The sequence below is a fragment of the Elizabethkingia miricola genome (genome assembly GCF_001675285.1).
Taxonomy (GTDB): Bacteria; Bacteroidota; Bacteroidia; order Flavobacteriales; family Weeksellaceae; genus Elizabethkingia; species Elizabethkingia miricola.
Genome location: NZ_LSGQ01000030.1, coordinates 172,230 through 402,915 on the forward strand (window position 1 = coordinate 172,230; position 230,686 = coordinate 402,915).

The window sequence follows — 230,686 nt, forward strand, 5'->3', positions numbered from 1 at the left end:
AGCTATGGGATTGGGGCCGCATGGGACTTGATGGCAAACCGCGTCCAATATCTTTGGAACACGGTAAAAATGTAATACAGTGGGATCGTACAACATCGTGGACAAAAGAGAATATACTAAACCTTACAGAATCTGTTTCTGACGGAGACGGATGGCGGGAAGAGCGTACAGGATTGGATGCTTTATCTTTCATAGAAACCAGAAGGCATTGGTTTACTAAAAAGATAGTTCACCATACCGAAGGTGTAGTCAACGTTATTAATCTTATAGAAGGCAGAGAGGTTATTATAGAAAGCCCTGACAACAGCTTCGAACCATACATTATCCATTATGCAGAAACATTCATAGTACCGGCAAATATTGGCACTTACACCATAACACCATATGGAGAAAGTGCCGGTCAGGAATGCGCAACAATAAAAGCAAGCATACGTACAAATATGATTGCAGAAAAAGTTTTAAAATAAACGATATGCAATCAGCAGTTAATTCAGGTGTTATTTACAAAGCAACTCTTGTAGCTTCTGTCGGCGGATTATTATTTGGCTACGATACCGCTGTAATATCAGGTGCCATAGGTTTTATGCGCAGCTTTTACCAGCTTTCAGATATTATGACAGGCTGGGTAGCCTCCTGTGCATTATTAGGCTGCATCGCAGGAGCTATGTATTCTGGCAAACTTAGTGATCGTGCAGGGCGAAAAAAAGTTCTGATGTTGTCAGCAGTTCTCTTTACTATTTCTTCTATTGGTACAGCAATAGCTCCAAATCTTTGGTTCTTTGTTCTGTTCCGTATTATAGGAGGAATGGGTATAGGCATTGCATCAATGCTTTCCCCTATGTATATTTCCGAAATGGCTCCGGCTTCAGTAAGAGGTCGATTAATTTCTGTTTTTCAGCTTGGGATTGTTACCGGAATTCTTGTTATTTATTTTGTAAACGCATACATTGCAGGTATACATAATGAAGCCTGGAATATTTCTACAGGATGGCGGTGGATGTTTGGCTCCGGCGTTATTCCTTCTGTAATTTTTATACTGTTATTACTAACTGTACCCGAAAGTCCGCGTTGGCTTGCCAGCCAAAAGAAACATTCTGAAGCTATGACAATTCTCAGCCAGATCAATGGTAACACAGCTGCACAACAGGAACTCGACTCTATTAACGAATCACTGAAGGATGAAGCACCTTTTTCTTTAGCCTCACTAAAAGGATCTAAACTAAAAAAGGCACTGATTACCGGTATATTATTAGCTGTATTTTCACAATTTACAGGAATCAATGCTATAATGTATTATGCGCCGGAGATTTTTAAATCAACGGGTACAGGTAGGGATTCCGCATTTATACAAACCATAATGGTAGGCGTTATTAACGTTGCTTTCACTCTCATTGCAATAAAATACGTAGACTCTTGGGGGCGAAAAAAGCTATTACTCTCAGGTATTTCTGGTATGACCGTATGTCTTTTTATTGTAGGTCTCGCATTTTATACACAGCAGCAGGGCTATCTGGTGCTTATTGCAATACTGGGTTATATCGCCTTTTTTGCAATGTCACTTGGACCGTTAACATTTGTCGTGATTGCAGAAATTTTCCCCACAAAATCTCGGGCAACAGCAATGTCTATCGCCACTTTTTTTCTGTGGCTGGCTGTATTTCTTGTATCCCAAACCTTTCCCATTCTAATAGGATCTATAGGCAGTGCTTATACTTTCTGGCTATACACCCTTATCTCCATACTTGCCTTTCTATTCATTCGAAAAAGCATTCCCGAAACTAAAGGCAAAACACTGGAAGAAATAGAAACAAGCTGGACAAAGGAATAAGATTATAAAATAAAAACCAGAGAACATTAGTCCTCTGGTTTTTCCTAATATCAGATATCTTATTATTCATAACGGATCAGACGTTCACACTTGACTATACTTTTTATAGCCCCAAATACAACTATAGCCTGTTTACCTTTTATATCCAAAACAGTTCCTATAGCCGCCTGACCTTCCAACTTTACTTTATCTCCAATTCCAACAACAGAAACTTCTGCAATAGTTTCGTTCGCTTTATTTTCATTTAAAGTTTTTCGTACACAATTACTATACGATCGCTCTTCAGCCACCTCTGTTTCATCTCTTTTTTTCTCCCAATAAAGTCTATCTCTTACTATTGACTGCAGGAGATTATCCATATTAACAAACTCCGTTCCTATTCTTTCTGCCGAATCTATAATAATATCTTCGGGAAGTCCTGTTTTTCGTGCTACTTCAATCGCAAATGAGCTTCCCGGGCTTCCTATGGCCAATTTGTACAAAGGATTCATTTCTTCAACATCATACAACATCGCTCCATTAACAATACCTTTAGTTTCATAGGCAAACCTTTTCAGATTCTGAAAGTGCGTTGTAATAAGTCCAAAACTGTGCTTACGGTTGAATCTTTCCAACAATGTCTCAGCAATAGCCCCACCTATTTGAGGTTCCGTTCCACTTCCAAACTCATCTATCAGCAAAAGTGTTTTATCATCATTATGTTCCACGAAGAATTTCATATTCTTCAGATGCGAAGTATAAGTACTGAGACTGTTTTCTATACTTTGCCCATCTCCTATATCCATAAAAATATGGTCAAAAATCCCTGCATACGAATCAGCTCTAACCGGAATTAACAATCCACACTGAAGCATATACTGAAGCAATGCTGCTGTTTTTAGACACAAGGACTTCCCTCCCGCATTAACACCTGATACTACAAGTATTCTGTTTTCCTGGTTCAGGACAATATCTAATGGGACAGCTTTTTTATTCTGCTGTCTCAGCGTGATATTGAGTAATGGGTGCACAGCCTGTATCCAATTCACCTGCTGCTTATTTTCAAAAACAGGCTTTACAGCATTAATACGTGCAGAAAATAAGGCTTTTGCTCTGATAAAATCTATAGTCCCCAGAAAATCATATGATATCAACAGATCCGCAACTTCTGGCCTTAGCATATTGGTAAACTCTGTTAGTATCCTTATAACCTCCCTGCGTTCATCGGCTTCCAGCTCTTTAAGCCTGTTTGTAGCCTCTACTACTGGTTCAGGCTCTATATACACAGTTCTACCACTTCCAGAATCTCCCCTTACCTCACCTTTTATTCTTCTTTTATAGGATGCATTTACAGGAATCACAAAATAACCATTACGCATATCTGAGGATATTTCTTTTGAAACAATACCTTGTGACTGTGCGCTGCGAATAGCTGCCTGCATCTTTCTCGTAATATCTTTAGCTGCCTCTGCTTTATTCTTACGGATGTCTGCCAGCAGATGTGAAGCATTATCTTTTATACGTCCGGATTTGTCCATTATAGAATATGTTTTTTCTACAAATTGTGGAAACGTTTTTATTTTTCCGCTCATAGCATGAAGCATCGGATATTTAAGACTGCCATCTGACGCTCTGAAATTATTTAAAAACGCTGTAATACGATCAATAGTCACAAGAGAATTTCCAAGTCCGGAAACATCCTCCTCCGACAACCATACTGCCGGGTCTTCGTCTATATTAATCAAGGCTTGCCGCAGATCTAAATAGTTATCTTCCGGAAAATCTTCTTTATTCTGTATAATCTGCAAAAATTCATGCGTCTGTTCCAGCCATTCTGAAACTGCAGTGTAATCGGATGAAAAAGCCATTGATTCTACTTTCTCCACTCCAAGTACACTGTGGCATTTTTCTATAATAAATTCTCGGATTGTATTAATTCCTATTTTTTCTTCAAAATTATCCGGGTAAATCATAATCTCATAAAGTTTAATAATACCGGTTTTCTCATCAGAATCTGATAAGTCGATATATGATTGATAAAAAGTATGTGTTAAATAAAACTGAGATTTCCCATATTACGACAGGGTATAATGATAGTACAGACATTATTGTCTGCAAACATCCCTTAGTAACTTCAGATACTAATTCGTAATATGGTATTTACGCGGAAAGAAAATACATGATACAGTATATTCCGATATTATTGAAGCAACAAAATTATTCTTTTAGCTTCACAATTCCAAATCAGATAGTTACAAAAAATTCCGGGAATAATAATTCCCGGAATCCGATTTAAAAGTAAAGTAAGATAATAATTAAAGATTAGGATTGCTTTCCGTTTCTTTTTGTGGTATTGGGAATATATAATAGCGACTATTAGGCACAAATTCACTTTTATCGGGGAAAGTAAATACAGAATGCCCTCTTGCATCTACCTCTTTTACTGTACCATCAGGTGTAGTCACTTTAACTTTTATAGGCTTTCCATCGGCAGTTGTATAAGGATTTCTTACAACTTTTCCTTGAGTACGGATAATATCGGATAATGAAAACCCTTCACCAAATAATTCTTTTCTTCTTTCAATCAGTACTTCTTTTAGAACCGCTTCTGCATTCAGACTTCCGTTATAAAGATTTGCTTTTCTGGCAGCCTTTAGAAGATTCAGATTCACTACTGCTTCAGATGCATTTCCTGATCTTGCATAGCCTTCTGCTGCGATCAGGTACATTTCGGCAGATCTCATGTACACAATATCAGCAATTAAATTCGGTTTAAATTTGAACTTTTTATATCTCAGCAGGCCTTCACGTCCTTTTAGTCCATCCCATTCGAACAACTGATATCTTATATCATTTGTATCAAATAAGTCTTTAAAGAACGGGTCTGCCATAAAGCTATAATAGTAACTACCGGAAGAAGATACATCCAGATAGTGGAATGCATAACTTTCACCTGATTGCTCTTGCGTTTGTCCATGTCCCCAGATCCACTCGGAGTTGCCAATATCGTTGAAACCTTCTGAATATTTTTCGGTTGGCATAAAAGTATACCCTGTTCTTGCTGTATTTGCAGCATCAGCAGCTTTCAGCCATTCTCCTGTATTCAGGTAAGTTCTTGCTAAAAGTCCATTAACAACAGACAGGTCAATCTTATCTTTGTTATTTCGCTTATAGCTTTTCAATAAATTTTTAGCATCCAAAAGGTCACTTTTTATCAGGGCATAAAGCTCTTCAAGACTCGCTCTTTTATTACCTACCGAATTAATAGTGGCCGGCTGAGTATAAATTGGTACTGTTAAAGCTGTTTTGTCTTTTTGATAGCTATACTGATAAAAACTTGCCAGATTAAGATAACAAAAAGCTCTGAAAGCTTTTGCCTGTCCTTTTACCTGATCTTTCTTTTCCTGTGAGCCTTCTATATTATCTATTCTGCTCAGCACATTATTCATGTTGTTTATTGCAGAATAAAACAGATTCCAAACAAATAAAGTACGCGATCCGGTATTATTTACAAGATCTGTAAATGCATATGCAGAGTTGAATCCATATTTATTAGTCAGTACCGCAACATCACTCCCCATTGCATCACTTGCGCGAAGTACCGTAGAGTAGCCAATATTGGCATATGTTGTTCCGTCATCATTAAATTTTGCCCAGGCTCCGTTAACTACCGTTTCGGCATTCTCTGCAGTTTTAAAAACCTCTTCTTCATTAGCCTGGTTAGTAGGTGCTGTTTCCAGCTCTCTTTCACAACTTATAAAAACAGAAGCTGCAAAAGCCAGAAACAATGTATATTTTATTTTTGTCATGTTCTTTATTTTTAATTAAAATGTTGCCTGTAATCCGAAAGTCACTGTTCTCATTGCCGGATATCTGTAATAGGTTGTTCCGTCAACTGTCTGTTCAGGATCCATTCCTTTGTGTCCGTAGAATGTTAATAAATTCTCACCCTGCAGATAAATTCTGAATCTCTGAAGTCCCAGATTAGCGAAAGTATCTTTTGGCAATGTATAACCTACACTTACATTTTTAAGTCTTGCATACGTACCGGAATAAAGGAATCTGGTTGATGTAGACGTCCAGTTATTGGTTGTGGTACTAAGCGCAGGAACATCTGTATTTCTATTCTCGGGCGTCCATCTGTTCAGTATCTCTTCACCCCAAGCTCTTCCTGCAGAATTTCCGTTGGTCAATAACATTGTATAGTCGCTATCCAGGATTTTCCCACCGATACTATATGATAATAATGCAGAGAAATCGAAGTTTTTATAGGTTATAGATGTACTAATACCTCCTATCCATTTAGGCAGCGAAGAGCCTTGCAGCATTTTGGTTGCTTTGGAATACTCAGAAGTTGTTCCCTCTACCGTATTTCCGTTAGCATCTGTCGTTTGTGTTTTCCATAATGGAGCTCCGTTGTTAGGGTCTACTCCTGCCCATGTCGGAATAAAGAAGTCATATACAGATCCTCCTACCTGAAGTAGTTTTGTCCCACTAACAATAGAACCTTTTGGTAATTTTGTAATCTTATTCTTTGTAGTAGTAGCATTAATATCTAAATCCCAACGGAAGTTTTCTGTTTTTACAGGTGTCGTCTGCAGACTGATCTCGAATCCGGTATTCTGCAACTCACCAATATTATCGGAATAACCATTGAATCCTACAGATGGTGCCAATGGCATTGTAAATAATAAATCTTTACTCTGTCTTTTAAAGTACTCTACATTACCTCTGATTCGGTTATTCAGGATAGCAAATTCTAATCCTACATTCAGATTCAGGTTAGTTTCCCATTTTAAATCCGGCGTTGGTAATCTGCTTGCCACAGTCCCTCCTTCACCAAGGTTATTATAAAATGCATATAAACTCTGATATGCATATAATGTACTTAACCCATCATTACCTTGCCCTCCATAACTGGCACGCAATGTCAACTGATCAAAAAAGTTCAGGTTCTTTACAAAGTCTTCACTCGAAAGTTTCCAGGATCCACCAACCGACCAGAATGTTCCCCAACGATTTTTAGGAGAAAACCTTGAAGATCCGTCTGCTCTTACTGATCCCGCCAAGAAATATTTATTCTGATAATCGTATTCCACTTTACCTAGGAAACTTAATAATGATCTTTTATCACTATTTCCACTAAATCCACCTAACAGCGCTGCAGCATCCGGTTCATAATATCCCGGCAGAGAGAACTGGCTTCTGTTACCTGAAATAATCTGATACTCATACTGGTAAAATTCTTGTCCTGCCAATACATTAAAATGATGCTGCCCAAATTTCTTATCGTAGGTTAAAATATTACTGGTTGTATAAGAAAGTGTTCTGTCACTACTTTTGGAAACAGACCCACCAGTTTCTTTTCCTTGTCCTAAAAGCAGATTGGTGTAATAATGTGTATTAAGACTTACCAAATCTACAGACAAGCTTGATTTGAATCTAAGTTCCGGAAGGAAAATAAATTCTAAGAATCCTTTACCAGAGAAATTATCAATTTTTCTTTCATTTTTATCCAGAGGGAGTGTTGCTGCTGCGTTCTGATTCTGCAAAGCACTGGTAGGTCTATATTTACCAAAATCGTATATTCTGTTTCCATTTTTATCCAAAACATAGCTTCCATTTTCATTCCTTTCATAATAAGGATAGAATGAAGGGACTACTCTTGCAGCATTTATAACATTATCTGTTCTGGAATCCGATGCAGGTGGCGCCTGCTGAAGTGTATTAACATAGCTTAAGTTGGCTCCGGCGTTCAGCCAGCTTTTCACTTGTGAGTTTACTTTTAATCTCGCACTGTATCTTTTGAACCCGGATTCTATAGCCATCCCTTTCTCATCTAAATAACCCAGAGAGAAGAAATAGTTTCCTTTTTCGTTACCTCCACTTAAGTCTAAATCTACCTGACTTCTGGATGCAGTTCTTTGTAAGACATCGCGCCAGTCATCATTCCATAAAGCAGTAGCCCCCGGTAACAACTTACCATCCAGACCAACCGGTTTAGGATAATCAGGACCGTATGGATTAATCCCCAAACTGGAAATAAGATTGTCTGTTGCCATCTGTGCAGCCTGGCTCTGAGAAATTTTAGGAGATACATAACCGTTTCTTAAAGCTTCCCAGTATAACTGAAAATACTGATCTGTATTTACCTGTTTATAATCTTTTACAGCTCTCCCGGAAAATCCCTGGCTGATATTGAAGTTAATTTTAGACTCTCCTTTTTTTCCGGATTTAGTCGTAATTACAATAATTCCATTTGCACCTCTGGAACCATATAGTGCACTTGCTGTTGCATCTTTTAGCACACTGATGGATTCTACATCATTAGGATTTATAGCATTTATATTTCCATCGTAAGGAATACCGTCTACTACATAAAGCGGAGAACTGGATGCGCTTATAGAGCCAATTCCTCTAATTCTTATCGCCGCTGTTTCACCGGGTTGTCCTGATGCACTTACAGCCTGCAATCCAGGAACCTGTCCTTCTAAAGCTTTGGTAATATTGGTAATTGGTCTGGTTTCAATTTTGCTTCCGGAAACTGTTGCAACAGATCCTGTATAGCTGGACCTTTTTGCTTTTCCATAAGCAACAACTACTACTTCATCAATTTCTTTTTCCCGAAGAGAGTCTTTCTTCCCTTTTGTATTCTGACCATAAATCCCCGAAACTCCCAGGAAGAATACCGCTACCCCTATCGGTATTCTAATATTAGCTTCTATTGCTGACTTTCTAAGCATATTTATATTTTTTAATTATCTATCAAAAAAATTCCCTTTGCATAATAGACAGCAAAGGGCATTTATAAATATAAAATACCTATTGCTTATCTTTCCTTTAAGGCTGAATGTAACACCTTGCATCGAGCAGGTTGTCAAGATATCATCGGGTCAGTTCCCTCCACCTTTCTTTATAAGCTGGGTTATAATTATGCGACAAAGCTATAAACATAATATCTATCAAACAAGTAGATTTTTAGATTTGTTAAGAATTTTTAACAAGATTGAAATTGAAAAATTCATAAAATACTGTTAAATAAAGCAATGAGGAAAATTCAATAAAATTGAAAACTGATAAATATCATATAAAATAAATATTTAACAAACGATTGTTAGTTATAAATAAATACAGCGTATTATTTATAGTTAATTTCTTCTTTTTGGCATCATTAACATATAATAGATCTTGGATTTTGGTTGTTTTTGTAAAAACATCTAAATTTATCCTATGAAAATATTAATCGTCAACGGCCCGAACCTAAACCTTTTGGGAACAAGGGAGCCTGAAATATATGGAACTACCTCTATGGAGGATTACCTACAAGTACTTAGACAAGAATTTGTTCAGGATGATATCTTGTATTACCAATCAAATATTGAAGGAGAGCTTATCAACAAAATACAAGAAGATGATTTCGATGCTCTTGTTGTTAACTTCGGAGCTTTCACCCATTACTCTTATGCTTTAGCTGACTGCCTTAAAAATATTCGAAAACCTAAAATAGAAGTTCATATCAGCAATATATACAAGCGTGAGGAATTCCGTCAGAAATCGGTAACGGCAACATATACTGATGCAATTCTTTCAGGATTTGGAATGAAGGGATACAGACTGGCTTTATTGCACTTGCTCCACTAAGGACACCTACTTTTACAAATACAAACAAAAAAAATCCTCAGTTAAAATTAACTGAGGATTCTTAACTTAAGAAAAGTTTATCTTAAATCACTTCTGCTTCTTTTCTTGGAGCTCCTGCTAAGATGCTTTCATCTTTAATATCATCGAATCTTTCGAAGTTTTTATGGAAAGCTGATGCCAAAGATCTTGCTTTCTCAATATAGGCATCGTAAGAATCCCAGCTGTTTTCCGGCAGTAACATAGACTCATCGGAAACCCCCTCACATGATACAGGAATCTGTACCTTAAAGATAGGACTTTCTTTGTAATCTACATTATTTAATTTACCATCTAATGCAGCAGAGATAAGAGCTCTTGTATCTTTAAGGCTCATACGCTTCATTTTACCGTTGAAACCAGTATTAACCAACCATACTTTCGCATCTGCACTTTTTATTTTTTCAGATAGCATTTTCCCATACTCAGTTGGGTGAAGAGGCATAAATGCGGCACCAAAACATACAGAGAATGTAGTTTGCGGCTCTGTTACACCAACCTCAGTACCTGCAACTTTGGAAGTATATCCTGAAATAAAGTGGTATGCTGCCTGTTCCGGAGTAAGCCTAGAGATCGGAGGCAATACACCAAAGGCATCAAATGTCAGAAAGAAAATATTTTTAGGATTCTTTCCGATAGAAGGAACCTGAATATTGTTAATAAAATCAATCGGATAACTTACACGTGTATTAGGCGTAATGCTGTCGTTTGTATAATCTGCCTCACCATTCTCATCAAAAAATACATTTTCAAGAATAGCACCTGGCTTGATTGCGCCATAGATATCTGGTTCTTTCTCTGCAGAAAGGTCAATAGCTTTAGCATAACATCCACCTTCAATGTTGAATACAGTATTATCCGGAGTCCATCCATGTTCATCATCACCGATTAGCTTTCTGTTTGGATCTGCTGAAAGAGTTGTTTTACCAGTACCTGACAAACCGAAGAAAATAGCTGTTTCTCCATCTGCTCCGGCATTAGCTGAACAGTGCATTGGCAATACATTCTGTTGAACAGGAAGTGTAAAGTTAAGTGCAGAGAAAATACCTTTTTTCATTTCTCCGGTATAAGCAGAGCCACCAATAAGAGCAATTTTTCTCTTGAAATTAAGAATAGAGAAATTATGTTGTCTTGTTCCGTCTCTTTCCGGATCTGCTTTAAAACTTGGTATACAAAGAATCAACCAGTCTGTTTCACCAAAAGATTCAAGTTCATCTACTGTAGGGCGGATAAACATATTGTATACAAACTGATTAGACCAAGGAAATTCGGTAACTGCAGTAATTTTTACCTGGTAGCGCTTATCTGCAACAGCAAACGCTTCTCTTGCATATAAAGGAATCTCGGAAGCATATTCTGCAACTCTGTCATATAATGCATCAAATTTTTCACTGTCAAAAGGAAGGTTTACTTTTCCATCCCACCATACTCTGTCTGCAGTAACTTCATCTTTTACGATGAATCTGTCTTTAGGAGAACGTCCTGTAAATTCTCCTGTGTTAATTGCTAAAGCGCCAGATTTTGCAACAAAACCCTGTTTGAGATTAACAGTTTCCTGTACCAGTTCTTCTGGAGACAATTGCCATTTAACATTGTCATTTTTAATTCCGAATTTTTCTAATGATCTCATTACTTTACTTTTCAATTGGCTAAAGTTAATAAAATTTAACAAGTAGCCTCAATGATATTCATCATCTTACAAAAAAGTTTATATAAAACTGATTATCAGAAAATTAATTCATCATAGGAGAAGAAATTTGGAAATCCATTATGCAGAAAATAGCTTTCATAATCCCGGAATTTTGAGGTCAAAATGAAATCTCCACCCCATGCACCCAAACTTTTGAAGAACGAAGGAGCATTTTCAAAATATTTTTCTTTAACTGTGGGTATTTTAAGGAAATTACTCATGGTTTTTTCGTGTTCATCCATTATAAGTGAAAATTTTTCTAAATTATCACTTTCCAAAATCTCTTCTGTAAGTCTTGAAAAATAATGAATTAAATCCTGAGATTTTTCCATCTGCCTGTACATCGTAATTCCTTCACGGGAGTCTTGTTTTTTGTTCAGGTGAACGAATAAAAGCAGGTCTTTGAAACTTGGTGAATAATTTACAGTTTCAACAGTTTTATTCTCTCCATTTCTGGTATAAATAATTGGAGTTCCGGCTTTCGCTACTGCAATATCATAACCACTTCCACCCAAAGCAATATCATTTAGGACAAATGCATCTACATCTCCCCATTTTGCAACATTATTCATAAGGGTAGAACTGCTCCCCAGTCCAAAGTTTTCAGGAAACTGTACATTGGATTTTAATCTATAAGAATCATTACCCGATAATTTTATAGAATCTAAGTCTTTTAGTGTTTTAAAAATTTTAAGAATAAAATCAGAAGCCGATTCTAAATTGGTTTCCAAAATGCTAAGATTATTGTAATCTATGCAAGTTTTTAACCACAGCTTTCCTTCCCGGTATGTTTCCCAATGGATTTGAGATTTATGATCAGTGATTATTTCAGCTGAAAGATCCTGTCCTAGTTTGGTTGGAATAGCCAGAGCTTTCGCTCCATCCAAAACAAAATACTCGGATGTCAATAATAATTTGCCGTGAGAGAAAAAATGTTGTTTATCCAAAATGGGTCATTAAAGAAGAGACACAAATTTCTTTGTGTCTCTTTATTTTTATTCTGATTAAAATGCAGAAGATGTTTCGACTGCCGAGTCTATTTTTTTGATCAGTCCCTGTAAGGTTTTACCTGGCCCAACCTCAACAAAGTTAGTAGCGCCGTCTTTTATCATGTTTCTTACAGACTGCGTCCATTTTACTGGCCCTGTAAGTTGCTTGATAAGATTCTGTTTAATCTCTTCAGGATCAGAAACCGCTGTGGTTGTAATATTCTGATATACCGGAATAATAGGCTTATTGAATTTTGTTGTATTAATAGCTTGTGCTAATTCTTCCTGAGCTGGCTGCATTAAAGGAGAATGGAAAGCTCCGTTTACCGGCAATAATAATGCTCTCTTGGCACCAGCTTCTTTTAGCTTGGCCATAGCTTCTTCAACAGCCTGAGTTTCACCAGAAATCACCAATTGTCCCGGGCAGTTATAATTAGCAGGAACAACAATTCCTTCTACAGAAGCACAAATCTCTTCAACTTTATCATCATCAAGACCTAAAATAGCTGCCATAGATGATGGATTAGCGTCGCAAGCAGCCTGCATTGCCATAGCTCTTTTTGATACCAGGCGCAGTCCGTCTTCAAAAGAAAGAACACCATTTGCTACTAAAGCTGAAAATTCCCCTAAAGAATGCCCTGCAACCATCTGAGCCCCAAGTGCATCTACAGCCTTAACCGCTGCAATAGAGTGAATAAAGATAGCAGGTTGTGTTACTTTAGTTTTTTTCAGGTCCTCATCTGTACCTTTGAACATCGTGGAAAGAATATCAAATCCCAGAATATCGTTAGCCGATTCCATTAAATCTTTAATTTCCTTACGGCTATCGTAAAGGTCCATTCCCATTCCAACAAACTGCGAACCCTGTCCAGGAAATACTAATGCTTTCATTCGTTTAAATTATTTTGTTTGTAAAACCTACTTAAAATTTAGTAGTATAGCACTTCTAATTAAGGATTTAGTCGTATTACACGATATCCTTTATTAACATAAGCACCTTCTTTTGTTTTTTCGTATTCAAATTTGGTTGCCAAATGCGTCTGACTTTTGCCCATTTGTCTGAAAATTTCTCCTTTGGAATTTTCTCTGGAAAGTGCATCGTTCATTACGTCAAATCCCACAACCGCATATTTAGACGGGGACTTACAGAACTTAGCATTATACTGTGCCAATACTTCTTTCTCGAAGTTTCCATCAGTATTAATCTTTCTGTCCATAATGTAAACCATGTTTACTTTCCCCAGATCTGCTTCTTTTTTATCAAAGTCATTAGAGTAGAACATACTGAATGCTTTTACTCCTGAAACTTCTTTACCTAAAGAAACCATTCTGTTGGTAAAAGAAGATTTTGTAGCCTCATTATCCGATGCCAGAACAGCAATTACAGGAGCAGACTGGCCCGTCATCATGTTCTTATCAACCTGAATATCATTAGGATTTGCTACAATAGCGATATTTGGTTTTTTAAGAGACTTTTCTAGTCTTGTGCGAATATCTTCAGCATAAGCATCTCCTACAATGTATATTTTCTCTCCGTTATAAGAGTCTGAAACTTCTTTAGCAATTCTCTCTGCATAGATAGAAGCATCTGTTTCTATAATGATAAGGTTACCATATTTATACAAATCCTTAGAGTTTGCAAAAGGAGATATTACCGGAATTTTCTTTGAAGAAACATAAGACATAAGCTCTACAACATCAGACTTGAAGAATGGTCCTACAATAAGATCGGTATTGTCCTTATTAATGGAAGTCAGTGCTTTCTGGAATGAAGATTCGCTCCCCTCGTCAATAACATTAATATTTAACTTTTGTCCTTTCGCTACATTTCTCTGGATTGCCAGTTTAGCACCTGTTAAAAAGTCTAATGCAGCAGTTCTGTATTTCGCATCATTGGTATCGAATCCAAACGGCAACAACAGAACAACGTTCAGTGCATCACCTGAAGACTTGATAAATGAGCTATCGTTAGATTTTTTAATTTTAAGTACCATTCCGGCTTTTAATCCGTTTGAAAGCTGAGGATTCAGTTCTATTAACTGATCCAGACTTACACCGAATTTATTCAGAATACCAAAAATAGTATCACCCGGCTGAACGGTATAAGTAATATCGTCGGCCGCAGCTTCAGTTTTTACAGTTTCACGTTTAGGCTGTTCTACAGAAGTGTCATCTATTTTTGAAACCTTTGGTTTTTCTTCAGGTTTTATAGCTTCAGCTACAACGCTTCCACTTCCTACAATAATTGGCACTCCGGGCTGAAGTCCTTTTTCTTCCAACCCAGGATTCATACGGAATAAATCTTTCTGAGAAATATTGAATTTCTTGGTAATCTTATAATAAGTATCTTTTAGCTGTACCAGATAATTTTCTGCTTTAGCAGATGTTTCCACAGGCTTTTCTTCGTGCTTTCTCTCCTGAACTACAGGCTCAGCAGTAACTTCAGCAACACCATATTTCTTAATATTTGCAGCAGGCAGATTAATCTTCTGTCCGATTTGCAGTCCTTCTCCTAATTCAGGATTCAGTTTTTTAATATCTGCTAATGAAACATGATAATCTCTTGAAATAGCATACAATGATTGTCCTTGTTTTACAGCTATCTGTCCTGTAGTTGTTTTGGTTGTTACTGTTTCAGTAACATTTTTTCCTGTTTTGGATATCACTACGATATCTCCAATATCCAAAGTTTTGTTTTTTACATCCGGATTCAGTGCATAGAACTGATCCAGCGTAAGACCATATTTTTTGGAAATGCTATACGGATTATCTTTAGCTATTACTGTATGTGTCTTTTGTGCGGATGCAGAAAGCCAAAAAACAGATAATGCTGATATAAATAATTTCTTCATTAGCGTATATTATTATGCAAAAATAAACTTTTTTGTTTTTATAAAACCACCACTGTTAATTCAGGGTGGGCAACTTCGATATTCTCGTAACAAGTATTAAGCCAGTCGCGTCCATTTTCAGCATAGAAGTTACTAAAATTAATTTTACGTTCCTGCCATACTCCGGCAGGGTTTACTACTTCATATAACTGGTTGTATCGCTGATAGAGATCTGCCTGTACAATCTTTTCTGCACGAAGCAATCTTTTATGCATTCTTTCAAAAGATTTAAGCTGACGGACTTCTTCTGCTGCTACAAGGTTACCAAATGTTTTATCGGTTGTTTCAGCTTGCTTTTTCAGCTCGCTGAACATAGATTTAATATTTTCTTCTTTTTCTTCCAGCAATGGCTGCAGAGATGTTTTCCCGAGCAGTTTACTATGAACAACTTCCTGATAATTTCCAAAGAAGTCTTCTACACATAAGTCCAGTTTTTGAATCTTACGAAGTGTTTTTTCTGTGATAAAGGCCAGTGAATTTCTGGGTACTAAAATCGGAAACTCTACATCTATTGCTTCAAAGAATTTCTTAAGTTCCAGCCAGTACATAATCTCTGCATTTCCACCTATATAAATAATATTAGGCAAAACAGTTTCCTGATATACTGGTCTCAGAACTGCATTTGGGCTAAACCGCTGAGGATTAGTATTCAGTTCTGCTAATATTTCTTCTTCACTAAAACTAATCTCTGTATCTACAACATGATAAGATTCACTAGTCTTTTCAATCCTGTCTCTGGACTCATCTCTAAGATAAAAGAGGTTTATTTCCCTTGGATTAACCTGAACCTTACCATATTTATTGATCAGAACATCAACAGTTTCTTTAGAGTTCTCATAAAGACTATTTTCCAGCAGTTCTTTTCTGAAAACCGGAGCCGCCAATGCTTTTAGTTTCTTATCATCTCCATTAAGGATAAGCAATCCTGAATCTCCAAAAATTCGGTTAACCAAAATTCTTGTAGCAAGGGTTAGCGATCTCCCTTCCTGATATGCCTCCTTTGCCCAGCGGACTAATTCGGTTCCGTATGTGAAATCTTTAAATTCTTTTTCAAAAACATCCAGGAAAGAAAGATCAGAGGACTTGATCCGCCCTACTGCTCCACCTGATTTTTCCTGAATCTGATAGAAATTTCCTTCTGTTTTAAAATGGTTAATTTCATCAAAATCATGGTCTTCTGTTGCCATCCAGAATACCGGAACGAAGTTTTTCCCTTCATTATTCTCATTCAGGTATTTGGCGGTTTTTATCGTCTGAAGAATTTTATAGATAAAGAATACCGGCCCGGTAAATAAGTTTAGCTGGTGTCCCGTGGTTACAGTAAAAGTATTCTCCTTACGCAATAGCTCGATATTCTGCATCTGCTTGGCACTAATAGCTATATTTCGCATCTGCTTTGTCAGAACCTCTGTAAGAACTTCTCTGTGCCCTGAAGGATAGTTTCTTGATTTTTTATTTGCCTGTGCTAAGGCATTATCTTTACTGAATTGTAATCCGTGGTACGCTGAAAGATTACCATCCAGGTAATCCTTCAACATTTCAGGAATGCTTGGTATATCCCTGAAATCAATATTAAAACGACAATCTGCCATTCTTCAAATTTATGAAAAAATATACCAAACTATACCCAAATTAAGCCTGAAATCGGCAACCGGATAATATGGTGCAGCAAAACCTTTGTTCCCTGATATTGTTGTATTAATCTGCTGTCCTTCTATAAAGAACATCATGGTTTTTACTTTCAGATTAATATACAGGTCCATCATTGGTTTTCCACCGATAGAATAACCTGATGTTGCGCTTGGCAGCACAAACTCGTTAAGTACCGGGAAAAACTCTCTGGAAGCAAATTTACTGAAGTAATATGCTTTAACCCCTGCCTGAACTTCAGCCGCATCTTTGAATACTTTGGACTGGAAATATACATTTGCACGTCCAACAAAGCCTGGCATTGGCATAAGGTCTTTGTTATTAATTGCAGACTGGAATAATACTCTTCCGTTCAGATGGAATTTTCCATATTTAAAAGTTGCATCCCCTCCGGCCTGAGTAATATTAATGGATGAAGTTGACTGCTGCATTTGCTTATTAGCATCAATATAGGCATAGTTTCCAATACTGAAATAGTTAAGAAACGCTGATGCATCAAACCATTTTAGTCTTACAATACCTCCGGCTTCTAAAACACTCTGGTTTTTGAAACCTAAATTAACATAATTGAAGTTTCTATATTGAGATCCGTTCAATAGCAAGTTAAATGATGGTGCTCCGGACTGGAAGTTTAGTTTTCCCTCTACAGCAAAACCTTCGGCAGGAATAAAGGAAACTTTGTTATTGATACGAATAAAATTCCCGAACGTACTTCCTGTAGTATATTCTGCGGACGAATTAAGGTCGAATCTGTTCCATAGTTTAACCTGTAAATTTCCTTCTACTCCTATTCTATTCTCTTTCCAAACAGTATTATTATCTACAACATTATTCGGCAGGAAGATCTGATTAGTCCCCAGAATTACATTCTGATATTTCAGTCCGGCATCCAATTTAAATTTCTCTCTATCAAAAACCAAGCTTACAACATTCGTCAGCTTTTTAGAATATTTCTTTGTCGATGGTAAAAAACCACTGATAATATCTGCTGCATTAGTTGTGTAATAACTTTCCGCTCCGTTCTGAGCATAATAGTATTTATTCCCCTCATGCATCAACATATGTCTGATCTTTAGAGGAAAGGCATCATTGATTCTGAATAAACCAAAATCATGACTTAGGTAATACCTTCTGTAAGAAAAGAAACTTTCTGTATTATTAAGGTTAACCTCCATGTTCAGCCTGTTATTAAAACGGGAATCCCCACCTAAAAACTGATCTAAAGTTTTGATACCACCGTTTTCTTCATTATTCACATTCTGATTAAGGTAATGTGCATAGAGTTCGTAGCGTCCTGTTTTATTCTTGTAGTGTGCTCCGGCATTAAAGTTATTGCTTGCTGAAAGGTTTCTCTGATAGATCCCCTTAGCACGCAATCCCATATAATTAACAAAGAAGTTAAAGTCTTTCCCTATATTTTGGGTATAAGTAGAGCTTAGTACATTTCCGCTTCCAGGAGCTGTATGGTATATAAATGTAGTTGTAGGTGTTTTTACATCATAGTATTTAATATCATCTACACCTAATATACTAAAGGATTTTCCTGTTGGTAATACAGCAAGATTCTGCTGAAGATTAGTTTCGTATACTAATGGATTAAAAGTCTGTCCGGAGTTAGCAAACTGAACTTTTCCAAAGTTGTCTTTGTTATTATACTGTGAAAAGATATATGTTTTTTCATGTGAAAAAACCGTATCAAATATCTTTGCTTCCCCTCTCTGCGTTTTGAATTTATAGTCGCTAATTACAGGTTTAAAGATTTTCATAGAATCTTTTTTACCATTATCTACAATAACAGAATCTTCTGCAATCCTATTATTATCAGTCTTATTAACAACCTGTGCCGATATCGTTCCCGACACCAAAACTACCCATAAAAAAAAGTACCTCATCTTGTTGGAATGAGGTACAAAAGTAGAGATTTTTTTGATAAAGAATTACTGATTCTTAAAGTCAACCAATTTCACTATATGATCTTCTTTACTGAGGTCTATCTATATCCTAATAATAACCTTTTTGCTCAAAGACAATCTCCTTTTTCAGCATATCAGGTAAACACCTGTTCTCCTCTCACTAGTACTACTTTTGGATTTATATTATCTGTTATTATTTATATCTTTAGGAATATTGGGATTTGCATCAATTTCTGATTGTGGAATTTTCAGAAAGAAGCGCTTATCATCTGGTAACATCGGATTATTTGTCAGGTTAACTCTATGCCAGATATCTCTTGAAAGCCCTCTTCTCAATCTTTTAGCATCATACCATTCCACTCCTATTTCTCCGTACAGCTCCTTTTTCCGTTCTGTCAAAATTTCTTCATATAGTGCTACTCCTGCGTTTGATGACTTCACAGCCTGAGCATCTCTATTCTTTTGTAGTTTGTATAACAAGCTATGAGCTCCACTCTCATCTCCTTGTTTATACATTGCCTCGGCCTCGATCAAAATCATCTCAGGAGTTCTCATTAAAACCAAATGGGAGGTAAAAGCAAATTTAAATTTTCTGGTATACCATTCTCTGTAATCCGTAATCCCAGCACCAGTTTTAAAAAATTGATTCCGAACATCGCTTGGAGAGAAAAGCGCTACAAAGGACTTATTGATAAAGGTATTATTGTAAGCACTCTCCGTTCGGGTATAAAAGGCATGTGGTGCCAGCCAATAATAACTGGATTGATCTGCTTGCTGCGGATCTGCCAGCAACCATTCATTACCTCTATTCATATCATCAAAACCTGATGCATAAAATTGAGGACTTAGGACTACATCTACATTTCCTCCGTATGCTTTATTAGCATATTCCTGGGCTTTAGGCCAATTGCCCATCACCTGATATACTCTGGCAGCTGTACCATATGAAACCGCTTTACTGAAATAAGACCTGTTATCTCTATTTAATGAACCAATAGCAATAGCCCTTTCCAAATCATCCGTAATTAATTTATACATATCCTTCATCGTACTCATTGGCTGACCTGCTGTAGCATTCGATTTTGTATATATCGGTGGAGCTTGCAGATTAGGGTCATAAGTATAAGTATGCTGAAACTCTAAACTAAGTTCAAAATAAAAATAGGCTCTCATGGTATAAGCTTGTCCTAATAATATTTTCTTATTATCTTCTGATATAGCCGTACTTGTCTCCACACCTTCAATAAATGAGTTCACCTGATTAATAAGATAATATGGGAAATTCCAGCTGAATTGTGACCTGTTAGAGTTTGGCTCTCTAAAATTATTTTCATAATCATTTCTGAACCAACTACCACTAAGTGCACTGATATTCCCCTTCACCTCTCTGGCAAAATACATAGAACCCAGATTTCCGTTTTCGGTATTTAAAAACTGACCTCTGGTTCGTCTTAATATCCCTGCAATGTGAGCTTTGGCTCCTTCATATGATCCATATACCACATCCGGAGACACAACATCTGTTGGTTTAGGTTCATTCAGGTATTCTTCGCTACAAGATAACATGGTAACGAAAAGTCCAATAATCGCTATTATATGTCTAATATTTTTCATTGTTTTTTATTTTAAAATCCTATACTAAATCCTAAAGAAATGGTTCTTAAATTATATGATCTACTGTTTGTTGTCCCTGCCAAGCTTTGCTCCGGATCAATTCCTTTGTGACTCTGCCACGTCCATACATTATCTCCCTGTAGAAAAATTCTCATACTAGACACCCCCATTTTCCCAAGTAAATCTTCACTTACATTATACCCAAGCGTTAACGATTTTAGTCTTATAAAGTCGTTCTTAAACAAAAACCTTGAGGAGAGTGCATTATTTTGATTATTAGCCATGATATTAATGGGCACATCTGTAATATCTCCAGGCTTTTGCCATGCATTCTTTACATCCACAGACTGTTGATTTCCGGGCGATGAGAATCCCGACATTAATGATGCATAGGAAGAATCATATATATAAGATCCAAATGAAAAGTTAAACAACACATTCAAATCGAAACTTCCGTATTTGAAAGAATTGGTAAAGCCACCTCTGAATTTAGGCAAAGAGCTTCCCATATACCTTTTACTAGCTTCTGCATTAGCCAAATTATAATTGGCAGTTTTCTCTCTTGTCATATTTCCTTGTGCATCTTTCTTATCATACCACCAAGTACCCATTCCGGTATCAGCATCAACTCCCGCCCATTCGACCAAAAAGAAATCATACAACGACGAACCAACTTCCCACCTCTTGGTTCCATTGATAAATGATTCCTGAGTAAGTTTTGTTATTTTATTTTTTTCAAATGTGAGATTAAGACTTGTTCTCCACTGGAATTTATCAGAACTGATATTTAATGAGGAAATATCGAATTCCCATCCAGAATTCCTCAGCGCTCCTACATTAGTTGTAATAGAAGTATTTCCGGTAGAGCCTGGTAAAGGCTTAGCATATATTAAGTCTATAGATCTTTTGTTAAAGTAATCTACATTTACCGTTATTCGGTTTTTTAAAAGGCCCATTTCTGCACCTGCATTTAAGGAAGCAGTCTTCTCCCATGTAAGAAAATAGTCTCTTGCCCCACCCAATAAAACACCTGTTTGCCCAAGTTGATTCCAACCCGTTGCAAAGGACATCATGTAAGGAAAATATCCATCCGTTCCATTATTCCCTAATTCTCCATAAGAAGATTTAAGCTTTAAGTAATTGACAATCTTATTTTTGAAAAAATTTTCCTGACTAACAACCCAGGCTCCTCCTACAGAATAAAAAGTTCCCCACCTGACCTCAGAGGCAAATCTTGTTGAACCATCATTTCTGACGGATCCTTCAATAAAATATTTATTGGCATAATTATATCCTAGTCGTCCCAAATAACCTACCAGTCTTTCCTGATTAATATACCCTCCAACTCCCTCTGAAACCGTTTTCCCATTTAAAACATATACTTCTGGTAAAAACCCTGTTCCCTGTGCACTAAGAGCATCATATCTATAATCCATCAACTCAAATATGGCTTGGGCATTAACATTATGCTTCCCAAAACTTTTATTGAAGTCTAAACTATTTGTCCAGTTTATGGTTTTCACCAAATCCCTGCTTTGAGAAACTCTTCCCTTTACACTTGCAGCAGCTCCATAAGCATAATGTGTATAAGAGTAACTATCATAATTATATAACTGAAATGATCCCTGAGATCTTAGCTTTAGATAATCTGTAAGGGTAACTTCTGCATATCCGTTAATAAAGGTATCATATCTGTTATACCGGATTTTATTATTATATAATGCTCCAAGAGCATTTTCATTTGCCAGCAAAGGACGCTGTGCATTTACTGGTCTCCCCGAAACAGCATTATCTCCATAATCGTATTGTGATCTGCCAAAAGCATCTAAAATAATATTCCCTTTTTCATCTCTCATATAAACAGGATAAATACCCGACAAAGTATAAACCCATTGTATTGGACTTTGAAATGCACTTCCTGATTGCATTGGATAATTTTGAGAAGATGCACTAAATGACGTATTCAATCCTACCTTCAGCCATGTATTAACTTTTGAGTCAACATTAGCCCTGAAACCTAAACGCTCAAATCTTGACGTTTTAATATTCCCATACATATCCAGATAATCTGCACCTATAAAATAGGTTGTATTCTCACTACCCCCTGAAATATTCAGTCTGTGTTCCTGCTTGAGAGCTGAATTATTGATAAGCTCTTTTTCCCAATCAGTATCCCATAACAATTTAGCATCAGCTATGACATTACCTTTATTATCAATAGGATTGACAACATTATAGAGATTATACCCTAATGTATTTATTATATTATTTGTAGCATATTGTGCAGCCGCATCTGGCGTTTGTCCATTACTCACAATTCTTGCATTTCTTATTGCTTGCCAGGTATATTTCATGAAGTCTTCTGCCTTAAGTACTTCATGAAATTTCACTGCCGATGAAGAGACCCCGATTAAAGAAGTAACATTAACTTTAGGCTTCGCATTGAGCCTTCCTTTTTTAGTCGTTATAATAATAACACCATTAGCACCTCTTGATCCATACAAAGCAGTAGCAGATGCATCCTTCAGCACGCTCATTGACTCTACCTGATCTTGTGGAATAGAGTTGATATTTCCACCATAAGGTGACCCGTCTACAATAATTAAAGGTTGAGTACTAGCATTAATGGATGAAACCCCTCTTATATAAATAGAAGGATTATCACCAGGCATACCGCCTGCGGCTATTACATTCACACCTGTTACAGTTCCCTGAAGTGCTCCCAAAATACTTGTTGCTTGCTGGGTTTCAATTATTCTTTTATCAACAGTTGCTACAGAACCTACTATTGCCTCTTTCTTTTGTTTGCCAAAGGCTACAACTACAACTTCTTCTATATCTTTAATGGAAGTTGTATCCGGTTTTCTCTTTTGTGCCAGCAGTCCTTGTCCTATAAAAAACAGAACACCTACACTAAGCATGTGTAATTTTACTTTCATATTAATTAAGATTTATTTCATTATTAAAGCAACATGAGTCTGGAGTAGTAATAATTAGCACTCTATTCGAAGTAAATAGCAATGATTGAATATCTGCTGAAACTAATTTGTTTAATTATAAATGTGCCATGAGCATACAACCGAGAGAGTATCAAACTATTGAATACTATCCGGACTCTGTTGCAGTATATTGTCGGGAGTATTATCACCATTGTAGATTCACAATGGCAATTCCCTGTCAGGAAATAAGAAACAGCTGATGTTTTTTGTTATTTGTGAGCGATCGTACATGTACTATAGCACATCAATACTGTTTCCGGGAATGTCACACTATCATTGTTCGTAATTATTGTACTCTTGATAGCAGTTTTTCGTACAGTAGTTATAGCTAAAAAGCGTAATCGGAATACCTGTACATTTTTTTAGATCCGGATTTCCGGATTCCATTCATTTTGTAAAACTAATGACCAGTTCTAAAATCATTTATAGCTCTTTCTGAAGGACCTGCTAATTCGTAATATTTCTTACGTATAGCATCTGCGGTAAGACTGTATTTTTCTTTACGAATACATTGTCTAACAAATTGAGGTGTCACCCCAAACTCATCCGCCAGAACTTTTACAGCTTCAGTATTGTAGGTCTGCCTTTTTTTTGTAGGTTTGTTCATTGCTCTTTTTGTTTCAATTAAGAAACAAGTATATAGAGTATTTTCTAGAAAACCAAATTTTTATAGTAAATAATCTAAACTTTAACATTTTGATCATTGACAGAATTCTACAGATTATCGATTTTAAGGGAATTAATAAGAACAAATTCTATAAAGAAGCAGGTCTATCTAATGGCTTTTTAGATAAGGTAAGGAAAGATATTGGGTCTTCGAAGATAGAGCAGATACTAAAGGCATATCCTGAAATAAATCCTGACTGGTTTCTGACAGGAGAGGGGAAAATGTTGAAAAAAGACATTCCCAGCACAAGTGTAAAAGAGTCTTTAAAAGCCTACAGTCAGGAAGATGAGAAAAACATCATCAATGAACTGGAGAAAAGGTACAAAGAAGACAAGGAACTCTATGAAAAATTAATTTTGTCGTACAAAGAGAGAATATCTGAACTTAAGGAAGAGATCGTTTTCCTGAGAGAACAATTAAAAAAATAGTGAATTTTCTAAAAATATAGTGAATTTGCTATACAATTTTTCTCGTTTTGGTATCAGTTGAAAAAGTAAATAAAATCACTTTTACTTTTCAACATATCTTTTTGGATATTAAATACTTATTTAATTATAGAATAAAAAAACCGAAAGAAATTTCTTTCGGTTTTTTTATTAGTAACTATAAAATTATAATCAATTTACTGGTCCCACCAAACTTTGGCCTTAAGGGACTCGAATGGGACAGGTATCCCCGGTCCATTTTGTAATGAACTTGTATTGACATTAATCTCTATCTGCGGATAGGAAAGCCTTCTTGGAATCGTATTACCCGTCATATTGAATGATGGCATGGTCGTAAAGACCGGAAATCCTGTTCTTCTCCAATCTACCCAGGATTCGTAAGCTCCCTGAAACATTGTAATCCATTTCTGTTCCATAATCCTTCCCAGTGAGTTGTTATAAGCCACTTTTGAACTTCCAATATATGCTGATGCTTTATTTGCAATTCCCAAAGCTGTAAAATCCTGTGTAATCGCAGCCACATAAGATTCTTTGGATTTAACATTATTACCGGATCTAAAATAGATCTCTGATTTTATAAAATTTACTTCAGCCGCGCTCATTAATACTACAGGAGAATCTGTAGACGCATAAGCAGATCCTACTCTGGAAAACAAATTTTCACCGGAATCATCAGTATCCTGCCCTGGAACATTCCCTCTATATTGCCCCTGAAATCCTGCTCCATTATTTACTACTTTCTTAAAATACACATCTATTCTCGGATCATTTAATAATTTCATTTTATCAACAATCGTAGAGGCTACAGCATTATCTTTTCTACCGGATAGAACATCAAACTGATAAATGGGATTTGCATTAGATGCAGCTGTTCCGAACTTTACCGTTGCATTGGTATCATAGACATCTATTAAAGCAGGGTTAGTCGCCAAAAATGCAGCTGATTCCCCAGGGCTTCTCTTACTCAAATGATTAAGTAATCTTAGCTTTAATGAATTTGCAAACCTAATCCAGCTATCTGTATTTCCGTTATAGATAACATCATCAGTCCCAGGCTTCATACCTGTCAAAGAATTAATATTAACAATTCCGTCTTCTATCATCTTTATTAATGCCGGATATATAGTTTCCTGTTTATCATATGCTGGTGTAATATTCCCAGTCCCCTGCAATGCCGTGGAAAAAGGGATATCTCCAAAAACATCCGTTGTGACACTAAATACATAAGCCTGTAATACCTGAGAAATACCCACATAAATCCGATCTCCATCTGTAGTTCCTTTATTCTGAATTTCTTTCAGATCCATTAAAGCATCATAAACATTTCTCCAAAGCCCGTCTGCAGAAGAAGACGTTATATTATATCTCGAATAGTCCAGTGGCTGCCCTCTATGTCCACCATAATACTGAACAATGCTTGCAGGCATCCTTGTTGCCTCCCCTCCCATAATATATCCCATATTAACCTGAGAAGAAGTAAGCAAAGTATAAATTGGTACATTCGTAGGATTATTAGGATCTTTATTTATATCCAATTCCTGGCGGCAGGATTGTATTACTGTAAGAGATAATACTCCTAAAGTAAAAATAAAATATCTGAAAGTATTATTTATTATTCTCATTTTTCTGATTATTAAAATTGAACTTTTAAACTGAAACCAAAGCTGCGGGTAGAAGGAAAAGCCATACGTGAAACTCCCTGTGCATTGCCTGTCCCAAAAGAACTGGATTCCGGGTCTATATGAGGGATTTTTGTCCACAAATAAAGATTTCGTCCATACAGCCCCAGATCCACATTTCTTACATAGTCAATTCCAGGTAATTTAAAGCTATATCCTATAGACAATTCTCTTAGTTTTACCCAGTTGTTTTTATAAACATATTCTTCATTAGGATAAGCACTTCCATACCATGCAGAACCTCTTTTGACAACAACATTATTAGAAATACCTGTAGTACTGTTTACACCTGGGAATTTGTAATTAAGATCTCTATTAAGTGTTTTTTTAGAAACCCCATAAACATCTAACAGTTCTTCGGTTCCATTATACAAGTATCCACCCTGTCTTATATCTAACAATGCATTAAGATATACTCCTTTGTATTTAAATGATGTGTTAACACCTCCTGTCCAGTCAGGTTCCACATAACCTAAATTTGCTCCATCCTGCCTAAGAGGAATCCCATTATTACCAACCAGAATTTCTCCTTTCTCATTCCTAGCATACTTGGTCCCTATAATAGAACCATATCGCTCTCCTTTAACCGCATAAATTGCAGGATTTCCGGAAAAACCACCCAAGTATATCTTATCTACACCGGGATAAATTTCGTCAACCAGTGAACGTATTCTACTAAAGTTAAACCCCACCTCCCAGGTAAAATCTGTTGTTTTTATCGGAATAACTTTAAACATAACCTCAATTCCGTTAGAAGAAGTTTTACCGCTATTTATTATTGTCCTACGAGCTCCTGTTGCCGGGGATATTTCCAACGGAATAATACCATCTGTATTTATATTTCTGAAATAAGTAAAGTCCAGGCTTACTCTGTCTTTAAAAAATCTCAGATCCGCGCCTATCTCGTATTCGTTTGTAAACTCTGGTTTTAAGTTTAGATTATTAAGTGTATTGGCAACCGTATATCCCGGCAGACCTATAAACGGAAAGGTTATACCATTTGTAAAACCATCACTAAATACTCCATTATTATAAGTATTATAGACAGAATATGGAGAAGCATCTCTTGCTGTCCGGGAAGCACCTATTCTTACTTTACCATAATTCATAACTTTTTTATTAACACCGAAAGCATCAGTAAAGATGAATGACAAACTTCCGCCAGGATAAAAATAACTTCTGTTATTCTCAGGGAGTGTTGAACTCCATTCCTGTCGACCGACAAGATTTAAATACAGATAATTTCTATAACCCAATGTTAAATCTGCAAACGCACCAAAAAGTGTTCTTTTGGAATTATAGTTGTACCCCGGATCAAAAGTTCTTATATTATTGGTATTAGCGATCCCCGGCAGCACTAATGCTGATCCAGCGATTATATTATTTCTGAGCTTCCTTATATTATAATCCTGTCCCAGATTCAGCGTTACGTTCAAATCATTCGTGATATCTTTATTGATATTTGCCATAAATGTTGACGTTAGCTCCTCCCTTGCAATATCGTTAAAGCTCAATGCTCCATTCGGATTTCCTCCTGAATAAATATCCCTGAACAAAACCCTGTTGTCCGTAGAATAATCATTCCCTACACGGTAGCTTAACTTTAGCCAATCCGTAAGATCATACCCCAGATTAACTCCCATAATAAAACGATCACTATTCGTTTTAGCAAAATTTTTATAAACCGACCATAGCGGATTATCAAAAGAACCCCCTCTGAAATTTATTTGCCTACCATTATCTGGCCGCTCATAGCCATATCCTGAAAGATCCCAACTGACAGGTGCATGAAGTATTGAAAAAATGGGATTATTTCCGTCTTGTCCCGCAAAAGGAACATTTCCCCACGAACGGCTATAAGCAGTATTTATACCTGCACTGAAACGATCAGTTAATTTAAAATTCCCATTAAATCTAAAGTTCACTTTTTCATATTCCTGATTCGGAACAATAGAGGTTTGGCTATTATGACCTGCTGAAAAAAATAGGTTTGTATTATTTATAGTATGAGCTAAGGAAATATTATTTTCTTTTGTAATTCCGGATCCAAAAAATGCTTTACGCGGATCATATACTTTTAATTGTACAGCCTGTGCCCCCATTCCAAGAATAGCTCCTGCAGCAACACTTTGTACTGTCTGACCTTCAATTTTAGGTCCGAATGATAATGAAGTACCTTCCGCATACACCCCATTATTTCCTTGGGCATATACTGTCTGATAATCCGGTAATTTTAAAACATTATCTGTTCCGATCCTTGTTGTAAAAGTAATCACTGGTTTACCTCCTCTCACTTTTCCTGATTTTGTTGTAATCACTACAACACCATTAGAGCCTCTATTACCATAAAGCACAGCTCCAGCTGCGCCTTTTAGTATTGTAACATTCTCTATATCATCCGGATTAATATCTGCAGCCCGATTAGGTGAAGCAATTCCTGAAACCGTATTAGCATTTCCATCATTTGCATTGCTAATTGGAATACCATCTATAACATACAAAGGTTCATTCGAATTTGTTAAAGATTTATTACCTCCCCGTATAACCAAGCGACTCGCTTGCCCCGGAGCCCCTCCGGAGGATATTACCTGCAATCCGGACACCTTTCCACTAAGTGAATTCACAAAATTCTGACTGGCAACCTGTGTAAGATCTTCACTTTTCACCTTGGAAGTTGCATAGCCTAATGATTTCTCTTCTCTCTTAATACCAAGAGCCGTTACAACAACTCCTTCAATATCTCGTATTGAAGAAGTGTCTTTCTTTGCTTTCTGAGCTGTAACATTTTGTCCTATAAAGAACAAAACGCCTGCACCAAGCATACGTAATTTCACATTCATATTTAAACAAATTTTAGTTTCAGATTTTTTCTTACTACTTAAAAAGAGTTTGGCACATGAAACAGTTGATTACCTATCCTTAAATATTTATGACAAAAAGGTGAAAAGAAACTTTAGTTGAAAAATAATTTGCTTTATGAATGTCATATAAATACAGAAAACCTGCTAAGAACCAAATGCACAGTACCAAACTCTATAGTGTTTACTGTATCAGAAGTAATAATGTGCTAAAGGTAATTTCGCCTCTTCAACCTTCATAAAAATCCATATTCCGTTACCTTACAGGTACACATACGATTTCTTACTCATTCAATAAAACATTATCAAATGAGCATTTCAGAGAATACTAAAAAATATAAACCGAAGGGAATTTATAAGGAATAACAACGTATTTGTTGTTTAAAAAATGTTATCGTAGGGGAATGTATGGACATTTTATGGTTCTATAAATCAACATACATTTCAGACAAATAAAAAAAGCGACAGAAAAATCTGTCGCTTTTTTTATTTATTGTTGTGGGTTCTGTGTCACTAATCCTTGAGAAGCATTAATTTCTGCTCTAGGAATTTGCCATTGCCATCTGTAATCAGTTTCAGTTACTTTCATCAATCCATTAATTACTACGTCTGATTGATTAGTTCCTGTTCTGTCCATCCCTTGACCCAATCTCTTAAGATCAAACCATCTGAAGCCTTCTCCCCAAAGCTCAAGTCTTCTGGAAGTTAAAATCTCAGTAATATAACTTGCTCCAGAAGTAGTTGCTCCAGCATACGAAGGGTTTCTATTTTTCTGTAGTTCATTAAATACAGCTTTAGATCCAGCTTCATCCCCTAGTCTAGCTAAAGCTTCTGCTTGAATCAGGTACATTTCAGCAGCTCTCATATAAGGTACGTCAGCAGTTGACTCTCCCTGGTCTTTCACCATATATTTTTGACTGGTATATGGGAACACTGAATAATTACTATATGCATTTGTTCTTACAACCTTACCTTGAGCATTAGTTGTTGAAAGCCATGGTAAATGATTTCCTGTTGGATCAACAACTTGTGTTCTAACATCTGTAGCAGGAAATTGTTTAACCAACGACGAGTTCATTACTTTAGGAGCTTGTCTGATCTGAGTTGAACTATAGTTTCTTGACATATATGCAGAGAAGTTAGCAAAACCATCGGACTGATCCGGAACCATTATTGTAGCCCACATCCATTCGATATTAGCTGCGGAATTAAATCCAGATTTATAAGCTGCATTATCCATAAGTGGGTAACCCGCTCTTGCTTCTTTCGCATAGTTTGCAGCCTCAGAGTACTTCCCTTGAGTTAGCGCTACTCTAGCTAAAAGTCCTTTTACAATATTTACATCAAAATGAGACTTGCTATATCTGCCAACTCCATTAAGTTTTGTTAGGGCTAGTTGAAGATCTTTATTAATCTGAGTATATACATCTTCTACAGAAGCTCTCGCCATTGGCTTTTCGTCTGCCTCTAATCTAATAGGCACTCCGTCTTGCGTATTTACTTTTCCAGATTCATATCTCTTACCATAGAATTGCACAAGATTAAAATAGCTAAACGCTCTATAAGTCAATGCCTCTCCTACAGCTGTATCAATTGTTTGTTGATCACCAGTTACTTTACCAGCATTATTAATAACCAAGTTGGCATTTCTGATCATAGAGAAGTAAAACTGATAAGGGTAGTATGTATAACTTGAAGTATCATTACTTTGATCAAGCCATCTAACTGAGCTAATATACCAGTTATTACCTGTAGAAGGCCAGATGACATCATCACCTGCTGCTTCTGTCATAATAATAATTCCCTGTTGTCCGCTCTGTCCTTGAGAATCATTCTGACGGTAATACATATTACGATGCATACCATTAACAAGGGCTTTTAAGTTATCTGCCGTTGATAAAGCCATTTCCTGATTAACATTATCAGTCGGCGAAGTCTCTAAATAATCTGAATTACATGATGCAAGTGCAACAGATGTCCCAAAAATCAGAGCAAAAGTTTTTATATTAAATTTTATTTTTTTCATTGTTTAGACAAAATTAGAATGAAACATTAAGACCTAAAGAAACAATTCTTGCAGGTGTATACCTTGGTGCAACTGTCCCGTTAAAGTTTCCACCACCTGGCTCCAATCCTTTTCTTGCAGATTTGTACCAAAGGTTTTCTCCAGACACATAAAGACGTAAATTATCTACACCAATATCTTTAAGAGATTCTTTATTAAATGTATAACCGAAAGTAGCATTCCTCAACTGGATATAACTCGCACTTACCAACCATCTTGTACTAGCTTGTCCTGCAGAATTATAAGTAGCTGTATTCATAGCCGGAACATCTGTAATTTGTCCAGGTGTAGTCCATCTGTTTAAAATATCTGTACTAAGTGCCCCCCCTTGCGGATAAGCAGTCATTAAGCCAGCATAATTTGAATCATAAATCTTACCGCCTATCTGGTACGTGAATAATACGTTTAAATCCCAATTTTTATACTTAAAGCTTGATCCAAAACCACCATACCAATCCGGAATTGCGGAACCAGACCAATCATATTTAGCCTTATTATGGTTAGTTGTAACAGCTTGTCCATCAACCATTCTCACATCGGAAGCTAAATTATTAGGATTTACAAATTGTGAATCAGCAAGAAATAGTGGAGCACCATCTTTAGGATCTACACCATACCATTGTCTCATCCAGTAATCATAGATACTTCTGCCTTCAACAATTCTCTTACTTCCGTTAATAATTTCAGTTTGTCCCGGAGTTAATCTCTTCAGCGTATTTTTATAAGTTGATGCATTTATATTTACATTCCACTTGAAGTTCTGATTTTTAATGATATCTGCTGATAATTGGAATTCCCAACCGATATTCTGCATATCTCCAACATTTTTGGCATATCCATCACCTGGAACCCCCGCTGATACTGGCACAGGAACTTTAAAGAGCATATCTTTGGTATATCTCTTATACCAACCTGCACTACCAGTAATTCTATTTTTCAGTAAACCAAACTCTAAAGAAACATCTGTCTGGTTGTTAGATTCCCATGTCAATTTAGGATCTGATAACTGATTGAATAAAATACCACCTTCAGTTACGTTTGGATAACCAATACTATATAATGTCTGGTATGGATAGAATCCACCTAAAGCATCATTACCTACCTGACCATAAGAAGCCATTAATTTTAAGTAATTAACAACTGAACTTCCTTTCAGGAATGATTCATTTGAGATAACCCAGTTTCCTCCTACAGACCAGAAAGCATGCCATCTTACATCTTTTGCAAATCTGGAAGAAGCATCCCATCTAATGGATCCTTGTAAGTGATATCTGTCTTTGTATCCATAACTTAAATTACCAAACCAGCTCTCTTTTGTGTAAAGATTATAATAACCATTAATGCTCTTTGGCGTAACGAAATTGACCATTTCACTATTATTGTCAACAGTTTGTCCAGTCTTATATGCATACAAATAGTCATATGAGTATCTGTAATTTTCATGTGCAAAGAATGCGTCTAACGCATGATTACCAAACTTTCTTGTATAAGATAATTTCTGGTTCCAGTTTAATGTCTGATAGAAATTTGTATACCTTTCAGCACTTCCTAATCCAGCAGCATCTCCAATTAATTTATTGGTATATGTCTTACGGAATGTATTCTGATAACCATATGCAACGTTCGTAGTAAATTTCAAATATGGATCAATCGCAATTTCCGCATAAACAATAGAGTTTACATTATAATCTCTTGTAAAGTTTCTATTCCATAATGTTTCAGCAATAACATTTCTACCTGCCGCCGCATCTGTACCTCTCCTGTCTCCCGGATCAAACATCTCCAAACCAGTTTCAGGATCAATTACACGTCTTCCAGTAACAGCATCATGCATATACGGGCTATAAATAGGTCCCATATTACGAGTCCATCTGTAAGGGTTTACATAGGATGTTGGGCTACTTACACCATCTACCCCATTGTTTCTTGTAATTGCCGCTCCAGATAAGTTAGCACCAATCTTCAACCATGATTTTACCTGAGAATCAATAGACACACGAAGAGTAAATCTTTCAAAATCTGTAGTTTTCAAATATCCATCTTCTTTGGTATAACCTAAGGACGTACGGTATATTGTCTTATCATTACCACCACTAATACCAAGGTTATATTCATTTCTGATACCAGTACCAATTAATGGTTTTGCCCAGTCGAAATCATTATACTTAAGTTGCGCATTAGGATTTAACACGCCATTTACAACCAGTTGATTATCTGGTACATTAAATACATTTGATTTAAGAAGGCTTATAAGATTATTAGTTGCATATGCATTTGCAACATCTACACCCTGAGCAATACGGCCATTTCTCAATGCTTCCCATGCTAAAGGATAATACTGTGCAGCATCTACTCTATCATATTCAGGAACAGCACGAGCAGAGATACCAGTCGTCGCAGAAAAATCAATTCTGTCTCTTCCTCTTTTACCTTTCTTGGTAGTCAATAGTACCACACCATTTGCAGCACTAGATCCATATAAAGATGTAGCAGCAGCATCTTTCAGTACATTTATTGACTCTATATCAGAAGGGTTAAGTGCTGAAAGTGGACCATTATAAATAGCACCATCTAAAACATAAAGAGGAGTATTGCTATAGCTATACGAGCTAATACCTCTAATACGAACCGATAATCCCTCTCCAGGCTGTCCACTACTTGCAGAAACCTGAATACCAGGACCTGCTCCGTCTAGTGCCTGAGAAACATCACTAATTGGTCTTTCAGCTAATTTTTCTGATTTTATTTGTAAGTTAGATCCTACAACAGCATTTTTCTTCTGCTTTCCATAAGCAACAACGACAACTTCTTCAATTTCTTTTGTAGCAGTCGTATCTTTTTTGGCCTTTTGAGCCATAGCCCCCTGTCCTATAAAAAATAGCACACCGGCGCTCAACACGCGGAATTTTACATTCATATTAACAAATTTTAACTTTTGAGGATTGCAAATATGTTAATATTAATTAATATGACCAAATTAAATTCCGAATAAAGTTAAAAAATAGATTATTTAACCGCTATTGCTTATCCATAAAACAATTAATTAGATTAAATATCTACTATCTCATAATATAAGCTATTAGATTAAAGTTAAAAATTAGAAGCTCCATCAATTGATGGAGCTTCTATGCTATTTTATATAAACGGAAATTACTGATTCACAAAATTAACCAGCTTAATCATATCTTCTTCTTTATTAACATTAATCTTCTGATTCTTAATAAATTCAGCCACATCATTTTTCACTGGAGAAAATAAAGCAATTGCTTCTTTGGTTGTTTTAGGAAATTTATCTAATACTTTTTTATTTCCTATTAAATAAAGATCTTTAGCCCTGGTAAAATAGTCGTTTGCATCTTTTCCATAGGCACTTGGACTTTTTTCTCCTTTTAAAAGTTCTATACTTTCTTTCTTATAAAGATTGAATTTACTTCCCAAAGATAATGCAACTAGATAATTAAAATAAGATTTGTCATTATATAAATACTTAATAGCCTTATAAGTCTTGTTAATTTCTGGCATTTTTATAACAATCCCTTCTTCTTTGTTTGCAAAATAATTTTTACCATCCTGCATAAACTCCATTTCATCTTCGTAAGCATTATATCTTAGATTTTGAACATTTTTACTATATCCGTCTATAGCTACTTTTCTAAACTCCTTACCATTAATATATGGATTACCATCCATAGTATATTCAATATTTGTAGGCCTGTTTGCTCTTGTAAAAAAGAAACCGTTTGAGTAAGAAACATTATCATTTCCCATTTGAGAAAATGCAAACAATGAAATAAACATTGTTATGATTGATAGTATATTTTTCATTTGATCAGGTATTTGTACAAAAATAAATAAAAAACCACTTTAAAAGTGGTTTTTTATTTGAATTATTTAGAATTATCATATCCAGGATTAGGCAAAATTGGTGAATTTGCCAAATCTGTTTCTTTTCTTGGAATAGGGAACGCATTAAGATTTGGATCCGTTTTCGCAGTACCAGCTCTAGGTACAGGATCTCCCCAACGTCTCAAATCCCATTGCCTAAGCCCCTCGCCTATAAGCTCTTTCATTCTTTCAGTTTTCAGCATTGTAATATTCACAGATGTAATAGCATCCATTTGTTGTTGAACAGTTTGCGTTATATTACCACTTCCATCTTTAATATCCGCCAATCTCTCTCTTAAGATATTCTTATAATAAGTAAGAGCCTTCGCTGCACTTCCTCCATTTAACTCAGCTTCAACACCATTAAGAAGTATTTCTTCATAACGTAACATTTTAACATTATCAGCTCCCCCTGTTTGAGTATATTTACCTATTCCATTATTTGTCGTTAAATAAGAAAGATATTTAAATCCTGTAGAAGCAAGAGGTGTTATTAAACTTCTTCTTACATCATTTGCTGCATATGAATTATAAGCTGCATCAGACACAACAACAGTTGCATAACCTGCTGAATTATATCTTTGTCTTAATGAACCTGTTCCTAATGAAGCTGTAGTTCCTACAGCCAATTCAAAAATAGAATTAGTAGAAGCTCCATTCAATGCATATCTATATGAAACCTGTAATAAATCTCTGCTAGCTACTGAATATCCTCCTGTTGCAACAATATCATTAGTATAAGTTCTTACTTTCGCATAATCACCTTTATAAAGATAGAACCTTGACATTAATCCTTTTAAGGAATTTATTGTCAATTCTGTCTTAACACTACTTACCGCACCATTAGCCGTCATTAACTGTAATCCTTTTTGGAAATCAGCATCAATTTGAGTTTCTGTGTCAGCAATTGTAGCACGAGGCTGCAATGCTGTTGGATCATACTTAAGAGGTAAAACAATACCTAATCCCGTACCTCCTGGTATATATTTTTGACCATACAATCTAAATGCATCAAAGAATGCCATGGCTCTTAGTGCATAAGCTTGTCCTTGAGCATATAGTGCCTTTTGCCTATCTGCAGCAGGTAAAGTATTGACATCAACACCAATAACTCGGTTGACTTTAGCTACCGTCTCGTAAATCCTGTTATAGGTATCATTTGCATACCCATCATTAGAAGTCTGCGAATAATTAACAATATTAGTATAATAACCACCAGCTAGATTCCCAAACATCTCATCTGAACGAGCTTCACCAAAAACAATGAAATCCGCTCCATAATAGCTAGTATTCCTCATACTAGCATAAGCTCCAAGAATGAAAGAGTTCATTTCGTTAATACTTGCAAGAGGAGCATCTGGTAAACTCTGATAGAATTGTGTATCGACAAAATCATTTGAACAAGAGCCTGCACTTAATAGCATGATAAAAGCTGCGGCTCCGATTTTTATATTATTTTTCATTTTTTCTAAATTTTAAAAGCTAATGTTAACACCCATCAAATAAGATTTAAGTACCGGAAGTGATAGATTTGAATATCCTGCTACATTTGTTTCCGGATCAACTTTCAGATTTTTATCAAACTTGTATGTCCAAGCATTATTAGCCATCACATATATCTGCACTGAAGACAGTCCTGTTCCTTGTAAAAAGTTACCATCAAATGTGTAAGCCAATCTCGCATTACTTAATCTTATGAAATCTCCTTTATAAAGAAATCTTGTTGATGCATTATTAGAGAGCTTATTCCCTCCATAAATTGGTTTTGGATTCGATACATTTGTATTTGTAGGCGTCCAATAATCTCCCATAACATCACCATAACCAGGGTAATTAAGATTATATTGCCCGTCACTGTAGGTATAAATAGCCCAATCATCATATATTTTGCCCCCAAATCCATACGTAAACTGTGCATCTAAAGTAAATCCTTTATAGGACAGGGAAGTATTTGCACCACCATAGACATTACTTAGGAAAGAGCCTTGTACTGCCTGCTGGGCTTGGTTATAATTATTAGTTGTAGCCCCATCTTTCCCGTTTATGTACCACAATGGATCACCATTAGCAGGATCTACACCAGCCCATTTTCTTAAATAATATGTTCTTGCCCCTTCTCCAACACGCAATGTAGTTGTATTTCCGTTAACAGTTCCTCCATAAAGATCTGTGATTTCATTCTTAAGCGTAGATAAATTGAAACCTAAAGTCCAGTTCAACTGATCTCTATTACCTCTAAGAATATCAGCATTTAAGGTAAATTCAAAACCTTTATTTACTAAACTTCCAATATTAGAAACCATTACACCATAACTTGATCCATCTGTACTACCCTGAGATGATGATAATGGCATATTATAAATAAGATCTTTTGTTTTCTTATTATAATATTCCGCAGTAAAACGAATTCTATCTTTAAGGAAGCCTAAATCTAATCCAACATTAAAAGGATTAACTGTTTCCCATGACAAATCCGGACGATTAATATATCTGTAATAAGCAGCAGCCATATCATTATAGTTCAAGGTATAGAATATTTGCCCATAAGGATTAGCTGTTACTTGATTCCCCAGTTTACCATAAGAAGCCCTAAGTTTCATCATAGAAATAGCACTAATATTTTTCAAATAGTTTATCCTTGCTAAATCAACACCGACACCCACTGACCAGAAGTTACCGGCTTTCTTACCCGGCATAAACTGCGAAAGAACATCTCGTCTGTATGAAGCATCTATGATGAACAACTTATCATAATCATAATGACCCATTACTGCATAACCATATCGGGAAGTAATATATTTATCCCCGTATTGCTTGCCAAAAGGCACAACAAAATTAGTCAAAGATTCTAAAGCTGCACTACCAACAGTTATCGCTGTAGACTGCATGTACCTTCTATCTGTTTTATAAGCTTCTTGAATTGCAGTAGCAGTAAAATTATGCATTCCAGTTCTAAACTTATAATCTAAAATATTTTGAACGTTAAAGTTAAAATATCTGTTTGCGCCTTCTCTCTTAAAACCTCCATAATTAAGCCCATCCCCATGGATTGGATTATAATATTGATTTTCCTCAAGATTAATAAACTCTGGTGAGAAAACAAATCTATATGTTAAGTCTTTTAAAATTTTATATTCAAGCCCAATATTTGCAAAAACCCTAGCAGTTTGTACCTGTTGATAGTTATGCTCTAAAATATATCCTGAGTTAAACAGACCATTACTCAATTGGCTATTGGAGTTATACCACCAACTACCATCTGGATTTCTTGCTGGATCTGTTGGTCTATTAAACCATTGTGCTAAAATCGGATTAGCAAATCCCCCACCATCTGGCAACGCTCTCATATTACCATATGAAAATTGAAAATCTGTACTAATTTTCAATTTATCAGTAGCCTGATATGTTAGTTTTGTTGTTTGGGATAATCTCTTATAGAAAGAGTTCTTAATAATACTATTTTGCTCGAACATATTAGCAGAAGCATAATAAGTAAACTTATCATTTCCTCCTGTAATACTAAAATCGGCATTGCTTTGGTACCCATCACGTCTTGCAACTGACATCCAATCTGTATTATATGGAGATTTAAAAACATTTGCAAATGTTGTATTTACTTTTCCTGCAGCAATATCATCAATGGAATAACTGGTTCCTAAGTAGTTATTTACAGCATCTCTTAAGTAAACTTTATATTCATCACTAGTAAATCCTCTTCTGGAATCAACAGCTTGCTGGTTAACACCACTGTTAAAAGATAAATTGAATCTAGCTTTGCCTTTCTTACCATTCTTAGTTGTTATAACAATAACTCCCGCTCCGGCATCAGCACCATAAACAGCAGTGGACACGGCATCTTTTAAAACGGTTACACTTTCAATATCATCAGGATTCATTTGAGCCAAGATATTACCCGTAGTTGCCTGAGTTGTCAAATCACCATTGGCTACCCTTACTCCATCTACAATGTAAATAGGAGAAGTCACTCCGTTAATAGAAGAGATCCCTCTTACTCTTACACTGGCAAATCCTCCAGGTTGTCCTGATGCGTTTCCTGTTTGAACTCCACTAACTCTACCCTGAAGCATTTTATCCACTGAAGCAACGGGTACATCTTCAATTGCCTTAGAAGTCATAGTACTGGCAGCTCCGGTCATTTCTTGAACAGTCTTCTTCTGTCCAAAACCAACAACAACAACTTCTTCAATCTCTTTTGTTGAAGTTGTGTCTTTTTTCACCTTTTGTGCCATAGCGCTGTGCCCAATAAAGAACAGAACACCTGCACTAAGCACGCGTAATTTTACATTCATATTAACAAATTTTAATATTTCAACTATTACAAATATGTTAATAATTTTTAACACTTCCAAAAAAAATAATAATCTATAAGCATTTATAATAATCTAAAACTACAAAAACCATTATTATCAGGAGGATTGTTTAAATTATATTTTTTTTATAATTTAAATAATAAATAAAATACAATCAAAACAATTAAAAAATAATCTCAAGAAAGTGAATTAAATTATTCATTCTTCATATTCAAACATATCATAAACCTAATAGTTATACACTGTTTGGTAATATCCAAATGCACTATTGGAGAACATTTCATCAGATCTAACTTCCACAAACAACTGAAAGTCTTTCCCGTAATAATACTCCTGTCTCATATCAATATAAGCACCACTAACAAGGATATTAAGTAATTTATATTTTTTTAAAAAACAAAAAAAATCAACACAATCCAGTGCCTTATCACTATATTTTTATTACTTTTAATCAAAACAACTTTTCAATTTTTATATTCAAATGAAAAAAATAATAATCACAGCAATATTTATAAACTGCTATGGAACAATCTTATACGCACAATCAAGTCAGTTAGGTTTTTTGAGTGCACTACAGGGCTCTTCAGATGCAACCGGAACAATCAACAGAAATAAAATGATTGATGCAAAAGGAGAGAAAGAAAGTTCAATATCCGGAAGTCCATTTTTAGATGATAAATTTACTACATCTTCAACTCCAAATTTTCCCGACAAATTCACTGCCAGATATAATATATATAGTGATATAATAGAAGTTAATATTCAGAATAAAATTTATACCATCCCTAAAAACGATCAATTTAAAGAATTAACAATCGGTAATACAAAACTAAAATTGATTAAAGACAAATATTATATTGAACTATACAAACAAAACAATTTTAGTCTTTTAAAAGTGGAAAATATAAAATTTACAAAAGCAAAATCTGCGAATAATACATTTGATTTTGATTCACCAGCAAAGTATACATTACAAAAACCTATATATTTTATTTATAAAGAGAACGAAGAAATAACAGAAATTAATAAAAAAGCCTTCAAAGACAATTTGGATATAAATAAATTTATTGAAAATGCACATATAAATTTAAATTCTGAAACTGATCTAAAAAAACTTATACAACATATAGCACAATAAAAAAAAGGAGCTCTTGGAGCTCCTTTTTTTTATTACCGCTTATATATTATTTAGCGTAACCATCATTTTGAATGATACCTCTATTCCCTTGAATTTCACTATTTGGAATTGGGAATGTATATTTATAACTATTATTAGGTAAATTAGTTACATCTACAATATCATCAGTCTTATTTCGATCCATAGTTACACCAGCATCATTAGCCAATCTCTTAAGATCAATATATCGATGCCCCTCCAAAGCCAGTTCGACTCTTCTTTCTAATAAAATATCTTTAAGAGCATCCTGCTTACTAGCATAGTTAGGCATAGCAGCTGAACCTTGGTAATTTCTAGCATCTCTAACCTGCTTAATATATTTTGCAGATTCTGCTAATTGTCCTTGCTGTGCAGTTGTCTCAGCCAATATAAAATACATTTCAGACAATCTGAACACTTTGAAATCATTTCTTAATGGCCCATTTGCTTTACCTGGGTATTTATCAATAATCAACTGATCTTCTCTTGTATTTGATATTGTTTCATAGCTGGCATTTGGCTTAGAAGAAGGATCTACATATGCATATTTACGAATATCTCCAGGAGTATTCGCAAATATATTATATAAATTCCTACCCCAGAACCACATTGGATTTCCATTGATATTAGAAGCATTTGTATTCCACAAGCTGTTAATTGTTGAGTTAGAGCCTCTTGCCGGTCTTGCTAACGCAAACACAACTTCTCCCCTGTTAACATCTCCCCATAACTGTCTATAAGGATTAAATGAACTATCAGCATAGAATGCCGTATTCCATGCAGAAGATCCAATTGGAGTCTTATCATCCGGAACAATTGGAGTAGCTTTTGTCAACGCTAACCCAGAATTACTCACCACTGCTTGCGCATATTTTTGTGCAAGATCATATTTCCCTCTATATAAATAAAATCTAGCTCTAATAGCATCAACAACAGTTTTATCAACATAATACTGATTAGCACCTTTTGCCAGAACATTATCTGATGCGAAGTTTAAGTCTTCCTCAATAAAAGCATAAACTTCAGCATTCTTACTCCTCGGAAGCTTTTGACTTATTGAAGGAACATCTTTAAAGATAATAGCTCCAAGCGCATTATCATCTTTCATATTTGGGGAGAAATAAGTCTCTAACTGTAAATAAGCGAATGCTCTAAGCGCCCTAGCCTGACCTACAATCTGATTATATTTTGCCTGATCTCTGGTAGCATCTACATTTTTGGCTCCTTCCAAAATCCTGTTAACCCTGTTAATAACAGTATTATATATTAACCAGGTATTGGTAGCAAATTTATCTGAGCTGTCAAAGAAAAAACGGTGTTGTTGAAACTCTTGTCCACCACTACCTTTTCCAGGTTTAACTTCATCAGACAGAATAGCTGATATATAAACTTCATTAGTAGGGTCAACAATATTATAAATACCATTTAAGTACAAATCTAAATCTGAAATACTTTTAAAAGTACTTTCATCATCTAATTGTCCAGGCTGTACAATATCAACCGCATCTTGGCAAGAGGTAACGCTGACACCTGCAAATACTAAGCTCGCAACTCCTAATGCGATTTTGTATATATTATTTTTCATTTCAATTCTCAATTTTAAAATTCAACATTTACACCAAATGAAACAGTTCTAGGATTTGGATAAACACTTAAGCTATATCTATTAATTCCTTCAGGATCTAAACCTCTCCACTTAGACCATGTTACAAGGTTTTCCCCCTGTAAGAATACTTTTAATGATTTCACAGGCATATTCCCTAAAACAGATCTAGGTACTGTATAACCTATTGTTAATGATTTTAGTTTTACAAATGCAGTACTTTTTAAATATCTATCAGAAGAACCGTCTACCCCAGTATTATTTGCATTTAATGATGGCATAGAAGCATTCTTATTATCAGGCGTCCAAGAATCTAACATATCTGATGAAAGATTTGTAACTCCAATTGCACTCGCATCATACAACCAAGCCAAAGTATTATCAAATTGCCAAGCAGCAGCCTGCCATGAGAATAAAGCATCTAAATAGAAGCCTTTATAATTAGCATTTAAGCCAAAACCTCCTTGATATTTAGGAAAATAACTTTTACCTGTCTTAACTCTATCCTGATCTGTTGGAGCTTCTGTAATACTGCCATCCTTTGCATAAAATTGCATTTCTCCGGTTTCTTTATTAACTCCTGCATATCGATATAGATTCCATTGATACGCCATATCTCCGACTGCATTAATAAGATCACCATTAGCCAATAAAGCATCACCTTCCGCTAGCTGCACAATCTTATTTTTATTATATGCCGCATTAGCAAAAACTGACAATCTGTAATCTTTATTATTCAAAATATTGTATCTCAACATCAATTCGACACCGGTATTTCTTAACTTACCATTATTAGCATCTAATTCATATTGCCCTGTAACTGAAGACAGCTTCAATTTATTGAACATATTATCAGTATTCTTGATATAATAATCAACTGTACCTTCTAATTTTCTGTTTAGCAATCTAAAATCTACCCCTACATCTAAATGAGAGATTTTTTCCCACTGAAGATTAGGATTACCTAATTGATTGAAGAAGTAGCTAGGAATATTAAGATATCCCGAACCAAAACCATTCAAATCTAAACCAAGGTTAATTGCCGTAAACATTGGATTTAGATTATTAATTGGCGGTATTAGATTCTGATTTCCTTGCGTACCATAAGAAGCTCTAAGTTTCAACATATCAAATGTAGACCCCTCCATAAAAGATTCCTTATCAACATTCCATCGACCTGCTACCGACCAAAAAGTACCCCATTTATTTCCTTCAGTAAATCTATATGTACCATCTCTCCTTACAACTCCACTGAACCCATATTTTCCATCATAGTCATAATCCAGAGTAAGGAAATATGCTAAAGATCCTGCATTGATTTTCTGAGCTCCAATCTGAGGAACATATTGATTGGGATTATCAGGATTGAAAGGAACATAACCAGTTCCCGCACCTGGCAGCCAGTTAGTAGGGTTCAATCCGGTCTGAACCTGTCTTTTCCACAGATAATGAGCCTTAATATACTCTAAATAAGCACCTACATCTAAACTATGATCACCAAAACTTTTCTTATAAGAAACATTTAGTACATTATTAAATGTAAAATCTTTTATACTTGTGAGAGCTTCAGATCCTGCAAAATCAGTTCTATTTCTTGCCTTATCATTAAGTGCCAGATACGACCAAGGAGCTCTTGCAAATACTACATCAGATTGCTTATAATCAAATCCTGTCTTGTTTCCAATTGAAAACTCATCAGTAATTTTATAATTTAAAGCAACGTTTGCCAGTATACTATTTTCATCTGTATATGATGGAAAATTATTTGGTCTTAAATAATCCTCAAGCAACCATGCAAATCGATTTCCGTTTGTGTTTGTTCCAATTTTATCGAACATATTCTGACTACTCGTAAATAGTCCACTTGCAAGTGTTGGATCCCCCAATAAATATCCATGTAATGGATTCTGAGCTATATTTGAATTAAGCCCTGTATTAGTTTCCTGTTGAAGCTCATGTCTTCTGGAGTATCCTAAAGCTATCTGAGTACTATATGTAAACTTACCGTTATCCGATCTACCATTAATATTATTTCTGAAAGTAAATCTTTTAAAGTCAGTTGTCGGAACCATACCTTCCTGTTCCAAATAACCCAATGAAGAATATACAGAAACATTTTTACCTCCAAATTTAAACCCAAGATTATGCTGCTGGGTTAAACCTGCCCTGAAAAAAACTTTTTTCCAATTGGTATCAACAGTATTTGCTGCTATTTCCTCATCTGTAATTCCTGTACCTGCTATCTGTCCAATTTTAAGGTACTGATTAGCATTTGACAAATGATACTTTTCCGATGGCATAGTAGAAATACCAGTAGTAGCATCATAACTAATTGTAAGGGCAGAGTTATATTTCCCCACCTTCGTAGTAATTACTACAACACCATTAGCACCCCTATTACCATAAATAGAAGTCGCTGCAGCATCTCTCAAAACAGAAATAGTTTCAATATCATTCGTATTTAAGTTTCTAAACTGCGTTGCACTAGTTGCCAAACCATCGATTACATATAATGGGTCTGTAGAAGCATTTAAAGAAGACAGCCCTCTAACCATTACATCAATCTTACCCGAACCTGGAGTTCCTGATGAAGAATTAATACTGATTCCCGGAGCCTGTCCTTGCAATGAATTCAAGAAAGAAGCATTAGGCCTATTTTCTAAAGTCTCCGCAGAAACCGTTGTAGAAGCAGCCGTAGACTTTGCTTTAGTTGCCGTTTTACTGTACCCTAATACAACCACCTCCTGAATATTTTTGGTAGTAGCCGTATCCTTTTTAGTTTTTTGTGCCATTACACTTTGCCCAATAAAGAACAAAACCCCTGCACTCAGCACTTTAAATTTTACATTCATATTAACAATATTTAATATTTCAACAGACAAATATGTTAAAAAATATTAATACGCATAAAATTCATTTTTTTTATATCATTATTTTATATTATTAATAATATATTTAGTAAATATTTTATTAAATCAATAAACACAAACGGTAAATAAATAAAAATAAATCAACAAAACATGAAATAAATAAATAAATACACTAAACAAATCTAAAATACCCATAAACACTACATTTTAACAAATAACAAATGACTGAATATTTTTCATAATAAAATAAACAGTCAACATAATTAAAAACGAAGCATTAAAAGTCAACAAGCCTCATTAAAACGTTTAAAAAGACATATTAAACACGAAAAAGCCTATTAATAGGCGCATAAAACCTATTATCGACATATCCTTAAAAAGTTTAAATTTTTCTTAATATAGACTAAAATTAAATTTTCATAAAAAAAAAGCCCCTGTTAACAATAACAGGGGCTTTTTATATATAAATTGAATTATTTCAATTTCTTCTTAACAGCTACTTCTTCGTAAACCTCGAGTATATCGCCAATTTCGATGTCATTATAGCCTTTAATGTTAAGACCACATTCGTAACCTTTAGTTACTTCTTTAACATCATCTTTGAAACGTTTTAAACTCTCTAGCTCTCCTGTATGCTGTACAATTCCATCACGGATTAATCTGATCTTAGAGTTTCTGGTTATCTTACCTGTTAATACCATACAACCTGCAATGGTTCCAACTTTGGAAATCTTGAAAGTTTCACGGATCTCAACGTTACCAATAACCTGCTCTTTAATCTCAGGAGAAAGCATTCCCTCCATCGCTTCTTTAACCTCGTCAATGGCATCATAGATTACAGAATAAGTTCTGATCTCAATCTCTTCCTTATCAGCAAGTTCTTTTGCATTACCACCAGCTCTAACGTTAAAGCCAATAATAATTGCATCAGATGCGGAAGCTAATAATACATCAGATTCGGTAATCTGTCCTACACCTTTATGAAGGATATTAATATGGATCTCTTCAGTAGATAATCTTGCTAACATATCAGAAAGAGCCTCTACAGATCCATCCACATCCCCTTTAAGGATAATATTCAATTCTTTAAAGTCTCCCAATGCAATACGACGACCAATTTCGTCAAGCGTAAGATGCTTCTTAGTTCTGATTGTCTGCTCACGCTGAAGTTGCTCACGTTTAGTTGCAATTGACTTCGCTTCACGTTCATCTTCAAAAACTCTGAATTTATCACCCGCTGTAGGCGCACCATCAAGACCAAGTATAGTTACAGGGATAGAAGGTCCGGCTTCTTGCATAGGCTTACCTCTTTCATCAAGCATTGCCTTCACCTTACCATGGTTTTTACCTGCTAATACATAGTCACCAATTTTAAGTGTACCATTTTGTACTAACATAGTAGCCACATAACCTCTTCCTTTATCCAAAGCTGCTTCAATAACTACTCCGGAAGCTTTTCTATCTGCATTCGCTTTTAATTCTAATAGCTCTGCCTGGATTAATACTTTTTCTAAAAGTGTATCTACGTTGTTACCAAACTTAGCAGAAATTTCCTGAGCCTGAACATTACCACCCCACTCTTCTACAAGGATATTCATCCCTGAAAGTTGCTGGCGGATATTATCAGGATTTGCTCCTGGTTTATCTACTTTGTTAATTGCAATAATCATTGGTACACCTGCTGCCTGAGCATGAGCAATTGCTTCTTTTGTTTGTGGCATTACGTCATCATCCGCTGCAATTACAATAATTGCAATATCAGTTACCTGAGCACCACGCGCTCTCATCGCTGTAAAGGCCTCGTGACCAGGCGTATCTAAGAATGTAATTTTCTCACCATTATCAAGCTTCACATTGTAAGCTCCGATGTGCTGTGTAATACCTCCGGATTCCCCTGCAATTACGTTCGTCTTACGAATGTAGTCCAATAGGGATGTTTTACCGTGGTCTACGTGTCCCATTACTGTAACAATAGGAGCTCTTTTTGATAAATCTTCTTCTGCATCCGGTTCTTCTTCTAATGAAGCATCATCGATATCTGCATCCGAAAATTCAACTTTATAACCAAATTCGTCAGCAACTAATGTAAGTGTATCAGCTTCCAGACGCTGGTTCATTGTAACCATTACACCTAAAGAGAAACAAGCAGAAATTACCTCAGTAGCACTTACATTCATAAGGCTCGCTAATTCGCTTACCGTAATAAATTCAGTTACCTTAAGAGTTCTGTCTTGTGCTTCCATTTCTTGCTGAAGCTCGTCCTGCTCTCTTCTGAAAGATCTTTTTTCTCTTCTGTGTTTAGCTCCTTTAGATTTACCACCTTTATTGGTAAGCTTCTCTAAAGTTTCTTTAATTTGGTTTTTAACTTGTTCGTCAGTTAATTCAACAGGCATAACCTTATTCCTGTTGTTATTACCACCACGGTTATTATTGTTACCCCCACGGTTGTTATTGTTACCACCGCGGTTGTTGTTATTACCACCTTGTTGGTTACCACCTCTGTTAAAAGGCTTTCTGTCGGAATTATTATTGTTATTATTATTTCCGCCCTGGTTGTTATTTTGTCCCTGGTTATTGTTGTTATTCTGCCCTTGGTTTCCTCCTTCCTTGGTTATTCTCTTTCTTTTCTTTTTGAAAGAGTTATCTCCACTTTCTTTCTTAGGCTTTTGTTGGAACTGTGATAAATCCACTTTCTCCTTAAGGATCTTTGGACCATCCAATTTCTGATAAACAGTTTCAATTTTCTGTGGCTCTTGCGGAGTTTCCGGCTGAGCAGGTTTTACTTCTTCCACTTTTTTCTCAACAGGTTTTACTTCCGCTTTCGGTGCTTCAGCTTGTACCTTCGGCTCTTCTTTTTTAGGAGCTTCTGGTTTTTTATCTTTTTTATCAGAATGTTTAGGTCTGTCTGATCTGATCTGAGACAAATCGATTTTACCTAAAACTTTGAATTCCTGCTCCTGAGGCTCCTCTGTTTTTTCAACAACAGGCTGGGCAGGTTCTTTTACAGGTTCTGGTTTAGGAGCTTCTTCTACTTCTTTTGGCTTCTCTTCTCCCAAATCAATTTTCCCTAAAATTTTGGCACCAGTTTGTGGTGCAGCTTTGGCTCTTATCACCTCAGGTTTAACCTCTTCAATTTCCAGTTTTTCATCCGGAACTTTAGAGATCACAACCTCATGGGAAGCTTTCTTCTGTTCGCCATCTTTACGGAACTCAGCCTCCAATGCAGAAAATGCCTCGCTTTCTAATAGAGCGTTAGGATTACTTTCCACTTCGATCCCTTTAGACTGTAGATATTCTACAGCTCTGGAGATAGAGATGTTAAGTTCCTTTACCGCTTTATTCAATCTAATTTTTGGCATAAAAAATATTCGTTCTTTTGAATTTTTAAATTCGTAATTATTATAAAAATTGGGTTAAGATCCAGATTAGTCGTCTAATTCGTCTCTCAATATTTGTTTTACTTCCTCAATGGTTTCTAACTCAAGATCAGTCATCCCTACCAATGCAGCCGTTTCCTTATCCAGTACACTTCTAGCAGTATCAAGACCAACTTTTTTAAACTCATTAATGATCCATTCTTCGATCTCGTCAGCAAATTCTACTAACTCAACATCGTCACCTTCTTCCTTATCTCTGTATACATCGATATTATATCCTGTTAACCAAGATGCAAGACGTATATTCTGTCCTTGTTTCCCAATGATTTTAGAGATCTCTTCTGCCGGAGCATATACTAAAGCATGTGACTGCTCTTCGTTCATATCAGCTTTCTGAATATTAACATTTCCAAGAGCTCTTTTTACTAAGATCTCAGGGTTCTTAGACCACTGAATCACATCAATATTTTCGTTACGAAGCTCTCTTACTACTCCATGAATTCTTGATCCTTTCACCCCTACACAAGCTCCTACAGGGTCAATTCTGTCATCATAAGCATCAACAGCAATCTTCGCCTTTTCGCCTGGAATTCTCACTACTTTCTTAAGGATAATAGTTCCGTCCTGGATTTCAGGAATTTCAAGTTCTAATAATTTCTCTAAGAATTTAGGAGCAGTTCTGGAAACAATAATCTGAGGTTTAGAACCTTTAAAGTCTACACTTTCGATTACTGCACGTACGCTATCTCCTTTTCTGAAGAAGTCTGAAGGAATCTGATTTTCTTTTGGTAAAATAAATTCATTCCCTTCATCATCTAACAAAATTACATGTTTATGACGAATATGGTGTACTTCTCCTACTGCTATTTCACCAATTCTATCACGGAACTGATCGTACAGCATTGCATTATTGTGTTCCTGAAGCTTAGTTGCCAGGATTTGTTTTAATGTAAGAATATTTCTTCTTCCTAACTGTGCAACTGGAATTTCCTGAGTAAATTCTTCTCCTACTTCGAAAGTCGGGTCTATTTTCTTAGCTTCAGAAATTTCAATTTCCAAATCATCATCTTCAGACATTTCATCTTCAACAATTCTCTTGTTTAAGAAAATCTGGAAATCTCCTTTATCAGGATTTACAATAACATCAAAGTGATCATCCGAGTCATATCTTTTTCTCAAAAGAGTCTTAAGAGAATCCTCAATGATTGCCATAAGGTCAATCTTACTGATTCCTTTTTCATCTTTAAAATCCCCAAAGGATTCGATTAATGCTATATTATTGATTATATTGCTCATTTTTTTTATTTTTCTTTTTCAATCAAAATTTAATTACCACAAGGGCTTTTTTAATTTCAGTCAATGGAATTATCCGGTCTTCAACTACATCTTCTTTCCCTTTTCCTACAAGCTTAGGACGTCTGTATTTAAGCTCTAAGGTAATTGAATCTTCTCCAGCAATCTTTAGTTCTCCTTGGATTTTTGTATCATCATTCAACAATACATCCAGCTCTCTTCCTATGTTTTTAGCAAATTGCCTTGGCAATTTTAACGGTTCTGAAAGTCCTGGTGACATTACCTGAAGACTAAAATCATGCTCTTCTCTGTCTAACTGAAACTCCACTGCACGGCTAACATCCAGGCAATCCTGAAGACTTACACTCTGGTCTCCATCAATAATAACTGTAATATTGCTATCCGCAGAAATTTTAAGTTCAATTAAAAACAAATCTTCCCTTGTCTCAAGGTACTGATCTACTAATTCTTGTACGCGCTCCCTAAATTCCATATTTCATTGTTATGTCTACGAAAAAAGGCTTTCTTCCGAAGGCCTTTGCATTGAATTCCGTAAAACTTCTGCAAATATAGTTTTTTATTTTGAAAATCACAAACATACACGCAGAAAACCAACATTTTAATGAAAAATATCTGCACGAAAAACATTCAAAACCAAACAATTATTCTTCAAAAGGCTTTTTTTGTAACTTCACCCATCTAATTAACCACAAACAGAAAACCTTATGAAGCATTTTACAGCCTGCTTTCTCATACTATTTATTCCAGTTTTTATTCAAGCTCAAAAGCTGAAATCACCCGACAAGAATCTTACCCTCAGTTTTTTACTAAACGAAAAAGGTGAAGCTTATTACGGATTGAAGTATAAAAACAAAGATGTAATAAAAAATAGCCAGCTTGGTTTTTTAATCAGCAGCCCAACTCCTTTTGCAGAGGGCTTTAAAATAACCAACACACAGTTTTCCTCCTCCGATACATCATGGACTCCTGTATTGGGAGAGCAAAAAACAATCCGGGACAATCACAATGAAATGCTGATTTCTTTACAGCAAGCCAAAACCGGATATCAGCTCAACATCAGATTCAGGCTTTTTAATGATGGCATGGGATTCAGATATGAATTTCCAATTCAAAAAAACTTAAGACACTTCCGTATAGATGAAGAGCTTACAGAATTCAATCTGGCACATAACTGTAAAGCGTTCTGGATTCCCGCAGATTACGACACTAACGAATTCCGAATCACCACTTCCCGGATTTCAGAAATATCTTCGTTAATAACGACGGCAAGAGATGAGCCTTTAGCAGCAAAAGCACCATCAAAAAACCTTGCTGTACAAACGCCGCTCATGCTAAAATCTGATAATGGCTTATACATCAATATTCATGAAGCAGCGTTGGTCGACTATCCCGCCATGCACCTAAATGTAGATGATAAGAACTACAAATTAAGCAGTCATCTCACCCCAAATAAAAATGGAGAAAAAGCTTATATGCAAACTCAAATGGAAACTCCATGGAGAACTATTGTAGTCAGTGACGATGCACGCGATATACTTGCTTCCAAACTTATCTTAAATTTAAACGATTCAAGTAAAATTGAAGACACATCATGGATAAAGCCCACAAAATACATTGGTGTCTGGTGGGAATACTTTACAGGAGGAGGCTCTACCTGGGCTTACAGTGACAATCAGGATATTATAATTGGAGAAACGAATTATGCCCAACTAAAACCTAATCAACACCATGGAGCCAATACCCAGCACGTGAAAGAATACATAGACTTTGCCGCTGAAAATGGTTTTGATGCCGTACTCGTAGAAGGCTGGAATGAAGGCTGGGAAGACAACTGGGCTTATGGAAAAGAAAAAATATACAGCTTTACAAAAGCCTATCCGGATTTTAATGTAGAAGAATTACAGACTTATGCAAAAGCAAAGGGCATAAAGATAATCATGCATCACGAGACAACCTCTTCAGCAGTTGACTATGAAAGACAATTGGATGACGCATTTTCTTTCATGAATAAGCATGGGTATACAGCTGTAAAAACAGGATATGTTGGCCCAATTATTCCAAGAAGTGAATATCATGACGGGCAATGGATGGTAAATCACTATAACATTGTAGCCCAAAAGGCGGCACAGTACAAAATCATGGTAAACTCTCATGAAGCGGTAAGACCTACCGGACGATCCCGAACCTATCCTAACTGGATAGCTCAGGAGTCTGCAAGGGGAACTGAGTTTGAGTCTTTCAACGGAAACAACCCCGATCACACAACAATCCTGCCTTTCACAAGATTAATGGGTGGACCTATGGATTATACACCAGGAATTTTCCAGGGAGATCTTTCCATATATGGTAAAAACAAAGCCAGACTTAGTACAACCTTAGTAAAGCAATTAGCGCTCTATGTAACTTTATACAGTCCGTTACAAATGGCAGCCGACCTTCCGGAAAATTACAAAAAACGCATGGATGCTTTCCAGTTCATCAAAGATGTAGCAGCAGACTGGGATAACACTTACATTCTGGAAGCTGAGCCTGGAGATTACATTACGATTGCGCGTAAGGCAAAAAACAAAAACGAATGGTTCATTGGTGGTATCACTGATGAAAACGAAAGAACAGCAACAATTAATCTCAGCTTTTTACCAAAAGAAAAAAAATTTGAAGCTGTTATTTACGAAGACGGAAAGAATGCTGACTGGAAAACCAGTACAATAGATTATAAAATAAATAAACAGAAAGTATCCTCCTCTACTATTCTAAAAAAAAGACTGGCTCCAAGCGGAGGTATTGCAATAAGTATTAAAGAAATCAAATAAGCGCAAAAAAGCGAAATACAAATTAGTTTATTTAGTATTTTTGCATATTATCTTTTAAAGACAAAACATTGAATATTACGATAGTTGGAACAGGCTATGTAGGCCTTGTTACCGGAACATGTCTGGCAGAATTGGGAAATTCGGTTTTCTGTGTAGACATTGACGAGAAGAAAGTAGAGGGGATGAAGAACGGAATTGTTCCGATTTATGAACCCAATCTGGAAGAAATGTTTCTGAGAAATATTCAGGCAGAACGTATACACTTTACAACTGAACTTAAGGAAGCTTTAGATCAGTCAGAAATTGTTTTCCTTGCACTTCCAACTCCTCCTGGAGAAGACGGATCAGCAGATCTTTCATACGTTCTTAATGTTTCTGAAAACATTGGCAAACTAATTACCGATTACAAAGTTATCGTAAATAAAAGTACTGTTCCGGTAGGAACTGCAGACAAAGTAAGAGAAACTATTGCAACTTTTGCATCCGTAGAATTTGATGTGGTTTCTAATCCTGAGTTTTTAAGAGAAGGCTATGCTGTTGAAGACTGTATGAATCCTTCCAGAGTTGTTATAGGCACCAGTTCCGAAAGGGCAAAAAACATGATGGCAAACCTGTACGAACCATTCAGCAATATCGGTATTCCTATCATCTATATGGATGAAAAATCTTCCGAACTTACCAAATATGCAGCTAATTCATTTTTAGCCGTAAAAATTACCTTCATGAATGAAATTGCCAATTTCTGTGAAATGGTAGGGGCCGATGTCGACAAAATAAGATTAGGAATGGGATCGGATAACAGAATTGGACATCGTTTCTTATTCCCGGGAATCGGATATGGAGGAAGTTGTTTCCCTAAAGACGTAAAAGCACTGATAAAAAGTGGTAGCGAACAGGGCTTCGATTTCGAAATCTTAAAATCTACCGAAGAAACTAACCAAAAACAAAAAACAATTCTGGTTCCTGCTATCGAGGAGTATTTCAACGGAAGCATACAAGGTAAAAAAATTGCAGTATGGGGATTAGCTTTTAAAGCAAATACCGATGACATCCGTGAAGCTTCTTCTTTAGACAATATCAGTTTATTACTTGAAAAGGGAGCTGAAGTTGTAGCCTTTGACAGCATTGCCGAAGGTAATGTACAAAAGATTCTTGGTGACAAAATTAGCTACGCAAAAGATATGTATTCCGCTCTGGAAGATGCAGATGCCTTACTAATCTGTACTGAATGGCCGGAATTTAAGAACCCGAACTTCGAATTAATAGCAAAAAAATTAAAAAACAAAGCTATATTCGATGGACGTAATATGTTCTCTACTGAGCTACCATCCAAACATGGTTTCTTCTACAAAAGTATTGGACGTAAAACTGTACAATCAGAAAATTAGATAATTATAAAGCAACAATGTATTGTTGCTTTTTTTATGCGAAATACTGACTGATAAAGCGATATCATGTTAAAAAAATATTAAACCTGATAAATTATAGAATTTTTCTATCAGATTTTGCATATTTTTAGCCCCGATAAATTTTAATTTTTTATTTATGTCAAATTCTTATGAACAAATTTTCGAGAACAATCGGAAATGGGTAGAGAGCAAAATCTCTCAGGACCAGGATTTCTTTACAAATCTTGCTGCAACACAAACTCCGGAGTACCTTTACATTGGCTGCTCAGACAGTAGAGCTACTGCTGAAGAACTAATGGGAGCTAAACCAGGAGAAGTATTCGTTACACGTAACATTGCCAACGTTGTAAATACTTTGGACATGAGCTCTACTTCTGTTATTCAGTATGCTGTAGAACATTTAAAAGTAAAGCACATTATCGTATGTGGACACTACAACTGCGGAGGTGTTAAGGCTGCTATGACTCCTCAGGATTTAGGACTTTTAAATCCTTGGTTAAGAAACATTCGTGATGTTTACAGAATTCACCAGGCAGAACTAGATTCTATCGAGGACGAACACAAAAGATACGATCGTCTTGTTGAACTAAACGTTCAGGAGCAGTGTATCAATGTTATCAAAATGGCTTGCGTACAGGAAAGATATATCACTGAAAACTTCCCTATTGTACACGGATGGGTATTCGATTTGAGAACAGGAAAATTAATTGATTTAGAGATTGATTTTGAAAACATCCTGAAAGACATCCAAAAAATCTACGATCTTACCAACTCTGATTGGATGATGCGTAATAAATAATTAACATCAGTGAATTAATTTTTGCATTATTTTTGCATTATAAAGTCTTCATTTTCAGAAAGTGAAATATATAAGTATTATCATATTAGGAGTTTTCCTCAATTTCATGGCATTACCAAGTATTGCCAAGCTAATGGATTGGGATTTACCTACTATGTCACAAAACCTTTCTGAAGAAGAAGTAAAAGTTAAACGAATGAGTGAAGAGCAGTTACACAGCGAGCCTTTGCAAATTCAAAAAATACATTGGGATCACGACCTCGATAAAGCATTTGTCTTTTACGATGACAGTAAGCGCGTAGATCCCCTTCTTATGATATTCTCCCCTCCTCCGGAGATATAATTCCCTTCACAGCTTTTTACACAAAGCCATTTTATCTAAAATTTAATTTTCTTTTTATTGATTTATTGAGAATCGATCTTCATATCATTATTTTTCAAGCGAAAAAAAACTAACCCATGAATTCTCAAATTTTTCAATAAAAGTATACTTGTATTCAGTTCAGGTATAATGTATCAGTTATTTCAATATCCAAAGTATTGAAACAATCTCTGGTTCAACATATTCTATATGCTGGCAAATATTTTATGATTTTACATAAGATGTTAATCCATCATTAAAATCAATATTATGAAACAAAATAAAACCAATATATTCAGCGACGCTAAACCCAATTTTGCATCAGGTCTGGTTGTTTTTCTTGTCGCTCTTCCTCTTTGTTTAGGTATTGCTTTAGCCTCCGGAGCGCCCCCGTTATCAGGTATTATTGCCGGAATTATCGGTGGGATTGTAGTCGGATTCCTAAGCACATCTAACATTAGTGTAACCGGTCCTGCAGCAGGCCTCACAGCTATTATCCTGGCTTCAGTGACCGAATTAGGAGCATTTGACTTATTTCTTTGCGCCGGAATTATTGCCGGAGCTACTCAACTAATTCTAGGTTTCCTAAAAGCCGGAAGTATTTCCAACTATATTCCTACAGCCGTTATCGAAGGAATGCTTGCCGGAATCGGAATTATTATTATTCTCACACAGTTGCCTCACGCCTTAGGTTTTGACAAGGACTATGAAGGAAAACAAACTTTATTCGACAACGGGTTCAATTTGATTCCATATATCAATGAAATTGCTTCAGCAATTCATCCCGGAGCGATATTAATATTTGCTATTTCAATAGCTATTTTGATTATATGGGACAAAATACCAGTTCTCAAAAAAATAAAAATGCTTCCTGCAGCACTTGTTGCAGTAGTAACAGGAATTGTGATTAATCAACTGTTTACTTCTTCCGGAAGCTCTTTAGCTGTAACCACAGATCATCTGGTAAAGCTTCCTGTACCCAAATCAGCTGAAGATTTTAAAGCTTTGATCACTTTCCCAAACTTCACGGGATTTGCAATGCCAGCAGTATGGGTAACAGGCATTACTATTGCGATTGTAGCCTCTATTGAGACTCTTCTCTGTATTGAAGCTTCGGACAGAATGGATTATAAAAAAAGAATTACAGATACCAATCAAGAGCTCCGTGCACAAGGGATAGGTAACCTTATCAGTTCATTTATTGGTGGATTACCTATGACATCGGTAGTTGTAAGAAGTTCAGCAAATGCCAATGCAGGTGCTACCACCAAATTATCAGCCATAATCCACGGTGTACTGTTATTAGTTTGTGTACTAAGTATCCCGGCTGTTCTGAATATGATTCCGTTAGCAACCCTTGCTGCAGTTCTTATCCTTGTAGGATATAAACTGGCAAAACCTGCAACAATAAAGCACTTTTGGGATAAAGGAAAATATCAGTTTATTCCATTTATAGCAACTATGCTTGCTGTTGTTTTCACAGACCTGTTAAAAGGCGTAGCTCTTGGTTTAGTAATCAGTATTATTTTCATCCTTCTTGGAAACATGAAACGTGCTTACTACCTAAGCCGCGAAGAACTGGAGGATGCAGATGCTATTACAATTGAACTTGCTGAGGAAGTATCTTTCCTGAATAAAGCAGCAATCAAAAAGACCCTGAAGAATATCCAGCCAGGATCGCAGGTAACAATTAACGGAAAACGCACATCTTACATTGCAACTGATGTTCTTGATCTTATTCAGGAATTCGCAAATATTACGGCGAAAGAAAATAATATATCCGTAAATCTGGTTGGCTTCCGAACAAATTATGATAAGTCAAAAGAATCTCATGTTATAGTAAACCATAAAAGAGTTATTTAAGCCCTCCATATTTACATATATTCTATAAATTTATTTTTTTCTAAAAAGAAATTTAAATTTTGTGTAATATTACCAACAAAAGTTTTGGAGGTGATAAGAATATTTATCTTTTTTCTATTTTGTGCACCTTTTTTCGGAGGTGCACAAAATGTTTCTGTTGCTAATAAGCCTGACACGCTGGTACGGCCTCATGAAGTTGAACAAAAAGATGTTCAGGATATAATTAGAAAAATATTTCACAAAAATAAAAAAGAAGATACAACAACCGTAAAAAAATTTAACTGGGCTATCCTTCCTGCTGCCGGCTATACTCTGCAGACAGGATTCGCCGGTGTAGTGAGTGCTAATATCGGATTTTATGAAAGCAGGCTACCTGACCAGAAAATTTCAACAATTAATACCAGCTATACCTATTCGCAACACAAACAGAGTATCCTTCCCCTTTACATCAACATTTGGACAAAAAACAATAAGATTAATCTTATTAGTGATTTCAAATATCTGAATTATCCCTCTGAAGTTTACGGTTTAGGAGGTAAAAAAGTTTCTGTAGACGCAAATTCCAATACAGGTTATACCGTTAATTTCCAATCGATAAAATTGCATCAGTCAATAATGTTCACCATCGGGAAAAATCTATATGCTGGTGGTGGGATCTTTTACGACCAATTCTGGAATATTAAAGTATCTGATACTTTGGGAAAACACGTTACACATCTTTTAAACAGGGATCTAAAGACAGCCGAACGTGCATCTGGCATAGCTTTAAAGTTTCTTTATGACAACAGATTAAACCAAATTAACCCCAAAAATGGTGAATACATAAGTATCACTTATCGTCCCAATTTCACGTTCATAGGAAGTGATTCTAATTGGGCCTCTATACAGGTAGATGCACGAAAATATATACGATTTCCTGCCAATTCGCAAAACACATTGGCTTTTTGGGGATTTGCATGGTTAACAGCCAGCAAACAACCTCCACCTTATCTGATGTTGCCCAGTACAGCCTGGGACGACCAGTACAATACCGGACGGGGATATATCCAAAGCCGCTTCAGAGGAAAAAATATGTTCTACTATGAAAACGAATATCGATTCGCCATTACTCGTAATGGGCTTATTGGAGGAGTAATCTTTGGCAATATGGAAGCCTTCTCAGCCGAGCTTTCTTCTGAGTTTAAAAAGCCACAAATAGGTTATGGTGCAGGTATACGTATCAAACTAAACAAACACAGTGACACTAATCTTTGTATCGATTATGGATTTGGCCAGGGAAATTCACGTGGCTTTTTTGTTAATTTGGGAGAAGTATTCTAAAAATTTATTTCCCGTTGAAACCAGACATTGTATTCTGTATTCCTGCAAATACAAAAGATAGTGCTGCCTGAGAAAATTTATCAATCCTTTCCTGCAGTTTTTCTTTTTCTTCTTCACTCCATCCTCCCAAAACATAATCTACCTGTTGCCCATCTTTAAAATCTGCAGAAATTCCGAAACGAAGACGTGTATACTGACCTGTATTCAGTACAGCCTCAATATTGCGCAACCCGTTATGCCCGCCATGGCTCCCTTTCATTTTCATCCTTAACGTTCCAAAAGGCAACGCTAAATCATCGGTAATAACCAATAAATTTTCTAATGGAATATTTTCTTTCTGCATCCAGTAGCGTACGGCATTTCCACTAAGATTCATATAAGTATCCGGTTTTAGGACAAAGACTTTTCTTCCTTTATATTTTCCTTCAGCCATCCACCCAAAATTGGTGGTATTAAATGGTGCATCTATAGCTTCCGCAATCTTTTCAGCAACTTTAAAACCTATATTATGTCTTGTTTCTTTATATTCATCGCCTTTATTACCAAGGCCTACAATTAAGTATTTCATTGTTTTTATTTAAATGATCAATCTCCTCAAGGAGTCACAGATATAACCTCCTTATTGGAGTCATTTCTATGATAAAAAAGGATAATGATAAATTCTTCATGCTCCGTACCCAAGCGAGTAAATTTACTAAGCAAAATCCCTTTTTCTTCAATTAATTTATATATTTCATCATCTTTAGATGTTCCAAATCTTCTCAGAACTCTTATTTTTTCAATTTTATCTGGATCATCAGCTGTTCTTATCTTCAAAACTGCAAAATCACTTTTAGCATTCAATCCTCTATAACTTTCCACTAAAGCATTTTCTTTATCATCAAATAAAATCATTGCTCCTTCTTCACTAAAGTTTTTTTTCGATAAATAACTTATGACTTTTTTCTCTTTTTTTATTTCTAACTTACTATTATCACCAATTTCCACTTTTCGGGTACAGGCATTTACTTTATATTTTCCCTGATGAAAATTTAAATAGATAAGAAATTTTTCTCCCTTTTTGAAACGTATTCCACAAGAAGAAGCTACGTCTGCATAGAATCCTTCTGGCACATTTCCTTTATACTTTTTAAGAGATTTTATTTTCACAAAAGCATCTCCATTAATAGGGTCTGCTACATTTACAATCTCAATTTCACCAACAAACTTAGCCCATTTATAATACGTATATATTCCCTGCATACCACAGCGACAAGCGTAACTCCATCCAGAAAGCAGCACTAAAAAAAGTAATACGTATTTTTTCATATTACAAAATAAAATCACTTATGATACTTGTTTGATTCTTCTTTCTTTTAGGATAATAATAGAGGAAAAAAATCTTTTTTTCTATCGTTACAGAAACTTCATCGGAAGATCGATTCTTTACTTTATAAGATTCCATTAAGTTTTCTAACAGCTTACTATCCAAATAATTATTTCCAAATCCTCTTATAATCTTTCCGTTAGTAATACTACCTTCCGCATTATTTTCTATTTCAAAAACAGCAAATTTATTTTTAGCATCTATATTATTAAATTGATCAAAGCGGCTATAATCTCCTTTTTGTCTATTTTTTTTAACTACTTCATAGTTATTCAATAATTCTGAAGAAATTTTATTCTTTTCTACAAAATCTAATGTTTCTTTTACTCTATTATATTGATCCCAATAAACCCCTTTTCTAATATAATGTGGATTACAAATTCCTATTGTATACTTTCCTGTTTTAAGGTTCGCAAAAACAATATAATTCTCACCTGGTATAACCTGAAAACTACAACTTGTCATACTCCCACTTCTAACAGATTTTTCTCCTATTTTTTTCCAAAGGCTCCCATCTACAAATAACTGTTTAACATTTCTGCCTTTATATAGCTTGTTAATCTTAATATTGGCAATATAGTATTGTTTATCATATCCTTTAGGAGCAATATCAGTATCGGTTATTGTAATATTTGCAATAAAGTCATAATCATTAAACTGATCTACAGGATTAGGAATTATCATACAAACACATGCATAACTCCATCCGGACAGAAATACTAAAAAGAATAAGATTAACTTTTTCATCATAAGAAATTTAAGCCAATATACTATTTAGCAATGTATTAACCTCATCCACATTTGTTATTTTATCTTTACGCATCATTAACTGATTACCTTCTGGTGAATGTTTTTCTTTAAGTTGGGCATGTTGAGGATTGGATCCAAGATATTGAATAATCTTTTTAAATCTGTCGCTTTGATAAAACTTATCTTGTGGATTACCCGGAAAATACCCAAGGAAAATACCGTTTTTCATCACTATCTTATCAAAACCTATATCCGCTGCCAACCATTTCAGTTCAATACTCTTCAGTAAGTTAATCGCTTCTTTTGGCAATGCTCCAAAACGGTCATTCAACTCATATTCGAAACGACTAAGCTCTACAGCGTTCCTTACATCCGCCAGTTTTTGATATAACAACAATCGCTCTTCCGTACTATTTACATAATCATCCGGAAGCATCAGTTCTAAATCTGTATCAATATTCACATCTTTAACAGAGTTGAAAAGTTTTTTGCGCTCTTCTTCATTTTGGAAAAGGCCTTCCATATCTTCATCCTTCAGTTCTTCCAGAGCTTCCTGCATAATTTTCTGATAGGTATCGAAGCCCATTTCATTGATAAAGCCACTCTGATCTCCCCCTAACAAATCTCCGGCGCCACGGATTTCCAAGTCCTTCATCGCAATATGGAAGCCACTACCCAAATCTGAAAACTGTTCAATAGCTTCCAGACGCTTACGGGAGTCTGAAGAAACCAAATCCATTGGTGGTGTAATAAGATAACAAAATGCTTTTCTGTTACTACGCCCCACACGTCCACGCATCTGGTGCAAATCTGCCATACCGAAACGCTGAGCATCATTAATGAAAATTGTATTGGCATTAGGTACATCAAGTCCACTCTCCACAATCGTTGTAGAAACCAGTACATCGTATTTACCTTCCATAAAATCCATCATATTTGCCTCCAATTGCTTACCATCCATCTGCCCGTGCCCTGTAATAACTCGAGCATCCGGAACCAATCTCTGGATAAGACCTGCAATTTCTTTAAGGTTTTCTATTCTGTTGTTAATGAAATAAACCTGACCATCTCTTTGTAATTCGTAACTAATAGCATCTCTCAGAATTTCTTCGTTGAAGCCTACCAATTTGGTATCTACAGGCTGACGGTTAGGCGGTGGTGTTTTAATAACTGACAGATCTCTTGCAGCCATTAAAGAAAATTGTAATGTTCTCGGAATAGGTGTTGCCGTAAGCGTTAGTGTATCAATATTGGTTTTCATAGTCTTCAGCTTATCTTTTATCGCTACGCCGAATTTATGCTCTTCATCAATAATCAGTAATCCCAGGTCTTTAAACTTTACGCTGGCACCTACCAATTGATGTGTACCAATTACAATATCTATCTTACCAGAAACCAACCCTTCCAGTGTTTCTTTCTTTTGTTTTGCCGTTCTGAAGCGGTTAAGATAAGAAACCTCTACAGGGAAATCTTTAAGTCTTTCTTTAAAACTTCTGTAATGCTGAAATGCCAGAATCGTTGTAGGAACCAAAAGTGCTACCTGTTTTCCGTCTACAGCTGCTTTGAAGGCTGCACGGATAGCAACTTCTGTTTTTCCAAATCCTACATCTCCACAAATCAAACGATCCATAACCGTATCTGCCTGCATATCGGCTTTCACATCCATTGTCGCTTTCTCCTGATCCGGAGTATCTTCATAAATAAAGGATGCTTCCAACTCATTCTGCATATACCCGTCTGGTGAATAAGCAAAGCCTTTTGCACTCTTCCTTTGAGCATAAAGCTTAATCAGATCAAATGCAATTTGTTTAACCCTCGCTTTGGTTTTCTGCTTCAGGGACTTCCATGCAGAAGATCCTAACTTACTCAATACAATATCTTTTCCGTCTGGCCCGTTATACTTTGATATTTTATGAAGTGCATGTATGCTTACATACAATAAATCACCATTTTTATAAGACAATTTAAAACACTCCTGAACTTTACCGTTATTATTAACCTTTACCAGTCCCATAAATTTTCCTATACCATGATCAATATGGGTAATATAATCTCCAACTTTCAGAGACATCAGATCTTTTAAGGTAAGTTGCTCACTTTTGGCAAAAGCGTTTTTCGCTTTATATCGCTGGTATCTGTCGAATATCTGGTGATCGGTATAAACCGATATTTTATTTTCATTGTCTACAAAACCTTCGTGCAGCTCGGAAGCAAAACTTTTAAACGGGATATTCTTTTCAAGCTCTTCAAAAATGCTTTCCAGACGATCCTTTTGTTTTTCGGAAGAGAATGAAATCCATGCATCATAGCCTTTTTCCAATTTATCTTCCAGATCCTGAATCAGCCATTCAAAGTTTTTATTAAAAACTGGCTGCTGGGTGAGTTTCAGCTGAATTTCAGCTCGTGAAGATTTTAATACTTCTGAAGTAAAGTCTGCCCATACAAAATGGTTTATTTCATTCAGAAACTCTTCTTCTGATACAAAAATAGCTTTAGGTTCACTGTATTTAATATCCTGATGCAGGGTTTTATATACTTCCTGTGCTTTTTCATAAAACTCGCGAATGTGCTTTACTCCCAAAAATGCATTTCGGGTAAACATGACGGTTTCTTTAGGTAAAATTCCCAATAAAGACGTTTTGGAAGTATCACCTGATATATCCTGAATAGCAGATACCAGCTGAAATTCTTCCACTTTTTCCTGTGTTAGCTGACTTTCTATGTCGAAAGTACGAATACTGTCTACTTCGTTTCCAAAGAAACTTATACGAAAAGGGAACTCATACGCATAAGAAAACACATCTATAATACCACCACGAACAGAAAATTCACCAGGCTCTGATACAAAATCTGTCCTGTTGAACTTATAATGGTTTAGTAATTCATCTATAAAATCAAAATCAAGTTGTTCTCCGACTTTTATGGTATGTGAAAACTTTCCAAACTCTTCCTTCTTAATTACCTTTTCCGAAAGTGCTGCCGCGTAAGCTACAATTACTTTGGGTGTTTTAGACGAATTCAACTGATTGATAACCTCTGTCCTCAATACTCTATTCGCATTCTGAGTTTTTTCTATCTGATAAGGCTCCAGAAAAGTCGCCGGAAAATACAATACATGCTCTTTCCCACAAAGTTCTTCCAGTTCTGCCGTAGTGTATAAAGCATCTTCTTTATCATCCAGAATTACCAGCACAGGCTGATGAAACGACACAAAGTATTCTGCAGCAAGTAAGCTCAAAGAAGAGCCTGCAGCACCTTTTATACTAATCTTTTGCTTTTCACGCAGTGTATCGAACATTTCTTTACCCCATTGTTTCTTTAACAAATCGGGCAGCAGCGTATTTTTTATAGAAGTTAATTGCACTTGGTATCAAATTTCATTTAAACGACGAAAAACGGATTCAGTACTTCCTGAAACCGTTATCAAACTGCAAATTTACAAATAATATAGTTATTCTATAACAGATAATTGAAAATGAGGCTATAAGCCAATATATCCTGTTACAGAACCAGAAAACCTGCTATTATAGCCTTATCCCATTTAAGCCCGTTTTAAACTGTGATAAAGTTTTGTTAAATTAATTGTCACCGTAATTTTTAGCACGCAAGTTGATAGTTTTTTAGTGTAACTTCACAGAAGTAAAAATTTAAATTACACATACAAAAAACCATTAAAAAATGAAAAATCTATTATCAGCATTATCTCTGGCTTTAGGACTAGGATTTGCAACTGCTCAGACCACTACACCACGTCAGACTACACCTGTTACACCGGTAAAAAAAGAAGTTAAATCTTCAGTAAAAGAGGTTAAATCAACTGCAAAAGACACCAAGACTACAGCGGTAAAAGAGACAAAAGCGACTTCTAAAGACGCTAAAGGAGCAGTGAAGGAAGTAAAATCTACAACAACTACACAAGGTGTAAAGCTAAAAAAAGACGGAACTCCTGACAAAAGATACAAATCTTCACAACATCTTAAAAAAGACGGAACTCCTGATATGAGATATAAAGAAAACAAAAAGTAATAATAATCAATCCAAATTCTCTATAAAGCAGCTTAGCATTAGTGCTAAGCTGCTTTTTTTGTTCATCTATCAAACTTCAATTCTGTCCTGCCTGACATATCTTCACACCATTGTCAAACAGAATTCAAAATAGACACTTGTCTTTCCAATAGAAAATATCTTCCGATCATTCTCAATTTTACAACGTTGGTTTCAAGTGGAATTACGTAATTTTGCTCACGATTATGTTGGACATCTTAAAGAAAGCTGTTGCCAAAATCTGGGCAAAGCAATATGTAAAATCATCGGAAAAGTTCACCCGAAATGCAGTTTCTGACCAGGAAGGCTTATTAAAAGACCTGATCTCAAAAGCTGAAAACACAAAATTCGGAAAAGAGCATGACTTTGGAAGCATCCGCAATATTCAGGATTTTCAGGAAAAAGTTCCTTTAGCTGATTATGAGGATCTGAAAAATTATATTGAAGAAATAAAAGAAGGGAAAAAGGATATCTTGTGGCCAGGACAGCCAGAATACTTTGCAAAAACATCCGGAACAACATCCGGCAGCAAATATATCCCGATTTCCAAGGAAGGAATGCCTTATCAGGTTGACGCTGCCAGAAGTGCACTATTTTTCTATATTGTAAAGAGAGACAATGCTGATTTTGTAAATGGAAAAATGATTTTCTTACAGGGATCTCCTGAACTTACAGATTTGCATGGAATAAAAACAGGCCGCCTTTCCGGAATTGTAGCCCATCACATTCCAAATTACCTGCAAAAAAACAGACTGCCAAGCTGGGAAACCAATACAATAGAAGACTGGGAAACTAAAGTTGATAAAATTATTGCCGAAACGGAAAAAGAAAATATGACACTTATTTCCGGTATACCACCTTGGCTAATTATGTATTTTGAAAAACTTACAGAAAAATCCGGCAAAAAAATAAAAGAAATATTCCCAAATCTTCAGCTTATTGTTACCGGCGGGGTCAATTACGAACCCTATCGGGAAAAGATGAACAGCCTCTTAGGCGGTACTGTAGATATTGTCCAAACATTTCCGGCATCAGAGGGATTCTTTGCATATCAGAATAATTATAAAGAAGACGGGCTTCTTCTATTAACCAATCATGGTATATTTTACGAGTTCATTCCTCAGGAAGATCTTGGAAAAGAAAAACCAAGAAGGTTAACCCTTGGAGAAATAGAACTTCATAAAGATTATGCCCTTGTCATTACAACTAATTCCGGGCTTTGGGCTTATATGATTGGTGATATGATAAGATTTATTTCTAAAGATCCATATAAAATTCTGGTAAGCGGAAGAACCAAACATTTCACTTCAGCATTTGGTGAGCATGTTATTGCCTATGAAGTAGAAGAAGCTATGAAAGAGACTATTTTAAAACATCCGGCACAAATTTCCGAATTTCATTTGGCTCCACAGGTAAATCCGGAAAATGGACTCCCATATCATGAATGGTTTATAGAATTTGAAAAAGAGCCTGAGAATATGGAAGCGTTCCGACAAAGCCTGGATTTAGCATTAAGAAATAAAAATACTTATTACAACGATTTGATTACAGGTAATATTCTCCAGACACTTGTTATATCCCGATTGAGAAAAGACAGCTTCCTGGAATATGCAAAATCACAAGGTAAACTGGGGGGGCAGAATAAGATTCCGCGTTTAGCAAATAACCGTGATATTGCAGACTTCTTTCATCAGCCAGATTTAAATCTCATTATACAATAATTAATAAAACTAACTTCCTCTATATTTTCACTATATTATGATATCACTGGCTCCCCTCCAAACACTAAGAAATACTGAATACAGAAGTCTTCTTATTGGACGGTTCTTTCTGATCATTGCTTTCCGAATGCTTGCAACCTTACTTGGCTGGTGGGTATATCACTTAACCAAAGATCCTTTCTCTATTGGACTTATTGGTTTATCCGAAGTAATCCCCGCTGTTGGCTGTGCCTTATACGCCGGACACATTATAGATATGAGTGAAAAGAAAAAGTTATTACTAATCTGTAACTATGCTTATTTTTTCCTTTTATGTTGTTTATTAATACCGGCATTCTGGGGTCATAGACTTAGCTTTAGCAACCATCAGATCACTTATTATATCTATGGCATTATTTTCCTTTCCGGAATCTGCAGGGCATTTTTATCGCCTTTAGTTCCTGCTCTAATTCCTAATATTGTTAAAAGAGAAGAACTACCAAATGCCATTACACTTAATCAGGCAACATTTCTTACAGCATCAGTATCAGGTCATGCACTGGGAGGCTTTTTAATTGCATGGCTGGGAATCAGCGGTACTCTTGTCGTTATATTATGCTTTTTATTTATCGGATCATTATTTTTCTGGACACTGAACAAACACAGATCTGAATACGAAGGACAAGAGGTAAATGTCTGGGAAAGTATGCGTGAAGGTGTTGTTTACATCTATAAAACGAAAGAAATTCTCGGTGCTCTTACACTCGATCTTTTTGCAGTTTTATTTGGAGGTGCTGTAGCAATGATCCCTGTTTATGCTACAGATATTCTAAAAGTTGGCTCCGAAGGATTTGGACTACTAAATGCGGCATCAGATATTGGTTCCATGTGTATTATTATTACACTATCATTTATACAGCTTAAAAAGAATCAGGGGAAAATCCTTATTGCTGCCGTAAGTGGATTTGGGCTTTGCATTATAGGTTTCGGATTGTCTCATTTATATTGGCTGTCTTTTGGATTCCTTGTTCTAAGCGGTATGTTGGATGGCATTAGTGTTGTAATCCGTGGTACTATTGTTCAGTTAAAAACTCCAGACAAAATCCGCGGCCGAGTATTGAGTGTCAATACCATATTTATTACTTCCAGTAATGAGCTTGGCCAGTTTGAAAGTGGTCTTGCGGCAAAAATGATGGGCGTAATACGTTCTGTTGTTTTTGGTGGCAGCATGACGCTTTTGGTAGCATTAATGGTAGGAACATTTGCGCCAAAACTCCGTAAAATGGAATATTAACACCAATCATATAAGCTGCAATAGCTCTGTAGAACAATCAAAACTATTGCAACTCATATAAGACATAATAAATATGATGTACAGAACATTAACGCATAATATTTATATTTCTTAACACGATTTTTTCCTAATTTAGAGGAGAAATCGTTACTTAAAATTTATTTGTGAATAAAGCAATTATGCTTTTAGTTTTTTAAAATTTATCTTTGCCACATGGCTCAAAAGGAAACATTATCATCATTAACGCAAGGGAATTTTGCCAAGGAATTATCTATTTCACAAGGTAAAATGCCTCCTAATGCAGTGGAATTTGAAAAGCTGGTTATCGGAACTTTTCTCATAGACAAGAAGGCTTTAGACTTTTCTATAGACCTTCTCACCGAGAAGGTTTTTTATGATCCCCGCCATCAGGAAATCTATTCTGCTATTCTGAAGTTATATCAGGACAACCATCCTGTAGATATGATGACCGTTATTCAGGAACTGAAACGTGAAGACAGATTAAATCTGGCGGGTGGAGACTCTTACATCATAGAGCTTACCCTTGGAGTATCTTCTTCTGCACATATAGAATATCATGTAAGAATTGTTCTGGAAAAATTCATTCTGAGATCCCTTATCAATGTATCCGGAAATGTTATAGACCAGTCTTACAAAGAATCTACCGATGTATTCGAACTTTTAGATGAAGCTGAAAAAAGCTTCTTCGAGATTACTAATGGTACGATTAAAAAAGGTTTTGACACGGCGAACTCCTTAGTAAAGGAAGCTTTGGACAAAGTAAAATCTTTAAGAGGAAAACAGGGACTTTCAGGTGTTCCTTCTGGATTTAAGGCTGTAGACAAAGAGACAGGAGGCTGGCAACCGTCCGACCTTATTATTATCGCAGCACGTCCGGCGATGGGGAAAACCGCATTCATTCTGTCAATGGCCAGAAATATTGCTGTAGACCAAAATATACCTCTTGCCTTGTTCTCTCTGGAGATGGCATCAGTACAGTTAATTATGAGGATGATATCCTCTGAAACCGGAATTTCTTCGGAAAAACTAAGAAAAGGAACGTTAACCGATGAAGAGTGGGAAAGACTTTTTAGTAACGTTTCCAATCTGGAGAAGGCTCCTCTTTATATCGATGAAACACCTGCTCTTTCGATATTCGACTTTAGAGCGAAATGCCGTCGATTGGTTATGCAGCATGGTGTACGGATTATCATGGTCGACTATCTTCAGCTGATGACAGCTCAAAGTGGAAAAGGTGGCGGAAACCGTGAACAGGAAATCTCAACCATTTCCCGTTCCCTTAAAGCGATTGCAAAAGAATTAAATGTACCGGTTATCGCTCTTTCTCAGTTATCGCGTTCCGTAGAAAACAGACCCGGCAAAAGACCTCAGCTATCTGACCTTAGGGAATCCGGGGCTATTGAGCAGGATGCGGATATCGTATCCTTTATTTACCGTCCGGAATATTATAAAATTGAATATTGGGAAGATGAAACGCCTTCCGCAAATCAAGCCGAATTAATTATTGCAAAACACAGAAATGGTACAACAGAAGATGTCCGTTTAGCATTCCATGGTTCTATGGCAAGATTCGGAGATTTAGGTGAAGACACTTTCGGCGGCGGTATGGGAAGCCCTTCGCAGGTCAATAATGACAATTTCTATGATAAGATAAAGACTACCATGGATCCAGGTTCTGCATTTGGTATGTCTCCTACTCCACCAAGCAGTAACAAAGTTTCAGGTTCGGCAATGAATGATGATGATGAAGATGAAATGATGCCTTTCTAATGAAAATAGACATCTATACAGACGGAGCATGCAGTGGTAATCCCGGAAAGGGCGGATACGGAATCGTAATGAAGGTTGTTGAAAAGAAATATGAAAAACAATTTTCTGAAGGTTTTCGTCTAACAACCAACAATCGTATGGAGCTTTTAGCTGTTATCGTTGCATTGGAAAAGCTCAACACTCCACAAAATAATGTCCACATCTACACCGATTCCAAATATGTTTCGGATGCTATCAATCAGAACTGGATATTCGGATGGATTAAAAAAGATTTCAAAAAAGTAAAGAATGATGATCTTTGGCGCAGATTCATCCCATTAATGAGGATGCACAAGCTCCAATTCCACTGGATAAAAGGACATGCCGGACACCCGGAAAATGAACGCTGTGATCAGTTAGCTGTAAAAGCAACTCAATCTCAGCAATTATCTGTTGATGTTGTCTTCGAACAGCTACAAAATTCGTAAGTTTATACTTTATTAACGAGAAGGAATATAGACTTCAAATTTTATAAGCTATGATTAAAGCGGATGTTTTAGTTATTGGTTCCGGAATATCAGGCCTGTCTTATGCTATTAAGATTGCAGAGACGCTGCCGGATGCACAAATTACTATTGTCACCAAGTCGGATGAAGATGAAAGCAATACCAAATATGCACAAGGCGGACTAGCCGTTGTCACTGATTTTTCAAAAGATAATTTCGAAAAACACATAGAAGACACCATGCGTGCCGGAGACGGGGAAAACAAACGCAATGTTGTCGAAATGGTAGTAAAGGAAGGTCCACACCGCTTCAGAGAACTTGTAGAATGGGGAACCCGTTTTGATAAAGAAAAAGACGGTGACTTCAAACTGGGAAGAGAGGGGGGACATACCGAAAACAGAATTGTTCACCATAAGGACATTACTGGTTTCGAAATTGAGCGAGCACTTCTGGAAACCGTTAATAAGCTTCCAAATATTGAAGTTCTGGATCACCATTATGTGATCGACTTACTTACTCAGCACCATGTTCCCGGCAAGGAACTGAATCATGATAACATCCATTGTTACGGTGCTTATATTCTGGATCAGAAAAATAAAAAAATAAAGAAAATTACGGCCAAGATCACCCTTGTTGCTACAGGAGGTGCCGGGCATGTTTATAAAAATACTACAAATCCAATTATTGCAACCGGAGACGGAATTGCCTTTGTTCACCGCGCACGTGGCAAAGTATCCAATATGCAGTATTACCAATTCCACCCTACTGCTATGTTTTCAAAAAGAAGCGGCATGCTGTTTTTGATCTCGGAAGCTGTACGTGGTGATGGTGCAAAGCTGAGGACTAAAGACGGTCAGCCCTTTATGCAAAAATATGATGAACGTGAAGAATTAGCTTCGCGTGACATTGTAGCCAGAGCTATAGATAATGAAATGAAAATTTCCGGAGACGACTACGTTGGCTTAGATTGCCGCCACATGGATCAGGAAAAATTCAAAGAACATTTCCCTAATATTTATAAGAAATGTCTTGAAGAAGGTATAGATCCTTTCGAGCAGCTTATTCCCGTTGTACCTGCCTGTCATTATTTAATGGGGGGGATAGATGTGGATATAGACGGACAGTCTTCCATTAAGAATCTTTTTGCTGTAGGCGAATGTACCAATTCAGGATTACACGGAGCCAATCGATTAGCTTCCAACTCTTTGCTGGAAGGTTTAGTATTCGGACATGAAGCTGCCGTAAAAACAGTAGAATTGCTGAAACAGAATGAATTTAATTTCAATGATCTAAAAGCTATTCCTGAATGGAATCAGGAAGGAATGAAGCTAATGGATGAAATGGTAATGGTCTCTTATTTCAGAAAACAGTTACAGGAAATGATGAGTGATCTTGTAGGAATTGTAAGAAGCAATTCCCGCTTAAAAATAGCACAGCAGAAACAGAGAGAAATTTATGAAGCTGTAACAGCTCTTTATAATAATTCTATTCTTTCACCACAGCTATCTGAACTTAGAAATCTTGTGAATGTTTCCTATTTAATTATCAAACATTCCATGGAAATGAAGGAAAATAAAGGTGCCTTTTTTAATAAAGATTTAGTAAAATAAAATGAATTCTATTATTAATTCTGATGAACTAGCTAGCATCCTGCACTATCCGGAGCTCATCATCATCCATGCTGGAAACAATGCTAAGAATATATATGATAACGGACATATAACTAATGCCTATTATCTGGAACTAAGCACTGATATGTCTGATATTCCCCAGGATTATAAAAACGGAGGCCGCCATCCGCTTCCCCAAATAGAAAATTTCATAAAAGTACTGCAGGAAACTGGTATCGAAAAAGACTCTCATATTGTTATATATGATGATAAAAACGCATCGAACGCTGCTGCCCGGTTATGGTGGATGCTTCGTTCTGCGGAACTTGAGAAGGTACAGGTACTGAACGGAGGCTTGCAGGCAGCTATCAGCAATGCTATTCCTATCACAACAGAGGCTTCACCGGAAAGGACGCCTGGAAATTATACTTTTACAGAATGGCAACTACCCATTGCTGATATTCAGGAAGCTGAAGCATTTACCCAACAGGATAAAACCCTGATTATTGATGTTAGAGAAACACCTCGTTACAATGGAGAAACAGAACCTATAGATATCATTGCAGGACATATTCCAACAGCAAAGAACTACCCTTTTGCCAACAATCTTAATTCGGACGGAACGTATAAAGATCCGGAGGAGTTAAAACAATATTTTACAAAAATATTAGAAGGTTATGAACCTGGAAATATTATGGTACATTGCGGCTCTGGTGTTACAGCCTGCCACACATTATTGGCAATAGACTATGCCGGACTCAATATTCCAAAACTTTATGTAGGTTCCTGGAGTGAATGGTCCAGAAACGATAAACCGATTGAAACAACAAGAACAATATAAAATGAACCGTCCAAGTTATATTACAGACAAAGCACTAAATACTTTTATTAAAAATGCTCTGGCAGAAGATCTTCAGAAAGGAGATCATTCTACCCTGGCAACTATTCCTGCTACATTACAACAGTCTGCAAAATTATTGGTAAAAGAAGATTGTATTCTTGCAGGTGTTGAACTGGCAAAATACATCTTTAAATATTATGATAAAGATCTTACTGTCGATGTCAAAATTAAAGATGGTGAACAAGCCAAAGTTGGTGATGTCGCATTTATTGTAACCGGTTCAGCTCAATCTATATTGTCTACAGAAAGATTTGTACTAAACTGTATGCAGCGCATGAGTGGTATTGCAACTCTTACTCATGATTGGGATTCCCGATTGGTAGGAACCAAAACCAAACTTTTGGATACCCGTAAGACTACACCTAATTTCCGTTTGTGCGAAAAATGGGCAGTAGCTATTGGTGGCGGAACCAATCACAGATTTGGGTTATATGATATGATTATGCTGAAAGATAATCACATTGATTACAATGGCAGTATTTCCAATGCTGTAAAAATGGCCAGAGAATATGTAGAAAAAAATAAACTCAATCTGAAAATTGAAGTTGAAACCAGAAACCTAAAAGAGGTTCAGGAAGCTATCAATACTCCGGGAATAGACCGTATTATGCTGGACAATATGGACAACGAAACCATGACAGAAGCAGTAATTCTCATTAACAAAATTTGTGAAACTGAGGCTTCCGGCAATGTTACAAGGGAAAGACTTAAAGATATTGCAAAAACTGGTGTAGACTATATCTCAGTAGGTGCATTAACCCATTCCGCGAAAAATATTGATCTGAGTCTCAAGGCATTGAAAATTTAACATTTTGTTAAACTACGTTAAAAAAAATTTGTGCATTTTTGCAATCTGAAACTATCTACTTATATAAAAGTAAAGTAAATCAATAATATGAAGATCAATTTTAGAAAGCCAATGCTTGCGGCTGTAATTACATTAACTACAGCCAGCGTGTATTATGCACAGCAAACAAAGGACACTACAGATGCTAAATCCAAAGAGATTGAGGCAGTAATTCTGAAAGGTGTAACCGATATTGCTAAAGACAGAAAAACTCCGGTTGCTGTTTCTACAATTAAGGCTGCGCAAATTGTAGAAAGATTAGGAAATCAGGAACTTCCTGAAATCCTAAACACAACTCCATCTGTTTATGCCACTAAAGGTGGCGGTGGTTTTGGTGACTCGGGACTTGTAATGCGAGGTTTTGAATCAAGAAATATCGCTGTAATGGTTAATGGTATGCCTGTAAATGACATGGAGGGTGGTACTGTTTATTTTTCTAACTGGACAGGTTTAGCAGATGTTACTAGTGCTGTTCAATCACAAAGAGGTCTTGGTTCTTCTAAATTAGCTATTGCTTCTGTTGGTGGTACCATCAACTATTTAACACGTTCTGCTGATATGAAGCAAGGAGGTGTTATCCGTTTAGGCGTTGGTAACAATGACTTCCAGAAATCTTCATTTGCTTATAATACAGGTAAGACTCAAAATGGTTGGTCTTCTTCTATTCTAATGAGCAGACAAGCTGGTAATATGTATGTACAGAACCAGGCATATGAAGCTTATACTTACTTTTTTGCTTTAGGTTACCAACCAAGCAAAAAGCATAACTTACAGTTCATGATCACTTCATCTCCACAATGGCACGATCAGAGAACTTTTGCTCCTACAATTTCTGACTATATTAAATATAATCCAGATCATGACGGAAGCCCAGATAGAACGTACAATTCAGACTTTGGTTTCTACACAAGACCTGATGGCAAAAGAGTTGCAATATCTAACAGATCTAACTACTACAGTAAGCCGGTAATTATGCTGAACTGGGACTGGACAATTAGTGACAAGTCTACTTTAAGTACTGTAGCTTATATGTCAAATGGCCGTGGTGGTGGTACAGGAGATCTTGGTAAAGTTGCTTACAACGGTGCCAGCTACGGAATCAATGGTACAGATAAAAACGGGGTTCCTGTTTTTAAAGATGCTGAGGGGCATTATGACTTCAACAAAATATTCGGAGCAAATGGTGCTGTAAATGTTAACAGTGCTGCAGCAGGAAATACATTAATTAGAAGATCTAGTATCAATTCTCACAACTGGTATGGAATCTTAATGAACTTCCAACACAAGATTAATGATAACTGGAACTTCTCTGTAGGTACTGATGACAGATATTACTACGGTTACCATTATCAGGTTGTTTCTGATTTATATGGTGCTGCTGGTTATAAAGATAATACCAACAAAAACATAGCTCCTAATATCGTTAGCAATTCATACGATTATAAAAAATTACCTTGGAATCCTTTTGGAGGTTCACTAGCTCCAATGCAGGACAGAATCGGATATAGTAATGATGGTGAAGTTCTATGGTACAGTGGATTTGGACAGGTAGAATATACCTCTGAAAAATTGACAGCTTACTTACAAGGATCTATTTCAAACCAAGGTTTCCAAAGAATTGATAACTTTATTATAGATGGTGTTACCAAGCAGGCAGGGCAAGTTGTTAATACAAAAACTGGCTTTAAAAATGTATTCGGTTATAACATCAAAGGGGGATTAAACTATAACATTGATAACCATCATAATGTTTTTGCTAATGTTGGTTATTATAGCAAGCAACCTTTCTTTACGGCAGTATATCCTAGTAACCAACAAGTTGTTAACCCTTCATTAAGCAACGAGAAAATTTTCTCTGCAGAATTAGGTTACGGCTTCAGATCTGCTAAGTTCAATGCAAATGTTAACGTTTATAGAACTCAGTGGAAAGACAGATGGTTAAGAAGAGGTTCTATTCCTTTAGTAAACGCTCCAACAACAACTGGATATGCTGAAATGAACGGTATTACTGAAATTCACCAGGGAGTTGAATTTGATGCAGTTTACAAACCATTCAGATTCTTAGAATTCAACGGTATGTTCTCTTGGGGGGATTACTTCTACAAAGGAAATGCATATGCTACAACGTTTGATGACAACAACAACCCTGTAACTATTGCGGGAAGTAGTAATTCAAATGAACTTTACATTGATAAAGTTAAAGTTGGTGGAACTGGAAATAACAGTATTCCTCAGTTGACAGCTGCTTTAGGAGCAACAGTAAGACCTGTAGAAGACTTAAGTATCTATGGAACATGGAGATATGTAGGTAAAATTTACTCTGCTTTAGATATCTCTTCATTTACTACTCCTGGTAAACAAGCTCTGCAATTACCTAACTTCAACTTATTTGATATAGGTGCTTCTTACAAAATCAGATTAAACGATAAGGCTAAATACTTCACTATTGGAGCTAACGTATATAACTTATTTGATACTACCTATATTTCTGACGGAGCAACGAGTATTCAGGCTAAGCAGTTAGGAGACTTTAAGGATATTAATGTTAACGGGACTGTGGTTAGTGCACAGCAACAGTACAACACGTATCAGAGTACTCTATATAAAGGTATTGATCCTTCTAACAGAGTTTACTTTGGTTTCGGAAGAACTTGGGCAGCAACCCTATCTTTCAACTTCTAATCAAAACAACATTAGAATATATAAAAATAAAACCCGCCAAATGGCGGGTTTTATTTTTTGCTGTTTTCTTAAAAAAATTAACATCATGTTAAAGAATGTTAAAGAATAAATACTCATATTTGCAGCGTTAAAAATCAACACTGTTATTTATGAACATTAATTTCAAAAAGCCGCTTATAACGGCTCTTGTATTATCCACAGCCAGTGTGTATTATGCACAAAAAACTAAGGATTCTCTAGAAAAACCCAAGTCTATTGACGAGGTTGTTTTAGTAGGAAGAAACCTTACACAGGTTGCTAAAGAAAGAAAAACACCTGTTGCAGTTTCCACAATTAAGGCAACGGAAATTCAGGAAAAATTAGGAAACAGAGAGTTTCCTGAAATTATGAAGTCAACTCCATCTGTTTACGTAACAAAAGTAGGTGGTGGATTCGGCGACAGCAGAATTAACATGAGAGGTTTTGATGCTACCAACATTGCGGTAATCATCAATGGACAACCTGTAAATGATATGCAGAGTGGCGCTGTATACTGGTCTAACTGGACTGGTTTAGCAGATATTGCCAGCTCTATCCAGATTCAGAGAGGTCTTGGAGCATCTAAATTTGTTGTTCCTTCTGTAGGAGGAACCATTAACATTGTAACCAAAGCCACAGATGCTGAACAAAAAGCAATGATAAAAGCTGAGGCAGGTAACGATAACTATTCAAGATTATCGGCCATGTACTCTTCAGGTCTAAAAAACAAATGGGGAACAACTGTATTACTTTCTCGTTGGCAAGGTGACGGTTACATTAACGGAACAAAAGGAGAAGGTTATTCTTGGTTCTTCTCTGTTGGTTATAAACCAAATGAAAAGCATGCTTTCAACATTATTGCAACAGGAGCCCCACAGGTACACGATACCAGAAGATCTTCTGCAACGGGAGCAAATGTAGCAACACTACGTCAATTAGATACATACGGAAGAAGATACAATCCACAAACAGGGATACTAAACGGATCACAGTTCAATCTAGCACCTAACTTCTATCACAAACCAATTGCTTCACTTAACTGGGACTGGACTATCAATGATGCTTTAAAGCTTTCAACTGTAGTTTACGCTTCATGGGGCCGCGGTGGTGGTGGTACCGGATTAAATGGTACAATCAAAAATGCTAACAACCAGACCATGAATTTCATGAACTATGGTCCGGGTGGAGATGGTACAATCAACTGGGATATGATCTACCGCTACAACAGAGGTGGTTCGGTAACCGATTACAACGGAAATACATTCCAGAAAGGAACATTTACTGCGCAACCAGGACAACCAACCGATTATAACGGACGATATGTAGCAACGTTGAATGGTACAAGTGGTATTGTAAGAAAGCAAAGTATCAATGCACACGATTGGTATGGCGCTATTGCTGACCTTAACTACAAGAAAAACAACTGGACTTTCAACGGAGGGATTGATCTAAAAACTTATAAAGGAGCTCTTTACGACATCGTTACTGACATGTTAGGTTCTGATGCATTTTTTGTAAAAAGTACAGTTAATTCACCAAATGGATATTTTATCAATAAAATAGTAAAACCGGAAGCAATCACAAACCTTAATAATGCCCAAAAGGTATCCATATACAACGAAGGATTGGTAAGATGGGCTGGAGCATACGGAATGGTTGAGTATTCTGATGAAAAACTAAGTGCATCACTTCAAGGTTCCGTTTCCAAGCAGTACTACAAGCGAAGAGATTACATGTTGTACACTCCGGAAAACCAGGAAACAAAATGGTATAACAAAACAGGTTATATTGTAAAAGGAGGAGCAAACTATAACATTGATCAACATCATAATGTATTCTTCAATACAGGCGTTATTTCCAGACAACCATTGTTCAGTGCTTTATTCCCGACTAACCAGAATGTCTACAAAGATGTAAAGAATGAGAGAATTTTCTCAATAGAACTAGGTTATGGATTCAAATCCCGTTATGTAGATGTTAATATTAATGCTTACAGAACACAGTGGGATGACAGATTTATTACAAGAACATTCAATGCCACTGCTGGAGATGTTGCAAATTTCTCTCAGCTACAGTTAGGAAATACTTATTTCTACAATGCTTTAAATGTAGGACAACTTCACCAGGGAGTTGAATTAGAGGCTAAAGCAAGACCATTCTCTAACCTTAGACTTAGAGGTATGCTTTCTGTTGGTAACTGGAAGTACAAAGGAAATGCAAACTTCAACATCATCGATGTCCTAAGCAACCAGGAAGTTCCGGGAGCAACAGGAACAATAAACATCAAAGATCTAAAAGTTGGTGATGCTGCACAAACTACAGCAAGTATCGGAGCTGACTATAACATCACCAAAGCATTTAGTATCGATGCAAACTGGGAATATTATGACAAATTATATGCTCAGTTTAATCCGATTAACTTCCTTACAGCAGCTGCAAGAGACAAAGGCGTTGTAAAATTACCAAGCTATAATTTATTCGATGTAGGCGCTGCTTACAAATTCACAATTGATCAGAAAAGATCTTTAACTTTAAGAGTTAATGTATACAACTTATTCAATAAGTACTACATTTCCGAACTAAGCTCAAACATCTACACGAGTGACAAAATTGCAAGTGGTCCGGATGCAGGTAAAACATATCAGGAAGCAGGAAGAGTATATCAAGGTGTTGCAGATGGCAATACAGGATTCTTAGGTTTCGGAAGAACCTGGTCAGCCGCGGCTACTTTCAGATTCTAACATTGGTTAAAAATCATCTGAATGATAATCAATTAAACCCGCCAATCTCGGCGGGTTTTGTTATATTTGTTCACATTTAAATTTAGATTATGCACAATATTTTTTTACAAGCGCACAGAGGCTTCGCTTATCTGGAGTTACTATTAGTCGCTCTTTTTATCATTGCATTGCTTACAGTGATACTTGGATATTCCGGTAAAGTTTCCAAATTACTGAGAAAATCAACTCTATTCGTAATGATCTTCTTCCACATCCAGTTTCTTATCGGTATTATTATGCTTGTAGGAACATCCGGTTTTATGGATACAATCAAAGCAATGGGTATGGGCGGACTTATGAAAAATTCAGCTCTAAGATTCACCTATATAGAGCATCCTTTCTCTATGCTTATTGCTGCTGTACTAATGACAATTCTGAATAAGAAACTTAAAACAAACGACACAATCTCTATGGGAATGGTCGTATTAGCTGTCCTTGCAATTGCACTTTTCGCATTTGCTTTGCCATGGGCAAAATTAATGGGAGCTTAACTATAACTTATCAGCAGCAAAGAATGCCGATAGCTAAAAACTATCGCCTATTTACTGTTATATATTAAGTATTAAGCTTTTATTTCTTAATTTTGACAATTATTTAACCAATATATCATACTTTAAAATGAAAATCGCTGTTGTCGGCGCAACCGGGATGGTTGGCCAGGTTATGCTGAAAGTTTTGGAAGAGAGAAATCTTCCGATAACTGAATTGATTCCTGTAGCATCTGAAAGATCTGTAGGAAAGAAAATTACTTTCAAAGGTCAGGAATATGCTATTGTAAGCATGCAGGAAGCTATTGACCGAAAACCTGAGATCGCTCTGTTTTCTGCAGGGGGAGAAACATCCAAACAGTTTGCACCTAAGTTTGCTGAAGCAGGCACAACAGTAATTGATAATTCTTCCGCATGGAGAATGGAAGTTGATAAAAAATTAGTTGTTCCGGAAATCAATGCTAATGTATTGACTAAAGAAGATAAGATTATCGCTAATCCTAACTGTTCTACAATTCAGTTAGTAATGGTATTGGCTCCTCTGAATAAAAAGTACGATATCAGAAGAGTTATTGTATCTACTTACCAATCTGTAACAGGAACTGGTAAAGATGCTGTAGATCAGTTAAATGCTGAAATTAAAGGCGAAACCCCACAAATGGTTTATCCATATCAGATTTTCAAAAATGCTTTACCTCATTGTGATGTATTTGCAGATGATGATTACACAAAGGAGGAAATCAAATTAATGAAAGAGCCTAAGAAAATTATGGGCGACGATACTTTCAGCCTTACAGCTACTGCAGTAAGAGTACCAGTACAAGGCGGGCACTCTGAAAGCGTAAATATCGAGTTCGAAAATGAATTCGATCTTCAGGAAGTTCGTCAGATCCTTTCAGAAACTCCGGGAGTTATTGTATTAGACGATGTACAAAACAAAGTTTACCCAATGCCATTGGAAGCTGAAGGAAAGGATGAAGTTTTCGTAGGAAGAATCAGAAGAGATCTTTCTCAGCCTAAAACGCTAAACCTTTGGATTGTTGCAGACAATCTCAGAAAAGGCGCAGCTACCAACGCTGTACAGATTGCAGAGTATCTGGTGGCAAACGAGCTAGTATAAAATAAAAACCAAGGCATCTTCTAAAGATGCCTTATTTTTGCAATATATTTTTCACAACAATATATCAAATTGATGAAAGAGGAGACAGTCAATAAAGATATTAGTAAGCTTGCTTTTCAGCGGGCTATTGCTTTTGCCGGAATCATACTATTCATAGGCAAACTAGTTGCCTGGCAACTAACAAATTCGGACGCCGTATTTTCCGATGCAATGGAAAGTATAGTTAATATTGTGAGTGCATTTTTAGGCCTCTACTCTCTATACTTAGCAGCAAAGCCAAAGGATAAAGAACATCCTTACGGACATGGAAAGGTAGAATTTATAACCTCCGGTGTAGAGGGATTACTCATCATTATTGCCGGTATATTAATTATCGTCCAATCCAGTAACAGTTTGATTAAAGGAAATCATGTAAAGGATCTCGATTGGGGAATTATCATAGTACTTATAACCGGGCTTATCAACTATGGACTTGGCTGGTATTCCCTGATAAAAGGAAAAAGAGAAAATTCTCTGGTACTTATTGCTTCCGGGAAACATTTACAATCCGATACAATTACAACACTAGGAGTTGTGATAAGTTTAGTTATTGTACACTTTACGCACTGGTATTGGATCGATAGCGTTGTAGCACTAATATTCGGATCTTATATTATTTTCATTGGCTATCAGATTGTTCGTAAAGCACTAAGCGGAATTATGGATGAAACCGATGATAAACTTTTAAAAGAAATCACTGCAATATTACTAGCCAACCGTCAGCCACAATGGATAGATATTCACAATATGAAAATTCAGCAATACGGAGCTAACCTTCATATCGATGCTCATATTACTCTGCCGTGGTACTACAGTTTAAGAGAGGCTCACAGCGAAATGGAAAAGGTACTCATCTTACTTGCCAAAAATCTGGATCGACAAATAGAATTCAATTTCCATATGGACGATTGTAAGCCTATCTCCTGCTCTGTATGCCAGATGAGCAATTGCCCCGTTCGGGAATTTCCATTTGAGAAGAAAATAGAATGGACTATTAAAAACATCAGTCAGGTACAAAAGCATACCGTCTAAACCAATAACAAAAGTTTTTAAAATATTATTTAATACATCTATATCGCTCTGCTTCCGCTTCTATAAATATCATTTAGTATATTTGTAAGGAGATCAGACTATGCGAGAAGAACTATTTCAGAAATTTTTAAAAGATTACTTTGGACATTCGGACTTTACAATAACCCCTCTACAACAGAGTGGCTCTGCCCGCCAGAATCTAATTATTGAAACATCTGACAATAAGTATATCCTTACTTTCAACGAAAAAATTGATGAGAATGAGAGTTTCTTCTATCTGACAAATGCTTTTTACAATTTGCAGCTTCACGTACCTGAAATTTATACAATCAACGCTGAAAGAAATCTTTATCTTCAACAATATGTTGGCTCCAATACTTTATCCGAAGTTATTACAAAAGAAGGACAAAGCGAAAGAGTAAAAAATTTAGTTGGTAAGACAATTAAAGCATTAAGTAATTTTCAACAGAAAACATCGGGAAATATAGACTTCTCAAACGCTTACGAATATGAGGCATATGATAGTTTTCCTGTAACCCATGATCTTTATTACTTCAAAAACTTTCTGATAGATACACTAGAAATAGACTATCATAAAGGAAAAATATTAAAGGAGTTCCAACACATTTCTGACAAAGTTCAGTCACTTCAGCCACACACGGTTATGATGCGGGATTTCCAGGCCAGGAATATTATGGTAGATGATCAGGACGAAATTTATTTTATCGATTACCAGGCAGCAATGTTGGGGCCTGCTACTTATGACCTTGTTTCGTTTCTTTTTCAGGCCAAAGCAAACTTTTCTAAAGAATGGAAAAATGAGTTTCTTTCCGAGTATTTGGTTTTGAACAAAGATTCCTTTTCAGAAGATTCTTTCAAAGAAGCCGTAAACTACTGCAAACTCATGCGCTTTCTTCAGGTATTAGGGGCATATGGCTTCCGTGGACTTATTCAACGGAAAAAACACTTTATTGAGAGTCTTAATCAGGGCATAAAAAATATTAATGAACTGAAGGAGCAATGGGCAGAAATCAATAATTATCCCGAGCTCTCAAAAGTAATAACAGAATTACAGTCAGTCAATACACAACAAAAAGTAAATCAACTTATCAATGGATAATAAATTAACTATAAAAGTACATAGTTTTTCATATAAAAAGGGAGGTATCCCGAAAGACAATTCCGGCAACGGAGGTGGTTTCGTATTCGATTGCCGCGGAATACTAAATCCGGGTAGAATTGAAGAATACAAACAACAAACCGGAAACGATATCTCTGTACAGGAATATTTAGAAGAAAAAACCAAGATTCAGGATTTTCTGAATTCAGTTTTCAGCATTGTTTCTATTAATATCGATGATTACCTGGCACGTGGATTTGAGAATCTGCAGATAAACTTCGGTTGTACTGGCGGACAGCACAGATCTGTATATTCGGCTATAAAAACAGCTGCATTTATACGTGAGAAATACCCACAGGCAAACGTTATCCTGCATCATGATGAGCAACCTCAATTGAACTAACCTATGAAAGCTTTACTTTTTGCGGCAGGAAAAGGCACACGTCTAAAGCCTTTTACGGATGCCCACCCGAAAGCTTTGGCCAAGGTAAACGGAATTACATTATTAGAACGTAACATCAATTACCTGCAGTCTTTTGGCATCAATAATTTTGTAATTAACATTCATCATTTCGGAGAACAAATTGTTGATCTCCTGAAAGAAAAAAATAACTTCGGAGCACAGATAGAAATATCCGATGAAAGCGAACAATTATTAGAAACCGGAGGTGGCTTAATGTTTGCAAAACCTTTTCTGGAAAAGGAAGAATGTTTTCTTATTATGAACGTGGATATCCTAACTGATCTGAATATTACAGATCTCATTAACTTCCACAAGGAACACGAAGATTTTGTTACTCTTGCTGTTTCGGACAGAGAAAGTAGCAGAAAATTACTTTTCGACGATTCTATGGTATTAAAAGGATGGATGAACACCAATACCGGAGAACAAAAGCTTGCAGAATTCAACAAAGGCTTCCGCCCCTTAGCATTCAGCGGAATACATTGTATTAATTCTCTTATTTTTGATAAAATAAAACGTACCGGAAAATTCTCCATTATGGAAGAATACCTGGACTTTATGATGACAGAGAGAATCAATGGTTACCTTCACGATGCATATCTTGTAGATGTTGGAAAACCGGAGAGTATTCTGCTGGCGGAAGAATATTTTAAATAAAAATGTAGACACATGAAAAAGAAAGATACACCTAAAAATGATATTATTTTAGACGAAAGAGTAAAAGAAAGTTTTCGCCAGAAAAGCTGGGACGAGAAACTGACTAAGGACAGCTGGATGGTTTTTAAAATCATGGCTGAATTTGTTTCCGGATTTGAAAAGATGACGGAAATAGGTCCATGCGTTTCTATCTTCGGCTCTGCAAGACTGAAAGAAGACCACAAATATTATCAAATGGCTACTGAAATAGCCGAAAAAATAACCGAATTAGGATTCGGTGTTATCACTGGTGGCGGTCCCGGAATTATGGAGGCAGGAAATCGTGGTGCATATGGGCATGGGAAATCTATCGGACTGAATATAGACCTTCCTTTTGAACAGCATTTTAATCCATATATTGACAATGGTTATAATATGGATTACGATTATTTCTTTGTAAGAAAAGTAATGTTTGTAAAATACTCTCAGGGATTTATCGTTATGCCTGGAGGTTTTGGAACATTAGATGAGCTAATGGAAGCCCTTACTCTTATTCAAACTAACAAAATTGGACGATTCCCTATTGTATTGGTAGGAAGCGAGTTCTGGGGAGGCTTAATAGACTGGTTTAAAAGCTCATTACTTAAAAATGGCCTTATTTCAGAAGAAGATCTTAATCTTTACAGAATTGTAGACAATGCGGATGACGCTGTTGCCCATATCAAGGCATTCTACGAAAAATATGCAATTAGTGTTAATTTTTAGTTAATTTGTGGCATATATTTTGACTCTTATTATTTGGAAATGAAATTAATTCTTTTAAAATGAAAAAGTTATTAGGAACATTAGGCATATTATCATTGCTAATTTTCGCATTTAGTTTTATGGAATTCCATTCTTCTATGACCAAGGTAGATTATAATGAAGCGAACGGAGTTCTGAAGTTCACTACCAAAATGAACGCTTCAGATTTAGAGCAGGCTCTTAAAATGGATTCTAAAAGCGGAAGTTTTGATAATGCTGCTAAAAATTATGTAAACGCTAACTTTAGTACTAGTGTAAACGGGGCTCCTGTTAGACTTACATATACCGGAAGCCAGGTAAATGGTGAGGCAGTGTGGGTATATTTCGAGGCTTCAGGCATAGGAAATATAAGTACCATAAAGGTTAAAAATACAATACTTCTGAATGAATTTTCTAGCCAGATGAATCTGGTAACTGTTTCTTATAAAGGAAAACAGAAAACAATGACCTTCCAGAGAGGTAAAGAAGTAAATGAAGCTGCTTTTTAAAATTACAAAAACAACAAATAATGAACACTCAGGCCATGGGCTTGAGTGTTTTTTATATCCGTATACCAGCCTAATTCACTTCTTCAATTAGCTCTGTTCCGGAAAGAATTCAGAATAACAATGAATCAGGAGTAAAAACTGGAGACCAAGCAAAAAATTCAACTAATACGAAAATGAAAAACTTCTTTTCCTTCTCTCAATTGTGATCTGACGGTTTTGATTTTTGATCTGGATGATTTTTCTCTTCCCTGATTAAGATAACGTTTCTCTGGAACGTTGTGCATTTTCATAATTATAAACTATAGAGGTCAAGCTCCTAATGGAGCTCCGGAGGAATACTATCTCACGATAGTAATATTTCCCCTAGATTATTCCCTATCCCTGATAATATAAGAACCTCCTAATCAGAACTCAGACTATTTTTAAAATAAAAAACCGGAAGAGGCTTTCTTCCGGTTTTATTCTTTATATAATCAGATTATATTATTCTATTTTAAGGTTGTCTATTAATAGATTGTAAGTCCCTGATTTTCCTATCTTAAATGCGAATATATTCGATCCGGCTTTCGTATTAACACTTGACATTGTGCTTAGGTCTAATGCTACTAAAACCCATTTACCTTTTGTATCTACACTACCACCATATCCATTAGCTGCTGCAGCATTAAGCTGTACGCTTCCTGTTACATCTCCGGAATTGAAAGGTGTGTATTTACTTGCTGCATCATATACATTGAAAGATAATCCATTACCCGCAGCTGTACCATTCATGTAGAAAGTAATTCTTTTTGGTGCAGCAGGATATCCTGTTCCCGCAGTAACTGTAAATACATAATCATTAGTTCCTGTTGCTGGTGTATTGATTAATAAAGCATTTCCTCCGTTCATACCTTTACCTACTGCTTGAGAAACATATGGTTTTACACCGTTACCATCTAAAGCTGCTATGAAATCGTTCCAGTTTTCAAAATCTGCTCCTTTAAACAGCCATGCTGCATTAGCTGCCGGAGGAGTTACTGTATCGGGAGGAGTCACCTCAACAGTAAATCTATCTTTTGTAAGATTAAGATCTTTAAGGTCTCTAAGATATGCCTGATATGTTGTATTATATCTGCTAAGAATCATTGTAATATCTCCACTTTTTACATAATTAGGAGAAATTTTCTCTGTTGAGAAATTAGCATAATTACTAAATCTAAGATCTAATTTGTTTCCTTTAGGATCTACAATATATCTGTCCCCTGTCTTATCAGCATCGCTAAAGGTTTTAGACAATTCTGCATCATCAAATTGCACACCTTTAATCGTAATCAATTTATTTACATTCTGAGGTTGCAAAGCATCGTTAAGATTATCAAATACTACTGGTACCATCTGGCTAATTACAGCCTTTCCTTCTGTTCCACAAACTCGTGCAATATAGTCTGATAATCTATTTGGATTAATTCTCCCAATAGGATAATCAGGATCATAAGTACCAATTTTAACATTATTACTAGTCGCCTGCACCACTAATCCCTTAAGGTTAAGTCTTATTTTAGACCCTAATGGGTAATTAACATACTGATTCGATCCATCAATGTCTATTTCAACTGCTTGTGTAGGATTTCCAGGCTTGTCCTGAACATATAATGCCTTATAAATATTCCCCGACTGATCCGAAGATGATACATAAGCTTCTACAATATAATCTTCCTTAATAATATCTGCTTGTGTAGGCTTCACTTTTGCAATTGCTGGTAAATCAGACAATGCATGATTAGTTGCCGGGAATCGATCTGTACAGGCAATTGTAGGAACTGAATAATCGTCACTTTTAACACACGAATTAAGGGCTGTTATGCCTAAGGTCGCGATAATAAATGATTTAAAATATGATATATGGTTCATTTTTTTTTATTTAAATTGATTAGAAATTAGAAACGGAACTGAACATTGAAGAAATAAGATCTTCCCTGTGAATAGAAATACTTTGGAGCAAAGTTTGAAGTATTTCTATCAAAATCAGCAACATAATCTTTGTAGTTAATGTACCTTGTCTGCTCAAAACCTCCTGTAATATATTTCTTGTTATTCAGGATGTTATTAACCGTTGCAGAAATTACAAAATAATATTTCCCTATAACCCAGGATTTCCCGGCACTCGCATTAAAGAAAAATGCATCTGGTAACTGTACCTGCTTCAGAACTCGTCTCAACTCCACTTCATTAACATCGTCATATGGTACACCCGGTGTATTCGGATTATAGATAAACGCATTTGTTCTGGTTGCAGGAGAAGGATCTATATATCCATCGCGCAAATAATTCCAGTTACCGCTAATCCACCAGTATTTCGGACTGCTATATCTTAAGCCTACCGAGAATGCCTGTTGTGGAGTACCTCCTACTTTATAATCTTTAAGATAAGATTCTCCAAGATCTTTATATTCAGATCTTACAAGCTCTCCCTGTTTATTATAATCATAGAAAACTCCCATGGCATCGGACGCAAAATAAAGCTTTGGATTATTTGTATAGGTATATTGTCCAATACTTGCCAAACCACTAGCTGTAAGAGTTGGGGTAATCTTTACCTGAATACCCAATTCTACACCCATATTTCTCGTATTCACATTAGATAATACCTGTGTAACCATTGCCTGGTTGTCACCTTGTATCTCTTGTCCTGCATCATCCAATGTATTAAAGCTTATTCCATTTGCAAAATAACGCTGTACATTGGTGTCATTCATTGTATTAATCAAATAACCTGTTAATCTTAATTTAAAGCTTGGCGCTGAAATTATATAACTTAAATCATTTGCGTTAATGATAGTACTCTGAATATTTGGAGAAACAGCATTGCTATTTCTTGCGTTGATAAAAATATCATTAAGGAAAGGTGCCTGAGAATAGTATGCTCCGTTATACATCAAGAACATTCTTCCGTTCAACTTATAAGTCAATTGTCCTTTCAAACCAAAATTCCAGAAATTTTGATCTGCGCCTTTACCATAAGAATCCTTATATAAGTAATGTTGGAAAAGACCTTCTCTGTTATTTGTTGAATAACCTACTAAAGCAGAAACAAATCCATCAATTCTCGGTGTTGAAAATTTCAGTCCGGCATTGAAATTAATATCCTGACGTCTGTAGATATAATCATACCCGAACTTATCTCCTACTTTTTTGTTAACATTTGGATCCAACGTATTAAAGCTGCCTCCTCTTGCTGTTTTGGCAAAAGGGTCCATATTAAGTGCATAGTCAGCACCTAACAAATCCTTAATCTCTCTATATTGTTCAGAATAATAATTCTGATAAGTCAGATTAAGTACCAACTTCATTCTGTCCGTAAGATTATTGGTATAATGTGTTGATACATTCCAAATTTTGTTGTTCTTCACATCATTCTCAAGAAAGTAGAATGCTCTTCTTCCATTCTCTCCTACCGGTCCGTTTAGATTAGCATTATACAATGAATTCCAATTGATCTGAGTATGATCCTGATCGTTATTTGTCCACCAGTCTTTGGTTAATGCAAGATTTTCCTGCTGTGAAAGACTAGGTTTATCTAAATTCTCCCAATAGCTTGGAAGATTTCTATAGTAAATTGGAGACGGGTTATTAGCTTTATACCAATCCAATCTGGAACTTTTTTCTTTTCCGAACTGGTAAGAAACAGTTGTCCATAGATCAGATTTTTTATTAATCTTCCAGTAATCTGTCAACTGGATCATTGGCATAAATCCTGTTTTTACTCTCTCACTACGCTTTCTTCCATCTTGCCATCCCCAGTAAGCATTATAATGAATACCCCTGTAATCATATACTTCCTGAGTATTCGGGCTGGATGTACTTCTTCTGTAGTCTGAGCCAATTGCATTAAGTGTTACAGTATGTTTATCATTGATTTTCTTTTCAACTCCCAGGTAACCACTGATAGCATCATAGAAAGTCCCATCCTGTATTCCTTCTTGCGCCCATCTTCTGGCAATCATACCTGTAAATGCCCATCCTTTCTTATTCATTCCGGAAGAGAATCTGTATGATAATCGGTTATTATAGTTACGGTTGGTCAGGGAATAAGTTAACTGGCTTCCTTTACGGTAGTCACTTGCCTTTGTATTTTTATAAAATACAGATCCAACACCACCAAAACCATATTCAGATGGACTGTGGTTCAGTGCGATTTCCGGATAACGTGTAATTTCATTAAGTCCACCCCACGTACTGAAATCTACCATTCCCGTATCCGGACGTGCGGTAGAAACACCATTAATCATATTTTCTCCCAGCCTTGAATCAATCCCTCTTGGGCGGAACCAGTAAAATCCAAGATCAAATGCTGCGATACTACTAAACACATCTCTCGACGATTGTAGCAAACCAACTGTTGACTGGTTATTGAGCTCATCAGACTGGTCACTGTCATCAAGAATAGTAAATCCCTGATCTATATCATTAAAATTAGTGGATAATTTGATGACACCTAAATCCTGTCTTTTTTTACCTTCTTCAACGTCAAATTCTACAATCTGAGATTCAAAAGGAGGTTTTGAAACTGTAATCTGATAGTGTCCCGGCTTTAGACCTACAAATTGGAAATATCCAATTTTGTCAGCTGTTACACTATACGATGATCCTTTCATGCTTACATCCGCACTCTCTACAGGTTTCCCCGCAGTATCTTTAATATACGCAAAAGCAGTAGTTTGTGCGTAGTAAAAAGATGCCGGCAGCAATGTAAACAATGACAGCAATGATAGCTTTTTAATCATATCTTAAATATTGTTTAGTAATTATCGAGGTCATTTTCCGCAAATTTAGTGTAATTTTATTTAGCGGAGGGTATAAGGCCACCCCATTGATGTCATGTAAAATTAAAGATTTATTTCATTTATCTTTGTAATTTCAAACCAATCTGACATGAGGAAATTTTTATTCATTACTCTATTATTTACGAATATATTACTTTTTTCCCAAAGTAATATAAGAAGAGTTGCTGCTGTAGGATTTTATAATGTGGAAAATTTATGGGACATCTATAAATCCGCAGACTATATTGACGGAACAAAAGATGTAAGCAACCCGGCATTTCACAGAAGCATTCCTGTAGATTCTATACAGTATCTGGAACATGAACCCTATAAAGGACAATGGAGTGATGCTCTTCTGAAAGGAAAGAAAGCCGTAAGACAGCAATACTCGAATGGTGAATTTACACCACAAAGTGCCAAAAATTATACCGAGAAAGTCTATCAGCAAAAACTGGGGAATATTGCCCATGTTATTTCAGAGCTAGGTAGTAAGTATACTAAAACAGCTCCTGTAATTGTAGGTCTTGTTGAAGTAGAAAACAGACAGGTCATCGAGGATCTTGTAAAGCAACCTCAACTTGCTAAATACAATTATGGCGTCGTTCATTTTAATTCTTATGACGCCAGAGGTATTGATAATGGGTTGATTTATCAAAAAGGCCGTTTTAAACTTGAAAAAGCATGGAAAAAAGAACTAAAAATATTCGATAACGGAAAGCGTGAATACACCAGAGACTTATTAGTCGTTCTTGGAGAATTAGACGGAGAGAAATTTGCCTTCTTTGTAAATCACTGGCCATCCAGAAGAGGTGGTGAAGCTATTTCGCTTCCTAAAAGAAATGCGGCAGCAGCACTGCTTAATCAGCAAATGGACAGTATAAGAAACAGCAATCCGGAATACAGATTAATGGCAATGGGTGACTTTAATGACGATCCGGTTAGTCCAAGTTTCAAAAATTATGTGAAAGCTACAGGCGATATCGATAAAGTAGGTGATGAAACACCATATTTTAATCCAATGTTTAAAATGTTTAAAAATGGTGTAGCTTCTTTAGCATACCAGGATGCTCCAAATTTATTCGACCAGATTATTTATTCAAAAAATCTAATTGGAGACAAAGGAAGATCTGCACAAAAAGATTATACCGTGTATACAACCGAAGTATATGCTCCGGGATACCTCATCAATAAAGAGGGAAGCTACAAAGGTTATCCTTTCAGATCATGGGATGGAGACCGATTTACAGGAGGATACAGTGACCATTTCCCGGTTTTCAGTATTCTGCAAAAATCTGCACAATAAAAATTTTATAACCGCTAGTAAAGCGGTTATTTTTTTGCACTAAATTTGATATATATTTAAAAATATTGATTATGAAAAACTTTATTTTTATCATTATCCTTAGTGTACTGACTTTCTCCTGTACATCTAGAAATATGACACCACCAACTGAAGGCTCTCATCAGCCTGCAAAAGTAGAAAAGGGTGACGATGGAGAATGGGAACTTACTGTTTTCGATACAGACTATGAAAACTTCCTGCTTACCAGAGCAAGACCTAAATCCATGTATACAGAATCTTATCTTAAAAGCAGAAATACGATTTTGGTAAACGAATGGAACAGCTTATATATGTCCGGAAGATACAGAAACATTGTAGAATCTCAGATTGATTATGATCCAAACGAAAAGTACGGAATGGATTTCGAGTACCGGCTTTATCAGGTATTCGTTTATGTCAATTGGAAATACGGACTGAAACTATACAGCCTTAGTAACGTAGAAGGGCTGAGGTAAAATATTTACCTGCTCATATTATAATAACAATTGCCGGATATAATCCGGCAATTGCATTGAAGTTAAAGTAACTATATGAAAAAACTTTCATATTAAAATTGAAATTAGTATCCTGGGTTTTGTTTAATTACGGTATTGATTAACTCTTTATATGGTATTGGAAGAATTTCGTTTTTATTTGGCTTAAACCCTCTGTTTCCAAGGACTACAGGTGCATCTCCCCATCTTACCAAGTCAAACCAACGGTGTCCTTCACCAGCAAGTTCTCTTCTTCTTTCATCTTTTATCGCCTGCATAGAAACGGGTACAGATGGTAGTCCTACTCTTTGCCTTACTGCATCCAAGAGTGCCTGAGCTCTGGCTCCGGAAGCATTTAGTGCTTCTGCCTCCATCAGATAGGTATCCGCCAAACGAATTATATAAACATCTTGTGAGAAATTCAATTCAGTATTTCCGGTCCCTGTGGTTCTGTCAGCTTGCGTTGGTAAAAATTTATTCAGGAAGTAACCCGTGTCTTTATATGCCGGCGCATAATCTACATAGCCATCTGCCTTCAATTTTTTAGCATTATAAATGGTAGCATCCATCCTTGGATCTCCAAGCATAAAATTATAAAGATCTTCCGTTACTATATTAAAAGCCCACCCTCCGGAATAAACATCTTTAACATTTGCAGCTATTCCGGCAGTTGTTCGTTGAAACGAGCGAGGTCCTACCATTTGGTTTACGGAATTACCTCTATCTCTTCCTGAGCCCCAGCCTCCCCAATCTACATTTGCATTACTTGTACACACAAGTTCAAAAACAGATTCTGAATTAAATTTATTTTTGAAATCCCACAAATCATTATAATTAGCCAGAAGTTTATATCCGTACTGACTTGTCCCTCCCGGAGCACCATTTACATCAGCAAATTGTGCTGCTGCGAGATCTTTTTTCCCATCGTATAAGTAAATTTTTCCCAATAATGCTTTTGCCGCTCCCTGAGTTAGCCTTCCTCTATCTCCACCCGCAACAATTGAAGGAAGAACCGGAATTGCTGCCAGTAGATCAGTCTCTATCTGCTGATAGATCTTTTTGGGATCATCCTGAGGGATATTGTAATAATTATCTGTTGCCTGAACCGGTTTAAGAATTAATGGAATATTTTTAAACATTCTTAACAATTCAAAGTAATACATTGCCCTAAGTGTAAGAGCTTCTGCATTAAATCGCGCTTTTTCATTCGTATCCATAGACACCGCAGGAAGTTTTTCAACAAGGGTATTCGCTCTTGAAATTCCCTGAAAATATATATTCCAGTAGCTTTGAGGCATAATTATAGGATCTATACTATAATTAGAAAATCCCTGAATTCCTGCACCATCTGAATTACTTCCTCCACCAGCGTAAAAATCATCAGAAGCAGCATTAAAAAAGGTAAGCATGTTTTCAAAACCAGCAGCATATTTACCAATCGGATCATATGTTGCTACCAAAGCTTGAAATGCCTGATCTCTATTCTGATAAAAGCTTTCTGAGTCAAAAGCCCCTTTATTCTGAACATCTGTAATATTATCTGTGTTACAAGAGTTTAAAACACCTAATGTAATTACCGACAGGAATAAAACGGCTGTACTCTTATATATTTTATTTGTTTTCATTTTGTTCATCTTAGAATTGAATATTAGCACCAAAAATAAATGTCCGTGCCTGCGGATAATAGGCTCTGTCTATACCATACGAATCTCCAGCAGCTATTTCCGGATCGTAGCCCGTATATTTGGTAATTGTAAATAAATTTTCAGCTGTAATGTAGAATCTGAATTTATTGCCTCCTAATTTTTTTGTCAACTCCATTGGTAAAGTATACCCAAGCTGAATTAGTTTTAATCTAAAATAGTCTCCTTTTTGTAAATAAAAATCAGACATATATGAGAAATTTTTATTGGTATCATTAGTCGTCAACCTTGCATAAGTGTTTGATGTTCCTTCACCATGCCAACGCTCTAATGCAGATGTTTGATAGTTTGCATCCTGCATGTCCAGTCGTCTTAGTCCCTGGAAAATTTTATTTCCACCCTGACCTTGTCCAAATATCATCAAATCGAAATTCTTATAATTTAAATTAACAGTCAAGCCATATGTAAACTTAGGAAGTGAATTTCCCAAATAAGTATAATCATCGGTATTAATCTTTCCATCTCCATTAGCATCTACCCATCGGAAATCTCCTGGCTTAGCATCCGGCTGGATCTTATTACCATTTTTGTCTACATAAGAGTTAATTTCCGCCTGGTTCTGGAAAACACCATTTCTCATTAACCCAAAGAATGATCCATATGGTGACCCTACCTGTAAGCGGGATACATCACCCATGGATTGAAATCCTGCTAAAGACACAAATTTTTTACCATTTTCCAGACGTAGTATTTCATTTTTAATATATGAGAAGTTCCCATTAACTGAAATTCCGAAGTCTTCTGTAATATTCTTCTTATAGCCGAGCTCAATCTCAATTCCTTTATTACTCATATCCCCAACATTCGCTGCCGGAGAATCTGTTACTCCAATATAACCCGGAAGGTCAACATATCTTAAGATATCAGTAGTTTTCTTGTTAAACCAGTCAACTCCTAAGGTGAAATCATTAAACAATCTTAAATCAGCACCAATATTAGTTTGAGCAGTCTGTTCCCAATGTAAATCTCTATTTTCTAAAGTCTTCAGCCTATATCCAATACCAACAAACTCGGTTTTCCCATCATAAAACGGATAGTTACTTCCTCCAATAATTGTAGCTCTGTATAGGAAGTTGTCAATTGCATCATTTCCGGTCTTACCATATCCACCTCGAATTTTCAGCATATTAACAACTTTGTTTTCCGGCCAGAAGTTTTCTTTAGAAATTACCCAACCTGCAGATGCTGCCGGGAATGTTCCCCAGACTTTGTTAGGACCAAATTTCGACGACCCATCTCTCCTTATTGTACCAGTAAATAAATATTTCCCATCATAATCATAAATTAATCTTCCAAAGTATGATGCTTTCTTGGTTTGTATTCCATCCGTTGCCCATGTTCTTTTGTCAGTATCAGGAATGCTAAAATTAAATGATGCATCTTTATAGCTGGTTATAGGCAACCCCGTATAAGTTGTTCCTTGTCCTTCAGCAATATTGTAAACATAAAAACCTTGCCCCAGTAAAGCATCAAAAGTATGTTTCCCAAGTTTCTTGTGGTAGTTCAATGTGTTTTCTGTACTCCATTCAAATTTTCTCTGAGTTTCTCTATAGAGACTATTTTTATTGGTATTACTATAAGTAGGACTTAGATAAAACAGCGGTGTAAAACTCTGATTTCCCCAATAAGATAATTTACCATTCAATGTAGTCTTAAAAGTAAAGTCTTTTAATAACTTGAGTTCAGCATAAACGTTCCCTACGAAATCATCACTCCAGTTATAGTTTCCAAGCTGTGTTTGTTGAAAAGCCAATGGATTGGACATTTCCTGATTAACAAGACTGGATATTCCATAAGGGTTTCCCCCCGGAGCACGCAAAATATATGGATTATTATATGCACTGGATTTAATTTTCGCAGGATCTGTTTCTATAACAGGAGTTGTTGGATCTAAATTGATTGCAGAACTTAAAGGTCCACCAAACTCACCGTTCGAATTAATTCCCTGAGATTTAACATGAGTATAATTCAATGTTTGTCCAACTGTAAGGAAAGGAAAAACTTTATGAGATGAATTCAATCTGGCTGTAATCCTCTTATAATTTGAAATATCCCGCATTACAATTCCCTCCTGATTATAATACCCAAATGAGCTAAAGAATGTCGATTTATCATTTCCCCCACTTACACTAATATCATGAGATGTTCTTGCAGCAGAATTGAATATTAATTTTTGCCAGTCCGTACCAGCTCCCAACGCATCAGGATTTGGAAAATATGCACTGCCTCCTCCATTAATACGTTTTTCATTAGCCAACATAGCATATTGAGAAGCATTCAGTAAGTCCAATTTTTTTGCAGCATTACCAACTCCATAGAATCCATTATAAGATAAAGATATCTTCCCTTGTTTTCCTTTTTTAGTTGTAACCAGAATAACACCTCTTGCAGCAGAAACACCGTATATTGAAGCAGAAGCTCCATCTTTCAGAATTTCCATGCTCTCGATGTCCGATTGATTTAGGAAACCAATGTTGTCCACAGCAATACCATCTACAATCCATAAAGGATCATTTCCGGCACCAAAACTGGTAATACCTCTTACTCTAATGGTTGCTGCAGATCCGGGCTGTCCGGAGTTAGACACTACAGAAACTCCTGAAGCCCGACCTTGCAAGACCTGTTCTGGCCTTCCGGCTGGAACATTTTCAAGGTCCTTTGCTTTAATACTGGCAATAGCACCGGTAACATTACTCTTTTTCTGTGTACCGTATCCAATGACTACTACCTCTTCAATCTTTTTCTCACTAGCGGCCGTATCCTTTTTCGACTGCTGTGCATTAATATTTGCTGTAAAATATAAAACAGCAATTAAGCTTAGATTACGAATTGGTGATTGTTTCATATTATTATTATCTCTCTTAGAGACAATAATAATAAATTTTAGGATATGTTAACAAAAAATTTAACTTTTCTTAATATTCATCGGTTATAAAAGCTTATTTTTGAATACTAAATATTCGTTTTTGAGCAAAAAAAATTCACTGAAAATAGGGCTCGCACTGAGTTTTTTTACATTTTCAATGCTTTTGAACTGTTTAAGCATTGTTATTCTTAATTATTTTGGACAAAAAAAATTCGTCCTTCTTGGTTCATTAGAAGTATTTAAAGATTTACCTATTGCCTTTCTGGCAGCATTAATATCACGCTACATCCCACGGATAGGCCATCTCAACTCAATTATAACAGGTTTATCCATAGCCTTTATTTTATGTATAATAACGCCTTTTGCCGATGATTTTTGGTTTTTCAAAATCTGGTTCTTATTGATCGGACTATGTTTTATACTGGTAAAAATTTCCGTACTCTACATTACCATTAATCTGAGCAAAGCAGAGGAAAACGGCAGCCGTTTTATGCAGTTTATCGAAGCCTCATTTATGGCAGGAATTGTTATTGTAAATCTTATTTTTGGGCTTATTATGGGAAGTTCTTCACCATATTTATGGAAATATGGTTTCTGGGCAATTGCTTTTTTCAGCCTTTTAACAATAGGCTTTCTTTACTCCGGAAAAACTGTATGGCAAAAGGCTTATACCAACACATCCGATCAGAAGAGCACTATAGTATTAAGCAGCTGGCAAGTGATGAAAAAATCATTCTTATTTCTGGCAATTGTCTTTTTTATCATCATAACCGAGCAGAGTTTTACAACATGGCTTCCAACATATTCTAAAGCCATATTCAATGCCGATCCATTCGCTGCCACACAAACCACTGTAATATTTGCCTTTTCAGCACTTGCCGGAAGGATTATTTATGGCATGCTGATTCTTAAGCGCTCCTGGAACAAACTATTTGCAGGGTTATTAGTCTCTATTTTTATTATTGTATCCTGCATTAGTGGTATACTTATATTCGAAAAGCCACATCAGGTATTTTTATATCTGATTCCTTGCATGGGCTTCTTTATTGGTCCACTATATCCTATTATCAATGCCCATCAGCTTTACAGCTTACCAAATGAGCAGGAAAGAGGCACACTGCTGGGACTTATTATTGTCTTTTCATCTCTGGCATCATGTACAAGTTCTTTGGTTATTGGTCTTACTCTGGATCATATCCAACCAGAATATGCATTTACTTTACTATTTTTGCCAACGATAGCATTATCTCTATTATTTTTAAATTACAAACGACAACCAATCTCATAATATCCATATGAAAAAAAATACAACTCCTGAAGCTAATAATAATCTGCAGACCCTTGTTGAAACAAATGATTTCATCAAGCAGCTTTCTATCGACTGCGTTATTTTTGGCTTCCATAATAAAAGTCTGAAAGTTCTAATGCTCAAATATTTCAATATGGATATCTGGGCACTTCCTGGGGGATTTATCTTTAAAGATGAAAATGTAGATGATGCAGCATACCGATTATTGTATGAAAGAACTCATCTGGACGAAATATTCCTGGAACAGTTTTATACTTTTGGTAACAAGAACCGTACAGAATCGGATATCCACAATCGACTTACAAAAAATAAGGAAATAGATCTTCCGAAAGATCACTGGCTTTTCGAGCGACACATTAGTATAGGTTATTATGCTCTTATAGATTATACTTTATCTTCTACATTCCCGGATGCATTTAGTGAAAAATGCGAATGGTTTGACGTTCATAATCTTCCTAAGGAAATAGCATTTGACCACCGCGAGATTATTGAAAAAGGCATGGAATTCTTAAGTAAAAACTTGGATTACAAAATCTACGGAAGTAATCTGTTACCAGAAAAATTTACCATGAAGGAGCTGCAAAATTTATATGAATGTATTTTGGGAGAACCACTCAGAAGGAATAATTTTCAGCGAAAAATGCTCAGTCTGGATTTTCTGGAACGTCTGGAAAAGAAATTCGACGGATCAGCAAACAAAGCTCCGTTTTACTACAAATTTAAAAAATAAAAAAAGGGAACAGAATCTGTTCCCTTTTTTTATGCTAAAGAAAAGTATTATTTGTTATAATTCTCTTCTACTTTATCCCAGTTGATTACATCAAAGAAAGCTGTTACATAGTCAGGTCTCTTGTTCTGATATTTTAGGTAATAAGCATGTTCCCATACATCAATACCTAATACAGGTGTACCTGAAACACCAGCTCCCGGAGTGATTGGGCTGTCCTGATTAGCAGTAGATCCAACAGATACAGATCCGTCTGCATTTTTAATTAACCAAGCCCATCCTGAACCAAATCTTGTTTTAGCAGCTTCAGCGAAATCAGTTTTGAATTTTTCAAGACCACCATAATTTTCGATAGCTTCTTTTACTTTTCCTACCGGCTCTTTTGATCCGCCTGGAGTTAAAATCTCCCAGAATAAAGTATGGTTGAAGTGACCACCACCGTTGTTTCTCACAGCTGGTTTGTCGCTACCTTCTTTAATTACTTCCTCGATAGTTTTACCTTCAAGATCAGTTCCTGCAATCGCCTTATTAAGGTTATCTACATAAGCCTGGTGATGCTTTGTGTAGTGTATTTCCATTGTTTGAGCATCGATAGTTGGTTCTAATGCATCGTAAGCATATCCTAGTTTTGGTAATTCAAATGACATTTTTAATAATTTTAAAGTTAATAATCAAAATTAAGGAATAAAACCCGGCAAAGCTAATTTGATTTTTAAATTTTATAAATCTTTAACATAGAAAAAGCCGTTTACTAGAAACGGCTTTGATATGATTTATAATCCAAATTCTTTTTTGATATCGTCGACTCTGTCGAGCTTTTCCCAAGTGAAGAATTCAAGATCTTTTAGTGTAAGTTCATTAGCAGATCCTCTGTTAAAAGTTTTGTCTGCTACATAATATTCTTTCCCCATATGACCATAAGAAGCAGTTTCCTGATAAATAGGATTTCTAAGCTTCAGGTTCTGTTCAATAGCATACGGACGAAGGTCGAATACTTTTGAAACTTTGTTAGCAATCTCACCGTCAGTTAAACCAACTTTAGAAGTCCCGTAAGTATTGATGAATAATCCACAAGGTTCTGCAACACCAATTGCATAAGAAACCTGTACTAAAACTTCGTTTGCAACTCCTGCAGCAACAAGATTTTTAGCAATATGGCGGGTTGCATAAGCTGCACTTCTGTCTACTTTTGAAGGATCTTTTCCAGAGAAAGCACCACCACCGTGTGCTCCTTTACCACCGTAAGTATCTACGATAATCTTTCTTCCTGTAAGACCTGTATCACCATGAGGACCACCAATCACAAATTTACCTGTCGGGTTAATGTGATATTTGATTTGGTCGTTGAATAATACCTGAATATGTTCCGGCTGAGTTGCAACAACTCTAGGGATTAATATATTCTTGATATCCTCACGGATTTTAGCTAACATTTCTTCTTCAGATGCAAAATCATCATGCTGTGTAGAAACAACGATAGAATCTATACGGATTGGCTTATGATCATCTGAATATTCAATAGTCACCTGGCTTTTAGCATCCGGACGGAGATAAGTAATCTCTTTACTTTCTCTTCTTATCGCCGATAATTCTCTTAGAATAGAGTGTGCCAAATCCAGTGCTAAAGGCATATAATTAGCCGTTTCATTGGTTGCATAACCAAACATCATTCCCTGGTCTCCTGCTCCCTGTGCATTCGCTTTAGCTTCAAAGCTCTCATCAGTAACTTTTCTGTCAACTCCCTGATTAATATCCGGAGACTGCTCATGAATTGCTGAAATTACACCACAAGAATCACCATTAAACATGTATTCTCCTTTGGTATAACCAATTCCGTTAATTACTTCTCTGGCAATATGCTGTACATCTAAATAAGCTGAAGATTTTACTTCTCCTGCTAATACAACCTGACCAGTCGTTACCAAAGTTTCACATGCTACTTTGGAATCTTTATCATAAGCTAAGAAATTATCAATTAGGGCATCGGATATCTGATCTGCAATTTTATCCGGGTGTCCTTCAGAAACAGATTCTGATGTAAATAAATATGGCATAATACAATATATTATTATGTTAAAATACTGGAATATGCACTGATTGAAAAGACAAGAAATACCGTTTTAGCATTTTTTTAATGAGGTTGCAATCAGCACAAATTTTTCCTCTCAATAACTTGGTTGCAAATTTACATCTTTTATTTAAAAAACAATTAAACAAAAGATGCTTTTTATCATACTAAGTTAGTAGAGGTTTAACCTATTCTGGCTTAACCCCCACAAAATCAGCTGGTGCAGCATCATACTTCAGTTTATTTTTCAGAGATTCCCGAATAGAATCCGTCATTTCATCCAGAAGTTTCTGCTTGTATGTCGGCTTATAATAAATAAGACTTATTTCTCTTTTCGGATAAGGCTTTCTGAAATGGAATACCTTTTCTCTTTGCCCTTCCGTAAGGTGGTCTACAGCCATTTCCGGAATAACAGTCAATCCCCCTACTCTGTCTACCATCTGGACCAAAGTATTAACACTGGATGCTTTGAAATCCAGATTAGATGGCTTCAGTTCATTTTCTTTTAATTTACAGATATTTTCTACCTGCGTACGAAGGCAGTTTCCTTCTGATAATAACCAAACGTCTTCCAGATCAATATCTTCAGGGATAATAAAACTGTCTCCGTCTTTGTTAAGATCTTTATTAGAAGAATAAATTAATAATTCTTCGTTGTACAGAAAGTCGCTAAAGAACTCATCTGCAGCGGCATAAGGTGTAGAAATAATCCCTGCATCAATCTCACCGGATTTTAGTGCTTTAATTACATTCTCTGTAGTCATTTCCTTCACATTCATTTCAATCTTAGGATTTCTTCTGAGGAAATCAAAGATTTCATTTGGCAGCAGGAATGCAGATACTGTCGGAATAATTCCAAGATTAATTTTTCCTGATACGATGTTATTCAGGAGATTGGCCCTGTTACGGAGTTCCATAACATCATCTATAATCTTTTTGGCCTGCTCTATAATCTGTTGACCAGCATCTGTTGTACGAATAGGATGGCTTGTACGGTCAAAAATCTTGATATCCAACTCTTCTTCAAATTTCTGAATCATCGCACTCAATGTTGGTTGTGTTATAAAACATGCCTGCGCTGCTTTACCGAAGTGTTTATACTTGTCAACAGCGATCAAGTATTCAAGTTGTTGGATATTCATAGAATATATAAATTAAAAGTATAACAAATATAGCTATTTTCTTTTTGATAAAATGCCTAATTTTACTAATCCAAAAATACTTAAATAAAAATACAGTTATGGAAAATAAAAAGAAGCTTACCAACGCAGCCGGGATACCATACTACTATCATGAAGATTCACAAACTGTTGGTTCCAGAGGCCCTGTTTTATTGCAAGACTTTATTTTACAGGAGAATTTAGCTCATTTTGTAAGAGAAAGAATCCCTGAAAGGATTGTACATGCTAAGGGTTCTGGTGCTTACGGAAAATTTACTGTAACTGGTGATATTAGTAAATATACCCGTGCAAAGCTTTTCTCTAAAGTAGGAAATGAATGTAAGATGTTTGCCCGTTTCTCTACTGTTGGAGGAGAAAAAGGAAGTGCAGATACAGAAAGAGACCCAAGAGGATTTGCTCTGAAATTTTATACTGAAGACGGTAACTGGGATCTGGTAGGAAATAATACTCCGGTATTTTTCATTAAAGATGCAAAGAAGTTCCCGGACTTTATACATACCCAGAAGAGAGTACCTAGGACTAACCTGAAAGACCATACTGTAATGTGGGATTACTGGTCTCTGAACCCTGAATCTCTGCATCAAGTACTAATTCTGATGTCTGACAGGGGTACACCTCATGGTTACAGACATATGCATGGCTATGGCTCTCATACCTTTGCTATGATTAATGATAAGAACGAAAGACATTGGGTAAAATTCCATTTCAAAAGCCAGCAGGGAATCAAAAACTTCAACAATGAAGAGGCTACTGAAATGAAAGGTAAAAACCCGGATTTCGCACAGGAAGATCTTGTTGATGCAATAGACAATGGAAATTTTCCTAAATGGACAATGCAAATACAGGTAATGACAGAGGAACAGGCTAAAAACTTCCGTTGGAATCCTTTCGATGTTACTAAAGTGTGGCCACATAGCGAATATCCATTAATCGACGTTGGTGTTATGGAACTAAATGAAGTTCCTGTAAACTATTTTGCCCATGTTGAGCAAAGTACATTTGCACCCAGCAATCTTATAGACGGTATCAGCTTCTCTCCAGACAAAATGCTTCAGGGGCGCTTGTTCTCTTATGCCGATGCCCATCGTTACAGAGTTGGTGTCAATTCCCATCACTTACCCGTAAACGCATGTCCTTTCCAGGTAAACAACTACCAGAGAGACGGTTATATGGCTATGGGAGACAACGGCGGAGATGCACCTAATTATTTCCCGAATAGCTTTGACAATATAACTCCGGATCCGGCATATAAACCTTTCGAAGAAGAATTGGACAGTGCTCATGTAGCATTTTTCGACAGAAATAAGGATGACAATGATCACTACACTCAGCCCGGACTTTTATATTCCAAAGCGATGAATGATGAGGATAGAAAAAATCTTATTCACAATATCGTAGAACACATGAAAGGAATAAAGGGAGAGAAAAAGGATCTTATTATCAACAGACAATTATGCCATTTTTTCAGAGCTAATATTGATCTGGGGATAAAAATAGCAGGCAGCCTTGGAGTAACGATAGATGCCAGCCAGATGCAGCATTCAACCCAATAAAATATCATTTTTTTATAGATAAAGCCAAACTCGTATTTTGTAGTTTGGTTTTTTTTATTACTTTTAACTAATATTCTTTATTTTTTTTCAAAAATTAGAGATATAATTCTTACAAAAGAAGCTAATATGAACATTAACACACGCCAGGAAAACAATATTTTTACGATAGAAATTAATCGCCCCGAGAGTCTGAATGCACTAAATGGACAGACCTTACTGGAGATTAATGAGGCTGTTTCCCATGCTGAGGAAAATCCGGAAATCCGGGTTACTATTATTACCGGAAGTGGTGAAAAATCTTTTGTTGCCGGAGCCGACATTAAAGAATTCTCAGATTATAATGCTGCTCAGGCAGAAGAAATGTCCAGAAAGGGACATATAAATGTTTTTGATAAAATTGAAAATTTAAAGAAACCGGTTATTGCTGCAATTAATGGTTTTGCATTGGGTGGAGGACTAGAGCTGGCAATGGCTTGTCATATCCGTTATGCATCTGAAACTGCCAGATTGGGTTTACCGGAGGTTACTTTAGGTCTTATTCCAGGATATGGAGGAACACAAAGACTTCCAAAATTAGTAGGTAAAGGTCTTGCCAACGAAATTATATTCTCCGCAAAAATGATTTCTGCTCAAAGAGCTAAAGAAATAGGATTGGTAAATGAAGTTTTTCCATTAGCTGAATTGATGGATAAAACAAAAGAGCTGGCTTCTACAATTGCCAAAAACTCACCTCTTGCTATTACAGAAGCCATTGCTGCCGTAAATGCTTCATATTCTGAAAATGGATTTGAAAAGGAGATAAAATCTTTCGGAAAATTATTCGAACTGGAAGATAAAAAGGAAGGAGTTGCAGCGTTTATAGAGAAGAGAAAACCAAATTTCTAATGGGGAGTGAGATTACTAAATTTGATATCGCATATCTCCGTATGGCTAAAGAATGGGCCAAACTTTCTTATTGCAAAAGAAAGCAGGTAGGGGCACTGATTGTGAACAACCGTACTATTATCTCGGATGGCTATAACGGGACACCTTCAGGGTTTGAAAATTGTTGCGAGGATACAGAAGGAAAGACACATTGGTATGTTCTTCATGCAGAGGCTAACGCAATTCTGAAACTGGCTAACTCTACACAATCATGTAAAGGAGCCACTTTATACCTTACGCTGTCTCCTTGTAAGGAATGCAGTAAGCTTATACACCAGTCCGGCATAAGACGTTTGGTATACATTGATGCCTATTCCGATGATGCGGGGCTCAAATTCCTGAAAGAAGCAGGAGTTGAAATATTACAAATACACGACACACAACTTGAGAATATAATATAAAAATAATATCAAAAACACACACATGGATGAAAAAAAGAATTGGGATATACAAATTAAAAACTTTGCAGAATACTTAAAATTCGAGAAAAACTTTTCCAACAATACTTTAGACGCCTATATCAGAGATCTAAAAAAACTGGCAGAGTATGCTCAGGAATTTTTAGGAGACCTTTCACCTGAAAAGATCACTTATGATCATTTATTAGACTTTATGCAATATCAGTCTAAACAAGGCATTAGTGAAAGAACTCAGGCCCGTTGGGTATCTTCTACAAAAGCTTTTTATAAATATCTCTTCGAAGAAGAATTGATACAGGAAAATCCTACATCTTTACTGGAGGGTCCAAAGTTGGGTTTATACCTACCGGACACCCTTAGTTTTGATGATGTGGAGAAACTAGTTTCAGTTATTGACCAGAGTACTGATATCGGACAGCGGAACTTTTGCATAATTGAAGTTCTCTATGGCTGCGGTCTCCGTGTTTCAGAATTAATTGACCTAAAGTTATCTGACATTAATTTTAATGAATCTTATATCAGGGTTGAAGGTAAGGGCAAGAAAGTAAGATTTGTCCCGTTAGCTCCGTATACGCAAAAAATTCTTCAGAATTACATTCAGCATACCAGAAGCCATATGCGAATAGCTCCGAAAAGCACAGATGTTGCTTTTCTGAATAGCAGAGGAACCGCTTTATCCAGAGTAATGGTATTTATCATGATCAAAGAAATGGCTGCAAAAGCAGGGATCTACAGAAGTATCTCTCCGCATACATTCAGGCATTCTTTTGCAACACATTTATTACAAAATGGTGCTGATCTTAGATTCATACAGGAATTATTGGGCCATTCCAGCATTACAACTACCCAGGTATATACACATTTGGATACAGAGAATCTACGGACTGCTATTATTGATTTTCACCCACGAAACAATAAACATCATATAGAATAAACAGAATATATGCTAAATCTAAAATTCTGCCCAAGCTGTGGAAAAGAGAGTCTGACTTTTAACGGAAGGAAAATGCATTGCGCATCCTGCGCCTTCGTTTTTTACAATAATACTGCAGCTGCTGTTGCTGTTGTAATAAAGTGTGGCAGCGAGGTTATGCTAACCCGAAGAAATCAGGATCCTTCCCATGGTAAGCTAGATCTTGCCGGTGGATTTATAGATTTTGAAGAAACAGCAGAGAATGCCTGTCGCAGAGAGTTATTTGAAGAAATGCAGATAGAAGTTGATGAAAGCAGACTGAAATACATCTGTAGTATTCCTAATACTTATCCTTACAAGGATATTCTATATCATACTATGGATCTTTTCTTTGAATATGAGGTGACAGAAAAATTTGATGTTATACTCGAAGAGCATGAGATTTCTGATACAATCTGGATTAAGAAAAATGAAATTGATCTGAACGAGATTGCTTTTGAATCGCAAAAACTATTTTTTGAAAAATACAGATTACAATAAAAATAACGAAAGGCCCTAAAACAGGGCTTTTTTTATTTTCAGATATTCTTATAAAACTTGTATAACAAATCGATATTACCGGAACAAAGTATAGGCATTGCTTCTGCAAGAACCTCTTCATTCCATTGCCACCATTTTATTTCGAGCAATATTGCTATATGGTTTTCACTAAATCTTTTTTTAATCAGTTTTGCAGGATTACCTCCAATAATAGCATAGGGTTCTACATCTTTTGTTACTAATGCCCGACTGCCTATTACTGCTCCATCCCCTACTTTTATTCCCGGCATAATCATCGCCTCACCTCCAATCCACACATCGTTACCAATTATTGTATCACCCGCATTTTTAAAGGCATCAATACTATTTCTAAAGGCTTCCACTTCGTTCATATAAAAAAATGGAAAGCTCGATATCCAGTCATATCGGTGTCCCTGATTACCTGCCATAATAAAGCTGGCACCCGTTCCTATAGAACAGTAAGATCCTATAATTAATTTATCTACATCATCTCTGTCTGGCATCAAATAGCGGGCACAGTCGTCAAATGAATGTCCGTGGTAGTAGCCTGAATAATAAGAATATTTACCGGCAATAATATTAGGGTTCTGGATATGATCTTTAATAATTTTCCCTTTGAAAGGGCTTTCGAAGAAATTTTTCACGTTTATAACTTTTAAACTTAACAATAGAAGAAACAGAAGTTATATAATAATAACTCCTAAAAAGTGGTGTACGTTAATGTAAAAAAGCTAGTGCGTTAATTTCATAAATCAAATTTATAAAAATATATAGGAGCTAAAAGCTGGGCTAAGTTTTAATTTAAAAATAATAGGCTTCAACAGGCACTGCCTGACACCTCTAAAAGGAATACATTTTGGGCAAGCAATTTCACTTTGAGCCAAGCCTGTAAAGAACCTGACGAATTATTGAAGAGTATTAGCTAGAAAATTAAAAAAACTCTAAAACTAAAACCAATAAGGCATCTAATACCTGCTATCAGTCAGTAGCTTCTTAAAATACTCAGTGAGCGTATTTCTTTCAGTATTATTTAGATTTGCTTCCGGATGCTTTAAAATATATGCAGGCATTGGCATAGAACGCTGCTCTATCGTAGCAACTGACTTCTGCAGTATAGTCGTCTTCTGATCTTTATTGTACTGACTCCATTCAGAATAATTCAACCGTGCTTTCCCCTCGTTTACATGATCCTTTACCGTCCACGAAATAGGCGCAACATAAGAGTACCACGGATACTTTGTTTCATCAGAATGACAGTCATAACAGGCACGCTGTAAAAGCTGCGTAACGTCTGCCGGAGATTGTTGTATACTAACAAAGTTATCTTTCTTATCTACAGGTTTATTGGTTCTGTTTACAGGGATAAGCTGGATAGCGACTAATACAACAAGTCCCCAGAATAAGATTTTCTTTATCATAGGCTATCGCTGATATCCCGGGTTTTGTAACTGCTGTTGTTGTTTCTGATACAGATCGTTCTGTTCTTTCTTCGTCTTATCGTCTTTATCTTTAGCCTTCTCTTTGGCCTTTTCCTTTTCCTGTTCTTCTATACTCTTAATTCCTGCTCCCGAAGGCATCAATGAATCCTCCTGGTCTTCTTTATCATTTACAGCTGTATCTTTTAGATCCCAGTTTTCTACTTTATCCCAAAGAGGTTTTACTGTCATTTTTTTACGGTACAGATAGGCCTCTTCCGGTTGAATATGCTTTTCAAAATCGGCTCCGTCCCATACTCCGTTTTTATTATTATCTACTAATATCCTTATAGAGTATGTTTCCGCTTTTAGATTTTCAAATTTTATTTCTGTTTTACCTTCAACCTTCTGTTCTTTTACAACATCGAAGTTATCATTCAACAACTGAACCCAAAATGGTGCAGTAGGAGCATTAGCTAAACGGAATACTAAAGACCCATATTCATCACTTTTACCAACATCAAAATTGAATATAATTGGTTTTGCATTTTTAAAATAGAATGAAGACACACTTTCTTTTCCTACTCTAAGGCTATATTTTTTTCCGGCCAAAAGCTGGGCATCAACCTGAATTTCAAACGGATTTGTTTTAGAAATTTGTGCCTGGAATGGTACAACAGTCGTACTATCGGCTTTCAGTTCCCATTGTGCGAAATCTACTTTATCCAGGGCCATATTAGCTTTAAGCCTCAGATTACTTCCCGGAGGAAGCGTTGTTCCGGAATTATTGTTTAGTGTTAATTCGTCTTTAGTATTTACTTTATAATATGTTGAAACAGTATCAACTTTTTTCTTCACATTATTATAGAAAGAAAACTTCACATTTGTTGAAGACTCTTTGAAGTCATTTCCTTTGGGATTTATCCATATATATGCAGAATCCGATTTAGGTTTACGCTGTATTTTAAAATCAGAAAGAGCTGATCCTACTTGTTTTATCTGAAGACTATCATCTGGTTTCCCTTCAAAAACCATATTAAGACCTCCCGGAATAGGTTTGGTCTCAACAAATCTGAATTTTTTCTTTGGTGGAGACAGTAAAAGACGCAATCCCTTTTTAGGTTCTGTCAAATGAATAGGTTCTGGTAAAAAAGCAACTCTTTCTTTCCCTGAATCATAAATACTGTTCTGATTGTCATCCTGAAAAGCAACAAGATTATAATCTCCCGCAGCCAGGTAATTTAATTCAAAATATCCATCCGGATCTACTCTCGAAATATAATAAGGCTTTTCCTTATAATCTTTTGCATCTGCCTTATACAAGCCTACAACAAGAGGTTTTTCCTTATCGTTTGTATTGGTATCCTTACTATTCTTTTTCCTTGGTCTGAGAACATCATCTACATTACCACTTATATAAAGGCTATCGATGGTATTACCTGTTGAAAAAACAAAGTTGTAATATGGAAGTACATTCCCCTCATTATTATCCGCAATACTATTTCCGAAATTGAAGTTATAGGTTGTATTTGCCTTTAGTGTATCCTCCCATTGGATCAGGATATACTTGTTCGCCATAGCAGACGGAATAATCTTCTTTATTTTTTTTATAGGCGGAGAAATAACCAACTGCTTGGTTGCATCTTTCAGGGTAATATACTCGTCAAAATCAATCCTCAATTCTTTAAGACTCGTCGGAACGTTCTTAGCTAAAGAATCAGGTTTTGAAGCAACAACCCTTGGCGGCGTTTTATCCTTTTCTCCTCCAACAGGTGCTCCCACCCTTGCGCAGGAAAAGAAAAGAATTATAAATAACAAAAAGAAGGCATTTCTCATACGGCAAATTTAACGAATTTTCTATTCGCCCGCGTCAGAAGGTTTCTCATCTACGGGAAGTCTGTCCAGTTCCTTACTCAAACGCGCTCTCTCAAACGGGAAATCTTCAAATAACCCGGACAAAGCTAAGGTAGAGTAAACTCTGGAAGAATATTTATTTCCGATGGCTATAATCGTTACTTTAGATTTCAGCAAATGCCCAAAAACAGCATTAGAACCATGCCACCATCCATTATGATAAGTAAGTTTCTCTCCATTATCGAAGATTTTCATTCTGAAACCAATGCCATAATTATTTACACCAGCTTTTTCATTAGAATAGGGCTGGAACACAAGATTCATAAGTTCCGGTTTCAGGAAAGCTTTGGAGAATAAAGCTTTGGAAAAATTATACAAATCCCGAGGTGTTGTATAAACATTTTTATCTCCATAAATCAGGTCCAGATAATCCAGTGGAAATAATCTTTTTCCATTGTTATAGAAAGACTGTCCTGCTGTAGGAATATCTTTTTCCTGAAAGATATAAGTATTATTCATCTTCAATGGTTTGAAAACCATCTCCTGCATAGCCTCCGGGAAAGGAGTCGCTGTTATTTTTTCTACAACCAGAGCAAGCAATGCAAAGTTGGTATTGCAATACATAAATCCGGTATCAGGCTTTCTGGCTAATTCAGGTTTATTTTTAATAATAAAATCCAGAATAAATTTATTACTGATATAATTGGCTTTCGGAACTTTTGCATCTTCCAGAAAATGTTCATATTTAGGCAATCCACTACGCTGCTTCAGTAACATTTCTACGGTAATTTCCGGATAAGGAAAACCTGGAAATAATGTAGTAAGTGGTTCGTTTAGTTTTAATTTACCTGCCTCTATCAGCTTCATCACAGCCATAGCTGTAATAGGCTTACTAACAGATGCCACATGCAATGCTACATCTTTTGTAATGGGAATGGTATTATGCTCACGGGCAAATCCTCTGTACTTTTCATACAGAATATCATCTCCTTTAGCAACTAAAACACCGCCACTAAGATCTCCCTTTTCCCATACATGTTTATAATAAGCATCTATAGCCTGAACTGTTGCATTCCTATCTGCAAGTTTAGAATCTTCAGGAGAGAAAACTTCTTTTAAATTGACACTTCCATAGTTGGGAAGCTTACTTTCATATTTTTCATCATTAGACTGTGCTTTTCCACCTTCTTTTTTACAAGCCGTAAAGGTTAAGGTGCAAAGTAAAAAAAGAGCACTATACTTCTTCATAAATAACATTTGAATTAAGGAACGGCAATTTATAAATTTAATTGCAAAATCTTGTCAACAATAAATTGCGCCAGCTTTATTTTGCTTTGGGCAGTCCAACCAGCAATGTGAGGAGTCACAATTACTTTTTCAGAATTTAATAAATAGTCTAAATCGGAATTTTCTGAGGTTTGAATATTTTCGAAAGATGCTTTTTCAAATTCCAGAACATCCAGACAGGCAGCTTTTACTTTTCCTTCTTTTAAGGCTTCTACCAATGCCGAGGTTTTTACATGTTTTCCTCTTGCAGTATTTACCAGATAAAAGCTTTTGTCCATATTACGGATGAAGGCTTCATCTATGAGATAATGAGTTTCAGGAGTCTGCGGGGTATGAAGACTTATAATATCGGCTTCTTTCTGCAAAGTTTCCAAACTTACCTGCGTCGCGTATTCATCACCAAGATCAGGAAGAATATCATAAAAGATAACTTTTACACCAAATCCTAATAATCTTTTAGCAACCGCTTTTCCCATATTACCATAGCCAATAATACCAAAGGTTTTGCCCATTAGTTCATCACCACGATTTTCTTCACGCAGCCATATCCCGTTTTTAACCTCCAATGAAGCGATAAACAAGCGATTCATCAGAATAAGTAACATTCCGATAACATGCTCGGCTACGGAGTCTCTGTTACCTTCCGGTGAATTGATTAATGCAATACCTATCTCTTCTGCTTTGGGGGTATCTATATTTTCCATTCCGGCTCCTACACGGGCCACAAATTTCAGTTTTTTTGCTGCTTCCAAAAATCTGGCATCTACAGGAATCCGGCTACGGATAATGATACCATCGTAAAGGTGAATTTTAGATAAAACCTCATCATAAGAAGAAGTGTAATCTTCTTCAAACTGAAATCCTCTTTCCGAAAGTTGTTCCACAATCAGAGGGTGGTTTTTATCCAATAAAAGTATTAAGGGTGCTGACATTACAATTGGGAGTTTATTAGTGAATGGAGATAAAACAACCAGCAGATTTAAATATTAAATCTGCCGGATCATTTTTGTTATTTAGAAGATTTAAATCTCTCCTGCAAAAAGCTTTTTCAGCTCTACAGATTCTGTAGGCTTCATTCTTCCGGATAAGATTAAGCTTAGCTCTTTACGACGTAAAGCAGCTTTATAACGCTCAATTTCTTCATCTGTTTCTGGTTCCAGTTCAGGTACAGGAACAGGTTTATTGAATTCATCTACTGCTACGAATGTATAGATTCCGGCATTCGTATGAATTTTCTTTCTGTGAATAGGATCGTCCAGCCATGCATCTACATATACCTCCATAGAAGTAGAAAATGCACGGGAAACTTTAGATTCCAAAACTACAACGCTTCCTTCCGGAATAGGTGCATTAAAGGAAACGTGATTTACAGAAGCTGTTACTACCCTGCGCTCGCTATGTCTGGATGCCGATATAGAAGCACATCTGTCCATTCTTGCAAGCAATTCTCCTCCGAAAAGATTGCGCAAAGAGTTTGTCTCATTAGGCAATACAATATTGGTCATTACAGTTAATGACTCTAGTGCTTTTTTCTTTTTCTCCATTTTTTATCTTTTGAACTCCAGTGGGGAGCTGCCTTTTTTATTGAATCTTGTTTTATACTATCTGCCTTTATACTGTCCATCTTCAGCCTCACTGCTTCCTGCTGTTGTTTTTGCAACAATTCTTCTTTAGTAGGCACATGTACTCTCTTCGGTTGTGCATTATCAAAAGATTTCTTTCCGAAAATTTCATTTTTCTGTGTAATACCGAAATAAGCTATAGCTCCTACACCACCAAGTGCTAAAAGCATCCAGATCCATGACCTGTTTGCTTTATAATCACTAGCTTTCTTTGTTTCATTTTGTAAACTTTGAACTGGCTGAATGCGGGAAACTTTAGGTAACGAAATTTCTTCAAGACCGTAAAAAGAGTTACTCAGAATTTTTTCTTCCGGAAAAAAAATAACTTTTCCGGCATTATTCATCCATTTGCCCAGACCTTTAACCTGAACTTCTCCTGTTGACATCAGTTCTCTTATCCATTCCTGAGCGTGACTGGTATAGCTATTTTCTACGGCTTTTTTATCTGCAATAAACTCTATTTCCTGTTTCGGCGGGAGAATTTTATCATTGGCCTCATCTACTTCTGCATGCTTGGTAATGAGGTTCAATGTCCCTAAGCCAGAAAGTTCTACTCTCTTTCGGCTTTGTAAATCATGTATGATTTGCTGTGCAATATTCATCATGGGCAAATTTATTATTTTATTACAGGACTGCAAAATGGATATACAATACTAAAAAAAGAATTTTAGTATTTGAAAATGAGATCGTCTGAAAATTAATTATCTCAATTTTTGGGCTGGTAACCCGGAAGTCCCAATTGCCACGCGAGAAATCCAAAAACCTCACCTACCATTCCATAAGCATGCATAAGATCTGTTCCTCCTCCATGGCCACCTTCATAATCCACTTTTAGAAGTATAGAATTATCGGAAGTATCATTAGCTATCAACTTGGCTGCAAACTTGGCCGGCATCCAAGCAATAACACGCCCATCATTGATTCCGGCTGTAATTAATGTGGCTGGATATTTTTCACCTTTTTTAACATGATGAAAAGCATCCATTTCTAATAAGGCTTTAAATTCATTCAACTTTTTTACTGTTCCTAATTCTGCAATATTTCCGGGTCCATTTGGTGTGAACTCCATTCTTAAGGCATTTGTTACCCCTACATCTATAATAACTGCTTTAAACAAATCAGGCCTTTCCGTCATAGCTCTTCCCATCGTAATACCGCCAGCGCTAGCTCCCCATAGCCCTACTTTGTCCTTTGAAGTATATTTTTCTTTAATTAAATATTCTGTACAGTCAATTAAATCCCTCCAGGAATTTGGTTTTGTTTCCTTATAACCTGCCTTATGCCATCTATCTCCTTTTTCTCCACCTCCTCTTACATGGGCAATTGCAACAATACCTCCTTTTTTAGCCCACATTAAATAACTCCTGGCAAAAGATGGTTTATTGGACACCCCATAAGCTCCATACGCATCGATCAAAACAGCATTATTCCCGTCACGCTTAAGATTTTTATCATAAATTAATGTTAACGGAATATCCTCCCCGTCTCTTGCCTTTATGTTAATCTCTTCAATAACAGTTCCATTAAGCTCATGATAATCCGTTAAAGGAACAAGATTTTCTTCAATAAAAGTGTTATTCTTCAGATTAAATCTGTACCGGGTCTTCTCATTGGCCCAGCCTGAACAATAAATCCAGATATCAGAATAATCTTTGCCTTTTGTCTCAATGTTTACATTTCCTGCTATAAATGGTAATTTAATCGGAATATCTTTGCCTCTTTTATATAAATACAACTTAGATTCAACACCATTTTTGGTTGTTGTATAGTACATACCATCTTTTGTAATTTCAAAACTCTGAATGACTTCATCTTTTTTCTCAGGAATTAGAACTTCCGGGTTTTTAAAATCCGGATTTTCAAGATTGGTTTTACAAAGTCTGAAGTTAGGAGCATTATATCCGGATATAAAATATACATCCTTTCCCACAGGCTTTTTATCATAAACCTTATCTGTCTTATAATACAGAGGTTTCCAGCTCTTTATCCCTTTTTCAAAATCTTTCCTGTTGATAATGAACGTATCAGTATAATCATCCACATCTCCTAAATTTCCGATAAAATAAGGATCATTCTGATTAAATTGTACTATACCCGGAAATTTACTTTCATCAATACTCAACTCCGGATTATTAACCTTAGAAAAAACATTTGTTCGATTTTTGGGATCTTCCCCTAATCTATAAAAAGTTACTTCTGTATTTTTGGTATATTCTGTTGAGTTCGGATCTATAACAGGAAAATATGTATAGAAAAAACTTTTATTATCCTCCAGCCATTTTATTTGTCCGACAGAAGTAGGCTCTAAATGAGTAACTATTTGTGGATAGATATATTTTGATGCCACATCTATGATTATAACCTCAGAAGATTCCTTTCCATCCTCAGACATGGAAACAGCAATCTTTTTCCCATCCCAGCTTGGACTAATAAAGTTGATATTAAAATTATTTTTTCCCCGGGATGTTGTATCAAGAGTAGAAACAAAAGTTTCAGGATCATATAAAAGCTGCTCTTTTCCTTTTAGTCCTTTTCTATAGTATAACTTTTGTTTCTTTTCAGCAGCAGACTTCTTTAAATAAAAATACAAATCATTCCCTGTTATTTTTAGATCAGAAATCCAATACCCGCTTCTTTTATCAAATTTCAACCTTTCGTTGATAAAATATTCTTTATATGGGAGCTTGCCAACGATAGAATTAGCATAATCTGTCTGAGATTTCATCCAGTTGATTGTAGCTGGGTCTTTCAAATTTTCCAGATTTCTGTATTCGTCTACTACTTTGATCCCATGATAATCATCTGTAACGGGAACAGATGGAGCGAGGTTTGTTTTCTGAGCAATAACCAGCGAGCCAACAGAATTTATAAAAAGGAGAAGATATAATTTTCTCATTTGTCTTTAATAAAGTAAGAGTATTATTTGAATAAAGAATAACAAAGCATTTTATAATATCTAGACAGATAAATGTAACATCTATTTATTTTTGCCTGTTACCTGTTGATAATCCGGATGTCCTAATTGCCATAATGCAAAAGCAAATGTATCCGCAAGATTATCGTATACTCTTGTTAAAGAAATATCACCTCCATGTCCTCCATCATAATCTATCTTTAACAAGATTGGATTATCGGATATACTATTAGCCATGAGCTTTGCAGCAAATTTTGCAGGCATCCATGGTGATACTCTTGGATCATTAATTCCTCCGGTAATTAATACTGAAGGATATCTAATTCCTTTTTTGACGTGCTGATAAGCATCCATTTCTAATAACGCTTTAAACTCTGATTCTACTTTTGATGAGCCAAATTCTTTTACATTATTTAGTCCATTCGGCATGATCTCCATTCTTAAGGCATTTGTTACCCCTGCATCTATAATAACTGCTTTAAACAAATCAGGTCTTTCCGTCATAGCTCTTCCCATCGTAATACCACCAGCACTGGCTCCCCAGATAGCAACGTTATCAGAAGACGTATAATTTTCATTTATTAAATATTCTGTACAGGAAATTAAGTCTTTCCATGAATTAGGTTTTGTAGACTTATAACCTCCCTCATGCCATTTCTCTCCTTTCTCTCCGCCTCCTCTTACGTGAGCAATGGCTACAATACCACCTTGTAAAGCCCAAAGAATATATGTTTTAGCAAAGTAAGGACTACTAAGCGCTGCATAAGCGCCGTAAGCATCAATAATTACAGGATTTCGTTTATTTTTCTCAATACCCTTTTTGTATATAAGTGATAAGGGAATATCTAATCCATCGTGAGATTTCACTGTTATTTCTTTTACAATAATGTCTTTGAATTCAGGAAATTCGGCAAGTGGAGCAAGATTTTCACTTGTGAATTTCCCAGCTATAGAACTATACTTAAAGCGTTCAGTATCGTTTTTCCAACCATTACATATTATCCAAAAATCATTTGATTGATTACTTTGTGTAGTGACAGATATATCCCCTGCCGGAATAGGAAGCTTTAAAGATTCAGCTTTATTATTCTTATATGTATACAATTTAGCCTCTACCCCATTTTTAGTTGTAGTAAATATAAAACCATCTTTTATACTATTTAAGCTTTTAATTGTTTCGTCTTGAATAGGAGATACAATTACTTCTGGGGTTTTAAAATTAGGATGCATAAGTGACGTACTGTAAATAGCATTTGTTTCATCTTTTTCCGATATATATATAATCTTGTCCCCTTTAATTATAAAACTAGATATCTTATCTTCCTTTCGGAATAAGATTTTCCATTGATCTTTCTTGAGAATACCGGAAGACTTCATATAGTAAGTATCCGTAAAACGTACTGCCCCGGAAATTCGGCCAATTAAATATCTGCTATCCCTAGTAGGAATATTTACAATAGGAAAATCTTCCGAATTAATTTTTAAATCAGGATTGTTTTCTTTAGATAATACTACTCTTAGTTTTTTAGGATCTTCTCCAATGGTATACAGAACCGAAATCATATCCTTTAAAAAAAGTTTGGAATTTTGGTCAGTAACAGGATAATGTAAATAAATAAAGCTATTATTATCTGGTAGCCATGATATCCCACCTCCATCAGAAGGCCAGCAATTTGTAATAACATGAGGTAATAATCTATTCGATATTACATCGTAGATTATCATATTTGAAATCTCTTTTCCGCCTTCTGTTAAGGCTATAACTACTTTTGTCCCATCATAATTAGGTTTTATGTAATTGATCTGGTACTGTTTATTATTTTCCGGAAGAAAGTTTTCAGGATTATATAACTCTTTTTCCTGTCCAGAAAATCCTTTTCTATAATAGAGCCTCGCTGCACTTTGATCAGGTGTTTTTTTTAAGTAGAAATAAACATCATTTGCCGTCACATAAATATTGTTCACAAAAAATGATGTTCGTTTATCAAACTCTTTTCTTTTAGTAATATAATATTGTCTATTAGGAATATTTTTAACAATAGAATTAGCATAATCTGTTTGGGATTTCATCCAGTCAATTGTAGCCGGGTCTTTCAAATTTTCCAGATTTCTGTATTCGTCTACTACTTTGACCCCGTGATAATCATCTGTAACAGGAACAGATGGAGCCAAATTTGTTTTTTGAGCAATAACCAGCGAGCTAACAGAATTTATAAAAAGAAGAAGGTATATTTTTCTCATAGATAGTATCATGGATTTGTATGGCTAAATATACTGATAAAACGAATATATTTATAGCTAAGTTTCTTTAAACAACCGGGCCACACAAAATGTGTGACCCGATCTAAATAAAGTAAATTAATATAGAAGATGATTTAGTGAAATTTTAAAGAGATTCCTGCTAAGAAATTGGCTCCTGCCTGTGCATAATAGAATGGACCTGAGTAACCGTTATTAATATATTTTTGGTTAAATATATTGTTCACCAACAGACTGAAACCTATATCAGTTCTACCCCATGCAACCTGATAGCTTGCTATAAAATCTGACAGATAATAAGACTTTATTTTACTCTCCGGTGCATTCGTATTATCTAAATACTGAGAACCTACTAATTTATTCACCAGTGAAAACTGTAAATCTTTAACCGGAAGATAGTTCAGAGTAAGGTTTCCTATAAAGTTAGGAGAGAAAGAGGTATTCGTCGTTCCTAAATTCTCTGTCTCTGTTTCTGAAAGCTGAACGATATAATTTTTGTTTTTATTCTGACTAAAAGTAGCATTCAGTAAAGCATTGAACTTCTCTGAGAACTGATAACCAGCTCCCAATTCTATTCCGGCACGATAGCTTCTTCCTACATTTTTTCGCAGTGAAGCTCCTACACCATTAATAGCCCCAATAAGAACCAATTGATCCTTATACAGCATGTAATAAGCATTCGCTGTTATTGACAACCCGTTGAAAGTTTTATTATATCCCAATTCGAAATCATGGAGCGTCTCAGGCTTTACATCCGGAGCATTTACAATATCATCTCTTACCGGCTCACGGTGAGCATTTGCATAGGACAGATATAGTGTACCTCCGTCCAGATGATAATTAAATCCAACTTTAGGATTAAAGAATGTAAACTTTTTATCAAATGTCGGCGCTTCCTCAGCACTCGCTTTTATCACATTGGAATGGTAAGTAATATTTCGCAATTGCAGATCACCAAACATTTCTAAGTCACCAAATTTATACAAAGCCTTAGCATAACCCGAGATCTCATTTTTAGTCGCATTATTTCTGTAATATTCAATTGGAAGATCAATCTGTTGCAAATTGGATCCGCTTATAATCTGCCCATAATGCCTGCCATAATACTGATTAGCAACGACACCAAAATTAAGATCCCAATTGTTTACTTTACCGTTTAGTTCCGATACAATACCATAAAAATCATTATCCAGCCACTTTCTGCGGATCATATCACCACTTGTAACCGTTTCGGCTCCTATTACATATGGAGGAATTCCGTATTTACTGAATTTCTGATTGGATTTATAATTTTCATAATACCCTAACCCACGTGTATAGTGTAAAGTAGTATTCAGCTTCCAGTTATCATTGAAACGCTGCTCCCATAACAAATGATAATGCTGTTGTTTGTAGTTATCTGTTTCATTTTTATAGAAACCTATGACCTTACCATCTTTATCGTAAATTTCCCCTGATGGATTGTAGCGTAGATTGATCTCGTACTGGGCTTTGGAAATTCCGTTCCAGGCCTGATAAGTCTGCTGATCTCCGCCAAAAGTCTGAAAACGGATTTTTGTATTTCCGTCCTTATAAACACCCACAAAATTATAGGAATTGAGATCCGAAAAAGCCCTGTCTATATAACCATCGGATTTTATAATAGAATAACGTCCCATAAAGGAGAGTTTACCATTTAGTAAACTTCCTGTCCCGGCTTCAAAGGAATGTTTATGAGTATTAAACGAACCTACAGAATTTTGAGTAGAGAAATAAGGTTGCTCTTCCGGATCGCGTCCAATAATATTAACACTTGCTCCGAAAGCAGCTACTCCGTTAGTAGATGTTCCGACTCCACGTTGTATAATAACATTGGAAGCTGAAGATGTAACATCCGGAATGTTCACAAAAAAGGTTCCCTGAGATTCGCTATCGTTATATGGAACACCATTCAGCATTACATTGATACGAGTACCATCTACACCTCTTATTCTTAAACCTGTATATCCCACACCGTTGCCGGCATCGGTTGTTGTTTCTACTGATGTCTGATTTTTAAGAAGATAAGGTAAATCCTGTCCCAGATTTTTTCTTCCCAAGTCTTTTTCTACATTAACGATATCTTTCGTTATGGGAAGTCTCTTGATAACCCGAACCTCATCTATTTCCCGAACAGTATCTTGTTTGCTTTGTGCAAAAGCTATTGATGCAGCACTGAGTGCCGATAAAAAAAATAATCCTTTCATTCTCACATATTAGTTGTGGAATAAAAGGATGCGCCTAAAATGACCAGGTCATTTTTACTTAGTTTCCCTTGGCAGCATTACCCGCCCAGGTTCATAGGGTATAATCTCAGCCTCTTAGAGGCACCCCTTTTTCCGGGAGCAAAGCTAAAGGAAATTTCTGATATTAAAAAATTTTAACACAGCAGAATATTAATCATTTAACTTATTCATTTACAAAAGAATTAACATTTATCAATTCCTAATTCTTACTCCGCATTTTAATCTGATATTTATTGGATGCTTTGTCCATAAAGAAATATTTCTTTCCGTCCTGGCTTACCTCAAACAAATGGGCCTCTTTCCATGACAGGTTTTTCTTAATATCTTCATATTCAAACCCAATAACAACTCTGTTGTTTTTATCTACAACCCCGAATTTATCATTTTTTATTGCAATAATCATCGGATTCTCCTGATCATCGGAATCCATGACAAACAAATACTGGTATTGCGGTATTATATAAACCTGGGATAGATCTGCAGCACCCTGAAGATCTTTTTTTACAAGACCATAATTTTCACCGTTCTTGTAGATTGTAAATGCAGGCATCTGAAAATCCTTTTTGCACCGCCCCAAATCTTCATTCTTATACCGATATAAAGCCTTACCTGTTTTATCAATCCGATAAGCAACTTTATCTATCTCTACTGTAGCATAGTCCTTTTTACCATAAAGTCTAATCTTCTCATTTGGTGACTGTGTAAGATTGCAATCCTCGGTAAAAAATAAAGCCAGATTAAATTTTGGAGGAATCATAAGCCTTCCCGCAGTATTGATATAACCATACTTGCTGTTTTTGAAAACAGGGATCAGTTCCGGAATATCATTCCTATCGGAAGTTGTCCGTACTAGCTTATTCTGCTGTCCATAAGCAATTACACAGCAAGAAAAAAACAAAATTGCTGCAGCAAATATTCTATTCATTTGCGTTGTGTTTACTCACAAATTTGAGAAAACTTCCTCCGTCGGACAAATTTTTAAGATTTTTTATAGATTCCTCAGAAGCCAGAAAGCAATAACAATAAAAAGGATTATATAAATCGTCCTTTGTCCAAACAGTATTTTTCTGAGCCGTGGATATTTGGTTTTCACTTTATCCCGATTAAAAATAAAACCTACAATAACATACGGAATTGCTATAATAAATAGCGGATTATAAGCAAAAGCCCCGTTTACATCTCCATGCAATAAAGCATGTAAAGCTCTCTGCGAGCCACATCCAGGGCAGTCATACCCAGTCAGTAATTTAAAAGGACATTGTAAAAAGAATCCTGAAGTTTCAGGATTATACCGGTAAAAGATATAAACGCCCACTCCGCACAGCAAAAGCAGTACAGCTATAGAAAGGAGCTTATATTTTTTTATTATTTCCATTCACCTGTTGTAGCAGAAAGAACAATTACGAAAACATAGAAAGCCACTACAATTGCAACAATAATAACCCATGAAATCACAGACCATATTACCATTTGCTTCGCCAGTTTTGATGCTTTCTGAGCACCTAAAACATCACCTCTGTAGAATTTAGATTCCACCGAAGCGGCATTAATTATTCCTATAATCCCAAGAATCTGGCAGCAAAATACAGTAACCAATACAGACTCTACCAACCATGTTTTCGGAGGAAAACTTTGTTGTGGATTAGGAGTTATTATAGAGGCGTCATCAATGTGTTCCATAGTAGTTTTAATTCAGCGTAAATATAGTGCAAAACAGACAATTTATACTATATTTATAACCAATCTAAATAATATTCACCTTAAAAGCCCGTATAAAATTCGTATTTTTGTATACTTTTTCACACCAAATGTGTGATTTACTAACGAATAAAACTTTGTAGCATATGACCTTTGATTTGGATATGATCAAAAAAGTTTATTCTGATTTCGACAACAGAGTAAACGCAGCAAGAGAGTTTATGGGAAGACCTCTTACTTATTCAGAGAAAATTTTATGTTCCCACTTATTTTCCACTCAACAGCCAGAAGCTTTCAAACGCGGAGAATCTTATGTAGACTTCGCTCCGGACAGAGTTGCTATGCAGGACGCTACAGCACAGATGGCTTTATTACAATTTATGCAGGCTGGAAAGAAGAAGGTTGCAGTTCCTTCTACGGTACACGCAGACCACCTTATCCAGGCTAGAGTTGGAGCAGACAAAGATCTTCAAGAAGCAGAAAATAAAAACAACGAAGTTTATCAATTCCTTCAGTCAGTTTCCAACAAATACGGTATTGGATTCTGGAAGCCGGGAGCTGGTATTATTCACCAGGTAGTTTTAGAAAATTATGCATTCCCTGGAGGAATGATGATTGGTACCGATTCTCACACTGTAAATGCAGGTGGTTTAGGTATGGTTGCTATTGGTGTTGGTGGTGCAGATGCTGTGGACGTAATGGCAGGAATGGCATGGGAGCTTAAATTCCCTAAAATGATCGGTGTAAAATTAACCGGTAAACTTAGCGGATGGTGTTCTCCCAAAGATGTAATTCTGAAAGTTGCTGGTATCCTTACCGTAAAAGGAGGTACTGGTGCTATCGTAGAATACTTCGGAGAAGGTGCTGAATCACTTTCTTGTACTGGTAAAGGTACGATCTGTAACATGGGTGCAGAGATCGGAGCAACAACTTCTATCTTTGAATTCGATAAAAATATGGCTAAATACCTAAGAGCTACAGGAAGAGAAGCTGTTGCTGCAGGTGCTGAAGCTATCGCTGACAACCTTAAAGCTGATAAAGAAGTTTATGCAGATCCTGCTAAATACTTCGATCAGGTTATTGAAATCAACCTGGATGAATTAGAGCCGGCATTAAACGGTCCTTTCACTCCGGATTTATATACTCCTATTTCTCAGATGAAAGAACTTGCTGAGAAAAACGGATGGCCAACTAAAGTTGAGGTTGGTTTGATCGGTTCTTGTACAAACTCTTCTTACGAAGATATCTCAAGAGCTGCTTCTATCGCTAAGCAGGCAATTGACAAAAACTTGGTAACTGCTGCTGAATATACTATTACTCCGGGATCCGAATTAGTAAGATATACAGTAGAAAGAGATGGTTTCCTTGATACTTTTGCTCAAATTGGTGGTAAAGTATTCGCTAATGCTTGTGGACCATGTATCGGTCAATGGGCTCGTGAAGGTTCAGAAAAACAAGAGAAAAACACAATCGTTCACTCTTTCAACAGAAACTTCTCTAAGAGAGCAGATGGTAACCCAAACACTTATGCATTCGTAGGTTCTCCTGAATTGGTAACTGCGCTTGCTATCGCTGGTAAACTAGATTTTGATCCAAGAACAGACAAATTAGTTAACAAGGATGGTGTTGAAGTTCTTCTAGACGAGCCTCAAGGTTATGAATTACCAATTAAAGGTTTCGACGTTGAAGATGCTGGTTATATTGCTCCTGCTGAAGACGGTTCAAATGTTGAGGTTATTGTAGCTCCAACATCAGACAGACTTCAGTTATTAGAAGCTTTCACACCTTGGGATGGTAAAAACATTACAGGTGCTAAATTATTGATCAAAGCATTTGGTAAGTGTACAACTGACCACATCTCTATGGCAGGTCCATGGTTGAAGTACAGAGGTCACTTAGATAACATTTCTAACAACATGTTGATCGGAGCTGTTAATGCTTACAACATGGAAACTAACAACGTAAAGAACGAATTAAACGGTGAGCATATGGAAGTTCCTGCATCTGCAAGATCTTACAAAGCTGCTGGCGTTCCAACGATTGTTGTTGGTGATGAAAACTACGGTGAAGGTTCTTCAAGAGAACATGCTGCTATGGAGCCTCGTCACTTAGGTGTAAGAGCTGTATTAGTTAAATCTTTCGCTCGTATCCACGAGACTAACCTTAAAAAACAAGGTATGTTAGGATTAACTTTTGCTGACAAAGCAGATTACGACAAAATCCAGGAAGATGACACCATCAACTTCTTAGATCTTGATCAGTTTGCTCCAGGTAAGCCATTGACATTAGAGTTTGTTCACGCTGATGGTTCTAAAGACATTATTGTTGCTAACCATACTTACAACGCAGGACAAATTGAATGGTTCAAAGCAGGATCTGCACTTAACTTAATCAAACAACAAGGGAAATAATTAATTTAATTTCTCATTGAAATAAAAAAGCCTCGCATTTGCGGGGCTTTTTCTTTGAAATAATATAGAATTATGGATTGAAGGAATTAACTCACTTTAATCTCTTGTGCAGGGATATTGTTTTCAGGATCCTTTGGTAAGATTACGGTAAGAATACCGTCTTCATAACCGGCAGAAATATTTTCGGACGCAACCTTCTCATTAAGCTTAAAAGAACGTTCAAAAGATGAAGCATATACTTCCTGATAGATATAATTTGCTTTCTCCTTGTCTTCAGTCGCTTTATACGAAATAGTAAGGACCCTGTCTTTAATTGCTATATTAAAAGCTTCTTTTTTCAGTCCGGCAGCAAATAACTGAAGTGCGTAATATTCTTCATTTTCAGAGATATTTACAGGCTTGAAGCTGCTGATTTTTTCAGCAAATACTTCCTTCATCGGATGCTTGCTATTGAAGAATCCTTCACGGAATTTATCAAATTTGCGATCGAATTTTCCATTACAGAAATCTTTTTTATTTCTAAAATCTTCGTTGTTATGATGTCTTGTATACATTGTTATTCTTTTTAGTTTAATAAATTAGTTAATTGGGATAATAGCGATATTTTCTGTTCTTGAATTTTTATAGTTTGGTCTTACAGCAAATTCACTATTATTAGAGGGGTTAAAGCCTATTGGCAAATTCTCCTGATAAGGCTCAAAGTATCTTTCTCTCCTTCTTCTGAATTTTGAAGCTACCAGAGTTCCTATTCCTGCGATTAGGGTAACGGCCAGAAGTAATTTAAAAACCATACCTATAATCAATGTTGCTAAACCTGCGATCACGGTAATTCCGATCAGTTTAGGCAATATATAACGCATTTTGTTTTTCATTTTTTTTTATTTTAAAGTTTAATAATAAAGGCCTTTGTATTGAAGACGAAAGAAAGAATAGCTTTACTTTAATTTTTTTGAAAATAATTTTAATTTCCTCCGGAAACATCTTTAAACAGGGGAGAATTTAATTAAATAAAATATCAAGTAGACATTATAAATCAGTATAAAAAACTCACAGGTTTTGAAAACCCGTGAGGTATACTAAATAAAAAACCCGAAACTTAAAAGTTCCGGGTTCCTATGTTATTTAAATCGACATCTGTCTCCAAACCGCTTTTGCCATTCTTCGCGGAAGCGCTCTTTGTCTTCATCTGAAAACTCTTCCATACGTCTCTTCATTTTTTCTTTAAAATTTCTTCCGCCACCTCCGCCTCTGAAGCGGAAGCCACCAAATAATATTTTACTCAGAACCATAATTCCGAAAGCCTGCCAGTAGGAAATAGCTTTTACTCCCAGTATTTCTGGCAATAATATATTCCACAACCATTGTACCAACCATACCAAGAGAAATATCATTCCTATGATCAGCGGAAAGGCTAACCAAAATTTCTTCTTATTTCTATGTCTAAATCCACGATTCATATCCTTAGTCCTTAAGTTCGTTGTATAAATGTTTTAATCTTTTGCGAAGGTGTTTTACAGCATATCCTTTTCTGCTGATAATAGTCTTTAGATTCTCACCTTCTTCGTCTGCAATTTCCTGCAAAGTCTTTTCCTCAACTTCATTCTGAAAAAACACCCGTCTTTGGTTATCCGGTAGTTCATCCAGCGCCTTCATTAATTCATCCCAGAAAATGTCTTTAAACATTTTTAGTTCGGGATTGTTGGAGTCATCTGCTAAAAGGATTTCTTTAATACTGAAACTTCCGTCTTCATCTTCATAAGTGTAGTCTTCCAGTGAATCACTTTTCTTTTTCCTGTAATTATCAGTAATCTTATTTCGGGTTACCGAATACAGCCAGGCACCAACATTTTCAAGATCATCTATATTCGTTAAACGGCTGGTCTGATACCAGACCTCCTGTAAAATATCTTCTGCATCCTCAGTTTTGCTCACTTTTCCTTTAATAAAGCGAAACAATTGTGAGCCGTAATCTTTTACGACTTCTGACAGTGAAGCAGATTTCTTTTCAGCCATTTCATTCAAATATAGCGAGTCCATATTTATGAAGACGAACCAAAAGCAAAATTACTTTAACTTTTTCAAAAAATTTAATTTATAGCTCTCGCCGATAGGAATTTCGCCTCCGGAAATAAGGTTTGCAGACTTAATGTTGACCGTCTTTATCTTATCCAGATTTATGATATAAGATTTATGAACCCTGACAAAAGAAGTATCAGGTAATTGTTGCTCAAAAGATTTTAGTGTGTCCAGCACTATATATTCCTGGTGCTCTGTTTTTATATTTACATAATCTTTGAGGCTTTCAATATACAGTACCTCATCAAAATTAATTCGGTGCTGCTGACCGGAAGATTTTACAAAAAAATACTGACCTGCTGAAGCTTCGTTATTAGAAAGGCGTTCCTGAGCCTTCAGCGCGCTTTTATAAAGCCTGTCAAAAGAAACTGGTTTCAATAAATAGTCGACTACATTATACTCATAGCCTTCCAAAGCATATTCTGCATAGGCAGTTGTAAGGATATACTTTAATTTGTTACCAGCAATTTCCATGAAATTAATTCCGGTAAGCTCAGGCATCTGAATATCTAAAAATGCCAGATCAGCCTCATTTTTCTGAATAAAATCTAATGCTTCTAAAGGGTTCTCTGAACTAAAAACAAGCTCTAAAAACGGAACCTTCTGAACATAGCTGCTCAACAGAGAAACTGCCAGAGGTTCATCGTCTACAACAATACATTTAATTTTCTCCATATTTAATATGCCGTCAATTTGTTTGTATTCAAATCAATTTTCAAATCTACAATAAAAGTATCTTCAGTCTCCGTAATTTCTAACCAATGCTTATCCGGGTAGATTAATTGCAATCTCTTTCTGACATTCCCAATGCCAATTCCCGATGAAAAATCTTTCATCCTCTGCTTCTTGGAATTTCTGAGATAGAAATGCAATCTACCATTATCATCGGACACTTTCAACTCCATTCCTTTGCCATTAATATCACCATGTTTAAAGGCATTTTCAACGAATGGCACCAATAGCATTGGCGAGATTGATAATTTCGGATTTTTGAGATCTTTATTAAATAATATCAGTTCTGGATTCTTAATCCTAAGCTTTTCCAAAGCAATTAAGCTTTCCATATAGCCTACTTCCTTATCCAGTAGAATAAAATCTTTCTCAAGATCCTTTGTACTATACCTCAGCAGTTGACTCAGCTCTTCCAACGCGGGTAATGCCTTATCCGAATTCTGGTAAACCAGCGAGTATATATTATTAAGTGAATTAAATATAAAATGTGGATTTATCTGGGTTTTCAATGCCTGGAGTTCTGCATTCTTCTTTTCCTCTATTAACTGTACTCTTTCTTTTTCCAACTTCGAATAATATGTAAAGAGCCATAAACTAGTACTGACAAAAATGGATAAAGCGGAATAATAAATATTATCGTAAAAATAGTAAACAAAGCTAGTTCCCTCCGCATAATTTCTAAATCCAGCAAAGATTGGCAACAAAACTTCTTCAAAAGAATATCTAAAAAACACAAAAACAACAACACCTAAAAAATATCCGAAAATGCTAAGATATAAGCGTTTGGGGTTGAAAAATTTGGGTGCAATAAAGAAATAGTTAATGTAAAAACTAAGAAAATTGGCTGTAAAAAGGGTTACATTGATAAGACTAATGCGAAAATCTTCATTATTAAAATATGTCAAAGCATATTTTATTAACAACAGCTGCCAATAAAAGACGTGCACAAAAATAATTTGGTTCTTTTTCATGCTCAAATTTAATGCTAGTAAAACATTTTCCAATAGCCACTTTCGACAAACCTGCTTTTTTCATCGACGAAAAAAACAATCATCCTGTAAATACCCTGCTTCGTCTAAACGCTATTTCAGAAGGTATTCACACACTATACCTTTGGCATATCAAAACGATCAGATAAAACAATTAATTATAAAATATAACCATGAAAAAGACCTCTATATTCATCGCAACTTTATTATATAGTTTATCATTCGCTCAGAAAACTCAAGACACCACTAAAGTACAAAATGTAAAAACCGTAACTATTCAGGCAAAGAAAAAACTGATTGAAAGAAAAGCAGACCGTTTAGTATTCAATGTTGAAGCATCGATGGCTTCACAAGGGATGGATGCAGTGGAAACTTTGGGTAATGTACCGATGATGAAGGTAGACGAAAATAAAGGACTTATATCAATTGTAGGAAAAAGCAGTGTATCTGTAATGATTAACGGACGTATGTTAAATCTTTCCGGAGATGCTTTAATGAGTTATTTAAAAACCATCCGTTCAGAAAATATCCTTAAAGTAGAAGTCATTACAACTCCTCCGGCTAAATATGAAGCGCAGGGAAACAGCGGTATTATCAATATTGTTCTGAAGAAGAATCCTAACATGGGTTTTAGTGGTAATATAGGTTCAACATTTGTTCAGAGAACTTATTCCGGTGCTTTAGGCAATGCAACACTCAATTATCAGACTTCAAAGTTTAGCATGAGCCTGAAGGGCAATTATACCAATTCTGCAAAACGTTCTGAAGAAAACTATGATATTATCGGAGCTACATCAAGCTACAGCCGTACGGTACGTAAAGATATGTGGAAAGAGTTTTCTCCAAGCCTTAATCTTTCCTATAAACTTAGTAAGAATTCGGAAATAGGATTGAATTATCTCTATACCCGTCAGACACCGGATATGAATATCTTCAATAACACTTTCTATTTTAAAGGAGAGCAACCAACAGATACATTAAGCACTCCGACAAAACATCGTGAAACAAACCGAATGCAGACGCTATCCGTATATTATGACCTAAAATTGGACACATTAGGTAAAAAACTAAGTTTTACTGGTAACTATTATGAAAACAACTCTAATACAATTGTAGATTTCTCCACTTTCAAAACTTCTGATAAGACAACTAAAGATGTACAAACCATCTCTAAACTAAAACCTCAAATCTTCTCCGGACAGGCAGATCTAGAACTTCCTTTTTCTTTCGGAACCATAGAAACCGGAGTAAAGTTCAATCAATTCAAGAATTCAGCCAATTTAAGCTATATTGATATCACCAATCATAATACTCCAGATGATAAATCTACAACAAGTTTATTCGAGTACGATGAAAAGAACTATGCCGCTTATTTTAGCTTTACTAAAAATTTCGGAACAAATTGGGAAACAAAATTCGGAATCCGTTATGAGGATTCGCACATAGATGGCTATGCTCCGGAAACTAATAAGCGAACTAAATATGGATACGGACAATGGTTTCCATCTGCTTATGTTGCATATAAAGAAGGTAAAAACTCCTTTAGTATTGCTTATTCCCGCAGGATTAACCGTCCTGACATGAGCAATCTGAACCCTTTCCGCTGGTACAGTAACATCAATTCTTATTCCTTTGGAAACCCATTATTGCAGCCTGCGTACATCAATAACACAGAACTTGCGTATACCTATAATAATAAATTATCTGTGAGTATTTATTATTTAAGATTAACAAATGCTTTCGGACAGGTAGCCACTCTTAATGGTATTAAAGAAAGCAGCACATACCTAAATCATTACAACAATAATTTTTATGGACTGAATGCCAGCTATACCGACAAGATTCTACCTTGGTGGGAAACCAGTATCTCCGCAACGGCAACATTACAAAATTCTTCTGTATTCAATATACAGGCTGAAACCAAGAGTGGAACGTTCTTAAATTATTCTGCAAACAATACTTTCACCCTAAATGCAAAGAAAACAATTGTATTCTTCCTAAACTATAACCAAACCTTACCTTTTAAAAATGTCACTTCATCATTCAAGAACTTTTCTGATCTGTCTTCCGGAATAAGAGTTTCCCTAATGGACAAGCAATTGCAGATCAATGCTAATGTATCCAACATTTTTGCTCAAAGATACCGTGCTGATAAATCTTTCTCTGATAATAAACAGTCATTCAACAATTACTGGGACGGAAGAGCACTACGCCTAAGTGTAAATTACACCTTCGGAAACTCAAAAGTAAAAGGAGCTCAGAAGAATATCAAGTTCGAGGAAAAAAACAGAGCAAATTAAACCCTCCCTTCAAAAAAGGAAATAGTTAATGTAACAGAAACATATCTAGAACTGTCTTATATAAAGAATAAATCGATACCCATGAAAAAGATATACATATTAGCCGCTACTTTAATTTCTTATGCAGCGTTTTCACAAAATGTACAGGATACCACCAAAGTAAAAACAGTAGAAACAGTTGTTCTGGAAGGAAAGAAAAAACTGATTGAAAGAAAACCGGACCGCTTAATCTTTAATATTGGTAATTCTGTTGCCGCTGCCGGTGGGACAGCTTTGGACGCCCTGAAAGCCACTCCGAATGTAAAAATAAATAACGATGTTATCTCTATTGTCGGAAAAAGTACAGTCCTCGTATTAATAGATGATAAAGAAGTCTATATGAATGGCGAACAGCTTAGCCGCTATCTGGAAGGTATCAGTGCGGAGAATTTGTCAAAGATTGAAGTGATTACAACTCCACCAGCTAAATATAGTGCTGAAGGAAACAGCGGTATAATCAATATTGTCACAAAAAAAATGAAAGTGAACAGCTGGAATGCTAACGTTGGTTCTTCCTATCAGAGATCGAGACGAAACACTTGGCGCTCCAATGCTGCCTTCAACCTTCAGAAGGATAAAATAACACTACAATCATCCATAGATTTAGGCGATAGAAGATTTTTAAGAAACTGGAACAACGATCTTTATTATCCTGATGCTCATTGGGAAAATCGCGGAATTACAGATTTTAAAAACAATTATTATGCAGTAAAAGCCGCCCTGGATTATAAGATAACCGAAAGGTTAACTCTTGGTACCAAATTCAATGCAAGCCTTTTCGATACTAAAAATAGCGGAACACCAAGTTTTTCAAATATTTATGATTCGGCTGGAGCGCTGCAAAAGTATATTTCTACTTCATCTTTTCAACGAGTAAAATCCCAGCAACAAGTCTATAACCTGTATTCCGAATACAAACTAGATACTTTAGGGAAAAAGATTACGATGGATCTGGATTATGTAAATTATAATGGTCCGGGAAACCGACCATTTTCTTACGCCACATACAAGCCAAATAACGAAATAGTACAGGGAAGTCAATTTATAGGACTTAACAATACAGAAAGTCAGATTCAGAATTTCTCAGCAAAAATTGATACAGAACTTCCGTTAAAATTTGTCAACCTTAGCTTTGGAGGTCGTTTTTCTACTGTAAAAACCACCAATGATATTGCTGCCTATAAGGAGGTAAACAGCGAAATGGTACCGGATACCAATATCTCCAATTATTTCAGATACAGAGAAAATAATGAAGCTTTGTATGTTTCCGGAAGCAAAAAAATTGGTAAGTGGGATCTACAGGCAGGATTACGAATGGAAGCAACCCAAACCACCGGATATTCCCGTGAATTGGATAATACCCATAAAAACAACTACATAAAGCTATTCCCTACGTTATATGCGATGTATTCTATTGCTGATAAAACAAGCATCAGTTTCAATTACTCCAGAAGGATTAACCGTCCTTCTTATGAAAGTCTGAATCCATTCAGAACCATTAACAACAGCAATAGTTATAATGAAGGAAATGCATTTTTACAGCCGGCTTTCACAGACAATGTTGAACTTACTTTTACCTACAAAAATTTGGACAGCAGAGTTTATTTCTCAAGTCTGAAAAATGGAATCAGCCAGGCTTCCTTAATAGATCCTGCTACTATGAACAATAATTTTGTCTGGATGAATTATGTAGATGCTAATTCATTCGGTTTGGCAGAAACTTTTACCTGGAAGCCTGTGAAATGGTGGTCCAGTATGAACACCTTCAACCTTAGCCACAGCAATACTCAGCTTAGCATTGGACCTGAACGTTACAAAGGCTGGACCGCAGATTTCTCAACAAGCAATGATTTTACATTAAACAAACCAAAAACAGCTTTCTTTAATCTTACTTATACTCAGGATTTTGGAGGTATATATAATAATTTTACAAGCAAAGCCTATTCAACTGTTGACATATCTTTTAAATATCTTGCCTTCGATAAAAAACTGGTCATAAGCCTTGTTGGCAGCAATATATTTAACGGAATCAGCTATGATTATCAGATGATGAATGGCGTAAAACAAAGTTTCAGAAACATTTGGGACAATCAAAGCTTCAGGGTTTCTCTAAATTATAAATTCGGTAATGATAAGATAAAAACCAGCAATCGCCAGTCCGGAAATACTGAAGAACTGAACAGAATGTAAAATAATCTATAAAGCCACCTTAAAGGTCATTTTATTCACTATAGTTTGAATTTTAAGAAACTTTAACAACTCCCAACTGTAACAATACTGCAATTCTTAAGTCATATTGATAAAAAGTAAGATAACAGTATGAAAAACAAAATTATTATTTTAGGAATGCTGGCTCTAAGTATTTCTGCGTTTGCCCAGGAAACTGGTTCAAAAGAGAAATCCAGAGAGAAGGAAATCCAGGGGGTGAGCATGACCAAAACCAAAAAAGCTGTAGAACAAAAAGCAGACAGAACAATTTTTGATTTCTCTGAACAACCCAGCCTTAATTCCGGTTCATCTTTGGATGGTATAAAAAAACTTCCGGGTATGGTTGTTACCGATATTGCAGGAATGATGTACCAAGGAAAGCCTCTGGCGGTGTTTATGGATGGGCGTCCTCTTAATATCTCAAGTAATGACTTAACTGCTTTTCTTGAGGGAATGCCTGCCAATTCTATTGAAAGGATTGAAGTTATAACACAACCGGGTGCAGAATTCCCGGCGACTTCTGGTGGTGCCATTCTGAATATTATTACCAGTAAAAGTGCTAAAAGTTATCTGACAGCTACTTATTCCGGAGGCTACCGTTTTACCAATTATGAAAAATTCAGAAGTCGATTCAATAATAGTATTTCCCTTAACTCCAGAAATAAAATATTTGGATGGCAGCTAAGTGCCGGACAAACCTACACCGAAGGTTTTAGCAGTAATAAAATGGATGATTTATCTAACAATTTCAGCGACAGATATGCCAGAGGTTATTTTACGAAAGCTGCAATGACTTTTGATCTTGGAAAAGACAGATTACTATTAAACTACGATTTTTATCAAAATAACAACGATGCTCTTTTAACAAGCAGCGGGATTGCTCTTTATAAAAATGAAAACTTTGATCCTTCACTACCTGCTAGTGAAACTAACCCTCAACTTGTTCCGAAATCTTATGCCAATACAGGGAAAAGCAAGAATAAAAGTTATAGAAATGAAGTGGCAGCTACATACCAGAAGCGTTTTAATGACAAAAACCAAAAACTGGATTTTAAACTGACATACTCCAATTTCAGATCTAATTTTGATCAGTTTAATAACTTCACTCAACCTTCAATTTCCTATCAGGAAGGATTTAATGGTTCCAAACAAAACTTCTATAACTTCCGTGTAGACTATTCGCAACCAATTAAACTACTGGAGGAAGGTAAAATCAGTTTTGGAGGTCTATATGAGAAAGTAGACTTTACTACTGATAATTTAGGTATTAAAAATCTTGATTACCAAAGACAAACAGCTTCCACCTATGCTGAGGTTAATGCAAAATTGAAGAAATTCAGCTTTGTTGTGGGTGCACGTGCGGAAGATTATGATATTTCAGGAACTTCTTTAAATTATAAAACTGCAAAATGGGATAATCTAACACCTTTTAAAAAATTTAAAATATTCCCTAATGCAAGTGTACAATATGACATTGCGAGATCTGTATACTTTAATCTGAATTATAATAAAAAGATTTCTCTTCCAAGTACATCACAGCTAAACCCAAATAACAATACACTACAATCTCCGAATGTTGAAATTACAGGTAATCCAGATGTACAACCTACAATATATGACAACTTCGAGGCAAAAATAAGTGCATTCGATTATGCATTCATCAGCTATAACGTAAGCCATGTAAAAGATCAGGTAATGATGTACGTGGAAAGAAAAGGTTATAATCTTTCTCAGACCAATGTAAACATCAGCAGTCTTACTCAACACAGTTTTAATGTAGGAATGCCAGTACCTTTTATGATCTTCAGCAAGCCTATGAGTGAAATTATGAAGTTCAATTTCAACCCGGATAAAATTAATTTCCTTTATTTATATGCTGGATATCAGTTCCAGGATATCAAGGATATTCAGGATAAAAAAGGGATGTGGTTCTTTAATGTTTCTGGTCAATTTATTCTTCCTAAAGGAATTAAGTTTTCACCAACATTAATGTATTCTACGAAAGGAAACTATTATTTTTTCCAATCTACTACACCTATCATGAATCGTCTTGACTTAACATTAAGTAAGAAATTCAATCACGACAGACTTCAGGTAACACTATATGCCAATGATATTTTCAACAGTAGCAGAATGTATTTCAAAACAGTCAATAGTCCAAATCCAATTTACCTTTATAACCGGAATGATACCAGAAGTTTTGGAATTTCCGTTAATTATAAAATACCGACAAGAAACAAACTGGCAAAAGTAGATCAGAATATATTGAATCAGGACGCTCCAAAAGAGGATAATGGGGGCATAATGAAACAATAATATTTTTTCTGATGGTAATTTGATTAATAAAAGATAAAATCACTATCTTTTCATTTTAATTCAAATACAAAATGAAATATAATCTCGACGATAAGAACCGACAAATTTTAGATATCCTTCAGCAGGATGCAAAACTATCCGTCAAGGAAATAGCTTCCCGTATACAGCTTTCGTTCACACCAACTTACGAAAGAATTAAAAATATGGAGGAAGCAGGAATCATCAGCAAATATGTTGCATTGGTAGACCGCCAGAGAGTGGGGCTAAAAGTTGCAGCTTATTGCAATGTAACCCTGAAAGAGCAGTCTAAATTTGCTTTATTAAAGTTTGAGGATGCTATTAAGGATATTCCCGAGATTATAGAAACGATCAGTGTTTCCGGAAATTATGATTATATGTTGAAGATTGTTTCAACAGATATTGAAAGTTATAACAAGTTCATTATCGATACCATTTCCAACTTACCAAACATAGGACAATACCATAGTAGTATTGTGATGACAGAGGTGAAGAAGGAAACGGCATTCAAAATTCCGCATCCGGAAGAACTTTATTAATTAATTTTATTGAAAACTTTATAAAAGTTTTCTCTGATTTCTTCAGTCGACAGATTACCTATACTGCCTTTGTGCGTATGATTTACAGATGTACTGGCCTGGAATTGATTGTTTTCGATCTCCAGGCCAATTTTTTTATAGGCCTCTCGGAAAGGTAATCCGTTCAATACTTCACGGTTTACAGCTTCTACACTGAATAGATATTTATACTTTTCATCTTTCAGAATTCCGTCTTTTACTGCAATATGCTGCAGCATAAAGTCTAAAATCTGAAGACAGTCTTTTAGAGTCTCTATTCCCGGAAAGATAATTTCTTTTGTAAGCTGCCAGTCTCTGTGGTAACCTGACGGCAGATTATTGATCATTAAGGTTAATTCATTCGGTAAGGACTGGATTCTGTTAGATTTTGCTCTTACCAGTTCGAATACATCAGGGTTCTTTTTATGTGGCATAATAGAGCTTCCCGTTGTTAGAGAGTCTGGGAAACTAATGAATCCAAAGTTCTGGTTCATGTATAAACATGCATCATAAGAGAACTTACTAAGCGTACCTGCAAGGTTAGCCATTGCCATAGCCAGAATTTTCTCGGTTTTCCCGCGTGTCATCTGAGCATAAACGACATTGTAATTTAAGGTTTCGAAAGCTAATTTCTCCGTTGTAAATTCACGGTCAATTGGAAAAGAAGATCCATATCCTGCCGCTGATCCTAAAGGATTCTTATTACATACATTATAAGCCGCTACCAATAGCTCCAGATCATCAGTCAAGGCTTCTGCATAAGCCCCAAACCAAAGCCCAAATGAAGAAGGCATTGCAATCTGTAAATGTGTATACCCCGGAATCAGTTTATCTTTATGAGCTTCACTTAAAGATTGCAGTGTTCCAAATAATTGTTCAGACAGCTTTGCAATCTCCTTAATCTCTTCTTTCAGATATAATTTAATATCAACAAGAACCTGATCGTTACGGGATCTGGCACTATGAATCTTTTTACCTGCATCTCCGATTTTCTGAGTAAGGTTAAATTCTACCTGAGAATGTACATCCTCTACTCCATGTTCAATTGTAAAATTACCCTTCTTTACCTCTTCCAGCATGATAAGAAGTTCTTTCTCTACCAGTTTCCATTCGGATTCTTCTAAAAGTCCAACACGGGATAACATCTCGGCATGAGCAAGATTTCCTTTTATATCATATTCTGCCAAAAGCAAATCGAAATCACGATCGTTTCCAACCGTAAATTTTTCAATGATCTTAGCGTGTTCAGCTTCTTTGCCATCAATATTTTTATCCCAAAGTTTCATTTTGCTTATTTTGTTTTTATAACTATGTCATGAATGCCCACAACAAAGGAATTAAATTTCATTTATTCAAGGCTTCAACGTGCTCAGCCTGACGGTATACAGACAATGTCATCCTGAGCCTGTCGAAGGATATTGTTTTTATCTAATCATCTTGTTAAGGGTTTGAAACCCTTACAAAATCTTTTTAGTAAATAATTTTTTCTAGAATTTTAATATATAGTTCTATTCCTTCTTTTATCTCGTGAAGGAAAATATACTCGTCTGCACTATGTGACCTGGTAGATAATCCCGGCCCCAGCTTTAACGATGCAAACGGTATTACAGCCTGATCTGATGATGTAGGAGATCCATAACAGGTTCTTCCTAACTCCAATCCGGCTCTTACGATTGGATGCTCTTCAGATATCGACGATGAATTTAGTCGAAGAGATCTTGGCTTAACCTCAGATTTCAGATGAGCTTTAATCGTTTCATACACTTCCTGATTGGTGTACTGATCTGTAACACGTACATCTATTGTAAATCTGCATTCATCCGGAACCATGTTGTGTAGGGATCCTGCATTAATCACCGTAGTAGTCATCTTAACCTTTCCTAACCATGGAGATTCCTTCGGAAACTCGTAGTTTCTTACCCACTCAATATCTTCAATTGCGTTATAAATAGCATTATCATTATTCGGGTGAGCAGCATGTGAAGGAGTTCCTTTTGCTATACAATCCAGTACCAAAAGTCCTTTTTCAGCTACTGCCAATTGCATTTCTGTAGGCTCTCCTACAATCGCAAATTCCAGATTACCTAAATGTTTCAGAATTGACTCTACTCCATTAACTCCTGAAATTTCCTCTTCTGCTGTTGCCGATAAAATAATATTATACTTTAAATCTTTCTGAGCATAGAAATAAAGAAAAGTAGCAATAAGAGATACTAATGGCCCACCAGCGTCGTTACTTCCCAATCCATAAAGCTTTCCATCTTTTTCGATAGCCTTAAACGGATCATTCGTATAGCTAAGATTAGGCTTTACCGTATCGTGATGGGAGTTGAATAATATTGTTGGTTTGGCATCATCAAAATATAGATTCTTCGCCCAAATATTATTTTGCTCCCGGTTATATTTTACTCCTTTAGCTTCAAGAAAATCTCCGATCATCCGCGCCGTCTGATCTTCTTCTTTGCTAAAAGATTGTGTTTCTATAAGTCTTTTCAGGAGCGCTAATACCTCCTGATATAAATTTTCCACTTCATTATGCAGTAATCCTTGTTCCATAAGCTCTTTTGGTTAAAATTAAAGAAGAAAGATCTTCTGCCTGTAAGATATGTACTGCTCTAGCTCCTTTCTGTATTGCCGAAAATGCATTATCCAGTTTCGGTATCATTCCCTGAAAAATCTTGCCTTCTTCTTTTAGTTTTTCATAATTAGAAGGATTGATTTCGGGGATTACGGAGTCTTCATTTTCTACATCCTCCAGCACGCCTTTCTTTTCGAAGCAATAATACAAAAAGCTTTCGTAATTTCCGCTCATAGCCGTAGCAATTGCAGATGCCATAGTATCTGCATTGGTATTCAGCAACTGACCGTTTCCATTATGTGTAATGGCACAAAAAACCGGAACGAATCCCGCCTGCAATATCTTATCAATATTTTCGGAATTAACCGCAGCCACATCTCCTACAAAACCAAAATCTATAGGATTAGCAGGTCTTTTATTAGCCTGTACGCTATTAGCATCCGCTCCGGACAGCCCTATAGCTGTATCTCCGTTTGCAGATAAGGCTGCCACAATATTTTTGCTGATCAGCCCTCCATAAACCATTGTAATAAGCTTTAGCGTCTCTGCATCCGTAACTCTGCGTCCGTCTATCATCTGTTGCGGAATATCCATTTTTTCGGCTAACTCCGTTGCTATTTTCCCACCGCCATGTATCAGAATCTTGGGTTCTTTTATACCAGAAAATTCTCTCAGAAAAGCAGAAAGTTTTTCCGGATTATCAATGACATTTCCCCCGATTTTGATAATATGCAGTGGTTGCTTCATACAATTTTGTTATGGTTTATTATTTATAACCTCATAGATTTTGGAAACCTATGAGGTTTCTTTATTATAAAATATTCTTCAGTACCCATTGCGCAGTAATCAGACGATTTCCTGCCTGCTGATAGACTAATGCATTTTCGCTGTCCAGTACCTCATCACTGATTTCTACATTTCTTCTCACCGGAAGACAGTGCATTACTTTAGCGTTATTAGTTTGCTTCAGCTTTTCCAAAGTGAGCAGCCAGTCTCCTTTTACTTCAGGAGTAGCTCCGTAATCACTGAATGAAGACCAGTTTTTCACATAAATAAAGTCAGCATCTTTTAATGCTTCGTCCTGATCGTTCGTAATCGTTAATCCGGCTGTATATTCTGTATCCAGATCATAACCTTCCGGGAAAGTAACTGTTACATCTGCATCTATTTCTTTTACCCATTCACAGAACGAATTTGCCACTGAATGCGCAATAGACTTTACATGAGGAGCCCAGGTTAGTACAACCTTAGGTTTTCTGTCTTCTTTCCAGTTCTCTTTTATGGTCAGCATATCCGTAAAGCTCTGCAACGGATGTCGGGTTGCCGATTCTAAAGAAACAATCGGAACTGTAGCATGTTCAATAAACTGATTCAATACCTTATCCTGTGTATCTTCCTCTTTATCTTTAAAAGCAGGGAAACAACGAATAGCAATAACATCACAATATTCGCTTAACACTTTTGCAGCATCTTTAATATGCTCAACTGTAGTTCCGTCCATCACTGCACCATCATGTAGCTCCCATGTCCATGCATCTTGTCCTGCATTAATAATAATGTAGTTTAAACCAAGATTCTGACATGCTTTCTGCATGCTGATACGTGTACGAAGACTAGGATTAAGAAAAACCAGCCCTACAGTTTTGTTTTTCCCAAAATCCGGTGTTCCCAACGGATTATTCTTAATATCTATACATTCCTGCAGCGCCTGTTCCAGATTGGGGACATCGTCTACGCAAGTAAATTTCTGTAATTTAGCCATTGAGTTCAGTTTTTAGAGCATTAACAAATTGATCAATCTCCGCTTTGGAAACTGCTAACGACGGTAAAATTCTGAGTGTATTCTTATTGGATGCATTTCCTGTAAGAATCTTATGTTTCCATAATAAGTTGTTACGCACTTCAGCACATGGCATTTCCAATTCTATTCCGGTCATCAATCCAACACTACGAACCTCTTTTACTTTTGGCAAATCTTTTACCTGCTCAACAAGATAATCGCCTATTTCCTGAGCATTCTGAATAAGATTCTCCTTCTCCAGAATCTGCAGTACAGCCAAAGAAGCCGCACATGCCAAATAGTTCCCGCCAAAAGTAGTCCCTAACATTCCCTTTTTGGCCTCTATTTTTGGAGAAATAAGTACTCCCGCTACCGGAAAACCATTTCCCATTCCTTTTGCTGTTGTAATAAGATCTGGCTTTACGCCGGAAAACTGATGTGCAAAGAATTTACCTGTTCTTCCGTATCCTGATTGTATTTCATCCAGAATGAAAACAGCATTATGTTCCTGACACAATTTCTCTATTTTCTGAAGGAAAGAATCTGTAGGGATCTGAATCCCACCGACTCCCTGAATTCCTTCAATAATTACAGATGATATTTCATTTTCAGCAAAGGCTTTTTCCAGTGCTTCTTCGTTATTAAACTCTACAAACAATATATTATCCGTTTCGTTAACCGGCGCAACAATACTTGCATCATCTGTAGCAGCTACTGCTGCAGAGGTACGGCCATGGAAAGCTTTGCTGAAAGCTATTACTTTCTTCTTGCCATTATGAAAAGAAGCTAGTTTCAGTGCATTTTCATTAGCTTCAGCGCCCGAATTACACAGAAACAACTGATAATCATTGTAACCGCTTAATTTCCCTAATAATTCTGCTACCTGGCTCTGAATCGGGATATTTACTGAATTTGAGTAAAAACCAATGTTCTGTAATTGTTCAGAAATTGTTTTTACATAGTGCGGGTGGGAATGCCCCACTGAAATTACGGCATGTCCGCCGTATAAATCTAAATATTTTTCACCTTTATCATCCCACAGATAAGAAGCTTCTGCTTTTACCGGTGTAAGATCGAAAAGGCTGTATACGTCAAATAAATTCATTTTTGTTGTTTTTATCAGAACATTATGTTCTTAAGGTTAGTTTTCTTTAGGTTTCAACAAGCTCATCAGAAATTTAAATTTCACTTACAGAGCCTGCTGAAGTCCCTAATAAAAATCAATATGCTAAAGGTTTTAGTTTTAATCCGGCCTGCTCTTCAAAACCAAACATTAAGTTCATATTCTGAATCGCCTGTCCTGAAGCTCCTTTTAAAAGATTGTCAATTGCTGAATGTACGACAAGCATATTGTCTTGTTTTTCCAGCTGAATTGCGCACTTATTGGTATTTACCACCTGCTTCATGTTAATGGCTTCCCTGGAAACCCATACAAAAGGCTGGTCTCTATAGAACTCTTCATAAGCCTGATAAAGTTCTTCCAGAGAATGATCGCATTCTAATGTTGCACTTACAAAAATGCCTCTTGGCCAATCTCCTCTCCATGGTACGAAATGTACACCAACAGAATTTTTGTTTTCACTTTCCAGCGTCTGCTTTATTTCATCCAAATGTTGATGGGAAAGTGTTTTATATGCCGATATATTATTATTTCGCCACGAGAAATGCGTTGTATCCTGTAGTTTTACACCTGCGCCTGTGCTTCCGGTTACACCGGTTACAAAAACCTGATTCAATAATTTCTTATTCGCTAAAGGCAATAATGCATACTGAATTGCAGAAGCAAAACACCCTGGATTAGCAACTTCATTAGCTCCTTTTATCTTTTCTTTTTGAACCTCCGGCAAACCATAGACAAAATTTTTATCCTGAAACTCTCCTTCTAAACGGAAATCATTCCCCAGATCAATAATCTTTGTTTCCGGAGAGATTTCATTCTTCTCCAACCAAGGCTGGCTCTCTTTATGCGGCAGGCACAGGAAAAGTATATCTGCAGCCTGTAACTCCGACGAGAATTCCATTTCTGTTTCACCCAAAAGGTCCTGATGAACACTATAAATCTTTTTACCTGCGGCATTTCTGCTCAATGTAAAAGCTAACTCTGCATAGGGATGGTTTAGTAACAAACGGATTAATTCTCCACCTGTATATCCTGTTCCGCCAACAATTCCGGCTTTAATTTTATTTTCCATATCCCGGATTTGTCTGGTGGTATATTGTTAATGAATTTGCCAGAATTTTGGAGAAGCCTTTTACATCATCACCCGTCCATGCATTATTCATCTCTCCATACTGGCCAAACTTTCCGGACATTAAATCGAATTGTGATTCGATGCCATTCAGAACAAATCGGTAAGGCATAAAGGTTACAAACACTTTACCACTTACACTGGTCTGGGAGTTTTTGAAAAAAGCTTCAATATTACGCATCACAGGATCCAGGAACATTGCTTCATGCAGCCAGTTTCCATACATTACCGCTAACTGGTCTTTTACAACCAACTGATTTTTAGAAAGCGTATGCTTTTCTAATAAATGATGTGCCTTTAGTGCTATTAATGCTGAAGCAGCTTCAAAGCCTACACGTCCTTTTATTCCGATAATTGTATCTCCTACATGGATATCTCTCCCGATTCCGAAAGGAGCTGCCAGCTCTTCCAGCTTTTTAATGGCTTTAGTAGGGTGGTTATAAACTTCACCATCTATTCCTACTAGTTCGCCATTATCAAAAAGTAAAGTATGTTGCTCCTGCTCAGTTTTTTTAACCTGAGAAGGAAATGCGTCTTCCGGTAAATATTCATGTGAAGTAAGGGTTTCTTTTCCTCCAACTGAGGTTCCCCACAAACCTTTATTAATTGAATATTTAGCTTTCTCAAAATTCATATCCACTCCGTGTTCTTTAAGGAAGTCTATTTCCTCTTCACGGCTTAGTTTAAGATCACGGATAGGTGTTATAATCTCCATCTCTGGTGCCAGAATATTGAAAACCACATCAAATCGAACCTGGTCATTACCAGCTCCGGTACTACCATGACAAATAGCCTCGGCACCTACTTCCAATGCGTATTCTGCGATTACTTTAGCCTGAATTGTCCTCTCTGCACTTACGGACAACGGATACGTGTTATTTTTCAACACATTTCCGAATAACAGGTATTTAACACAAGACTCGTAGTATTCCACTACGCTGTCTACACATCTGTAAGAAGCAATTCCTAACGATAATGCTTTTTGCTCGATCGTCTGAATTTCTTCAGCTGTAAATCCTCCTGTATTTACAGTTACAGCATGAACTTCATATCCTAATGTTTTCGACAGATACAAAGCACAATAAGTCGTGTCCAAACCGCCACTATAGGCTAAGACTACTTTCTTCTTCATTGTTTTGAGATTTTTTAGGTTTATATAACATTGCCGTGCAGAGGCAATTTTTTCTTTCTTTACTCATCAGGATATCATAATTCACACAGCTTTTACAGCCGCTCCAGAAATCTTCATCCTGAGTCAGCTCCGAATAAGTTACCGGCCAGTATCCTAGTTCGCTGTTAATTTTCATTACAGCCAGCCCTGTAGTTAATCCGAAAATTTTAGCTTCCGGATATTTTTTACGGGAAAGACTGAATATAGCATGCTTAATATCCCGTGCCAGTCCAAACTTTCGGTATCTTGGATTAACAATTAATCCTGAGTTTGCAACAAACTCTCCTGTCCAGGTTTCTATGTAACAGAACCCAGCCCATAAGCCATCGTCAGAAAAAGCAATTACGGCCTTCCCCTCCTGCATCTTTTTCTGAATGTATTCCGGTGTACGCTTAGCAATCCCCGTTCCGCGAAGTTTCGCGGAATTCTCCATTTCATCACAAATCATTTGCGCGTATTTGCCGTCTTCAGCAATAGCTTGTCTTACAACAAACGTCATTTTTAGATCAAATTTTAAAAACAGGGGACAAATTTAGGTAATTAATTTGCAAAAATGCAAATTAATTTAATTTTAAATCTTTTAAAATTATATACAGAAGATAATATTTTGGAATATAGGATTTAAAAAGATAAAATATCTAAAAACAAAAACTCTAATCTTGAAGATTAGAGTTTTTATTTATTTTCGTGTAAAAAATTATTTTTCGCAGGCTTGCCAGATTTTATCCTGAGGGTTGGTTGGTGCAATAATTTCAATCGCTTCTTTTGTTACCGGATGAGTAAAGCTAAGCTTTCTGGCATGTAAATGAATTCCACCATCGGGATTAGACCTTGGAGCTCCGTATTTCAGATCGCCTTTTATCGGAATCCCAATTTTAGCCAACTGAGCTCTGATCTGATGATGCCTTCCTGTTTCCAGGTCTATTTCTAAAAGATAATAATTATCCAAAGTCCTGATTACTTTATAATGCAATCTGGCTTCTTTTGCTCCTTCAGTTACTTTTTCAAAAACTGTGGCTTTATTATTTTTTTCATTTTTACGAAGGTAATGTACCAACTTCTGCTCCAAAGGAATCATTTCTTTAGGTACGATCGCCCAATAAGTCTTTTCAATTTCACGGTTCTTCACCATCTGCGTAAGCCTCGACAAGGCTTTGCTGGTTTTGGCATAAATAACAAGACCAGAAGTTGGTCTGTCTATACGATGCACTAAACCCAGAAAAACGTTTCCGGGTTTATGATCTCTTATTTTAATAAAATCTTTAATTTCGTCCAGAAGGGATTTATCACCTGTCTTATCACCCTGCACTAATTGCCCTACCTGTTTGTTAATCACCAAAAGATGATTATCCTCATAAACGATCTGAGATTCTGTCATGTATTTAATAACTTTCCTGCTGATTAGGGAAATCCTGAGATTTCACATCTTTCACATACTGTCCTACAGCACCAGCCACTTCATCAAAAAGATCAAGATATCTTCTTAAGAATTTAGGACTAAAACCTTTATTCATTCCTACCATGTCATGGAAAACCAATACCTGTCCGTCACAGTCGGGCCCGGCACCAATACCAATTGTCGGAATATTTATACTTGCGGTTACCTGCTTTGCCAGGGAAGCCGGAATTTTTTCCAATACAACAGAGAAACATCCTAATTCTTCCAGAAGTTTAGCATCGCTAATCAATTTCTGTGCTTCTGCTTCCTCCTTTGCCCTTACCTTATAAGTTCCGAACTGGTAAATAGATTGTGGCGTAAGTCCCAAATGTCCTATTACAGGGATACCGGCATTAACAATTCTTTTTATAGATTCAGCTACTTCAGCACCACCTTCCAGTTTTATAGCATGCGCTCCGGATTCTTTCATAATTCTTACAGCAGAATCCAGTGCCTTTTGCGGATCGGATTGGTAAGTACCAAAAGGAAGATCCACAATAACCAATGCACGGGTTACACCACGTACTACACTCTGCGCATGATAGATCATCTGATCCAGTGTAATCGGCAAAGTTGTTTCGTGTCCGGCCATTACATTAGATGCAGAGTCGCCTACCAATACAGCATCTACTCCACCTGCATCTACCATTTTTGCAATAGAGAAATCATATGCTGTAAGCATCGTAATTTTCTCATTGTCAAACTTCATTTTACGGAATGACTCAGTTGTCACCCTTTTAATTTCGCTGTGTACTGACATATTTGTTTGTGCTAAGGTTGAATGGGACTAAATAGATACGTGTCCCAGTTTTTTTAATTTATCGTGATTCAGAATTCTGATATTTCTTCCGTCTACACTGATAAGTTCATCCTGTTTGAACTCGGAAATTAATCGGATAGCACTTTCTGTTGCTGTCCCTACAAGGTTGGCTATTTCCTCTCTTGTTAATGATATTTTAATAAAACCTTCAGGATCGGTTCCAAGCTTTTGCTCTAATAACAATAATACTTCCGCAAGTCTTTCGCGAACTGTTTTCTGTGCCAGGAAGGTAATTGTTTTAGATGCCTCACCCAGTTCGTATGCTATCTTCTGCAGCATAGCATAAGAAAGTTTCGGGTCTGCTTCTAAAAGATGATTGAAGGTCTCTGCAGGAAGGAAGGTAATCTCAGCATCTTCCATTGCTTCAGCTGTTGCTCCGAACGGCTCATCGCAAAGAAGGGAACGATATCCCACCAAATCTCCTTCTACACAAAACCTTAGAATTTGTTCTTTTTTGAAAAAACCTGACTTGGAAAGCTTAACTGTCCCTCTATCAATAAAATAGACACCTTGTGGAAAATCTCCTTCGTCAAAAATAGTATCTCCTTTTTTAAGACTTAGAACTTCTTTACCTTTAAGGTATCTTTCAAAATCTTCTTTAGAGAGATTTTCTTTGAAAGATTTCTCATTGAAAGTTTTTAAAAAAGCTGTCTCAATCTGTTGAAATTTAGAATCTGGCATCTTTTTGAAAGCTAATATGATAATAATCAGACAAATTTAGCGTAATTAAACTGCTCCTCAAAAGTTTTTGTCATAATTTTGCATGCTAAAGCTATAATAAAATGAAGGAAAGCTGTTTCCATTGTGGACAGGACATTGACAAAGAGATCATAAGCTTTGACGAAAAAACATTCTGCTGTAACGGATGTAAGTCTGTATATGAGATCCTCAATATGAATAACCTTACCGGTTTTTATGATTTAAATAAGAAAGCCGGGATAAGACCTAGTGATGATACAGCTCCTTTTGACTATCTGGACACAAAAGAAGTTTTCGACCGTCTTGTAGATTTTTCTGAAGGCGCCACTTCTTTAGTAACCTTCAAAATTCCGGTAATTCATTGTTCTTCATGTATATGGTTACTGGAAAGCCTACAGACATTAAATAGCTCTATACATTATTCCACAGTGAATTTCACTAAGAAAACAGTACAGATATCTTTCAATCATGAAGAGCTAAAACTAAGTGAACTGGCCCAGTTCCTTTCTAATCTTGGTTACAAACCAGTAATCAACCTCGAAACAGCCGAAAGAAAGACTGAAAAAGTTGATAAAAGCTTAGTGATTAAGGTTGCTATTGCCGGATTTGCATTTGGTAACGGCATGTTCTTTTCCCTTCCTGAATACTGGTCAAAATGGTTTGGGCGGGACGACGTCTGGTTGGAACACTACACTCCTCTTTTCCGCTGGTTAATGTTTATGATGGCAACGGCAGTTGTTATATTCTCCGCTTCCGATTATTACAAATCAGCTTGGTACGGACTGAAAAATAAAAGAATTACGATAGACATTCCTATTGTTATTGGTATTCTTGTTCTATACTTCAGAAGTTGTTATGAGATTTTCTCGAATTACGGACCGGGATATTTCGATACTCTTTGTGGACTTTTATTCTTTATGCTTTCCGGAAAAATTTTCCAGCAAAGAACATATAATGCATTGTCCTACGACAGAGATTATAAATCTTTCTATCCAATAGCAGTTACAAAAGTTGATTTTGGTGGAGAGCAGAAAAACATCCTGCTTTCCGAAATCAAGATAGGTGACAGAATTTTGGTAAGAAATGAAGAAATTATACCTGTTGATGCAATCCTTATCAATGGTGAGGGCAATATAGACAACAGTTTCATCACTGGCGAAGCGGCTACTATTAGTAAAAATCCGGGAGATAAAATATTTGCAGGAGGGAAACAAAAAGGTTCCGTTCTGGAATTGGAGGTTATTAAAAATGTTGACCAGAGTTACCTTACCCAACTGTGGAACAAGGAAGCTTTCAAAAAGCACGAAACCGGATTAGATACACTTACCAATGCAATTAGTAAGTACTTTACTATTATCATATTAGCTGTAACTCTTTTTGCCGGAATCTACTGGTCTACTGTAGATATGCAAAAGATGTTTCAGGTTACCTGCGCTATCCTTATCGTAGCATGTCCTTGCGCATTGGCTCTCTCCGCTCCGTTTACCATGGGACACATCATGCGTATTATGGGACGCCACAAAATGTATGTAAAGGACGCATTAACAGTAGAAAAGATGGCAAAAATCAATACTTTGGTTTTTGACAAAACAGGCACAATCACTTATAATAAGAGAGCAAATATTGCCTTTGAAGGTATTGAACTAAGTGCTTTTGATAAAGAAAATATCAAGACTCTTCTTAAAAATTCCAATCACCCACTGTCTAAATCCCTGTATGAATTTCTGGATATTCAAGACCCTTATTATCCAACAGAAGATTTCGTTGAAATATCTGGAAAAGGTTATGAAGCAAAAGTTCGCAGCCACTTGTATAAAATAGGTTCTGCAAAATTCACAGGAACAACTTCAGACACTATAGAAACCGCTGTTTACATCTCTAAAGACGGCGCTATTTTAGGTAAATATATTTTCAAGAACGAATACAGAACAGGTCTTAAAGAACTATTCAATGACCTGCTGGGATACGAAAAGCATATCCTGAGTGGTGACAACGAATCCGAAAGAGCTAATCTGGAACAGATTTGCAGCATAAACGATCTTCACTTTAATCAGTCTCCCGAACAAAAGCTGGAATATATCCAGTCGTTGCAAAACCAGCATAAAAAGGTTGCAATGGTTGGTGACGGTCTGAATGATGCCGGTGCACTAAAACAAAGTAATGTAGGTATTGCCATCGCAGACGACAGCAACTCGTTTACCCCATCATCTGACATTATTATGAATGGTGATATGCTGGGCTACCTGCCGGATTTCTTCCGTCTTTCGAAGGACGCAATCCGCATTGTAAAAGCAACCTTTATCATAAGTTTACTTTATAACGTTGTAGGCCTTACGCTTGCTGTAATAGGGAAAATGTCTCCTCTAGTAGCTGCCATCCTTATGCCTGCAAGCTCCATTAGCGTAGTCATATTTACGTCCGCAACAACATGGCTGACATCTCTAAAATATTTCAGGTCACGCCGAGGATAGTCGAAACCCCAATATACGCTTTTGTTATTTAGAAACGTTTTAAATTAACGCTTTTTAACGTTCAATGACTAATCTCATAGATAATATGTAAATTTGCAGAAGCAATTGTTTCATATATTTGCACAACTTATGGACATTCTATATTTAATGATTATATGCAGCGTTTCGTTGGCTGTTATCTTCTTAATTATTTTTATTATAGGAGCCAAAAACGGGCAGTTTGAAGACGACGAATCCCCTGCTGTGAGAATGCTTTTTGATTCTGAGATTCAGAAGGAAAAAGATCAGGAAAAAAAACAGCCGAAGGACGAGATAGAAGAAGACGAAAAAATAGATAAAAAATAGCGATTTTATAAAATGGAGACACAAAAGTTTAGTTATGACAATAATATCGTCCGTGCATTCTTGTACGCAACGATTGTATTTGGTATAGCAGGATTTATATTAGGGCTTACAGCAGCTCTGATGCTTTTCTACCCTGAATTACCGGAATTCCTTTTCGGTACAGATGATACAACAATTCAGAGTTTGAAAAGCGGAAATATTCAGGGACTAATTAATACACAAGGAGCACTTGGTTTTGGTAGAATCAGAATGATGCACACCAATACTGTTATCTGGGCTTTTGTATGTAATTCATTTTTCTGTGCCGCATACTACAGTATGCAAAGGCTACTGAAAACCAGAATGTACAGTGATACACTTTCATGGGTACACTTCTGGACTTGGCAGATTATGATTGTTGTAAGCTGGGTTACTTTTGCAATGGGCTTCAACACTTCAAAAGAATATGCAGAGCATGAATGGCCAGTAGATATACTTATCCTTATTTCATGGGTAGTTTTCGGTCTTAACATGTTTGGTACAATTGCTAAGAGAAGAGTAAGACATTTATATGTAGCCATTTGGTTCTATCTTGCAACATGGATTGGGGTAGCATTACTTCACATTGTAAACAACTTAGAAGTTCCATTAGATTTCTGGAAGTCATATTCAGTATATTCAGGGGTAAAAGATGCTATCGTACAATGGTGGTATGGACACAATGCAGTAGCATTTGTACTGACGACACCAGTATTAGGTATGATGTATTACTTTATGCCGAAAGCTGCTGACAGACCAGTATTCTCTTATAAATTATCTATTATTCACTTCTGGTCTCTAATCTTCGTATACCTTTGGGCTGGTCCTCACCACCTTCAGTATACAGCTTTACCAGGTTGGGCTCAGGCTTTAGCAACAGGTTTCTCTATTATGCTTATCGCACCATCTTGGGGAGGTATGCTAAATGGATTATTAACATTAAGAGGAGCTTGGGATAAAGTAAGAGAAAATCCGGTACTTAAATTCTTCGTAGTAGCTGTTACATGTTATGGTATGGCAACATTCGAAGGACCATTATTAGCAACAAAAACATTAAATAAAATTGGGCACTTTACCGACTGGGTAATTGGTCACGTACACTTAGGTGCACTAGGATGGAATGGCTTTATGGCATTTGGGGTAATTTACTTCATGGTTCCAATCTTATGGAGAACTAAACTTTGGTCAATAAAACTAGCTAACTGGCATTTCTGGTTAGGTACATTAGGAGTTATCTTCTATGCAGTACCAATGTATATCTCTGGTTTCACACAAGGTTTGATGTGGAAGCAATTTAACCCGGATGGTACTTTGATGTACAAAAACTGGTTGGATACTGTAACAGCGATTATTCCTTACTACAAATTAAGATTCCTTGGAGGTTCCCTGTATTTAACAGGTGCAATCCTAATGGTAGTGAATATCTTCAAAACTGTTAGACAAGGTTCTTTCCAAAAAGAAGTTCCTGCAGAAGCTCCTGCATTAGCTAAAATTGGTAATGACAGAAAAGCTGGTGAACCTGTTCACTTATGGATTGAAAGAATGCCGGTTCTACTTTCTATCGGAGCATTCATTACACTATCTATTGGTGGTGCTGTAGAGATTATCCCTACACTAACAATAAAGAAAAACGTTCCTACAATTTCTGCGGTTAAACCTTATTCTCCGTTAGAATTAGAAGGACGTGACTTATATATCCGTGAAGGATGTAACGCTTGTCACTCTCAGATGATCAGACCTTTCCGTGATGAGATTGTGAGATTTGATGGTAAAAACGGTCAGTATTCCAAAGCTGGTGAATTCGTATACGATCACCCATTCCTTTGGGGATCTAAGAGAACTGGTCCGGATTTACAAAGAGAAGGTAATAAAAACCCAGATTCTTGGCATTTCAAACATATGTATAACCCGAGATCAACATCTCCAGGTTCTATTATGCCACGTTTCCCTTGGTTAATTACAAACGAGTTGGATCGTACACATATGGTAGACAAAATGAAACTAATGAAAAATTCATTTGATATACCTTATACTAAAGGACAGATAGATTCAGCTAATGCATGGGCAGATAGCCAGGCTAAAGTAATCGTTAAGAAAATTTTATCTGAAGCTGCGGATGTTAAAGATCAAGTAGATAAAGAAAAAGTTGCTAAAGGAGACAAATTTGTTCCAATAGAGAAGAGAGAAATTGTAGCACTTATCGCATACCTTCAGAGATTAGGTACTGACATTAAGACTACAGATGTACAGACAGCAAGCAACAACTAAAAAATAATATTAAAATGATCCCTCAGAACTTTAAAGACATACTAAGCAACGGCGAAAATGTAGGGTTATACCAGACTCTGGCGCTTATCTTATTTGTATTGTTCTTTATAGGATTGGTATATGTGGTTTTTAAAAAACCTAAAAAATACTACAGGGACAGAGAAAATGCACCATTGGAAGATGGTGACGAAATCAATAATAATCTACATTAAGAAAAAAACGATATGAAACCAAGAACGCCCGTATTTGTAAACTTTGTAATTGTGGTGGCTTTGCTAATCATTGTTTACAATATGTTTGTGCAAAACACTTCTTTCTTTGGCTCTCCATACTTCTGGGCTACTATTATTATTGCCGGAATCATGGTATTTATAGCAAACGGAATTGGTGATCTTATAGAAAACAATCGTTTTCAAAAGCTATCCGAGGAAGAGAAGAAAGCTTATCTTGAAGACAAGAAGACTCCATACTACAAAAGATTGTGGGCTTCTGCATTCAAAAAGCAATCTAATGCTGAAGAGCAGGATATGATCATCGACCATGGTTTCGATGGTATTACAGAATTAGACAACGCACTTCCAAAATGGTGGTTAGGTCTATTCTACTTCGGATGTATATTCTGCGTAGTGTACGTTTCTGCTTATGCATTTACTGACTATGCGCACCCGGTAGCAGAATATGAAAAAGAATACAAAGAACAGTTAGCTGCAATTGCAGAGTATGAGAAAACAGCTCCTAAGATTACAGTAGAAACTGCAAAATATGACCCTGCGAATATCCCTGAAGGACAACAGTTATTTGACTCTAACTGTGCATCTTGTCACGGACAGGGTGGTAAAGGGGGAATCGGTCCTAACTTAACAGATGACTACTGGATTAACGTTAAAGAACAAGACGTTTTCCACAACGTTTTCTGGATGGACGAAAACGGATCTCCTAATAACCCTGCGATGAGAGCCTTTATTAAAGAAGGTGTAATTACAGGAAAAGATGCTGAAAAAATTGCAGCATACATTTACCACATTAATCAGGAGATACCTCCGATTACACAAGCACAAGGAGGAGCAGCTCCGCAAGGAGAAGTCGCCCCATGGGTTAAAGGAACACCAAGAAAGTAATAGCCCAGCTATTACTTTTTATTTTTTATATAGGACTGAGTTATGGCAACAGAAAAACAAAAATCAGATTTTGAACAGGCTTACGTTGTAGAGGCCGAAACATTTAGGGATTCTGTAGGTACAATGGACAACACCGGTAAACGGAAATGGGTATTCCCGAGGAAACCAAAGGGAAAATACACCAACTACCGAAACATTGTAAGTACACTCCTGCTAATTGTATTTTTTGTTTTACCGTTCCTGAAAATAAACGGAAACCCTGTTCTGAAATTTAATATTCTGGATCGTGAGTTCTTTATTTTCGGGCAGCCATTCTACCCTCAGGACTTTTTTATTCTGACAATAGGTGCTATTACAGGATTAATCTTCATTACACTGTTTACTGTTGTTTTTGGTAGAATATTCTGCGGATGGATATGCCCTCAGACAATTTTTATGGAAAGTGTTTTCCGTAAAATAGAATACCTTATAGAAGGTGACAGAAACAAACAAATTCGTCTCGATTCACAGCCATGGAATTCAGAGAAAATCTGGAAACGCGGACTGAAGTGGAGCCTCTTCATTCTTATCTCATTAATTATTTCCCACCTGATGTTCTCTTATATCGTAGGATATGAAAGAGTGCTGGAAATAATGAAAGAAGGACCTGTTAAGAATTACGATAATTTCCTTGTCATGATTCTGTTTTCAGCAGCGTTCTATTTTGTGTTTGCGTGGTTCAGAGAGCAGGTATGTACACTGGTTTGCCCATACGGAAGATTACAAGGTGTATTGATCGATAAAAAGACCATCAACGTATTCTATGATTTTAAGCGTGGTGAAAACCGTTCTAAATGGAGAAAAGGCGAAGATCGTAAGGCAGCAGGAAAAGGAGACTGTATCGATTGTGGACAATGTGTTGTTGTATGTCCGACGGGTATTGACATTCGTAACGGCCAGCAGTTGGAATGTATCAACTGTACAGCATGTATTGATGCCTGCGATGAAGTAATGGACAAAGTTGGTCTTCCAAAAGGACTGATTCGTTATGCTTCTGAAGATGAAATAGAGAAAGGAGAGAAATTTAAATTCACAACAAGGATGAAAGCTTACGCTGCAGTTTTGCTTTTACTTATTGTAGGATCTTCATTCATTATCCTTAACCGTTCTGCTGTTGAAGGTAAATTTATAAAACCTGCAGGATCTACTTATTACGTAAAAGACAGCCGTACAATCAATGTATACAATTATACTCTTCTTAATAAAAGTAATGAAGACAAAGTTGTTACTATTAAAATAATCTCACCTCAAAATGGAGAAATTGAAGTAATAGGCGGGGTTAACAAAATTATTATGAAGCGGGATGTTTCCACTAAAGGAACAATTAATATCTCCTTCCCTTCAAAAGAAATAAACCTTTCAAAACAAAATATAGTTATCGGAGTTTATGACCAGAAAGGAGCCCTTATCGACTCTTATGAAACCTACTTCGAGGGACCATTTAAAATGACGTTGTAATTATGAAATCTAAATTCACTTGGGGACATGGGATGGTCCTTGCATTAGCAGGCTTTATTGCTTTTATACTTGGAATGATATTCTTCTATACAAGAGGTTATCAAACCTCGGAAATGGTATCAGAAAACTACTATGAAGACGAATTAATATACCAGGATGTAATCGACGCTAAAACAGCAGCGGCTAGTTTAGCAGAAAAACCTGTATATACTCAGAATGCTGATGGAATAAGAATTACTTTTCCAAAGCAGTTTACCAATGCTAATTCAAAATTCAAATTTTTCCTGTTCAGAACTGAAGACTCTAATCTGGATATTAAAAAGGAAACTGAATTAGACAGTAATAATTCTATTTTTATACCAGCTAAAGCAGGTATATTAAAAGACGGATCTTACACATTAAAACTTAACTGGAAAGAAAATTCCGGTAAAGCATATCAGATAGATTATAACCTTATATGGACTTCGCATTAGTCATATCAGCTATAGGATTAGGTTTTGCATCCGGGTTTCACTGTATCGGGATGTGCGGCCCTATTGCTCTTTCTATGGGGCTGACTAAACAGCAGCAGACCAATTTCTATTTGCAAAATCTGACTTACCAGTTTGGACGTATACTTACATATACTGTTTTAGGCGCCATTTTGGGCATTATAGGCGAAGGATTCGAGATGGCAGGGTTCCAGCAGGTTCTTACCATTTCCGTTGGAATTATGCTTATTATTATGGCTTTATTTTCTTTCGGAGGAAAAGACTTTGCTTCCAGAATACCTTTTATCAATAAGGCATTGTTAAAAGTGAAGATTAATCTGGGCCGGCTATTGCAAAAAGCAGATTACAAATCCCGTTTTACCACAGGATTACTGAACGGTCTACTACCATGTGGTATGGTCTATATGGCACTTACAGCTTCACTGGCTGCTGGTGGCGTATGGCAGGGGGCTGCATTTATGGGAATTTTCGGACTTGGAACTTTTCCATTTATGTTCGCAGTTGTACTGGTTGGAAATTTAATGAATCAGGCTTTAAGAATAAAGGTTTTAAAAGTGATTCCTATCGTTATGATTATTCTTGGCGGACTTTTTATTCTCCGTGGTATGGAAATAGGTATTCCGTATCTTTCGCCTGCTTCTGAGGCTATGGGAATCTCTAAAGATGCTGCAAGCTGTCACACTCCGGGACACAGTTCCGAAGAACATTCACATTAAAATTTATTTTGTTAATTATAAAAAGAAAGCGACCTGATTATTAATCGGGTCGCTTTCTGTATATTATTGAATTTGATTAGATTTTATCAAATCCTGTATAAGCTCTTAATTTCTCCGGAATAGCAATTCCGTCTGCAGTCTGATTATTCTCTAAGATTGCAGCCATAATACGTGGCAATGCCATTGCAGAACCATTTAGTGTATGTACCAGCTGAGTCTTACCATCTGCTTTATAACGACACTTAAGTCTGTTAGCCTGGAAAGATTCAAAGTTAGATACTGAACTTACTTCTAGCCATTTTTCCTGTGCAGCGCTCCATACTTCGAAATCATATGTCATTGCAGCTCCAAATCCGGTATCTCCACCGCATAGTCTAAGAATACGGTAAGGAAGCCCAAGGTCTTCAAGAATACCTTTTACGTGCTCTACCATTCCGTCCAAAGCAGCATAAGAATTTTCAGGCTTTTCAAGTCTTACAATCTCTACCTTTTCAAACTGATGCAGTCTGTTTAATCCTCTTACATGGGCACCATAAGATCCTGCTTCTCTTCTGTAACACTGAGAAAATGCTGTATGAAGAATAGGCAATTGTCTTTCTTCCAATAATTCGTCTCTGTAAAGATTAGTTACCGGCACTTCTGCAGTAGGGATAAGATATAACTGATCTTCGTTGATGTAATACATCTGCCCTTCTTTATCAGGCAGCTGACCAGTTCCGTATCCAGAAGCTTCATTTACCACATGTGGCGGGTTTACTTCAATATATCCGGCTTCAGTATTCTTATCCAGGAAGTATTGTACTAATCCACGTTGTAAACGTGCTCCTTTGCCTAAATAAACCGGAAACCCTGCTCCGGCAATCTTCACCCCCAATTCAAAATTGATGATGTTATATTTAGCTGCCAGCTCCCAATGCGGGATTGCCCCTTCTCCTAAACCTTCAACATCACAATTCTGGAATACAATTTCATTATCGGTTTCAGATACACCAGCTTTCACAAGCTCATTAGGGATATTTGGAATCTGATAAAGAATCTGTAAAAGTGATTTTTCAACCTCATTTAATTCATGCTGAAGTTCTTTACTTCTTTCTTTAATGTCTGTAGTCTTTTGCTTCGCTGCTTCAGCTTCTTCTTTTTTGCCTTCTTTCATTAAAGCACCAATCTCTTTCGAGATTTTGTTCATTTCGGAAAGTTGCGAGTCAAGTTCAAACTGAATTTTCTTACGTTGGTCATCAGTGGACACAGCCAAATCTACCAATTCAGGGTTCTTGAAATTTCTCTTTTGTAAACCTTCTAAAACGCGTGCTTTCTCATCACGCAAAAAATTAACTTGTAACATAATATGAATTGTTTTGCAAAGTTAAAAAAACCATGCTGTAAATTATAAAATTCTGAAAAGATGTGTGTGTATTTTACCGGAAAATTATTGTTTGGTAATTAGGATATTTTTTGGCTGGCCACTGGAACCATTAAAAACTTCATTACCGTTTAATTTAATACTCGATACGCTAAAAAGTGTTGGTGTCCAGGAGTAGATAATATCTAATTGATCCTGTGCCATCACTTTTGTATCATTAGCGACTTTATTATAATTAATTAAAATCTGAGATTCATATTTCTTACTGGTAGCAGTTGAATCAGGTAATCCCTGCCTTGTAGCTCCGGCAATATACTGCATATAGTTTTTCTTGGCATCATCCACTCCCGGTGTTATACCCGAAACTGCAGTATTACCCGTAATAGACAAATTATCTATAAAGGTAATTCTACTGGCATATCCTGTAGCATCATTCGGAATAATAAGATCATTGCCATTAGTATCCTGAAAATATATATTGATCGTCTGATCAATATTCTGGTGTACACCATCATCCTGCCTGCAAGCTGTCACAAGCAGAAAAATAAATGCTAACCCGAAAAAAAATTGCCATTTCCTCATATACAAAACTAACAGCTATAACTTAGGCAATATGACCTGCCCAGCTTTTTTTAAGTGGAAGTAAAAAGTTACTTAAGAAATCCAGATAAGTGTTTTTAGAAAAGTCAAAAACTTCAACGTTCTCATCTATCTCTCCATTTTTTACTTTAGAGCGAAAATCTGTAAGTTTCAATGTTTTTACTGCTCCGTTCTCCAGGTAACAAGCTTTCATTCTGTCGAAAAGCCCAAGCTGATAATCTGCATCAATTTCATGCATTAGTTTACCCAATGCATCTATACTGCATCCGGAAGCCATCTCTTTCTCTTCGTCTACACAGATAATAATAAATTGATTCTTTTCGATTTTAAAAGAAGCTTCAAGCTCTTTTCCATGTGCCTTCCATCCGCCTAAAAAATCATAAATACGTTCTGTAATATCTTTAGCTTCCTTAGCCGTAAATGCTCTGCTTGCCGGATAAGTAATAACTCTGTAATCGTTAGTTTCTACAACTTCTGAAGATTCAATTTTCATCACAATACAATTTAATTCTACAATTCTTCTGCTTCAGCTATAAGCTCAACAATATCTTTTACCTGAACTTCTTCATTTTTATTAAAATGCTTCACACCATCTGTCATCATTGTATTACAGAACGGGCAACCCGTTGCTACAATATTTGGTTTCAGTTCCAGTGCTTCTTCTGTTCTTTCTATATTGATGTCTTTATTACCTTTTTCGGGCTCTTTAAACATCTGTGCACCACCTGCTCCACAACATAGTCCGTTGGTTTTACAACGCTTCATTTCTACAAGCTCTGCATCCAGTTTTTCAAGGAGCTGTCTTGGTGCCTCATATTCATCATTTGCACGACCAAGATAGCATGGATCGTGGAAAGTAATTCTTCTTCCTTTAAAGCTTCCACCTTCTATTTTCAGTCTTCCATCAGCCATTAACTCCTTTAGGAATTGTGTATGATGCAATACGTCATAATGACCACCCAGTTCCGGATATTCATTTTTCAGAGTATTGAAACAGTGTGGACAAGCTGTTACAATTTTTTTTACTTCGTATGCATTTAGGATTTCTATGTTGGTTAGTGCCATCATCTGGAAAACGAACTCGTTACCTGCACGTTTTGCAGGATCACCTGTACAACTTTCTTCCTGTCCCAATACAGCAAACTCTACTCCTATTTTATTCAGGAGTTTTGCAAAAGCTTTTGTTATTTTTTTAGCACGATCATCAAAACTTCCGGCACAACCTACCCAGAATAATACTTCCGGAGCTTTGCCTTCAGCCATATAATCAGCCATTGTTTTTATAGTGAAGTCCATTTTTCTTAGTTTACCAATTTATCAATGTAACTGTTTACCAATATTGCTACATTGTTATATTTTTACATTGTTATATTAGCTTTCGTTCGCCCAGTTTAATCTGTCTGCCTGATTATACTGCCAAGGTGCAGCATTGTTTTCGATATTCGTCATCATCAGATTAAGTTCCTGAGGTGCCGAAGACTGCTCCATTACCATAAACCTTCTCATTTCGAATATAATGGAAAGTGGATCAATAAGTACCGGACAAGCTTCTACACAAGCATTACAAGTTGTACATGCCCATAACTCTTCACGGGAGATATAATCGTCCAAAAGCTTTTTACCATCATCTACAAACTTCCCGTTTTTATTAATGTTTTTACCAACCTCTTCCAGTCTGTCTCTCGTTGCCATCATAATACGACGCGGTGAAAGCTTTTTCCCGGTGATATTTGCCGGACAAACAGCTGTACAACGGCCACATTCTGTACACGAGTAAGCATTAAGCAATTGTACTTTATTCAGATCGAACACATCATTTGCCCCAAATTTATCAGGAACTGCATTTGGATCTGCATCTGCAGGTGCTGCGGCATATGGATCTGCATTTGGATCCATCATCAGCTTTATTTCTTTTGTCACAGAATCAAGGTTATTGAATTTCCCTTTCTTCTGAAGATTTGCAAACCATGTATTAGGGAAGGCAAAAATAATATGCAAATGCTTAGAGTAATACAAGTAGTTCATAAAGAAGAATACTCCTATAATATGAAACCACCATGCTGCCTTTTCTGTAAAGATCAGAAAGCCATTACTAAAGTTGTTAAATATCGGTGCAAACAGATGAGAGCTAACCGGGAAGTTACCATGTACAGGTAAAATTCCTCTCTGCTGTAAAACCCAATCTGCAGTGTTCATTTTAAAGAATGCCATCATCAGGGCAAATTCTATAACAAGAATCCAGTTGGCATCATTCTTCGGCCATCCCAGTAGTTCTTTCATATTAAGCCGGCGAACATGTACAATGTTTCTTCTTATAAAGAATATAACAATAGAAACCGCTACCAGGAAAGCCATAACTTCTAAAACAGCAGTAAACACATTGTAAAAACTGTGTCCTAATACTCCGGCAAGGAAACGGTGCGTACCGAAAAGTCCATCTACAAAAATCTCTATAAGCTCAAGATTTACAATAACAAATCCTAAGTAAACCAAAATATGCAATATCCCTGCAACAGGTCTTTTAACCATTTTGCCCTGACCAAGTGCCACACGGCCCATAATAGCCCAACGTTCATTTTTATTATCTGAACGATCGATATCCTTTCCCAGATTAACATTACGCACAAGCTCTTTAAGGCTCTTAAAGAAAAGTCCGAAACCTACTATAAGGAGGATAAGAAACAAAATGTTACCAATATATTGCATATCTAAATTTAATATTATTTAGCAGATTTACCAAATACCGAAATATTAATATAACGTTTCGGGTTGGCTTTAAGGTCTTCCATCAACGCATTAAGCGAAGCGGCAGACTTATTAAGGTTGTTATACAGTTCTTCATCTTTGGTCAGTTTACCTAAAGATCCTTTTCCGGATTCTATCCCTGCAATAACCTTATTTAACTGATCAGATGTTTCGCTTAATTTAGCAACTGCATCATTCAGCTGTTTTGTATTAATGCTTTCAGCTACCTTACCATATTTATCTACAGTACTGTTAGCCGTAATCATTGTTTTATTAGCATTATCCAGCACATTGTTCAGTCTGCCTTCACTACCAGCCAAAAGTTTGTTGGTCTGTTGTGAGGTTATTTTGAATGACTCAACCGTACCATTAAGATTTTTCAAAAGAAGCTTAATCTCTCTTCTGTTTTCATCATCCATAATTTTGTTGGTACTTGCTACAGCAGAATCAAGACGGGATAATACAGATGTTAGTTTATCTTTTACCGGCCCTACCTGAGACGAAAGGCTATTCATCATAGACTGTTTGAAAGCTCCCTTCAGAGTATCACCATTTTTAGCGTATGGTTGGTTATATGCCAGATTAACTCTGATTTCTTTGCCAGACATTAGTCCTGGTTCAAAAATTTCAACATTTGAATTTTTTGAAAACACAAAATCATTATTAACACTAATTTTTACCACAAAATAAATATGACCATTACTCTGGGTCATCGGCTTAATCTCTGTAACCTGACCTACCTTCAATCCATTGATGGACACAGGGCTTGATTTTGCGAGGCCTTCTACGTTGTCGTATTTTACATAGTAGTTATCATCTGTTGAGAATAAACTCTTCCCTTTCATAAACTGAAAAAGAATAACAAAACCAACGATGGCCAAAATTGCTATAAGTCCTGCTTTAACTTCTTTGGAAATTTTCACGAATATATATTTTAATGAGCAAATATAAGGTTTTTTAAAGTATGAAAAATTATTCAATAAATAGAAAAAGCAACCGATAACGGTTGCTTTTTATGTTGTTAGAATATCTTTATTTTTTAGTGCTGACCTGCGGCTGCCTTATTATAAATCTCTATTCTGTAATCTTTAATATCAGATTTGTCCTGAAGACTCTTCAATAAAGCCTGTCCGTACATCTGTGATCCTTGCTGCATCAATGCCTGAGCAATTGACTTCGTATCTCCACCTTGTTTGTTTTCAGCAACAGACTTTTTAACCACCACATATACTCCGGCAGTACCTTCAACTGGCTTAGAAAGCTGGTTAGCTTTTGCACCAAATGCAGCACCTGCAACTTTAGGCTCCATTCCTCCACCTAATGCAGGGTTCAGAATGTTAATCTGTCCGCTTTCTTTAGCAACTCCGAAAAGCTTTGCAACCTGATCCAATGAAGAAGGTTTCTGAGCATCGATCTTTTCAATAATCTTTTTAGCTAAAAGCTGGTTCTTTACAATTGGTTCAATTTCCGAACGTACAGATTCAGGATCAGCAAGACCTGCATCTTGTTTTCCGTTCAGGTAAGCTACCACATAATCACCATTACTTGTAGTAAAGATATTAGTATCTCCTGCTTTTGTTTTCTTATCAAATGCCCATGCTAATACATCTGCATCTTTATCTGTATTAATTCCCTGGATTTGTCCCTGGAAACGTTTTGCCATTTTTGGATTAGCAAAAGTGTAATTCTTCTTCTTTGCAATGTTGCTAAAGTCATTGAAGCTCTTACCTTGTACTTCCTGAATAAATTTATTTGCTTCAGTGTATACAGTACTATTTGTTTTATCAGAAGCTTTGATCTCTTTTACAAGATTAGCCACTTTGTAACCCATAGCTCCTGACTTCTTGTCTTCGATGTTGATGATATGATAACCAAATTGAGTTTCAACAACACCTGTAGCTCCTTTTGGATTTGCAGCTAAGTATGCTTTAAATTCAGGAACGAATGGCGTTTCTGGAGTAGTCCATCCCAATTCACCTCCTTGCGCAGCAGATCCCGGATCAGCTGAAAACTTAAGAAACTCAGTAAATTTAGCAGGGTTAGCTTTTACAACAACGCCAATACTATCTGCAAGCTTTTTAGCCTGTTCTTTTGTTCTTTTTTCTTTTCCTGCCTGATCAGCTGGGCTTCCCTTGAAAGCAATAAGAATATGTCTTGATTTTACAGAATCACTAGGCTGTTTCCCAACTAATTTAGAAACAACATAGTAACGGTCCTGTACTTTGTATGGTCCGAATGACTGTCCTACAGCTGCACCCCCTAAGAAACTTCTGATTTCTTCTGGCTGCTGAGCCAATGCTAAGAACTGAGAATTGAAAGGTACATCAGAATTAACTGTAACGAACATTGAGTCGTTCTTTGTATTCTGGAAACTTTCAACTCCTGCACCCATATCAACACCCTGAGTATTCAGTTTGTTAATTTCCGTTTGAGTAGCAGCTTCATCCTGAGCGCTTGGTTTAGCCGGGAACAATACAATCCCGATATTTCTGCTTGGATCTGCTTTGAACATCAATGGATGTTTTTTGATATAATCAGCAAGATCCTGAGTTGTAACTTTTACATTATTGACACGTGCAAATGCAGCATAATCTACTTTTACATAATCAATATTCGCTAACTGATCTCTTTCTTTCAAGATTTCAGCAGCTTCTTTATTGTTGGCAGTAACTCCGGCAGTAACGTTTGCAAAGAACTGTCTTGCCATGATACGGTACTCAATACCTTTTTTCATTTTAAGCCAGTTAGCATACTGCTCCGGGTTCTGGGCTTTCATAGCCTCGATTTCTTTTTTAAGTTCCTGAACTTTAAAGTTCCCTTTTTCGTCTACCAATTGAGGATTCTGAGCAAACATCGGATCGTACTGAATTTGATTCCAGAACATTTCGTCAGTTAATTTCAGTCCCATTTTTTCAAACTGCTGTTTGATTAGTTTAGACTGAATAATCATTTGCCATGCCTGCTCTTCTAAAGCCTCTCTAGGCTGTCCCTGAGACTGTTGTTGTAAAAGAAAAATCTGATCATCCAGTTCTTCACGGGTGATTTTTTCTCCGTTTACTTTTCCTAAAATATTAGGGTCTTTACCAAATACTTTGTCCAAGCTATCTGGGTTAACCAGGAAAGCCAAAAGCGCGATGGCTAAAAAACCTATCAGGATCCAAGGCCTCTTTCTAATTTCACTTAAAACTGCCATTAATAATGTATTTTCGTTTTAAAATTATTTGTAAACTTTTATTGAATATCAAGGTGCGAAAATAAACATTTTTAATGGAATAAAGAATTTTTTTTAGTATACCTCAATAAATTTGAAAGCAGAAATTTTGTCCTAAAAAAAAAATTATTTCACAATGGCATATCTATTGTGCCATCTTAGCTACTCCCGAAAATTCAGTTGTTTATACACGAAGCTGAAACGGAGTTTATTTTTTTATGACAAACTGACATAGTATGAGCGACAAAGAAATATTAGAAATCGAAGATTTTTTAGAAGACGGTTTCAACATTATTGAAGAGGAAATAAAAGACAGTATAGACAAAGAAACTGAGAAAAACCAAAAGATCTTCCCATTACTTGCAGTTCGCAACATCGTTCTTTTCCCTAAAGTGATTATGCCTATTACAGCAGGAAGAGAAAAATCAATCAAACTACTGCAGGAGGCGCACAAACAGGGCAAACTTATCGCAGTAGTAAGCCAGAAAAATGCGTCAGAAGAAGAGCCTACCCCATCTTCTCTGAATACAATCGGAACCCTTGGCAAGATCCTGAAGATCATTAACCTTCCCGAAGGAAATATCACAGCTATTATTAAAGGTGTAGACCGCTGTAAAGTAAAAAAGATGCTGACCGAGGAACCTTACTTTACCACCGAAATCACCAGATTAAAAGATACAGAAGTTAAAAAGGACAAGCAGGAATTTGCTGCTTTAATAGATAACATCAAGGATATCTCTCTGCGCATTATCGAAATTGACCCTAATATTCCGAATGCAGCAAACTTTGCTGTAAAAAATATTACCGGAGAAGCAGATTTGCTCAACTTTATATGCTCTAATGCAAGTTTCCCAACCGAAACAAAGCAACAGCTGTTAGAAATTAAAGATCTATATCAGCGTGCAGCCAAATGCTATGAGCTCTTATCTGAGGATTTTCAGAAAATAGAATTAAAAAATCAAATCCACCAGAAAACCAGTCGCGATCTGGATAAGCAACAACGAGAATATTTTCTTAACCAACAGATCCGAACTATTCAGGAAGAATTGGGAGGCGGGCCAGAAGGTGATGCCGATGAACTTCGTGAGAAAGCACAAAAGAAAAACTGGAATGAAGATGTAGAACAGCATTTCCAGAAGGAATTAGGAAGACTGTTAAGACAAAATCCTAATTCACCGGATTACAACGTTCAGCGTAATTATCTGGACTTCTTTACAGATCTGCCATGGGCAACCTATTCTAAAGATATTTTTGATCTGAAGAAAGCACAGAAAGTTCTGGACAAAGCTCATTTTGGACTGGAGGACATCAAGAAAAGAATACTGGAACACATGGCTGTTCTGAAGCTGAAAAACGACATGAAATCTCCTATTTTATGTCTTGCAGGCCCTCCGGGAGTTGGTAAAACTTCTTTAGGAAAATCCATTGCTGATGCTTTGGGAAGAAAGTATATCCGTATTTCTTTGGGAGGACTTCATGATGAAAGCGAAATCCGAGGCCACCGCAAAACCTATATTGGTGCCATGGCCGGAAGAATACTTCAGGCAATAAAAAAAGCTGGAACATCTAACCCTGTTATTGTTTTAGACGAGATCGATAAGATTGGTACGGGTGTACACGGTGATCCATCGTCAGCTCTTCTGGAAGTTTTAGACCCGGAACAGAATAATTCCTTCTACGACAACTTCTTAGAATACGGCTATGACTTGTCCAAAGCCATGTTTATCGCTACAGCCAATAACCTTGGTGCTGTACAGCGTCCATTATTAGATAGAATGGAGATTATTGACATTTCCGGATATACACTGGAAGAAAAAATCGAAATCGCTAAAAGACACCTTATCAGTAAGCAGCTAAAAGAAAACGGATTGACATCCGACGCTATAAAACTGGGAAATAAAGAAATCGCCCACATCATTGAGGCTCATACCTCGGAAAGCGGTGTAAGAAGACTGGAAAAAAACATTGCTTCTGTTGTACGCTGGGTAGCTTTACAAAAAGCAATGGAGCAGGAATATGATTCAAAAATTACTGTAGAAAAGATTGATGAAATTCTTGGAGTACCTCGCCCTAAAAGCCTTTCTGAGACGACAAATGTACCGGGAGTTGTTACCGGACTTGCATGGACAAGTGTAGGTGGTGATATTCTGTTTATTGAAAGTATATTATCCAAAGGTAAAGGCACAACCATAACAATGACCGGAAACCTGGGTAATGTTATGAAAGAGTCTGCTACTATTGCTTTAGAATATATTAAAGCTAAGTATGAAGAACTAGGTATGATGGAAGAACAAATAACAGATAAAAACATCCACATTCACGTACCCGAAGGAGCTACACCTAAAGACGGACCTTCAGCAGGTATTGCCATGTTAACTTCTATGGTTTCCAGCTTTACCAACAAAAAAGTGAAGTCTAATCTGGCTATGACCGGAGAGATTACACTTCGTGGAAAAGTTCTTCCTGTGGGCGGAATTAAAGAAAAATTGCTAGCCGCAACACGCGCCGGTATCAAAGATGTTATTTTGTGTGAAGCCAACCGTAAAGATGTTGAAGAAATAAAGAAAGAATATCTTAAAAATCTGAACATTCATTATGTAAATAAAATGAAAGAAGTAATAGAAATAGCACTTTAGTCATTCACAACATAAATACCATATAATTATAAACTTCACATATTTTGTGAAGTTTATTTTTTATAATTTTGGCATACATCATTAAAACACAAGGCTATGAAAATCAATAAATTAATACCTGATTTATTTTTGATCCTGTTTTTATTTCAATTCAAAATATCTTTAGCCTGTACCATTTTTATTGCATCCGACAAGCAAAAGGTTTTAGTTGGAAATAACGAGGATTACAAACCCACATTAAAGAATTATCTATGGGTAAGACCAGCTGTAGAGAAGCAAAACGCTTATGTATTATGGGGTTTTGAAGAGCAGTATCCAGAAGGAGGTATGAACGACAAAGGTTTGTTCTTTGATGCAGCAGCTTTACCCCAAAAAGTAGAACTTGTAAAAGATTCTCAAAAAAAAGACTTTGAAGGCTATATTGTTGATAAAGTGCTGCAGGAGTGCAGTACAGTAAATGAAGTAATTGAATTAGTCAGCAAATATAATCTGACCTGGTACGAAAAGACCCAGGTATTCGTTGCTGATAAATCAGGAGATTATGCAATTATTAATGCTAATTATATAATTCGCCCCAATAACAACAAATACGTCCTTACAAACTATAACTTAAACGACCCTATAAATAAAGATTTTAAGTGCTGGCGGAGAAAAACAGCTTACCAGCTATTAAATTCCGAACCTATATCTGTAGCACAATTTTCCAAAATACTGGACAGTACTTCGCAATTAGAAACTGATAATGCAACTATTTATTCTCAGGTTTGCGATCTTAAGAATAATACAATTTACTTATATCAGAGACATAATTTTACACAGGTAAATAAAATTGATTTAATATCACTTTTACAAAAAGGAAAACAGGAAATTGAAATTAAAAATCTTTTCCCTAAAAACATTACAAATGAAATTATGTCTACCTACTTACAAAATGGCATTCATAAGACTATTGAATATGTAAAAAAAAGAAAGTCTGATAAAAGTTATTTATTTTCCGAAAAAGATTTGATCCAAGTCGGTTATCAGCTAATTGATAGCAGTAAGGTTTCCGATGCAGAAAAAATATTCGCCCTTAATCTGAAATATTTCCCAAATTCAGAAAGTACTCTTACAGCATTAGCAAACAGTTTCTTATTATCCGGTAACACAAAAAAAGCAAATGCATTGTATAGTAAAGTGCGTAGAATAAATCCCAATAACTACTATGTAAATATTTTTGGCAAAAACAATGGGAATATTACATTTAGAATTAAAGGGTTTCAGGGGGCTGAAACAATTTCGTTAACCGGATCTTTCAATAATTATGACGTTAAAGCAAATCCCTTTACCAAAATTGGAAATGAATGGATTTGCTCACTGAAAGTTCCTCCGGGAGTATACTCCTATAAATTAAACATCGATAACACTTATTGGGTACAAGATCCTTCAAACCAAATACACATAAAACCTAAGGAGTGGTGGGACTCACGATTAATAGTTCAATAATTCCGCAAATATTTCTATTATTATTTAAAAGTTCACACAATAATGTGCAATTTATTTTTATAACTTTGATATAAACTATTAAATAATAAGATTATGAAAATCGTAAAATTCATTATTTTCCTATTGTTCGGACTAATGTTTATTCAGGCTGGATTGGATAAGTTTTTTCACTTTATGCCAACTCCCCAGTTAACCGAAGAGCAGAAAAAAATATTCGGGGCAATTATGGAAATTGGCTGGCTTTTTCCTTTGGTGGCCGTTGTTGAATTTACTGGCGGACTATTGGTTATATTTCCTAAAACAAGAGCTTTGGGAGCTATTATTATCCTTCCTGTTATGGTAGGTATTGTTCTGCACAACCTGAAAGACACTACAGGATTACCTATTGCAGCTCCTTTAGCATTAATCAATCTTTGGATGCTGATAGACAACAGCAGCAAATACAAAAATCTGATCAGCTAAATACACTAATCACTAAATATTTAATTAGCCGTCCAAATCTTTTGGGCGGTTTTTTTATGCTTACTTAATATTTTAACTCTCAATAAAGAGAAATACAATTTTACAAAACATTCATTTTCAACCCATTAAAAGCTAAAATTCATTTACAAGAATTTTACGTTTAATTTTCAAGTGGCCAGATCAGAACTTTTAGACCTTTGGAATAGCTAACAATCAAAAATTCTAATTATGAAAAATAACACATTAAATCTAGCCCTTGCATCCGTACTTATTCTTAGCGTTTTTTCTTGCAAAAAACAGGAATCTGCCTCTATGTCTGATGCAAATTATGAATCCGCAAAAGCTGTTTCAGCAGAAGCCTCAGCGTCTACTACAGACAGCATATCTTCAGCAGCCTCTACACAGGTTAAAGGCAAAGAATTTGTAAAAACAGCATCTGTGAACATGGAAGTTAAAGACGTCTATGACGCAACGATCAAAATAGAAAATCAGCTAAAACAAATAGGTGGCTATGTGATTAACAGCGAACTGAAAAACAATCTGCTATCAGAAGAAACGTATAATGAGAGTGATGATAAAGCTGTTATGGTAAAAAAATCAACTATGCAGAATGATATGATTGTAAAAGTACCCATCATGCAGCTGGTAGATTTCCTCCAACAGATTAACAGCCAGAATTTGTTTTTAAATTCCAGAATTATCAATGCCGAGGACGTAACAGCAAACATTAAAATGGCACAGCTGGAACAGCAAAGAATGAAGAAAAAAGAAGGCAATATCGATAAGCTTAAACCTACATCCACGACAGTAGAACAAGGAGATGACAACGAAAGAGATCACAATCAGAATATTATAGATTCTTACAACCTGAAAGATAACATTGCTTACAGCACTGTGAATCTGAGTATAAAAGAGCCCAATGTTCGCGTAGCAGAAATAGCTGTAACCAATACCAAATCAATTGATGCAAAATATAAAACCAACTTCTTTTATGAAGCTAAACTATCAATTATCAATGGCTTCTATCTTATTCAACAATTTTTTATCCTTCTGCTAAATTTATGGCCATTTGCTCTTATTGTAGCAGGGATTATATGGTTTGTCCGCGCTAAAGGCGTGAAGCGGCCAAAATCTCCAAAACCAACTGTAAATGACTAACCAAAAGGACTGCAAATGCAGTCCTTTTACTTTACAATCTATTCATACTCAAAAAAGTAAAAAATTCAATACGATTGCGTAAATTTGCGTCTTAAAACCATTACGAAAATGTCTTTAAATACAATCAATCCTACTGAAACCAAAGCCTGGGCACAACTAAAAGAACATTTCGCAGAAACAGATTTCGATCTGAAGCAGCTTTTCACAGAAGATAAAAGCAGATTTTCGGAATTTTCTATCCAGAAGGAAAGCCTTCTGTTCGATTTTTCAAAAAACCTTGTAGATAAAAAAGCTTTTCAGCTTCTTTTAGCACTGGCAGAAGAGTGCCAGTTGAAGGATGCTATTGAAAAAATGTTTACCGGAGATCTGATTAACCAGACTGAAAACAGAGCTGTACTTCATACTGCCCTGAGAAATTTCGGAGAAGAGAAGATTATAGTTAATGGTAAAAGCATCGATGAAGATGTTCAAAGAGTACTGAGTCAAATGAAAGTTTTTTCTGAAAAAATTATTTCAGGAGAACACAAGGGCTTTTCAGGAAAAGAAATCACAGATGTTGTAAACATAGGGATCGGAGGTTCTGATCTTGGTCCCGTAATGGTTTGCAGCGCACTGAAGCACTATAAAACAAGATTAAACACACACTTTGTATCCAATGTAGATGGCAATCATATTGCTGAAGTTGTCAAAAATCTGAATCCGGAAACAACCTTATTTATCATTGCTTCCAAAACATTCACAACTCAGGAAACAATGACCAATGCACTTTCTGCAAAAGAATGGTTCCTTAAAGCAGGAAAAGAGGAAGATGTTGCAAAACATTTCGTAGCTCTTTCCACAAATGTTGAAGCCGTAAAGAATTTCGGGATTGCAGAAGAAAATATCTTCGAATTCTGGGACTGGGTTGGCGGAAGATACTCGCTTTGGAGTGCAATCGGGTTAAGTATTGTATTGGCTGTAGGATACGACAACTTCGAAAAATTACTTCGTGGTGCACAGGATACAGATAAACATTTTAGAAATACAGAATTCAAAAATAATATCCCTGTCTTAATGGGGGTATTAGGCGTTTGGTACCGCAACTTCTTCGATGCAAGTTCATATGCGATATTACCATACAGCCAGTATCTTGACAGATTTGCGGCATACCTGCAGCAAGGAGACATGGAAAGTAACGGTAAATCTGTTGACCGAAATGGTGAATTCGTAGATTACGAAACAGGACCTATCATCTGGGGAGAGCCGGGAACAAACGGTCAGCATGCTTTCTACCAATTGATTCACCAGGGAACAGAGCTTATCCCTGCAGACTTTATTGCATACGCAAAAGCAAACAATAACCTTAGTGATCACCAGGACAAATTAATGTCCAACTTTTTTGCCCAGACAGAAGCTTTAGCTTTTGGTAAGACAAAAGAAGAAGTAATTACAGAGCTAAAAGCATCCGGGAAAAATAAAGAAGAAATTGCCTTTTTAACCAATTTCAAAACATTTACAGGAAATACACCTACCAACTCTTTCATTTTTGAAGAATTAACGCCATTTACTCTGGGACAGCTTATTTCTTTTTATGAGCACAAAATTTTTGTTCAGGGTGTCATCTGGAATATTTTCAGCTTCGACCAATGGGGTGTAGAATTAGGAAAAGCTTTGGCAAACAAAATTCTTCCGGAACTGGAGAATACTGTAGAAATTACATCACATGACAGTTCTACCAACGGACTGATTAATTTCTACAAAAAGCATAAATAAATCGGATAAATCTAAATAAAGTAAAAAGAAAGAAAAATGGCACAAATCCTTGACGGGCTAAAAGTATCCAAAGAAGTAAAACAGGAAATAAAGGAAGAAGTTCAGAAGATTCTTTCCAACAAAAGACGTGCTCCGCACTTAGTTGCAATTCTTGTTGGAAACAATGGTGCAAGTAAAGCATATGTAAACAGTAAAGTAAAAGACTGTGAAGAAGTAGGCTTCTCCTCTTCACTGGTTAAGTTTCCTGCAACTGTTCCTGAAGCCGAACTTCTGGAGAAAATAGATGAACTGAATAAATCAAAACATGTAGATGGTTTTATCGTTCAGTTACCTTTGCCTAAGCAGATTGATCAGGAAAAGATCATTATGGCAATTGATCCAAGAAAAGACGTGGATGGTTTCCACCCTGAAAACTTCGGAAAAATGGCATTAGAAATGGATACATTCCTTCCGGCAACGCCATTCGGGATTCTGACACTGTTAGAAAGATACAATATTGAAACAAAAGGTAAAGACTGTGTAATTATCGGAAGAAGCCGTATCGTAGGACGTCCGATGAGTATCCTTATGGGACGTAAAGACTTCCCTGGAAACTCTACTGTAACCCTTACACACTCTTATACTAAAGATATAGAAGAATATACAAAAAAGGCTGATATCGTAATTACCGCTCTTGGTGACCCTCATTTCCTGAAAGGAGAAATGATTAAAGAAGGTGCCGTAATTATCGATGTAGGAATTACCAGAGTAGATGATGACTCAGAAAAAGGTTATCACCTGGCAGGAGACGTAGATTTTGAAAGCTGTGAGAAAAAAGCAAGCTGGATTACTCCGGTTCCGGGAGGTGTTGGTCCGATGACCAGAGCTATGCTGATGAAAAATACCCTGATTGCCTACAAAACATCAGTGTATAATGATTAATGAAAATGAATAAAGAACAAGATATTTTATTAAAAGAAGGTAAAATGCTCCCTGTAATGGAGCATTTTTACACTTTACAAGGAGAAGGTGCTCATACAGGAAAAGCCGCATATTTCATTCGTTTAGGTGGATGCGATGTAGGCTGCCACTGGTGCGATGTAAAGGAAAGCTGGGATCCGAATTTACATCCGTTAATGAATGCAGAGGAAATTGCAGAAACCGCAGCAAAATACTGTAAAACAATTGTTTTAACAGGAGGGGAACCATTGATGTGGAATCTTGAAATTCTGACATCAAAATTAAAGGAACTGGGGTGTACTATCCATATCGAAACTTCCGGTGCCTATCCTATGAGTGGGCATCTGGACTGGATTACACTTTCCCCAAAAAAAACAGGTTTACCATTAGAAGATATTTACAAAGAAGCGAGCGAATTAAAGGTTATTGTTTTCAATAACAACGATTTCAAATTTGCAGAAGAGCAGTCCGCTAAAGTTTCTGACAACTGTAAACGTTATCTTCAGAGTGAATGGAGTAAGAGAGATGAAATGTACCCTAAGATCACGGATTATATATTGGAACATCCGGAATGGCAGGCTTCTGTACAGACTCATAAGTATCTGAACATTCCATAACCAAGACATTTCAAAGATCATTTTTGCAGGGTGTTCATTTGGAGCAGGCAGATGCAAAAATTCTCAATTTAAATAAAAACATTAATTTCGCAGCATGTTAAAACTTTTTGGCGCAATTGGCGAATATTTTATGCTTCTGGGAAAGACCTTCCAGAAACCTCAGAAAATGAAGGTTTTTATGAAGCTACTGATGAGAGAAATTTACGACCTTGGAGTTAACTCCTTTGGTTTGGTACTTTTCACCTCTATATTTGTGGGGGCCGTTGTTGCCATACAGATGTATAATAACTTCAGTGCTTCCTCTTTCCCCATCCCGAACTCATTTATCGGGTATGCAACCAAAGTAGTTTTGATTCTGGAATTTTCACCGACTATTATCAGTGTAATTCTTGCCGGAAAGGTAGGTTCATATATTGCTTCCAGTATAGGAACGATGCGTGTAACAGAGCAGATTGATGCATTGGATATTATGGGGGTAAACTCTCCAAATTTTCTAATTTTACCAAAGATTATTGCCAGTGTTTTATTCAACCCATTACTTATTGCCATCAGTATTGTATTTGGTATTGTAGGAGGCTACTGGGCAGGAGAACTAACCGGAAACTGGACACAGGCAGATTATATCACCGGTATCCAGATGTATATGCCAGCTTACTTTATTTGGTATGCATTCTTCAAAACAGCTGTATTTGCGTTCCTTATCGCTACAATCCCTGCATATTTCGGGTTCTTTGTTAAAGGCGGATCTCTGGAAGTAGGGCGTGCCAGTACACAAGCTGTAGTATGGACTATCGTAGCTGTTATTATAGCGAACTTAATATTAACCCAATTATTCCTGAGCTAATGATTGATATAAGAGATTTAAGAAAGAGTTTCGGTGATGTAGAAGTACTAAAGGGCATTTCTACCTCTTTTGAAGACGGAAAGATCAATCTTGTGATTGGACAGAGTGGATCCGGAAAAACGGTTTTCCTGAAGTGTTTATTGGGTGTTTACGAACCTTCCTCAGGAATTATTGATTTTGACGGAAGAAATTTTGTACAAATGACTCCGGTTGAAAGACTGAATCTACGTTCGGAAATCGGTACCGTTTTCCAGGGAAGTGCACTTTTCGACTCTATGACTGTGGAGGAAAACATTATGTTCCCGTTGGATATGTTTACAAATTTAACATACAGGGATAAGAAAAAAAGGGTTATCGACGTTATAGGTAGAGTGAAGCTGGAAAATGCTAACAATAAATATCCTTCGGAAATTTCCGGGGGAATGCAAAAAAGGGTTGCTATTGCCCGTGCTATTGTAAATAATCCGAAGTATCTGTTCTGTGATGAACCTAACTCGGGATTAGATCCAAGCACTTCAATAGTAATTGATGAGTTGCTGAAAGAGATTACTGAAGAGTACAAAACAACAACCATTATCAATACCCACGATATGAACTCGGTGATGACAATTGGTGAAAAGATTGTCTATCTGAGAAACGGACTGAAGGAATGGGAAGGCTCTATGCACAACATTCTGACAGCTGATAATGAACATTTAATAAACTTCGTCTACTCTTCAGCTTTGTTTAAAGAGCTAAGAAAGACACTATTAGAAAAAAAGCAAAATTTATAAGTTATGAAGTCAAAGATTCAATCGACCTCTGTAATGAAGAAATTATTCATTCCGGTAATGCTAGGTGCAGCAGCTTTTGCTCACGCACAGGTTAGTCTTGGTGTAAGAGCCAATGCGTTATTCAATACCTCATCTTCAAGATGGAGTGATATTAGCTCTACCGCACAAGGGGCTCTTAATAACCCTAAAGATGTTGCAGGTTTCAACGTAGGTCTTTCAGCGAAAATAAAGTTACCAATCGTTTCTTTATTCGTAATGCCGGAGATTTACTATACAAACTTCAAAAGTAAAGCTACGTATGTTGAGGCAAACGGAAACTCTGTTGAACTTTCTGCAAAAAGCAACAGATTGGATATTCCGGTAATGGTAGGTTTTGATGTTATCGGGCCATTAAGCGTATTTACAGGACCTGTATTCTCTACAAACTTATCCAACAACGATACATTCCAGAATTTTAAAGAAGATACCTCTAAGAACTTCTCTGTAGGTTATCAGTTCGGTGCGAATGTAAAGATCTCTAAATTGATTGTAAATGCACGTTATGAAGGCTCTTTCTCTAAAGACCAACGTAAATTCATCAACAATGTTACAGGTAGTGGTGTAAACTATGACAACAGACCAAGCTTATTTATGGTAGGTCTTGGATACCAGTTCTAATCTAAAGCAGATTTAATAAAAATAAAAGCCGGATTGTTATACATTCCGGCTTTGCTGTTCTTGCTCTTGTTGCGTAGCATCCTGCATGAGTTGGGCCTGTTTCTTTTCCAACTCATCTTTTTCTTTTTGCAGTTGCTTGAACTGGCGCATTTTATTTTCCTGCTTTACGGCAGATCCTTTGCTTACATAGCCTACAATACCTCCGAAGATAAGGCCAACACCGATTCCGCATAAAGCACCATATACCACTCTTAGATCCAGAGCCATATTATTAAGGTAGAATAATACTACTCCAATGGCTAATAATATAATTCCTACAAATGTTAAATTTTTCATATTGTGTAATTTAGTAATCCTCTCCAAATATATGTTTTTTGAAGAGGATTAATTAATGATCGTTATAATTTGCCTCCTGCAGCTCTGTAATATTCCAAAGCTTTTGGCATCATAGCCTCTAAGGCTGCTTTTCTGTTAACCGGATTCGGGTGGGTCGACAAGAATGCCGGAGTACCGGATGCTCCTCCCGAAGCATCTTGCATCCTTTGCCAGAACGCCGGTGCCGTACGTGGATCATAGCCGGCCATAGCCATCAGATAAAGTCCCATTTGGTCTGCTTCAGATTCCTGCTTTCTGCCATAAGCCAGAAGACCTACCTGAGCACCCATAGGATATAACTGATTAAAGATACTGGCCATTTGGCCATTGCTAAGTGAAGCACCAACCAGCTGTCCGCCATATTGAGCTAATGTAGCCTGAGATATTCTTTCGTTCCCGTGTCCTGCCAATGCATGGGATATTTCGTGCCCCATTACAACAGCCAAACCATTGTCATCTTTAGTTACCGGTAATATTCCTGTATATACCGCAACTTTACCTCCTGGCATACACCATGCATTCAGTTGTTTGTCCTGAAGCAGATTGAATTCCCATTGGTAATTTGCCAGATCCTGCTCTCTTCCGATACTTCTGTAATAGTTTCTCGCTGCATTTGCAATCCGGGCTCCTACAGTTTTCACACGTGTTGCATCTGCACCTGTAACTACTTTGGATTTAGACAAAGTGGTCTTGTACTCCTGTAAAGCCATCGTATTAATCTGATTAGAGTCAGCAAACTGTACTGACGACCTTCCTGTAATAGGATTGGTTACGCAACCTGTAAAAGTTGCGGCAATAGCTGCTGCACCTATAATGCTTGTTATTTTCATAGCAGTAAAATTTATCGTGATTTCGCAAAATTCAAATTCTATTCCAAAAAACAAAAACCAATTCAGGAATTGTGTAACTTTATTTAATAAAATCTGAATCAGATCTTTATTTGGTATAAAATTAGTATTTTAATATAAGCAACGATCATTTAAATTCCAAAAAAATGAAAAAACAAGTATACATCTATCTATTAGCAGCATTAACTGTTACCTCAGTAATTTCATGTGCTGCATCCAACAAGCCGACAGATATTGCTAAATCCGAAGAAGTTGCGAAATTAGTTAATCAGGATAGTTACACCTTTATTGCGACAAGAGCTTATCCTATGGATCAGTCCACCATCAATAATGTAATGAGTGCTATGAGACCAGCCGGTGCAGCCGCAACATTGTTTGACCTCAGTTATGGTTATGGTTTTAAAATACAGCCAAATGATCTGAGTGTAGATCTGCCATATTTTGGCCGGATTTTCACACCGAGTATGGATACTTCCCGAAACGGACTGAAGTTTAGTTCTAAAAAGTTTACAATTGCTAAAAAAGAAAGTAAGAAGAAAATATCTTATACTATAAATGTCAATGATGTACAAAATATTCAGACTTTGTATATAGACGTTTATAATAACGGAAGAGCATTTTTATCTGTAAATGCTAACGACAGACAACCTATTAGCTATGACGGATACATTAAAGCTACAAAAGCTGAGAAATAAACTACTCGTTAAATAGCTTCTTAACAAAATCTTTTGCTTCAGAGATAGGATTTACCGCCAACTCTGAAGCATTTTTTTTATGTTCATTGTAAGCATCTTCCAATTCTTTAGACGACCTGGTTTTACTCAGAATCAGTTCTTTTACCCAGTAATCGAATCTCTTTTCAGCCTGCTGGTGGCGCTCTTCTTCAAAAGTATTGTCTTTATGCTTCTGAAGGATATAATCCTCTATTCTTTCATAACATTCTTCCAATCCTCTCTTCTTTAATGCAGAACCCAAAATAACCGGAACTTTCCAGACCTTATTCTTATGTGTTATAAAATGAAGAGCCCGCATCAACTCTAGTTTGGCATTCTTTGCTGCCTGATTATTATCTTCATCGGCTTTATTAATGAAGATAATATCTACCATCTCCATTATGCCTCGTTTTATTCCCTGCAATTCATCTCCGGTACCGGAAACTTTCAGAAACAGAAAAACATCCGTAATATCTGCCACCATTACTTCGCTCTGCCCTACACCAACAGTTTCAATTAATATATAATCATATCCTGCTGCTTCGCAAATCAGCATGGTTTCAAATGTTGTATTGGCTATTCCCCCAAGAAATCCGCCACTAGGGCTGGGTCGGATAAAAGCATTCGGGTCTTTAGCCAGCTCTTCCATTCTGGTTTTATCCCCCAGGATACTTCCGTGATTCAGACTACTGCTAGGATCTATAGCCAGTACAGCAACTTTATTTCCTTTTTCAATAGCCAGTTTTCCGAAGCTTTCTATAAAAGTAGATTTACCGGCACCCGGAACTCCTGTTATTCCTACCCTTATAGATTTTCCAGTAAAAGGCATGAGTTGTCTCAGAAGCTCTTCCGCTTGTATACGATGTTCCGGTTTTTTGCTTTCAACAAGAGAAATGGCTTTTCCCAGCAATCGGGTATTATTGCTTCTGATTCCGTCAATAAGCTGTTCTGTAGAAAGCGTTTTAGCCATACTATATTCGGTCTGAACAACAAAAATACTAAAGAAACAGTAATTTACAGAATCCTGTCTATAAAAAGAAACCGGAAGAAAATCTTCCGGTCAGTTTTAAAGCCTGTCAGGCTTTCTTTTTCTTTTTTCGGGATATTTTCCCTTTAAGAAATTTTTTGCGGTTTTCAAGCTGATGTACCATTCCCTCGTCAAAGCTATATTCCCTGACTTCTGATAATATCTTTAAAGCTTTTTTTATTTTTCCTTTTCGTTCCTTTAAGATAGATCTTAAGAATAGAATATCTGCTTTATTGATTCCTTTCAGTGTAAGACTATAAGCAATTAGCTTTTCGGCCTCTTCATAGTCTTCATTATACAGCAGACATTTAATATAAAAATGAGGTATACTGATACTGGTCACATCATTTTTCATGGCTTCTTCAAAATATACCTTCGCAGTATTATAATCTTTTAGTATTTCGGAATACACTCTGGCCATAAGACAGAGACTATCCGCATCCTGAGGATCATAAGACAAAGCATAATTCAGAGCTTCTACACAATCCGGTATACTGTAAGGATAATGATCTAAAGCTTCGAAATAATATTTGTTTTTAGTTAAGTTCATTTCTGTAATTTTTTAGCTCATTTTTGAGGAACTGCCTTTGTTTTTTAAAGGATTTATCCTGATGATTCTTTTTAAAATCTGTTCCGGAATAAGTACGAATCGGATTTCCGCGCTGTACCTGCATATGATTGCTCCAGGTATCCTGCATTCTGCGCTGCATTTGCAAAATATGCTGTGCCATTACCTTTTCTTTTAAACGTGTAATTGATAATTTTTTATTCTCCAGCTGTGATCGGGAATCCTGTACAAAAACACTTTCTCCGGTTGGTATATGGGTAGCACGAACCGCTGTATTTACTTTGTTTACATTCTGTCCTCCGCTCCCCTGGCTGCGAGTTGTCTGAAACTGAACGTCTTTTTCATCAAAATGAATTTTTTCTGCATCTTCAATTTCAAATACTCCAACAAACCAATTACTCCTTTTGTGCAGCTTTCTGTATGTACTCTTTCCGACCCAACAAATACTTCCTAACCAGCTTTTTAGAAATGTTATTATGTCTTTATCCTTTAAAAGCAGGGTTACGGATTTTAATGTCAGGTTCTCATCACCGTTTTCACGATGGATAATTTTATAATCTATTTTTTCTTGTTTTACTTCCTCCAGGAAAACCTTCAGAATCTTAGCAACTACCCACTGGCATTCTAAAGGTCCTCTTCCCGAAGTTATTTGTATGAATTTTTCCATTTTTGTAAAATCTTTAAGATAGCGTCTCTGTGTTTCGCTTCTTTAATAAACGTTGGCAATCTTTCAACCATACGCATTTTGTATGGTAATCTGGTTCTCAGTTCAGAAGAGACATAGTTTTCCATTTCTAAAAGGTGTTCCATATTTCTAGCCCAGAATAATTTTCCTTTGAAGTCTTCCTGAAAATAAAACGGACATCCAAATACCGAGTCACGGATTAAGCCATTTTCTTTTGTAGCGTAATTCATTACATATTTCTCTGTCTTAGGCTTAATCTCGAATGCTGTATTACAGGCCTCACAATTTACAGGCAGGCTTTCTGGTTTTGTTTTCAGTCCGCCTTTTATATGGTGAATAAAATGTCCACATGCAGGACAATTGAGCTTTACGATTGCTTTATAAAACTCCACGTCTTCCTTCTTCTTTCTGAGATTACAATGCAGGCATTCCAGCTCTGCATTTTCATCACACCCACATTCACTTTTAACTGTCGCATCTTTTCCACAAAAAGGGCAGATAACCAAGCAGTCTTTGTAGTAGGCATAATATTGTTGTTTATATCTCTTTTTCATTTCTTTATTTTTTGTTGTTCACACAAGGCTACTTATCCATTCTTACAATTCTTGGTTGAAATGTCCCCAGAATATCTACTAATTCGCTTTGTGCATTCATTACTTCATGAATGTCTTTATAAGCCATTGGAGCTTCTTCGGCATTTCCACCCATCAGAGTTACATTTTTTAATTTCAACTCCTTCCTAATATCACTTTGAGTGAAAAGACTTCTGCATGCTCCTCTGGAATGAGCCCTTCCGGCGCCATGTGAAGCCGAATGCAATGAATCAGGATTCCCTTTACCGCAAACAATAAACCCTTTCGCTGTCATAGATCCCGGAATCATTCCCAGCTCATTTTCATTAGCCGGTGTTGCTCCTTTGCGGTGAACAATCACTTCTTTTCCGTTATGAATTTCTTTCCAGGCAAAGTTATGATGGTTTTCTATTTTAGCTTTTACTCTCCCGCCTACAGCTTTAACCAATCTTCGGTGAATATCATCATGACAGGCTGAAGCATAATCTCCGGCCAGAGTCATTGCAGTCCAGTATTCTAAGCCCATATGAGTATTTAGGTCTAGCCATGCAAATTGTTGCGCTTCTTTAGGCAGTGGACATTGCTCTACAGCAACTCTGGAGTAATATTGAGCAATCTCTGCGCCTAGACCACGGGAGCCACTGTGAGATAAAATCCCAAGATATTTCCCTTTTGGAAGGCCGATTTGGCTATCTTCTTCTGTAATCTCCACTTCACCAAATTCTACGAAATGGTTTCCGCCTCCGGATGTTCCCATCTGTTTAATAGCTTTTGCTTTCAGTCTTCGCAGCACCGGGATCATTCCGAAAGTATCCCTTTCAAAGATCTCATGTTCAATATGAGATTTATGGGTTTCGTACATTCCGAATTTGGTATGTTCTGCCAGTGCTTTTTCATACTTATCTTTTGCCCCATCCAGATATGAAACCGGAGTATCCAAAATGCTAAGGCTCATTCTGCAGCCAATGTCCATCCCTACACCGTACGGAATTACAGCATTTTCTACCGCCAGAACACCACCGATCGGAAGACCGTAGCCACTATGTGCATCAGGCATTAATGCTCCTTGAAGCGATATTGGCAATTTTAGCGCTGTATAAAGCTGATTCTTTGCCTCTTCTGAAATATTGTGTCCGAAAACCTGAAATGCAGCTCTCTGACTATTCAGCATTCGTTTTTCAGTCTTTTTAGATAATAATAAAGCTTCTGCTATTTGCCCGAAACTTAAGTCTTTTTCATAGTTTTCCGGATGCAGCAGAATTTCTTTTAAAAGAGATTTTACATAATGAATATTTTTGGTTGCAAAATTTCTTTTCATAACTTCCAGAGCAACATTAACACTCTGATTATTAGGATAGCCAATCTTTAATATATCTTTTCCTTTAAGTTTTAAATTTCCCATTGTTTTGTTCTTTAAATTCATGATGCAAATGCTTTAAGCAACGCATCGGTAATGCTGGCCACAAATTTTAAGGCCGCATTATTTCATTCAACTATACAAATAGTCGAAAAAGTTCATCACATTAAAATTTGTGACAAGAATTAATTTTGAAATAGAGATTCGGGGAAACTAAGTTTAAAATATTGCGCAATAAAAAACCCGAAATCTCTACGACTTCGGGTTTTGATATTTCATTGTACTGTTATTCTAAGAATGTACCAAACCACGAAGCCTCACCACTACAAGTGGCAATCCTGCTGAAGAGTTTTTCTGAAATCTGAACATTACTTCGTTGTTTTTAAATGGTTAAACTTTATTTTGAGCTGCAAATATATTAATTTTTATAAAAACCAATATATTTTTTTATTGTCAGCTGCTATACTTCTTAATTTTTTATTCAGACTAAATAACAAATGCGTGTCGTACAGGCTTTATCAGGCAATTTTAAGGCTAAAACCTGTACATTTAAATAACTAATTAATAAATAATAAGATATGAAAAAGACACTGATAGCAGGTGGACTAATGTTGTTTATATTTTCATGCAGCACACGGACACAAGGCACCGCCAGTACTGGAAAACCGGTTTACAAGCTAACCGAACAACAATTCGCAGCTGCTAAAAATCTTTTTGAAACCAGATGCGGTAAATGTCATGATCTTCCAAAACCTGAAGATCATACAGCGGAGAAATGGAAGCCTATTATGGATCAGATGGCTCCAAAAGCTAAATTAACCGATGAAGAGAAAAACTGGGTTCTTGCTTATGTAAGCACAAATGCAAAAAAACAGAACTAAAAATAATAAAAGAGCTGCCCTTACTTAGAGCAGCTCTTTTATTTTGATATATTACTTTCTATTCTTTACAAAAGATATCCCGTATACAATAAGAGTTGTCAGTACAAGAAGTATTGCTAAAATTCTCAGCACAAACCCTGACCAATAAAAAATATAAGGAGGATCTAATCCGTAAATATTCTGTAAATAACCTCCGGCTAAATAACAGAGTAAACTTACTAAAATCAGTATTAATAATCTTTTTTTCATATCTGATTATCAATTATTCCGCAGCAATCAGTTTCTCCAGAATCTCACATGCACATTGCGGCAGGTTTGTTCCCGGCCCAAATATATGATCTGCTCCGTTTGCGTATAAGAATTCATAATCCTGTTGTGGGATAACACCGCCTACAACAATGGTAATATCTTCAGCACCTAATTTTTTCAATTCTTCCACTACCTGCGGAACCAGCGTTTTATGCCCTGCAGCAAGTGAGGAAACTCCCAGAATATGAATATCATTTTCCACTGCCTGTTTCGCTACTTCTTCCGGTGTCTGGAATAATGGTGCAACGTCCACATCAAAGCCCATATCTGCAAAAGCTGTAGCTACTACCTTTGCACCCCTGTCGTGACCATCCTGCCCCATTTTCACAACCATTAAACGCGGTCTGCGTCCTTCGTATTCTTCAAACTTTTGCGTCAGCTCAACGGCTTTAGCAAAGTATTCATTTTTAGATGCATTCATAGCGTAAACTCCCTGAATGGTTTTTATTTGTGCTTTATACCTTCCGAATTCCCCTTCCAGAGCATCAGAAATTTCTCCTAAAGTAGCTCTTCTTCTTGCAGCTTCTATACTCAGTGCGAGAAGATTGCCCTTACCCGTTTTTGCACATTCTTTAATCTCATCGAGAATTTGCTCTACGGCCTTATTATCTCTCCCAGATTTTATGCTATTCAGCCTTTCAATCTGTTTCTGGCGTACCAATGAATTATCAATATCCAGAATTTCAAATTGTGGTTGCTTCTGCTGAGTTCTGAAGCTGTTTACTCCGATGATAAATTCTTCACTACTGTCAATCTTTGCCTGCTTTTTAGCAGCTGCCTCCTCAATTCTCATTTTTGGAATTCCGGCTTCAATAGCCTTAGTCATCCCACCTTCTTTCTCTACCTCTTCAATATACTTCATGGCTTCATCAATCATCTGTTGGGTAAGACTTTCTACAAGATAGCTTCCCCCCATTGGATCTACTACATCACATATTTTGCTTTCCTGCTGCAATATAATCTGTGTATTTCTGGCAATTTTAGCAGAATAATCTGTAGGCAAGGCAATAGCCTCATCCAGTGCATTGGTATGCAAAGATTGTGTTCCGCCTAATGCTGAGGACAAAGCTTCTATAGCAGTACGGGTAATATTATTAAACGGTTCTTGTTCTGTCAAGCTCCATCCCGAAGTCTGGGAATGCGTTCTTAGAGCAAGAGATTTTGAATTTTGAGGTTTGAACTGTGCAATCAGCTCGGACCAGATATATCTGGCCGCACGCATTTTGGCAATCTCCATAAAATGATTCATACCAATAGCCCAAAAGAATGATAAGCGTGGGGCAAAATCATCGATATTCATTCCGGCCTGAATTCCGGTTCTTACATACTCTAACCCGTCAGCCAATGTATAAGCCATTTCCAAAACAGGTGTGGCTCCTGCTTCCTGCATGTGGTAGCCTGAAATAGAAATAGAATTGAACTTAGGGATATTTTGTGAAGTATATTCGAATATATCGGCAATAATCTTCATAGAAGGCGCTGGTGGATAGATATAGGTATTCCTTACCATAAACTCTTTCAGAATATCATTCTGGATGGTTCCCGAAAGGAGTTCCTGATTTACTCCTTGCTCTTCTGCGGCTACAATATAAAATGCTAAAATTGGCAGTACAGCACCGTTCATAGTCATGGAAACGGAAATCTGATCCAAAGGAATTTCATTGAAGAGGATCTTCATATCTTCTACCGAATCTATCGCTACTCCGGCTTTTCCAACATCACCAACAACTCTTGTATGATCCGAGTCATATCCTCTGTGCGTTGCAAGATCGAATGCTACAGAAAGGCCTTTTTGACCTGCTGCCAGATTTCTACGGTAAAATGCATTGGATTCTTCTGCAGTAGAGAATCCTGCATATTGCCTGATTGTCCAAGGTTTCTGAACATACATTGTTGTATATGGCCCTCTGAGATAAGGAGCAATCCCTGCCGAATATTCTTTATCAATCAAAGCCCGGGCATCGTCTGCAGAATACGAAGTCTTCATCTGAAGTCCGTCCTTCTCAAAATTATAATTTTCAAATGCTGAAGGCTTAATATCAAAATCAGGTTTCGGCGTCGTTATGGGTCTTCTCATTTCATGAAGTTTATGCCCGTAAATTTAAAAAATATTACCAATACACGTTCAGATTACCGGATATGTTTTACCACTTAATAACTTATTCAAGCCTAAAAGAATCATTTCGCTGAAAGTCAGACAGTAAATCAAAAAAAACGGACTTTTAAGTCCGTTTAAATTTCTTATTCCTCGATAGGAGGGCACAATGGTATTGTTCCATTTAGGCACCTTTGATTGCAATCCCAAGGATATTTTGTTCCATTGATAATACAATAGCCTTGTCTAAATTCTATATTATCCTTTCCACCAAGGATATTACTTAAGTTTTTTCTAGTAATTTTTTTCATATTAAATCTTTATTTGGTGAATTACATAGATACAATATTTTTGTCATATGGCAAAAATATTAGTATCAAGTAAAAAACGGACTCTATAGTCCGTTTAATCTTTTAGTCCTCAGTAAATGGGCATAATGGAATTAATCCGTTTGGACATCTTCTGTTGCATGGCCAAGGGCGTAATTTTCCATCAATAAGGCAATGTCCTTGTTGATCACTAAGATCTCCGCCAACAATACTGCTCAGTTCTTTTCTGTTAATTTTTTTCATAATATATCATATATTGGTGAACTACATAGATACAATATTTCTCCGAATAAAAAAAATAACATACTTAAGTATAAATTGAATACAAAAAAAGCGGGCTTCAAAGCCCACTTAATCTTTATTCGAAAAGTATATTTTTAGAAGCCTTCTTCTTCTCCTTTCATTTTTTCAGCATTTTCTGCCATGATTACAGCATCGATCATCTCACCAATATCTCCATTCATATAAGCATCAAGGTTATAGATCGATTTATTAATACGGTGATCTGTAACCCTACCCTGAGGATAATTGTAAGTTTTAATCTTAGCAGAACGGTCTCCTGTAGATACCATCGTCTTACGCTGTGCTGCAATATCACCTACCACTTCCTGAAGTTTGATATCATATAGTTTTGCACGAAGCATTTCCATTGCCAATTCACGGTTAGCTAACTGAGAACGAGCCTGCTGACATACAACTACGATTCCTGATGGCTTATGTGTTAACTGTACTTTTGTTTCTACCTTGTTAACGTTCTGTCCACCGGCACCTCCTGAACGGGAAGTCTGCATTTCGATATCTGCAGGGTTAATTTCCACATCCACCTCTTCAGCTTCCGGAAGAACTGCAATAGTAATAGCAGAGGTATGAACACGTCCTTGAGACTCGGTTTCCGGTACACGTTGTACACGGTGAACTCCGGACTCAAACTTCATAATACCATAAACACCTTCCCCTTCAACTTTCATAATCAATTCCTTATAGCCTTTAGTAGCTTCGTTAGAATCGGTTACCTCATGTCTCCAACCTTTGGTTTTAAAGTACATAGAATACATTCTGTAGATATCCTCCACAAAAATAGCAGCCTCGTCTCCACCTGTACCTGCACGTAATTCTACAATGATGTTTTTATCATCAGCAGGATCTTTCGGGATTAGTAATACTTTCAGTTCTTCTTCAAAACCCGGAATTTTTTCCTGAGCTTCAAGCTTCTCCATTTTAGCCAAATCGGACAAATCTTTATCTGATCCGTCAGCAATAATTTCGTCGGACTCTTTTATCGTATCTAAAGCCGATTTGTACTGATCATAAACCTTAACGATTTTCCCCAGATCACTGTATTCTTTATTTAAAGAAGAATATCTTTTCTGATCTGAGATAACATCCGGCTGAATGATCAAATCAGCGACTTCGTTATATCTTTGTTTTATAGCTTCCAGCTTCGGAATTAAACTCTTTGACATAATAGAATTTTAGGCTGCAAAGATACGGATTTTCAGGAGACAAGAAAAAAGTAAAAAACAGCGGATTTTTACATTAAAAAAACAAAAATCCGTTCCTCAGAAGAGGAACGGATTTTCTTTATATAGTTTTGCTTTAAACTAGTGTGCGTGATGTCCATGCGCTGGGCGCTCACCTGCAGGTCTTTGGTAGATTACCTCAACACCTTCCTGCTCATATAGCTTCTTGTATCTTACTTCTTCAGGATCAAAGTTTTTGTTCTTCTTTCCGAAGTATTCTAACAAACCTTCTGTTAACCAAAGCGGAACAATATATGTTGCGAACATAAAGATACACCAGAAACCAGCCAAGAACATTGTAAAGAAATACACTGTCCAAAGGAACTGATAGAATGGATAAAAAGATGATAAAATCATTTCTCAAATATTTTATAGGGCAAAAATAGGTTTTTTTTACTTTTTAGCAAAGGATTTAAACGTCTATTTTTAATTTATACTCATTTTATATAGAACTAGTGGGCAAGGTTTGCGAAGAAATCATTTCCTTTATCATCGGTAATAATGAATGCAGGGAAATCTACTACTTCAATCTTTCTTACGGCCTCCATTCCCAGCTCTTCGAAGTCTACAACCTCAACAGATTTGATGTTTTCTTTTGCCAAAACTGCTGCAGGACCACCAATAGAACCAAGATAGAAACCACCATGTTTTGCGCATGCATCTGTTACATCTTTACTTCTGTTCCCTTTTGCCAGCATTACCATACTTCCGCCGTTTGCCTGGAACTCGTCTACATAAACATCCATTCTTCCTGCCGTTGTTGGGCCAAAGCTTCCTGAAGCCATTCCCTGAGGCGTTTTTGCAGGCCCTGCATAATAGATCGGGTGGTTTTTGAAATATTCCGGCATTGGTTTGCCACTATCTAATAATTCTTTGATCTTAGCATGGGCAATATCTCTTGCTACGATTAAAGTACCATTTAGTTTTAATCTAGTTTTAATCGGGTATTTTGATAGCTCAGCCAATACTTCATTCATTGGTCTGTTCAGATTAATCGTTACGGGTTCTTCCAGATGTGGTGCTGTTTCTGGTAAGAATTTTTCAGGGCTTACTTCTAGTTGCTCAAGGAAAATCCCATCTTTGGTGATTTTTCCTTTGATATTTCTGTCAGCAGAACAAGAAACGCCCATACCAACAGGACAAGAAGCTGCATGGCGAGGTAAACGGATTACACGTACATCGTGTGTAAGATATTTACCACCAAACTGTGCTCCGATAGCACTTTCCTGACAAATCTTTTGTACTCTCTTCTCCCATTCCAAATCACGGAATGCCTGACCACCAATGTTTCCTTCAGTCGGAAGGTTATCATAATATCCTGCACTAGCTTTCTTCACTGCTGCAAGGTTAGCTTCTGCAGACGTACCTCCGATTACTAAAGCCAGGTGATACGGTGGGCATGCCGCTGTACCAAGATCCATGATTCTTTCTTTAACAAATTCTTCCAGAGATTTATCATTCAATAATGATTTTGTCTTCTGGTAAAGGAAGGTCTTATTAGCAGAACCTCCTCCTTTTGCAAGAAATAAGAATTTATAAGCATCTCCTTCTTCTGCATAAATATCAATCTGTGCCGGAAGATTAGATCCAGAATTCTTTTCATCGAACATCGTTAACGGAACTACCTGAGAATATCTAAGATTCTGATTCTGGTAAGTATTATAAATTCCTTTGGAAATCCACTCAGCATCGTTTGCTCCTGTATAAACGTTCTCTCCTTTTTTGGCAACACATATTGCTGTTCCGGTATCCTGGCAAGAAGGAAGTGCCCCCTTTACCGCTACAGATGCATTCTGTAAAAGGTTATAAGCCACAAAGCGGTCATTGTCTGTCGCTTCAGGATCATCGATAATATTTTTAAGCTTCTGTAAATGAGTTGAACGAAGCATGAATGAAACATCTTTTAATGCTTCTTCTGCTAAAAGTTCCAGTCCTTTAGGATCAACAGTTACAATTTCTCTTTCACCTAACTTCTCAACCTTTACATAGTCGGAAGTCAATTTTTTGTATTGTGTGTCGTCTTTTAGAATAGGAAATGGTTCCTGATACTGAAATTCCATTTTTAATATTTTTCTGAAAAATTAGAGTCGTAAAAATAAGAATAATGAAAGCTGTACTATCTCCAACATGAGTAAAATCACTCGATTTTATCGATATTTATAATGGTTATAAATTGGATGAAATCTATTTAGGAAAACCAAACATACCGACTGGTATGTGAAATAAGAAAAGATTTCTATATTTGTAACGTGTTATGAAAGAAACGCCTGAATATATTATTGAAAAGGTAGCTCCTGTATTTAATAAGAAAGGATATACCGCCACTTCATTATCAGAAATTACTAAAGCCACCAGCCTTACTAAAGGGGCTGTATATTTCTATTTTAAGAATAAGGAGGATCTTGCCATTAAAGCTTTTCATTTCAATATAGAGAAGATTATTAAGCCTTTAAGACAAAAGATAGCATCAAAAGAAAACAGCATAGAGAAGCTTAAGGCTATTACTGAATATTTTAGAACCGATTATTTTGATTTTGCAAGAGAAATTGGTGGTTGCCCAATGCTAAATCTTGGTGTAGACGCTCAGTTTAATAATAAAGTACTGTTTGATGAAGCCCAGAAGATATCAAAAATTTTCATCCGGAGTATTTCTGAGATCATCAAGTCTGGTGTTCTTAAAAGGGAAATTAAAGCCCATACAGATGTTGACAAAATATCAATGGTTATTTATGCCATGACAGAGGGAGCCGTATTCATGGCAATTACAAAAGATGATAAAAGCTTTCTGACTCATATGAATGACCATATCGACAGCAGCATTATAGAACAAATACGTATTTAAAAATTTTTTAACCATCAACATACCGATTGGTATGTTATAAAATTTAAAGATAAAATCATGGAAGCAACTATTGAATCGATCGGGATATACATCCCTGAAAACAAAATCACCAATCAGTATTTCGAAGAGATTATTGAAACCAGTGATGAATGGATTACGAGCAGAACTGGTATCAAAACAAGATACTTCATTAAGGAAAATGAGTATACGAGCGATTTATGTATCAAGGCCATTGAAAATCTGGAGAAGGAGTATAAAAAAGGCCTCACAGATATCGATTTCATTATTATAGCAACCAGCACGCCGGATCAGCAATTTCCAAGTGTTGCCAGTAAAATTCAGGACAGATTCAATATTCCGCAGGCGGGTTGTGTTGATATTTCCGCAGGCTGCGCAGGATTTGTATATGGTATTATTATGGCTCAGGGTCTTATAGCTTCTGGCAGTTATAAAAAAATTCTGGTAGCCGGTGCCGAAACATTATCCAAAATTTGTGATTTTACAGACCGAACAACCTGCATTCTTTTTGGCGACGGAGCCGGAGCAGTGATAGTAGAAGCGTCGGAGCAGAAGCAACTTTTCTCTTCAACGACTATCACAGACGGATCATATGGCAAGGAACTCTACAAATCGGAAGGACATGCCTCCATAAACGGAGAAAACGTTGTAAATGACGGAAAAATACACCAAAACGGAAGAACGGTTTTCAAGTGGGCTGTATCCACATTACCTGTAGAAATCCTGAGATTACTGGAAAAGAATAAACTCTCTTTGCAGGATATAACATGGATGATTCCGCATAGTGCCAATATAAGAATACTGGAAAATGTATGTGAAGAGCTTGGGTTTCCAAAAGAAAAATGTCTGCAAAGTGTTACAGACTACGGAAACACTTCTGCAGCGTCTATTCCCATAGCCTGGTATAATGGTATAAAAGACAGAAAACTACAACCAGGAGATCTTATTGTATTGGCCGGTTTTGGTAGTGGCCTTACTTTCTCGGGAATATGTCTTCGGAATCAGATTGCAAATAAACACTTAATACAATAATAATCAATATTATAAACACAAAATTTCGTACAGTATTATTTTATAAATCATGATTATTATCAATTGCATAAAATCTGTTCTTTAGCTAACTTTATAAAAAATTAGATCACAATGATTTACAGAACCGAACACGACACAATGGGCGAGGTAAAGGTACCCGCTGACAAATTTTGGGGAGCACAGACAGAACGTTCCCGAAATAATTTTAAAATCGGACCAGAGGCTTCCATGCCTCATGAAATTATAGAAGCTTTTGCTTATCTGAAGAAGGCTGCAGCTTATGCAAATACAGATCTGAGAGTCCTTCCTTCTGATAAACGGGATATGATTTCTCAGGTTTGTGATGAGATCCTTGAAGGAAAGCTTTTTGATCAGTTTCCGCTTGTGATCTGGCAAACAGGATCAGGTACCCAATCGAATATGAATGTTAACGAGGTTGTTTCCAACAAAGCACATGTAAACAATGGTGGGCAATTGGGAGACAAATCAGAAGTACATCCAAATGATGATGTAAACAAGTCTCAGTCTTCTAACGACACCTATCCTACAGCTATGCATATTGCAGCATATAAAAAGGTTGTAGAACATACTATTCCGGCTGTTGAAACATTAAAGAATACACTAAAAGCAAAATCGGAAGCTTTTAAAAACATCGTAAAGATTGGGAGAACACACCTAATGGATGCTACTCCACTTACGCTGGGGCAGGAATTTTCCGGTTATGTGGCTCAACTGGAATTTGGTTTAAAAGCACTAAAAAATACATTACCGCATTTAGCAGAGCTGGCGCTAGGCGGAACAGCCGTGGGAACAGGGCTAAACACTCCACAGGGCTACGATGTAAAAGTAGCAGAATATATTGCTAAGTTTACCGGACTGCCTTTTATAACTGCGGAAAACAAATTTGAGGCTCTTGCAGCTCATGATGCTATTGTTGAATCCCACGGTGCACTAAAGCAACTTGCTGTATCTTTATTCAAAATAGCACAGGATATCCGTATGCTGGCTTCCGGCCCAAGATCCGGAATCGGAGAAATCTATATCCCGGAAAACGAACCAGGATCTTCTATTATGCCTGGAAAAGTAAATCCAACACAAAATGAAGCTATGACAATGGTTTGTGCACAGGTCTTAGGAAATGACACAACCATTTCATTTGCCGGAACACAGGGAAATTATGAACTGAATGTTTTCAAACCTGTAATGGCCTATAACTTCCTGCAATCAGCACAGCTTATTGCTGATACCTGTATTTCTTTCAACGACCATTGTGCAGTAGGCATCGAACCTAATGAACCACGAATAAAAGAACTGGTAGACAAATCACTGATGTTGGTTACAGCACTGAATACGCATATCGGTTACGAAAATGCTGCTAAAATTGCTAAAACAGCTCACAAAAACGGTACAACACTGAAAGAGGAGGCTATCAATCTGGGACTTGTAACAGCTGAAATGTTTGATGAATGGGTGAAACCAGAGGATATGGTGGGCAGCCTGAAATAAGGTTAATTTGTTTTATCATTCAATAGACTCATGAAAATTCGGGATGAAAAGCTCCGGGAAATAATAGACTGGGCTAATGGAAATGAAGATATCAGGGCAGTTATACTGACCAGCTCTCTTGTAAATCCTTTAGCTCCGGTCGACGATTTCAGTGACCTGGATGTAGAGCTTATATTTGAAGACAACCAAGCTTATATTGCAGATCGTAAATGGCTGAATCTTTTTGGCAAGCCAATTTCTATGATTGAAGAAGATGAAAGCTGTTTCAATGGGATACATGCCATGAAAATGGTTTTGTATGAAGATACTGTAAAGGTGGATTTCAAGCTTTATCGTAAGTCTTCTTTTCTACAGGAAATACAACATGAGGAGCTTCCCGAAGACTGGGACATAGGATATAAAATATTGCTGGATAAAGATGGTATTACCCAAAATATGAAACCTCCGACACATCGGATTTCAATCATCAAAAAACCAGATGAAAAAGATTTTACAAAACTATTCACAGATTTTTGGTGGGACTGTACCTATGTCGCAAAATGTCTGGCGCGCGGAGATATTTTCTATGCTAAATTTGTATCGGAAAATATCCTCAGAACGGAATATCTGGTTCCGCTATTGGAATGGCATATTGCAAATCAGCACAATTGGGACATTACAACCAATAAACACGGAAGGCTTTTCAAAAAATATCTGTCACAAGATCTCTGGTCTAAAACTGAACAAACTTTTTCCGGAAGCAATATTGAAGAAAACTGGAAAGCTCTTTTTAGTATGACAGATATAGCTGGAGAGCTTGGGAAGAATTTAGCAGAAGCGCTCAATTATCCTTATCCTTCAGAGATGGAGAATAATATCAGAACCTATCTGGAAACAGTATATAAATCCTGTAATTAGTTTGTCTTTTTGATTATCCATACAAGACACTAAGGAATAATAAAATTGGCCTCAATAATTTTGAGGCCAATTTTATATCTATTTACAGTTTAAATTTCACGATACAATCTGATCTGCAAAATATTTCTCCAGATCCTGCAATGTCTCCGGATTGGTTTGTATATCTCTTACTACTTCACCTTTATTCAGAATCACAATTCTGTTGCAAACCTCCGTTGTATGGGAAAGGTCGTGACTGGAAATAAGAAATGTAACATTAGCATCCTGTGACCAGTTTCTGATCAGGTTTTTCAGTTTAATCTGTGTAGAAGGATCCAGATTGGCAAAAGGCTCGTCCAATACAATAATTTCCGGATTACCTATCAATGCACCTACAATACCAACTTTCTTCATATTCCCTTTAGAAAGATCCCGGATATATTTTCCGGCATTCAGAATTTCTCCATTAAACAGATCCGAAAATTGCTTCAGAAATTCGTCTACGCTAGCCCTGTTCTGCCCTCTCAATTCTCCCAGAAAATAAAAATACTCTTCTGGTGTAAGATAGCCAATAAGGAAGCTTTCATCTATAAAAGCACTAAGCTTTGTTTTCCAGGCTTCAGATTCGTTAACTTTAATATTATCAATACTGATAAATCCCGATGAAGGAGCTATAAGATCTAATAGTACACTGAATAAAGTAGTTTTTCCGGCACCGTTATTTCCTACCAGTCCGAATGTCTCACCTTTGGGAATGCTAAGCTCATGGATATTTAAAACTTTATTGGCACCGTAAACTTTTGATATATTTTGAATTGAAATCATTTTATTGAATTTGGATATTAATTTATAGTTATTCGTTAAACTGTATAATATTGTTAGTCTACCTTTTTGAAGGCTGCAAGTGTAGAATACTTTTCGGACCTATAGATCTTCACGATCTGATCAAAAATCTTATCTCTTAAAAGGAATCCAATAAGCCCAAGAATACCTAAACTGATTACTGCTGCAGACATTCCGGCAAAGTATTTTACAATCCCGAATACCGCCATCGGAACCAACATCTGCGGGATAATAATGATCAGAATCTTTATATTAAAATTATTTTGTCCTGCAGTGAATCCTTTTGAAGCTGAATTTAAATCAATCGGTTTTTTATTATAGGCACCGGCTAATAAAGTAAGGTAAGAGTTAACACCCAAGTTATACAGACCTGCCGCAAATATGGTGAAATAGAACTCCCAACTTGTGAAGAAAACGTAGAAAGTCGCCAATACCATAGAAACAGCTGTAACAATAACGAAAAGCCACCATTTAGCCTTCAGATACTCTTTATACGGAACATTCTGTGTCATCATCAGTGGATAATAGGAACTATCCCATGCCGGAACTCTTTGTCCGAACATTAAATTGAACCCACCGGTAACAAAAATCCCAAGAAATACCTGCATAAAGCTATGGGAATACCCTTTATTAAAAATAAGCAATCCGTAAAATAAGAACAGAAAACCACCAATAAGTGCACTTCTGGCAGCTTTACTTCTTTTAATAAGTTTAATATCATTATTAATAAAAGTTCCTATAGCACCAAAACGGTTTAGGTATTCAATATTTTCTGTTTTTCCGACCGTCTTCTTCATTTCCAAACCTTTATCCAGATAAAGATTCTGTTTAATAAAGCTAAAAGCCATTTTACCTAAAACAAGAACCAGAAGCAAAGGAATAAAAAACAACCACCATTTCTGATATACAGAATAGATTAGTGTTTCGGAAATATTCAATACATCAATAATCTTGAAATAATGTAATCCGCCTAATACAATAATAACTGCAAAAATGGAATACAACAGTGTATTATTCTTATTGATGAATGTATTGATAAAGGCATTGGAAAAGATAAGTGCTACTACAGAAATAAACACCGCCAGTACCGATAATATACTAAAACCGCCATCCACTAAAAGCAATACTGTAAACGGAAGCATAAACAACAAAAACACCCATGTAAAGAATGACAAAAGAATCTTTACCAGAGTATAGCTTGTAATTTTATTCTTGGGAATATTAAGGGTAAGTAATGGCTTTATATTATTGGCTGGCAGCTGTTGCATGAAATATTTAAGCAACAGATCCAGTACCCAGTATACGAGAAAAAATCTACTGAAAAGGATCAATGGATTGACTCCCTCTTTCCTGGCACCAAAAAATAAGGCAAATGCTCCTCCGAAGAATATTAATGCCATATAGGCGAAGATGAAGAACATACCAATCTTCATCAGGATACCGGCTCCTAACTGCGGACTTCTGAAAAAACTTTTAAATTCCAGACGAATTAGTTTTGCAAACATGTTAATTAGCTTTATCTAATTAGTTCATGATTTGCAAGAAATGTTACAAAAATTTATTTTTTCTGATCTGTATTTCTGAAAGGCATAGAACCCACGTTAAAGCTACCATCAACAACAGCTTTCTCTAGTTCCAGAATACCTTTTAGAGATTCATAATCAACCTTATCGGCATCATCCGTAGGTTTATGATAGTCGTCGTGTCCGCCAGTATGGAAAAACAGAACAGGAATATCTTTTTCATAGAAAGATGTCTGATCCGATCCGCCACGTCCTTCATAGCCCGTATAGAATTTCACAAACTTATTAGGATCTATTTCTTTGAAAATAGTCTCAAATTCTGTTGATGTTCCGTAGCCAATAACAGAAACGCCTCTTTCTTTATTCAACCTTCCAATCATATCCATATTCAGCATCCAAAGCACTTTACTAAGGTCATATGTTGGGTGCTTTACAAAATACCGTGAACCTACCAATCCTAACTCTTCTGCTCCGAAAGCAATAAACAGAAAATTCACTGGCTCTTTTATTTTATTTTGGCTATAAACACGTGCTAATTCCAATAATCCGGCAACACCCGAAGCATTGTCATCTGCACCATTGTGTATCATACCATAGCTGTCTTTTGCCAAAGAGCTTCCCTGTTTTCCTTCTCCAAGATGGTCATAGTGAGCCCCAATAACAACGGTTTTAGCCGCATTATTATCTAAAAAGCCAATCACATTTCTGGCAGGTCGGATGCTATCGGTAACTTTAACTTTTCTGACTTTAGCCTCAAAGTCCTGATAATAACCATTTACTCCTAAAGGCTCCAGTTTATATTTTTTAAATTGTGAAGTGATGTATTTTGCGGCTTCTTGATTTTGTTTGCTCCCTGTTCCACGGCCCTTCATTCGGTCACTAGCCAAAAAATAAACGTGCTTTTTCAGATTTTTAACTTCAATCTCCTGTGCATAGGAGCATAGTCCTAGTAATAAGAAAGTAAATAGAATAGTATTTTTCATGGGTATTAATTCGTACAAAAATAGAGAAAACCCTGCAACGTTGCCAGTTTTCGGAAAACGAAACTACAGCATCAGTTCTTTTGCCTGTTCTATTGCTGCTTCTGTAATCTTGCTACCACTAAGCAATTGGGCAATTTCCTGTAGCTTTTCGTCCTGATTCAGAGGAATAATGGTAGACTGTGTTTTTCCTCCTACTTCGGATTTCATTACTTTATAATTGTAATCTCCTTTAGCAGCAACCTGAGCCAGGTGGGTGATAACAATAAGCTGCATATCCTGCCCCATCTCATGCATTAATTTTCCAATTTCTTCGGCTACACGTCCGGAAACTCCGGTATCTATTTCGTCCAGAATCAGGGTTGGCAGTTCAGAATTTTCAGCCATAATCTTTTTAACAGCAAGCATTACACGGGATCTTTCTCCTCCAGAAATAGCTGTATGAACAGGTTTCATCGGAAAACCGGTATTAGCTTGAAATAAAAGCTGAATGGTATCACTACCATATTCATTAAATTCAGGATCTTCACTTAAATCTACTTCCATCCTGGCCTTTTCCAAACCAAGGCGCTGTAAAATATGCTGGCTTTTCTCAACAAATATTTTAGCCCCGGACTTTCTGTTTTTAGTAAGTTCCGCTGCTATTTTTTTGAGTTTCGTCTTTTGTTGTTCTATATACAGAAGCTGCTCTTTGATATGCTCCTCAAGATTTTCTGCAAGATTTTGCTCTTTAGCATACTCATCACGGATACTAACAAGTTCTTCCACAGTCTGTACCTGATGCTTGATTAATAAAGTATTTACCAGATTGAGTCTGGTATTAAGCTCTGCAAGAGCTTCAGGATTCATTTGTACTTTTTCAAGTTCGTTTTCACAGGAATCCGCTATGTCTTTTAGTTCAAAATACAAACTCTGGATTCGCTCTGAAAGTTGTTCATAATTCTCAGAATATCCTGTAATCTTTGAAAGTTTTGCTTTAGTTTCGTTCAGAATAGTAAGTACTCCGGCTTCATCCTGCTGCAAAAGCTGATAAGTCTGTGATAACTGTTCTATAATAGTCTCTGCATTTTCTTGTGCAGAAAGTTCATTCTTAAGTTCATCCAGATTCAACTGATCCAGTTGTGCTTCCTCCAGCTCCTGTAAAAGATATTGATGGTAATCTGCCTCTTTATTACCTTCCGCTAAGCGTTTTTCTAACTGCAGAAGCTTGGCTTTTGCCTGTGTATAAATTTTAAATTCCGACTGATAGTCGGCTAATAATTTCTGATTTTTTGCCAGTCCGTCGATTATTCCAAACTGGTATGTTTCTGAAAAAAGATTAGAAGTTTCAAACTGCGAATGAATATCTATAAGTCTTTCAGAAAGCTCTTGCAATACAGATAATGTAACCGGAATATCATTAACAAAAGCTCTCGATTTACCGGCAGGTGCAATTTCTCTGCGTATAAGTGTTTCTTTCTCAAAGTCAAGATCATTATCTTCAAAAAAGCTTTTAAACTTCGCTTCATCCAGTACAAAAGTTCCTTCAACGATACTTTTCTTTTCAGCATCGGCAATTGACTTCAGATCTGCCCTTTCGCCCATCATTAGGCGCAGTGCACCAAGAATAATCGATTTACCGGCTCCAGTTTCTCCGGTAATCACCAGTAGCCCCTTATGAAGGTCTACCTCCAGCCTATCGATCAATGCAAAATTCTGAATGAATATTTTAGATAACATTTTTCCTTCGTTTACGCTATTTATTTAGTGTAATTTTTCTTCTACTACGTTTAGGATGTCCTCTGCTACTTCAGTCTTCTTTTTAAGGTCGAATACCTTACTTTCTCCTTCTTTTGTGAAAATACTGATCTTATTGGTATCTCTCTTAAATCCTGCTCCGGAATCCTGAAGTGAATTCAGTATAATAAGATCCAGATTCTTCTGTACCAATTTAGATTTAGCATATTCTACTTCATTTTGAGTTTCCAGTGCAAAACCTACTAATAACTGGTGGCTTTTCTTTTCGCCCATTGTCTTCAGAATATCGGGGTTTTTCACAAGCTCTATCATAAAGTCCTGTTCCTTCTTTTTGATCTTCTGATCCGAATAGTATTTGGGTGTATAATCAGCAACAGCAGCACTCATAATGGCTACATCCACGTTCTCATAATATTCAAATACTTTTTCCAGCATCTCTTTCGCTGAGATTACAGCATGCAATGAAATATCGGGATGAGTAGTATGCAGACTGCTTGGTCCGGTTATGAGAATAACTTCAGCACCTCTGTCTGCAGCGGCCTCTGCCAATGCAAACCCCATTTTTCCGGAAGAATGATTTCCAATAAAACGGACAGGATCTATTGGTTCAAAGGTTGGCCCTGCTGTAATCAGTACTTTCTTGCCTTTCAGCAGAGACTTTGAATTCTCTGTACTAAAGAATTGTTGTAAATGTCTGAATATAGTTTCTGGTTCAGCCATTCTGCCTAACCCCGTAAGACCACTTGCAAGCTCACCTTCTTCAGCCGGAATAATCCGGTTTCCAAAGCCCTCAATCTTTTTCAGATTTTCAGTTGTTGTAGGATGTGCATACATATCCAAATCCATTGCAGGAGCTACAAAAACAGGACATTTAGCTGAAAGATATGTTGCCTGTAAAAGATTGTCACATAATCCTGTAGCCATCTTTGCCAGTGTATTGGCTGTACATGGAGCAATAAGCATTACATCTGCCCATAGTGCTAAATCAACATGATTGTTCCAGGTTCCTTCTGTATTATAAAAATCTGTATATACCGGATTCCTGGATAAGGTTGAAAGACTGAGAGGTGTAACAAACCGGTGTGCATCCTCCGTCATAATCACCTGCACTTCTGCACCGTTTTTCACCAGTTCTCTTATCAGAAAATGGATTTTATAGGCAGCAATACCGCCTGTAACGCCCACTAATACTTTTCTTCCTTGTAAGCTGTTCGCCATGCTGAAAAATTTGAAGTAATAATACGACAAAAAGATGTCTTAAAAAAACATCTTCCTGCCAATATTCATAAAAGTCGTTGTAAAACGCTTAGTTTCTGTCTTCTGTCTTACGGAAATAGATATCACCATCCATCCATTCCTGAACTGCGATTGAAGTTGGTTTTGGTAATCTTTCGTAGTTCTTAGAAATCTCAATTTGTTCTCTGTTTTCAAAAACTTCTTCCAGAGTTGAGTTATGAACAGCAAATTCATCTAATTTTTGGTGAAGTTCTGTTCTGATTTCAGCATTAATCTGCTCCGCTCTTTTACCCATAATTACGATAGCTTCGTAGATGCTACCTACTTTTTCTTCGATCTTATTCTTATCGTAAGTGATGGTGTTTACTGGTGCTTTAGAATCTTTAACGCTCATATCTGATTTACTTTAATTTAAAATTTTAGTTGCTTTTTCTAGGTATTTTGAAAGTAGCTGCCGGAGGTGGTGTATTCAATACAGCCGAATCCTTTTGCAACCCTCTTACCTTATCTTTATATTCTTTTACAGCTTTAGCCTTGCGGTTATTCTCTGCTTTTTTTTCCATTTCAGCAGCTTGTTCAGCTGAAAGTTTTTTAATTCTTGCTTCTCTCTCTGCTCTTCTCTTATCGTATTCTACTTTAAGTTTAGCAAAGTTTTCTTTCTCATGCTCCAGAGACTCTCTTATTTTCACAGCATCTTTACTGTTATCAGAGTTAGGGAACTCACGCTCCACCTGTCTGGTAAAAGAAATAGCATTTTCTATTCTGTCTGATTTCAGATCATAACTAGATAATGTAGCCAATCTTTCTTTAGACCTCATCATATAATTAAAGATCTGTGGACGAAGTTTTGTAGAAGGATAATCTTCCAATACATTTTCAAATGCTATATCTGCAGCTTTATATTCCGCCATTTTATAATACTGACGGGCATTTTCATAAGCTTTGAATTCTAATTTGTAAGACAATTCATCTACAAGCTTAGAAATATTTTTTGATCTTTCCGAACCCGGATAAGTATTCAGGAATTCTTGAAGCTCATTGATTGCAGCAATTGTACTTTCCTGATCAAGATTATAATCTCTTGAATCCTGGTGGTAACAAAGCGCTGACATATAAGCCGCTTCTTCTCTGCGTGGATCTCTCGGGTTATTTACAGTAAAGCTTTTAAACTGGTGCCCTGCTAATTTATAACTTTTGTCATAGTAATTAGCATAAGCCTGTTTGTAGCTCATATCGGCTAACTCATCGGTTCCTGCAAGCAGATTTGGTAATCTGTCGTAAAGCGCTAGAGCCTGCTTCCAATTCTTTTTTTCGTAATATTTGTCAGCTGCTTTAAGAATAACTTCTTTGTCTGCGCTTTTCATTGCGTTGTCAAACTCTTTGTTACAAGAAACAACGATCAATGCAAGAGTAATAAAGGTTAGAATCTTTTTCATAAATATTTCCGGGCTTTACCTAAGGAATCTTTTCCTTATTAGTTTGCCTATTCGATCTGCAAAAATAAGATTTTTTTTACAATAGAATTGTTTTTATGATAGTTTAACAGTATAGTAATCTCTTTTTAAGAAACCACTACACTGTTATTATCTGTTTATTACGATTCCGGCACCTGTTTAGTGTGCTGCATCGGCAGGATTTATCTTTGATTTCCCCTGCTTGATGGAAAGCACAAACGGAATACAAATAAGGAATAGTATACCAAGATACAGGAAAACATCTGCATAGGTCAGTACCATTGCCTGCTTCATCACCTGTCCTTCCAATAGTTTATATGCTCTTCCTAAAGCCTCTTGCGCTGTAGCCCCTTTTGACATCATCATTTGCTGATACATCTGTATTCTTTGCGCAACGACCTCTTTGGTGATATCAACATGGGCCATTAGGTTTACTCTGTGTTTCTGGGAATCTCTCGCTATATATGTGGTAATAATTGCAATACCAAACGAACCACCTAACTGTCTCATCATCCCTGTAAAAGCTGCCCCTTCAGCAATCTCTCTTCCTTTTAAGGATGAAAGAGATAATGTTGTAATCGGTACGAATAACAGTCCTAATCCAACCCCTCTAATTACCAACGGCCAGAAAAACTCGTCCGTAGAGGTATATGGAGTCATCTCATAATACATTGCAAGACTGTATATAAAGAAGATTGCAAATCCCAGCGTAACCAAATATTTCTGTGGCACCCCTTTCTGAAGCAACTTCCCGATAATCGGCATCATAAGTCCAGTCATAATAGATGACGGTACCAATAGCAATCCGGCATCTGTAGCCGTCCATCCAAGGATAGACTGTGTATATATTGGGACAATAAATGTTGACCCATATAAACCAAATCCTAATACAAAGGTTAGTACGGTTCCTACCGCAAGGTTAGTATTCTTCAGTACTCTCAGGTTTACAATAGGATATTTTGCTGTTAGCTCCCTCCATAAAAAGAAGATTGCAGACAATACAGTAACGATACTCAGAATCAGAATAATCTTATCATTGAACCAGTCATCTTGCTGACCATGCTCTAAAACGTACTGTAGAGATCCTACAGATGTAGAAAGTAATATAATCCCCCACCAGTCTACCTCACTCGGTTTACGTTTCTCACCATATCTTGGACTTTTCACAAAGTTCATTGCCAGCAATGCTGCAATTATCCCAAGCGGAATGTTGATATAGAAAATATATGGCCATGAAAAATTATCTACAATATATCCTCCTAATGGCGGTCCTAATGTAGGTCCTACAATAACTCCCATACCATAAATGGCCTGAGCCATACCTCTTTTCTCCACCGGGAAAATTTCGGTAATAATGGTTTGCGAGGTTACCAGTAAGGCTCCACCACCAAGTCCCTGTATAAATCTGAAGATAATAAGCTCTGCCATTGAGGTTGAATTTCCACAAAGGAAAGATGCTGCGGTAAAGATAATGATGGAAGCTACAAAGTAATTTCTTCTACCAAACTGCTGAGAAAGCCATGCCGTCATGGGTACCATAATTACGTTTGCAATAGCATAAGCCGTAACTACCCAGGCAACATCTTCCAGTGTTACTCCCAGACTCCCTTTCATAGAGTCCAAAGCCACGTTCACAATGGTAGTATCTACGATTTCCAGAAGGGCACACAATACCGCCATTAAAACGATAATACCCCTTCTAAAACCATATTCTACCAGAGAATCCGGATTTTCCATTAATCAATTAAGGTATTTAGAACGGAGAAATCTCCGTTTCTTTTATTTATAAATTATTTAGTAGTCACATCAACATCCAGATTCATTCCCGGACGAAGATATTTCAGCATAGGATCTTTCGGGTTTACAAACTCGATAGATACCGGTAGTCTTTGTACCACTTTTACAAAGTTTCCTGAAGCGTTATCCGGAGGTAAAAGTGAGAACTGAGCTCCTGTTGCCGGAGAGAAAGAGCTTACCTTGGCTTCAAATTTATGCTGTGGATAAGCATCCGCTTTAATTTCCACTTTCTGTCCGATTCTTATTTTTTCTAACTGCGTTTCTTTGAAGTTAGCTACAACCCAGATATGTTCGTCTACAATGTTAAATAACTGCTGACCAGGGTTAAGCAACTGCCCCTGTTGTAAATCTACTCTTGAAACAAAACCTGAAACCGGTGCTGTAATCACAGTATAAGAAAGGTTGATTTTTGCAGCCTCTAAAGACGCTTTGCTTTTCTCCAGGTTAGCTTTTGCAACAGATACCTGAGATCCCACAGCGTGGCTTTGAGAAATTGTAGCCTGTGTCTGATTTTGAGTAGCCAATCTCTGGCTTTCATATCCTTTTACAGTTGCCTGAGCTTCTAGCATTGCTGTACGAGCCTGCTCAAATTGTTGTTTTGTAATACTGTGATCCTGATAAAGATTGCTGTATCTGTTATAATCCTGTGTTGCCTGCCAAAGTTTAGCCTTTGCAGCATCAATATTAGCGTTCATTGCAGCAACCTGACTATTTGTAATAGGTAATGTAGAAGTAGATGCTTCAGTCTGCGCCTGTGCTGCAGTAATACCGCTTTCAGCCTGAGAAACTCCGGCTCTTGCTTCTTCTACCTTAGTATTGATATCACTTGCATCAAGAATTAAAAGTGTATCTCCTTTTTTCACATATTGGTTATCTTTTACTCTTACCTCTTTTATAAAGGCCTGAATTCGTGGAGTGATAGCCGTTATATTCGTTTCTATCTGCGCATCATCAGTTGTCTGATGCACTTGCGCATGCTGATATTTATAAAATCCAAATGCCCCACCTCCGACAATAAGAACTGCAAGGATGGCGATAAATTTTGAATTAATTTTCTTTTTATTTGGAACTTGTTCAGACATTTCTATGTTTATTATTTGCCGTTATTAATATTTTATTTCTCCTGTTTGTCTTAGTAAATTGAAATAAGACCATTTTTTATCTGCTTTTCCGTAAACCAGATTAAGCTGTGCCTGAAGCTGCTCTACGTCTGCAGTAAGAAGATCTGTTGTTGTTGCAAGACCATTATCAAATTTGTTCTTTACAACTTTATAGTTTTCATTAGCCTGTCCCACAGCCTCTTCATAAACTTTAATCTTCTCGTTTTGCAGTTGATAATCCTCGAATGCATTGTGGATATCAGTCTTCACCTTATCGTTCAGTGCTTTTCTATTTTCCTGAATTTCTACCTGCTGTAGTTTTGCTGTTTGTACAGTAGCTCTGTTTTTATACAGGTTAGCAAGATCATAGGAAAGAGATAAACCGGCCATTGTCATATGGTTAATCTGCAAAATATTAGGCATCCATGCATTGATATATCCTGCAGTAAGAGAAACTGTTGGATAATATGCTGCTTTTGCAATTTCTACATTAGCTTTTCCAACCTTTTCCTGCTCCGAAAGAATTTTATATTCCTGTCTTTGTTGTAAAGACTGCTCCTGAAGATTTTGTTCGTTTACAAATTCCTGGGCATCGTCTCCACCAATTTCAGGATCTATTTCAGTTCCTTCAGCTAATCCTAAAAGGACTCCAAGATTGTAGTTTAGTACATTAACGTTCTTTTTAGCATCTGCCAAAGACAATTTAACGTTACTTTCCTGAAGTTTTACTCTCATCAGATCGTTTCTGGCAACAACTCCGTTCAGTTCCAGTTTCTCGAAGTCAACACTTCTCTGATGTGATCTGGAAAGGTTTTCATTGATTACACTGATAGCCTGCTTTGCTTTATAAAGGTTTACGAATCCCTGTGTTGCAGCTAAAGCAATATCCTGCTTGTCGTTTTCCAACTGATACTGCTGAATGCTTTTCTGGTATTCTGCAACAGCAATTCCGTTCTTAATCTTGAATCCTGCAAAAAGAGGCATTCCAAGATTTAGCTGTTGTATTGCCACATAATCCGGATTAGATGGAGATGATCCACCACCACTCAGGAACGGAAGTTCTGATTTTATTTCCATTGTATTAAATGGCTTCATCAGGTTTCCGCTTAGTTTCAGATCTGGTAATCTTTTGTTCTTGGCCTCCTGGACTTTCGAGTCCATTGTATTCAGTTGCGCTTCAGCAATTTTAACCTTAGAGTTATTTTTCATGCTTAGTACTATAGCTTCGGACAAGGTTAGCTTTTGTACTGTTTGCGCAAATTCCAAACCTGCGGCGCTAAATGCAGCCAACAGGAGAATTTTAGTTGTCATTTGTTTCATACCCTAGTAATGAAAATACGGTGTTGTATAAATGGGTTTTTAATCGTTCTTCTAATTTCTGATAATAATCTTCCTCGTTATGCTCAGGCAGGTAAGCCTGGTAAAACTCTCTGTTTCTGATGCTAAATATGATCGTCCCGAGAATAGTTGCCAGAAGATTTTCAGGCTTTACAGCCTTTTTAAATTCGCCTACCACAATTCCCTTCTGAACTACTTCTTCAAATTTGGTTACGCATAATGCATAAAAATCGCGAAGAAATTCTTTATTAGGTTCCGCAGTATGGCATTCATTAGTTACAAATCCATGGAAATAATTGAATTTAAGGATCTGTCCAAGGATAAAATTCAGAATCTCTTTCATTTGCATAGCCGGGCTTGCTGATGAAATCGTCTGTGTAAAATTGCTGAAATTTTCCTTTGCTTTCTGAACTCTGTACTGATACAAATGAAACATCATTTTATCTTTCGATCCGAAATAATATGAGATCATGGCAACGTTTATATTGGCCTGACTACAAATTTCTCTTACTGATGTCCCTTTAAAGCCTTTCTCTGCTATAAGGCTTTCTGCAACTTCTAAAATATGCAGTTGCTTTTCACTAAGTTTTTTTATTTTTCTCATTTTACGGTTGCAAATTTAATTCACTTTTATGTTATTAAACAAACGTTTAATTAATTTTTTTTCAATTATTTTATTTTCTAATTTTGGAACATGATATTTGACTTTCATCATCACCATAATACCCCTGACTATGAGGGAGTTTACAACAAATCTATTCATGAAGATTTTTTTCCGGAATTCTTCTCCATAGGTTTGCATCCTCAGGATATCAATGAGGATTGGGAGTCTGAAATTGAAAAAGTACATACAGCAGCAAAAGCTCCAAACTGCTTATCCATAGGCGAATGCGGTCTGGATTCTTTCGTAAATGCATCTATCGAAGAGCAGATAAAAGTGTTTAAATCTCAAATTGTAATAGCGGAAGAACTCCAAAAGCCATTAACTATCCATTGTGTACGCCGTTATAACGAGGTTATAATGGCCTGCAAGGGAGTTAGTATTCCCAAAATTATCCATGGATTTAATAAAAGAGAAACCATTGCAACACAATTATTGCAAAATGGTTTTTACTTGTCTTTTGGAGCTTCACTTCTGAATAATTTATCTTTGCAGAAAATTTTTCAGCAAACCCCCAACGAAACCTTCGTATTAGAGACCGATACTGCTGATATCAGCATTGAAACGCTTTATGAGAAAGCCGCAATGATACGGGGTACTTCTATAATGGAACTGGAAAATATAGTAGATTATAATTTAAAAACAATTTTCAGATGGTAGATATCTGGCTGGAACGCACCGAATTACTAATAAAAGAAGCAGGTATAGAGAAACTAAAAAAATCCAATATCCTAATTGTAGGAATGGGTGGAGTTGGGTCTTTTGCAGCAGAATTTATAGCCCGCTCGGGGGTTGGTAATCTGACTATTGTAGACGGCGACATTATAGATATCACCAATATAAACCGCCAGCTTCCTGCTCTACACTCAACTGTAGGAGACGATAAAGTTGAATTAATGGCGAGAAGAATTCTGGATATTAATCCGGAATTAAACTTAACCAGAATTAATGAGTTTCTGAACCCGGAAAGAATGGAAGAAGTAATTCAGGCAGGAAACTTCGATTATATTTTAGACTGTATTGACAGTGTAAGCCCTAAACTTGCGTTGATTAAAGCTGCCAAAAGAAATAAAATAAAAATAATAAGCTGTATGGGTGCTGGCGGAAAGCTGGATCCAAGCAAGGTAATGGTTCGTGACATCAGTAAGACTCGTAATTGCTTTCTGGCAAAACAAGTTAGAAAAAGGCTGAAAAAAGAAAATATTAATAAAGGTTTCCGCTGTGTTTTTTCTACAGAAATACAGAGAGAAGACAGTCTGAAAATGACAGACGGCACCAATTATAAAAGATCTTTTTACGGAACTATTAGCTATATGCCTGCTATATTTGGGCTGTATGCAGCATCAGAAGTTATAAGATATCTTATACAAGATAAAATAGCTGAATAAATAATCAGCCAAAAAAAATTAAATGAAAGAATTCGGGTTTCCCTCTTCGGAAAAGTTAAAAGCGAAGAAAGATATAGACCGCCTTTTCAAAGAAGGCAAATGGGTTACTACAGGTAATCTTCGCATTATATGGCTTGCCAGTGAATCCGAAACCAAAGTAGGTGTAAGCGTTTCTAAAAGGTACTTCAAAAAAGCTGTCTACAGAAACAGAGTAAAGAGATTGCTTCGTGAAGCTTATAGGTTAAATAAGCCTCTTTTGCATGAAAGATTCGGGGAACATTTTCATATTATGCTATTTTGGGCATCACCGCAACTTCCTGAAAATCTGGATCAAGTAAAATATTACTACGAGAAACTTTGTCGTAAAAATTAATCATCCTATTTGTTTTTTGCATACATTTAATAAAATTTATGGTATGCCGGAACATATTTCATATTTACAATATATTCTCGGAGCATTTATCGGAATAGGCTTAGCTGCTGCTTCAGGATTCAGGGTATTCATGCCTCTATTTGCGGTAAGTCTGGCATCATATCTTGGCTGGATTCCTATGAATGAAAGCTGGCAATGGCTAGCCGGGTTACCAACTCTTATAGCAACAGGCATTGCCATGATCGTAGAAATACTGGCTTACTACATCCCTTTTATAGATCATTTACTGGACACTATCAATATTCCTTTAGCTACGATTGCCGGAACTTTATTGTTTGCCAGCCAATTCACCCATCTCGGTGCATTTCCACAATGGGCATTGGCCTTAATTGCCGGTGGCGGAACAGCCAGTGTAATAAGCTCAGGATTTGCAGGACTCAGGGCCACATCTACAGCAACTACCGGCGGGACTGGTAATTTTATGGTAGCAAGTACAGAAACATTCGGCGGAAGCCTAATGTCTATATTAGCACTAGCCGCACCTATTATAGCTTTTATTATTACAGTCTTATTGATTGTTCTGAGTATTCGGTACGGAAAAAAGATCTGGCGCAAAATAAGGCAGTTCCGAAGCCCTGATACGGGAATAAAATAATCTGATATTGATATCAATAAAAAAGTCCGGAAGAAAATCTTCCGGACTTTTGTTTTTTCTAATCTTCCTGCTGGATTTTACCAGACTTCAAATCTTTTATATAATTGATTTTCTCCTGGAATTCTTTCTTCTTTTCAGGGAATTTCTTCTGGAGAATCTCAAAGGCATTTATAGACTTATTATACAAACGCTGCCCTAAGTATAAGTTGGCCAGAGTTTCTGTCATTAGATGCGAAATATCATCACCTTTATCTCTTATCACATAATCCGACTCGTCTTTTAAAGCACTAATTCTCGGATTGTTTTCGATAAACTTTTCAATTGCCTTATTCTTTTTCTCAACGTCTACATTCTCAGGCTTTTCTTTATGCAGCCAGTTTTGCCAGGTGTTAATAAATGAAGAAACATTACTTGTTACAATTGTTTCTTGTTTAGGTTCAGTCATTATTTCCTCTTCCATTTTTTCTTCATTACTATCCTGTGGTTCTTCTGTTACAGCCTCAGGTTTTACTTCTTCTTTTTCTTTATCAGCACCTGTTGCACCAAAGAAAGAATAGTTGATTACCGGTCTTTCAGAAGATTCTGTTGCAGAAACTTCTTCTATAATTTCGTTCTCAGCAACCTCTTCCGTTACAGGTACTTCTTCATGAGCTTCAGCAACTTCAGGTTCCGGAATAACCTCTTCGTTTAATTCCGGTTCTGGTAATTTTTCCTCTTTAACCAGCGATTCAGATTTCCCTATCAATGCATCAGGAATATGAGCATCAAAGCTCATTGGCTTCCAGTCGTCATTTATAACCGGAGCAGATTCCGGAGTTGCAGCTAATACGGACTCATCTTTAATAACCTCGTCAATTATTACAGGAGTGTTTTCTTCAACTACTTCTTCCGCTATTTTTATATCTTCCGGCTCTTGAATTTCAACTTTATCCGATATATCAGAAGAAATATTTTCTTCTACCGGTCTGCTCAGAAAATCAAAATGGGTATTGTCAGCAAAATCAAGCGTTGAGTGATCTATATGTTTCTCTTCTTCCTGTTGCTCCTCTACAGATACAGGTGCATCTGTAATTATCGGCTGGGTAATTGTAGTGACAAATGAATGTTGGAATCCCGGAACAGCAGAAGGCTTTTTCTCCTTAGCGTATTCGGTATGATTATCCGGTATACTGAACTTAACATCCGGAAGGAAATTATCTGCACCGGCAAAACTAGTCTGAGCCGACAAATGATCTTCTTCTGTATGTTCCTCTTCTTTATGGAGATCTATAATATTTTTTTCTTCTGAATCCTGAATTACAGCAACTGACTCTACATTCTCGGGAATAACTTCCTCTATTTTTTCTTCAAAAACAGGTTCTGCTTCCAGCTCAGTTGTACTTTCTTCAATTTCATCCACTTTTGGTTCTACAGCTGCAATAACTGTTTCTTCTGTAGCTTTCTGAACAGGCACTTCTGCCACTTCTTCCTGTTGATAAGATACCGGATTAATCAGCTGATATAAAATCTTTTTATCAGTTGTATAAGCTGCTGTTAGCGCTAGTTCCTTCTGATAGGCTTCGGGCTGAAACTGATGTAACGCCATCAAAAATAAAACCCGGATTGGCTGTACATATGGATAATTGGATATTTCTCTTCTGAGTTCACCAATATCCGATGCTTTTAAACTTTCGGGGAACTTTATTATATGTAAAATTCGTTCATTCATCATTACCAGTTGGCTACAATATCATTAAAAATTTTATTGATAATTCTGTCTGTTGCTACCTTCACATAGGTCCCTTCTATTTCCTGCATTGATGCTGTATTACTAAACACCGCTTCATCAGAATATGTTCTGTCAAAACTTTCGGTCGGATATTTAGCATTCTCATAATGCACTTTTACAGTAATCGTAAGTTTATTCTGTGCAGCCATCAGAATATTCCCCGTCGCCTGCGATGTAGAAGGTGTTGATATAGATGTTGGTGTTGACGGCTGATAATCTACAATCTCACCTTCAATCAGAATATCCGGCATTTCTGTAGTACCCTTCAGGTTTGTTCTCTGTAAAAACCTGTTTTGCAGATCTGTTGAGAATTGCTGGCTAAGATTCGGGTTAAAAGAAGTATTATTGGGAAAGTTCTTTATTAAAATTGTCTTTACATCCGGCTTTAAGGACGATCCCGTAAAGGAATAACAGGAAACCAAAAGCTGTGATATTAAAATCAAACTTCCTAAATGCAATATTTTAAATCTATTTTTAAAGGCTGCCTTCATAATCAATTTTTGGTTCTTCAAATCTAATCATAATATTTTTTGTTGCTGCATAACGCATACACATTGCTAAGGGTAAAGTTAAAAGAATCCCTACACCACAAAGCAAAATTCCGACAGAAGTTATCATACTTATCATGATACTAAACAAGATGGAAGATAGTGCATTCTTCTTAAATAACTTCCAGGAAATCTTGAAAGCATTTGAAAAATCTTTTACACCGAAAAGAGCAACCACTGCAACATAATAGTACATTACAGAGCTTGCAACCATCATAATAGCAAAAATGATAAGCACCGCAATAATCATAATCAAAACAAAAACCGGAGCTTGTCCCTGATTTCTTTCAGTAAGCACTGCAGAAACAAGAATTACAACCTCTACAGGTATCAGCAAGGCCAAAACACCGAAGATCATAATCCCGGCAAAGATAAGATAAGGAACCACATCATCGAAATTAAAAATATCTCCAGAATCTGTCTTTTCTCCGTTTTCTATTTTACGGCAGGCCTTATAGAAATTCCCCAGCCCCAAAAGGCTGCATAACGGAATCATTCCCATAATAATCGTTAAAAGATAGTTGATCAGAATAGTGCCTGTGTCTTTTTTGAAAAGCGCCAATCCATCCGAAAAAGCGTTTCCGATGTTTAGCTGATAGTCAGGATTAATAATGTATTTCGGTTGTGATAAATTCTCCACTTAATCTTCCAGGTTATATTGTTTTATTTTACGGTAAAGCGTACGTTGTGAAATTCCAAGTTCATCAGCAGCTTTGTTACGTCTTCCTTTATGTTTTTCTAATGCTTTAATAATCAGATCCTTTTCATTATTCTGTAATGATAAAGATTCAGGTCTTGCTTCTTCCAATTCAATATCTTCTATGTCTTCATAGTTATCATCGGCATTATTCGATATTATTGTGGGAGTCTGCGGTGTATTGTTGTTATTCTCGAAATATAATAAAGAATTCGGAACAACTGCCTGTTGAGGCTCAGGTGTATAAATCCTGTTGATCAGCGTTTTTTCCTGATTACTAAGATCCGATGCCCCTCTGTTCTTAATAAGCTCTGAGGTCAGTGTCTTCAGATCATTAATATCACTTCTCATATCGAAAAGGATCTTGTACATAATCTCTCTTTCGTTATTGAAGTCACTATTGCTGTTGTTCTGATTCGGCTGGCTAATAACCATTGGTGCGTTGGACACCATTGGAATATAATGACTCAGTGCTTCTGATGTTATCTCTCGTTTCTGCTCTACAACAGTTAGCTGCTCGACAAGATTCCTAAGCTGTCTGATATTCCCTGGAAATGAGTAATTTTCTATATAATGAACTCCATCTTCAGTTAAATAAACCTCCGGCATTCTGTATTTTTCTGCAAAATCTATTGCAAACTTTCGGAACAAAAGGTGAATATCTCCTTTACGTTCTCTCAGAGGCGGCATATCGATTTGCACGGTATTCAGACGGTAGTACAAATCCTCACGGAAACGCCCGTCCTGAATAGCCTTCATCATGTTTACATTGGTAGCAGCAACGATTCTTACATTGGTCTTCTGTACCACAGAAGATCCCACTTTCATAAATTCGCCACTTTCCAAAACACGAAGCAATCGAACCTGCGTCTGTAATGGCAGTTCTCCAACCTCATCCAGGAAAATGGTTCCACCATCGGCTACTTCGAAATAACCTTTTCTGGTTGTTGTAGCGCCTGTAAAAGCACCTTTTTCGTGGCCAAATAGTTCGGAATCAATAGTTCCTTCCGGAATTGCACCACAGTTAACCACAATATATGGCATGTGTTTACGATGCGAAAGGCTATGTATAATTTTAGGAATAAATTCTTTACCCACACCACTTTCACCAATTACTAAAACTGATATATCGGTAGGTGCTACCTGCATGGATTTCTCAAGAGCTCTGTTTAGAGCCGGATAATTTCCGATGATTCCAAAGCGGGCTTTTATATTCTGAAGTTCTGACATTTTAATTTAAGATTAAAGATTTTTGGTTTTTTACAAACCATGTTTTAGCTAAATAGAGTGTTCAATTTTTAAATTTTATACACTGAATCCAGGTAATCTTTATTTCTGATCTTCGAAAGCTTACTTTCTATTTTAAAAGGTGAACTCAAAAAAACGGTTCTGTTATTTTTATCAAAAACAAGGGCTTTAACAGCATGTTCATCTCTGAAGCAAAAATCTTGTTTTTGTTGATTTTCTTTTAATTTGAAAAAGGTGAGTGAAACGAATCTGCTTAGCTTTTCGATATGAGCTGACGGCTGATCTGTCTTAAAACATTCACCCTGCTGCTTTTTACAATACTTTCCGAACGAAGCAGGTACACAAGAAGAACTTTCTGACTGGTAGCTACCAATCAAAGACATTAAAATAATAATGTATGAAAGACTTCTCATTTAATTTTTACTCGGCTGTTCTACCCAAAAGTGTACCCTGAGTGTTATCATGTACAAAAACGGACACCATGTCACCTATCTTCTGCCCTTCCAGCTTATCGAATACACAAACTGCGTTTTGGGAATTTCTTCCTTTCCACTGATTTTCATTCTTTCTGGAAGTTCCTTCAATCAGAATATCATGCTTTCTGCCAACGTAAGATTTCATACGGTTTTTGGACAATTCTCCCTGTAATGCAATAACCTCAGCCAGACGCTTTTGCTTTACATCCGCAGGAATATCGTCTTCCATCTTCTTATGTGCCGGTGTACCAGGCCTTTCGGAGTAAGCAAACATATAACCATAGTCATACTCTACCTCTCTCATTAAGGAAAGTGTATCCTGGTGATCTTCTTCTGTCTCTCCGCAGAAACCAATAATCATATCCTGTGAAAAAGAGATATCCGGTACAATTTTCTTTGCTTCCTTTATCAAGGACAAATATTCTGCACGTGTATGCTGGCGGTTCATCGCTTTCAGCATATTATCGCTTCCACTTTGTACAGGAAGGTGAACATACTTACAGATATTATCATATTTTGCCATGGTATGGAATACATCCAGGCTCATATCCTGAGGGTTGGATGTAGAGAATCTGATACGCATATCCGGAACAGCTGTAGCAACCATTGCTAATAAATTTGAAAAGTCTACTGCTGTAGCCTTCTGCATTTCTGAAGCTTTTGCAAAGTCCTTTTTAGGACCACCTCCGTACCAAAGGTAACTGTCTACATTCTGCCCCAACAGGGTTACTTCTTTATAGCCATTGTTAAATAACTCCACGCATTCATTTAAAATAGAATGGGGATCACGGCTCCTTTCACGCCCTCTGGTAAATGGTACTACACAGAATGTGCACATATTATCACAACCTCTTGTAATTGTTACAAAAGCTGTAACACCATTGCCGCCTAAACGTACAGGGTTAATATCAGCGTATGTTTCTTCTTTGGAAAGGATTACATTAATAGCATCCCTTCCGCCTTCTGTTTCTTTTAAAAGATTGGGTAAGTCTCTGTATGCATCTGGTCCAACCACAAGGTCTACCAAATGTTCTTCTTCCAAAAACTTAGTTTTCAGACGCTCGGCCATACAGCCCAGCACTCCAACTGTTAAATTCGGATTGGATTCTTTCTGCTTTTTGAACTGAGACAGACGCATACGTACAGTCTGCTCTGCTTTTTCACGAATAGAACAGGTATTTAGTAATATAAGATCTGCTTCTTCTACTTTCAGTGTTGTATTATATCCTTGCTCATTAAGGATCGAAGCTACAATCTCGGAATCAGAAAAATTCATCTGGCATCCATAGCTTTCCAGAAACAACTTCTTACCGTTTTCCGGTCTTTCAGCAATTGCAAAGGCTTCCCCTTGCTTGGTTTCGTCTATATATTTTTCCTGCACGGTTCTTATAATTTGAGAATCTGAAACATGAATTCTGTTGTCCATTGCAGTATCATACAGCCTGGAAAAATCTCAACTCCTGTTTCGGATTAAGTTCAGTTTGCAAAGTTACGCTTTTTCTGCCAAAATGACAGAGCATTAATCTTTAAGAAAATTTATTTTTAAAGTATATCTGGATCTAATTGGAATCCCTTTGTATTTTGCTGGTGTCCAGCCTTTTCTCATCTTTTTCGTTACAGAATTAAGATCTTTAAGGAATATTCCTGTATTCTCTACCTTTGGATCTATATCGAATTCCGACATTTCACCTTTTTCATTAACAACAAATGAAAGTCTGAAAATACCTATAGGACGATACATATCGCCAAGATATTCATCCATCAGAAATACAAGTCTTTTTCTAAAAGCATCTTCACCACCCTCATACTCTGCTTTTAATGTATGAGCGGATGTCATATAACCTTCATTGTAATCACCTAGCAACTCGTTTGGAAAAAATGGGAATTCATACGTAGAATTATAAGTAATAATTCCTTTTTTAGCCGGAACCCAACCAGATATACCACTTAATGCTTTTATAGCTGCGTTAAAAGCGCATGGATTTTTTTCAATATATCCTTTATTTCCTTCATCTTTTATAAATGCTGGTTTTCCATTAACATCAATACGAAGCTTTATATACAGATATTCATTGGTCTGGCATTTCTGCAGTTGTTTTTGCAGCATAACTTCCCTTAAATCTTTATACAGCTTCATTTCGCCTCCCGGATAAGCCTCCTGCCCATCCTGATAGTAAGAATTTACAATCTGAGCGAAACATATCGCGCAACAAAAAAACGACAATAAAAGTGTGTAAATTTTCCTCAATGTTGAATAATAAATATTTATTTATAATGCTTGTTTCTTATCTCATTTCTCTAATCCAACAGATTATTGAATTCTTTCATTTTTTTGCGTCTTTCTGCTACAGCTTGATCTATAAAATCTTTGCTAAATCCACCGGCAATCTGAAACTGATTTCCGCTTTCGTCAACCATAGTTCCTTGTCTAAGTTTTACCCCCGGATCTTTAATATAGTTAGACAAAGCTTTTTCATACTTGCTTTTGTCTACCACAATAGACTTTTCGTAGGCTGATGGCAAGTATACTTTTTCAGCATTTTTATAAATAGCTTCAAGTGCAAAATGGAAATCGTTCTTTTCATCAGAAACCTCAACAATTAGCCCTGGAAGTCCGGAAAACTTATAAGGACCTTCAGGAAATAAAAGATCTGTAGTAAACCATGCTGTCCATTTTCGCCCTGAATATTCTGTTTCTGCTTTCTGACAATTCCAGTTTTTAATCTTTTTAGACTCTTTTAGTATTTTCCATGTCATTTTGCTTTCATCAGAAAATTTATATGAATCTCCATCTATGGTTTTAAATGAGTATTTCTTAGCATTCTCTTTTATGTACACCAAAGGATATTTTGCTTTTGGCAATGAATTAGGATTGATATCAACACCTCCATTCCTATCTGCTTTTTCAAATAAAGCTTTCATAATGGAATCATTTTTATAATAACTATGATTATAAAAACGTGTCTTTTCCAGCTTCGGGAAAAGGTCCAGTGCATAATAGTCTATTGCAGCCGAATCTTTATCCTTATTAGGCTTAAATTTCAATTCATAAACAGCTCTGTAATTTTGAGCGGAAAGGGCAAATGCCATACTTATAAAAAGTAAAACATATATTTTCTTCATATTAACTTGGATTTAGAGTTTAGACAAAAGTAAATATTATCTGATTTTATCAGTGAAAATTTTTTGCTCCTCCTCATTATCCGTATTTTAGCGGGGTTAAAAATAAACCATAATGAAAAGATTATTCCTTTTACTCACTTTTATGGTGAGTTTCGTACAAATGAGAGCCGACGAGGGGATGTGGCTAATGATGCTCATTAAGCGACTGAATGGTGTAGATATGCAAAAAGAAGGACTACACCTTACACCGGAAGAAATTTATTCCGTAAACAACTCCAGCATGAAAGATGCTATTCTCCAATTTGGAGGAGGATGTACTGCAGAGATTGTATCTCCGCAAGGTCTTATTTTCACTAATCACCACTGTGGATACGGCGCTATTGCTGCTGCATCTACTCCAGAAAAAGATTACCTTACCAATGGTTTCTGGGCAAAAAATAATGGTGAAGAAATTAATTCTAAAGGCTTATCAGTAAGATTCTTTGTAAGAATGGATGATGCTACAAAACGTATCACGTCTAAACTGAACAATGATATGAGTGCTGATCAGAGAAAAGCGATTATTGATGCTGAGATCAAAGCTATCCAGTCTGAAAACTCTGAGAACGGAAAATACACTGTTGTGGTGAAGGATTTCTTCAAAGGAAATGAGTTTTACTACTTTGTATTCCAGGATTTCAAAGACGTTCGTCTGGTAGGTACTCCGCCTTCATCTATTGGTAAATATGGTGGTGATACAGATAACTGGGAATGGCCAAGACACACAGGAGACTTCTCTGTTTTCCGTGTTTATGCTGATAAAAATGGCAACCCTGCTGAATATTCAGCTAACAATATTCCTTTAAAGCCTAAGCATCATTTACCAATATCACTAAAAGGAAATAAGCCTGGTGATTTTGCAATGATTGTAGGATATCCGGGAACAACAAACAGATACCTTACTTCTTTCGGGATCGAACAGATGGTAAGCAAAGATTACCCGGCATGGGTTGAAGCTTCTAAAACAGCTATGGATGTTATGAAGAAGCATATGGATAAAGACGATGCTACAAGATTAGCTTACGCTTCTAACTATGCAAGTGTTGCCAACTACTGGAAAAACAGAGCCGGAACAATTGAAGCCGTTTATAAAAACGGAACAATTGGTGACAAAAAAGAAGTTGAGAAAAAATACCAACAGTGGGCTGATAAAGCTGAAAACAAAGCTGTTTATGGAAATGTATTAGCAAATACTGATGCATACTACAAGCAGATTTCTAACAGAAATATCGAGAAAAATTATGGTGCACAGTTCCAGAGAAATGCTAAATACATCAGAAATTCTTTCCAGATTGGTGATGCTTTAACAAGCTACATGAAGCAGGATGCTTCTGCTCAGGCTGCTATGAAACCTAAATTAGAAGCAGCTGTTAAGCAGGCTTATGAAGGGTTCAATACTCAACTTGAAGCAGAAATGCTATCTCAGATGGCTTCTTTATATCAGTCAAAAGTAGCAGCAGATGTTGCTTCTGCAACTGTAAAATCTGCAAATGCATCAGAACTTGCGAATATTGCGCAGTCTTCAATTTTTGCAAACGCAGCTTCAGTAACTAACTTCCTGAACAATCCAAGCGCCGAAAAATTAGCGAATGATAAACTTTACAAGTTTGCAGCAGGATACATCGGAGACAACAAAGTATTAGCTGAAAAGTATGCTAAAACGGATGAAGGCTTCCAGAAAGACAGCCGTTTATTCATGGACGGACTAATGAAAGCTATGCCTGAGAAAAAATTCTATCCGGATGCTAACTCTACTATCAGATTAACTTACGGTAAGATTGAAACGCTTCCTAAAAGAGCTGACAGAGACTACACAGGTATCAAGCAGAATTACTATACCACAATGGAGGGTATGATTAAGAAGTACAAGAAAGGTGACGAAGAATTCGATCTTCCACAGGGACTTCTTGATCTATACAAAAAGAAAGATTATGGTATGTACAAAGACAAAGACGGGCAACTTCATGTAAACTTCCTTTCTAATAATGATATTACAGGAGGTAACTCAGGTTCTCCAATTATCGATGGCTACGGAAGACTTATAGGTCTTGCATTTGACGGAAACAGTGAAGCTTTAAGTGGTGACATTGTTTTTGAACCTAAATTACAAAGAACAATTAACGTAGACGTTAGATATGTACTTTGGGTAATTGACAAGTTTGCAGGTGCTAAAAACTTAATTAGCGAATTGACTTTAGTAAAGTAATTCTTTTGCAAATAAAATATAAACCTCACAATATTGTGAGGTTTTTTTGTGTAAATTCGTTACACCTGATTGAAAAAGATGCTTATTGCTAAGAATATCACAAAATGGACGTTAATAGGATTGTTCATCTGGTTTTTCTTACTGATGTGTAGGATTACATTATTCTATGTGCCCTTTTCGGCTACAGCTTCTTTTCTGAATATTAAACAAACTGAGGTTACTACTCTCCCTTTTTATCTGCCTATTTTTTACACGCATGTCTACAGCAGTATTTTTGTATTGCTCGCGGGATTCATTCAATTCTTTACGACAAGCAAAAAACATAAAACCATCCACCAATATTCAGGATATGTATATGTGGCAGGACTCTTATTATTTTCGGCTCCTTCAGGAATATATATGGGTGTACATGCCAACGGGGGGTTCTGGGCACAATTATCTTTTGTCATTTTAGGCTGCTTATGGTGGTTCACCACTTTCATGGCAATGGTAAAGATTTTTCAAAAAGATATTAAGAGCCATCAGCAATGGATGAACAGGAGCTATGCACTTGCTGTTTCTGCTTTAACCCTTAGAATGTGGAAAGTTATTCTGGTTTATTTTTTTCAGCCCAATCCCATGGAAGTCTATCTGATTATTGCATGGCTAGGATGGGCTCCCAATTTATTAATCATCGAATTATTAATACTAAAAAAATATAAATATGAAAAAGCTCGTTATTTTCGGAGTCTTGCTCTCCCTGTTTTCGTGCAAAAAGGAAGCTAAGGTTACTTCCTTGGAGAATAAAAAAGATTCTGTTAAAACAGCTCCGGAAAAAGTTATAGCTCCGGAGTTCCATAAGGAATTGTATGGTATCTGGACAGGATCTTTCTATCCGGACTACAAACGAAACCCTGATGATGAAAGCGGAGAGACAAAAAAAATAAGTATTAAAATAGACCGTATTACTGCAGATACTGTTTGGGCACAAAGTATTGTATCGGGAAATCAGCGCCCGTTAATAGGAAAAACCAGTGATCAGGGCAATAAAATTTCTTTCATCCTGGATGAACCCGGAAATCGTAAAGATGATGGAAGATTCGAACTATTTACCCGAAACGATTCTTTAATTGGTCAATGGACAGCCTATAATACTACAGCTGTAAAATCTCCGTATAAAAAGCTGGATCTTGCCCAAAAGCAATTTGTATACAATCCCAACTTTATGCTGAGCAAGGATACAGAATTTGTAGACTGGGCAACTCCTAAAGAGAAAAAAGAAACTTACAAAGATGATGATGGCAAAATGCAGACCTATACTCAGCAGGTATATCGTTCAGCATCAGATGATGTTTACAAAATCAATTCTTCTACTCAAAAACTTACAGAGAAACAGTTGAAAAATCTAAGAAAGCTGGATTTAGAAATTCTTCGTAATACCATTTTTGCCCGTCACGGATATTCTTTCAAGAAACAAACCTACCGTAACTTCTTTGAATATACAGACTGGTATGTACCTGTAAGCAATAATGTAGACAAAGAACTTTCGCCTCTGGAAAAAGAAAATGCACAACTCTTGAGCAGAATGGAGAAATACGCGAAAGACACCTATGATTCTTATGGCAGATAAGGTAAGATTTGATGCTATTATTCTTCAGCATCAGGATATGAATGCTGCTTATGTTGATTTTCCTTTTAGTACAGAAGAGTTATTTGGCAAAAAAGGACAGGTAAAGATAAAAGCTCTTTTTGATGATGCCGTTGAATATCGCGGAAGCCTTGCCAAAATGAAGTCTTCCTGTCATATGCTTGGACTAACACAGGAAGTACGAAAAAGTTTGAATAAAACATTCGGAGACAGTGTCTCCGTTATATTATGGGAAGACAAGGAGGAGCGTATTGTGGAAATTCCGGAGGATATTGCGGAACTTTTCAATAAGCATCCTGACGCCAAGGAACTTTACGATGCGATGTCTTATACACATCGCAAAGAATATATGCGTTGGATTACAGATGCTAAGAAACCGGAAACACGAGAAAACAGAAAGTCAAAATTAATTGACATGATAATTTCCGGCAAAAAAGGCATCTGAATTCATAGATTTTTTGTATATTGTGGCTATAACAAATTGAATATGTCTATCAAGATCTTTCAGCCTTTCTGGGCATTTATCCTCCCTCTTCTTGCGTGGGGGATTTATCTGCTCGGAATCAATAATAATATAATTTCAGAAATTTTTGCAGGGGTTTTACTTATCGGTTCTGTACTTGCGGCAGTACACCATGCCGAAACAATTGCACACAGATTAGGAGAGCCATTTGGAACAATCATTCTGGCGATAGCTATCACCGTTATAGAAGTTGCCCTTATTATTTCATTAATGGTAGCAGGCGGCCCCGAAGCAGAAACCTTACCCAGAGACACGGTCCTTGCTGCAATTATGCTAATCTTAAATGGTATCATTGGTTTATGTTTATTAATCGGTGGTGCCAAATTTCATGAGCAGTACTTCGGAAAAAAATCTGCAAATACAGCCCTGATTACACTTATCTCTATTCTCGTTCTTACACTTGTACTTCCTAATTACACAACAAGTGTACGTGGTCCATATTATAACACTTCGCAGTTAATCTTTGCAGCCGTTGTTTCTTTGATTCTATACGGCTCCTTTATTATGGTACAAACCGTAAGACACAAAGATTACTTTGTTACCGAAGGTGAAAGTATGCCACATGAGAAGGTTACTACCCAAAAGATGATTCTAAGCCTTGTATTTCTTGTACTATGTTTAGGAATTGTTGTACTACTTGCCAAAACACTTTCACCAAGTATAGAGAAAATGGTAATTGATATTGGCGCACCAAAATCACTGGTAGGGGTAATTATCGCAGCTGTAGTATTGCTTCCGGAAGGAATCTCTGCTATTAAAGCAGCCCGAAAAAATCAATTACAAACCAGCCTTAACCTTGCATTAGGATCTGCATTGGCCAGTATAGGTTTAACAATTCCTGCTGTTGTTGTGGTATGCCTAATGTATGATATAGATCTTGTACTAGGTATAGATGTAAAATCTATGGTATTACTGGCATTGTCCTTCTTTATTGTAATGCTGTCTCTTAATCAGGGAAAAACCAACCTCCATTACGGAGTTGTATTATTAGTAAGTTTAGTCGCTTATATTTTTAATGTTATTGTTCCTTAATATTTTTGGTACAATGAGATTCAGAATCACAACAGGATTATCGGCTGAAGAAATAAGAGATGCACTTTCCGAACATATTGAACCTAAAGTATTTTTTAGAAATTATTTAAAAAATAAACCAAAACTGTTCGAGGGTGATATCAACACCAGAAATTTCAGATTAAGAAGAGTTGAAACTCATAGGAACATTATAAAAGTAGATCTTCAAGGAGATATTATTAAAAGAGAAGGATATAATATTGTTGATATTTCTGCATCATATCCCTGGGCTGATATTATTATTTATTCTTGCATCTTATTATATGCTCTATATTCATCATATAATGATTTAATATCTATACTTATAATACTTTCCATAGGATTTATTATTTTTATTTTTGGAAGAGGAAAATATATAATGGATGCAGAAACGGGACGGGACGAAATATTTAAAATTATAAAAGGTAATCGCATTGAAAACATATGAAACTGAACGTCTGATTATAAAGCCGATAACGCTTGACGACGCTGCTTTTCTTTTGGATCTGTATAACAGGCCTAAGTTTATTCAATATATCGGGGATAAGAATCTGCGAAGTATAAGTGATGCTCAAATTTATATTCAGAACAGATTTCTTCCTCAGCTTGAAAGATCTGGTTTCGGGAATTATACAATTACACTGAAAGAGAACAATGAGATTATTGGAGCTGTGGGTATTTTCGAAAGAGAAGGCCTTCCTATAATGGATATTGGCTATTCCTTTCTGGAAGAATACGAAGGAAAGGGCTACGCTTATGAAGCAGCCATAAAAGTAAAAGGAATCGGCATGAAAGATTTCGGACTGGAAAAACTTTCCGCTATCACTTCAAAAGAAAATTTTGCATCCCAAAAGCTTCTCGGAAAGTTAGGATTGGCTTATGTAAAAGATGTCTCCCTCCCAAATGACAATGAAGTACTCCTGTACTTTGAAACTGAATAAAATAAAAGACCGGCTCATTAGAGCCGGTCTTTTTTGATAGATTTATATCTGAGTTTAATTTAGTTAAGGTTTTTGAATTCCTCAGCAGAAATTTCTCCACTTGCAATTTTCTTCAACTCAGCCATATGTGCGCGGATTGTTTTATCAATTTCAGGATTAACCTGGAAGTTGCTGGCACTAGGCTGCAAAGCAGGATCCTGTCCGTTTAACACATTGGAATAATAATAAAAGAAGTTAGAGTCAAAGCCCGTTGCAGTTAAAGAATACTGGCCTAATAAGAATCCTAAACGTACCGCAGCTCTCCTCTGAGGAGAAGTACCATGGTGATTAGGATTATTAACCTGGTTATCCCCAATAGATGCTGCAAACTCGTAAGCTGCTGCAATCTGAGAGAAATCGGTTTTATTAAAACCTGTAGGTCTTCTCAGGTAGTAACCTGCAAAACCATCAGCTTCCAATTCACTGGAGCGTGCTGTACTTTCCTGAACTGAAGGAATATTGTATCTGTATTGTAACTGATGTCCATATTCATGAGCAAGGATCATGGCATTTACAATATTATCAGAACTCTTTGTTTTTGCATCATTATAGATGGCATAACCATAGTAAATTTTCCCGGTTGAATACGAGATTGCATTGTAAGTAGATGAAGGATTTGACGGATCATCTACAAATCTAAGAGTAGGTGTACTTAGCCCCCAAAGCGAAGCGTTTTTCTGAACCTGAGTGTTCATAAAATTAGTGTCAGCTGTTGTAGTAAGTCCAGTTTTTAAAACAGAACTAAAAGTCCAGTTTTGATCTACATAGCTACATAGCAGTTCAGACGCAGACGGCGATACCAATGCTTCTGTTGTGATTGATTGTTCTGCTGTGTTGTCTTCTCTGCTGCAGGAAACAAGAAGAGTCGTTGCCAGTGTCCCTACCAGCAACAGGGGAATGAATCTTTTTTTCATAATAAATTAATTTGTTATTTGGTTTATTCACATGATTAAATATGACTTTTATCATGCGGTGGTAAATCTACATTTATTCTACCAATCAACTATAATTTAATATTTTTTATTATTATGTTAAACATAATAATATTTTCACACTCCCCATTACTCCGCTATTCTTCTAATAATTGCTGCGCATGATCTTTGGTTTTGACCTTATCGATAACCTTTACACAGATCCCATTTTCATCAAAAACAAAAGTTGTGCGTACAATTCCCATAAACTCTCTACCCATGAATTTCTTTAGCTGCCATACACCAAAAGCCTCTATCACATCTTTATTAGTATCGGCTAAAAGATCAAAAGGAAAACTGTATTTATCGGAAAAATTCTTTTGTCGTTTTTCATCATCAGCACTAACACCCAGTAACTGATAACCTTTTTCTTTTAGTATTGTGTAATTGTCTCTCAGATTACAGGCCTCTGCTGTACATCCCGGAGTGCTTGCTTTAGGATAAAAGAAAACAACCAGCTTTTTGCCTGAATAATTTTTCGAATCGATTTCAGCACCATTTTGGTTTATTCCTCTAAATTGAGGAAGCTTATCTCCTACTTGTAACATATTCTTTATTTTTGTTTAAAATTACTACTTCTATGACCAAAAAGCAAAGAGCAGAAACTGTAATGACAGAACTTGAGAAACTATATCCTCAGGTGCCAATCCCTTTAGACCACTTCGATCCTTATACGCTTTTAGTTGCTGTAGCGCTTTCTGCACAGACAACAGACAAAAAAGTAAATGAAGTAACTCCCATGCTTTTTGCAAAGGCACAAACCCCGCAGCAGATGGCCCGTTTGGAAGAATTTGAAATTAAAGAGCTGATAAAAGAGATTGGCTTATCGAATACCAAAGCTAAAAATCTGAAAAGAATGGCTGAGCTTCTTGTAGAAAGACATCAGGGGATTGTTCCGGAAAGTTTTGAAGATCTTGAAAATCTACCGGGTGTTGGCCATAAAACAGCTTCTGTAGTAATGTCACAAGCATTCGGACATCCTGCATTTCCGGTGGATACCCATATCAACAGACTAATGAAGCAATGGAAACTTTCCGAAGGTAAAAATGTAGAACAAGTAGAGGCTGATGCTAAAAAATTATTCCCGAAAAGCGCATGGAACAAACTTCATCTTCAGATTATATTTTACGGAAGAGAGTATTCTCCTGCCCGCGGTAAAGGTGAAAAAGACTTTTTAACTAAAATGTTATTTGATAAATAGCGCTTATCTTTCATATAAAATAAACTCCATTTCAGGAGTGAAAATCAGCCCCGGTAAGAAAGTTCTCTTACCGGGGCTGTTATATAGATTAATAATAATTTACAATTAAAACTTATTGATATTAAAATTAATTCAATAATAATTATTTATTAAGCAAAATATAACAAATAAATTACATCAGATTACATAATATTTTTTAATTTAGGAATGCAAAAGTGAAGGAATTGTTATTCTAAATAAACCCCGAAACGCCAAATTACAACACAATGAGCACAAACCGGCAGAAAGAGAAAACATCGAACATTCTCTATAATTATGGCATATCCGAGGCCCTGGTCGGAGGCCTTTATGAAGGAACCATTTCTGTTAAAAGCCTAAAACAAAAAGGTGATTTTGGACTTGGCGCTCCCGGAATGCTGGATGGAGAATTAACAATATTGGACGGAAAAGCCTACCAGACCAAATCAGATGGAGAAACTACAATTCTGAAAGACGATTATATGATTGCATTTTCATGTGTTACATTTTTTGAAGCAGATCTAATTTCCCATATCAATACTACGACGGCCAGAGAATCATTATTCAGAATTATCACGAATACTCTCGAGAACAAAAACGCCATGTATGCTATAAAAATAACCGGAGAATTCGAACATATAAGAACAAGAGCTTTTCCTCCAACAGAAGCTCCTTTTCCCATTCTTTCTACTATTCTGGATAGACAGAGAGTATTTAATTTTAACAATGTCCAGGGGACACTTATCGGCTATTTTTTACCAGAATATTTAAACGGAATAAACGTGAGTGGTTTTCATTTTCACTTTCTCTCCGCTGATAAAAAGCATGGTGGTCATCTTTTAGACTTTACAGCTGAAAATCTTAAAATAGAGATTGCAGAGCTAAAGAGCATGGAATTGGAGGTTTCCTCTGATCCCTCTTTTCACCAATACAGATTCCGAAACAAACGCAATGAGGATCTGGAAAAAGTAGGAAGAGGTTACTAAAACGCTTCTTCTTGAGTACATTCTATAAAAAAACATCATAGGCCAATACCTATGATGTCTTTATATTCCAAAGGATAATATATCCGGTTTTTTATTGCTTCTTAGACCAAAGCTCCATTTTTCTCTCCAGAACACTTAGTGGCAGGCATCCCTGACTCAGTACCTCATCATGGAAAGATGCCAGACTAAATTTAGCCCCAAGCTGTTTTTCATATTTTGTTCTTAGCTCTCTTATTTTTAAGGCTCCGGTTTTATAACTCAACGCCTGTCCTGGTATTGCCATATAACGTTCAATCTCCGCAGTTGCTCCTGCTTCATCATAAGCCACGTTACTCAGAAAATATTTTATAGCCTGCTCTCTCGACATTTGTCCTGTATGAATACCTGTATCAACTACCAATCGAACCGCCCTCATCATTTCGTCACTAAGTGAGCCCAATTTTTGATAAGGATCCGTATAAAGCCCAAACTCCGGCCCCAGAGATTCACAATACAGCGCCCAACCTTCACCATAAGCTCCTAACCAGCCAAAACGCATAAACTTAGGCAACTTTGTGTTTTCCTGTTGCAAAGAAACCTGATAATGGTGTCCCGGTATTGCTTCATGCAGAAACAAAGATTCCATTCCGCTGGTTACATTAAACTTCTTAGGATCCGGAATCGGAATATAAAAAATCCCAGGTCTCTTACCGTCTGGAGTTCCCTGCATATATTCTGCACTGGCAGTAGCCTCCCGGAATTTCTCTGTCTGACGTATTTCAAATGGTGTTTTTGGCGTTACGTTAAACATTGTTTTTAACTTCGGGGTAATTTTTGTCAGAATGCCCTGAAATCCATCCAGAATCTCTTTTGAAGTTTTATACGGCATTGCCTTTGGATCATTTTTTACATGAGCCAAAAACTCTTCCAGCGATCCTTTATAACCTACCTGTGCTTTTACTTTTTCCATTTCCCCACGGATTCGTGCCACTTCCTCAAGACCGGTTTTATGTATTTCATCCGGAGTTCTGCTGGTTGTTGTCCATGTTTTTACATAATAAGCGTATATATCCTTACCATTTGGTAAAGCATTATAACCATCCGTATCACGGGCATTAGGCAAGTATTCTTCCTTCAAGAATTTACCCATACGAGAATACACAGGAATAATCTTATCTTTAATAGCTTCCTGGAAAAGTTTGGTATATTTCTGCTTCTGATCTGCAGTAAAGTCTTTTGGAAAATCCTTTACAGGTCCGTAAAAGATATTTTTATCAAATTCTGTCGTTATAATTTCAGCGGCATTCATTTGTGGAATCATTTTCACCACAAGCTTTTTAGGCAATACCATTTTATTTTTTATTCCTGTACGGAAGTTTTGCTCAGCAGTACCCATCCATGCAGGAAACTGATCTATACGTTTTAACCAGTTGTCATAATCTTTTGCTGTTTTGAAAGGCTGACTTCCCTTCCCACTTCCCAATAGAGGCATCGTAAGTGGCAGTCCATCAAATTGGCTAAACGGAATATATTCGGGATGATAAACATAGCTTTCTACCTTTGTTTTAAGCTGATTATCCAGCACATCAAAGATTACCTTGTGCTGATCATCCAAAGCTTCATAATTAATTTTAGAAAGCTCTTTTATCGTGTTATTGTAAAAATTAATTTCACCGGTAATAACTTTTGCATCGATATTATCAGGCAACAGATCATTATATCTTACATCTCCCTGATATGTAGCATCTAAAGGACTAAGCTTCAGATATGCCTCATAGTATTTGTCTGCAAGTTTTACCAGTTTATCATTTTCTCTACTATCCGCAGCTTCATTTTTTGCAGAATCTTTCTTCTGACAGGATATCACAGCTAACGTCAATCCCATAGAGGCAAGCATTCCTATTTTAATTAGTTTTTTCATAGAAAAGATTGTTTACCCAAAAGTAACCATTCTTGGCATGATAAAAAACACAAAATCAATATTTACGTGTCATATCCTCTACCATCGGAGATGCTTTGGAAACTATGAACTACATGATAATGTCGAGCAGCCAGGCTGATCTCCTGCCCAGTCCGGTCGTTTCACAGAGAACTCCGGATATAATTCTTCATAGGGGTTCTCTAATGCTTTCAATAACTTGTTGAGTAATGTAAAATCTCCTTGATCTGTTTCTTCAATACATTGAAAAAGCAGGTAATTTCTTAAAATAAATTTAGGATTTGCACGCTGCATTTTTTGCAGGGATTCTTCTGTGGAAATTGTATTTTGTGATTTTCGGTCTACATAATGTTGCACGAAATTCTCCAGTTGTAATATTTGCGACTGGGTAAGATTATAATAAAAACAAGGCTCGAAATGAAGAGCTGCATTTGTTTGAGCATCCACTTTCTCTAATAAAGAAAAAAACAAAGTATAATCCAGTTTTAGCTCGTCCATTAGTTTTTGCCATTCCAGAAGAAGAGACTGATCACTTTCCTTAACACCATCTAACCCCAACTTTTCAGCCATCATCTTATCATAACCCGTCCAGAAGTATTTTGAAAAATCATTGAGTATTTCTTCTAAGCCTTCCTGATTATTCACAACAGGAAAAATAGCATTAGCCAATTGAAATAAATTCCAGTGTGCAATATTCGCCTGCTTTCCAAAGGCATATCTTCTTCCCGGCAGATCGGTCGTATTAGGCGTAAAATTCAAACTATATTCATCCAGCATACTGAAGGGACCATAATCTATAGTTAGCCCCAGAATGGACATATTATCGGTATTCATTACACCGTGAACAAAACCTACTCTAAACCAGTCAATAATAGTTTCAGCGGTTTTCTGAGCAACTTCCCGGAACCAACTCAGGTATTTATCAGCATCTGTTTCCCCTTTGATTTCCGGAAAATAGCGTTCTATTATCCAGTCCATTAACTGCTTTAGCGTATCCGTTTCTTGTCTTGCAGCCAATAATTCAAAATGTCCGAACCGGATGAAGCTTTCAGCTGTTCGTATAATCACAGCTCCGTTTTCTGCTTCCGGATGCCCATTATAAAACATATCCCGTATTACATTTTCACCTGTCTTTACAAGACTTAAAGCACGGGTTGTAGAAATTCCTAAATGATACATAGCCTCACTCATCATATACTCTCTGAGTGAGGAACGGAAAACAGCTCTGCCATCTGCATTTCTGGAATAAGGAGTACTTCCGGCTCCTTTATATTGCAATTCTATATTCTTCCCGGATCGGCTCTTAACTTCTCCTATATTGATTGCGCGGCCATCTCCTAACTGACCAGCCCAGTTACCAAACTGGTGTCCGGCATAAGCTGTAGCATATGTTGTAACTCCTTCCGGAAGCATCTGCCCACTAAACAGACCGATGTTATCTTTAGCGATCATTAGCTGTTCTCCCAGTTCTTCATTGAACAGAATCAGTTCAGGTTTTGGGAATTCCATCGGCTCAACAAGGGCATAAAGTACACCCGGAGTCTGCCGTGGATAGTTATTATATGTATTATCACCTGGAAAGGTTTCTTTAAAAGGCTGTTTGATTTCTGGCAAGTTCATCATGATAAAAAAAGCCGGATATTATCCGGCTAATGTTTATTTATTAAAATCAATATCGTCTGTCTTATTGATCTTATCGTTAATATTTTCTTCTTTTTTCGCCGGTTGCCCATTGTTATCAGGGTTACCATTATTCGATGGCGGTCTTGGGCTTCTCACCTCATCAATCGTCTGAAGTCCTCCTTCATCTCCATAACCTCCGAGCCCTTTTAGTGAGTTACAACCGTCATATGTGGAAGGTTTCACGAATCTGTCTTCCTGAGTTATACCCAATGATTTATCCTTGTAAACTCGCTGCATAAAGTATCCCCATATTGGTAGTGCCATTCTCGCTCCCTGTCCCTCACCAGTACTATAGAAGTGGGTTGCACGGTCTTCCCAACCTACCCATACACCGGTTGCAAGCTTAGGAGTAATCCCCATAAACCAACCATCGGAGTTGTTATTGGTTGTACCTGTTTTAGCAGCTATTTCAGCATTAATTCCTAATCTCTTTAGTCCGGAAGATGCCGTACCATACTCAGCAACACCTTTCATCATGTCAATCATTGTATAAGCATACACTTCATTCATGACTTCTTTAGACTCAGGCTTCACTTCTTTTATTAAACGGCCGTTTGGATCTTCAATACGCCATACCATTTCTGGTTTGGTATAAGTTCCAAAGTTAGCAAAGGTACTGTATGCACCCAACATCTCGTAAATGGTAATATCCGAAGAACCAAGAGCAATTGTATTATTTTTTGGAATATCACTTTGTACACCAAGATCACGTGCTAACTGTATAACCTTGTCTACACCTGTACTTTCAATAAGACGTGCAGCAACGGCATTCTGAGAATGTGCAAGAGCATCACGAAGCGCAAGAGATCCTCCGCTTCTTCCTCCTCTTACATTCCATCCTCCTTTGCTATAATTGGCATTAGATACTACCGTACAAGGCGTATACCCCAGGTTCATAATCGCAGTAGCATAAACAAATGGCTTGAATGTAGATCCTACCTGACGTTTACCTTGTTTTACGTGGTCGTACTGATAGTGCTGCCAGTTGATTCCTCCTACCCAGGCTTTTATGTTTCCTGTAGCAGGTTCCATAGACATTAAACCAGCTTGTGCAATTTGTTTATGATAACGGATCGAGTCCCAAGGAGACATTTCCACATCCTCTTCTCCATCCCACGTAAACCTTGTTAACTTAGTCTTTTTATGAAAATCCAGCATAATAGAATCTTCAGACATTCCTTCAGCCTTCATTTGCTTATAACGTCCTGTTCTTTTTACAGCTGCCATCATCAAATCATTTGCAGTTTTCTTACTGATCAGATAGTATGGTCTGTTTGGATTTCGTGCCTGTTCAGCATCAAAGTTTTTCTGAAGAACAGTCAAGTGTTGCTTTATAGCCTCTTCAGCATACTTTTGCATTCTTGAATCAAGTGTTACATAGATCTTTAATCCATCACGGAAAAGATTCAGAGGTCTTCCTGTTTCTTTTTCATAATCTTTAAGATATCCGTCAATTTCTTTTCTAAGATAGAACTTGAAATAAGCCGAGTAGCCTTCATTAACACTCTTTACCGGATGAAAATCCGTAACGATCGGTGTATTAATAGCCTGGTTATAGGTATTATCATCGATATATCCCGTATCCAGCATTTGCTTTAATACAACATCTCTACGAAGCTTTGCTCTCTCCGGATTTTTCAGTGGATTATTTGCATTCGGAGCTTCCAGCATTGCCACAAACATTGCAGCTTCAGGTAAGGTTAGCTCATTTGTATGTTTATTGAAATAGATTCTTGAAGCCATTTCAATCCCGTTTGCATTGTAGGTAAAGTCAAATTTATTGAAATACAGTGTTATGATTTCTTCTTTCGTATACCTCTTCTCCAAGCTTACTGCTACAGACCATTCTTTTAGCTTCTGGAATACCCTTTGAAACTTATTTTTAGAAACATTTCTTGTAAAAAGAAGTTTCGCCAACTGCTGGGTAATGGTAGATCCACCACCACGTCCACCACCGAAACGAACAGCTCTGAAAATCGATTTCATATCAATTCCTGAGTGCTCTTTAAATCGCTCATCTTCTTTTGCCTGAAGTGCAAAAATAAGGTGAGGCGGCAGGTCTTTGTATTTAATCGGAATAACTTTTTCTTTTTCAAATTTCCCTAATGAAACACCATCGGATGAAATAATCTCTGATGCAACATAGATGTCAGGATTTTCAAGCTCTTTAACATCAGGCATTTCCCCAAGAAATCCCTGAGAAACCATAAAGAAAAGTCCGGCAATCCCAACGACAAAAGCCGCAAGAGCTAACCATATAAACTTTATCCATCTCTTCACCCCTTTATCCGAAGTTTGCTTTTTCTTTTTAGGGGGCAGCGGAAATGACTGCTGCTTATTTTTAGTGTTATTTTCCATTTAATATATTATGGCTTAACCGTTTCTATTTTTATTCCTATGTCTTCCAATCCCGTTAATGGGCTCTTAAACATCAGGTGCTTTAGTTCTATTTTATATTTCCCGTTACCCGGAAATCTGTAATTCATCTTATAACGACCTAAGGTCTCTTTTGTTGCACCGAATCCTGTACCGGTCCATATACCGTTAGGTTCTGCAAGCATATAATTCAGAATTTCAGTTGCTTTTCCTTTTTCATTAATCTTTGATACAGAGGCCTGTAAGCGTAGATTCATGTAAGGATATTCATTATTATTCCGGATAACAAATATAATATTTTTTGGATTCTGTGCATCCTGAATATCAAACTCGAAACGAGCCGGATATTTAGACACCCACTTACCATCAAGAGAGATTGTTCTAACTTGTTCATCAGGAGATACACAACCCGTTAGTACTCCTAAAAAAGCAATAACTACAAGAAATTTATACCCCTGCATCAGGCCTTGGTGGTCTCTTTTTATTTTTATGGAAATTCGCTTTACTTTTATTATTCGGCTTATTCGGTTTCTTTTCTCCCTGAGGAACAGTTTTAGCTGTATTTTCAGCTTCTTGCTTCTGTCTAGGTTTAGAAACTTGCTCTGCTTCCGATTTTGGCTGCGGCGGTCTGTTTTCCTGTTTATTGTTATTATTAGGCTTCTGCCCCTTTTGTCTGTTGCGGTTGTTTTTACTTTTCCTTTCAAAACGATCCACATTATTCTCCTGAATAAGATCTACAGTCTGCAAAGGCTTATCGTCTACTTTATAATCTTCTAAAGGCGGGATTTTCTCGCCTCTCTTATTCATACCGATAAACTTCTTTACAATCTGGATATCCAAATCGTACCAGCTCATAGAGTTTTCTACATAAGCAAACCACATCTTTCTTTTGAAAACGTCGATTTTTATACAGAAAGCCCTTCCTTTTTCAGTATCTAAAACAGTCGATGAAGACGGGAAATCGCTAAGAGCATCTACATAACTGTCCAGCTCATAATTAAGACAACATTTCAGCTTACCACACTGACCTGCTAATTTCTGCGGATTAATACTTAGCTGCTGGTATCTTGCAGCCTGTGTATTTACAGAACGGAAGTCTGTTAGCCATGTGGAGCAGCATAACTCGCGCCCACAAGAACCTATACCTCCTACTTTAGCAGCTTCCTGGCGATAACCAATCTGCTTCATATCAATCTTAGTACGGAAAGCAACAGCATACTCTTTGATAAGCTGTCTAAAGTCAACCCTTCCTTCCGCGGTATAATAGAATGTTATTTTTGCTCCATCTCCCTGATATTCGATATCAGTAATCTTCATTTCAAGATTGAGATTTCGTGCAATTTTTCTTGCCTCCAGCTTAATAGCATCCTCCTTTCTGCGAGCTTCCTGCCAGATTTCTACATCTTTA

The 230,686-nt window shown here is 36.5% G+C and carries 191 protein-coding genes and 1 riboswitch (2 of these 192 only partly in view); of the genes, 81 read left to right on the plus strand and 110 right to left on the minus strand.

Annotated elements, in window-relative coordinates; genetic code table 11:
• Both ATE49_RS15370 and ATE49_RS15375 read left to right on the plus strand, forming a co-directional pair.
• On the plus strand, nucleotides 1-467 hold the end of the coding sequence (locus ATE49_RS15370; protein ID WP_081278506.1) for a class I mannose-6-phosphate isomerase. It extends 1,288 nt beyond the left edge of the window; the window shows 467 of its 1,755 coding nt (coding positions 1,289-1,755); its start codon lies off the left edge, out of view; the stop codon is at nucleotides 465-467.
• A gap of 5 nt (nucleotides 468-472) precedes the next feature.
• Entirely contained in the window at nucleotides 473-1,828 is a 1,356-nt protein-coding gene (locus ATE49_RS15375; protein WP_233174492.1) for a sugar porter family MFS transporter, read from the plus strand.
• Nucleotides 1,829-1,890: 62 nt separating this feature from the next.
• On the opposite strand, the gene ATE49_RS15380 is transcribed toward ATE49_RS15375, so the two are convergent.
• From ATE49_RS15380 to ATE49_RS15390, 3 genes are all read right to left on the minus strand, one after another.
• Nucleotides 1,891-3,780: an endonuclease MutS2 gene (locus ATE49_RS15380; protein WP_065082857.1), complete on the minus strand. Its 1,890-nt coding sequence runs from the start codon at nucleotides 3,778-3,780 to the stop codon at nucleotides 1,891-1,893.
• A gap of 342 nt (nucleotides 3,781-4,122) precedes the next feature.
• Nucleotides 4,123-5,616 carry a RagB/SusD family nutrient uptake outer membrane protein gene (locus ATE49_RS15385; protein ID WP_059155939.1) on the minus strand — a complete coding sequence of 498 codons (1,494 nt, stop codon included), beginning with the start codon at nucleotides 5,614-5,616 and terminating at the stop codon, nucleotides 4,123-4,125.
• A 15-nt stretch (nucleotides 5,617-5,631) separates the two neighbouring features.
• On the minus strand, nucleotides 5,632-8,550 hold the full coding sequence (locus ATE49_RS15390) for a SusC/RagA family TonB-linked outer membrane protein (RefSeq protein ID WP_065082858.1): 2,919 nt from the start codon (nucleotides 8,548-8,550) through the stop codon (nucleotides 5,632-5,634).
• Nucleotides 8,551-8,633: 83 nt separating this feature from the next.
• Nucleotides 8,634-8,729: riboswitch (SAM riboswitch) on the minus strand.
• 308 nt (nucleotides 8,730-9,037) lie between these two features.
• Here ATE49_RS15390 and ATE49_RS15395 point away from each other — a divergent pair.
• A complete protein-coding gene (locus ATE49_RS15395) occupies nucleotides 9,038-9,448 on the plus strand; it encodes a type II 3-dehydroquinate dehydratase (protein WP_059346205.1) in 411 nt (136 codons plus the stop codon).
• A gap of 82 nt (nucleotides 9,449-9,530) precedes the next feature.
• On the opposite strand, the gene pckA is transcribed toward ATE49_RS15395, so the two are convergent.
• The 9 genes from pckA to ATE49_RS15440 form a co-directional block, all read right to left on the minus strand.
• Complete coding sequence (pckA, locus tag ATE49_RS15400) at nucleotides 9,531-11,114, minus strand: phosphoenolpyruvate carboxykinase (ATP) (protein ID WP_065082859.1); 1,584 nt, start codon at nucleotides 11,112-11,114, stop codon at nucleotides 9,531-9,533.
• Nucleotides 11,115-11,209: 95 nt separating this feature from the next.
• A complete protein-coding gene (locus ATE49_RS15405; RefSeq protein ID WP_065082860.1) occupies nucleotides 11,210-12,121 on the minus strand; it encodes a GYDIA family GHMP kinase in 912 nt (303 codons plus the stop codon).
• A gap of 57 nt (nucleotides 12,122-12,178) precedes the next feature.
• Entirely contained in the window at nucleotides 12,179-13,054 is an 876-nt protein-coding gene (fabD, locus tag ATE49_RS15410; protein ID WP_065082861.1) for an ACP S-malonyltransferase, read from the minus strand.
• A gap of 59 nt (nucleotides 13,055-13,113) precedes the next feature.
• Nucleotides 13,114-15,015 carry a LysM peptidoglycan-binding domain-containing protein gene (locus tag ATE49_RS15415; RefSeq protein ID WP_065082862.1) on the minus strand — a complete coding sequence of 634 codons (1,902 nt, stop codon included), beginning with the start codon at nucleotides 15,013-15,015 and terminating at the stop codon, nucleotides 13,114-13,116.
• Nucleotides 15,016-15,053: 38 nt separating this feature from the next.
• Nucleotides 15,054-16,646: a bacillithiol biosynthesis cysteine-adding enzyme BshC gene (gene bshC, locus ATE49_RS15420; protein ID WP_065082863.1), complete on the minus strand. Its 1,593-nt coding sequence runs from the start codon at nucleotides 16,644-16,646 to the stop codon at nucleotides 15,054-15,056.
• 9 nt (nucleotides 16,647-16,655) lie between these two features.
• Nucleotides 16,656-18,596, minus strand: a complete 1,941-nt coding sequence (locus ATE49_RS15425) for a putative porin (protein WP_065082864.1) — start codon at nucleotides 18,594-18,596, stop codon at nucleotides 16,656-16,658.
• Between the two features lie 204 nt (nucleotides 18,597-18,800).
• Nucleotides 18,801-20,231, minus strand: coding sequence for a RagB/SusD family nutrient uptake outer membrane protein (locus tag ATE49_RS15430; protein WP_065082865.1), 1,431 nt, complete (start codon nucleotides 20,229-20,231; stop codon nucleotides 18,801-18,803).
• Nucleotides 20,232-20,242: 11 nt separating this feature from the next.
• Nucleotides 20,243-23,170: a SusC/RagA family TonB-linked outer membrane protein gene (locus tag ATE49_RS15435; RefSeq protein WP_065082866.1), complete on the minus strand. Its 2,928-nt coding sequence runs from the start codon at nucleotides 23,168-23,170 to the stop codon at nucleotides 20,243-20,245.
• A gap of 460 nt (nucleotides 23,171-23,630) precedes the next feature.
• Nucleotides 23,631-23,837, minus strand: a complete 207-nt coding sequence (locus tag ATE49_RS15440; RefSeq protein WP_059155949.1) for a hypothetical protein — start codon at nucleotides 23,835-23,837, stop codon at nucleotides 23,631-23,633.
• A gap of 89 nt (nucleotides 23,838-23,926) precedes the next feature.
• Between ATE49_RS15440 and ATE49_RS15445 the strand changes: the two genes are divergently transcribed.
• Nucleotides 23,927-24,325, plus strand: a complete 399-nt coding sequence (locus tag ATE49_RS15445; RefSeq protein ID WP_078794242.1) for a peptidase S24 — start codon at nucleotides 23,927-23,929, stop codon at nucleotides 24,323-24,325.
• A gap of 194 nt (nucleotides 24,326-24,519) precedes the next feature.
• Here the strand turns inward: ATE49_RS15445 and ATE49_RS15450 are convergent, their stop codons facing one another.
• From ATE49_RS15450 to ATE49_RS15480, 7 genes are all read right to left on the minus strand, one after another.
• Complete coding sequence (locus tag ATE49_RS15450; protein WP_065082867.1) at nucleotides 24,520-25,965, minus strand: SusD/RagB family nutrient-binding outer membrane lipoprotein; 1,446 nt, start codon at nucleotides 25,963-25,965, stop codon at nucleotides 24,520-24,522.
• Between the two features lie 11 nt (nucleotides 25,966-25,976).
• The gene (locus ATE49_RS15455; RefSeq protein WP_065082868.1) at nucleotides 25,977-28,862 is read right to left on the minus strand and encodes a SusC/RagA family TonB-linked outer membrane protein; all 2,886 of its coding nucleotides are present in this window, start codon (nucleotides 28,860-28,862) and stop codon (nucleotides 25,977-25,979) included.
• A 508-nt stretch (nucleotides 28,863-29,370) separates the two neighbouring features.
• Nucleotides 29,371-30,906, minus strand: a complete 1,536-nt coding sequence (locus ATE49_RS15460; protein WP_078793990.1) for a RagB/SusD family nutrient uptake outer membrane protein — start codon at nucleotides 30,904-30,906, stop codon at nucleotides 29,371-29,373.
• A gap of 13 nt (nucleotides 30,907-30,919) precedes the next feature.
• Complete coding sequence (locus ATE49_RS15465) at nucleotides 30,920-33,862, minus strand: SusC/RagA family TonB-linked outer membrane protein (protein ID WP_065082869.1); 2,943 nt, start codon at nucleotides 33,860-33,862, stop codon at nucleotides 30,920-30,922.
• A gap of 233 nt (nucleotides 33,863-34,095) precedes the next feature.
• Nucleotides 34,096-34,770 (minus strand): hypothetical protein, encoded by a 675-nt coding sequence (locus ATE49_RS15470; RefSeq protein WP_081278495.1) that lies wholly within the window; start codon nucleotides 34,768-34,770, stop codon nucleotides 34,096-34,098.
• 62 nt (nucleotides 34,771-34,832) lie between these two features.
• Nucleotides 34,833-36,293, minus strand: coding sequence for a RagB/SusD family nutrient uptake outer membrane protein (locus tag ATE49_RS15475; RefSeq protein WP_065082870.1), 1,461 nt, complete (start codon nucleotides 36,291-36,293; stop codon nucleotides 34,833-34,835).
• Nucleotides 36,294-36,305: 12 nt separating this feature from the next.
• On the minus strand, nucleotides 36,306-39,140 hold the full coding sequence (locus tag ATE49_RS15480) for a SusC/RagA family TonB-linked outer membrane protein (protein ID WP_065082871.1): 2,835 nt from the start codon (nucleotides 39,138-39,140) through the stop codon (nucleotides 36,306-36,308).
• A gap of 502 nt (nucleotides 39,141-39,642) precedes the next feature.
• Between ATE49_RS15480 and ATE49_RS15485 the strand changes: the two genes are divergently transcribed.
• A complete protein-coding gene (locus tag ATE49_RS15485) occupies nucleotides 39,643-40,299 on the plus strand; it encodes a hypothetical protein (protein WP_065082872.1) in 657 nt (218 codons plus the stop codon).
• 46 nt (nucleotides 40,300-40,345) lie between these two features.
• Here ATE49_RS15485 and ATE49_RS15490 read toward each other — a convergent pair whose 3' ends face one another.
• The 5 genes from ATE49_RS15490 to rimP all read right to left on the minus strand — a co-directional run bounded on the left by ATE49_RS15490 (nucleotide 40,346) and on the right by rimP (nucleotide 49,953).
• Nucleotides 40,346-41,902 carry a RagB/SusD family nutrient uptake outer membrane protein gene (locus tag ATE49_RS15490; RefSeq protein WP_065082873.1) on the minus strand — a complete coding sequence of 519 codons (1,557 nt, stop codon included), beginning with the start codon at nucleotides 41,900-41,902 and terminating at the stop codon, nucleotides 40,346-40,348.
• Between the two features lie 14 nt (nucleotides 41,903-41,916).
• A complete protein-coding gene (locus tag ATE49_RS15495; protein ID WP_065082874.1) occupies nucleotides 41,917-44,772 on the minus strand; it encodes a SusC/RagA family TonB-linked outer membrane protein in 2,856 nt (951 codons plus the stop codon).
• Nucleotides 44,773-45,263: 491 nt separating this feature from the next.
• The gene (gene infB / locus ATE49_RS15500; protein ID WP_065082875.1) at nucleotides 45,264-48,149 is read right to left on the minus strand and encodes a translation initiation factor IF-2; all 2,886 of its coding nucleotides are present in this window, start codon (nucleotides 48,147-48,149) and stop codon (nucleotides 45,264-45,266) included.
• Nucleotides 48,150-48,215: 66 nt separating this feature from the next.
• A complete protein-coding gene (nusA, locus tag ATE49_RS15505; RefSeq protein ID WP_034871968.1) occupies nucleotides 48,216-49,451 on the minus strand; it encodes a transcription termination factor NusA in 1,236 nt (411 codons plus the stop codon).
• Nucleotides 49,452-49,485: 34 nt separating this feature from the next.
• A complete protein-coding gene (gene rimP / locus ATE49_RS15510) occupies nucleotides 49,486-49,953 on the minus strand; it encodes a ribosome assembly cofactor RimP (protein ID WP_059155956.1) in 468 nt (155 codons plus the stop codon).
• Between the two features lie 232 nt (nucleotides 49,954-50,185).
• Here rimP and ATE49_RS15515 point away from each other — a divergent pair, with 232 nt between their 5' ends.
• From ATE49_RS15515 to ATE49_RS15540, 6 genes are all read left to right on the plus strand, one after another.
• Entirely contained in the window at nucleotides 50,186-52,294 is a 2,109-nt protein-coding gene (locus ATE49_RS15515) for a glycoside hydrolase family 97 protein (protein WP_065082876.1), read from the plus strand.
• 68 nt (nucleotides 52,295-52,362) lie between these two features.
• Nucleotides 52,363-53,682: a UDP-glucose dehydrogenase family protein gene (locus tag ATE49_RS15520; protein WP_065082877.1), complete on the plus strand. Its 1,320-nt coding sequence runs from the start codon at nucleotides 52,363-52,365 to the stop codon at nucleotides 53,680-53,682.
• Nucleotides 53,683-53,839: 157 nt separating this feature from the next.
• Nucleotides 53,840-54,502, plus strand: a complete 663-nt coding sequence (locus ATE49_RS15525) for a carbonic anhydrase (protein ID WP_055348825.1) — start codon at nucleotides 53,840-53,842, stop codon at nucleotides 54,500-54,502.
• 106 nt (nucleotides 54,503-54,608) lie between these two features.
• Nucleotides 54,609-54,845 (plus strand): hypothetical protein, encoded by a 237-nt coding sequence (locus ATE49_RS15530; RefSeq protein ID WP_055348824.1) that lies wholly within the window; start codon nucleotides 54,609-54,611, stop codon nucleotides 54,843-54,845.
• Between the two features lie 288 nt (nucleotides 54,846-55,133).
• Nucleotides 55,134-56,726 (plus strand): SulP family inorganic anion transporter, encoded by a 1,593-nt coding sequence (locus ATE49_RS15535; RefSeq protein WP_065082879.1) that lies wholly within the window; start codon nucleotides 55,134-55,136, stop codon nucleotides 56,724-56,726.
• 90 nt (nucleotides 56,727-56,816) lie between these two features.
• Nucleotides 56,817-58,046, plus strand: coding sequence for a BamA/TamA family outer membrane protein (locus ATE49_RS15540; RefSeq protein ID WP_078793996.1), 1,230 nt, complete (start codon nucleotides 56,817-56,819; stop codon nucleotides 58,044-58,046).
• 4 nt (nucleotides 58,047-58,050) lie between these two features.
• Here ATE49_RS15540 and pth read toward each other — a convergent pair whose 3' ends face one another.
• Genes pth through mfd form a run of 4 tightly spaced genes read right to left on the minus strand, consistent with a single transcriptional unit; the run spans nucleotide 58,051 to nucleotide 63,526 of the window.
• Nucleotides 58,051-58,614 carry an aminoacyl-tRNA hydrolase gene (gene pth, locus ATE49_RS15545; protein WP_065082881.1) on the minus strand — a complete coding sequence of 188 codons (564 nt, stop codon included), beginning with the start codon at nucleotides 58,612-58,614 and terminating at the stop codon, nucleotides 58,051-58,053.
• 26 nt (nucleotides 58,615-58,640) lie between these two features.
• On the minus strand, nucleotides 58,641-59,354 hold the full coding sequence (locus ATE49_RS15550; RefSeq protein WP_065082882.1) for a hypothetical protein: 714 nt from the start codon (nucleotides 59,352-59,354) through the stop codon (nucleotides 58,641-58,643).
• A gap of 1 nt (nucleotide 59,355) precedes the next feature.
• Nucleotides 59,356-60,159 carry a hypothetical protein gene (locus tag ATE49_RS15555; protein ID WP_233174296.1) on the minus strand — a complete coding sequence of 268 codons (804 nt, stop codon included), beginning with the start codon at nucleotides 60,157-60,159 and terminating at the stop codon, nucleotides 59,356-59,358.
• A 10-nt stretch (nucleotides 60,160-60,169) separates the two neighbouring features.
• Nucleotides 60,170-63,526: a transcription-repair coupling factor gene (gene mfd, locus ATE49_RS15560; RefSeq protein WP_065082883.1), complete on the minus strand. Its 3,357-nt coding sequence runs from the start codon at nucleotides 63,524-63,526 to the stop codon at nucleotides 60,170-60,172.
• A gap of 314 nt (nucleotides 63,527-63,840) precedes the next feature.
• Between mfd and ATE49_RS15565 the strand changes: the two genes are divergently transcribed.
• The 18 genes from ATE49_RS15565 to ATE49_RS15650 all read left to right on the plus strand — a co-directional run bounded on the left by ATE49_RS15565 (nucleotide 63,841) and on the right by ATE49_RS15650 (nucleotide 84,504).
• The gene (locus tag ATE49_RS15565) at nucleotides 63,841-64,188 is read left to right on the plus strand and encodes a hypothetical protein (protein WP_055348819.1); all 348 of its coding nucleotides are present in this window, start codon (nucleotides 63,841-63,843) and stop codon (nucleotides 64,186-64,188) included.
• Nucleotides 64,189-64,412: 224 nt separating this feature from the next.
• Nucleotides 64,413-65,927, plus strand: coding sequence for a GH3 auxin-responsive promoter family protein (locus ATE49_RS15570; protein ID WP_065082884.1), 1,515 nt, complete (start codon nucleotides 64,413-64,415; stop codon nucleotides 65,925-65,927).
• Nucleotides 65,928-65,964: 37 nt separating this feature from the next.
• On the plus strand, nucleotides 65,965-67,200 hold the full coding sequence (locus ATE49_RS15575; protein WP_059155962.1) for an MFS transporter: 1,236 nt from the start codon (nucleotides 65,965-65,967) through the stop codon (nucleotides 67,198-67,200).
• Between the two features lie 213 nt (nucleotides 67,201-67,413).
• Entirely contained in the window at nucleotides 67,414-68,991 is a 1,578-nt protein-coding gene (gene dnaB, locus ATE49_RS15580) for a replicative DNA helicase (RefSeq protein WP_065082885.1), read from the plus strand.
• Entirely contained in the window at nucleotides 68,991-69,458 is a 468-nt protein-coding gene (gene rnhA / locus ATE49_RS15585; RefSeq protein WP_065082886.1) for a ribonuclease HI, read from the plus strand. Before dnaB ends, rnhA begins: the two co-directional genes overlap by 1 nt.
• A 50-nt stretch (nucleotides 69,459-69,508) precedes the next feature.
• Entirely contained in the window at nucleotides 69,509-71,086 is a 1,578-nt protein-coding gene (nadB, locus tag ATE49_RS15590; protein ID WP_034871675.1) for an L-aspartate oxidase, read from the plus strand.
• A 1-nt stretch (nucleotide 71,087) separates the two neighbouring features.
• Nucleotides 71,088-71,927 (plus strand): sulfurtransferase, encoded by an 840-nt coding sequence (locus tag ATE49_RS15595; protein ID WP_065082887.1) that lies wholly within the window; start codon nucleotides 71,088-71,090, stop codon nucleotides 71,925-71,927.
• Between the two features lies 1 nt (nucleotide 71,928).
• Nucleotides 71,929-72,795, plus strand: a complete 867-nt coding sequence (nadC, locus tag ATE49_RS15600; protein ID WP_065082888.1) for a carboxylating nicotinate-nucleotide diphosphorylase — start codon at nucleotides 71,929-71,931, stop codon at nucleotides 72,793-72,795.
• A gap of 87 nt (nucleotides 72,796-72,882) precedes the next feature.
• The gene (locus ATE49_RS15605; protein ID WP_065082889.1) at nucleotides 72,883-75,516 is read left to right on the plus strand and encodes a TonB-dependent receptor; all 2,634 of its coding nucleotides are present in this window, start codon (nucleotides 72,883-72,885) and stop codon (nucleotides 75,514-75,516) included.
• A gap of 149 nt (nucleotides 75,517-75,665) precedes the next feature.
• The gene (locus ATE49_RS15610; protein WP_065082890.1) at nucleotides 75,666-78,275 is read left to right on the plus strand and encodes a TonB-dependent receptor; all 2,610 of its coding nucleotides are present in this window, start codon (nucleotides 75,666-75,668) and stop codon (nucleotides 78,273-78,275) included.
• Between the two features lie 89 nt (nucleotides 78,276-78,364).
• Nucleotides 78,365-78,805 (plus strand): hypothetical protein, encoded by a 441-nt coding sequence (locus ATE49_RS15615; RefSeq protein WP_059155971.1) that lies wholly within the window; start codon nucleotides 78,365-78,367, stop codon nucleotides 78,803-78,805.
• Nucleotides 78,806-78,932: 127 nt separating this feature from the next.
• Nucleotides 78,933-79,922 carry an aspartate-semialdehyde dehydrogenase gene (locus tag ATE49_RS15620; protein WP_059155972.1) on the plus strand — a complete coding sequence of 330 codons (990 nt, stop codon included), beginning with the start codon at nucleotides 78,933-78,935 and terminating at the stop codon, nucleotides 79,920-79,922.
• A 72-nt stretch (nucleotides 79,923-79,994) separates the two neighbouring features.
• Nucleotides 79,995-80,993: a cation diffusion facilitator family transporter gene (locus ATE49_RS15625; RefSeq protein WP_059155973.1), complete on the plus strand. Its 999-nt coding sequence runs from the start codon at nucleotides 79,995-79,997 to the stop codon at nucleotides 80,991-80,993.
• A 100-nt stretch (nucleotides 80,994-81,093) separates the two neighbouring features.
• The gene (locus ATE49_RS15630; RefSeq protein WP_065082891.1) at nucleotides 81,094-82,113 is read left to right on the plus strand and encodes an aminoglycoside phosphotransferase family protein; all 1,020 of its coding nucleotides are present in this window, start codon (nucleotides 81,094-81,096) and stop codon (nucleotides 82,111-82,113) included.
• Complete coding sequence (locus ATE49_RS15635; protein ID WP_065082892.1) at nucleotides 82,106-82,516, plus strand: RapZ C-terminal domain-containing protein; 411 nt, start codon at nucleotides 82,106-82,108, stop codon at nucleotides 82,514-82,516. The genes ATE49_RS15630 and ATE49_RS15635 overlap by 8 nt, the downstream gene beginning before the upstream one ends.
• A gap of 3 nt (nucleotides 82,517-82,519) precedes the next feature.
• Nucleotides 82,520-83,233: a nucleotidyltransferase family protein gene (locus ATE49_RS15640; RefSeq protein WP_065082893.1), complete on the plus strand. Its 714-nt coding sequence runs from the start codon at nucleotides 82,520-82,522 to the stop codon at nucleotides 83,231-83,233.
• 12 nt (nucleotides 83,234-83,245) lie between these two features.
• The gene (locus tag ATE49_RS15645; RefSeq protein ID WP_059155976.1) at nucleotides 83,246-83,977 is read left to right on the plus strand and encodes an LOG family protein; all 732 of its coding nucleotides are present in this window, start codon (nucleotides 83,246-83,248) and stop codon (nucleotides 83,975-83,977) included.
• 59 nt (nucleotides 83,978-84,036) lie between these two features.
• The gene (locus ATE49_RS15650) at nucleotides 84,037-84,504 is read left to right on the plus strand and encodes a DUF6702 family protein (protein ID WP_034871688.1); all 468 of its coding nucleotides are present in this window, start codon (nucleotides 84,037-84,039) and stop codon (nucleotides 84,502-84,504) included.
• 483 nt (nucleotides 84,505-84,987) lie between these two features.
• On the opposite strand, the gene ATE49_RS15655 is transcribed toward ATE49_RS15650, so the two are convergent.
• Entirely contained in the window at nucleotides 84,988-86,394 is a 1,407-nt protein-coding gene (locus ATE49_RS15655; protein ID WP_065082894.1) for a DUF5689 domain-containing protein, read from the minus strand.
• A 26-nt stretch (nucleotides 86,395-86,420) separates the two neighbouring features.
• Nucleotides 86,421-89,267, minus strand: a complete 2,847-nt coding sequence (locus ATE49_RS15660) for a carboxypeptidase regulatory-like domain-containing protein (protein WP_065082895.1) — start codon at nucleotides 89,265-89,267, stop codon at nucleotides 86,421-86,423.
• 148 nt (nucleotides 89,268-89,415) lie between these two features.
• On the opposite strand from ATE49_RS15660, the gene ATE49_RS15665 reads away from it, so the two are divergent.
• Nucleotides 89,416-90,609 (plus strand): endonuclease/exonuclease/phosphatase family protein, encoded by a 1,194-nt coding sequence (locus ATE49_RS15665; protein ID WP_065082896.1) that lies wholly within the window; start codon nucleotides 89,416-89,418, stop codon nucleotides 90,607-90,609.
• A gap of 71 nt (nucleotides 90,610-90,680) precedes the next feature.
• Nucleotides 90,681-91,103: a DUF6146 family protein gene (locus tag ATE49_RS15670; RefSeq protein WP_065082897.1), complete on the plus strand. Its 423-nt coding sequence runs from the start codon at nucleotides 90,681-90,683 to the stop codon at nucleotides 91,101-91,103.
• 104 nt (nucleotides 91,104-91,207) lie between these two features.
• Here the strand turns inward: ATE49_RS15670 and ATE49_RS15675 are convergent, their stop codons facing one another.
• Both ATE49_RS15675 and ATE49_RS15680 read right to left on the minus strand, forming a co-directional pair.
• Nucleotides 91,208-92,746: a RagB/SusD family nutrient uptake outer membrane protein gene (locus ATE49_RS15675; RefSeq protein ID WP_065083185.1), complete on the minus strand. Its 1,539-nt coding sequence runs from the start codon at nucleotides 92,744-92,746 to the stop codon at nucleotides 91,208-91,210.
• A gap of 10 nt (nucleotides 92,747-92,756) precedes the next feature.
• Nucleotides 92,757-95,669 carry a SusC/RagA family TonB-linked outer membrane protein gene (locus tag ATE49_RS15680; RefSeq protein WP_065082898.1) on the minus strand — a complete coding sequence of 971 codons (2,913 nt, stop codon included), beginning with the start codon at nucleotides 95,667-95,669 and terminating at the stop codon, nucleotides 92,757-92,759.
• A 178-nt stretch (nucleotides 95,670-95,847) separates the two neighbouring features.
• On the opposite strand from ATE49_RS15680, the gene ATE49_RS15685 reads away from it, so the two are divergent.
• Nucleotides 95,848-96,978 carry an MFS transporter gene (locus ATE49_RS15685; protein ID WP_233174327.1) on the plus strand — a complete coding sequence of 377 codons (1,131 nt, stop codon included), beginning with the start codon at nucleotides 95,848-95,850 and terminating at the stop codon, nucleotides 96,976-96,978.
• A 7-nt stretch (nucleotides 96,979-96,985) separates the two neighbouring features.
• Nucleotides 96,986-97,729: an NUDIX hydrolase gene (locus ATE49_RS15690; RefSeq protein WP_065082900.1), complete on the plus strand. Its 744-nt coding sequence runs from the start codon at nucleotides 96,986-96,988 to the stop codon at nucleotides 97,727-97,729.
• Nucleotides 97,730-97,776: 47 nt separating this feature from the next.
• Here the strand turns inward: ATE49_RS15690 and ATE49_RS15695 are convergent, their stop codons facing one another.
• The 3 genes from ATE49_RS15695 to ATE49_RS15705 form a co-directional block, all read right to left on the minus strand.
• On the minus strand, nucleotides 97,777-98,373 hold the full coding sequence (locus ATE49_RS15695) for a superoxide dismutase (RefSeq protein WP_065082901.1): 597 nt from the start codon (nucleotides 98,371-98,373) through the stop codon (nucleotides 97,777-97,779).
• Nucleotides 98,374-98,499: 126 nt separating this feature from the next.
• Nucleotides 98,500-99,780, minus strand: coding sequence for a methionine adenosyltransferase (gene metK / locus ATE49_RS15700; protein WP_065082902.1), 1,281 nt, complete (start codon nucleotides 99,778-99,780; stop codon nucleotides 98,500-98,502).
• Between the two features lie 202 nt (nucleotides 99,781-99,982).
• Nucleotides 99,983-100,936, minus strand: coding sequence for a hydrogen peroxide-inducible genes activator (locus ATE49_RS15705; RefSeq protein ID WP_009086889.1), 954 nt, complete (start codon nucleotides 100,934-100,936; stop codon nucleotides 99,983-99,985).
• Nucleotides 100,937-101,034: 98 nt separating this feature from the next.
• On the opposite strand from ATE49_RS15705, the gene ATE49_RS15710 reads away from it, so the two are divergent.
• From ATE49_RS15710 to ATE49_RS15730, 5 genes are all read left to right on the plus strand, one after another.
• A complete protein-coding gene (locus ATE49_RS15710; protein WP_065082903.1) occupies nucleotides 101,035-102,528 on the plus strand; it encodes a catalase in 1,494 nt (497 codons plus the stop codon).
• 126 nt (nucleotides 102,529-102,654) lie between these two features.
• Nucleotides 102,655-103,413, plus strand: a complete 759-nt coding sequence (locus ATE49_RS15715) for an enoyl-CoA hydratase/isomerase family protein (RefSeq protein WP_065082904.1) — start codon at nucleotides 102,655-102,657, stop codon at nucleotides 103,411-103,413.
• Entirely contained in the window at nucleotides 103,413-103,853 is a 441-nt protein-coding gene (locus ATE49_RS15720; RefSeq protein ID WP_059155988.1) for a deoxycytidylate deaminase, read from the plus strand. Before ATE49_RS15715 ends, ATE49_RS15720 begins: the two co-directional genes overlap by 1 nt.
• Nucleotides 103,854-103,875: 22 nt before the next feature.
• The gene (xerD, locus tag ATE49_RS15725; protein WP_065082905.1) at nucleotides 103,876-104,805 is read left to right on the plus strand and encodes a site-specific tyrosine recombinase XerD; all 930 of its coding nucleotides are present in this window, start codon (nucleotides 103,876-103,878) and stop codon (nucleotides 104,803-104,805) included.
• Between the two features lie 9 nt (nucleotides 104,806-104,814).
• On the plus strand, nucleotides 104,815-105,324 hold the full coding sequence (locus ATE49_RS15730) for an NUDIX hydrolase (RefSeq protein ID WP_065082906.1): 510 nt from the start codon (nucleotides 104,815-104,817) through the stop codon (nucleotides 105,322-105,324).
• Nucleotides 105,325-105,362: 38 nt separating this feature from the next.
• On the opposite strand, the gene catB is transcribed toward ATE49_RS15730, so the two are convergent.
• From catB to ATE49_RS15795, 13 genes are all read right to left on the minus strand, one after another.
• Nucleotides 105,363-105,989, minus strand: coding sequence for a type B chloramphenicol O-acetyltransferase (catB, locus tag ATE49_RS15735; RefSeq protein WP_065082907.1), 627 nt, complete (start codon nucleotides 105,987-105,989; stop codon nucleotides 105,363-105,365).
• Nucleotides 105,990-106,310: 321 nt separating this feature from the next.
• A complete protein-coding gene (locus tag ATE49_RS15740) occupies nucleotides 106,311-106,763 on the minus strand; it encodes a heme-binding domain-containing protein (protein WP_081278496.1) in 453 nt (150 codons plus the stop codon).
• A 3-nt stretch (nucleotides 106,764-106,766) separates the two neighbouring features.
• Nucleotides 106,767-108,596: an Ig-like domain-containing domain gene (locus ATE49_RS15745; RefSeq protein WP_065082908.1), complete on the minus strand. Its 1,830-nt coding sequence runs from the start codon at nucleotides 108,594-108,596 to the stop codon at nucleotides 106,767-106,769.
• 21 nt (nucleotides 108,597-108,617) lie between these two features.
• Complete coding sequence (locus ATE49_RS15750; protein WP_065083187.1) at nucleotides 108,618-109,862, minus strand: serine hydrolase domain-containing protein; 1,245 nt, start codon at nucleotides 109,860-109,862, stop codon at nucleotides 108,618-108,620.
• A 29-nt stretch (nucleotides 109,863-109,891) separates the two neighbouring features.
• The gene (locus ATE49_RS15755) at nucleotides 109,892-110,833 is read right to left on the minus strand and encodes a 2-hydroxyacid dehydrogenase (protein ID WP_065082909.1); all 942 of its coding nucleotides are present in this window, start codon (nucleotides 110,831-110,833) and stop codon (nucleotides 109,892-109,894) included.
• Nucleotides 110,834-110,923: 90 nt separating this feature from the next.
• The gene (locus ATE49_RS15760) at nucleotides 110,924-111,445 is read right to left on the minus strand and encodes an acyl-CoA thioesterase (RefSeq protein ID WP_034871703.1); all 522 of its coding nucleotides are present in this window, start codon (nucleotides 111,443-111,445) and stop codon (nucleotides 110,924-110,926) included.
• Nucleotides 111,421-112,128, minus strand: a complete 708-nt coding sequence (locus tag ATE49_RS15765; protein ID WP_065082910.1) for a hypothetical protein — start codon at nucleotides 112,126-112,128, stop codon at nucleotides 111,421-111,423. The genes ATE49_RS15760 and ATE49_RS15765 overlap by 25 nt, the downstream gene beginning before the upstream one ends.
• 101 nt (nucleotides 112,129-112,229) lie before the next feature.
• The gene (locus ATE49_RS15770) at nucleotides 112,230-114,419 is read right to left on the minus strand and encodes a prolyl oligopeptidase family serine peptidase (protein ID WP_065082911.1); all 2,190 of its coding nucleotides are present in this window, start codon (nucleotides 114,417-114,419) and stop codon (nucleotides 112,230-112,232) included.
• An 81-nt stretch (nucleotides 114,420-114,500) separates the two neighbouring features.
• Nucleotides 114,501-116,678, minus strand: coding sequence for a prolyl oligopeptidase family serine peptidase (locus ATE49_RS15775; RefSeq protein ID WP_065082912.1), 2,178 nt, complete (start codon nucleotides 116,676-116,678; stop codon nucleotides 114,501-114,503).
• A gap of 134 nt (nucleotides 116,679-116,812) precedes the next feature.
• Nucleotides 116,813-118,921 carry a TonB-dependent receptor gene (locus ATE49_RS15780; RefSeq protein WP_065082913.1) on the minus strand — a complete coding sequence of 703 codons (2,109 nt, stop codon included), beginning with the start codon at nucleotides 118,919-118,921 and terminating at the stop codon, nucleotides 116,813-116,815.
• Between the two features lie 238 nt (nucleotides 118,922-119,159).
• Entirely contained in the window at nucleotides 119,160-119,885 is a 726-nt protein-coding gene (locus ATE49_RS15785) for a WG repeat-containing protein (RefSeq protein WP_065082914.1), read from the minus strand.
• Nucleotides 119,886-119,948: 63 nt separating this feature from the next.
• Nucleotides 119,949-120,335: a DUF2752 domain-containing protein gene (locus ATE49_RS15790; protein WP_065082915.1), complete on the minus strand. Its 387-nt coding sequence runs from the start codon at nucleotides 120,333-120,335 to the stop codon at nucleotides 119,949-119,951.
• Nucleotides 120,326-120,640: a CD225/dispanin family protein gene (locus ATE49_RS15795; RefSeq protein ID WP_065082916.1), complete on the minus strand. Its 315-nt coding sequence runs from the start codon at nucleotides 120,638-120,640 to the stop codon at nucleotides 120,326-120,328. Before ATE49_RS15795 ends, ATE49_RS15790 begins: the two co-directional genes overlap by 10 nt.
• 164 nt (nucleotides 120,641-120,804) lie before the next feature.
• Here ATE49_RS15795 and ATE49_RS15800 point away from each other — a divergent pair, with 164 nt between their 5' ends.
• Nucleotides 120,805-123,069: an aconitate hydratase gene (locus tag ATE49_RS15800; RefSeq protein WP_059156000.1), complete on the plus strand. Its 2,265-nt coding sequence runs from the start codon at nucleotides 120,805-120,807 to the stop codon at nucleotides 123,067-123,069.
• Between the two features lie 86 nt (nucleotides 123,070-123,155).
• Here ATE49_RS15800 and ATE49_RS15805 read toward each other — a convergent pair whose 3' ends face one another.
• The 6 genes from ATE49_RS15805 to ATE49_RS20625 form a co-directional block, all read right to left on the minus strand.
• Nucleotides 123,156-123,623 carry an Hsp20/alpha crystallin family protein gene (locus ATE49_RS15805; protein ID WP_024568548.1) on the minus strand — a complete coding sequence of 156 codons (468 nt, stop codon included), beginning with the start codon at nucleotides 123,621-123,623 and terminating at the stop codon, nucleotides 123,156-123,158.
• A 24-nt stretch (nucleotides 123,624-123,647) separates the two neighbouring features.
• Complete coding sequence (locus tag ATE49_RS15810) at nucleotides 123,648-123,941, minus strand: hypothetical protein (RefSeq protein ID WP_065082917.1); 294 nt, start codon at nucleotides 123,939-123,941, stop codon at nucleotides 123,648-123,650.
• A gap of 246 nt (nucleotides 123,942-124,187) precedes the next feature.
• On the minus strand, nucleotides 124,188-124,526 hold the full coding sequence (locus ATE49_RS15815) for a hypothetical protein (protein ID WP_009086838.1): 339 nt from the start codon (nucleotides 124,524-124,526) through the stop codon (nucleotides 124,188-124,190).
• A 4-nt stretch (nucleotides 124,527-124,530) separates the two neighbouring features.
• Complete coding sequence (locus ATE49_RS15820) at nucleotides 124,531-125,106, minus strand: RNA polymerase sigma factor (protein ID WP_009086836.1); 576 nt, start codon at nucleotides 125,104-125,106, stop codon at nucleotides 124,531-124,533.
• Nucleotides 125,107-125,133: 27 nt separating this feature from the next.
• The gene (locus ATE49_RS15825; protein ID WP_065082918.1) at nucleotides 125,134-125,820 is read right to left on the minus strand and encodes a LytR/AlgR family response regulator transcription factor; all 687 of its coding nucleotides are present in this window, start codon (nucleotides 125,818-125,820) and stop codon (nucleotides 125,134-125,136) included.
• 2 nt (nucleotides 125,821-125,822) lie between these two features.
• Nucleotides 125,823-126,443: a sensor histidine kinase gene (locus ATE49_RS20625; protein ID WP_260256191.1), complete on the minus strand. Its 621-nt coding sequence runs from the start codon at nucleotides 126,441-126,443 to the stop codon at nucleotides 125,823-125,825.
• Nucleotides 126,444-126,859: 416 nt separating this feature from the next.
• Between ATE49_RS20625 and ATE49_RS20265 the strand changes: the two genes are divergently transcribed.
• The 5 genes from ATE49_RS20265 to ATE49_RS15850 all read left to right on the plus strand — a co-directional run bounded on the left by ATE49_RS20265 (nucleotide 126,860) and on the right by ATE49_RS15850 (nucleotide 134,286).
• A complete protein-coding gene (locus ATE49_RS20265) occupies nucleotides 126,860-127,015 on the plus strand; it encodes a hypothetical protein (protein WP_155759313.1) in 156 nt (51 codons plus the stop codon).
• 24 nt (nucleotides 127,016-127,039) lie between these two features.
• Nucleotides 127,040-129,166 (plus strand): outer membrane beta-barrel family protein, encoded by a 2,127-nt coding sequence (locus ATE49_RS15835; protein ID WP_065082920.1) that lies wholly within the window; start codon nucleotides 127,040-127,042, stop codon nucleotides 129,164-129,166.
• 81 nt (nucleotides 129,167-129,247) lie between these two features.
• Nucleotides 129,248-131,395 carry an outer membrane beta-barrel family protein gene (locus ATE49_RS15840; protein WP_065082921.1) on the plus strand — a complete coding sequence of 716 codons (2,148 nt, stop codon included), beginning with the start codon at nucleotides 129,248-129,250 and terminating at the stop codon, nucleotides 131,393-131,395.
• A 129-nt stretch (nucleotides 131,396-131,524) separates the two neighbouring features.
• Nucleotides 131,525-133,729 carry an outer membrane beta-barrel protein gene (locus ATE49_RS15845; RefSeq protein WP_065082922.1) on the plus strand — a complete coding sequence of 735 codons (2,205 nt, stop codon included), beginning with the start codon at nucleotides 131,525-131,527 and terminating at the stop codon, nucleotides 133,727-133,729.
• A 71-nt stretch (nucleotides 133,730-133,800) separates the two neighbouring features.
• Entirely contained in the window at nucleotides 133,801-134,286 is a 486-nt protein-coding gene (locus tag ATE49_RS15850; RefSeq protein WP_009086825.1) for an Lrp/AsnC family transcriptional regulator, read from the plus strand.
• Here the strand turns inward: ATE49_RS15850 and argH are convergent.
• The 11 genes from argH to ATE49_RS15905 all read right to left on the minus strand — a co-directional run bounded on the left by argH (nucleotide 134,283) and on the right by ATE49_RS15905 (nucleotide 145,021).
• Entirely contained in the window at nucleotides 134,283-135,590 is a 1,308-nt protein-coding gene (argH, locus tag ATE49_RS15855) for an argininosuccinate lyase (protein WP_065082923.1), read from the minus strand. The genes ATE49_RS15850 and argH overlap by 4 nt on opposite strands.
• A 184-nt stretch (nucleotides 135,591-135,774) precedes the next feature.
• The gene (locus ATE49_RS15860; RefSeq protein ID WP_065082924.1) at nucleotides 135,775-136,860 is read right to left on the minus strand and encodes a M20 family metallo-hydrolase; all 1,086 of its coding nucleotides are present in this window, start codon (nucleotides 136,858-136,860) and stop codon (nucleotides 135,775-135,777) included.
• Complete coding sequence (gene argB / locus ATE49_RS15865; RefSeq protein WP_065082925.1) at nucleotides 136,838-137,629, minus strand: acetylglutamate kinase; 792 nt, start codon at nucleotides 137,627-137,629, stop codon at nucleotides 136,838-136,840. The genes ATE49_RS15860 and argB overlap by 23 nt, the downstream gene beginning before the upstream one ends.
• Nucleotides 137,630-137,693: 64 nt before the next feature.
• The gene (locus ATE49_RS15870; RefSeq protein WP_065082926.1) at nucleotides 137,694-138,644 is read right to left on the minus strand and encodes an N-acetylornithine carbamoyltransferase; all 951 of its coding nucleotides are present in this window, start codon (nucleotides 138,642-138,644) and stop codon (nucleotides 137,694-137,696) included.
• Complete coding sequence (locus ATE49_RS15875; protein WP_065082927.1) at nucleotides 138,637-139,767, minus strand: aspartate aminotransferase family protein; 1,131 nt, start codon at nucleotides 139,765-139,767, stop codon at nucleotides 138,637-138,639. Before ATE49_RS15875 ends, ATE49_RS15870 begins: the two co-directional genes overlap by 8 nt.
• A gap of 115 nt (nucleotides 139,768-139,882) precedes the next feature.
• A complete protein-coding gene (argC, locus tag ATE49_RS15880; RefSeq protein ID WP_065082928.1) occupies nucleotides 139,883-140,854 on the minus strand; it encodes an N-acetyl-gamma-glutamyl-phosphate reductase in 972 nt (323 codons plus the stop codon).
• The gene (locus tag ATE49_RS15885; protein ID WP_065082929.1) at nucleotides 140,844-142,043 is read right to left on the minus strand and encodes an argininosuccinate synthase; all 1,200 of its coding nucleotides are present in this window, start codon (nucleotides 142,041-142,043) and stop codon (nucleotides 140,844-140,846) included. The genes argC and ATE49_RS15885 overlap by 11 nt, the downstream gene beginning before the upstream one ends.
• Nucleotides 142,015-142,581 (minus strand): N-acetyltransferase, encoded by a 567-nt coding sequence (locus ATE49_RS15890; RefSeq protein WP_009086809.1) that lies wholly within the window; start codon nucleotides 142,579-142,581, stop codon nucleotides 142,015-142,017. The genes ATE49_RS15885 and ATE49_RS15890 overlap by 29 nt, the downstream gene beginning before the upstream one ends.
• 198 nt (nucleotides 142,582-142,779) lie before the next feature.
• On the minus strand, nucleotides 142,780-143,460 hold the full coding sequence (locus ATE49_RS15895; protein ID WP_059156013.1) for an RluA family pseudouridine synthase: 681 nt from the start codon (nucleotides 143,458-143,460) through the stop codon (nucleotides 142,780-142,782).
• Nucleotides 143,461-143,464: 4 nt separating this feature from the next.
• Complete coding sequence (gene panB, locus ATE49_RS15900) at nucleotides 143,465-144,280, minus strand: 3-methyl-2-oxobutanoate hydroxymethyltransferase (RefSeq protein WP_034871731.1); 816 nt, start codon at nucleotides 144,278-144,280, stop codon at nucleotides 143,465-143,467.
• Nucleotides 144,281-144,307: 27 nt separating this feature from the next.
• Nucleotides 144,308-145,021: a Crp/Fnr family transcriptional regulator gene (locus ATE49_RS15905; RefSeq protein WP_009093794.1), complete on the minus strand. Its 714-nt coding sequence runs from the start codon at nucleotides 145,019-145,021 to the stop codon at nucleotides 144,308-144,310.
• Between the two features lie 101 nt (nucleotides 145,022-145,122).
• Between ATE49_RS15905 and ATE49_RS15910 the strand changes: the two genes are divergently transcribed.
• The 8 genes from ATE49_RS15910 (at nucleotide 145,123) to ATE49_RS15945 (ending at nucleotide 153,963) form a co-directional block, all read left to right on the plus strand.
• Entirely contained in the window at nucleotides 145,123-147,510 is a 2,388-nt protein-coding gene (locus ATE49_RS15910) for a heavy metal translocating P-type ATPase (RefSeq protein WP_065082930.1), read from the plus strand.
• A 129-nt stretch (nucleotides 147,511-147,639) separates the two neighbouring features.
• Entirely contained in the window at nucleotides 147,640-147,855 is a 216-nt protein-coding gene (gene ccoS / locus ATE49_RS15915) for a cbb3-type cytochrome oxidase assembly protein CcoS (RefSeq protein WP_065082931.1), read from the plus strand.
• 12 nt (nucleotides 147,856-147,867) lie between these two features.
• Nucleotides 147,868-150,141, plus strand: a complete 2,274-nt coding sequence (gene ccoN, locus ATE49_RS15920) for a cytochrome-c oxidase, cbb3-type subunit I (RefSeq protein ID WP_034871734.1) — start codon at nucleotides 147,868-147,870, stop codon at nucleotides 150,139-150,141.
• Between the two features lie 14 nt (nucleotides 150,142-150,155).
• The gene (locus tag ATE49_RS15925; protein ID WP_021347422.1) at nucleotides 150,156-150,353 is read left to right on the plus strand and encodes a cbb3-type cytochrome oxidase subunit 3; all 198 of its coding nucleotides are present in this window, start codon (nucleotides 150,156-150,158) and stop codon (nucleotides 150,351-150,353) included.
• 12 nt (nucleotides 150,354-150,365) lie between these two features.
• Entirely contained in the window at nucleotides 150,366-151,259 is an 894-nt protein-coding gene (locus ATE49_RS15930) for a cbb3-type cytochrome c oxidase N-terminal domain-containing protein (protein WP_045182959.1), read from the plus strand.
• Between the two features lie 42 nt (nucleotides 151,260-151,301).
• Complete coding sequence (ccoG, locus tag ATE49_RS15935; protein WP_059156017.1) at nucleotides 151,302-152,756, plus strand: cytochrome c oxidase accessory protein CcoG; 1,455 nt, start codon at nucleotides 151,302-151,304, stop codon at nucleotides 152,754-152,756.
• Between the two features lie 2 nt (nucleotides 152,757-152,758).
• Nucleotides 152,759-153,229 (plus strand): FixH family protein, encoded by a 471-nt coding sequence (locus ATE49_RS15940; protein ID WP_009086791.1) that lies wholly within the window; start codon nucleotides 152,759-152,761, stop codon nucleotides 153,227-153,229.
• The gene (locus ATE49_RS15945) at nucleotides 153,214-153,963 is read left to right on the plus strand and encodes a sulfite exporter TauE/SafE family protein (RefSeq protein ID WP_045182953.1); all 750 of its coding nucleotides are present in this window, start codon (nucleotides 153,214-153,216) and stop codon (nucleotides 153,961-153,963) included. Before ATE49_RS15940 ends, ATE49_RS15945 begins: the two co-directional genes overlap by 16 nt.
• A gap of 76 nt (nucleotides 153,964-154,039) precedes the next feature.
• Here ATE49_RS15945 and serS read toward each other — a convergent pair whose 3' ends face one another.
• The 7 genes from serS to ATE49_RS15980 form a co-directional block, all read right to left on the minus strand.
• Nucleotides 154,040-155,305, minus strand: coding sequence for a serine--tRNA ligase (gene serS / locus ATE49_RS15950; RefSeq protein ID WP_065082932.1), 1,266 nt, complete (start codon nucleotides 155,303-155,305; stop codon nucleotides 154,040-154,042).
• An 84-nt stretch (nucleotides 155,306-155,389) separates the two neighbouring features.
• Nucleotides 155,390-155,857 carry a hypothetical protein gene (locus tag ATE49_RS15955; protein ID WP_260256192.1) on the minus strand — a complete coding sequence of 156 codons (468 nt, stop codon included), beginning with the start codon at nucleotides 155,855-155,857 and terminating at the stop codon, nucleotides 155,390-155,392.
• A 70-nt stretch (nucleotides 155,858-155,927) separates the two neighbouring features.
• Nucleotides 155,928-156,416 carry a hypothetical protein gene (locus tag ATE49_RS15960; RefSeq protein WP_065082934.1) on the minus strand — a complete coding sequence of 163 codons (489 nt, stop codon included), beginning with the start codon at nucleotides 156,414-156,416 and terminating at the stop codon, nucleotides 155,928-155,930.
• A 17-nt stretch (nucleotides 156,417-156,433) separates the two neighbouring features.
• Nucleotides 156,434-157,219 carry a (Fe-S)-binding protein gene (locus ATE49_RS15965; RefSeq protein WP_065082935.1) on the minus strand — a complete coding sequence of 262 codons (786 nt, stop codon included), beginning with the start codon at nucleotides 157,217-157,219 and terminating at the stop codon, nucleotides 156,434-156,436.
• Between the two features lie 75 nt (nucleotides 157,220-157,294).
• Complete coding sequence (locus ATE49_RS15970) at nucleotides 157,295-158,629, minus strand: (Fe-S)-binding protein (protein WP_065082936.1); 1,335 nt, start codon at nucleotides 158,627-158,629, stop codon at nucleotides 157,295-157,297.
• A gap of 14 nt (nucleotides 158,630-158,643) precedes the next feature.
• A complete protein-coding gene (locus ATE49_RS15975) occupies nucleotides 158,644-159,591 on the minus strand; it encodes an MlaD family protein (RefSeq protein WP_045182943.1) in 948 nt (315 codons plus the stop codon).
• 116 nt (nucleotides 159,592-159,707) lie between these two features.
• Nucleotides 159,708-161,861 carry a peptidylprolyl isomerase gene (locus tag ATE49_RS15980; protein WP_065082937.1) on the minus strand — a complete coding sequence of 718 codons (2,154 nt, stop codon included), beginning with the start codon at nucleotides 161,859-161,861 and terminating at the stop codon, nucleotides 159,708-159,710.
• Nucleotides 161,862-162,115: 254 nt separating this feature from the next.
• Between ATE49_RS15980 and lon the strand changes: the two genes are divergently transcribed.
• The 10 genes from lon (at nucleotide 162,116) to ATE49_RS16030 (ending at nucleotide 173,202) form a co-directional block, all read left to right on the plus strand.
• Nucleotides 162,116-164,515 (plus strand): endopeptidase La, encoded by a 2,400-nt coding sequence (gene lon, locus ATE49_RS15985; protein ID WP_065082938.1) that lies wholly within the window; start codon nucleotides 162,116-162,118, stop codon nucleotides 164,513-164,515.
• A gap of 96 nt (nucleotides 164,516-164,611) precedes the next feature.
• Nucleotides 164,612-166,000, plus strand: coding sequence for a linear amide C-N hydrolase (locus ATE49_RS15990; RefSeq protein WP_090346982.1), 1,389 nt, complete (start codon nucleotides 164,612-164,614; stop codon nucleotides 165,998-166,000).
• 93 nt (nucleotides 166,001-166,093) lie between these two features.
• Nucleotides 166,094-166,462: a DoxX family membrane protein gene (locus tag ATE49_RS15995; RefSeq protein WP_065082939.1), complete on the plus strand. Its 369-nt coding sequence runs from the start codon at nucleotides 166,094-166,096 to the stop codon at nucleotides 166,460-166,462.
• Between the two features lie 228 nt (nucleotides 166,463-166,690).
• On the plus strand, nucleotides 166,691-167,620 hold the full coding sequence (locus ATE49_RS16000) for a DUF4349 domain-containing protein (RefSeq protein WP_065082940.1): 930 nt from the start codon (nucleotides 166,691-166,693) through the stop codon (nucleotides 167,618-167,620).
• 108 nt (nucleotides 167,621-167,728) lie between these two features.
• Nucleotides 167,729-169,372: a glucose-6-phosphate isomerase gene (pgi, locus tag ATE49_RS16005; protein WP_065082941.1), complete on the plus strand. Its 1,644-nt coding sequence runs from the start codon at nucleotides 167,729-167,731 to the stop codon at nucleotides 169,370-169,372.
• A gap of 36 nt (nucleotides 169,373-169,408) precedes the next feature.
• On the plus strand, nucleotides 169,409-170,293 hold the full coding sequence (locus tag ATE49_RS16010) for a bifunctional 5,10-methylenetetrahydrofolate dehydrogenase/5,10-methenyltetrahydrofolate cyclohydrolase (RefSeq protein WP_045182929.1): 885 nt from the start codon (nucleotides 169,409-169,411) through the stop codon (nucleotides 170,291-170,293).
• Nucleotides 170,294-170,298: 5 nt separating this feature from the next.
• Nucleotides 170,299-170,928, plus strand: coding sequence for a 7-carboxy-7-deazaguanine synthase QueE (locus ATE49_RS16015; protein WP_034871978.1), 630 nt, complete (start codon nucleotides 170,299-170,301; stop codon nucleotides 170,926-170,928).
• A gap of 94 nt (nucleotides 170,929-171,022) precedes the next feature.
• Nucleotides 171,023-171,772, plus strand: a complete 750-nt coding sequence (locus tag ATE49_RS16020) for an MlaE family ABC transporter permease (protein ID WP_034871749.1) — start codon at nucleotides 171,023-171,025, stop codon at nucleotides 171,770-171,772.
• Nucleotides 171,772-172,545: an ABC transporter ATP-binding protein gene (locus ATE49_RS16025; protein WP_059345715.1), complete on the plus strand. Its 774-nt coding sequence runs from the start codon at nucleotides 171,772-171,774 to the stop codon at nucleotides 172,543-172,545. Before ATE49_RS16020 ends, ATE49_RS16025 begins: the two co-directional genes overlap by 1 nt.
• Nucleotides 172,546-172,548: 3 nt before the next feature.
• Nucleotides 172,549-173,202 carry a porin family protein gene (locus tag ATE49_RS16030; RefSeq protein ID WP_078674605.1) on the plus strand — a complete coding sequence of 218 codons (654 nt, stop codon included), beginning with the start codon at nucleotides 172,549-172,551 and terminating at the stop codon, nucleotides 173,200-173,202.
• Between the two features lie 36 nt (nucleotides 173,203-173,238).
• On the opposite strand, the gene ATE49_RS16035 is transcribed toward ATE49_RS16030, so the two are convergent.
• Together ATE49_RS16035 and ATE49_RS16040 are read right to left on the minus strand one after the other, a co-directional pair.
• On the minus strand, nucleotides 173,239-173,538 hold the full coding sequence (locus ATE49_RS16035; protein WP_034871752.1) for a hypothetical protein: 300 nt from the start codon (nucleotides 173,536-173,538) through the stop codon (nucleotides 173,239-173,241).
• 62 nt (nucleotides 173,539-173,600) lie between these two features.
• On the minus strand, nucleotides 173,601-174,407 hold the full coding sequence (locus tag ATE49_RS16040; protein ID WP_065082942.1) for a M48 family metallopeptidase: 807 nt from the start codon (nucleotides 174,405-174,407) through the stop codon (nucleotides 173,601-173,603).
• Nucleotides 174,408-174,571: 164 nt separating this feature from the next.
• Here ATE49_RS16040 and ATE49_RS16045 point away from each other — a divergent pair, with 164 nt between their 5' ends.
• Nucleotides 174,572-175,120 carry a DUF4251 domain-containing protein gene (locus ATE49_RS16045; RefSeq protein WP_059325683.1) on the plus strand — a complete coding sequence of 183 codons (549 nt, stop codon included), beginning with the start codon at nucleotides 174,572-174,574 and terminating at the stop codon, nucleotides 175,118-175,120.
• Nucleotide 175,121: 1 nt separating this feature from the next.
• On the opposite strand, the gene meaB is transcribed toward ATE49_RS16045, so the two are convergent.
• From meaB to ATE49_RS16070, 5 genes are all read right to left on the minus strand, one after another.
• Entirely contained in the window at nucleotides 175,122-176,108 is a 987-nt protein-coding gene (gene meaB / locus ATE49_RS16050; RefSeq protein ID WP_065082943.1) for a methylmalonyl Co-A mutase-associated GTPase MeaB, read from the minus strand.
• A 106-nt stretch (nucleotides 176,109-176,214) separates the two neighbouring features.
• On the minus strand, nucleotides 176,215-176,715 hold the full coding sequence (locus ATE49_RS16055; RefSeq protein WP_065082944.1) for a tetratricopeptide repeat protein: 501 nt from the start codon (nucleotides 176,713-176,715) through the stop codon (nucleotides 176,215-176,217).
• Complete coding sequence (gene prfH, locus ATE49_RS16060) at nucleotides 176,702-177,400, minus strand: peptide chain release factor H (RefSeq protein WP_065082945.1); 699 nt, start codon at nucleotides 177,398-177,400, stop codon at nucleotides 176,702-176,704. The genes ATE49_RS16055 and prfH overlap by 14 nt, the downstream gene beginning before the upstream one ends.
• The gene (locus ATE49_RS16065) at nucleotides 177,379-177,972 is read right to left on the minus strand and encodes a hypothetical protein (protein ID WP_065082946.1); all 594 of its coding nucleotides are present in this window, start codon (nucleotides 177,970-177,972) and stop codon (nucleotides 177,379-177,381) included. Before ATE49_RS16065 ends, prfH begins: the two co-directional genes overlap by 22 nt.
• A gap of 28 nt (nucleotides 177,973-178,000) precedes the next feature.
• The gene (locus ATE49_RS16070) at nucleotides 178,001-179,392 is read right to left on the minus strand and encodes an RtcB family protein (protein WP_065083189.1); all 1,392 of its coding nucleotides are present in this window, start codon (nucleotides 179,390-179,392) and stop codon (nucleotides 178,001-178,003) included.
• Between the two features lie 533 nt (nucleotides 179,393-179,925).
• On the opposite strand from ATE49_RS16070, the gene ATE49_RS16075 reads away from it, so the two are divergent.
• Nucleotides 179,926-180,228 (plus strand): hypothetical protein, encoded by a 303-nt coding sequence (locus ATE49_RS16075; RefSeq protein ID WP_034871759.1) that lies wholly within the window; start codon nucleotides 179,926-179,928, stop codon nucleotides 180,226-180,228.
• Between the two features lie 262 nt (nucleotides 180,229-180,490).
• Here the strand turns inward: ATE49_RS16075 and scpA are convergent, their stop codons facing one another.
• From scpA to ATE49_RS16100, 5 genes are all read right to left on the minus strand, one after another.
• On the minus strand, nucleotides 180,491-182,614 hold the full coding sequence (scpA, locus tag ATE49_RS16085; RefSeq protein ID WP_034871761.1) for a methylmalonyl-CoA mutase: 2,124 nt from the start codon (nucleotides 182,612-182,614) through the stop codon (nucleotides 180,491-180,493).
• Nucleotides 182,615-183,045: 431 nt separating this feature from the next.
• The gene (locus ATE49_RS20400; RefSeq protein WP_169817119.1) at nucleotides 183,046-183,204 is read right to left on the minus strand and encodes a hypothetical protein; all 159 of its coding nucleotides are present in this window, start codon (nucleotides 183,202-183,204) and stop codon (nucleotides 183,046-183,048) included.
• A 134-nt stretch (nucleotides 183,205-183,338) separates the two neighbouring features.
• Nucleotides 183,339-184,424 carry a peptide chain release factor 1 gene (gene prfA, locus ATE49_RS16090; protein WP_024567866.1) on the minus strand — a complete coding sequence of 362 codons (1,086 nt, stop codon included), beginning with the start codon at nucleotides 184,422-184,424 and terminating at the stop codon, nucleotides 183,339-183,341.
• A gap of 138 nt (nucleotides 184,425-184,562) precedes the next feature.
• Entirely contained in the window at nucleotides 184,563-184,838 is a 276-nt protein-coding gene (locus ATE49_RS16095; protein WP_034871762.1) for a hypothetical protein, read from the minus strand.
• A gap of 95 nt (nucleotides 184,839-184,933) precedes the next feature.
• A complete protein-coding gene (locus ATE49_RS16100) occupies nucleotides 184,934-186,541 on the minus strand; it encodes a fumarate hydratase (RefSeq protein WP_045182908.1) in 1,608 nt (535 codons plus the stop codon).
• 194 nt (nucleotides 186,542-186,735) lie between these two features.
• Between ATE49_RS16100 and ATE49_RS16105 the strand changes: the two genes are divergently transcribed.
• The 4 genes from ATE49_RS16105 to ATE49_RS16120 all read left to right on the plus strand — a co-directional run bounded on the left by ATE49_RS16105 (nucleotide 186,736) and on the right by ATE49_RS16120 (nucleotide 190,776).
• Entirely contained in the window at nucleotides 186,736-187,323 is a 588-nt protein-coding gene (locus tag ATE49_RS16105) for a TetR/AcrR family transcriptional regulator (protein ID WP_045182907.1), read from the plus strand.
• Nucleotides 187,324-187,380: 57 nt separating this feature from the next.
• A complete protein-coding gene (locus ATE49_RS16110) occupies nucleotides 187,381-188,373 on the plus strand; it encodes a ketoacyl-ACP synthase III (RefSeq protein ID WP_065082948.1) in 993 nt (330 codons plus the stop codon).
• 111 nt (nucleotides 188,374-188,484) lie between these two features.
• Nucleotides 188,485-189,879: a class II fumarate hydratase gene (fumC, locus tag ATE49_RS16115; protein ID WP_065082949.1), complete on the plus strand. Its 1,395-nt coding sequence runs from the start codon at nucleotides 188,485-188,487 to the stop codon at nucleotides 189,877-189,879.
• A gap of 30 nt (nucleotides 189,880-189,909) precedes the next feature.
• On the plus strand, nucleotides 189,910-190,776 hold the full coding sequence (locus ATE49_RS16120) for an AadS family aminoglycoside 6-adenylyltransferase (protein ID WP_065082950.1): 867 nt from the start codon (nucleotides 189,910-189,912) through the stop codon (nucleotides 190,774-190,776).
• A 96-nt stretch (nucleotides 190,777-190,872) separates the two neighbouring features.
• On the opposite strand, the gene ATE49_RS16125 is transcribed toward ATE49_RS16120, so the two are convergent.
• The 11 genes from ATE49_RS16125 to ATE49_RS16175 all read right to left on the minus strand — a co-directional run bounded on the left by ATE49_RS16125 (nucleotide 190,873) and on the right by ATE49_RS16175 (nucleotide 203,367).
• Nucleotides 190,873-191,580, minus strand: coding sequence for an ABC transporter ATP-binding protein (locus ATE49_RS16125; protein ID WP_034871768.1), 708 nt, complete (start codon nucleotides 191,578-191,580; stop codon nucleotides 190,873-190,875).
• A gap of 53 nt (nucleotides 191,581-191,633) precedes the next feature.
• Complete coding sequence (locus ATE49_RS16130; RefSeq protein ID WP_034871769.1) at nucleotides 191,634-193,103, minus strand: DUF5687 family protein; 1,470 nt, start codon at nucleotides 193,101-193,103, stop codon at nucleotides 191,634-191,636.
• A 53-nt stretch (nucleotides 193,104-193,156) separates the two neighbouring features.
• Entirely contained in the window at nucleotides 193,157-194,104 is a 948-nt protein-coding gene (locus tag ATE49_RS16135) for a M20/M25/M40 family metallo-hydrolase (protein WP_045182899.1), read from the minus strand.
• Nucleotides 194,105-194,167: 63 nt separating this feature from the next.
• Nucleotides 194,168-195,820 carry a DNA repair protein RecN gene (recN, locus tag ATE49_RS16140; RefSeq protein ID WP_065082951.1) on the minus strand — a complete coding sequence of 551 codons (1,653 nt, stop codon included), beginning with the start codon at nucleotides 195,818-195,820 and terminating at the stop codon, nucleotides 194,168-194,170.
• A 24-nt stretch (nucleotides 195,821-195,844) separates the two neighbouring features.
• Nucleotides 195,845-197,056, minus strand: coding sequence for a bifunctional phosphopantothenoylcysteine decarboxylase/phosphopantothenate--cysteine ligase CoaBC (coaBC, locus tag ATE49_RS16145; protein WP_065082952.1), 1,212 nt, complete (start codon nucleotides 197,054-197,056; stop codon nucleotides 195,845-195,847).
• Between the two features lie 88 nt (nucleotides 197,057-197,144).
• Complete coding sequence (locus ATE49_RS16150) at nucleotides 197,145-197,468, minus strand: DNA-directed RNA polymerase subunit omega (protein ID WP_009086749.1); 324 nt, start codon at nucleotides 197,466-197,468, stop codon at nucleotides 197,145-197,147.
• Between the two features lie 25 nt (nucleotides 197,469-197,493).
• The gene (gene bamD / locus ATE49_RS16155; protein WP_065082953.1) at nucleotides 197,494-198,510 is read right to left on the minus strand and encodes an outer membrane protein assembly factor BamD; all 1,017 of its coding nucleotides are present in this window, start codon (nucleotides 198,508-198,510) and stop codon (nucleotides 197,494-197,496) included.
• 177 nt (nucleotides 198,511-198,687) lie between these two features.
• Nucleotides 198,688-200,265 carry a DHA2 family efflux MFS transporter permease subunit gene (locus ATE49_RS16160; protein WP_065082954.1) on the minus strand — a complete coding sequence of 526 codons (1,578 nt, stop codon included), beginning with the start codon at nucleotides 200,263-200,265 and terminating at the stop codon, nucleotides 198,688-198,690.
• A 53-nt stretch (nucleotides 200,266-200,318) separates the two neighbouring features.
• On the minus strand, nucleotides 200,319-201,407 hold the full coding sequence (locus ATE49_RS16165) for an HlyD family secretion protein (RefSeq protein WP_059156049.1): 1,089 nt from the start codon (nucleotides 201,405-201,407) through the stop codon (nucleotides 200,319-200,321).
• 24 nt (nucleotides 201,408-201,431) lie between these two features.
• Nucleotides 201,432-202,745 (minus strand): TolC family protein, encoded by a 1,314-nt coding sequence (locus tag ATE49_RS16170; RefSeq protein WP_065082955.1) that lies wholly within the window; start codon nucleotides 202,743-202,745, stop codon nucleotides 201,432-201,434.
• On the minus strand, nucleotides 202,726-203,367 hold the full coding sequence (locus ATE49_RS16175; RefSeq protein WP_034871777.1) for a TetR/AcrR family transcriptional regulator: 642 nt from the start codon (nucleotides 203,365-203,367) through the stop codon (nucleotides 202,726-202,728). Before ATE49_RS16175 ends, ATE49_RS16170 begins: the two co-directional genes overlap by 20 nt.
• A 90-nt stretch (nucleotides 203,368-203,457) precedes the next feature.
• On the opposite strand from ATE49_RS16175, the gene ATE49_RS16180 reads away from it, so the two are divergent.
• Genes ATE49_RS16180 through ATE49_RS16195 form a run of 4 tightly spaced genes read left to right on the plus strand, consistent with a single transcriptional unit; the run spans nucleotide 203,458 to nucleotide 205,840 of the window.
• Entirely contained in the window at nucleotides 203,458-204,084 is a 627-nt protein-coding gene (locus ATE49_RS16180; protein ID WP_065082956.1) for a TatD family hydrolase, read from the plus strand.
• Nucleotides 204,078-204,812: a tRNA threonylcarbamoyladenosine dehydratase gene (locus ATE49_RS16185; protein ID WP_065082957.1), complete on the plus strand. Its 735-nt coding sequence runs from the start codon at nucleotides 204,078-204,080 to the stop codon at nucleotides 204,810-204,812. Before ATE49_RS16180 ends, ATE49_RS16185 begins: the two co-directional genes overlap by 7 nt.
• Before the next feature lie 22 nt (nucleotides 204,813-204,834).
• A complete protein-coding gene (gene rnpA / locus ATE49_RS16190) occupies nucleotides 204,835-205,185 on the plus strand; it encodes a ribonuclease P protein component (protein WP_065082958.1) in 351 nt (116 codons plus the stop codon).
• A gap of 43 nt (nucleotides 205,186-205,228) precedes the next feature.
• Entirely contained in the window at nucleotides 205,229-205,840 is a 612-nt protein-coding gene (locus ATE49_RS16195; protein ID WP_059156053.1) for a DUF4126 domain-containing protein, read from the plus strand.
• Nucleotides 205,841-205,898: 58 nt separating this feature from the next.
• Here ATE49_RS16195 and ATE49_RS16200 read toward each other — a convergent pair whose 3' ends face one another.
• The 8 genes from ATE49_RS16200 to ATE49_RS16235 form a co-directional block, all read right to left on the minus strand.
• Nucleotides 205,899-207,548, minus strand: a complete 1,650-nt coding sequence (locus ATE49_RS16200) for a hypothetical protein (RefSeq protein ID WP_065083190.1) — start codon at nucleotides 207,546-207,548, stop codon at nucleotides 205,899-205,901.
• 2 nt (nucleotides 207,549-207,550) lie between these two features.
• The gene (gene lptE / locus ATE49_RS16205) at nucleotides 207,551-208,099 is read right to left on the minus strand and encodes an LPS assembly lipoprotein LptE (RefSeq protein WP_065082959.1); all 549 of its coding nucleotides are present in this window, start codon (nucleotides 208,097-208,099) and stop codon (nucleotides 207,551-207,553) included.
• Nucleotides 208,083-208,796 (minus strand): DUF2189 domain-containing protein, encoded by a 714-nt coding sequence (locus tag ATE49_RS16210; RefSeq protein ID WP_065082960.1) that lies wholly within the window; start codon nucleotides 208,794-208,796, stop codon nucleotides 208,083-208,085. The genes lptE and ATE49_RS16210 overlap by 17 nt, the downstream gene beginning before the upstream one ends.
• The gene (locus tag ATE49_RS16215) at nucleotides 208,797-210,083 is read right to left on the minus strand and encodes a sigma-54 interaction domain-containing protein (protein WP_065082961.1); all 1,287 of its coding nucleotides are present in this window, start codon (nucleotides 210,081-210,083) and stop codon (nucleotides 208,797-208,799) included.
• Between the two features lie 68 nt (nucleotides 210,084-210,151).
• Nucleotides 210,152-210,514: a hypothetical protein gene (locus ATE49_RS16220; protein ID WP_059156056.1), complete on the minus strand. Its 363-nt coding sequence runs from the start codon at nucleotides 210,512-210,514 to the stop codon at nucleotides 210,152-210,154.
• Nucleotides 210,515-210,521: 7 nt separating this feature from the next.
• A complete protein-coding gene (gene miaB, locus ATE49_RS16225; protein ID WP_059156235.1) occupies nucleotides 210,522-211,958 on the minus strand; it encodes a tRNA (N6-isopentenyl adenosine(37)-C2)-methylthiotransferase MiaB in 1,437 nt (478 codons plus the stop codon).
• A 138-nt stretch (nucleotides 211,959-212,096) separates the two neighbouring features.
• Nucleotides 212,097-212,801 carry a hypothetical protein gene (locus ATE49_RS16230; RefSeq protein ID WP_065082962.1) on the minus strand — a complete coding sequence of 235 codons (705 nt, stop codon included), beginning with the start codon at nucleotides 212,799-212,801 and terminating at the stop codon, nucleotides 212,097-212,099.
• Between the two features lie 74 nt (nucleotides 212,802-212,875).
• Entirely contained in the window at nucleotides 212,876-213,700 is an 825-nt protein-coding gene (locus ATE49_RS16235; RefSeq protein ID WP_065082963.1) for a GLPGLI family protein, read from the minus strand.
• 112 nt (nucleotides 213,701-213,812) lie between these two features.
• On the opposite strand from ATE49_RS16235, the gene ATE49_RS16240 reads away from it, so the two are divergent.
• The 7 genes from ATE49_RS16240 to ATE49_RS16270 all read left to right on the plus strand — a co-directional run bounded on the left by ATE49_RS16240 (nucleotide 213,813) and on the right by ATE49_RS16270 (nucleotide 220,086).
• Entirely contained in the window at nucleotides 213,813-215,945 is a 2,133-nt protein-coding gene (locus ATE49_RS16240; RefSeq protein WP_065082964.1) for a S46 family peptidase, read from the plus strand.
• 78 nt (nucleotides 215,946-216,023) lie between these two features.
• The gene (locus ATE49_RS16245; RefSeq protein ID WP_065082965.1) at nucleotides 216,024-216,710 is read left to right on the plus strand and encodes a DUF2306 domain-containing protein; all 687 of its coding nucleotides are present in this window, start codon (nucleotides 216,024-216,026) and stop codon (nucleotides 216,708-216,710) included.
• Entirely contained in the window at nucleotides 216,649-217,554 is a 906-nt protein-coding gene (locus ATE49_RS16250) for a YARHG domain-containing protein (RefSeq protein ID WP_059156060.1), read from the plus strand. The genes ATE49_RS16245 and ATE49_RS16250 overlap by 62 nt, the downstream gene beginning before the upstream one ends.
• Nucleotides 217,544-218,017, plus strand: coding sequence for a YdeI/OmpD-associated family protein (locus ATE49_RS16255; RefSeq protein ID WP_065083191.1), 474 nt, complete (start codon nucleotides 217,544-217,546; stop codon nucleotides 218,015-218,017). The genes ATE49_RS16250 and ATE49_RS16255 overlap by 11 nt, the downstream gene beginning before the upstream one ends.
• Before the next feature lie 42 nt (nucleotides 218,018-218,059).
• Nucleotides 218,060-219,127: a calcium:cation antiporter gene (locus ATE49_RS16260; protein ID WP_065082966.1), complete on the plus strand. Its 1,068-nt coding sequence runs from the start codon at nucleotides 218,060-218,062 to the stop codon at nucleotides 219,125-219,127.
• 13 nt (nucleotides 219,128-219,140) lie between these two features.
• Nucleotides 219,141-219,593, plus strand: coding sequence for a hypothetical protein (locus ATE49_RS16265; protein WP_065083192.1), 453 nt, complete (start codon nucleotides 219,141-219,143; stop codon nucleotides 219,591-219,593).
• Nucleotides 219,580-220,086, plus strand: coding sequence for a GNAT family N-acetyltransferase (locus ATE49_RS16270; RefSeq protein WP_065082967.1), 507 nt, complete (start codon nucleotides 219,580-219,582; stop codon nucleotides 220,084-220,086). The genes ATE49_RS16265 and ATE49_RS16270 overlap by 14 nt, the downstream gene beginning before the upstream one ends.
• 59 nt (nucleotides 220,087-220,145) lie before the next feature.
• Here ATE49_RS16270 and ATE49_RS16275 read toward each other — a convergent pair whose 3' ends face one another.
• A complete protein-coding gene (locus ATE49_RS16275; RefSeq protein WP_059345741.1) occupies nucleotides 220,146-221,039 on the minus strand; it encodes a neutral zinc metallopeptidase in 894 nt (297 codons plus the stop codon).
• A gap of 155 nt (nucleotides 221,040-221,194) precedes the next feature.
• Entirely contained in the window at nucleotides 221,195-221,644 is a 450-nt protein-coding gene (gene bcp, locus ATE49_RS16280) for a thioredoxin-dependent thiol peroxidase (protein WP_065082968.1), read from the minus strand.
• 32 nt (nucleotides 221,645-221,676) lie between these two features.
• Between bcp and nth the strand changes: the two genes are divergently transcribed.
• A complete protein-coding gene (gene nth, locus ATE49_RS16285) occupies nucleotides 221,677-222,297 on the plus strand; it encodes an endonuclease III (protein WP_059156064.1) in 621 nt (206 codons plus the stop codon).
• A 266-nt stretch (nucleotides 222,298-222,563) separates the two neighbouring features.
• Entirely contained in the window at nucleotides 222,564-223,301 is a 738-nt protein-coding gene (gene budA, locus ATE49_RS16290; RefSeq protein ID WP_065082969.1) for an acetolactate decarboxylase, read from the plus strand.
• Between the two features lie 91 nt (nucleotides 223,302-223,392).
• On the opposite strand, the gene ATE49_RS16295 is transcribed toward budA, so the two are convergent.
• From ATE49_RS16295 to ATE49_RS16315, 5 genes are all read right to left on the minus strand, one after another.
• Nucleotides 223,393-225,201, minus strand: a complete 1,809-nt coding sequence (locus tag ATE49_RS16295) for a DUF885 domain-containing protein (protein ID WP_065082970.1) — start codon at nucleotides 225,199-225,201, stop codon at nucleotides 223,393-223,395.
• Nucleotides 225,202-225,303: 102 nt separating this feature from the next.
• Nucleotides 225,304-226,842, minus strand: a complete 1,539-nt coding sequence (locus ATE49_RS16300; protein ID WP_078704720.1) for a protein adenylyltransferase SelO — start codon at nucleotides 226,840-226,842, stop codon at nucleotides 225,304-225,306.
• Between the two features lie 33 nt (nucleotides 226,843-226,875).
• A complete protein-coding gene (locus ATE49_RS16305) occupies nucleotides 226,876-229,260 on the minus strand; it encodes a penicillin-binding protein 1A (protein WP_034871795.1) in 2,385 nt (794 codons plus the stop codon).
• An 8-nt stretch (nucleotides 229,261-229,268) separates the two neighbouring features.
• The gene (locus tag ATE49_RS16310) at nucleotides 229,269-229,739 is read right to left on the minus strand and encodes a gliding motility lipoprotein GldH (RefSeq protein ID WP_052669345.1); all 471 of its coding nucleotides are present in this window, start codon (nucleotides 229,737-229,739) and stop codon (nucleotides 229,269-229,271) included.
• On the minus strand, nucleotides 229,726-230,686 hold the 3' portion of the coding sequence (locus tag ATE49_RS16315; protein WP_065082971.1) for a PSP1 domain-containing protein. Its footprint extends 374 nt past the window's final position; the window shows 961 of its 1,335 coding nt (coding positions 375-1,335); its start codon lies beyond the right edge, outside the window; the stop codon is at nucleotides 229,726-229,728. Before ATE49_RS16315 ends, ATE49_RS16310 begins: the two co-directional genes overlap by 14 nt.

What these genes read in the sequence shown, in the direction of transcription:
- ATE49_RS15550 (WP_065082882.1), bottom strand. Translation starts at nt 59,354, where the DNA reads ATGAAAAAATACGTATTACTTTTTTTAGTGCTGCTTTCTGGATGGAGT.
- bshC (WP_065082863.1), bottom strand. Translation starts at nt 16,646, where the DNA reads ATGGCAGATTGTCGTTTTAATATTGATTTCAGGGATATACCAAGCATT.
- ATE49_RS16300 (WP_078704720.1), bottom strand. Translation starts at nt 226,842, where the DNA reads ATGATGAACTTGCCAGAAATCAAACAGCCTTTTAAAGAAACCTTTCCA.
- ATE49_RS16175 (WP_034871777.1), bottom strand. Translation starts at nt 203,367, where the DNA reads ATGAGAAAAATAAAAAAACTTAGTGAAAAGCAACTGCATATTTTAGAA.
- ATE49_RS16065 (WP_065082946.1), bottom strand. Translation starts at nt 177,972, where the DNA reads ATGAAAAAGAGATATAAACAACAATATTATGCCTACTACAAAGACTGC.
- ATE49_RS15570 (WP_065082884.1), top strand. Translation starts at nt 64,413, where the DNA reads ATGTTGGACATCTTAAAGAAAGCTGTTGCCAAAATCTGGGCAAAGCAA.
- ATE49_RS15530 (WP_055348824.1), top strand. Translation starts at nt 54,609, where the DNA reads ATGGCATTACCAAGTATTGCCAAGCTAATGGATTGGGATTTACCTACT.
- ccoN (WP_034871734.1), top strand. Translation starts at nt 147,868, where the DNA reads ATGGAGACACAAAAGTTTAGTTATGACAATAATATCGTCCGTGCATTC.
- ATE49_RS16105 (WP_045182907.1), top strand. Translation starts at nt 186,736, where the DNA reads ATGAAAGAAACGCCTGAATATATTATTGAAAAGGTAGCTCCTGTATTT.
- ATE49_RS15470 (WP_081278495.1), bottom strand. Translation starts at nt 34,770, where the DNA reads ATGAAAAATATACTATCAATCATAACAATGTTTATTTCATTGTTTGCA.
- ATE49_RS16055 (WP_065082944.1), bottom strand. Translation starts at nt 176,715, where the DNA reads ATGAACTTAACTAAAAACAAATATTATTTCGAAGCTTTAGATCATTAT.
- ATE49_RS15680 (WP_065082898.1), bottom strand. Translation starts at nt 95,669, where the DNA reads ATGAAACAATCACCAATTCGTAATCTAAGCTTAATTGCTGTTTTATAT.
- rnhA (WP_065082886.1), top strand. Translation starts at nt 68,991, where the DNA reads ATGAAAATAGACATCTATACAGACGGAGCATGCAGTGGTAATCCCGGA.
- dnaB (WP_065082885.1), top strand. Translation starts at nt 67,414, where the DNA reads ATGGCTCAAAAGGAAACATTATCATCATTAACGCAAGGGAATTTTGCC.
- ATE49_RS20265 (WP_155759313.1), top strand. Translation starts at nt 126,860, where the DNA reads ATGCTAGTAAAACATTTTCCAATAGCCACTTTCGACAAACCTGCTTTT.
- ATE49_RS15565 (WP_055348819.1), top strand. Translation starts at nt 63,841, where the DNA reads ATGAAAAATCTATTATCAGCATTATCTCTGGCTTTAGGACTAGGATTT.
- ATE49_RS15840 (WP_065082921.1), top strand. Translation starts at nt 129,248, where the DNA reads ATGAAAAAGATATACATATTAGCCGCTACTTTAATTTCTTATGCAGCG.
- ATE49_RS15495 (WP_065082874.1), bottom strand. Translation starts at nt 44,772, where the DNA reads ATGAATGTAAAATTTAAAGTGCTGAGTGCAGGGGTTTTGTTCTTTATT.
- ATE49_RS15710 (WP_065082903.1), top strand. Translation starts at nt 101,035, where the DNA reads ATGGAAAATAAAAAGAAGCTTACCAACGCAGCCGGGATACCATACTAC.
- ATE49_RS15605 (WP_065082889.1), top strand. Translation starts at nt 72,883, where the DNA reads ATGAAGATCAATTTTAGAAAGCCAATGCTTGCGGCTGTAATTACATTA.
- ATE49_RS16070 (WP_065083189.1), bottom strand. Translation starts at nt 179,392, where the DNA reads ATGGGAAATTTAAAACTTAAAGGAAAAGATATATTAAAGATTGGCTAT.
- budA (WP_065082969.1), top strand. Translation starts at nt 222,564, where the DNA reads ATGAGCACAAACCGGCAGAAAGAGAAAACATCGAACATTCTCTATAAT.
- ATE49_RS15745 (WP_065082908.1), bottom strand. Translation starts at nt 108,596, where the DNA reads ATGAGAAATGCCTTCTTTTTGTTATTTATAATTCTTTTCTTTTCCTGC.
- ATE49_RS15960 (WP_065082934.1), bottom strand. Translation starts at nt 156,416, where the DNA reads ATGAAAATTGAATCTTCAGAAGTTGTAGAAACTAACGATTACAGAGTT.
- pth (WP_065082881.1), bottom strand. Translation starts at nt 58,614, where the DNA reads ATGAAATACTTAATTGTAGGCCTTGGTAATAAAGGCGATGAATATAAA.
- ATE49_RS15430 (WP_065082865.1), bottom strand. Translation starts at nt 20,231, where the DNA reads ATGAAAAATATTAGACATATAATAGCGATTATTGGACTTTTCGTTACC.
- metK (WP_065082902.1), bottom strand. Translation starts at nt 99,780, where the DNA reads ATGCCATATTTATTTACATCAGAATCTGTTTCTGAAGGACACCCGGAT.
- lptE (WP_065082959.1), bottom strand. Translation starts at nt 208,099, where the DNA reads ATGAAGGCAGCCTTTAAAAATAGATTTAAAATATTGCATTTAGGAAGT.
- ATE49_RS15980 (WP_065082937.1), bottom strand. Translation starts at nt 161,861, where the DNA reads ATGGCAGTTTTAAGTGAAATTAGAAAGAGGCCTTGGATCCTGATAGGT.
- ATE49_RS16255 (WP_065083191.1), top strand. Translation starts at nt 217,544, where the DNA reads ATGGCAGATAAGGTAAGATTTGATGCTATTATTCTTCAGCATCAGGAT.
- ATE49_RS16305 (WP_034871795.1), bottom strand. Translation starts at nt 229,260, where the DNA reads ATGGAAAATAACACTAAAAATAAGCAGCAGTCATTTCCGCTGCCCCCT.
- ATE49_RS15705 (WP_009086889.1), bottom strand. Translation starts at nt 100,936, where the DNA reads ATGAATATCCAACAACTTGAATACTTGATCGCTGTTGACAAGTATAAA.
- ATE49_RS16095 (WP_034871762.1), bottom strand. Translation starts at nt 184,838, where the DNA reads ATGATTTTATCATCTTTTTATCCATTCTATCAGTTCCTTTGGACAGTG.
- serS (WP_065082932.1), bottom strand. Translation starts at nt 155,305, where the DNA reads ATGTTACAAGTTAATTTTTTGCGTGATGAGAAAGCACGCGTTTTAGAA.
- ATE49_RS15795 (WP_065082916.1), bottom strand. Translation starts at nt 120,640, where the DNA reads ATGGAACACATTGATGACGCCTCTATAATAACTCCTAATCCACAACAA.
- ATE49_RS15695 (WP_065082901.1), bottom strand. Translation starts at nt 98,373, where the DNA reads ATGTCATTTGAATTACCAAAACTAGGATATGCTTACGATGCATTAGAA.
- ATE49_RS16275 (WP_059345741.1), bottom strand. Translation starts at nt 221,039, where the DNA reads ATGAAAAAAAGATTCATTCCCCTGTTGCTGGTAGGGACACTGGCAACG.
- ATE49_RS15910 (WP_065082930.1), top strand. Translation starts at nt 145,123, where the DNA reads ATGAAGGAAAGCTGTTTCCATTGTGGACAGGACATTGACAAAGAGATC.
- ATE49_RS16125 (WP_034871768.1), bottom strand. Translation starts at nt 191,580, where the DNA reads ATGATTTCAATTCAAAATATATCAAAAGTTTACGGTGCCAATAAAGTT.
- ATE49_RS15905 (WP_009093794.1), bottom strand. Translation starts at nt 145,021, where the DNA reads ATGCCAGATTCTAAATTTCAACAGATTGAGACAGCTTTTTTAAAAACT.
- ATE49_RS16040 (WP_065082942.1), bottom strand. Translation starts at nt 174,407, where the DNA reads ATGAAAATAACAAGCATTATAGGTGCAGCAGCTATTGCCGCAACTTTT.
- ATE49_RS15845 (WP_065082922.1), top strand. Translation starts at nt 131,525, where the DNA reads ATGAAAAACAAAATTATTATTTTAGGAATGCTGGCTCTAAGTATTTCT.
- ATE49_RS15730 (WP_065082906.1), top strand. Translation starts at nt 104,815, where the DNA reads ATGCTAAATCTAAAATTCTGCCCAAGCTGTGGAAAAGAGAGTCTGACT.
- ATE49_RS16245 (WP_065082965.1), top strand. Translation starts at nt 216,024, where the DNA reads ATGCTTATTGCTAAGAATATCACAAAATGGACGTTAATAGGATTGTTC.
- fumC (WP_065082949.1), top strand. Translation starts at nt 188,485, where the DNA reads ATGATTTACAGAACCGAACACGACACAATGGGCGAGGTAAAGGTACCC.
- ATE49_RS15815 (WP_009086838.1), bottom strand. Translation starts at nt 124,526, where the DNA reads ATGAATCGTGGATTTAGACATAGAAATAAGAAGAAATTTTGGTTAGCC.
- ATE49_RS16150 (WP_009086749.1), bottom strand. Translation starts at nt 197,468, where the DNA reads ATGAGCGTTAAAGATTCTAAAGCACCAGTAAACACCATCACTTACGAT.
- infB (WP_065082875.1), bottom strand. Translation starts at nt 48,149, where the DNA reads ATGCCAAAAATTAGATTGAATAAAGCGGTAAAGGAACTTAACATCTCT.
- ATE49_RS16250 (WP_059156060.1), top strand. Translation starts at nt 216,649, where the DNA reads ATGAAAAAGCTCGTTATTTTCGGAGTCTTGCTCTCCCTGTTTTCGTGC.
- ATE49_RS16030 (WP_078674605.1), top strand. Translation starts at nt 172,549, where the DNA reads ATGAAGTCAAAGATTCAATCGACCTCTGTAATGAAGAAATTATTCATT.
- ATE49_RS16295 (WP_065082970.1), bottom strand. Translation starts at nt 225,201, where the DNA reads ATGAAAAAACTAATTAAAATAGGAATGCTTGCCTCTATGGGATTGACG.
- ATE49_RS15965 (WP_065082935.1), bottom strand. Translation starts at nt 157,219, where the DNA reads ATGGACTTCACTATAAAAACAATGGCTGATTATATGGCTGAAGGCAAA.
- ATE49_RS15675 (WP_065083185.1), bottom strand. Translation starts at nt 92,746, where the DNA reads ATGAAAACAAATAAAATATATAAGAGTACAGCCGTTTTATTCCTGTCG.
- ATE49_RS15415 (WP_065082862.1), bottom strand. Translation starts at nt 15,015, where the DNA reads ATGAAGAAATTATTTATATCAGCATTATCTGTTTTTTGGCTTTCTGCA.
- ATE49_RS15450 (WP_065082867.1), bottom strand. Translation starts at nt 25,965, where the DNA reads ATGAGAATAATAAATAATACTTTCAGATATTTTATTTTTACTTTAGGA.
- ATE49_RS15535 (WP_065082879.1), top strand. Translation starts at nt 55,134, where the DNA reads ATGAAACAAAATAAAACCAATATATTCAGCGACGCTAAACCCAATTTT.
- ATE49_RS15925 (WP_021347422.1), top strand. Translation starts at nt 150,156, where the DNA reads ATGATCCCTCAGAACTTTAAAGACATACTAAGCAACGGCGAAAATGTA.
- ATE49_RS15820 (WP_009086836.1), bottom strand. Translation starts at nt 125,106, where the DNA reads ATGGACTCGCTATATTTGAATGAAATGGCTGAAAAGAAATCTGCTTCA.
- ATE49_RS16025 (WP_059345715.1), top strand. Translation starts at nt 171,772, where the DNA reads ATGATTGATATAAGAGATTTAAGAAAGAGTTTCGGTGATGTAGAAGTA.
- ATE49_RS15595 (WP_065082887.1), top strand. Translation starts at nt 71,088, where the DNA reads ATGAATTCTATTATTAATTCTGATGAACTAGCTAGCATCCTGCACTAT.
- ATE49_RS15760 (WP_034871703.1), bottom strand. Translation starts at nt 111,445, where the DNA reads ATGGAGAAAAAGAAAAAAGCACTAGAGTCATTAACTGTAATGACCAAT.
- prfA (WP_024567866.1), bottom strand. Translation starts at nt 184,424, where the DNA reads ATGTCAAAGAGTTTAATTCCGAAGCTGGAAGCTATAAAACAAAGATAT.
- ATE49_RS15515 (WP_065082876.1), top strand. Translation starts at nt 50,186, where the DNA reads ATGAAGCATTTTACAGCCTGCTTTCTCATACTATTTATTCCAGTTTTT.
- prfH (WP_065082945.1), bottom strand. Translation starts at nt 177,400, where the DNA reads ATGGAAAAATTCATACAAATAACTTCGGGAAGAGGACCTTTAGAATGC.
- ATE49_RS15810 (WP_065082917.1), bottom strand. Translation starts at nt 123,941, where the DNA reads ATGAAAAACAAAATGCGTTATATATTGCCTAAACTGATCGGAATTACC.
- argH (WP_065082923.1), bottom strand. Translation starts at nt 135,590, where the DNA reads ATGAAACTTTGGGATAAAAATATTGATGGCAAAGAAGCTGAACACGCT.
- ATE49_RS20400 (WP_169817119.1), bottom strand. Translation starts at nt 183,204, where the DNA reads ATGAAAAAAATTAACAGAAAAGAACTGAGCAGTATTGTTGGCGGAGAT.
- ATE49_RS15970 (WP_065082936.1), bottom strand. Translation starts at nt 158,629, where the DNA reads ATGCAATATATTGGTAACATTTTGTTTCTTATCCTCCTTATAGTAGGT.
- ATE49_RS15945 (WP_045182953.1), top strand. Translation starts at nt 153,214, where the DNA reads ATGGACTTCGCATTAGTCATATCAGCTATAGGATTAGGTTTTGCATCC.
- ATE49_RS15395 (WP_059346205.1), top strand. Translation starts at nt 9,038, where the DNA reads ATGAAAATATTAATCGTCAACGGCCCGAACCTAAACCTTTTGGGAACA.
- ATE49_RS16120 (WP_065082950.1), top strand. Translation starts at nt 189,910, where the DNA reads ATGAAAATTCGGGATGAAAAGCTCCGGGAAATAATAGACTGGGCTAAT.
- ATE49_RS15860 (WP_065082924.1), bottom strand. Translation starts at nt 136,860, where the DNA reads ATGGAACAAGGATTACTGCATAATGAAGTGGAAAATTTATATCAGGAG.
- ATE49_RS15465 (WP_065082869.1), bottom strand. Translation starts at nt 33,862, where the DNA reads ATGAATGTAAAATTCCGCGTGTTGAGCGCCGGTGTGCTATTTTTTATA.
- ATE49_RS15990 (WP_090346982.1), top strand. Translation starts at nt 164,612, where the DNA reads ATGAAAATCAATAAATTAATACCTGATTTATTTTTGATCCTGTTTTTA.
- ATE49_RS15750 (WP_065083187.1), bottom strand. Translation starts at nt 109,862, where the DNA reads ATGAAGAAGTATAGTGCTCTTTTTTTACTTTGCACCTTAACCTTTACG.
- ATE49_RS16135 (WP_045182899.1), bottom strand. Translation starts at nt 194,104, where the DNA reads ATGAAAAATACTATTCTATTTACTTTCTTATTACTAGGACTATGCTCC.
- ATE49_RS15835 (WP_065082920.1), top strand. Translation starts at nt 127,040, where the DNA reads ATGAAAAAGACCTCTATATTCATCGCAACTTTATTATATAGTTTATCA.
- ATE49_RS15780 (WP_065082913.1), bottom strand. Translation starts at nt 118,921, where the DNA reads ATGAAAGGATTATTTTTTTTATCGGCACTCAGTGCTGCATCAATAGCT.
- ATE49_RS15485 (WP_065082872.1), top strand. Translation starts at nt 39,643, where the DNA reads ATGAAAAAAATAATAATCACAGCAATATTTATAAACTGCTATGGAACA.
- ATE49_RS16185 (WP_065082957.1), top strand. Translation starts at nt 204,078, where the DNA reads ATGGTAGATATCTGGCTGGAACGCACCGAATTACTAATAAAAGAAGCA.
- ATE49_RS15665 (WP_065082896.1), top strand. Translation starts at nt 89,416, where the DNA reads ATGAGGAAATTTTTATTCATTACTCTATTATTTACGAATATATTACTT.
- ATE49_RS15685 (WP_233174327.1), top strand. Translation starts at nt 95,848, where the DNA reads ATGCTTTTGAACTGTTTAAGCATTGTTATTCTTAATTATTTTGGACAA.
- ATE49_RS15640 (WP_065082893.1), top strand. Translation starts at nt 82,520, where the DNA reads ATGAAAGCTTTACTTTTTGCGGCAGGAAAAGGCACACGTCTAAAGCCT.
- rnpA (WP_065082958.1), top strand. Translation starts at nt 204,835, where the DNA reads ATGAAAGAATTCGGGTTTCCCTCTTCGGAAAAGTTAAAAGCGAAGAAA.
- ATE49_RS15995 (WP_065082939.1), top strand. Translation starts at nt 166,094, where the DNA reads ATGAAAATCGTAAAATTCATTATTTTCCTATTGTTCGGACTAATGTTT.
- ATE49_RS15875 (WP_065082927.1), bottom strand. Translation starts at nt 139,767, where the DNA reads ATGAATTTATTTGACGTATACAGCCTTTTCGATCTTACACCGGTAAAA.
- bcp (WP_065082968.1), bottom strand. Translation starts at nt 221,644, where the DNA reads ATGTTACAAGTAGGAGATAAGCTTCCTCAATTTAGAGGAATAAACCAA.
- ATE49_RS15790 (WP_065082915.1), bottom strand. Translation starts at nt 120,335, where the DNA reads ATGGAAATAATAAAAAAATATAAGCTCCTTTCTATAGCTGTACTGCTT.
- ATE49_RS16160 (WP_065082954.1), bottom strand. Translation starts at nt 200,265, where the DNA reads ATGGAAAATCCGGATTCTCTGGTAGAATATGGTTTTAGAAGGGGTATT.
- ATE49_RS15475 (WP_065082870.1), bottom strand. Translation starts at nt 36,293, where the DNA reads ATGAAAAATAATATAAAAATCGGAGCCGCAGCTTTTATCATGCTATTA.
- ATE49_RS15870 (WP_065082926.1), bottom strand. Translation starts at nt 138,644, where the DNA reads ATGGCTAAATTACAGAAATTTACTTGCGTAGACGATGTCCCCAATCTG.
- ATE49_RS15620 (WP_059155972.1), top strand. Translation starts at nt 78,933, where the DNA reads ATGAAAATCGCTGTTGTCGGCGCAACCGGGATGGTTGGCCAGGTTATG.
- ATE49_RS15385 (WP_059155939.1), bottom strand. Translation starts at nt 5,616, where the DNA reads ATGACAAAAATAAAATATACATTGTTTCTGGCTTTTGCAGCTTCTGTT.
- ATE49_RS15740 (WP_081278496.1), bottom strand. Translation starts at nt 106,763, where the DNA reads ATGATAAAGAAAATCTTATTCTGGGGACTTGTTGTATTAGTCGCTATC.
- ATE49_RS15890 (WP_009086809.1), bottom strand. Translation starts at nt 142,581, where the DNA reads ATGACGTTTGTTGTAAGACAAGCTATTGCTGAAGACGGCAAATACGCG.
- nth (WP_059156064.1), top strand. Translation starts at nt 221,677, where the DNA reads ATGACCAAAAAGCAAAGAGCAGAAACTGTAATGACAGAACTTGAGAAA.
- ccoS (WP_065082931.1), top strand. Translation starts at nt 147,640, where the DNA reads ATGGACATTCTATATTTAATGATTATATGCAGCGTTTCGTTGGCTGTT.
- ATE49_RS15490 (WP_065082873.1), bottom strand. Translation starts at nt 41,902, where the DNA reads ATGAAAAATAATATATACAAAATCGCATTAGGAGTTGCGAGCTTAGTA.
- ATE49_RS15765 (WP_065082910.1), bottom strand. Translation starts at nt 112,128, where the DNA reads ATGATGAATATTGCACAGCAAATCATACATGATTTACAAAGCCGAAAG.
- ATE49_RS15775 (WP_065082912.1), bottom strand. Translation starts at nt 116,678, where the DNA reads ATGAGAAAAATATACCTTCTTCTTTTTATAAATTCTGTTAGCTCGCTG.
- ATE49_RS16100 (WP_045182908.1), bottom strand. Translation starts at nt 186,541, where the DNA reads ATGGAATTTCAGTATCAGGAACCATTTCCTATTCTAAAAGACGACACA.
- pgi (WP_065082941.1), top strand. Translation starts at nt 167,729, where the DNA reads ATGTCTTTAAATACAATCAATCCTACTGAAACCAAAGCCTGGGCACAA.
- ATE49_RS16015 (WP_034871978.1), top strand. Translation starts at nt 170,299, where the DNA reads ATGAATAAAGAACAAGATATTTTATTAAAAGAAGGTAAAATGCTCCCT.
- ATE49_RS16310 (WP_052669345.1), bottom strand. Translation starts at nt 229,739, where the DNA reads ATGCAGGGGTATAAATTTCTTGTAGTTATTGCTTTTTTAGGAGTACTA.
- ATE49_RS15670 (WP_065082897.1), top strand. Translation starts at nt 90,681, where the DNA reads ATGAAAAACTTTATTTTTATCATTATCCTTAGTGTACTGACTTTCTCC.
- ATE49_RS15460 (WP_078793990.1), bottom strand. Translation starts at nt 30,906, where the DNA reads ATGAAAAAAATAAAATTTAATATAAAAACTTTTGCTCTGATTTTTGGG.
- ATE49_RS16075 (WP_034871759.1), top strand. Translation starts at nt 179,926, where the DNA reads ATGAAAAAGACACTGATAGCAGGTGGACTAATGTTGTTTATATTTTCA.
- ATE49_RS16035 (WP_034871752.1), bottom strand. Translation starts at nt 173,538, where the DNA reads ATGAAAAATTTAACATTTGTAGGAATTATATTATTAGCCATTGGAGTA.
- ATE49_RS15755 (WP_065082909.1), bottom strand. Translation starts at nt 110,833, where the DNA reads ATGTCAGCACCCTTAATACTTTTATTGGATAAAAACCACCCTCTGATT.
- ATE49_RS15380 (WP_065082857.1), bottom strand. Translation starts at nt 3,780, where the DNA reads ATGATTTACCCGGATAATTTTGAAGAAAAAATAGGAATTAATACAATC.
- ATE49_RS15770 (WP_065082911.1), bottom strand. Translation starts at nt 114,419, where the DNA reads ATGAGAAAATTATATCTTCTCCTTTTTATAAATTCTGTTGGCTCGCTG.
- ccoG (WP_059156017.1), top strand. Translation starts at nt 151,302, where the DNA reads ATGGCAACAGAAAAACAAAAATCAGATTTTGAACAGGCTTACGTTGTA.
- ATE49_RS15895 (WP_059156013.1), bottom strand. Translation starts at nt 143,460, where the DNA reads ATGACAGAATCTCAGATCGTTTATGAGGATAATCATCTTTTGGTGATT.
- fabD (WP_065082861.1), bottom strand. Translation starts at nt 13,054, where the DNA reads ATGAAAGCATTAGTATTTCCTGGACAGGGTTCGCAGTTTGTTGGAATG.
- ATE49_RS15825 (WP_065082918.1), bottom strand. Translation starts at nt 125,820, where the DNA reads ATGGAGAAAATTAAATGTATTGTTGTAGACGATGAACCTCTGGCAGTT.
- nadB (WP_034871675.1), top strand. Translation starts at nt 69,509, where the DNA reads ATGATTAAAGCGGATGTTTTAGTTATTGGTTCCGGAATATCAGGCCTG.
- ATE49_RS15805 (WP_024568548.1), bottom strand. Translation starts at nt 123,623, where the DNA reads ATGTATACAAGACATCATAACAACGAAGATTTTAGAAATAAAAAAGAT.
- ATE49_RS15635 (WP_065082892.1), top strand. Translation starts at nt 82,106, where the DNA reads ATGGATAATAAATTAACTATAAAAGTACATAGTTTTTCATATAAAAAG.
- ATE49_RS15650 (WP_034871688.1), top strand. Translation starts at nt 84,037, where the DNA reads ATGAAAAAGTTATTAGGAACATTAGGCATATTATCATTGCTAATTTTC.
- ATE49_RS15435 (WP_065082866.1), bottom strand. Translation starts at nt 23,170, where the DNA reads ATGAAAGTAAAATTACACATGCTTAGTGTAGGTGTTCTGTTTTTTATA.
- ATE49_RS15615 (WP_059155971.1), top strand. Translation starts at nt 78,365, where the DNA reads ATGCACAATATTTTTTTACAAGCGCACAGAGGCTTCGCTTATCTGGAG.
- nadC (WP_065082888.1), top strand. Translation starts at nt 71,929, where the DNA reads ATGAACCGTCCAAGTTATATTACAGACAAAGCACTAAATACTTTTATT.
- ATE49_RS15645 (WP_059155976.1), top strand. Translation starts at nt 83,246, where the DNA reads ATGAAAAAGAAAGATACACCTAAAAATGATATTATTTTAGACGAAAGA.
- ATE49_RS16170 (WP_065082955.1), bottom strand. Translation starts at nt 202,745, where the DNA reads ATGAAACAAATGACAACTAAAATTCTCCTGTTGGCTGCATTTAGCGCC.
- ATE49_RS16045 (WP_059325683.1), top strand. Translation starts at nt 174,572, where the DNA reads ATGAAAAAACAAGTATACATCTATCTATTAGCAGCATTAACTGTTACC.
- ATE49_RS16110 (WP_065082948.1), top strand. Translation starts at nt 187,381, where the DNA reads ATGGAAGCAACTATTGAATCGATCGGGATATACATCCCTGAAAACAAA.
- ATE49_RS15555 (WP_233174296.1), bottom strand. Translation starts at nt 60,159, where the DNA reads ATGAAAAAGTTAATCTTATTCTTTTTAGTATTTCTGTCCGGATGGAGT.
- argC (WP_065082928.1), bottom strand. Translation starts at nt 140,854, where the DNA reads ATGGAAAATAAAATTAAAGCCGGAATTGTTGGCGGAACAGGATATACA.
- xerD (WP_065082905.1), top strand. Translation starts at nt 103,876, where the DNA reads ATGGATGAAAAAAAGAATTGGGATATACAAATTAAAAACTTTGCAGAA.
- ATE49_RS15625 (WP_059155973.1), top strand. Translation starts at nt 79,995, where the DNA reads ATGAAAGAGGAGACAGTCAATAAAGATATTAGTAAGCTTGCTTTTCAG.
- lon (WP_065082938.1), top strand. Translation starts at nt 162,116, where the DNA reads ATGAGCGACAAAGAAATATTAGAAATCGAAGATTTTTTAGAAGACGGT.
- ATE49_RS15785 (WP_065082914.1), bottom strand. Translation starts at nt 119,885, where the DNA reads ATGAATAGAATATTTGCTGCAGCAATTTTGTTTTTTTCTTGCTGTGTA.
- ATE49_RS15715 (WP_065082904.1), top strand. Translation starts at nt 102,655, where the DNA reads ATGAACATTAACACACGCCAGGAAAACAATATTTTTACGATAGAAATT.
- bamD (WP_065082953.1), bottom strand. Translation starts at nt 198,510, where the DNA reads ATGAAAAAGATTCTAACCTTTATTACTCTTGCATTGATCGTTGTTTCT.
- ATE49_RS15455 (WP_065082868.1), bottom strand. Translation starts at nt 28,862, where the DNA reads ATGAATGTGAAATTACGTATGCTTGGTGCAGGCGTTTTGTTCTTTATA.
- ATE49_RS16235 (WP_065082963.1), bottom strand. Translation starts at nt 213,700, where the DNA reads ATGAAGAAAATATATGTTTTACTTTTTATAAGTATGGCATTTGCCCTT.
- ATE49_RS16240 (WP_065082964.1), top strand. Translation starts at nt 213,813, where the DNA reads ATGAAAAGATTATTCCTTTTACTCACTTTTATGGTGAGTTTCGTACAA.
- ATE49_RS16020 (WP_034871749.1), top strand. Translation starts at nt 171,023, where the DNA reads ATGTTAAAACTTTTTGGCGCAATTGGCGAATATTTTATGCTTCTGGGA.
- meaB (WP_065082943.1), bottom strand. Translation starts at nt 176,108, where the DNA reads ATGGCTAAAACGCTTTCTACAGAACAGCTTATTGACGGAATCAGAAGC.
- recN (WP_065082951.1), bottom strand. Translation starts at nt 195,820, where the DNA reads ATGTTATCTAAAATATTCATTCAGAATTTTGCATTGATCGATAGGCTG.
- ATE49_RS16000 (WP_065082940.1), top strand. Translation starts at nt 166,691, where the DNA reads ATGAAAAATAACACATTAAATCTAGCCCTTGCATCCGTACTTATTCTT.
- ATE49_RS15390 (WP_065082858.1), bottom strand. Translation starts at nt 8,550, where the DNA reads ATGCTTAGAAAGTCAGCAATAGAAGCTAATATTAGAATACCGATAGGG.
- scpA (WP_034871761.1), bottom strand. Translation starts at nt 182,614, where the DNA reads ATGAGAAGACCCATAACGACGCCGAAACCTGATTTTGATATTAAGCCT.
- ATE49_RS15800 (WP_059156000.1), top strand. Translation starts at nt 120,805, where the DNA reads ATGACCTTTGATTTGGATATGATCAAAAAAGTTTATTCTGATTTCGAC.
- ATE49_RS16260 (WP_065082966.1), top strand. Translation starts at nt 218,060, where the DNA reads ATGTCTATCAAGATCTTTCAGCCTTTCTGGGCATTTATCCTCCCTCTT.
- ATE49_RS16180 (WP_065082956.1), top strand. Translation starts at nt 203,458, where the DNA reads ATGATATTTGACTTTCATCATCACCATAATACCCCTGACTATGAGGGA.
- ATE49_RS15375 (WP_233174492.1), top strand. Translation starts at nt 473, where the DNA reads ATGCAATCAGCAGTTAATTCAGGTGTTATTTACAAAGCAACTCTTGTA.
- ATE49_RS15885 (WP_065082929.1), bottom strand. Translation starts at nt 142,043, where the DNA reads ATGAAGAAGAAAGTAGTCTTAGCCTATAGTGGCGGTTTGGACACGACT.
- ATE49_RS15480 (WP_065082871.1), bottom strand. Translation starts at nt 39,140, where the DNA reads ATGAATGTAAAATTACGCGTGCTTAGTGCAGGTGTTCTGTTCTTTATT.
- ATE49_RS15690 (WP_065082900.1), top strand. Translation starts at nt 96,986, where the DNA reads ATGAAAAAAAATACAACTCCTGAAGCTAATAATAATCTGCAGACCCTT.
- argB (WP_065082925.1), bottom strand. Translation starts at nt 137,629, where the DNA reads ATGAAGCAACCACTGCATATTATCAAAATCGGGGGAAATGTCATTGAT.
- ATE49_RS15610 (WP_065082890.1), top strand. Translation starts at nt 75,666, where the DNA reads ATGAACATTAATTTCAAAAAGCCGCTTATAACGGCTCTTGTATTATCC.
- ATE49_RS16265 (WP_065083192.1), top strand. Translation starts at nt 219,141, where the DNA reads ATGAGATTCAGAATCACAACAGGATTATCGGCTGAAGAAATAAGAGAT.
- pckA (WP_065082859.1), bottom strand. Translation starts at nt 11,114, where the DNA reads ATGAGATCATTAGAAAAATTCGGAATTAAAAATGACAATGTTAAATGG.
- ATE49_RS15940 (WP_009086791.1), top strand. Translation starts at nt 152,759, where the DNA reads ATGAAATCTAAATTCACTTGGGGACATGGGATGGTCCTTGCATTAGCA.
- ATE49_RS15850 (WP_009086825.1), top strand. Translation starts at nt 133,801, where the DNA reads ATGAAATATAATCTCGACGATAAGAACCGACAAATTTTAGATATCCTT.
- ATE49_RS15660 (WP_065082895.1), bottom strand. Translation starts at nt 89,267, where the DNA reads ATGATTAAAAAGCTATCATTGCTGTCATTGTTTACATTGCTGCCGGCA.
- ATE49_RS15655 (WP_065082894.1), bottom strand. Translation starts at nt 86,394, where the DNA reads ATGAACCATATATCATATTTTAAATCATTTATTATCGCGACCTTAGGC.
- coaBC (WP_065082952.1), bottom strand. Translation starts at nt 197,056, where the DNA reads ATGGCGAACAGCTTACAAGGAAGAAAAGTATTAGTGGGCGTTACAGGC.
- ATE49_RS15720 (WP_059155988.1), top strand. Translation starts at nt 103,413, where the DNA reads ATGGGGAGTGAGATTACTAAATTTGATATCGCATATCTCCGTATGGCT.
- ATE49_RS16195 (WP_059156053.1), top strand. Translation starts at nt 205,229, where the DNA reads ATGCCGGAACATATTTCATATTTACAATATATTCTCGGAGCATTTATC.
- ATE49_RS15525 (WP_055348825.1), top strand. Translation starts at nt 53,840, where the DNA reads ATGTCAAATTCTTATGAACAAATTTTCGAGAACAATCGGAAATGGGTA.
- ATE49_RS15425 (WP_065082864.1), bottom strand. Translation starts at nt 18,596, where the DNA reads ATGAGGTACTTTTTTTTATGGGTAGTTTTGGTGTCGGGAACGATATCG.
- panB (WP_034871731.1), bottom strand. Translation starts at nt 144,280, where the DNA reads ATGTCAGTACACAGCGAAATTAAAAGGGTGACAACTGAGTCATTCCGT.
- ATE49_RS16220 (WP_059156056.1), bottom strand. Translation starts at nt 210,514, where the DNA reads ATGAGAAGTCTTTCATACATTATTATTTTAATGTCTTTGATTGGTAGC.
- ATE49_RS16130 (WP_034871769.1), bottom strand. Translation starts at nt 193,103, where the DNA reads ATGTTTGCAAAACTAATTCGTCTGGAATTTAAAAGTTTTTTCAGAAGT.
- ATE49_RS16165 (WP_059156049.1), bottom strand. Translation starts at nt 201,407, where the DNA reads ATGTCTGAACAAGTTCCAAATAAAAAGAAAATTAATTCAAAATTTATC.
- ATE49_RS15575 (WP_059155962.1), top strand. Translation starts at nt 65,965, where the DNA reads ATGATATCACTGGCTCCCCTCCAAACACTAAGAAATACTGAATACAGA.
- rimP (WP_059155956.1), bottom strand. Translation starts at nt 49,953, where the DNA reads ATGGAATTTAGGGAGCGCGTACAAGAATTAGTAGATCAGTACCTTGAG.
- ATE49_RS15930 (WP_045182959.1), top strand. Translation starts at nt 150,366, where the DNA reads ATGAAACCAAGAACGCCCGTATTTGTAAACTTTGTAATTGTGGTGGCT.
- ATE49_RS16215 (WP_065082961.1), bottom strand. Translation starts at nt 210,083, where the DNA reads ATGTCAGAACTTCAGAATATAAAAGCCCGCTTTGGAATCATCGGAAAT.
- ATE49_RS15630 (WP_065082891.1), top strand. Translation starts at nt 81,094, where the DNA reads ATGCGAGAAGAACTATTTCAGAAATTTTTAAAAGATTACTTTGGACAT.
- ATE49_RS16010 (WP_045182929.1), top strand. Translation starts at nt 169,409, where the DNA reads ATGGCACAAATCCTTGACGGGCTAAAAGTATCCAAAGAAGTAAAACAG.
- ATE49_RS16200 (WP_065083190.1), bottom strand. Translation starts at nt 207,548, where the DNA reads ATGAATGAACGAATTTTACATATAATAAAGTTCCCCGAAAGTTTAAAA.
- ATE49_RS15440 (WP_059155949.1), bottom strand. Translation starts at nt 23,837, where the DNA reads ATGAACAAACCTACAAAAAAAAGGCAGACCTACAATACTGAAGCTGTA.